This window comes from Photobacterium sp. J15 (assembly GCF_963870815.1).
Classification (GTDB): domain Bacteria; phylum Pseudomonadota; class Gammaproteobacteria; order Enterobacterales; family Vibrionaceae; genus Photobacterium; species Photobacterium marinum.
In genome coordinates, this window is sequence record NZ_CAWMUI010000002.1 from 230,686 (window position 1) to 461,371 (window position 230,686).

A 230,686-nucleotide genomic window follows, 5' to 3' on the forward strand; every position below is an offset into this window, starting at 1 on the left:
CGTGAATCCGATATTACTCAGAAACGTGTTGTTGATGAGAAAGGTAAGATTGATGAGCAGGATCAAACACGTAATATTGATAATGTGATGGCAAACTTCCGCTGGCAGCCAAATGCTGAGAAGAAGCTGGATTTGAGCCTGCGTTATTCTTCGTATGAGTCAGGGCAATTTTATGGTGATATTGTACAGAATAACTTTGTCGATCAACACCGTGCTTATGGTGCAACGCTTAGTTGGGAGCAGGCTGCGCTGAATGGTACTGTGACAGCGCTGGCGTCGTATGACACTTTTAATGACAACCGAAAATCAAACAGTGCGAGTGTAACAACGACATATATTGACTGGGAGAATGACCCATATATTGACGGCGGTTATGGTGACAGTGAGTTAGCTCAGCAAAATGTGGGTGTAAAAGTTGATTATAAATCAAGCCCGTTAAGGTTCTTAGGCATGGCTCACCGTATCAGCTCAGGTGTGTCTGTGAAAAAAACGGATTATCATTTCGAGCGTTTTACAGATGTGCATTCAACAACAATCTTTAATGAAATGCCTTTCTTAAATGAGAAGAGACATACAGCGCTTAAAGGTACAGTTAAAACGGATTATACCAATTATGCGTTATATCTTGATGATTCGATGACAATTGGAGATGTTTCTCTGCGTCCAGGTATACGTGTTGAACAAGATGATTATCTGAAGAACCTTAATGTTGCACCACGTTTTTCAGCATCTTGGCAGGCGCTGGATAATACCCGATTTGTCGCTGGTGCTAACCGTTACTATGGTCGTTCTTTCGGTGCAATGAAACTGGCAAAAGACGTTGCTAAGTTAAATAAGGACGATTCCCGTGATTTTAAATCTATTGATAACATAGATACACCGTATTCAAATGAATTGACAATTGGCGTAGATCAAAATACCGGGAACTTTACGATTTCTGCTCGTTATATCTGGCGTGAATATAAAGACCGTATTATCCACCGTAAACTTCAATCTTCCCCGGTTGATGAATACATCAATGGTAACGATTATGCTGCGAATGTTTACACGCTCCAAATTAGCAATATTCAGCCATGGGTTGTTGGTCCCACGCTGTGGAACACCATATTAGGCTTTGATTGGTTAGACACAGATCGTGATGATCTTGGCGCTAGTCAGAATCCTAATGAGCTTGTCTATCTTGATGGCAAGCAGATGACGTTGCGCGAAATGGAAGCGAAAGTAAACAGTAGCCAGGAGGAATGGAATATTCGCCTTGGCTTGGATATGAAATTGCCTGATTACGATCTAACCTGGAGCAACAAAATATACGTGAAAGCACCGGTTCAGGGGTACGACTACATTGATGACAATGCACTGGGCGAAAGTATGTATAAGAGTTACGACTACGATGTACATACTCAGTGGGATACACAACTTCGTTGGCAGCCATCAACATGGGGTAATCAGGATATCTACTTCCAGGCTGACTTGTTGAATGTATTGAACGAGACTCGCCGCTTTGGTACTCAAGTTAACAGTGGTAATGATTTCGGTCTGTATTCACCGGGTCGTCAGCTATGGCTGGAAGTCGGTTATAACTTTTAACTAATCTTATTAATTAATAACTCTTAGCTCTGCACATTATTGTGCAGAGCTTATTGTCGTTTTTATCTGGAGCTGAATTTATGCAGCTGAATAATTTAATTTCACTTACTAATCGGCATTTTTTACTGCAGGTGTGGAATTTAGCGTCGCCTTATTGGAAAAGTCAGGAAAAATGGCTGGCGCGTATTTTACTTGTAACCATTATTGCCCTTAATTTCGGTACGGTTCAGTTGGCTGTTTTATACAGTGACTGGAACCGGGACTTTTTTAATTTGATGCAAAATAAAGAGTGGCATAATTTCTGGCCGCTTTTGGGTAATTTTGTATGGATTATGGGGATCTTTACCTTAGTTGATTTAGGTGAAGATTACCTGCGCCGAACGCTGCGTATTCGTTGGCGCCGTTGGTTAACAGACGCATATTTAACTCAATGGCTTCAGAATAACCGTTTATTCCGTCATCAGGCACAGAAAGGTGCAATTGATAACCCGGATCAACGGGTAACGAATGATATTAAAGAGTTCTGTGACAGCACATTGAGAATGGGGTTGGGATTGCTACGTACCGTAACCAGCTTGTTCTCTTTTGTGGTTATTCTGTGGAACCTTTCAGGTCAGCTCGAATTTGAATTTGCTGGCAGTGAGTGGGTTATTCCCGGCTATATGGTTTGGGTGGCAATTCTGTATTCCATTGTCGGCACCTGGCTGACCCATAAGGTGGCAAAACCACTGACTAAACTGAACTTCGAACAGGAAAGGCACGAGGCTAATTTCCGTTTTCATTTAATGCGTGTTCGTGAACATGCTGAATCCATTACTTTGCAAAGTGGTGAAGAAGCGGAACGTAAGCGTGCTGGTGGTTTGTTTGAACGTGTTTGGGAGAACTGGCAACAACTGACCATGATGAAGTTGCGCTATAACGCTTTTAATAGTGGTTATAACGAAGTTGCCCGTATTTTCCCGTACCTGGTTGCGGCTCCTCGCTTGATGAGTGGTGCGCTTCAGTTGGGCGATATGATGCAAACGGCTACCGGTTTCTATCGTGTGCAGGAAGCTTTCAGCTGGTTTGTTGATTCTTATGAATCTGTTGCTGAATGGAAAGCTGTGACTGATCGACTGATTAATTTCCATGTTCAATTGGAGCAACTTTCGGGTCCTGCATCTGCAATTGAACAAGGTGAGGCGCCGGGCTGGAGCAACCTGACAGTTATTAATCCGCAGGATGAAGTGTTATTTGATGCAGGCACTGGTGCCCTAGAAGTTAATACCATGATTAGCGGCCCGTCTGGTTGCGGTAAAAGTACTCTGTTCCGAACGCTTGCCGGGCTTTGGCCTTGTGAAAAAGGGCAAATTGTCATGCCGCAAGGCAGCGATTGTATGTTCATTCCTCAGCGTGGCTATCTCCCTCACGCATCAATGCGAGAAGTGCTCAGCTATCCATATGAATCTGGCAAGTGGACCGATGAAATTTATATGGATGCCCTTACCGCTGTTGGTCTGAATGAATTGGCGGATCTTGATACCAGCGATACATGGCAGCATCGCCTGTCTGGTGGTGAGTTACAGCGAGTCATGATTGCCCGCGCGTTGGTACATCAGCCGGAGTGGCTATTCCTGGATGAAGCGCTTTCTGCTGTTGATGAACAAAGTGAACAGGCAATTTATGTCCTGTTGAAAGAAAAAATGAGTAAAACCCGAGTTATTTCAATCAGTCACCGTTCAAACTCAGTGAACTGGCATGAACACCATCTGATGGTATGTAAGCAAACAAATCAGCTGGTGAAGGAAGTCATATGTTAAAGAAATTATTGTGTCTGGTATTGAGTTTTTCGCTGCTTTCTTGCGCCAGTGTCAGCACTCAGTATGCACAGTTGCCTTATAACAAGCTGGTCGAAAAGGGCCAGCTTGAAAATGGTTTTAAGTATTTTCTGGCACCCAACAGCAAACCATCCGATCGGGTGTATATTCGCTTGGTCGTGAATGCTGGCTCGATGAATGAAGATGATGATCAGAGCGGTGTCGCTCACATCGTAGAGCATATGGCTTTTAACGGCACTGAAAATTATCCGGGTAACAGTTTGATTGATGAGCTGGAAAAAATGGGAATGAAGTTCGGTGTCGATATTAATGCGTTCACGGACTTCGAGAACACAGTTTATATTCTCAACCTGCCGAATAATGAACCGGATCTAATTAATTTAGCTCTGGATATCGTGGCTGATTGGACCGGCAGAGTGACATTTCACAAAGCGGATTTGGAAGCAGAACGCGGTGTTGTGCTAGAAGAATGGCGTAGCCGGCTTGGCCCGCAATTGCGTCTAGGTGATAAGAAGTCTGCCGTCGAAATGGCCGGTTCTCGTTATGTTACACGTGATCCTATTGGCAGTGTTTACTCAATCAAAAATGTATCCGTAGAGCGAGTTGCTGATTTCTATTACCGTTGGTATCGCGCGGATAATATGTCGCTGGTCATTGCCGGTGATGTCGATGCAAGCCGGATTAAGCAGCAAATTAGTGAGAAGTTTGCATATCTGAAGCAGCCTGAAAAGCCGATGGATCCGATTGATTACTCAGTGCCTATTTCGGATAAATTACGTGTTGCATCAGTAACAGAAGCCAGCCGGGCAGATTCGTCGTTCGAGTTTAGTTTTCTGAAGCCATATCAGGAGGACAACTCTTTTTCTGCTTATAAGCAAAGCTTTATCAAAAACATTGCGACCAAGCTGCTAAATATTCGTTTCCAGGAATGGCAGGAGAAACAAACTGGGCTGATTAACAGCGCCACTTATTTTTCTACCAGCCTTGGCCGTGAAACGTCGCAGGATCTTTTTTCGCTGCAGCTTTCTGAACCAAAGTTTGAACAAGCCGCTGAGCAATTGTTTTCGGTGTTGGCTCAGATCAAACAGCATGGATTCTTAGCTTCAGAATTTGAAGCTGAGCGTGAGCGCATTGATGCGATCCTTACTCGTCGTGCAAAATCAATGGAGTCGCCATACAGCATCGACCTGGCCAGCGATATGGTTGACAGTGCGGCTACAGGTCAGTTGATTATGAATGATGAGGTGCTGCTTAAGATCAATCAGTCCTTGCTTAAAGATGTCACACTTGAGCAGGTTAATGCGGCCTTTACTGAGTTGATTAAGCCGCAGGCGAGAATGTTAATGCTGACTCACCCGAATGGGGTCATTAAACCGACGCTGACAACTGAAACAGCAGAGCAGTTATGGCAAGCAGCCATGAATAAGCCTCAGCCGAAGTATCAGGTGGAAACAGTAACCGCTGAACTGCCGGAACCACCGAGTAAAGCCGGTGATCTGACGCTGGAGAAAGAGTGGCCTGAGTTGGGGATTAAAGAATACCGACTTAGTAATGGTTCAAAACTGATTTATAACTACAGCGATACCACGCCTAATGAAGTGCATTTCAAAATGTACACCGCAGGCGGTTTGATGTCTGTTCCTGCCGAAGATTACTCGAAAGTTAAGATTGCCGCGGAAGTGATCGATGAATACGGGATGGGTTCTCTGAGCCGTAAAGAGCTTCGAACCATCATGGATGGGCGCCCGATTGCCTTTACTACTATTCTGGATGATTACGAACAGGGCTTTTCTGGCTGGAGCAGGAGTAATGACATTGATACTTTGTTTAAGTTGTTCCGCCTTAAGCATGAAGACGTCGTGGTTACGGACGAAATCGTTGCAGAATACAAGCGAGATATGATTCGTCGTTTGTCTGAAGCCACCCGTGATGCTGAAGATGTTTTTGCCCGTAAAGTCTCTGCTGTTCGCTTTCCTCAGCAGCCGACAGTTTACAGTCTGACTATGCAGGCGGTGGACTCTGTTGATACTCAGAGCCTGATTGATGCTTATCGCCAGTATGTTTTGTCGAAAACAGATTATACCTACTACATTGTGGGCGATATCAAAGAGAGTATTCTTCTGCCGAAAGTGAAACGCTATCTGGCATCGCTGCCAGTGAAAAAACAGCAGCGTCAGATGCGTCAGTTTGAAGTTGCCTCGCCGGATGAACGTTTGGTGGTGAAGCAAAACAGAGAACCGAGCTCAGAAGTTGAGATTTACCTGAGTTGGAAGACGCCATGGAGCCTGCAAAAAAACTATCAGCTTGATGTGGCCGGTGAACTGGTTCAGCAGGAACTGCGTCAGGTATTACGTGAAGAAGCGTCGGGCGTTTATGGTGTTAGCAGCTGGTTCTGGCAGGAACCTAATGATGGATACGCGATTGGTCGAATCAGCTTCAACTGCGCGCCGGAAAGGGTAGATGAACTGATTAACCTGACAGACAAAGTGTTGGCAAAGGTAAAAGAGAACGGTGTCTCAGAGCAAGGATTGGATAACATCAAAAATCAACGCAAAGATCGTTATCAGCGCTTGGTTAAATCTAACCTAGGCTGGCTGGATGTGATTAGCCAGAGCTATGCTCGTTACGGTGTGCCGACTGAAATTTATGCGCAGGAAAAGCTGAATGAACAGTTGGACAAATCCGTAGTTGATAAGACATTGTTGGATATGCTCAATCACAGTGAACGCTTTGAAGCTGTTCTGATGCCTGAAGATGATGTTTAAAATTGCTTAATGTTCTTGATTTCGCTTTGTTTTTATTCAAAACAATCAAAAAACGCATGGTTTTGAACGAATGTTGAGCGGTTGAGCAGTCAGGGGCTTTACAGTAATAAAAGTGCTGTGTATTATTCGCCGCACTTACGGAGAGATGGCTGAGTGGTTGAAAGCACCGGTCTTGAAAACCGGCATACGTTTGTAGCGTATCTAGGGTTCAAATCCCTATCTCTCCGCCACATTCTAGAAGTTGGGCGAAAGCCGGGCTTCATACAGAATTGGAGCGGTAGTTCAGTTGGTTAGAATACCGGCCTGTCACGCCGGGGGTCGCGGGTTCGAGTCCCGTCCGCTCCGCCACTGATTAGAGCCCCTGTCGAAAGACAGGGGCTTTTTCGTATGTGGTTTCCGCTTCCGAGAGTCCTACGGTCTCTTGGTCGCGACACTGGCCGTGCGCGTTGAGTCCCGTTCGCTCCGCCACTGATTAGAGCCCCTGTCGAAAGACAGGGGCTTTTTCGTATGTGGTTTCCGCTCCCGAGAGCCCTACGTTCTCTTGGTCGCGGCACTGGCCGTGTGCGTTGAGTCCCGTCCGCTCCGTCACTGATTAAAGCCCTTGTCGAAAGACAGGGGCTTTTTCGTATGTCTTTAATTTGTTTTAAGCAAGTTGATGCTCATTTTTTGATTGAAATCACTCGCCCTTACAAATCATTACTTTGTAATTGCCTTGTATTCCTTCGTCATAATTTACAAGCAGAAAAATAAGAGTAATATAAGCGCCAATATTGCACATTGTTCAATTTATTGAATTCAGAATGACAAAAATAATATTGGTGGAAGACAATCCAGATCTGAGGGAAAAGCATCAGTCATATCTGACAGAGCATGGTTATGATGTGACGCTTTCAGATGAGGCTTCTGCGACGTCTCTGGTTTGTGATTCTCAGCCTGACTTGGTGATAATCAGTTTGTCTTGTCCCAGTAGTGATGGCTTAGGGCTATGTCGTCAGCTTCGTCCAAGGGTAAAGAGTAAACTCCTTTTTCTAACGCCTCTGGCTGATGATATCGAGCATGTCGCTGCGTTGGAGCTTGGTGCTGATGATTTCATTCAGCAATCAATTTCGATGAGGGTACTGCTGGCACGAATCCGTATGTTGCTTCGCCGGATGCAGTCGGATGCTCCGTTGACTAATTTGAATGACAAGTTGTCGCATTCTGTTGTGCAGATCAGTGATGAAAAATTGGTTTGTGGCAATCTAGTGCTCAATAACAAGCGAAAAAGCTGTGTGATGGAAGAACAGGTAATTTCGCTTACCGCAAGTGAATTCGATCTGTTGTGGTTGCTGGCATCCAAGGCCGATGAAGTGTTGTCTCGTGAATACCTGGTCAAGGTATTACGAGGTGTTGAATATGATGGCTTTGATCGATCGGTAGACAATAAGATTGCGACATTACGGAAAAAATTAGGTGATATGCCTTCTCAGCCACGGAGAATCATTACCGTCCGAAGTAAAGGTTACGCGTTCATGCCGGACTATTGGTAATAAGTTTAAGGTTTAAAAAATGAAGAAGAATACACTCAAGCGGACTTTGGTTGGTTTGCTTGTAACAGCTGGTTTGTCGGCAACATCTGCAGTTGCATCTCCAGTAGCATGGGACGAAAGCGGAAAAGACTGGCTGACCCAGGAATCAGAACATTTCTCAGTGCATTTTGTTGACGGACATCAGCAAATGGCAACCAAAGCGCTCGATATTGCGGAACGCGTTCGCACCGAACAGCTCCCTTTCTTTAAGTCTGCACCTCAAGATCGTACCGAGATGGTATTGGTTGATGATTTCGATTACTCGAATGGTTGGGCGACACCGCTTCCTTATGCACAAATCCGTTTGTTTATGAGTCCGCCCGAAGATGGTGGTGATCTGGCTACCAATGATGATTGGCTGCATATGCTGATTCGTCATGAATATGCTCATATCATGCACATGGAAATGTCTACCGGTGTTCCTAAAACCTTGCAGTCTATTTTTGGCCGTCAGGCATTCTTCTTCCCTCATGCGCTAACGCCTTCAATGTTGTTGGAAGGGCTGGCTGTTTATCTCGAAACCAATGAAGAGTTAGGTTATGGGCGCCTGCAAAGCAGCAACTATGCGATGGAAATGCGCATGGAAGTTGCCAGCGGAGAGGTAAAAGATCTTGACGAGGTTGTTGTTGCTGATCGCGAATGGCCGCTGGGTTATCAGTATCTGTATGGTGCTTACTTTATGAAGTACCTGTCAGATACTTATGGCGAAGAGAAGATCCAGCTGTTTTTGCAAGATTACAGCAGACGCATTATTCCTTATTTTTTGATCAACCGTAGCGCGAAGCGGGCGTTCGGACGTGACTTTGATACACTCTGGCTTGATTTTCAGGGATACCTGAAAGCGGAGTTTGAGCCACAGCTGGCGCAGTTGAAAGCTCAGGCTGTTACCGGTGAAGACCTGCAACTGACTCCTTTCCTTCAGGTAACGGCAAGTAGTGAAAAAGGCTTGCTGGTTAACCGCAACAACGGTGAAGATCGTCCGGAAATCTCAGCCTTTGATTTTCAAGATCAAAATTGGCAGCCGTTGGCAGAGAGCAAGAGCGTGACTTCTATGTCTTCTCATCCTCAGTCCGGTCTGGCCGTTTCCCGTTTGATCCATTATGCCGATGGCAGAGGTTACAACGATATCTTCCTTTTCCGTGATGGTGACTGGCAGCAACTCACAGAGCGTCAGCGTTTCCGCAAAGTTCGCTGGATGCCTGATGGTAAGCAGCTGATTGCCAGCCGCAAGGAAGGGGGCGTTAGTGAGTTGTGGCTGCTGAATGCTGAAAATAAAGATACTGCTGTTCGTATTTGGCGGGGTGATGCCGATACGGTTCTGGGCTCATTTGATATATCACCGAACGGCGCTGAATTAGTGGCGTCGGTTAAACGCCCACAGCAGGGATGGGATCTGGAAACGCTGGATCTGGCCACCAAAACCTGGACTAAGGTGACTGAAACCAAAGCTGCCGAAAACAGTCCGGTATATTTACCGGATGGCCGTGTAGTTTTCAGTGCCGATTATGACGGTATCTTCAATATTTACGCACTTGATATTGCAAGTGGTGAGCTGGAACAGTGGACTCGTGAGCTGGGTGGTGCACTTCAGCCTGAATGGCAGCAGGGAGCAGGCCTGTTCTATCAGGCGTATGAGAGTGAAGGTTACCAACTACGACACTTGGCGGAGCCCAAAGCGGTATCGACTCAGCAGGTCAGTGCTTATCAGGGACGCTATGACTTCCCGCCGGCTGCGCCAAATAGTGTAGAAAAAAGTGAACCAGAAGCTTATAGCCCTTGGTCTACACTTCGCCCACATAACTGGCTTCCTGTGCTGCAGGCCGATGACACCCGAACATTGGTCGGCGCAACAACATTCGGCGCTGATGCTTTGGGGCGCCATAATTATCAAGTGTTGGCAGCGTGGGATGTCGATAATGAAGTCGCGGATCTGAATATTCTCTACCAGTACGATAACCGCTGGTTGATGACATTAGAAAGCACCCATGACTTTGACAAGTTTACCCAGGGGAACAGGACGGATTACCGCATTACCCGTGAAGACTCTGTGTTGCTTCAACGCAGTCATATCTTCAATGCCTTCGAAGATCAGCTAAGTCTTCATGCCGGTGGTGTGTTGGACAAAGAAAGTCTGGTTTCAGAGCCAGACTTTGCGTCAACAACTTTCCGTGAAACTAACGAAGCGCTGATGGGATTGGCTGTCACTTTTGATAACCGAGAGGCCTACCTGAATGTGCCAGGTACTGGTTGGGGGCACTATGTTGATTTGGTGGCAGAAACCAATGATGTCTTCGATGGTGATTATGATGGACAGAAGTATCAGGCGCAGTGGGTTGCTACCTGGGATCTGCCGGGACGTACAACTCTGACAGCAAGACTGGCCGGTGGTTATGCTGATGATGAGGCCAAAAGTTTCCGTCTGGGTGGTAATGATTTGTCGGAAGAAGCACCATTGTTTGGCCGGGATACCCAGGCACTAAGAGGTTACGATGAATCAGCTCAGCGCGGTCACCGTTATGCGACCCAGCGACTTGAGCTGAAAACCTGGCTGAACCGTTTTGAACGAAACTGGTCACTCTATCCGGTTGGTTTAGGTGATTTATCCGGTGCAGTGTTTGTTGATTCCGGTGCCGCATGGGATGCCGGAAAAGACAGAAAACAGCTGACTGGTGCCGGTGTTGAGATCACCCTTGAGGCAAAACTCGGTTATAACCTGACGTTACCAATCACTGTCGGCTACGGTCATGGTTTCGACAGTAAGCTGGGTAAAGACGAAGTTTACCTTTCTGTCGTAAGTGACTTTTAATCTGACTGCTAATACATAGATCAGAATTAAAATAACGTAGAAGAGCTGCAATTAATCATTGCAGCTCTTTTTTATGTCTTTCTGAGTTCTTATTACGCGTCAGTAGCAGGTTTGAGTACTTTTTTCAGCTTGGCTTTTACTGAACGCCAGTGGGTAACTGGGATTTCAGGTGCATTGTCCAGCAGGTATTTATACTCCTGCTCAGATGGCTGAACTTCTCCGCCATGAGCCAAAATGATTGAATCAGGTTTGAGCTCAATGACTTTGTGCAGCGAGGATTTGTATCGATTGGGATAGAACACTGGGTAAGGTGGGATAAAGCGACCTTTGACCTTAACCATAAGATCGGCGACATATACCCGGTTAGTGGAGGCATGGTACAGGGATAAATCTCTGTCAGTGTGGCCTTGGGTTGATAATGCAACCCAGTCAGGAAAGCCGGGCAGTGGCTCTTTATCATCAAGAATAAAATCGGGTTTAAGGTTGCACGGATACCAGATTTTGACTTTCGGCTTTTTCATACGCCTGGCAACCCATTTGGCCAGCAGAATGTCAGTAATATGCATGACCTTACCATCAATCCCTGAATACCATTGCCCGGCGACATTAGCGGCAGCAAGGCGGCAGCCAGTTAATTGGCGAAGCTGATGTGCAGCACCGGCATGATCTGGGTGCATGTGGGTAACAACAACTAACTTTAGATCTGTAAGCGGCCTTTTTAGTTCGTCCTGGATAAATTGTTTTATTACCGGAATATCAGCCCGGCTGCAGCCGTCTAAAAGTAATAATCGGTTGGGATACTCAGCCAGGTATATCGACTGGATATAGCCTTCTATTTGGTGAAGTTTCATCGTGTCGCACTCTCCATCCGTGTTGAGTGATTTTTGAACACCTAAAAACTCATTATTCTCCAACTCATCGGACCATTCAAGTTGAAAAGCGTTTTGCTTTAATTAAAGCAGAAGCTGACTTCACTGTTTAAAACAGCGCTCCTTAAAAGTTATGTCACTAAACAGAAATAAAGGTGATTAGTTAAAGAGCAGTTCTTGTTATTAACATTGATGGCGGTACCACTTTAGGGTTAGATGATTCTATTGTTGAATCATAAATTCACACACCTATTTGTCTTACAAATAGGCTTAATTTAGTTATTTCTCCGGTTGTAACCGTAAGATACTCATTTATAACGGAATGAACATACTGTTAAATTGTAACGACTGTTACATAAGAAACATCTATATATAAGAATGACTTACAAGACTACGCTGTCTTGCTTTTCGTACATAACGTTGATTTTGTTACAAAAAATTACTGTGGTATGACCATCTATTTCAAAAAATAGTGATACATTTCACAAAAAATAAGAGCGGAAATGCAATTGCTTGCAAGTCATAGGGAATTGAATTGTTGCCAATCTGTAATGAGATAAATGCCGAGGGTGGGTGATTTATCAAGTCAGGATTTGGTAACAAAAAATGGGGTGAATAATGAGTACTGGAATGTGAATGTTGTTGTTCACATTATCCAATAAGACTTAAAAATAATATTACGATTGTAGAAGAGTGTTATGCATAAAATGATAGAGATGGTAAAAGCGCTTAAAGGTATCGGCGTACAGTTTGATGAAAAAAATCTGAAGGAATGCCTTCATCAATACGAAATTAAACAACGTGCACGTGAGCTTATTGATCTGGCGAAAAAGAAAGAGTTAGATCTAAGCAAGGATATCGTTAAAGCGAGCATTGCCGCCGTTATTATCAATTATGATGACCTGAAAGACGATCTGGAAGCTTCCATGTTCAATCTGATGAAAGTCAGTGATCCAATTATTCTGAAGACGATTAAGAAGACTGAAGAGTTCAAGCAGCTTCTTTATATTCTTGGTGAAGCTGTGGATCGTCGTTCGTACTACTCTCAAAAGCATTCATACTAAAAGGGGGTATGAGGCCTGCACTGAGGCATAATCAAAATAATATTCAGTGCGTCAGGTTTTTTAACCTGACAGTGTAGCACCATAAAAAAGGAACTTAGTCCTGTCCACGCTATACTCACTTAGTGGCTAATTTAATTAGCCACTATTTTTTTGTTTCTATTTTCTGATAGAAAGACTCCTACCTATATTTGTGTGCAAAGTATTCTTTATTTCCGCAATGGAAATCATGATATGGCGAATAATCTTCAAAGTGGCCGCTTTCATCCGGGACGTAACCTTTCTCTATGTAATGTTTAATCAGGTTTGCCAGTATCTGGTGATAATCATCTTCGTTTCGACAGTGCTTTTTTAAATGCTCAAGATATGAAGTGTAGCTGGTGCTATCGAGTGAGCGCAGAATGAAAGCAACGTCGGAAAGATCGACACCGAACTCATTGGTTTCAGCAAGGTAGATCAGATCGGAGGCGACGCCTTTGTGACGGCTGTAGAGCAGGCATTCATGGTCGACAAGTTCTTTGGCGGCGCTGTTAATGTTATCTGAGTAACTGACCACATAGAGATTTTTGGGGTGTCCTGTGACAGAAAACGGTGATTTAATGGTGTGAAGGTGTAGCTTGTCCATGGCTCTCCTCCGTATAAATATTATGGTTAATCATTCTGGTTACATAATTTTGGCTGAGAAAGTTTTGCTTTGCCTGATTTTGCAGATTGAGTTGCCAGTTGGCGCATTTCTACAATCTCATATTAGGCCTCCCCGGTAACATGCCCTCATCAACGAAATGAGGGGAACTGATTATGTCTGAAGTATTTAAAGCTGCTTTTATTTTTGTGGCTCCTGAAGCTAATCCGGAAACGGATGCTTCATGGGTTCGAACCAAAGAAGTCCATGTGAAGACCATTGCCGTATCAGGTTATCAGGAAGCTTGTGATCTGATTGATTCTCTGGTGGAAGAAGGAATTAAGGCAGTTGAACTCTGTGCTGGATTCGGCCATCAGGGCGTAGCTGAAATTGTTAAAGTTGCCGGTGAACGTCTGCATATTGGTGTGGTGCGTTTTGATAAGCATCCGTGTCTGGGCTTTGTCAGCGGTGACGAGCTGTTCCTGTCTTAATAAGGAAAATCGCCTCTGTCAGCATCAGAGGCGGTGTGCTACATTCGCGCCATGAATACATTACTTATCCGACCAGGCTCACCGCTTAGTGATTTTGTCGCTCAGTTCTGGCTGTGGGAGCAGAGCCAGCCTCTGGCCATTCCTGATATTTTGCCGGGAACCGGTGTCGAGATTCTGTTTAATCTCGGCGAGCCTGTCGTAGCTGAATCACCTTCACAGGCTAGGCTGAATTTTGGTGAAGGTCTGGTGATATGTCCGCGTAAGTCGACGTTCCGGCTTCAACCGACAGGGGCAACGAAAGTGCTGTCTGTGCGTTTTCGCTCAGCTGGCTTTTTCCAGTTGTTTGGCATCCCTCTGACGGAGATCGCCGATCAGATTGTGGATGTCAGTACGATTATTCCACGAAGTGTTTTGTCACAGATTACGGAATTTGAGTCTGAGGTTGCAGCAATTTCGCTGCTGGAAAGCTGGTTGCTACAGCAAATAAAGCCTGAGCGGGCAGATGGTTCTGCGCTGAAGTGGGCGATTGATGAAGTCTATTATCAGAACAGCAGTGATGTGATCAGTGATGTAAAGCAGGAGCTGAATGTCAGCGAGCGTACGTTTCAGCGCAAGTTCAAGGTTTACACTGGCGTTGATGCTAAGTATTTCGAGCGAACCTCCAGGTTCCAGTCGGCTTTAAGAACCTTGCTTTGCGAGGGCAGTACGCAATACACCGGAATTGCATTGGATCACGGCTATTATGATCAGCCTTACTTTATTAAGGAATTTAAATGCTTCACCGGTGTAACCCCGAAGCAGTTCCTGACGGAAGAGAACTTTAGTCTAAATCATTACAACAACGATATTTACGATTGAAAATTTGCTTTGATTAATAACACATGGCTAAAGGTTTATTTTTAGCGAAAAGCTTCATGTAGAAGAGGTGAGCCGTCGATCATAGAGTACAAGTTTGTGTTTACCGGTTCTGTATGGTTGGCGGCTTTTTACCTTACTGGTAGCGAAGAATGAATCTATATCTTTAACTGACTGTATTGGTTATCTTTTCACCTCGGGGTATTTTCAATTTTACTTATCCCTCATTTATCAGTACAAACTTTTTATATTCATCAATAAACGTTTTCAGTCTTTTGGTCATGTGTTCTCTTGACCTGTAAACGATATACATGTCTATTGTTCTATAGACGTCATCGGCAAAGATATTGATCAACTTCCCCGTAGCAACTAAATTTGTAACCTGACTTTGAGGCAGTAGGGCTATTCCTATCCCTTGCTCTACAAGATTAATTGCGACATCAACAGAGTCTGTAGTGACGGAGCCTGAAACTTGAATTTTGGTTATTTCGCCTAAGCTGTTTTGTAATTCCCATTGCTTTTCTTTAGTTGGTGAATTCACATTGACAATACAATTATGGTATGACAAATCTTGAATTGAACTTGGGTTGCTGTTTTTTTCTAGATATTCTGGTGATGCATAACATCTCATAATAAAAGAGTAAACTTTGACAGCTATTAGTGACTGATCTTCTGGCAAAAAAGGCGATATCATCAGATCGCAATCAGCCATCTCAGTTAGCATCTTTGGGGTCAGTGTCATTAGCTCTAACTGGATGTTTGGGTAGGTATTAACAAAGTTTGCAATAAACCCCTGACTTAGCCATCTTGCCATCGGATGAAGCAATCCCAGCTTTATGCTTCCCTGGATCTTATTGACGCTGCCATCAAGGCTTTCCAAGGTCTCTTCTAATTCTAATACTATGTTTTTACTGGCTTTAAGTATTTTTCTGCCATGCGGTGTCAGGCTGAGCGAACGCCCACCCCGATGAAACAGTTTGACTTTAAACTCTTCTTCCAGCGCTCTGATCTTTCGGCTCAGTGTCGGTTGTGCCACCCCAAGGCTTTGTGACGCAGAGATGAAGCTAAGGTGCTCCGCCACGACAGTAAACATTCGTAATGATTCAATATCCATAGCTTCCCTCAAAACAGAATAAAAACAATTTTCAAACACTGTGTAAACAATAATATTGATCTGGATCTCATTATGCAGGATATGAATCATCACCATTCAAAACCTTACATTCCTGACCTCATACCTAATTGAATAAAATATTACCAATAATTCGAATAAGACAACTCATTTATACAGTAGAAGAGTAAAAATGAAAAAAAATATATCAAAGTATTTATTGGTAACATTATTAATTCCGGCGACGAGCTGGGCAGAAAGTATTTCTCCGACATTTTATGGTTCAGTTCAGGGCCAAATTCGGGCTGAGGAAAATAAAGATTATAGTAATAAAATTGACTATGCATCAGTAGGGGTATTCGGGTTTCATCAAGCTGGATTAGTGAATGCACGCTATAAAGTTGAAGCTGAATATTCTCAAACTAACCCGGATCCAGACGAACAAAATGAAGTTATTTTAAGTGAAGCAAATTTCTTATTGCTTACTAAAGATTACGGCATTATCTACTTTGGAAACGGCGTCGTAGGAACATGGAATGACCTGTATAAAAAGGTTGATATATTCGCATCAAATAATATGAAGCGAGCCGGTGGTAACTCAACGTTATTCCGACAAAAATATTATGGTACCAACCAGTTTGCTTATACAACACCGGCATTCGGTAACTTTTCCTTTAAAGTTGCAGCGATTACACCAGATGATGAAAACGGCTCAGACGTCGATGTGTTTGGCCTGCGTGCGCTTTACAACACTGAAAACTTCAGTCTTGTTCTTAATCGTGCAGAGATGGATGAGAAATTCATTGCTACGGGTTATACCCGTTGGGCACTGGCATCTAGTTATCGAATGGGGAATATCTACCTGGGTGGAATGATCGAATATAACAATGATGATCCTGCCGGTGACAGTTCGGTATATGCAGTTTCTGGCAGCTATGCATTAAATAAGCTGGCCTTTAAGCTGGGTTACCAAACCAAAATCTGGAAAAGCAGCATTGATAAAGACGACGAAGGCCTTGTTTTGGCTAATGTCACCTACCAATTTGATCCCAACCTTTCTGTTTATCTCGAAGCTGCTGATTACTTTAAAAACACTCAAAACGATAACTTAAACCTTGGTTTGACAATTAATTTCTAAGGAAGTCCTATGCGTAAGATAACTCTGTTAATGGCTGCTTTGTGTGCGTTCAGCACCCAAGCGGGAATTACCGTTTCTGATTGTGTTATTCGAGAGCCGGCACCCGGTATGAATATGACAGCAGCCTACCTGACCCTTGAGTACACCAACAGTGAGTCGATGAAGCAACTGCGTTTGCCGTCTCCTGAATCAGTCGTCGGAGCTTCGATTAGCGATATCTCCGATAACGTTGAAATCCATAAAACACAGATGGTCGACGGGACTACGAAAATGGTTCGTATCCCGTCATTACGCCTGAAGGAGGGCAAGACTCTGCTAAAGCCAGGAGGTCTGCATCTGATGCTAAAAGGCCTAAAAATCCGGCCAAAAGCAGGAGAAACTTACCCAGTCAAACTTTGGATGACTTATACCGAAGATCTGAAGTGTGAGGCGTTAGTTAAAACCAGTGCTGAAATAAATGCTGACCAAGGCTAGTGAGGTCCTGTTATGAGATCGTTTTTAGCGCAGATAAGGGCTGTTCGTCGCCGTGTCATTTTTTCTTTGTTAGTGGCTGGAGTAGGCGTTGGTTTATTAAGCGCATTACCGGCTACAGAGGTAATGCATGCGTTGAGCTCCAATGAGTTTTGTGCCTCGTGCCATACCATGAAGCCAATGGCTGAAACCTTCAAGCTCAGTGTTCATGGGGGGAATAATTCGCAAGGGTTTGTCGCCGAGTGTGTCGATTGTCACCTTCCTGAATCTAATATCGTCGAAGAACTCTATGTGAAAGGCACATCGGGCATGCGCCACATGTGGGGCGAGTATGTGTTGGGGATGGAGCAGCTCGACTATCAGTCGTTGCATAAAACCCGTGCCGATTATGTTTTTGATTCGGGATGTGAAAGTTGCCATAAAGCGCTGGAGCAGCGAGCCATGAATGCGACAGAGTCCTCGCCCGTTTCTGATCAGACACATCACCTTGTTTTTGCCAACAAGGAAACTAACCCTGATTTTCAATGTGCATCCTGTCACTATGATATTGCCCACCCTGATCTTAAGCGCAATATGCGTCTGAAAAGGGAAAACCGGTTGCAGGAAATGGTTCAGCTTACCGGAGGTATTAAATGAAGATAAAACGCCTGGATATCCTGGTTGCAGTGCTTGCTTCTGCCGTTTTGCCACAACATGTAATCGCCGCTGAAGATATAAACAATGGCTACGAAGATTACACGATCAATCGTAAGTTTGAAGACTTGACGGCTAAGGACAAAGCTGTGGCTAACCGGATCGTTTACGGCTGCTACCTGGGTTGCCACCGTCCTGCCAAGGAAGAAGTTCCCGAAACACTGAGTCCGAAACTGGAAGGCCTAGACCCGCAGTACCTGCTTGAGCAATGGGTTGATATGGATAACGAACGGCATGCGGGAATTTCTTCGCAAATGAAAGAAATTGTCTATGCCAATTCGATCCGGGATATGGCCTCAACAGCTATCGTGCTTGGTGAACGTACAATGAGCTGGAACCCGGATCCTGAGGTGGTAAAAAGCGAGGCTTATGCCCGTGGTAAAACCAAATATGACGGGGCCTGTAAATTTTGCCACGGTGATCAGGGGGCGAGTAGCAATCCTAAGTATCCACCGATAAAGGGCCAGATGCCAGCTTACTTATTTGAGCAGCTAACCTCCTACCGGGATGGTAAACGTACTAACCGTAATGCTCCTATCATGGTGCCTTTTGCCAAAATGCTCAGTGAGGAAGATTACAAAGATATTATTGCTTATGTTTCAGGTAAGGAATATATCCCTGTTGAACGCCGAGAGTTTATCACAGGTATCGGTATGCCTCCTGTTAAAGGGTTTGTTTTGCCGGATACTGGTCAAATCCAGAATTTTACCGACACGTTTGGTGAAGATGGTGATTACCCTCGTAACCCTCCGAGCTACACTATCAGCAAATCCGGTAAGGTTGTCTTTGATAACAACACCAAATTGATGTGGGAGCGTGAAAGTTCGAGGATTTGGATGACGGCTGTCGAAGGTCAGCAATACTGCAATAACCTTGATCTGGATGGTTATACAGATTGGCGATTCCCATTGATGAAGGAGTTGCAAAGTATTGCGGATATGGGTGAGTTTCGTCCGGCTTTGAACTCTGATGTTTTTTCAAATATGCCGCGTCTTGCCTCAGGGATCTGGACCTTCCCGATTAGTGATCACCCTGATCACGTCTGGCATATCGGTTTTCCGGATGCACATATTATGGGCCAGCATACGGCATCGACCAAATTGGTTCGCTGCGTTCGTGCAGATAATGGTGCGGCTTACCATAACATGAGCTATGTCGATAATGGCGACGGTACGGTTACAGAGCAAATCACCGACCGGATGTGGCAGCAAAAAATTGACTATCAGCGTCGAACCTGGGAAGAGTCGATTAAGTACTGTGAAAACCTTGACTATGCAGGCTACGATGACTGGCGTCTTCCCAATATCAAGGAGATGGTCTCGATTGTTAATTACAACAAGACCTCCCCGGCCATTGATGAGGAATTTTTCCCTGAGACTCCGGTGAAATACTTCTTTTGGACCAGTACTTCAGATGTTGCAGGCCCGACACTGTTTATTCGTCCGCTCTCAAAGCGGAAAAAAGATCAAACGCCTGAAATGTTGGATCTTCGCCATACCGGTGATAACGAAGGTTGGGCGATGGGGTATCAGATTGGCTCAGGCTACGGTATGCAAAAAGATAACAGGTTCTATAACCGCTGCATTCGTAATCCTTGATTGAGGTGGCCTCCGAGCTAATAACTCGGAGGCAGTCAACTATGAAAAAATACTTGTACTGGCTTTGTCTGCTCTGTTCTACTTCTGTCGCCGCTTCCGAGAGATATGTAGATGGTGCTCGTTGGGCCTTTGTGTCTGATGCTATTTCCAGCAAGATGGCAGTGATCGATACCTTCAATAATCGAAAAGTAGATGTCCTCAGTCTGAAAGCAATACCATCAGAAATGGTGGTATCTGATATTCAGGATCTGCTGGTATATATCGATGGTAAAACTGCTCAATTATACATTTATGACTTGGCAGAAAATATTCAGAGTGAAATGGCTTTGGATTTTGTACCTGACCAAATCGTTTTTCACTCTGACGGGGCGCAGCTGGCTGTTGGAGGTAAAAACAAGCTTATTTTCGTTAAGCCACTGGAGAAGCAATACCTTGATGAGATAACGGGCATCAAAAGCCCGTTTAGCCTCAACTATGACAACGGCGGTTATAACCTTTATATCACTGAACAACAAAGTGGAAAAACGCTGATTTATCGCCTTCACGATAAGCAGCGGAGATTTGTTCAGATTGGAAAGGGACAGGTTTCAGAAATCACCTTGTCACCCGATTCTCGGCTGGGGATGGTGGCGCAGTATGATAGCAATTCTGTTTATATTCGTGACTTGTTTGTTGAGCAGGACTTTGCCGTTATCAGCTTGCCATCTCTACCTTACCGTCCTTATGTCAGCTCAGATAGTGAGCATATTATTCTTGCCTCTGAAAGCGGTAAAGGAGTGGTCGTCAACGCCTGGAGCGGTGAGGTTGAGAGAGAGATTACTGCCGGGAATAACCCGATGTCATTGCGTTCAGGCTGGCTTGAAACAATCGGTATCATTGCATCTGATCATGCTTTGACCGTGTTTGATATCAAAGAAAATAAGCCTGAAACAATGATTACGCTGACAAGGCCTCTTAATGAAGTTGTTGTGGTTTCTGATTCCAAGACGTTGTTTGCCACCCAGGAAAAATCAACATCCCTATTTGTTTTCGATATTCGTAAAGCTCAGCGTTTGAAGCAGATCGAAACTAGCTTACCCCAACCTAATCATATGGTGATGGGAATAACTAACACGATTTGTCACTAAATTAAGGAGAAGAAATGCGTATAGCCAATTTTGTGTTGGGCGTGCTTTTACTGGTGCTGAACCGTGGTTTTGTAATGGCAGCTCCGCTGACATTTTCCCTTAATGAAGCTCAATTGGGCGCTGTTACTGAGAGAAATTGGCCAGGCCAATACCTTTTGATAGGTATTGGTTATACATCATGTCCGGATGTCTGCCCGACGACTGTTATGGATATGGCGTCAACGATAAACAAGTTGGGTGAAAAGGGGAGCCGTATCACGCCGATTTTTATTTCGGTCGATCCTAACCGGGATAGTCCGGAAAACATTGACAGGTATGTGAAATACTTTGGTCCCAGAATGCTTGGTCTTGTTGGTAGTGATGAGCAGACAGCACGAGTCGTCAAGTCGCTAAAAGGAACATATGGATATTCACTTGACGGTAAGCCTGTCTATCCGCCGCTTCCCAGCCAGTACGAGGTTTACCATTCCGCTTACATTTATTTATATGGGCCGGATCGTAAGCTGGTGGATGTCTTTGGTTATGGTACGGGCAGTGAACAAATGGCTAAAGCTATTTCAGAGCAAATGCAATGAAAGTAGTCATTGCAATGAGAAAACCGCTCTTGGGTTTGCATAAAGCTTGTTTGATGATTTTTATGCTGTTACCGCTGTCGGCTTTGGGTCATTCCGGTAGCTGTCCGACTCCCGGTGAATTCCGACCGGTCGTGCCCTATGAACTTCCTGATGAAATTAATGAGCGAATTGCTGGCACTTCAGCGGTTAAGGTGGTGAGCTTTTGGGCACTCTGGTGTCGTCCTTGTCTTAGGGAGTTGCCCCTGTTGGATCAACTTGCAAACCATGCTCGTTTTGATATTGACGCAATTCATATCGGAGATGAAGAGCAGAAAATCAGGGCGATGTTTGACCGCCTGAAGATCTCTCGGCTATCTACAGCACATTTCAGTGATTTTGAGCCTGTCAGGGCGTTGGGTTTTGTCGGTATTCCTTCTACTTTGGTGGCTGTAAACCGGAAAGTTCGTTATCAGACTATGGGCTATATTTCGACGTCTGAAGAGATGTTGGAACAATGGCTGGTTTGTTTGGAGAAGGAGCAACGTAATGAAACTGACTAATTTATTTATATCAGTCGCATTAGTAATCAGTTCTTATGCCGAAGCCGATAAAGGACTTGATGGTAAGGCGTTATACGATAACCCCGGTAAGGGAGGATGTATTCAGTGCCATGGCGAAGACGGGAATGGGCCTGTTATGCCTATCTATCCCAAGTTAGGCGGACAAAGTGAGCTATACCTGTTTAACCAGATGATAGATTACAAAAATGGTAAGCGGAAAAATGGATTGTATATACCGATGGAAGTAGCCATGCAGCCGTTTACTTATGAAGAAATTCAGGCCATAGCCAGTTATTTGGCTTCAGTAAAATAACTGGCTTTTGTAAAACAGCTAGCTTATATAAATCAGTGTACATTCAGGGGGGATTATTTCCCCCCTGTTTAAATAAGAGCTAACGTTATTTTTCAAAGTCTGCTTTGCTAAGGCCGAACCATAGCCTGTCATCAAACCCGTTTTCCATCCGGTAATAAGCTTTTTGTCGCCCTTCTAAGCTATAGCCAGTCTTTTCCAGCACTCGGGTTGAGCCAATATTACGGGCATAGCAGTCACCACAAAGCTTGTGGGCATCCAGCTCGTTAAATGCCAGAGCAGTGACAAAACGACAGGCTGTGGTGGCAATACCCTGTCGCCATGCATCTTCAGGTAGTTGATAGCCGATATCATAATTCCCAGTCAGCATCATCGCCTGACTCAAGCCTGCCATCCCCATAAAATTACCGTTGGTATCACGGATGATGAAAGTTGGATTTTCCGGCCATTCGCCCTCGCTTATTGCCTGTTTCGTGTTCTCGATAATAGGCATAAAGTAGGCTTCATACACTTCCACTGGCGATGGTGCAAAAAACAGGTATTGGGTAACGTTGGGATTTTCCAGCATGGCTACGATATCCGGGAAGTCGTCTTGTCGGATCAGCCGGATAGTTAGCTCCCTTGTCAATGGAAAGGTGTGGCCCTGCTTCAATTGTTGATACTGCATGATGTCCTTCGTACTTTTATTTATTCACTTTGGTTTTGGCCATAGTAACTGTATAGGATTGAACAATATTGAATAAAAGCGACAGAGCTGTGATTTTGGATTTTACGTATCTGTTATTCATTTCAGGGGGTTGATTCGAAATCACCGTAAATATCTATGATCAAATTCCGTGTGTTCAGGTAACTGCCCGGTGTGGTACCGATGTGCTTCTTCAACTCGCGGATAAGGTGAGGTTGATCGCTGAAACCAAATTTTAGGGCAATGTCGACCCAGTTAAGTGTTTTATCAGCATGCTTATACAGGTAGGTAAAAAGCAGATCCAATCGCTTCATCATTTCATGTTGCTTAATGGTCAGCCCGGTTACTTTCATTACAGCACGCTCTAGTGTTCGACGCGAACAGCTGAGCTGCTTTTCTAGCTCATCGGAGCCATGACCTTCAAGGTGACACAAAGCTTTTCGGACCAGTGAATAATGATGTTCGTTTGAGGTGTTTGGGGCTGTGCCTTCTGAGGCGATCGTCCTGATGAGAGCATCCAGCTTTTTTGCGATATCTTTTGGCTTATCTCTTAATGCTAAAAGATCGGTCAATTGCTTGCTATCCAGAAGCGGATGGACAGATTCAAGCTGGTTAAAACAGCCATTGAGCGTTTGTTTCCCATTCAGTCCCCAAAGCCGATAAGGACTGCCGGTGTGAAATTTGATACCCAGTCGAAGCACATTTTCGGTATCAAGTAGTTCGATAGAGCGGTTTGACGGCATCAGAAGGTGGGACCCGACAAAACACATTTGATCTCTATCTGACGGAGCCTGTTTGTTCTGAGCCTGTCTGTTTTGAGCTTGATCTGACTGTGCTCGGTTTGGTTTTACTCGATAATGATGAATAGCATCAGCCGGAGTGATCACTAAGTGAGCGTTGGGATTGGGAAGCAGAACCGGTGGAATTGCGTTATTTTCTCCCTGTTCATACTCAAGCAGCCAATAGCATTCAACATATTGGGCTATGACCTGGTCGAGGGGAGCTTGTTTCCACGTTTTCATGAGCAGTCTGACGATTTAGGTGACACAGCATTTTATCTTTTTAGATACTTAATGGCTCAAGATTATGTATAGAAAATTTGAGTATTCAATGCATTACCATGTTATCTGTTCATGTGAATATGGTTAATGTCGCTGCGATTTGGCGAAAATTTAAAACAATGTGTGGTCATTTTCGCTAACTTACATTAGCTTGCTATTTCTATGTCATTAAGTTATTGATTTTAAATTGATAATTAATTGGTGTGAAGCTTGCTAAGAGCTATGCAATAAGAACAAGTTAAATTAGAGGAAAGAGAAATGCATTTTACGGGTGTGACTATTGTTGCCATTGTTTTTGGTTTTTTGGCGATTCAGCGTTATCTGGGGCATCGTGCTGAGATGAAAAAGTTGGAGTGCGAAGGTAGCAGTGAAGATGTCCGGGCATTGAGGCAAGAGATCAAAGTATTACAGGAGCGTGTGTCGGTATTGGAGAAAATCGTGACAGACACTGGTTATCAGCTTAAACAGGAAATCAAAAACCTGTGATTTTGTTGGTTTGCTTAAGATGAATTGCGATGGCGGTCAGTCAATGCAGACCGCCTTGGAACCGTTACAGGAACTGTCATCCGTGATGAGCAACGTTTTTAATCAGTGATGCTTACTATGTGTGGCATCTGCTCTTTTCATGCCTTCAGGGATATAAGTCGCAGGCTCAACTGTTACTTCAACCTCCACGCGTCCTGCTTTGGCAAAGTGAAGTGTTAGCGGGAAGCGTTCGCCAAGTTCAGGGATTGTCTGTAAATCAAAGAACATAATATGGTAACCGCCCGGTTTTAGCATTTGTGAACCGTTGGCCGGGATTGTGATTTCTTTAACTTCACGCATTTTCATCATACCGTCTTCATGGATATGAGCGTGCAGCTCAGTTTTACCGGCAATTGGGGATTCTGCCCGGATCAGCATATCCTGTTCATTTCCCTGGTTAGTAATTTCAAAGAATGCTGCAGCAACAGATGAGCTTGGGGGAACTTGCTTTGACCATGGGTGATCGATATTAAGCTGACCGCTGTTAAATTCGTGGGCGCCGGCAAGGCTACTGAAAAGAAATGCGCTTCCTAAGATAACTTTATTGAATAACTTCATGACTTTACTCCATGTCCAATACGATATCGAGAGTAATGGTTAGTGCTTTATTTTAATGTGCGCATAGTATCATTGGTGAAACAATTTCGTAACGTTTGCTTTCTTTGCCTGTTTTGCTTTGAGAGGTCGCTAACGAAATTATGCTTGTGGCTTTCATTTCTGTTGATGACATTCAGTTGGATATCAGTACACTGGCGCTTTTTAATTGTGATGTGAATCACAATCGATAAGACAGATACAGGTCTAGTCAGTTCTAAACAGTTCTAAGTCAGGGCAAAAATACATTGATCCAGGATCGTGCAGGCCAGATGGTCGTTTTTTTCACTTTGGTACAGGCCGGAAGTTTTACGGCAGCAGCCCGCCAGCTGGGTGTATCGACTTCCCATGTCAGTAAACAGCTTGGTGCGCTGGAAGCAGAGCTGAATTTACAGTTGGTTCAGAGAACGACAAGGAGTTTTAACCTCACCGAAGCCGGGCAGCGCTTTCTGGGATATTGTGAGCATGTTGTCACAGCAGTCCGTGATGCTGATGCGATTATGGATGATGCTCGTGATGAAGTTGCTGGTGTGCTCAGGTTGGGGCTTTCTCAGTCATTCGGCACTATGCATGTCATCCCTGCCATTGAGCAGCTCCGCAGACAGTACCCTGAACTTCATGTTGAAGTGAGCTTGTTTGACCATAAAGCGAACATGCTGGAAGACGGCATCGATCTCTGGATCACCAACCATGAACGGATCCCTGATGGCTATGTGGCACAGCGACTGGCAGATTCTCGTTTCGTGGTGGTTGCGTCTCCGGATTACCTGATCAATCACGCTCTACCCCATCACCCTGATGATCTTGTAGAGCATAACTGCCTTACCTATCGAAGCCGTGAGCGAAATTATTGCCGCTGGTCGTTCAAAAAGCAGGAAGAAGAACTGTTTGTGACCGTGGCGGGTAATTACCGTGTCGATTTGGCTGAGGCCGTTCGTGATGCGGCGATTTCCGGTTGGGGAGTGGCTTATCTGGCCAGCTATTTGTTAACTGATGAGTTTCGTGAAGGGAAGTTGATTCAGTTACTGCCAGACTGGCAGGCGAACCAGACAATGCCGTTCTATGCGGTTTATCCGAGCCGTAAGCACCTGCCGCGAAAAATATCAGCCGTTATTGAATACTTTAAACAGCACATTGGTGATACACCGTATTGGGACTCGGCGCTTAAGCCGTTGGTAAAATTCTAAAACAGCATAAAGCGATGAATGTTTAGTCATATTCAATTCATGTTCTTTTCGCGCTGGCTAAAATATCTTTTCCATATGGCAATAATTGTTATTGCCATACATTAAAATTCTTTTAATTCAGTTTGTTATAACTCCCGCTCTAAATCCGTCCTTGTTGTTTACGCCTATGTAACAACTGGCTATTGAATGCTTTTATTTCTTACCTAGAATGCGCGCCTCTACATTATTTTGTTGTAAAGGTTCATTCATGACGTCCTTGTTAGGTATCGCAACCATTTTGCTTTTTGCATGGCTACTGTCGACAGATCGCCGTAATATTCCGCTCAGAACTGTATCACTGGCTTTTGGTCTGCAAGTGATCTTTGCGTTGTTGGTTCTGTACGTACCAGCCGGTAAAGAAGCGCTGAATGCTGTTACTGCTACCGTATCCAGTGTGATTAACTACGGTCAGGAAGGTATTTCGTTCCTGTTTGGTGGCTTGGCATCCGGCAGTGTTGGTTTTGTGTTTGCCATCAATGTCCTTGGTATCATTATTTTCTTCTCTGCATTGATCTCTGGTTTGTATCACATTGGCCTGATGCCAAAAGTGATCAACTTGATTGGCGGTTCGCTGCAAAAACTGCTGGGTACAGGACGTGCTGAATCGTTGTCTGCAACAGCCAATATTTTTGTCGGCATGATTGAAGCGCCGCTGGTAGTAAAGCCTTACCTGAAGAACATGAGTGATTCCCAGTTCTTTGCTGTGATGACTTGTGGCTTGGCTTCTGTAGCGGGTGGTACGCTGGTGGGTTATGCGTCACTGGGTGTAGAGCTGAACTTACTGATTGCTGCTGCATTTATGTCGGCTCCAGCTGGTCTTCTAATGGCTAAGATTCTGGTTCCGCCAAGCGATCAGAGCCACAATGAAGATGAAATTACTTCAGTTGAACTGCCACGAGCAGCAAACGTCGTTGAGGCATTGGCAGATGGTGCAATGTCTGGCCTACGCATTGCGGTAGCGATCGGTGCAACTCTTCTCGCTTTCGTGAGTGTCATTGCGCTGTTGAACGGCATCCTGGGTTCTGTGGGTGAGCTATTTGGCCTTCCTCTGAGTTTTGAGCTGATTCTGGGTTATCTGTTTGCCCCTGTTGCTTGGCTGGTGGGCGTGCCATGGAGTGAGGCTATTACGGCTGGTTCTCTGATTGGTAACAAGGTTGTTGTAAACGAGTTCGTTGCTTTCATTCAGATGATGGAAGTTAAAGACCAGCTGAGCGAACACTCTCTTGCGATTGTGACCTTTGCACTGTGTGGTTTTGCCAATATTTCGACTATGGCAATTCTGATTGGTGGTTTGGGGAGTCTGGTTCCTGAACGCCGTACCTTTATCTCTCAGAATGGTTTCCGTGCCATTGCAGCAGGTGTTCTAGCCAACCTGATGAGTGCAGCTATCGCCGGTGTAATTTTGTCGATTTAAAATTAATTCGAATAAAACAGAATTGATAATTGAAGGAGTCCTGATGGGCTCCTTTTTTTATTTTACAAAAATAGGAAATATTCCTAGTAGGAAGATTGATCATTCTTACGTTAAATATGGATGTATATACAAAGATATTTATATGAAGACAAAGTGGACAATGTAATTGTTGACTTGTTGGAGTGGATATGTGCAATTGAATGTCGTTCTTATGTCCCTACTGTATATTTGATTTCGTTCATTTGTGATGGTTATTTGGTTGTATTTGTTTAATATCAATGAGTTAATTAATCGTGGTTAATCTTTTTATAAATGAAATCAGACAGATTATGTCTAATTGATATAAATATTGTTGAAATATTACACTTGAGGAGTGTAGAATCAGCGACCTAAAAAAATACCGTACAAAATAACCATCCAAGATTTCAATTTTAGAAATCACTTATACTTATTAGGTTGCGTAATAATGAAGAATTTTTATTCCGTATTGCTTGTTGGTGCAATGCTGGCTATTCCGGGGTGTGGTGGGGGAGGTGGCGGTTCTTCATCTTCATCCAACATCGGTTCTCAGGCTCCTCGGCCATCTAAAGCTTATCGTGATCCCCTGATGGCGCAGGATGTGAATACGTTTTATTCTGATTCGGGGACTTATAGCCCTATCGTTAATAATCGCTTTGGTCAGTTGACGTTTCGTCTTGCAGATGGTGAGCCAACAGATGTTGTTAGTGTTGATAAGTACACGGGTGAGCTGACTCTTCTCAATCCCGGTGATGTGCGAATTTATGTTGAAGATAACAGTTCTGTTTATCAGACATCATCAGATATTTTCACTGTTCATCTGGAAAAATCGCCGAATGTTAATCTTTCTGCATCTTTATTAACGATTTCGACTCATGAAGCTCAGCCTAAGTACCTAGATATCCGTGGCACACAGGGTACGTTAAGCTACGAAGTCGCTCCCGATAGTACTCACCTTATTGATATAGACCGTAACAGCGGTGCAATTACTCCTCTTGATACTTACGGCTGGGCGACAGTTTACATTACAGACAACGGTAACCGTCGGTATGAACCTAAAACGATCAGAGCAAGTGTTAAAGTTGAGTCAGTCAGCTTAGGTGAGTTGAAATACGGAAAGATTACTCAATCGTATTCTGAAGGTCTTACTCTGATGCCACAGCAAGTAAGTGGTGGTAATAAAGGGACATTCCGTTATCAACTAGATTATCATTATGCTGACAGTGATGTGCTTACAGTCAACCCTTATAACGGGCAGATGATTGTGAATAAGCAGGGCACGGTAGTGATAAAGGTAATTAATGAGCTTGATGACAGCTATAGTGTTGATAAGCGTGAAGCATACTTCTACGTAGAGATTACGCAAGGTCTCCGTTCTGCTCTTAGTGTGAGTGATGCCAGTTTTCCGTATTCTCCTGACCACGTCATCACACCTTCAGTAAATAATGCAAAAGGTGACGTATCTTACCATGTTGAATCAGGTGATGATGTTATCGCTATCGACTATAACACCCGTAAACCTAAGATTGTGGGTGTAGGCACAGCGACATTAGTTGCGACGGATAACCGTAATGAAAATTATGAACCATCTTCTGATCGTTTTGAATATACGGTAACTGAAGCGGATCATCCAGGCCTGGGAAACAAGCATATTACTCATGTGTTTACAGAGGATTTAGTAGATCGTCAGTTGACCCCTGTTCTGGAAGGTCAGAAAGGGCGCCTGACATTTGTCGGGCCATCAAATGTCGTATCTGCACAACCGGGTAAACTCAGTATTGAACATGCAGGAACGACCAAATTAACGGTTACAGATGATGGTGGTCCAAATTACAAATCATCAACGGCGGAACTGACTGTTACGATTGAAAAAGCCCCTCATCCAGCACTGAACATGGATAACATCACTCGTAAGTATCAGGACAATCTGTGTATTGAATTGAGTGACGCAAATATTACAGGAAATAAAGGTGCGCTGAGTGTAACTCTTCGTGGTGAACCTGCTGATTCGCCTGTTACATTTGATGTAAGCAAGAGTTGCTTCAATGTTCATAAGCAAGGTTCTGCTATTTTTGATGTAGTTAGCCAGGAATCAGCAGATTATGAAGCGTCTGCGCCACAACCTCTGACTATTGTTATCAATCCGGCTGATTCCACCATTTCTGTGGATAACGGTATTGAAGCTGTTTATGCGCCAGGTAATCCAACGATTAATCCTCCAACGGTTACAGGCTACAAAGGTACTTTAAGTTATCGCTTGGCACCATCTACTAAATATAGGGATGTTGTTCAGGTTAATAGCCAGACTGGTAAAATGACAGTTTTGAATGCGGGTTCAACAACTGTAGAAGTAACGGATTCTGGTGCAGACGGTTTTAAATCAGCAACGACAACTTTTTCTGTGACAATTAATCCGGCTGAAAACCCAGTTGAGGTTTCATATCCTGCAGTCGCGTATAAGTCAGGAGAGTCGATATTTCCAACGGTCCGCAATGCAGCAACCGGGCTTAAATATTACTTGTATAACTCATCATTAACAGTTGTTGAATTGGCCAACACCTCTACTGGTGAAATGAAGGTAAAATCAGCAGGTGATTATCAAGTTAGTGTGAATGCAGAGAAAAGTCGTAACTATTTGGCTCGTCATATAACAGGTATTATAGGTCGTGTTGAAAAAGCGCCGCACCCGGGTATTGTGACCGAAAAAGAGTCATTCTATTTTGAACCAATGAAAAAAATTACGTTAGACCTTCCTAACGCGATTGGTTCTCGTAGTTTCTCTGTTGAAAGTAATAATGGCAGGGATAACCATGATTTTTCTTCCATAGACTCTAACAGTGGTGAAGTCACTCTTTTGGATTATGATCCAAGAGCTAGTGATGCACTGATGGATGTGCAGATCACTGAAGCTGAAAGCAAAAACTATTTAGCGTTAGGAGCTACTGTAGAAGCTGAGAAACAGTTTTACATCAAGCCGCCTAAACAAGGTGTAGCGGATAAAGATGTGGCTTTGGCTCCGATTTGGACTCTTGATGAAAGCAATCTTAACTTGAATACAAACTTTAAGGCTTTGGAAGGTACTTCAGTCAGGTTTGCAGGTTTGATTAGTGTATTACAGCCAACTACTGAGCAACTGAATAGACTGGGTGAAGGTGCAAATCTATTAGCATTGGTTCAACCGGTAGGTTCTACAAATGTAGCGGATAGAAGAAGCGTACAGATTTATGCTAAACGTTATGTTGGTTGTGAGTCCGAAGTTAATGTACTTAATCTTGTAAATGTTAAATCGGTTAAGATGGATAGCTCTACTTATTGCCTATTTGGTAATACAAATCGCTTCATGACATATACACTGGTAGATGATTCGAACCTTACTCCGGGTGAGTGGGAATTAGTGACACCATTTGTTGCTTACGAATACTCTGACAGGTTATTTTCGTCATCTGATAGCGGCGGGGCATATGTCAATGGAGGTGGTACACTAATTGGAGGTGCCGAGCCGACACATGTAGTTGAGTGGCATCGTTTAACACTTCGATTTACAAAAGATTAATCAGTGTCTTTAAATAAAAAATCCCGGCCTATACCGGGATTTTTTTCTTAATTTAAAATGGTTAATTCGAAGAGTGGTGAAGATCGGGAGAGTTACGATTAACTTAATCAATATTAACTAACAAACTTACCTGGAGTTTGATTAGTATGCTTTTGGAAAAAAGCAATAAATGCACTACTGCTGGAGAACTCTAACTGTTCAGCAATACGGTGGACTGGTTCTCTATCCGTCAGCATTTCCATGGCTTTCATTAGTCGCCACTGTTGTCGCCATGCTTGGTAACTAAGACCTGTTTCTCGTATAAAAATCCGCCCTATGGTTTTGCTGCTTGCTCCTATAAGTTTTTCAATGTCAATCAGCTTTGGTGGATTTTGTTCCGATTTTAGTAAGTCAAGTAAAGGATTCAGGCGACGATCTTTTGGCATCGTAATATTTAAAGGGTGCAGTAATGCAGCTTGTAATTCTTCTTGAAAAACAGTTAGTGTTGAATGCTGCTCACTGATAGGTTTATCCCATGGCCAGTGAGCCATCCTATCTGCTAGTTCGAAAAGTAATGAAGAAAAACCAATAATTAAAGGATTAGATGGAAGAGAAAGGCCGTCTTCAAAAAATAAAGAACGAAGTTCTACTTCATTATGAGTAGTTGTTTTATGAGTGGTTTTCGCTGGAACCCAGATTGCACAACTTGGTGGTACAAAATATCTGGAGTTATCAATCTCGACAATTAACCCACCGCCTTTTGCGAAGAGGAACTGATGTTTATTATGCTGGTGATAGCCAGAATTATGAAAATATACCTTTGAAACAACGCCAACGACAGGTGATGGAATAAGATCGGGATCAAAGCTATTAATAGATTTTATATACATGTAATACAGTCAGTTTTTAATAAGTTGATATTTAGAGCTTAAACAACATGATTGAATGAACGCTTTAAGCTGTGTGGCTGAATCACAAATGCAGTGAATGATTATGGTGTGTTTGAACTAATAAATTTATAGATAAAGGATGGTTATGTCTCTGTCATTTTGCGACAATTTATATGCTTTAGGCGTAAAAAAACTGAATACAATATGACTTATATCACAATGTATTCAGCCCTAACTAATCGTAATTTGAATCAGCTTAGTGAGTCAGCCTTTTTCGCCATAAAAGGCCGAGAAGAGCTAAGAGACTGAACACAGAAGTACTGCCACCAGAACCACTCGGTATCTCTGTACGAACAATATCAACGGCTCTTATTGTTGGAGCTGCCGAGTAATCCTGTGTAAAAGGGTCATGTGCAAAAGTAGACACAGGAATTGAGTTGAGATCTTTACCGATCACTTTTTCAATCCAGCCTCTATACATTGCAACCTTTGCATAATATGTAGGAGCCTGGTTAGAACCTGTTGTATAGGTATAACTGGTTACCCCAACAAGTCGTAGTCCTCTATCTTTGTCATCTTTATGATTAGGATTCTGCCAAATTAGTGGCCCACCAGAGTCTCCTTTACCAGTATCAGTAGCCAGTTCTGGATCAGGTGACATGGCACATAAAACATTATTTAACTGGCTCGAAACATCAAGCTCTAAAAATGAATTAGTCATACTAATACAATTTTGTAACGGAACACCACTTAGTAAAGTCTGTTTAAGGTGTGGATCATAGTCATCTTTAACTGCTGGATTAGTAACTCCCCATCCTGAGGCCATTAAATTCCCAGGCCGCTTTTGATTATCAACCCATTCGTTAGTAAATTGTTGCTCCATTATTTTTTGTTCTGAAGCAGTGATCAGTTTTATTGTTGAGTTTGCTGGAAATTTTGATGAGTCTGGTATTTTTACAAGAGCGATATCATTTATATTTTTGTTATAATTATAATCAGGGTGAACAAAGACTTTTTCAATTTTGTAGTAAGTAGAATCTTGTTCACCGTTTTCGATACTTATTCCATTAGCACCAACGACAAGATCAAGTATATTATCTTTTATAATTTGATCTTTGCCTGCAATGCAATGAGCTGCTGTTAACATCCAGTTTTGATCAATGATTGAACCACCACAATATCCATAGTTAAAATCAATTTGCCATGGGATGTGATCTGTTTTGGAATATATACCATTGACGATTTTAGATGTTGCTTCAAGTTGTGAACTCTGAGATGTTTTTGAATAAAAAGAAATAATTGGTATGAGTAGTGTTAAATATTTCACATTCATCTATTGTTAACCTTGTTGCTTATGATTCTGATACGCGAGTATATTTATGCGAGATTTATCAAAGATAGTATCAATATAAAAATAAACAGCCATGTCATTTTGCGACATTTGATAACGCCCTGTTATGCAGCAGGTTGAAGCTTTTAAAAGAATCAATGATGTCTGATTTTTGTTAGATACGGGCAGTTATCTCTAATGATATTATATTTCTCAAAACTGAGTCTTAATTTAATGCTTAGGAGAGGTAGCGTGTGTTTCAAATAATAAGCTTAATTGTATTTTCGATGCTCATATCAACTGTGGTTAAAGCATCGGACTACAATAATATATCTCTTGTCTCTGTATCGACCGCTTACAATGAGCAATCTATTGAATATATAAAGCAATCTTTTGAAAAAAAAGGTTATCAGGTTAGCGATAAATATCTTAATCAGATTGTTTCTGATTTGGGTTACGTAAATACTGAAAAGTCGAGAGCAGATTTATTAATAGAAGCTCTTAAAGATAAAGACAATGACATCCTTTGGTTTGTGCGCGGTGGTGGTGGGGCTATAAATCTTTTGCCATATTTAAAGCAGGCTCTACCCGATCTTAAAAAAGTAAAGCCTAAATTAATAGTTGGATTTAGTGATGTAACTGCAATTCATCAGTTTATCAATAAATATTTAGACTGGTCATCTCTTCATGCTGTCGTTGCAGGGCATAACCAAGATTTGAAGCGATTAAGTGCAAAACTTGATTTAGTAAAGACTAACGAGCGTGAATCCATCCCTGATATCAGAGAAATCATGAAAAACGGGGTCTTATATGAAAATGTTTTGCCGCTTAACCAAGAGGCTAAGAAAGGTACGTCAGGAGAATCTATAGGTGGTAACCTAACATTGGTTGCATCAACATTTGCAACAGAGTATCAGCCTGATTTTATGGGTAAAATTTTATTTATTGAAGACGTCGGCCTCAGCTATCGTCAGTTAGACAGAAGTTTGCATCAATTGCTGTACATGGGTTCGTTGAAGCATGTTAATGGGATTGTATTTGGTCAGTTTTATCCTAAAAATCCTTTAGATTCAGAACGATTGATATACAAGAAAACGATAGAAAACTTTGCTAAACAGTTCTATAAGCCTGTTTACTATTTTCCTTTCTTTGGTCATGGGTATATAAATAAGCCTATTTTACTCAACTCTCATTATAATATTAAATGTGATGGTGAAGAGTTTTGCACCCTTTCACCGCAATAGAAGTACAAGCTTGTAGCGCGCTGCTTACTTAGGGCTTTTAAAGTTAGTCGGTTCTCGGAATAATGATGGTGCCACACCATAATAAGATTTAAATGAGCGTGTGAAATTAGCAGGATCTTTATATCCAAGCCTATGAGCTATATCACTAATGGGGGTGTTATCATGTAAAAGAGAAATTGCATGTTCAAGCTTTTGTTGTTTGATAAAGTCTCGAAAGTTCACACCATCTTTTTTTAATACTCGTTGAAGAGTCCTGTTCGAACATCCAAATAGGTCAGATATTAGTGATAGGCTAAGGTCTTCATGATCAATAAAAGTATTTGTCACAAGCTTTAGCCTATCAATAATTTTGGATTCTATACTAAAATTGAAAATGCCAATTTGAGGTGAAATAGCTTCCTGCTTGAAATTTTCTATAATTGGTATTTTTGCGTATTGTTGATTTACAAAGACTCTTCTAGCCTGTGTGTTTATTATTATATCTATTGGTGGTGAATTCATTGAATTGAAGTGTAACTCTAATGGTTTCCAGTCATTACCTGTATAAAATCTAACAATTTCAATTATTGAAAGTGTCCTGAAGTACTCAGCTTGGTTCGTAAATGGCATTGAGTTTGATAAAGAACCCTGATGACATACAAAGAGAATGTTGTTTTCAACTTCAAGCCATATTTTGAAATGTGAACCAATTAAATGTTGGTTTTTTGAAAGCAGAGTAAAGAACTCAACAATATTGTCTGTTGATTCCATAAGGTTTTTGATGTTTGCAATAAATGTTGGAAGTTTCACTATTTTGTAGGCATCAATGCCGATATTTTCAGAACCAATCTTTTTTGATATTGACTTAAGAACTTCATATGCGATATAGCTTGGAATATAGTTGTATTGTTGAACAATGTTAGAGTCTAGTTTGTGATGTTTGAGAATTTTTGTTGCATCAAATCCAGCCTCAGATAGGCACTTAAGGTATGGAATAAGTGATAGCGTACTTGTGATCGGACAATCATTTAATTTATTCATCATTTATCTCTTTTTGAAAATAAAGTAGTCCGCGTTATAGTGGTTGATCAATGTTATTGTAAGTTGAGGGCGCCACGCCAAAGTATGCTTTAAATGCTCGTGTAAAATTTGCTGGTTCATTGTAGCTAATTTTGCTTGCAATCAAGTTGATTGGATGATTACTTTTCAAAAGTAATGCGGCATGTTCGAGTTTTTGAGCTTTAATATGCTCTCGGAAGTTTGTGCCATTATTCTTGAGTACTCGCTGTAAGGTTCTCGAAGAGCAGCCGAACATCTCTGATATGAACGGAAGACTCAAATCTTTACTCTCGATAAATATTCTAGTTATTAATTTTAGCCTTTCTAAGGCACTTTCCTTATTAGCAATGTCATTTATTGTGTGATTATTTAATATTTGTTCAAGATCAATTCTAACAGGGATGCATGCATATTTTTGGTTTATATAAACTTTTCCGCTTGTTGTTGAACTAATGATTTCAATTGGTGGACTTGTTGTTGCTGACATATATAGAAACTCAGGTTTCCAGTAAATTCCTAACCTTTGTTTTATCATCTCAATGATCGATAAAGTTCTTAGGTGCTCGTTTTGTTGATACTGATTCGACGCTTTAGGTATTGAGCTGAAGTGATAGATAAATAATGTCCCTTGTTCATATTTCATTTGTAAGTCGAAATGTGAACCTTGTAGCTTCCTGTTAGATTTCAATGTTAAAATAAGATCTAACAAGTTTTGTGTTTTGTTCAACTTAGCAGCGATTTGAGGGTGAACTTGTTTAAAATCTCCAGAAATAAAAGCTGCTATACCTATGTTATTAATCCCTGTATTCAATTCTATCGTAGATATGATTTTTCCTGCCAGGAATGAAGGTATGAAAACATCTTTATTTATTTGTTCTGAACTTAGGTTGAAATTCTTCAGGAGTGTCGATGAGCTATAACCACATTCTGAGTAACATTTCAAATATGGAATTAGCGTGATTGTGTTCATTATTGGTAAGTCGATGTTTCGTATAAACATAGCAATATTAAATAATGTTGGTAAATGTGAATGGTATTCAGCGTGGCGTTCATATGTCAATTTAATAATTTGCTGGAATAAACCTAGTTAAGACTATCTTATTGAATAAATAGGTTTTATCTTTCCGAAACTAATTGTTGAATCCTTTGTATGCAATGAATTGGTTATATTTTGGGTGCAGGTAAATTATTCGCTTTGTCCTTATTTTGCTATTTGTTGTCTGTTTTTTTGTGTTGTTAGAAATGTGCTGGATGTAAGATTGTGAATGAAGATTAATAATCCTCACTGTCTTTTCGCTTTTATACCTTCTAAGGATTAAATTATGAAATTAATTACCCCAGCTATAGCTCTGGTAGCCACTTTGTTGCCTTTTACATCATCCGCTCAGCCATATGTTGGTTTTGGTGTTGGACAATCACAGTTCGGTGATGCAACCGTAAAACTTACTAATAAGTTTACTGGTCAATCAAAATCTTCTACCGGTGATTTAGATGAAAGCAGTGTTGCAGGTAGTATTTATGCTGGTTATCAATTTAATCCATACTTTGCTGTTGAATTCACTGCGGGTGGAATTGATGCAATTGAAAAAAGTGTAAATGGTGTTGGCTTCTCTGTTGGCCATATGATGTATTTAGCTGCGGCACCAAAGGTAAGCTTACCAATTGGTGATTTCTTTAATATCTATGGTAAGTGGGGTTTGGTGTACTTTGGTGCTGATGTTGATGCTACCTATGATTTGAACTCTTATTCAGATGACCATACTTCTCTAAGTGGTATGGTTAGCTTAGGTGCTGAAATTACAATGAATAAACAAACATCATTACGTGTAAGTTGGGATTATTTCAGACCTGAATTTGAGGTCGACTCTCCAGTTGCTAAAGCTACTTTTGAAACGGACATTAGTACGTTTATGGTTGGTTTGAACTATAAGTATTAAAATAATTATAAATTGAGGTATCTATGAAAAAACTTGCTTTCGCAAGTTTACTCTTACCACTCCTAGTTGTTGGTTGTAATAGCAGTGATGGTGGTAATGGTAGCGAATATGTAAAGCCTGGTAACCCGGTTGATCCACAAGAATTTAAAGCAAATGGTATCTTTGTGGGTGTTAACAGTGACAGTGCCATGATTGTTGCTCCTGAGTTCGGGCCGCTAAGCTCTGTGATGATAAAATCAGAGGGGACATTAATTGCAACTGGTAGCGCTAAGACTTATGACAATAAGATGGAAGCTACAGGGGTAATCTATTACAGTTCGGGTGGAAGTGGATATGAAGCTGAATCTCGTAGCGAAATAATCTTTGATGCTAATTCCACGATATTTAAGTCTTCTTACAATGGAAACTCTATAGAAGAAAGCTTCAAAAAAATTGAGGATTCTTTAGATCTTGCTTTTATTGAAGGAACTCATACCAGCTCTTTAAATGGTGACACCATTAAAGTTGAAGCAGATGGCTCATTAACTGTTAATGGTTCTTGCACCGTTACAGGCACCCTTAAGCGTACAGGATTTTACTACAGCATAGATGATGCCGAGGCCGTGGCCTGTAGTGACTCTAAATTTAATGGTGACTACCAAGGCGCTTTAGTTACAGTTAACTTTAACGGTGAGTATATGATTGCAAGCATATTTGTCTCATCTGATTACGCTTTTGTTAGTGCTATTGCTGAAAAAAATTAATACGTTATCAGGAATTCATCTGTGACTACTCATGGATGAATTTCTGGTTTTAAAACTCTAACTAGGTTTACTCTACTCTGCTTTAAACACCTCAGTCTCAGGATAAAACGCATACCAGGCAAACCAATACAACATGGTTGTATTATGTAGTTTACCATTCTGATCTTTCATTGTTGCTGATTGATTTTGCTGATCCCAGTGAATGTTCAGCATCTCACCTTCAAACTCATAACTGAACTTTTCCTGAGCATTTTTACGAAGCTCTGATAGTGGAAATGCAATTTGTTTCTTCTTGCCCTTATAGCCTAATACGGTCTCTTTTGTCGGGTAACTGCTCGGTGCTTTATTGGCAACCGGGAAGAATAATCGGGGTGAGCGACTGTAACCTGCATATGGGTCCTGAGAGTAGTTGCGGTAATAACCTGTACGCTCCGATAACACGAGTGTTTTAGGATGATCTGATAACCACTGTTGCCAACGCGTTAGTGTTAATGGGTATTGAGTAAGAGTCTGACCTGCAGCTTTGCCGCTAATTGCCTGACCACGGATTTGCGACCATAGAGATTCGCTTTGGTGGTCATAGAGCAGGACATCAGAATTATAGAGCAGGCCGGAAACACCAAACGTAAGGGTTCTGTTATCGACTCTTGCGAGGAATGCCATACCGGAGCCGCAAAGCGGGCAGTAGGTAACGATGAATTTACGGTCATCAATTTTGTCGTTGACGATTTCATGCCAGTTGAGGATTTTGATGGGGTAAGCACGACTATGCCCATCCATCGTTAAGCCCAGTATGACGTCATGACTTTTCATGAAATTGGCTTTGTTGCCTTCTACAAACCTCGGGTTAAGAATCGCGGGTATGCCGTCTTTACCTGGTCCGCCGGACAGGATTTGCTCTGCCGGAACAGTTAGCCGATCAAGATTAAAACCGTTAAGCGATGCGCTGTGCACGCTTAACGGCAGAGTGAAGATAAGTCCGTAGAAAAGAATTAACAACAGTTTCATTATTCCCCCTTATCGCGCTCAAAGAATAAGACCGAGCTGTGATGAAGAACTTTCAATAAAATTGCTGCTAATTAGAAAAATGAATGAAAACCACCCTTGATCATCGTTCCACGTTTGAATAGAACTTTTGCCGATACTGCTCCGGTGTACATTGTGAGTAGCGCTTAAACAGAGTGATGAAAGGTGAAGCCTGATGATAGCCCAGCGTCAGGGCTATCTCTTTAATTGAAACCCCTTTGCGCAATAAATGCAGCGAGTAGATGAACTTACGACGTTGTCGCCATTCTGTGAAGCTCATCCCCAGCTTATCCTGACAGTGTCTCGCCAGTGTTCGCTCGGTGGTGTGAAGCTCTTTGGCCCAGTCGCTAAGGTTTTTGTGCGAAGTCGGGTGGCGTTCCAGTTCTGTCAGGATAGGTTTCAGCAGTTTGTGATCACTGTTCGGAAGGAACTGATCATGCTCATTGGCTTTGAGAACTTGGTCGAGCAGGACTTTCACCATCCGAAGATCTTCATCGCTTTGTGGAACGGCAATGCGCCTGTCTTTTAAGTCACCTATGATTGCTTCCATAATCGGGCTGACTTCAAGAAGGCAAGGATAATCGGGTAAGTCGTCAGCAAGAGGGGAGACAATGTTCATTGAGCAGTAGTCCAGGCTGCGGCGCATAAAGCTTTCGTGCTCGACACCGGCAGGTACCCATACCGCATACTGAGAGGGTGAAAGGAAGCGCTTACTTTCTGCTGTAAGCTCCAAAATGCCGCCCTTAATGAACTGGAGCTGGCCCCACGGGTGGCTGTGCCTCGGTGTGGTGGTGTTCGGCAGAAACACTTCATGACCAAAGAAAATCTCTCCGGGGGGATGATTATTATCAAAGAGCGGCTGATAGATTTTCTTCATTTTCAATAGATCAGGTGATGACTGGAAATTGTTAACTTAATGAGCCTGCTGTCGTTTGGCAAGAAATTGCTCAGTAAGAAATAGTTTTGTAAGTAATGTTCAGGCAAGTAATTGATGAAAATAGAACCCTGATAGCTCTGGGCGTGTAACAGCTAGACTTACTTACAGGCAAGGCGCCTCTCAGCCCGTCTCCGTAACAGGAGGGATTACTTATGGCAGCACAAGTAAAAGCGTTTTATCACCAAGATACATCAACTTTGAGTTATATCGTTTTTGATCAGATTGGAGGACATGCTGTTGTTATTGATAGCGTAAGGGATTTTGCTGTTAATTCAGGTATGGTGGGTAGCTTCTTTGCTGATCAGTTGATCGCATTTCTTAATGACAATGACCTTACCACAGACTGGATTTTAGAAACCCACGCTCATGCCGATCACCTTTCTGCGGCGAGTTATCTTAAAGAGCGGATTGGCGGAAAGATTGCTGTAGGTAAAGGGATAACTGAAGTTCAAAGCTTTTTTAAGCCGCTGCTTGCGCTCAATGATGAACTCTTTGCTGATGGTAACGACGGCTTCGATCACTTGTTTGAAGATCTGGAGTGCTTTTCCTTTGGATTATTAAGTGGAAGAGTTATCGCCACACCGGGGCATACCAACGACAGTGTGACTTATCTTATTGAAGGTAACGCTTTTGTGGGTGATACCTTGTTTATGCCTGATTTTGGTTCGGCACGTTGCGACTTTCCCGGCGGGGATGCATCACTGCTATATGACAGTATTCGAAGGATCTATGAGTTGCCGGATGAGACTAAATTGTGGATCTGTCATGATTATCAGCCAGGTGGTAGGGAGTTGGCCTATCTGACAACGGTAGCAGAAAGTAAAGCTGACAATATTCACATTAGTGGTGATATCACCAGAGATGATTTTATACAGTTCCGACAAGAGAGAGACAGCCATCTGTCTGCGCCGAAACTGCTTTATCCTTCGGTTCAGGTTAATATCAGGGCCGGGCAGCTACCGGAGAAGTTTTTTAAAATTCCGATTATGATGCCTGCTTAGCAGATAAGCCCGGAGAACTGCGTTTCCCCCGGGCTTTTGCGTTTTAGTGTGATGAACAATTAATGACTGAATTCACCGAGCAATTTCTGTTGTTGCTGAGATTGTTCCAGCAATGACTGGCTCATCTCATGGGTTTCTTGTGCGGTCTGATTCAGTGCTGATGAGGCAGCCAGAATCGCTTCCGAGTTTCGGTTGATTTCTTCTGTTGCTGAACTCTGCTGTTCCGCGGCACTGGCAATCTGCAATGTCATTCCAGATATCTGCTCGATAGCCTGACTGATCTTATCCAGAGATTCCCTTGCATGTTCGGCTTCTTCAACAGATCGACGTGCGCCAACACGGCTTGACTCGATAACTTCAACGGTTTCATTGGTCTTATCGCGTAGAACTCCAATCATATTGTTGATTTCACGGGTTGCATCCTGAGTTCTTGATGCCAGGTTACGGACCTCATCGGCCACAACGGCAAAACCTCGTCCTTGTGAGCCGGCTCGTGCTGCTTCAATTGCGGCATTGAGTGCCAGCAGGTTTGTCTGCTCAGCAATACCGCTGATCACGTCAGTAATGGACTCAATGCCTTCACTGTGTTCAGCAAGAATATTGACGGTTTGACGTGCCTGCTCCAGTTGCTCAGAAAGAGCATTAATTGCCTGCGCTGTATTCTCAACGGTTTGGTTACCTTCAATGGTGGCGCTGCTGGCATCTTCAGTGTGATGCGCTACTTGCTGGGCATTATTAGCAACTTCATGAGAAGTCATGGCCATCTCGTTGATTGAAGCGGCCAGCTGATCAATTTCTTGCTGTTGCCCAGCGATGTGCCTTGCTGAATCGCCGGCATTGGTTTGCGCTGTTTTGCTGGTTTCCAGCAGATAGCCGCCAATGTTCTGGATATCAAGGATCAGCTTTTGCAGCGACGCCATGAAGTGGTTGAAGTTTTCGGCTAATTCCTGGAATTCATCATTGCTGCTTGAATCAATACGCTGGCCAAGATTGGCTTTACCACTGGCAATTTGTCGCATGGCTTTACCGATTAACTGCATCGGCTTAAGCAGACGGCTAATGATCAGGCTATAGAAGAAACAGCAAAGCAGCGCTGTACCCAAAGTAAATACCACTATGAAAGTTTGCATCTGGTTAACAGAGGCATATGCGGCCTCATAGTTGAGGACTAAGCCGACTTTCCATTTGGCACCGTTAATTGCAACAGGCGCAAATGATAGCAACTGTTTTTGACCATTAATGGATGCAGGCTGTAATTGGTTAGTCAGTGTCGGTACGCGATCGAACAGTTGTGACAGCGGTTTGCCATTGAAGTTCGGATTCGGGTGACTGATGATGACACCGTCATTGCCGACAAGGAATGCGTAGCCGCCGCTTCCAAGCGGATGGTGTCGTAGAATATCAAGCAGGGCATCAAGTTCAATTTTGCCGTTTACAACACCATGAATGCCACGCGCGTCAGTCAGAGGGGCACCGATTGCAATCATCAGCTTTTGTGTTTTGGTGTCCGTATATGGTTTTTTGATATTGATATCACCTTTTGCTCTGGCCTCTTTGTACCATGAGCGTTTACGGGCATCGTAGGTTTTGTCATTAAACGGATGGTTGATGATGAGATTTGGTCTGTCTTCCAAACCGACATAGGCTACCGAAAACTCTTGTTTAAGAATTGGTAGGTCTATCAGCCTTTGTATGTCGTTATCGCTTGTAGCCTGAGATATTCCCTGGCGCAGCATTCGGATCTGTTTTTCTTTTCCCTGTAACCAGGTACCAATATGGTTAGCCATGGAGACTGAATAAGTTTCCATTTTATTGGTCACATTATCGGTAATGTCTTTATATGAATTGTAATAAAGAATTGCAGAAAGAGCAGCAATAGCACCGGTTGCGATCAAGGTGCTTGAAATTATTAGTTTGTGGGAAAACTTCATTGTGCAATATCCCTGATAAAATAAATGTTACTAACAATAATCACAGTAAGTGATAACTGTTGATTTATCCTTTAACTGTCACGACGAATTTAATAGGCAAACATTCTTAAGTAAGAAATATCCGCTTATGTTTTTGAGGAAATATTCACAAAGATCACCTTCTTGCCATGGTTAGAGTAAAAAAATGGCTTTCGCCATAAATGTTAGAACTGTTATTAATTGTTCATGCTTAAAATGCATGTATAAAATGCGCTTTTGAAATCTATTTGTCACTGAACATACATTTGTTTTTTGATGTTGCTCTTCTTTAGTAGGTTTTATTTTCTAATTTGATTTTATTTTGGCGTTATTGCTTCTGGGTGACAGTTTTATGACGATTGAATTCATGCGTTGATATAAGATGAGGTTGTTCAACTTTAAATTTTGCATGGCGAGTGGGCTTCACCATGCATTGTTCAGGGGTAGCTGATTATGTAGCATCAGAGTATTTATTCAGAATTGCCACAAATTCTTTTTCGCTAAAATTTACAGGGCGAGACTCAAGCAATTTACCATGATTAGAAATAATCATAATGTGAGGGAAGGCTTTGATCTTAGGGAATAGGTTGAAAAATCCTTCGTTCTCATTTTCCTCACTCCAGTTTGCTTTCATGAAAACAAACTTACTCTTAATGGTTTTATCATACCCTAATTTATGTAAATCTTTTTCGAACTTATAACACCATTTACACCAGTTTCCTCCGGCAATTACAAAGATATTTTGATGCTTGACTGTTGCTGTAGCTAATGCATTGTAATAGTCGTCAATTGCAATCCTTGTTGGGTCATAAATGTTATTCTGTTTGGCTAAAGCCTGTGATGAGACAAGAATTAAAAACAATAATAATGTTTTGATGTGTGACACGTAAAAAGCATCCTTGTTATTAGCGAAAATAGCTTATTGTATGATGATATCTGCTAGGGTAACAGCACAAAATAGCTTTATCTTCGAGGGGGGGGAATATGGGTTGCTATAATTGCACGAAACGTAAGTAATTAGTTTTAAGCAATAATGATAGTTTGAATATACTCTGAAATTGGCGTGTGTCGAAAGTTAAAGTGAGGACGTCACTGATGACAAGAGATGAAATGCTGTTGTTTGAAAAGAAGCCTTTATGTCCGATTGTGGAAGAGCTCAAAGGCCTTTTCGAAGATAACCCGGAAGTGCAGGCTGCATTCGATGAAGCGATCAGTCATGTTAAAGATTTCCCTGATGAACCGCCTCTAAAGCCAAAGGAAAATATCTGGTTTGGTAAGGATTATTTGGCATTTTGTGATTATTTTAATAATTGGCTTCACTACCTTGCCTCACCGTCAGCTTCGGGACTTGGCTTTATCATGCATTTCACGGAGTTTTACTACAACAATGAGAAAGCCGCTTATTTCCTTAACAACTTTGAATTGGATGGTCGGCCGGTAATTTACGACTGGACAGTAAAGTTTATCACTGAGCGTGGCAAGTTTATGGATACTCCTGGTCAGGAAGTCTGGCAGGTGATAAACGAGTGGGTGAGTGAACCTGACACGCATATTGAAGACTTTCAGATGCCGGCTGACGGATATCGAACATTTAATGAATTCTTTACCCGTGAGTTAAAGCCAGGCGCAAGACCTGTTTGTGCTCCTGATGATGATTCCGTTATCGTTGCTCCGGCGGACAGTGAGCTCAATATGATTGATTCAGAGTTGACAGATGAGACCGAAATCCCGACAAAAGGGTACCGCCGTCTGAATGTAAAACAATTGCTGAATGGCTATTACAGTTGGGACCGTTTTATTGGCGGAACAGCACTGTCTTGTGTGCTGTTACCTTCTGATTACCATCATTATCATTCTCCGGTAACAGGAAAGCTGGTTCATTATGAAGAAGCAGGAAAGGTGTATTTCGGACTGGAAGAGGCGCCATCCTGGTTCCATGACGGCAATGTTGGTGCCAGCGATGCAAAATTCAGTGCCTTTGAACAATTCCATCGGGCTATCTTTGTCTTTCAGACAGAGAAGTTCGGGCAGGTCGCAATGGTGGCTGTTGGGCTGAATACCATAAGTAAAATCGGCGCGGACATGAGCTCGATAAACACGGTAAATAAATACAAAAAGATCGACGAGCACAATCCGCTTATGGTTTATAAAGGCGAGCAGCTCGGGCATTTCAAATATGGTGGTTCGCTCAATATTCTTTTGTTTGAGCCGGGCGTATTTCAGGGGGTGAAAGTGCATCAGGGGCAGAGGATTGGTACCTTGAGCAAGCCATCCTGATTCGGTTGTGCTACGAGTGATCTCAGATAGGATCCGTGGCTAACTCCCAGCAGTTTCGGCCATTTGCTTTGGCTTTATAAAGTGCAGTGTCTGCCTGTCCGATGAGTTTGTCTAAATTGCTTGTTTGGGCGTGTTCGATTGCTGCGCCAAGGCTTATGGTGCACCTGACTTTTTCATGTTTGTGAGAGATGTATAGGCTCTCAACACAGCCTCGGATTTTTTCAGCTACAAGCTTAGTTTCGTTTTCATTTGTGTCGTGTAATAGCACGATGAATTCTTCACCGCCTAGTCGGGCAATATAATCATGTTTGCGCAGTATTGATTTGATTTTACATGTTATTTCTATCAGCACTTGGTCGCCGAATTGGTGGCCATATCTGTCATTAACTTGTTTGAAGTAATCAATATCCATAATGATGATGCTGATCTTTTTTTCTGAGTCATCAGCACTCTGCCTCAGGATGGCGTTGCCTTTCTCCGTAAATGCTCGTCGGTTTAACAAGCCAGTTAACGGATCGGTCTTGGCCAGTTTTTTCATTATATTTGCTTGCTCTTCATGGTGCTTCACCCAGCGAAAATTGGCGAAAATGAAGACGATGAAGCCGATAGGAGTAAAGATATCCTCCATTAAGTCTATAGCGGCAAGCTCAACAGTAATTTCGTCAATGGCATCAAGCAGGTGACCAAGAAAGAGGAAGCAGGTAGAGAGTAGTAGTAGGCGGTAGATATTCCTGAAGCAATCAGTATTCAGGCGTTCAATCCAGAACATAAGGAAAAGGCATCCTGATGCGATTCCTCCTTCTGTGAAGATCTCTATATATTCAATTTGTCCATGAGAAGGGTAAGTTGCAGATATATAAACGGTAAGCACTGATGCTAAAAGCATAATGGAAAGCTGTAAACTGTACTTAGAGATCTTACCCATGAAAGCACCTGCAACTACTATTAATACTAATATCGTAGCATAGTTATTGCTAGGTTAAAGCAAAAAGTACATTTCAAATGCGCCTTATTGCCTCGTGGTATCTGACTGAATTGGCTGATTATTATGGAGACTATTTGCCAGCAGTGGCCTTGTGGCCGTTGATACCACAAGCCTATAGTTTTAATGAGATCTCTCTGCCGTTATGCTGTTTTCACTCATATTTCCCCGGGCAATTTCAAAGCACTTTATTTGATGTTCTTTAGCCAGATTGACAATGTTCGCATCAAGTTTTCCACACTGAACAAAGTCATTGAGTATGGCAGTAATACCATCCGGCGACATTCCCTTTCGATAAGGACGATCCTGCACTAAAGCCTGAAAAATGTCAGCGACAGCTATGATTCTGGCTTCAATGCTGAGATCTTTTTCATTTGGATGGAACGGATACCCTGCGCCATTCAGCCCTTCATGATGGTAAGCAGCCCAGCGGGCTATTTCATCCATTCCTTGTATATGCCGAAGGATTTCGTAAGTCTCATAACTATGCTGGTTCATAATTGAGCGTTCAATGTCGTTGAGTGGCCCCGGTTTGTCCAGAATATGATCTGGTGTGTGTAGTTTTCCTAGGTCATGCAGCAAGCCGGCGATTTCAATTTTGTCACATTGCAGATGTGATAAGCCGTAACTTATACCAAGGTATTTTGCTAAATTGGCAACTCTGAGAGAGTGCTGAGCCGTAAATGGACTTTTCTGGTCAACGATGTATGCCATGATCATCGACAGCTGTTTGAGCTGGGGAATCGTAAGTGGTCGTTCGCTCTTGTATTTTCCCATATCCCAGGTAAAACGGGTTACATGGCGATCTTCCAGTGCTATCCAGAAGGATTCACATTTTTCTGCTTCTACAAATGCTTCGACAAGAGTTGGATCGAAGTAACTGCCAGAGTATTTCTGCAGGCTTTCGACTATTTCTTTGCGGGCCAGTAAAATGTCTGATTCGTAATGGGGAGCAGCGAGCACATCAATACGGTCTGCCAGAAAGATGAGGTTGGCCATGCGCGCATTTTGCATGCTGATATTGATGTCTTGTAGTTTTTCCCATGGTGTGTGGTGGTGAAGAACCGGAACAGCAAATGCCGAGAGGGGGGCAAAGTTATTCAGCAGGTTGTAACCAATCTGACAGTGGATATGTGAATCCTGCCAGTCAAAGTGATTTACCAGATTGGAATGCATTTGTTCTGTTGAAACGCCGCAATCGTGCAGCAGCCCTAAGTCAAATGCGAACTGAATGTCTTGTTCGCTAAACCCGAGCCGTTGTCCCAGTTGGCTGGCAATGTAGCCAACACGCTTGCCGTGATTGGTGTCATTCATACCAACCAGTGATACAGCGGTTTCGATTGCAATGATCATCTGTCGAAGATCGATTTGTAACTCAGAAAATGTACTCATTGCCTCTCCCTGATCAAAACTCAGAAAATCGCCATGTTCTTCTCTGTCTTACAGCCAGCTATCTTAAAGTAACGCGTACTACCATTATTGTTTTTGTCGCAACAATCAGGCTAGCAATATATCCAATGTGTTTTGTTGAGGAAGATCGGATAAATGAGAGTGCTAAATATAAACAGGATGTGAGTACGGTTTGGAGCTGTTTGGGATTGAAGGATCCAAACCGTTATGCTGAGGCAACTCATTCGGTAAAGCGGGTAAGGATGTATTTTCCTGATATTTACGAGTTATCGATTAGAAATGGTAAGCAACACCCACAGACATCATATTAATGTCTTCTTCATCAATTTTATAAACTTCATATTCAGCGCGGACAGAGAATTGGTGAATGTTCATAGCGATCCCAATGCCGTAAGTTGGATCAAAACCTGTCTCAAGGTCACTTTGGTGTTTAATATAATAGGCAGAAGTGTTTGATGAAACATCCACAATGGAATCTACATACCAGTACTGCATTCCGATTTTACCAAATATGTTGAAAGTTTCAGAAAGGGGAAACGAGCCAACCAGGTCAATACCAACTGATTCAATGTCATATCGAATATCAGTATTAGCCGTAATATTTTGTTTAGTAAAATCAGCGTTTACTGTGTACTGACCTAAGTTTGTATAAAAAGCTTCCAGAGAGAGGTTGTCGTTGATATTAGCGCCGCCAAAAATTTTGAAGGCTGTATCATTATCATCAATAGTAATATCAGAAAATCCTTCAGACTTAATATCATTGTGGATAGACGAAGTGCTTGCATCTAACTCTGCTTTACCTGCTGAAATGCCGAAATAATAATTGTCGAAAGCTTGAGCATTCACAACTGCAGGAAATAGTGAAACAGCCATACAAAGGCTAACCAGACCTTTTTTCATTTTGTACCTCTGAGATAAATAAGGCAGAGGATACTATCATGGGTGTACTGAATCTTTATTGTTTTAATTATTACTTGGTTAATGTTATAGCGTATATGCTATTGGGGTATTTTAAAGGTATATATTCTACCCAAAATAAAAATGCTGGTATTTAAACCAGCATTTTTGAAAGGGGGAGTAACTGAGTTTTATTTGTTCTTAAGCAAGCATAAGGTTTGCGATCATTGCAGACAGAACACTAACCAGTGTTGCACCATACAGCAGGCGCAGGCCGAAACGTGCAACCATGTTACCTTTTTCTTCGTTCACACCTTTAACTGCACCTGCAATAATACCGATAGAACTGAAGTTTGCGAAAGAAACCAGGAAGATAGACAGCGTGCCAACAGTTTGTGCAGACATAGTTGCCATCTTGTCTTGCAGAGCCATCATTGCTACGAACTCGTTAGAAACAAGCTTGGTTGCCATAATGCTGCCTGCTTGCAGTGCTTCACCAGCAGGGATACCCATTAGCCAGGCAATAGGGTAGAACAGGTAGCCAATTGCATCCTGGAAGCTGATACCAAATGCAGACGTAAAGATTTGGTTGATCATCGCAATAAGTGAAATAAAGCCAATCAGCATTGCTGCAACAATTACTGCAACTTTAAAGCCTGTGATGATGTATTCACCCAGCATTTCAAAGAAGCTCAGCTTTTCTTCACTTGAACTTTTCATCATGTCATCGAAATTGACTTCTGAGTCATGATCATAAGGGTTAATTAGTGACAGAATAATAAAGGTGCTGAACATATTCAGAATAAGTGCGGCAACCACATATTTTGGTGCAATCAGCTGCATGTATGAGCCAACAATAGACATAGATACTGTCGACATTGCTGTTGCTGCCAGTGTATACATACGGCGCTCAGACATTTTGCCAAGAATATCTTTATAAGTAATAAAGTTTTCAGATTGGCCCACCATCAATGCGCTAATAGCATTAAAGGATTCCAGTTTGCCCATGCCGTTAATTTTAGAGAGAACAAAACCAATAAACTGAATTACGACAGGAAGAACTTTAATGTGCTGAAGAATACCGATTAATGCAGAGATAAATACAATCGGCATTAATACCTGCATAAAGAAATCAAACTGGTCGATATTAACCACACCACTAAATACGAAATTTGTACCTTGTGCTGCGAACTTCATTAGGTTATTAAAGGCATCAGAAAATTGGGTGACGATACCTGTACCGGCAGAAGAGTTTAATAAGAAATACGCAAGGCCCATTTCAATAACGAGAAGCTGAATAATATAACGGATTTTTATGCTCTTTCTGTCTTTGCTGGCTAATAATGCTAAAGCGCCGACAACAGCCAGGCCAAAGATAAAATGTAGGTAAGGCATATAAAAGGTACTCTTTAGTGATGTATCTCAAAATCTATATATATCTTCGACTATTAATTTCATCAATAAAGTGATCAATACCTCATTTTGTATGAGTGTATATTTTGCCATCAGCTATGAATAGTGAATGAAATATTATCCATATGGCTTGCTGAGAATAAAATATCCCCTTTTATGCTCTTTGCTGGAATAAGAATGCAGAAAAACCTCGTTTAACCATCAATAATGCAATCTGATATCTATAAAACGAGTTGCTTAAAATAGCATCAAACTGGTTTTATATTAACTTGTGCTGTTGGTGCTTGATTTCTATTCGTATTGGCGGTTGTTGGTTAAACGATTGGGCGGAATGATGTTCACTGTGGTAATTTCTGAACCAATAACTCAATAAACCACCTTCTGAAAAGTAGGTGGTTTATTGATGCGCTGTGATCTACTTCAGTGAATTAAAAGCGATCAAGGTTCATGACTTTCGTCCAGGCACTTACAAAGTCTTCCATAAATTTCTTTTGTGCATCGTTGGCTGCATAGACTTCAGCAACAGCACGTAACTCAGAATTCGCTCCGAAAATGAGATCAACTGATGTGGCTGTCCACTTTGTATTGCCTTTCTCTCGGTCTACACCTTCGTATATGCCTTCTGATTTAGATGACTTTCGCCACTGTGTCGACATATCGAGTAGATTTACAAAGAAATCATTACTCAGTGTCCCAGGTTTGCTTGTTAATACTCCATGTGGTGACTGCTCGCTATTTGCATTCAACACACGCATTCCTCCAACAAGTACCGTCATTTCAGGCACTGTCAGTGTTAATAAATCAGCTTTATCAACAAGCCTTTCAGCCGGCGAGCGTCGATTATTGCTGGCAAAGTAGTTGCGAAAGCCATCTGCGGTTGGCTCCAGTACGGCAAATGAGTTTACGTCTGTCTGTTCTTGTGCCGCATCCATACGGCCTGGTGTAAACGGAACCAGGATTTGATGTCCTGCTTGTTTAGCCGCTTGTTCAATTGCTGCTGCACCACCAAGAACAATGAGATCGGCGAGTGAGACTTTCTTCCCACCGGGCTGCTTGTTGTTGAAGTCTTTTTGAATTGTTTTTAGTTCTTTTAATACTTTGCTCAGTTCTTTAGGGTTATTGGCTGCCCAGTTAATTTGAGGTTTAAGACTGATACGAGCCCCGTTTGCACCTCCTCGCATGTCAGTGCCGCGGAATGTTGATGCAGATGCCCATGCGGTTCTGACTAACTCAGGAACAGAGAGATCTGAAGCAAGAATTGTCTTTTTGAGGCTTGCAACGTCCTTATCATCAATCAGAGGATGGTCAACAGCCGGAATAGGGTCTTGCCATAGCATTTCTTCTTTCGGAACAAGGTCACCCAGATAGCGCGCCCTAGGCCCCATGTCACGATGAGTTAACTTGAACCAGGCTTTGGCAAAAGCAAGTTCAAACTCTTTGGGATTGTCGAGAAAACGCTTGGCAATTTTCTGATATTCCGGATCAAATTTGAGCGAAAGATCCGTTGTAAACATGATTGGAGCGTGTCTTTTAGACGGATCGTGAGCATCAGGCACCATTTGCGATGCATTATTATCATCAGGAATCCACTGAATGGCTCCTGCCGGGCTCTTGGTTTGAACCCAGTCGAAGGCAAATAAGTTTTGTAGGTAGCTGTGGGTCCATTGAACTGGGTTGACAGTCCATGCGCCTTCGAGGCCACTAGTGATGGTATCTGCTCCCTTACCGGTCTCGTAATTGTTCTTCCAGCCCAGTCCTTGTTCTTCAATGCTGGCGGCTTCTGGTTCAGGACCTACATATTTGGATGGAGCGGCGGCACCGTGAGCTTTACCAAATGTGTGCCCTCCAGCAATCAGTGCAACAGTTTCTTCATCATTCATAGCCATTCGGCCGAATGTTTCGCGAATGTCTTTTGCTGCCGCTATTGGATCTGGATTACCATTGGGCCCTTCAGGGTTCACATAAATTAACCCCATTTGAACGGCGGCAAGTGGTTGCGCCAACTCTCTGTCTCCACTATAGCGCTCGTCGGCTAAGAATTTGTTCTCAGGCCCCCAGTAAACCATATCTGGTTCCCAGGCATCTTCACGGCCACCGGCAAAGCCCAAGGTTTTGAAACCCATTGACTCCATCGCAACGGTACCGGCAAGGATCATCAGATCCCCCCAGGAAATTTTTCGTCCATATTTTTGTTTAATTGGCCAAAGCAGACGCTGGGCTTTATCAAGGTTTGTGTTGTCGGGCCAGCTATTAAGAGGGGCAAACCGCTGCATTCCTCCATAGGCACCACCCCGTCCGTCGCTGATACGGTAGGTACCGGCACTATGCCAGGCCATTCGAATGAAAAGTGGTCCATAATGGCCATAGTCTGCCGGCCACCAGTCCTGAGATGTTTTCATCAGTATTTCCAGATCTTTTTTTACCTCATCCAGATTTAAGCTTTCAAATTCTTCTGCGTAGTTGAAGTTTTCGCCCATCGGATTTGAGGCTGCCGAGTGCTGTCGAAGAGGATTGAGGTTGAGTTTTTCAGGCCACCAAAATTGATTGGACTTTGCTTGGGCCTGAGCATTTGCATCATTGGTCAGAAGTACTGGTGACAGGAAAATAGCCAAAGCAGCAAATAGAGGGATTGTCTGCTTAAACATAGGTTCACCCATTATGTTAAGGATACAAGTAAAATATACATCTGATTATTCTGGCTAAGCGGGGAAAAGGTGATGAAAAAACTGATAGCTCTAATCGAAAAATTCAATCAAATGATAACTGGCTGTTATCAATGGTGAGTTTAGGGGTAAGTATAAAAGCTGTGTTTTATTGGGATACTTTGCCATTGTCTCCATAAGTATGGGGTTGTGCCCTTTGTCGATGCTTCACTCGCCCCCGCTTTGGCTATCCGGTCACGAAATGGTATCCTTCGTGCCCAGTTTTAGCGTTGTGCCCGGAAAAGTAATGAATTTTAATCGTATTGTCTGCTTTGACCTCGAAATGTGTTGTTGGAATGATGATCGTGAGTCGAGAACCGGTGAAATTATCGAGATCGGAGTTGCCGAGCTTGATTTGGTCAGCGGCGAGATAGTGCGGCGTGCACAACATTTTGTGAAGCCGGAGCATGATGAAGTTTCACAGTTTTGTACCGAGCTGACAGGTATTAAGCCGGAAGTGATTAAGAAAAACGGTAAGCCACTGGCGACCATTCTTAAATCTATTGAAAAGAAATTCGGTGGTCGACACAAGATTTATGCTGCCTGGGGCCGCGATGATCAAATCCTGCAGGCTGAATGTGAAGAAAAAGGCATTAAGGTTCCTTTTACAGAGTATCTGAATATGGCGACTCTGTTCCGTTTGCAGCGTCATGTTAACAACAAACGTTGTGGTCAGCGTGCAGCAATGGAAATGGCAGGTGTCAAATGGGAAGGCCGTCAACACTCAGGTTACGACGATGCTTATAATTTGGCTCGTCTTGCCAAAACCATGTTTATGACGTCAGATGAAGCGCAAGAGTAAGTTTGCTCTGACAGATTAGCTACATTCAATAAAGCCAGCACTGATGCTGGCTTTGTTATTTTTCGCACAATGGTTAGCTATTATTTTTTTCGGGTTCATCTTTTTGAGCCAGTGACAGGAAGCTTGCCATTCCACGGATATCCAGATATCCGTCTGCTTTCTTATGGGTTCTGAGATATTGGTAACCGGAAACTATCTTTACCATCTTCTCTGCTGTTGCCTCATCGGCTTTATGGCCACTGACATGCTCATAAGCTGAGTTCAGCGCCATTCGGTCAACCACTTCTGCTTGTCGATATAGGTAGCCGCACCCGGTTGCCAGCCATTCAAGTGAGCAGTTAGCTTTCATCGCAATCTGGTTAGCTTTGTTCAGGCTGGGTTCGCTGCCTTTGAGGTATTTGCGCAGCAGAGCTTCACTGATATCAACGCGGCGGGCAAAGCCACTGATACTCTCTTCCCCAATTAGTGATTTAAGGCGTTGTGCAAATGACATAGTTCGTACTCCGGTTCGAGGCTATTGGGTTATAGCATTGCGCCGGTAGGTTAACAAGCCTACGATGATCGCCGTCGATAGTTGTTAGATGGAGCCTGACCAAGATGGTAAGCAAAGTTGAGATAGTGCCTAAGGGGCCGAAGTTTTCTGAATTAGTTCAAGGTTACTGGCGTCTTGCTGATTGGGATATGACCCCGGAAGAGCGGCTTGTTTTCTTAAAGCAGCATATTGAAATGGGGATCACAACCGTTGATCACGCCGATATTTATGGTGATTACCATTGTGAAGCTCTGTTTGGAGAAGCTTTAGCATTAGAGCCGAGTTTGCGCGATCAGATTGAGATCGTCACCAAATGTGATATCAAGCTATGTTCTTCAACGTTCCCGCTGCGCAGAATCAATCATTACGATACCAGCAAAGAACATATCATCGAGTCGGTGAATAATTCGCTGTCTCGTTTGAATGTTGAAAACATTGATGTGTTGCTGATCCACCGTCCGGATGTGTTGATGGATGCCGATGAAGTGGCTGAGGCGTTTGCAACGCTGAAGCAACAGGGGAAAGTGAATGATTTTGGGGTTTCGAACTTTTCACTGGCACAGTTTGATTTGTTGCAATCTCGCCTTGACGCGCCTTTGGTGACGAATCAGGTTGAGATCAACCCGCTGAATTTTGAGGTGGCCCATGACGGAACGCTGGATCAGCTGCAGATGAAACGCATTAAGCCGATGGCGTGGTCATGTCTGGCGGGCGGAGATATTTTTTCCGGCCAGTCTGAGCAACAGGTTCGGGTGAGGAATGAGCTGGAGTTGATTCGTGAGGAAGTCGGCGCTGAAAGTATTGATCAGGTGATTTATGCCTGGGTTCGTCGTCTGCCGTCGAAGCCGCTTCCGATTATTGGCTCAGGAAAGATTGAGCGGGTGCAAGCTGCGGTAAATGCGCTGGATATTGAGCTTACTCGTGAGCAGTGGTTCCGAGTCTGGGTTGCTTCTAAAGGTCACGGTGTGCCTTAGTCGGAAATATTCCTCAATGTTAAAACAAAGGCCTCATCTGAGGCCTTTGTTGTTTCTACAAGCGAATTATTTTTTCAGTACCGGCGACTCAAACTCTTCCGGTTTCAGGGTCAGAACCGAGCACTGGATTTTATCCAGCATATATTCTGAGGTATTACCCATCAGGAAGCCGGCGATACCGGTTCGGGATACCGTCCCCATGATGACAAGGTCAATGTCATGACTGTTGATGTAATCAGGCAGTACTCGTTTGGCATTCCCCTCAAGCAATGTGATTTCAATTGGGGTTTCTGAACTTTCATAGGGTGTTGTCAATGCTTCCATTCGGACAGTGCGGTCGTCGCGCATTTGTTTTGCAATAACTGCGATTTCAAGATCTGTACTGCGGTTCCACTCGCGCAGGTAACCTTCACTTTCCAGTCGCCATGCATGACAAGGGTAGAGTGCTGCATTATTGATTGCGGCAAAGTCATGGCCAACCTGAAGGATCCTTTTATTGAGTTCGGCGCATTCAGCATCGGTAACATCAATAGAGGCGGCAACTTTTTTGATTTCCGCTTTTTTGTCCGGTAATGAACGGATAGCCCAGATTGGGGTTGGTGATTTGCGCATCAGGTGACGAGTTGTCGTACCCCATTTACAGGCTGTTTCTTTGTTATCTCTATGAGCATCAATAACAATCAGATCGGTGTTGCTGCTGGCTGCCTCTTTGATGATCTCGATAAATGGAATACCGACGATTACTTTGGTTTCAAAGGTGATATGAGGATACTGGCTTTTTAGTTCCGTTACATAGTCTTCCAGTTGTCGCTCACATTGGTTGGTTTCATGATCAAGCAGATTCAGTGTCGATACCGAATACTTACTGAGCTCTTTCATTTCAGTCAGTTCGGCTATGACGGTAAAAAGTGTGACGGTTGCTTTTTGCTTGTCGGCGAACAAAAAGGCCTGGTGGAAGGCTGTGCTGACAGTCTGCTTTGGGGCGATTGGAAATAGCAGGCGTTGATATGACATGGCAATCTCCACAGTGAATGGCATTGTTATTACTAAGTTTTGCCGAAATTTCGCTATGTACCACTATTAATTGTATTTTTTTTGAAAATGACAGATTGCACTATGTATTTGAGACTACGGTCAGGGATTTAATGTAAACAGCAGGGGTCTTAGTGACCCCTGCATGTTTAAGTTAATTGCATTGCTTATTGAATTTTTTCTGTATGTGTTTATCAGTAACGTTCATTTGCCCTCTGCTCCTTCTTGATGTTACGTTGTAACTGAGATCGGTGGTTGTTGCTAATTGTTATGTCGATTAAGACCTAATCTGGGGTTGGATCTTTGTAACCTCATGCCTTCATGACCTTTCGATTTATCCTCTACTTTTATGTGGTTTATTTAACCGGGGTCTCTTTTTTGGACAAAAATCCCATAAACAGAACATGGGTATCAATTCCTCATCTAAGCTTGATACGAAAATAACGGGTTACATAGTTAGCTGTCATGTAACGGAGCAAAGAAGCAAACAAACAAAAGCAATGTACGTGGATGAGGGTTGGTTATGGACAATGAAAAATTGGCTATACGATACTGGCTTTGGATCCTGTCGGTGATGGTGCTGACCGTTGGTTTTTTCTGGTCGGCTACCGTAAATGCTGAGCCCAAAGCGTTAATAATGAAACCATTCAAACAGTTGAGTGAACAAAGTAAGGAGTGTGCAGCCTGTCATAAAAAAAATAACCCGTCTATCTACGCCCAATGGGGGCGTTCGAAACATTATGGTGCCAACGTCGGGTGTTATGAATGCCACAAAGCTGATCCTGGCGATAAAGATGCAATTAAGCACGAAGGCCATCATATTGCAGTAATTGTTTCGCCGAAGGACTGTGGTCAGTGCCACAATCAGGAAGTGGATGAGTTTGCCAAGAGCCACCACGCCAAAGCCGGGCAGATTATCGGTTCACTGGATAATTTTCTTGCGGAGGTGGTAGAAGGGGCTTTAACCCTGAATGGTGAGTCACCGGCAGCGGTTAACGGTTGCTGGCAGTGCCACGGTTCAGAGGTCAAAGTGATGGAAAACGGTGATTTGGATCCGACCACCTGGCCAAATACCGGTATTGGCCGGATTAACCCTGACGGTTCTGTTGGTGCCTGTAGCGCCTGTCACCAGCGGCATGAATTCGATATGGTGCAGGCTCGCCGTCCTGAAGCTTGTGGTAAATGTCACCTTGGACCAGACCATCCGCAAAAAGAAATCTATGAAGAATCGAAGCACGGCATTAATTTCTATGCCCATGTTGATCGGATGAACATGGATTCAGCGAAGTGGATCGTCGGTGAGGATTACGATGCCGCCCCTACCTGTGCAACCTGTCATATGTCAGCAACCCGTGAGCTGCCGGTAACCCATGATGTGGGGGATCGGATTTCATGGACTCTGCGCCCGGCTATCTCTGAGAAAATTGACGCCAAAGATATCGCCATTGGTAAAGAGACAAAAAGCTGGCAGGATCGCCGTAAAGATATGCGCAATGTATGTCAGGCCTGTCATACCAAGTCAATGATCGACAGTTTTTATATCCAGTTTGATTCATTGGTTGAGCTCTACAACGATAAGTTTGCCCGTCCGGGTAAGGCACTGATGACCACCCTGAGCAAAGAGGGCATGATCACTGAAACCGGTTTTGATGAAGAGATTGAATGGACCTGGTTCTATCTCTGGCACCATGAAGGCCGTCGGGCCCGCCACGGTGCAGCCATGCAGGCGCCGGATTATGTCCAGTGGCATGGTATGTATGAAGTTGCTGAACGCTTCTATATCGAAATGGTGCCTCAGTACCTGGAGCTGGTGGAAAAAGCAGAGCATAAAGGCAATAAAGAGGGAGCAGAGCGTGCCCGTAAGGTGCTGCAGGAAATCCTCGACAGGCCTGAACATGCCTGGTTTACCGGTAAAGAGCCTGAGTCGGTGAAAGAAGCCCGTAAGAAAGCCCAGGCTGAATTCAAGGCCCGCTATCTGAGCGAAAGTAAGGAATGATATCCGGGGAGGCCGGGAAACTGGCCTGACTCCTGAGTGAGGAACTATGGGAGAAAAATTATCTCGGACGCAACGCTTGTGGCGATGGCTGAAAAAGCCGTTGATATGGGGGATCCCGATCGGGGTCTTCGTGGCGGTATTGATGGTGGGAGCATTTCAGGGTGTGATGGTTGCGTCCAATCAAAATTCATTCTGTTTCAGCTGTCACCTGGCCATGGATACCATTGTCCAGGAATACAAGGCTTCGCCGCACTACATCAGTGATGATGAGGTATTGGCTACTTGCGCAGACTGCCATGTGCCCCAGGGCTTTGTCGATAAGATGAAAGTGAAGATTGCGGCTACAGCAGATATCTATCATATGTTCAAAGGAACGATAACCAAGGAGAATTTCGAACAGCATCGTCCGCGACTGGCAAAAATGGTGTGGGACGACATGGTGGCGAATGACTCGGAAGCCTGCCGGACTTGTCACGTCGGTGATAATTTCGACTTAAGTCGCCAGCCGCAGCGGGCTCGCCTGAACCATGAGCTGATGGAAAGCCGCGGGGAGACCTGTATCAACTGCCATACCGGCATTGCTCATAAACGGATCACGATCGAGTGATCAGTGTGGTAATACAAAAAGACGCTACCTGAAGTAGCGTCTTTTCTTTTATGTCATTTTCAATATGTCACACGATCGGTGTGACAATGAAAAAGGGTTTTATTTAGTAGGATCAATGGTCAGCGGTGCGAACGTTGCCTGTGCATTGTTGTTGGCACCCTGACGATCTTTATAGCGTTTACCCTGACGAATGGTGTAGTAAACATCAACAAAGTCGTCATCGTTGGTCATCCAGCTATCTGGGATTGCTGCAAGTACCTTGTTAGTCAGCTCAGGAATGATGGCATAGGCTTTTACTTCAGGATCCGGGTAAGCACTCAGTGCTGCTTTAGCAACATCCAACAGGGTGCTGGCCAGCTCTTTGTAGTTAGTGCCGTCGTCTTTTTCCATTAGCAGTACATCTGCCGCAGACCAGCGGTAGCGATCCCAGTAAATCATGATTTGTTCTGGGCTGTAGTCGGTTTCGCTGTAATCAAGATAAGGCATGTCGACAATATCAAGTACTGGTTCGTCACGGCTTGGATTCACACCGGTAACGATGGCATAAATTTCCGCTTTGCCTGAGATCCATGGCTCGTGATCATCTTTCAGGCGGATCTTCTTAAGTACAGTCGTTGAGATTGAAGGTGTTGCTGCATCCATGGTCATTGCCATCGCACGTGGTGCAGGAGCTGCTTCTGGTTGTTCGCCCTGAAGACGCTTGATTTCGTCATTCATGGCTTTGATACCGGCTTTAAGTTCTTCACGGCTGTTAGTGTCGACAACCAGTACCGGACGATCCGGTGCTTCGTAAACATCTAGCAGGTGAATATTACCATCAACGTCGTAGGCTTCGATGTATTGCCAGTCTTCATCATTGCCGTCCGGTTCCCAGGCAAACAGTGGTGACTGACCAGCCTGCCAGCGAGCTAGCATCTGAGGATCTGCCAGGCGCAGTTCCATGATTTCATTGGTGTAATCTGTGATGCCTTTTTTGTCCCGCAGCACCATGTCAGTTTCCATCATGTTGCGGGCGAAGGCTGCAGAGCGCTTGCTGCGCTTCAGGGTTTTCAGTGGCGCATTTAACTGATACTGGTCGATTTGTTGGTGCAGTAATGGTGCCAACTGTTTGTATTGACCGCTGAGTTTATAAGCGAGGTCCCGTTTGGCTTCAGCAGTAGAAAATTGAGAAGAATGAGTGCTGTAGCTTGTGTTATCAAATGAAGTATTAACAGCTGTTTCCGGGGCGGCCTGAGCACAAGGAACCGCAAGCATTCCCATCGCCACTGCCAGAGGTAGAATTTTATTCATACCTAAATCCTTATTGTTATTAATATTAAATCAATGCATAGGAACTTTTTGCATTTGTAATATTTATCTCACCGGGGTTGTATTTGTACAACGAATACTTCTGCGTCTTGTGATGCTTGTTCAGTAATAACAGGTGGGCTAATCGGAAATAATAAAAGCGGTACTTATTTATAAAATAGCGGCAATTGGTGAGCTATCTGACTGATATTAAATGGTGGGAGAATATGAAGGAATGTCACACTTGCTATTATTCTAATCGATTGGTATTTTATTTTTTGCGATTTTGATCCTAAAAAAATACGGCTGTAATTAACTAATAGCTACAGTCTGTCATGCTATTGTCCTTAATATTACTTTCCACTGATACAGTTAATGATATGAAGACGCTAATCAATGAATGGAGTGCAAGGTTACTCACTGCAATCATTATGGGCCTGCTGGTCACTCCGGTTATTTATATTATCTTAGGCGCCATATTGGATTTTCCATATGCCTTCGATACTGTATCTATACCGCTGGTGCTGATTTCACAGGGCGTACTGATTTACTTTTATCTGTTCTCCCGGGTGAAGTTCACCTTCAAGCGCCTTGCAGTGGAAGCGGTATGTTGGTTTTCGGTATTAATATATAATTTTATAGCTTCCGGTTTTAATTTTTTCATCGCCGGTGAAAAGTTTGGTGCTTTTAGCTGTATGTTCTTACTGGCGGTATTTATTAGCTGGCAGTTATTTAATGGTTATCACGGTGAATTAGAGCGTCGTGTAATGAGAATAAAGCCGGCACTGACATGTGCAATATCGACGTCGGTTATTCTTGTCAGTATGTTCGGTGTAATGATTTTTGCGTTGAGCCCGGCCAGATTTATATAACAGAACAATTTGATTTATTTCATTGAAAAGGCTGCATTTTTGCAGCCTTTTTTAGTTTTGAACGGAATCGATTTAGGGAATTAACCGATGATTTACTCGGCTGTTGCCAGGTATTTCTCCATCTCGGCCGCCGGAACCATGCCGCCCCCGGTAGCCCAAACCAGGTGCGTGGCATTTCGCAATTTCTCTGGTGTCAGATCCATGCGTGTAAGGTATTCGCTGTTTTGTTCAACATGTACCGCGCCAACCATTCCGGCCAGTGCTGACGGCTCAAGCTGAACATCTTCAGTTTTGCTCAGCAGCCCCAGCAGGTTGTACATTTCCTGATCTTCAATAGAGTAATAACCGTCCAGCAGACGCTCCATTGCCCGGCCGACAAAACCGGAAGCTCGTCCTACTGCCAGACCGTCAGCAGCGGTAATGTTGTCGATACCCAGATCCTGTACCGCAATCTTATCGTGCAGGCCAGTGTACACACCCAGCATCATGCAAGGTGAATGTGTCGGTTCGGCAAAGATACAATGAACGTTATCACCAAAAGCCAGTTTCAGGCCAAAGGCCACACCGCCCGGACCACCGCCGACACCGCAAGGCAGGTAGACAAACAGTGGGTTGTCATTGTCGACTGTGATGTTCATATCAGCAAATTGCTTTTTCAGTCGCTCTCCGGCAACGGAATAGCCCAGGAACAGGTTCTTCGAGTTTTCATCATCGATAAAGAAGCACATAGGATCGTGAGCGGCTTCCTCGCGGCCTTTCTCAACGGCGACACCATAGTCTGACTGGTATTCAATAACGTTAACGCCGTGGGAGCGTAGTTTGTTTTTCTTCCACTCACGGGCATCGGCCGACATGTGAACACTGACGTTAAAGCCCAGCTTGGCGCTCATGATGCCAATCGACATGCCAAGGTTACCGGTTGAGCCGACAGCGATATTGTACTGGCTGAAGAACTGTTTAAATTCGTCTGAGCCCAGCTTTTCATAGTTCTCATCTTCAGACAGCAGGCCGGCATCCAGCGCCAGTTTTTCAGCATGTTTGAGCACTTCGTAGATCCCGCCACGGGCTTTGATTGAGCCTGAAATTGGCAGGTGACTGTCTTTTTTCAGCAGCATTTTACCTTTGATATCTGTGCTGTAACGAGCACCTAGCTCTGCCTGCATGGTCGGGATTGGCTGGATTTCAGATTCAATGATCCCTTTTGATACCGCCGTTTCCGGGAATGCTTTGCACAGGTAAGGTGCGAAACGCTTCAGACGATCACTGGCATCTTTAACATCCTCAGCCGTCAGGCCAACATATGGCAGACCTTCTTCGAGTGTGGTGATGTTCGGGTTAAACCATACCAGCTCTTTTAAATCGATCAGCTGTTGAACCAGAGGGTATTGTTCGATGAGTTTGGCGATTTGTTCTTTATTCACAGTATTTCTCTTTTTCTAATCAGATGATGTAAGACAGCAGGAATGTTCCGCCCAGAGCGATAACGGAGGCGATGGCGGTTGCTGTTGTGTAATATTTGAACGTGTCATTCAGGCTCGCTCCGGAATACTGTTTGACCAGCCAGAACAGCGAATCAGTCACGATTGTACAGCCAATTGCACCGGAGCCGATGGCAAGAGTGATAATTTCCGGGGATACGTCCGGGTACAGAGCCAGCATTGGTGACACGATGGCAGTTGAGCCCATCATGGCTACTGTGGCTGAACCGACTGCTGCGTGCATTACTAGGGCAACCAGCCATGCCAAAAGAATCGGATGCATGTGCCAGCCCGCCAGAATAGTTGCCAGGCCATCACCCAGTCCGCTTGCATTTAGCACGCCGTTAAACGCACCGCCCGCGCCGATGATCAGCAGGATGTTGGCAATTGATGAGAAACAGTTTTCAGTTTTATCCAGCAACTGAGTCATCTTCATATTTTGCTTCAGGCCCAGCAGGTAATAGGCGTTCAGCGCGGCAATGAACATCGCAGTAATTGGGTTACCGATAAACTCGATAACTGTATACAGCGTAGTGCCTTCTTCCAGTCGTAGTTCTGCACCGGTTTTCAGCAGCATCAGTGCAATAGGCAGCAAAATGGTGAACAGGGTTGCACCCAGCGACGGCAGATCTTTTTCGTCGATTTCGTTGTTTGATGCCAGTTCGGCCGGAACTTCAGTAAACGGCAGGCGGTTACCGACAAACTTGAGAAACAGTGGGCCGCCAATCAGTGCGGTTGGCAGGCCAAGCAGGAAGCCGTAAAGGATAACTGTACCTACATCAGCACCCAGGGCATTGGTGACATACAGCGCAGCAGGATGCGGAGGCATGATGCAGTGAACCGTCATTAGTGCGGTTCCCAGTGGGATTGCCAGCTTCAGTAGTGAGGTATTGGTTTTCTTGGCGATAGAGAAAGCAAGAGGGATCAGCAGAACCACACCGACTTCAACAAAAAGGGTGATACCGCAAACCAGGCCTATCAGCACCATGACCACATCTGCCGATACATAAGGAAGGCGCTGCAGGGCAATACCGATCCGTTCGGCGGCACCGGAGATTTCCATCATTTTACCCAGGATAGTCCCGAGACCAATAACGATGGCAAGGAAGCCCAACGTACCGCCAACTCCGCTTTCAACAGCATTGATCATTTCGACGGGGTTCATTCCCATCACACTGCCGACAAAAAAACTGGAGAAGAGTAACGCCAGGAAAGGGTGAATTTTGAGTTTGATTATGGTGAACACAATTAATGCAATCGAGCTGATTAATGTGCCGAATATCCACATGTCTGAGTACATATACTTGTCCTTGTCTGTCTTGTAGCTTTTGTTTCTGGCTCTTGTTTCGGTTGCTATTAAATCCGGCGGGTAAATGACTGACAAACGATCAATATTCAGCTCTTGGTTGAGCTCAGTTCATACAAAAAGGTGATGAGATTCAAAAATGGGGTGTTTGTGACGATATGCTTCACACAAATAAATATGAAACCGCGACAGAGATTGATGTAGGACGTACTGTTAGTGCCACTTAACAGGGCCTGATTGTTAATACCATGTATACGAAAAACCTCCCTTTAACAGGAAATATGCTGTTAAACGGCTACCAATTATCTAAGTTGCATACCTTTGAAGTTGCGGCTCGCCACCTTTCTTTTTCAATGGCGGCAGAAGAGTTGTCATTAAGTCCAAGCGCTATCAGCCATAGGATCGCCGGGCTTGAAGAGGAGCTCGGTTTTAAGCTGTTTGAACGCTTTCATCGTCGAATAAAGCTGACTAGTGAAGGAGAACGGATTTACACCGCATTGCAGTCATCGCTGGCATTGATCAATCAGGAAGTTGCTGAGATCCGCAACAATGAGATCTCCGGTGCTTTGACGGTGTATTCCCGTCCTTCCATAGCTCAATGCTGGCTGGTACCCAAGCTGGCTGATTTTCATCGTCGCCATCCCTCGATCACCCTGGATATCCTGACTGGGAACGAGAACATCAACTTTAGTAACTACAATATCGATCTCGCGATTTACTACGATAACCAGCCTCCGGAAGGTCTGAATTGTGAGCCTTTGATGAGTGAATCCATTGTGCCGGTATGCAGCCGAGAATATGCCGAGCAGCATGAGTTGTTTGATAACCCTTCCGCACTGCAAAATTGCACTTTGCTGCACGATAAGCAGGCATGGGATTATCGCTCTGGTTTTGACGAATGGCAGTTCTGGTTCAGAGCATTCGGACTGGAGAACATGGAATGCCATGCCGGGATCGGGTTTGATCGTTCAGATCTGTCTATCGTAGCGGCTATTCATCATGCAGGTGTCGCTATGGGGCGAAGCACATTGATCGGTAAGCGGCTACAGAGCGGGGAGTTGGTGAAGCCTTTCCCTGAGCTGGAGATAGATTGCCAGCATAATTACTATCTGGTCACACCAAACCGGGACTATAACCCGAGGGTGAAAGTGTTTGTTGAGTGGCTCAGGGACATGTCAGGTGCTTGCTGATTAGTAATAAAGTGAACATTAATCCTTAAACTATGACCGTCGCCAAATCTGATGGGACAAATGTCCTCATTGGTGCCTTGTGGCTTTTCTTACAATGGCTGCAACTTCTGGCAATCATGTCAACAACTACAAGAAAAGGACAACGGGATGGACTTTGCAGCTTGGTTTGATATCAACAACACCCTGGTAAATATTCCGATCGGCGACGGTTACGCAATGTCGTGGATCGAGGCTATCGGTACTGCGTTTGGCTTACTGTGTATCTGGTATGCCAGCCAGGAAAAAACAATTAACTATCTGTTCGGCCTGATTAACGTCACGCTGTTTGCTGTGATCTTCTTCCAGATCCAGCTGTACGGTCTGCTGTTGCTGCAGCTGTTCTTCTTCTGCGCTAACGTTTATGGCTGGTACGCCTGGACACGGCCGACATCGGACTCGGGCGATATGCTTGAAGTGCGCTGGCTAAATAAGCAGAAGCTGGCGTTCACCGCTGCTGTCAGTGTGTTGGCAATCGGCCTGATGACAATCTACATCGACCCGTTCTTCTTTGCTCTGGCGAATATTGCCGTTGATGGTCTGAATATGTTCGGAGCCGAGCTGGCAAGCCCTGCACTTGAACCGGATGCATTCCCGTTCTGGGATTCAACAATGACGGTATTGTCTGTGGTTGCTCAGATCCTGATGACCCGTAAATATGTAGAAAACTGGATTCTTTGGGTTGTTATTAATGTAATCAGTGTCGGTGTTTATGCTGCGCAGGGCGTGTATGCGCTTTCTATCGAGTATGCAATTCTGCTGTTCATTGCTGCTAACGGTACACGTCAGTGGATGAACACAGCCAAGAGCAACAAAGCAAAGCAGAGCCAGGCTGACGTAATTGCTGAAGAGGTAACAGCATGAGTGGTAACGGTATGAACAAGCAGCCTCACATTGCGGTCAGTGCTGAACAAGTTACGGAGCGAGTGATTGTTTGTGGTGAGCCTGATCGTGTAAACCGCATTGCTGCTCTGCTGGAACAACCTGAGCTTTTAGCTGATAACCGTGAATACCGTGTAATGCACGGCCGCTTCCACGACAAGGAAATCACTGTTTGCAGTACCGGTATCGGTTCACCATCGGCGATCATTGCCTTGGAAGAACTGGCACAGTGTGGTGCTAAATACATGGTACGTGTTGGCTCTGCCGGTGCACTTCAGGCAGAAGTTGCTCTGGGTGAGCTAATTGTAGCTGAGGCGGCAGTGCGCGATGAGGGTGGCTCGAAAGCTTATGTTGAAACAGCTTTCCCTGCGGTAGCGAGTCATCAGCTGGTGGCAGGAATGGAAGCTTACCTGAATGAGCACAATTATCCGGCTCACTACGGTATTGTTCGCTCCCATGACAGCTTCTATACCGATGAAGAAGATCAGCTCTGTCAGTACTGGAATAAGAAAGGTGTACTGGGTGCCGATATGGAAACTTCTGCGCTGCTGACTGTCGGTAAGTTGCGTGGCGTTAAAGTGGCATCGGTGCTGAATAACGTTGTGCTGTACCAGCAGGATGTTCAGGACGGTGTTAACCAGTACGTCAATGCAGATGATGTCATGATGCAGGGTGAGATCACTGCGGCCAAAGCGGCGCTTCATGCTCTTTGTATTCAACCGTAGCAATATTTGATAGCAGTATAAGTACTGTTTTACTTGTATCTAAGCCCGGCTTTGGCCGGGCTTTGTACTATTTGTGACTTCTGTTTATTGCTGGATGTTGTTCTGCGAGCAGTGTTTAGCTAGGATTTGCCACTTACCAGACTGCTATTGACTCTTTTATGCAATTAAAACCTTATCAGACCGGCCGGTTCACTGCGCATCTTAATGCCTTGTATGAAGAATTTCGTCAGGCGTTTTATCAGTGTCAGCTTCACAGCAAGTTCTTTCAGGCCGGAGAAGAAATATTGCGTCAGGGGCAGGTGGTTGACCATCTTTATCTGGTCTCCGTGGGTCGGGTATCAATGAATATCTCGGCTGTTAACGGGCGTCGTTTTCAACTGGGAGAGGTCGACTGTGATCACCATATCTTCGGTGAGATGGAGTTCTTTAACGATACGTTTTGCCAGTGGAGTGTGGTTGCCGAAGAGCAGATCGAAGTCGACGTCATCTGCCTGAAAGCAGTCGCAGATTTGTTACTTGAACGGCCTGAGTTTACCTTGTTTTTTGCCAGCGCGCTGGCTTATGACTATCAGGATTCGCTGGATATTTACACTTATCGTTTGCTGCATCCCATCACTTACAATATTGCTTATGACCTGTGGCACCGAAACCAGGAGCAAGTCATGCTGGGCTCATTCGGTAAAGCCGGGCAGGAGGCTGAACGTTTCGGTACTTCAAGCAGAGTGTACCGCCGTGCGGTCAAAGAATTGGTTGATAAAGGATTGATTGAAAAGCAGGGTAATGAGATCCGGATTGTTGAGATGGACAATCTTAAAGCCTTTATTGATCAGTTTGAGTAATGACCTAGCTAAGACTGTCTGGAGCAGATGTTTCCCTTCATTATCAGTCAGTGTATGAGGTGTAAGTCGTTTTGATGGACGGTGATATATGCTTAGTTTATGAGTGAACAGTCCTTCTTTATTACAGTCCTTACAGTGGAACTGGTGATCCCTTCGGCTCAGTCTCTTAAAGAAAAGCGGCGTGAGATACAGAGTCTGATACAGAAGATCAGACACAGGTTTAACGCTTCTGTGGCAGAGGTCGGGTATCGCGATAAATGGCAGCGAAGCGTGTTGGCAATCAGTCTAGTTGGCGCGGAAAAAAAGCAGTTGGTACGGGATACAACCTGTATTCGAAGCCTGTTATTGGAAAACGCAAATATAGAAATTTCAGACGTTTTTCAGGATTGGTTATAATTGTGAGCTTTGTAGAATATCGGGCTTTGGCGAGAACTATACTTAGTGTGAATGGTTTATCATACAATTCACATAATAAGGAATGATTATGAAAGTGATGCAAATTGGATGGGCAGATGTTTGCGGTTACGGTGACTGGCTGACTCCGGCGGCAGCGAAAAAATACGCGCAGGGTGGTTATACCCATGTGGAATTTCAGGGCGAAGTCGTGAAGAGTGAACTCAGCTACGGTGATGACGGTTCACCAATGGTTGGTTTGGGTAAAGACTAAAAAGAGTCTAAAGCTCTTAATGTTTATAGAATTCAAATGTAGAAGGTCGGCTTTTTTGCCGACCTTTTGTGTTTATTTATCTTTTGTTGTTCTGATTCTTCTGTTGCGCGAAATACTCACTAGTCAGTTTAAATACAACCGGGCTGAGTAGTACCAGGGCAATCAGATTTGGGATTGCCATCATGGCATTTAAGGTATCGGCCAGCAGCCAGATAAACTCCAGTGAGCTGGTGGCACCAATCGGAACAGCAATAATCCAGAGTACACGGAAGGGGATAATGGCTTTGACACCGAACAGGTATTGGATACATTTCTCGCTGTAAAAACTCCAGCCTAGCACTGTGGTGAAAGCAAATATGGACAGCGCTATCGCAACAACATAGTTTCCTAAGCCGGGTAAAACAGAGGCAAAGGCGGCAGAGGTTAATGCAGCGCCAGTCTCACCGCTTTGCCAGGCACCAGAAACGACAATCGCCAGCCCGGTAATGCTACAAACGATAATTGTATCGATAAATGTTCCCAGCATGGCAACCAGCCCTTGGGCTACGGGGTTTTTGGTTTGCGCTGCGGCATGGGCGATAGGGGCACTGCCAAGACCGGCTTCGTTGGAAAAAATGCCGCGCGCGACACCGAATCGAATAGCGGCCCACACTGCGGCACCGGCAAAACCTCCTTGGGCAGCTACCGGTGTAAAGGCACTGGTGACGATTAAACTAAAGGCCGCTGGTATTTCGCTAATATTGACGCCCAGTACCAGCAGACCCGATGCAATATAGAAAGCTGCCATGAGTGGTACCAGCTTACCGGCGACATCGGCAATTCGTTTGATCCCGCCCATCAGAACCAGCCCGACAAGAATCATCATGATGAGTCCTGTTGCCATTGGCGGTAGGCCAAAACTAGACTCCATGGCCGCAGATACAGAATTGGACTGGACGGTATTACCAATACCAAAACCAGCAATAGCGCCGAAGATGGCAAAGGCAGTGCCGAGCCAAGCCCATTTATGGCTGAGGCCGTTTTTGATGTAATACATGGGGCCGCCAACATGGTTTCCCTTCACGTCAGTTTCCCGATATTTTACCGCGCAGACCGCTTCGGCATATTTTGTTGCCATGCCAACCAGAGCTGTACACCACATCCAGAACAGAGCCCCCGGTCCTCCGAGAAAGATTGCTGTGGCGACTCCGGCAATATTACCTGTGCCGATAGTGGCAGACAGTGAGGTCATCAGGGCGTTGAATGGGCTGATCTCACCCTGAATATCTTCGTCTTTCTCGGGAATGCGGCCTGACCAGAGCAACCTGAAACCGGCTCCGAGTTTGATGATTGGCATAAGTTTGAGACCGACAGTCAAAAATAAGCCGACACCAAGGATCATTATCAGCATGGGAATGCCCCATACCTGGGTGTTAATTGTTGTAATCAGGCTGGTTAGAAATTCCATTTGGAACACTCACTTACTTTTTACCCGTGTCTGCAAAAACATAGGTCGACTTTTGCATAATTACAACTTCTGCATCAGAGCAATTTGTTATGCTTTGTTACATTTTTGTGATTCTTTATGGCTTTGTGAATTGAGCCGGGAAAATGCATTTTTTATGGGTTATTCAATGACATTAGTTGATACACATGTACTAGTTGACAGAAATCAAAATTAAACAGAAAAGTCATCTTGGCAGGTGTCGGGAAGCTACAATTAATATTGATGTCTAAACATCTCCGTTGGTTGTTGTTGAGTGATATGAAGGCGCAACGGATACCAAAGGGGAGTTTGCTGTGAAAGGCTCCTCATCGAGGAGGAGTGAAAAAGCATAGCTGGGGGTTAGGAAAGTCATGCGACATTGGAGCCGCAAGAATAAACAACGATTAACACGTCAGTTCAGAGTAGAGCATTTTGCCGAGAAAATGATTAATGATTTTCTGGCAAGGAGAGGAGCAGGAAGAGAACACTTGTGGCATAGCTAATGCCTTTCCTCTCGTTTAATCAATATGTTGGCGATCGATAAGTCGGTCGCTTTTTTATTTTTTAATAAGATAGAAATTATTTTCATACCGTTTAGGCCATTTTATTGATCTGCATAATATTTTAAATCATCTATATTTGATTTGAGTTGTATTTTGTGGGGATCAGTATCATATTGTTTCATATATTAGTGATACGTTACTGATTGGTGTTTGGACGTTGTTTGGGATTGTGCTTATGGTAAAGCAGTACGCTGTCTTCTCAAGTAAACACCCTGTATTACATTGGATGTTTATGCTCACTTTTTTACTAACTATGGTTGTCAGTTCTTATCTGTTGCTGGAAACAGAACAGTTGGCCTATATCGGAGGAATGGCGTTGCCAGTTTTACCGTTTATCCTTTTTGCCAGAGCTTCGAATTATAAAAAGAAATATCTGTAGGTTAGTTCGGATAGTAGAGAGTAAAGAAAAGGCAGTACAGCTTATTCGCTGTACTGCCTTTTTTGTTAGACGGTGAATCTGTCGACTAGGGTATAAAGCTCATTAGCACTTCGATTGAGTTCTTGGCTTCCTGCGCGGTTTTCGTTGGCAAGCTGTGCTGATTGGTTGCTTTGATCGGATATCACCACAATACGTTGGGAGATTTCCTGGCCGACAATGCTTTGCTCTTCAGTTGCAGTTGCGATCAGTGAGTTCATGTCCATGATGGTATTGATTGACTCCTGAATCTGGATCAGTGCCTCACTGGCTGCGTTGGCTTCTTCTACCGTGCTGACGCTTCTCGCCTGGCTGGAGTTCATGGCGTTGACCGCTTCATCTGATGCAGATTTCAGTTGATTAATCATTTTGTGAATGTCACCGGTGCTGGCCTGAGTGCGGCTTGCCAGCTGGCGAACTTCATCGGCAACAACAGCAAACCCGCGACCTTGTTCACCGGCTCGCGCTGCTTCAATGGCTGCGTTCAGTGCCAGCAGGTTGGTTTGCTCGGCAATGTCCTGAATTACTTCCAGTGACGAAGAGATATTCTTCACATCTCCTTCCAGTTTCGAGATAACTTCGTTCGCTTCGGCGACTTCATTAGCCAGTGCAGTTACTGAGTCTGCCGCAGAGGATACGATACCGTGTGCGTCTTTGGCATTGTCATCGGCTTCTTTCGCTGCTTGTGCCGCCTGGCTGGCGTTGTTGGAGATCTCATTTGCCGTAGTGGTCATTTCGGTCATTGCAGTGGCAACCTGATCGGTTTCTTCACGCTGACCCGAAGCCAGCTTATCCACACGCATGGTGCGTTGAGACATGTTGTTGGTTTCATCTACGACCTGACGACCCACCTGGCTGACATTTTGGATGATGTTCTGCAGGCTGGCTACAAAGGTATTGAAGTTGTCGCTGAGTTTCGCAAATTCAGGCACGCTGAATTTTTCCATTCGCGCAGTTAGATCGGCGTCGCCGTTGGCAAAGGAACGAATAGAAGCATCAAAGACATCCAGCGGGCGCATGATGCTACGGCTGACAAGTACACCAAAGGCAACGACAACCGCTGTGATAATCAGGAAGATAATAGCAATGGTAGTAAGGCTCTGACTCAACATGTCAGCGGAGTGATCTTCCATTTGAGCAATCACCGCATCGACATCATCGGTGTAAAAACCGGTACCTATCATCAGATCCCACTGTGGCAGGTATACAGAGTAGCTTAGTTTTGGCTGAGGGTTACTCTCTCCCGGTTTGGGAAAATAATAGGTCGTGAAATCACCGGTTTTGGCATTATTTACTAGATCCTGGATCAGGTAATTGCCGTGGCTATCCTGAAGGTTCCAGTAGTTTTTACCTATTCCATTGGTATTTTGGCCCATCACTAGCCGGGTACCGTCAGAGCTGTAACCGAAAATATACCCACTGGTACCAAACTTAATTTGGCTGAGGGTGTTTAATGCTTCTTCTAAAGGAGCGTTTGATTGCATTAAAGGTTTCAGTGCTGACTCAGCAATCTGCATATAAGATTTAAGCTCAGCGCGTTTCATCTCCATCATGCTGGAGCGGGTGGTGTTCATCTGCTCCTGGTTTAGCTTATGCGACTCTGAGTAAGTGAAGAACATCATACCCAAGGCTACAACTAATAAGGGGACGATCGACAGCACATATAGTCGGTTACGAATAGTAAGGCTCATACTTTATACTACCTGGTTTGCATATAATGATTATTTTATTTGGAATGTGAATAATTCTCTGTCCGAAGAATACTCAAAACCAGGTTACAGAATTGTGACTTTTGACCGTTTTGTGACAAAAAAATGCGTGGTCGGATGTTGTGAATGTCAGTAAAAATGCGGGCTGAAAAGGAAGTGGTTGATTTTTAATGAAGTGTTAAAGGTTTGGCGTGGGATTATTTTTTAGATTATTTTGCTCTAACTTTTTCTGTAAGGTTTGGGGAGATTTGACTCTCCCCAAATTGCTGATATGAACTTAGCAGCTGTGCTCCATTAAGAACTGAATATCATCATCGGCATTGAAGTACTCTGCTTCCTGCTGGTTGCGGAACAGCTTCAGTGGTTTGCCGTTGGCTGTGTAGTAGTGGAGGTGGCCGTCATGTACGTGCAGCATTGTACCTTCTGGAATACCCACCACAATTTCGTGAGGGTTAACTAACAGGAACTCTTCAATGCGTTCATCACGGGTTTCACCCATATGACCATCAATCGACGCTTCGATGTAATGCGGATTGATCTGGAACGGGATCAGGTTCAGTGAAGGCAGTACCGCGGCAGTAACAATCGGCATGTCGTTAGTAGTGCGGATAGTTGGTGAACTGATGTTGGTACCGGCACTCCAGCCAATATACAGTTTGTTCTGTTTCAGTACGGCTTTACGAATCGGACCGATCAGCCCTTTGTCGTGCAGGGTTTTGTTCAGTACCCAGGTGTTGCCGCCGCTGACCAGAATGCCGTCCGCTTCTTCAATGGCTTTAACCGGATCTTCAGCCTGATGGATACCCACAACTTCACAGCCGAAGCGGCCCAGGCTTTCTTGTACCATTTTGGTTCGATCGTCATGGCTTGCACGGATCACTGCATATGGAATGAAGACCAGCTTTTTCACGCCGGTGCGCTCAACCACCCCTTCAATCCAATCAAGGCCGTATTCTAACGGTTTGGTGTTTCCAGGTAGCTGACCATTACTAAACAGCATAATGTCCATGAACAATACTCCTTTGCATGTGCTAAATCACATGGATTGGTTAATTAACAAGACGTACTTCAGTACGTAAAACGTTGTGAACGTTTTATAAATCAAAAACTCATGATGCTGACGATAACGGAGATCACGATCCCGCCCAGCATCGGGATGGCAGTGCGTTTGGCTAGATCAAACGGTGAGGTATCAGCCACACCGGCAATTGCTACCATGTTTGGCGCAATTGGCGAGATGTTACGGCTCATACCTGCCACGAACTGCATCGGTAACAGCATCATTACTGGGGCGATGCCCATTTTGCCCGCAATATCAGGCACCAGGTTGGCGAACGAGAAGAAGGCAGCGTTGCCCGAACCCATCAGGATCGCAGAAGTCATGATGATCAATACCATAACTATGGTCATCAGAACTGGGCTGAATCCGGCATTTTCGGCAGCAATAACAATGACATTGATCGCACCGATGGCTTTCAGCCCCTGAGCGAACGTTTGGCCGGCAACAATAAAGGTGACGACGTTGGCAAACTGACGGCCCATACCATCGAAGAAGTGCTGGATGGAGTCAACGACAGCCATTGCACTATGTCGTCGGAAAAATTCGAATACCAGAGTGATAACCAGAGAGACAAACATCGCTGTGGTAACGTCCATCTTAATCGAGGTGATCACTAACTTACTGAAGGTAAAAATCAGCACCAGCGGGATAACCGGAAGAATGGCGTAAATGGCCGGAGCTTCTTCTTTAGTTTCATCCGAGTTGATCTTCATTTCTTCTGATTCGCCTAAGTGGCGGTGTTCACTGGCAATATGGCCGTTTTTCAAGTCGAAATGTTTCTGGATGATAATGTGTAGAATTGCTACCACAGCCAGTGCTGCCAGTGCGACATAGATTTGATAGTCAACAACATAGTCGACAACATCAATGCCGATGATATCGGCAGCAAAGTTAACGTTACCCTGGCCCGGTCCCATTTCAACAGCCACGGCGGTTGCAATTGGCGCACAGGCAGAAAGACGGCTCAGGCCGACGCTGCGCATCAGTGGGTACAAGGTAACCATCAGCAATACACCCAACCCGGAAGCACTGGTGATGAAAATTGACAGGAATTCGCCAATGATGAAACACATTGCCATGAACATGTAAGGCATGTGTTTGATTCGCGCCAGTGGACGGGTTAATACTTTTACCAGAGCTTCAGAAGCACCGATTTCATGCATGTAAACCGCAAAGCCTGCGATGGCCATGATCTTCAGGCCCAGACCGGCGCTTTGGCTGGAGAAGGTGTTCTTAATGAACTGGAAAATATCCAGCCATTTTGAACCGGTTGAAGATGCTTCCGGCAGCGGAAGATCCTGACCGATCAGGATAGCGGCAATCATCAGAACGATACCACCGGCCAAAAGGACAGCCTGTGCTTTGTAGCCTTTAAGGACAAATCTGGCGACAAAAATGGTGACCACCAGAGCAATTAATATAGATAGCATGTTACCTCGACATTAAGAATGACCAAGAAAGAACAATTGATTGAATGTTTATATTGGGTGAGCAAAGTTTTGCCAGTTATATATTTTGGTTATCTGGCTTAAAGCAGAGCGATCGGATGATATTGCTGGGTGCGGGAGAGAATTGTGACGCAGTGTTCAAATTGATAAAAATCTTGATAAATCTAAGATTTCAAAGAAAAGAACAACTTACGAAAGGCAGTCGGCGGTCAATTGACCGCCGCAATTCGTTACAGAGGAGGGCATGAGTACAAAAACAGGATTTCAACAGGTCTGAATATGATTTCTAATTTAAGCTGTGCAAAAGCGTATTAGCTTTGCTGCTCAGGTGCTCCCTCAGAGCCTGAATTGCCGGACTTAATTGTCTTCGGCTGGCACAAATCAGATTGAGTGGTGCGGTCTCTCCCTGCCATTCAGGACATACCCGAACAAGCTTTCCTTCTTCCAGATCTTCAGCAATATCAAGTAATGACTTATAGGCAATGCCATGTCCGGCGATTGCCCAGCGTCTAACGGCATCACCGTCATTGGCCATTCTGTTACCGGATACATGAACAGACTCTTCAATAGTATCCCGATAAAAGTGCCAGCGGGCATGAAGACTGTCGCTTAAGGCGAAGCACAAACAGTTGTGTCGGGTCAGCTGGCCGGGATGCGTCGGAGCACCGAATTTCTCAAGGTATTCAGGGGAAGCGCACAATACTCGCTGGTTTTTTGCGGCAACAGGTAAGGCTATCAGGCTGGAATCCGGCGGATTGCCGTAACGCAGTGCTATATCGACAGGTTGTCGGTACATATCTGCAATACTGTCTGACAGATGCAACCGCACCGAGAGTTTCGGATTTTGCTCAATAAACTCATCTATCCATCTGAGCATGAGTCGACGCCCCAAATCTGAGGGCAGAGCGATTTGCAGTAATCCGGTAAGTTCTGACTGACCGCTTTTTACTGAAGCAAAACCGTCTTCAATAGCTTCAACGGCCTGTTCGCAGTGGGAGAGAAAAAGCTCTCCGTGCGGTGTCAGCCGCAGATTTCGGGTTGAACGGAGAAACAGCGCGGTGCCGACTTCGGCTTCCAGTCGTTTCACTGCTGCGCTGGTGGCGGCTGGTGTTAAGTCCATCTGGCGTGCAGCTTCTGAAAGGCTGCCGAGCCGGGCTGTTTTAATGAAAATCCTGAAGTCTTGAAGTGCTTTCATTTTCAAATTTTTTTTGAAAGTAATTTTTGTCAATCCTAGTTTTTCAAATGATTGCCGTCAAATAGACTGAGCTCATTCTTAAAACAGTCATTGAAGGGACTAAAAATGGATTTGCTCAACACTTATCAATTAGCCGATCACAAGTTGGATAATCGCATTGTGATGGCACCGATGACACGCAGTCGTACAACTCAACCAGGCAATATTCCTAATCAAATGATGGCGGACTACTACGCCCAGCGCGCAGGTGCCGGGATGATCATTACCGAAGCAACACAGATTTCACCTCAGGGACAGGGATACAGTTTTACCCCGGGCATTCATACCCAGGCACAAATAGAAGGTTGGAAATTGGTTACTGATGCTGTCCATCAAAAAGGCGGAGTGATCTATCTTCAGCTCTGGCATGTCGGTCGAATGTCCCATTCTTCATTCCACGGAGGTGAAGCCCCGGTAGCTCCTTCTGCCATTTTGCCTCAGGCACAAGTTTGGGTATCGGATGAGTCCGGCAATGGTTCCATGGTGGATTGCCCAATGCCACGAGCACTGACCCTGGAAGAAATCGAAGACATTATTGAAGATTATCGCCAGGCTGCCATCAATGCCATGGAAGCTGGTTTTGACGGGGTGGAAATCCATGCCGCTAACGGTTATCTGCTGGATCAGTTTCTGCGCTCTACTTCTAACATTCGTACCGATCAATATGGCGGTAGCATCGAAAACCGCTCTCGCTTACTGATTCAAGTAGCCAAGGCGGTTTGTGAAGCAATTGGTTCGGAGCGTACCGGCGTGCGTCTTGCTCCCTATATTACAGCCCGTGGCATGAATTGCCCGGAAATCATACCGACGATTTTGCATTGTGCTAATGAACTGGATGAGCAGGGTGTCGGCTATCTGCATTTATCTGAAGCAGATTGGGATGATGCTCCACAAGTGCCGCTTCATTTCCGTAGTCAGCTGAGGGCGCACTTTTCCGGCACTCTGATTGTTGCAGGCCGTTATGACAAAGAAAAAGCCAATCAGATCCTGGCTGAAGATTATGCTGATTTGATTGCCTTCGGCAGGCCGTTTATCGCTAACCCGGACTTTCCGGATCGAATCAGGCACAACTACCCATTGAGCCAATTTGATGGCACGACCCTTTTTGGCGGCACTGAAAAAGGCTACAGCGATTATCCGGCCTATATCGGTAGCCAGAGCAGCGGTAGTTAAAGCACCTGCGAGTGAATCATCGAACAGACAACAGATTAATGAATATTTGGGGAGATTAACTAATGAAAGCGATTGGTTATAAGCAGGCACTAGCGATCACCGAGCCGGCATCATTACAGGATATTGAGTTGCCAATTCCGCAAGCAACAGGCCGTGACGTATTAGTTAATGTAAAAGCGGTATCGGTTAACCCGGTTGATACGAAAATTCGCGCCAATGTTTCTGCAGAAAATGATGAGTGGAAAGTGATCGGTTGGGATGCCGCCGGTGTGGTTGAATCTGTCGGCCCGGAAGTCACCCTGTTTAAACCGGGCGATCGGGTTTGGTATGCAGGTGATATCTCCCGTTCGGGCAGTAATGCTGAATATCAGTTAGTGGATGAGCGTATCGTCGGCAGTATGCCGGAATCGCTGAGCTTTGCTGAAGCGGCTGCGATGCCTCTGACGGCGATTACTGCCTGGGAAATGCTGTTTGAAAGGCTACAGGTGAAACCGGGTAAGCACGCAACAAAAGATACATTGCTGATTGTTGGTGCGGCTGGTGGTGTCGGCTCTGTGATGGTTCAACTGGCCAGACGCCTGACAGGAATGAAAGTTATCGGTACAGCCTCTCGTCCTGAAACTCAAGCCTGGCTGAAAGAGCTAGGTGTTCACGCAGTGATTGATCATAGCAAGCCGTTAAGTCAGGAACTGAAACGAATTGGGGTAGAAGAAGTGACACATCTGGTCAGCCTGAATAATACCGAAGAGCATTTCGGAGAAATAGTGGAATCGCTGGCGCCTCAGGGCAAATTTGGTTTGATTGATGATCCGTCGCAGTTGGATGTTATGGGATTGAAGAGAAAGAGTATTTCTCTTCACTGGGAGTTTATGTACACCCGCTCGCTATACCAGACTGAAGATATGATTGGACAGCATTACTTGCTTAATGAGGTCGCAAAACTGATAGATGCTGGTGTCATCAAAACCACCCTTGGCAATCACTATGGAAAGCTGAATGCCGAAAACTTGCGCTGTGCCCACGAGCATATTGAGTCACAAAAAGCGAAGGGTAAGCTTGTTCTTGAGTGGTAAATTTCAGGGTGACTTTAGCCCAGTTTAACATCTAGAAAAATAGACACGGAGTGGAGGTGTTTAAATGTTTCCACCCGTGTTTTTTATTTCTCTTGTTGAAATGGTTTGTAACAAATTTACAGTTGCGAAATTGCGATTGAAACAAAATCGCTTTTTTTGGTTGTATTTGTGAACTGGTCGGAGTGGTTTTGTAAATTTATTTCAATATTATTCCCTCACCACATAAAGTGGATATAACAAATAACAAGAGGAAATAAGTCATGTCTCAAGTAACATTCCAAGGAAATCCTGTTGCCATTTCTGGACAGCTACCTGTAGCTGGTTCTATTGCTCCGAGCTTCTCTCTGACTGCTGGCGATCTTTCTGCGCTTGAATTGTCATCTCTGGCTGGCAAGAAAGTTGTACTGAATATCTTCCCAAGTATCGATACGCCAGTGTGTGCGCAAAGTGTTCGCACTTTCAACCAGAAAGCGGCTGAGCTTGATAATGTGGTTGTGGTTTGTATTTCTGCTGACCTGCCTTTTGCGACTGGTCGTTTCTGCGAAATCGAAAATATTGCCAATGTTCAGCATGCATCAACGTTCCGTTCTCCTGAGTTTGCTGAAGCTTACGGTGTAGCAATCCCTGAAGGCGCACTAAAAGGCCTGACGACTCGCGCTGTTGTCTGCCTGGATGAAAGCGGTGTTGTTCTGCACAGCGAACTGGTTGCAGAAATCACTGATGAGCCAAATTACAACGCTGCGCTGGCTGCAATTTCGTAATCGGTCTGTTTAAGGAAGTAACAACGATGAAAAAACTACTTGTTGCAGCGGCTATCATGCTGGCGGCGAATACTTCAATGGCTCGTGACTTTGCAACTACTCAGGCAAACTCTGCGTTGGGTGAGGGAAATGTGATTACCCTGAATAAGGAAAACACATTCAACTTGAGTGGGCATGAGGTGAAAGTTGGTGATTATTTTCCGTCAATGATCCTGATGGATGAATCACTGGCAAATTTTGATACTTCAAAAAATGCGGGCAAGGTAAGGGTATATAACGTTCTTGCTTCGGTTGATACACCTGTTTGTGTTCAGCAGGTAAAAGATCTGAGCCAGTACATTGCGCAGCACAATGAAGAGCTTGCCGGCATTGAGATGCTTGCAATCAGTGCAGATACGGCTTTTGCCCAAATGCGTTTCCGCCAGCAGGAAAACCTGGAAAAGAACTTCCTGTTCCTGTCAGATTCCATTAATCATGAATTTGGCAAGAAGACTGGCGTTCAGATCCGTGAGTTGGGTCTGCTGGCACGAAGCATCATCGTTGTTGATAAGAACAATAAGATTATTCACATCCAGCGTGTTCCGGAACTGACAACAATTCCGGATCTGGAAAAAGCCGTTTCTATTGCCAAAAGCAAAGTATAAATATCAGTTCAATTGATAATTTGCTCTATATTAAGCCGGGTTATACCCGGCTTTTTTACGGTACGAATATACTTAATATTTAGATCAGATAAAAATAATCAATATTCATCAGCATCCTTTTTGATTGACAATTAATACTTTTTTATTCTTGAAATCCATCACATAAATAAATTTCATCCACTTTAGACGGCTTGCTAATATAAACATGATCTTTCGCCTTTTTATTGTCGGAGATTCTGATGCGTTTGCCCGAGTCAAATTTATTGAATATAAAGCCAGTATTGTTTTTTTTACTATTTTCAATACTGTTGATAATCAGTGCTTTTCTTTATTTAGATAAATCTATATTTTATTCATCGATGGAATTTTACTATGAGCTCACCAGTGTCGTAGTGATTAGCGCTATAGCCATTGCTAGCTATTCAGTGTTTCGGTTGGAACCGTTTGCTTTGGTTGGTATGTCATTGTTTATATTTCAAAAGTCTTATCGCGCGCTTGTGGAGGTGAAAGTTGTTCGGGAAAAAATAGAATCATTGCCTGAGCTTTTTCTTGTGCTGATTGATGACGGTTCATTACTGCTGGGTATTGTGTTTCTTGCTGTTGGGGTAAAACACATTCTTCATTTTTATGAAATGTCGGAATGTATTGATGAGCTGACCACGGTTTTTAATCGTAAAGCGTTTAATAAAATCAAAATGATGCGTTTTGATTTGGTGTTTTTTGATTTGGATGATTTCAAAAGGCTGAATGATAATCAGGGTCATAAGTTTGGTGATAGTGTATTGATTTTATTTAGTCATCATCTCAATAAGCAATGTGTAAATAATGAAATGATTATCCGCTTTGGTGGCGATGAATTTATTGCCGTTATAAGGCCATCAAGAACGGAAGAGTTTCTTAAACAGATATCAAAAGAGCTGGAAGCGACAAAAATAAAGTACAGTTATGGTATTGCTCGAAATGTTGACAGGCGTGAGCTGAGAGAAGGGATATCCCGAGCTGATGCGTCGCTTTATCAGATGAAGTTAGAAAAGAAGAGCAAGAAGCCTGTAAATCAGGTGGTGACTTATTCTGCGAGCAATGTATAAGAAAAAGCTCCTAAAAAAGCCCGGTTTCCCGGGCCTTTGATCTTAGCATTATCAGTTTTTTGAGTTTGCCGCTAAGGGGTTGGGGCTCCCCTTAATTTACTGCCAGCGGCTCGGCAGTAAAATCGTCTTGTTCTGTACCCGGCGCTTTCACCGTCAGTGAGATAGCCAGTGACACAATCAGCAGGCCCAGCATCAGGTAGAAGGTCGCCGCAAAGCCACCGAACAGAGAGGCAACAATCGAACCGATGAAGCTGCCGATACCAAAGTTCAGATAGATGAAACCATAGTTTTTGGTCAGGTTGTTCAGGCCGAAGAAATCACTTACCAGTGACGGGTAAACCGTGATTGTACCGCCGAAACAGAAAGCGATGCAGGCTACAGCAAAGTAGAAGCTCATTGCACTTGCCGGAGCAAACAGCAGGGCGCAAACGCCAAGCAGGCAGACAAACAGAGCAAGGGCGATTGCTTTGGTTCGGGCGATACGGTCAGACAGCACACCAAGTACCAGACGGCCACCCAGGTTACCCACTGCGATAATCGCAACAGACGCTGCAGCTGTTGTCATTGATAGGTGAACATAGTTTTCACCGATATCTTTTGCAACACCAATTACGTACAGGCCACTCATACATACCGTCAGGAACATTACTGCTAGCATCCAGAACTGAGGGCATTTCATCGCTTCAGCAAGGGTGTAATCGCGACTGCCTGCGGCATTGTTGTTTTTAACTTCCTGCTTAGGGGCATCTGTCATCATCATGCCGCCGATGATCACCATCACCATACAAATGAAGCCCCAGATTTCGAAGGTCATTTCCAGGCCGGTAGTGGTCAGCAGGTACATCAGGATGTATTTGAAAGCGAGTGCGCCAAGGCCGTAAGCACCAATAGCACAAGCTGAAGCCAGCCCCTTGCGTTCAGGGAAGAATTTCACACAGTTCGATAGCACCATCAGGTAGCCGGTACCGTCGGCGAAACCTACCAGCAGGCCGGCGAAGATGTACAGCATGATCAGGTTGGTTGCGTGACCTGTCAGATACAGGCTGATACCAATCATCAGACCTGAAGCGATAGTCACTTTACGGATACCAAAACGTTCCTGCATTTTGCCTGAAAGGGAAGAAGCCACCGCCAGTGCCAGACTCAGAATACCAAATGAGAAAGCAACACGGCTTACCGGCTCAGAAAGTTTGTCGGCAAGTTGAGCATTGAACAGGCTCCATGTGTACACAGAGCCCAGAGCGAACTGGGTAATAATGGTTCCCAGCAGGGTAAAGGCACGAGTTCGGCTAGCTACCGGATTGGCCATAAGGTTAATCTCCAACGAATTAAAAATCTTTAAGATGGCGTTTTGGCCATCCCTTTATGCCCTCCAAAATACGGAGCTCGTTGGCGATAACAATAGGTTGCAAAAACTATAAAATGAGATGTATCAATAGCGGAATGAAATGCAATATATCGGCATGAATTACAATTGCATCAGTTCACGGAAACGCTTGATATTACTCCGGCTGACAGGGACTTCCCCGTCAAGGTCGCAAATTTTAAGCATATAGGTGCTATTCATCCAAGGGATTATTTCTTTTATTTTTTCCAGCTGGACGCAGTAGGAGCGATGAGAACGGAAAAAGCGCTCTTCCGGCAGGCGCTCCATCAGTTCACTGATACTGTATGGCGCGATGAATACACCGTCAGTGGTGTAGACATTGGTGACTTTCTCACAGGCTTCGGCGTAGTAAATTTCATCTACCGGTGTTATCCGGATGCGGTTGTTTTTGGTTAGATTGACTGTTTTCGGTCGCGTTGTTTCCTGTCCCACTGACGTCTGGCTCTGATGAGCGGCTTCCAGCTTGTTGAGCAGTCCGATCACCCGTTGCTCATTAAGTGGCTTAAGGATGTAGTCGAACGCCTCAAGCTCAAAAGCATCCACAGCAAACTCTTTATAAGCCGTAGTGAAAACAATATGCGGTTTTTGTGCAAACTGGTGGATGTTTCGCGCCAGCAACATGCCGTCAATAGACGGGATTTGGATATCCAGGAACGCAATATCAACCTTATTACTTTGCAGGTACTTAAAGGCGTCCAGACCGTCTTCGAAAGCCGCGACAATTGTTATATTGCTGTAGGTTTCGATCAGGTAGGTCAGTTCTTCCCTTGCCAGATACTCATCTTCGACGATCAGCGCTTTTAGCATTGTTGTTCCTGCTTGTTTGATTCATTAATATAAAACGACATTTCGGTGCCTTGTTCAAGGCGCTTAATATTCAGCCCTTCCCCATACAGCATGGTCAGGCGTTGGTGCACATTGGTCAGCCCGATATGACGGGAGTCCATTGCGCCGCTGTAGAGTTTGTCGATCACTTCCTGGCTGATCCCCACACCCGTATCGCGAATAATGACTTTCACTCGCTCTTCTGCCTGCCTGACCGTGATAAAGACTTTACCCGGCGTACGTGAAGGCTGGATGCCGTGCAGAATTGCATTTTCAACCAGTGGCTGTATCAGCAGGCAAGGGATCATAGAATGGACGTCATCAATATCGAATTCAACGGTCAGTTTGTTGCCGAAGCGGGCTTGCTCAATGGCGACATAGTCCCTGACCTGTTGCAGGGCAACATGGATGTCGATTAATTCCTCTGTACGCTCAAGGTTATAGCGCAGAATATCAGCCAGCTTGGCAATCAGCTGACGGGCCTGATCCGGACGGATCCGGATCAGGGTTGAAATCGCATTTAAGGCGTTGAACAAAAAATGTGGATTGATTCTGCTCTGCAAGGCTGAATATTCTGCTTTGCTTGCCATTGTCTTGAGGTGCTCAACCCGCGACACTTCCATCTGAGTGGAAATCAGGTGTGAAAGACCAATCGCCATTTCCCGTAGTGAAGGGCGAATTCGGTGAGGCTGGTGGTAGAAAATCTTCAAGGTGCCGCTGACTTTGCCATTCTCCCACAGCGGAATGATCAGCAGAGAATGGAAGTCATGGACATTAAGGCTGTTGCTGATGATCTGCTGTCCGGTGCGAACCGCCTGTTGGGTCATATCGCTGATTTGATGCGCTTCAAGATAGTTTTCCTGCCCGGCACCGGCATAAGCCAGCACATCATTAGTATCGGTGATGGCAACGGCATCTGCTTTGGTTTCTTCCCGGATAATATTACAGACAGTTGCCAGCGACTCCCGGCTGTTCTTACGAAAATGTGGCAGGGTTCGGTTGGCAATATCCAGTGCCAGTTTTGCCTGTTCTGCTGCGACAAGGTCTTTTTCTTTCTCCAGCCCCTGAACAAGGCGGATGATCAGACCGATACATACCGCGCCGGAAATCATCGGCATACTGATATGGGAGACAATGTTATAGGCCTGCGTTTTATCTTCAGACAGTGCAACGATCAGTACCATGGTCAGCATTTCACAGAAAACACCAGCCATGATGCCGAGGCGGGCATAGCTTTTCTTCGGACATTTTCTGTGGATCCAGGTTGCCAGAAGACCGGCAATAATACTGGTGATCAGACAGGCAACTGAGGTCGGGCCGTCGACATCAATCAGGTAACGGTGGACACCGGCAATCAGCCCGGCAGAGATACCAGTCCAGGGGCCAAATAAGATGCCGCCGGATAAAACGGCAATGATCCGAACGTTCACCAAGGAGCCGTCAACCTTGATCCCCGTATAAGTACTGAAAACGGCAAACAGTATAAACAGTATGGAAATCATCGCGATTTCGACCGGACGGCGGTGGCGCTTTTTCACTATGTGCTGGAAAGGGTGGGTCAGGGTGAGCAGGAAAAGAGCCATCAGCAATAATGCCGCCCGCTCAAATACAGCCAGCAGCATCATCAGTTGTTCGGTATACACAGCTTGCCTCGAATGGATCGTCAGGAAAAAACGGGCTGGGATTGTACGCGGAAGCGCAGCAGAGTTACAGGTCAATTACCGGCTGAAAAGATAGATTACGCAGAAGAAAAGCATGTCGCTGTGTGTTGGGGAGCTTTACTCAAGAATAGACACTCACGTTGGTATATAAAAAATTCTTATTTTTCTTATATAAGAGATAAATTATCCTTAATTGGTTTTTGTTGCTGGCTGATTACTCGGTGAGCAAAAATATGACATGTTCAAAAATCAAAGTATGAAAATCGATGAATCTGAAAATTCTGTCTGCTTCTATATTGGTTATGGCAAGCTCTGTTTTTGCTGCTGATTTACCAGTCTGTGAAGAAAGCACGCGAGTCACTGATATTCTGGGTCAGCGGTATGTCGCCTTTAATAAAACTCCAGAGAAAGATAGATTTGTAAAAGGCTGTGAGGGATGTTTCAACGATTCTGTTATTGAGTTCGATAAGGACGGAAGAATGGCAGAGTTTAATATTGCCGATATGGTTTTCTATGAGCCTTACACTTTTTGTGGGGATATAATCAAAGTGAAAGGGATCGGAGGTGGCCTTACATATGAACTTTCCGATGATGGCCATCAGCTGACAGATGGCTATGGTGTTGTATATACCCTGCAGAGTAAATGACGACATCTTTTGACGTCATGAGAATGCAACGGCACTAATCCATGGACTAGTGCCGTGTTCTTATTCACCATGCAGACGACGAATAATACTCAAGAATAACTTACTGGCGGTTGCGATAAGTTCATCAGGGAAGTCGTAGTCGGGGTTGTGCAGCTCAGGATGAGCTTCCCCACTGCCGAGACAGAACAGGGCACCGGGCCACTTCAGAAGAAATTCTGCGACATATTCCGACCAGCGCATAGGCGCATCAATGTCCTCTATATCAAGGCCAATGTGTTTAGCTTGTTGGCAGACGATTTCGTATGGTTCTGTTGCATTAACGGCAGCATTAAATGACTCCTGCCAGCTGACACTACACTCAAGCCCTTTTTTGGCCGAAATAGCTGAAACCATTTCGCATAAGTCCTGCTTCATATTGTTGAATACATTATTGTTATCGCTTCTCAGGGTAGCGAGGATTTTTGCATAACCCGGTGAGGTGCCAAATGCTTCTTCGCCTAATGTTGCGTGGATCACCGTGACTAAAGTGAAGGCTTCAGCATACCTTTCAGGCATGGCTTGTAAGTAGCGAATGATCTCCAGCATAGCAGTGGTTGGGCTGATGCCGTTTTCCGGTCTGGCGGCATGGGAGGTTTTGCCTTCTAACTCAATGGTTACACCGGTTGAAGCACAGGTAAAGGTGCCGGGTTTGATGATGACAGAATTGAGCGGATAACCAGGAAGGTTATGGTAGGCGAAGACCTGATCAACATTCTGCTCTGACAGCCAGCTGTTCTCAAGCATATTGGCAGCGCCGGTTCCAATTTCTTCCGCGGGCTGGAACAGCAACAGGACTTTACCTGATGCTGGTGGATTCAAAGATAGCTGTTCAGCAACAGCCATCAGGCTCGCCGTATGGCCGTCATGACCACAGGCATGCATCACGCCGTCATGCTTTGAACAGTGACTATGGCTGTTTTTTTCGTGGATAGGCAACGCATCGAAGTCGGCACGAAACAGGGTAGTGACGCCGGGATTGCCACTGTCGATTGTGCAGACAATACCATGCCCGCCGATATCGGTTTTCGGCTCCAGGCCAAAGGTGCATAACTGTTTATTGATCAGGGCTGCGGTGTCGGCTTCATGCAATGACAGCTCTGGATACTGGTGAAGATGCCGACGAAATTGAGTGGCATCAAATTGCTGAGGGTGCTCAGATACTTTGTCCATAACTAACTGACAAATAAGCTATTAAAGGGGCCGAATAGGGTAGCGCGCTTCGCCCGGTTGAATTGTGATGATAATCTCAAGTTGATTGAGATGTGATTCAAAATAACAATGCAGTTAATAATGAACTCAGTAGGGGATATTAATGGTTAAGTCTAAGCGGATTTTATTTACTTTTATTTTGGTCGTCTGTGCTTTTTATGCCGGTATGAAGTTTGAGCAGTTTTTATATCTCGATAAGTGTTTAGATCTTGGCGGCGGGCAAAACCCGGGGAATTATTCGATTTGCGTGGTTGAAGTGAATGAGCAACAAGCTGAAGGTTAATATTTTCATGACGAGCAATCCCCTCATTTTTGTCTTCCTTTTGTTTTAGGTTTTATGAAATTTCGATACATAGTGGCAAAGATGAAAGAAGCTTTTTCGGTGTATCGAAGAGGGTGGGGTAATTGTTTTAAGTCCTATCTCGCTTATGCCCCATAACGGGTGATCTCTCTCATACCTCAAATAGGTGATGTATATCTAATTACTATTGCATCGAGATAAGTACTATATATAATACATATACGTTTTGTATATGCGGTGTATCTATGGGTATTGTAAAAATTTCAGAAGATCTACATGAGGAGATCAGAAAAGCTAGCGGTGCTATGCATCGTTCAATCAACTCTCAGGCAGAGTTTTGGATAAAAATCGGCATGATGGCTGAGCTGAACCCACACCTTACATTCAATCAGTTAGTGTCTGAACTAATGTCGTCTGCTTCGGTATCAGAAGCAAATATTAAATGTAATGAAGAGGCCCCAGTTGAATAATTCCGTTAGCATAAAAAGTAACGATGAAATTGAATTGATGAGAGAGTCAGGAAAGCTTCTTGCACAAGTGTTTCAAGCTTTAGACTCTTACATTAAACCTGGTATATCAACGATGGACATCAACGACTTCGTTGAGAAATATATTGTGGATGAGTTGAAAGCTCGTCCTGCCAGTAAAGGTCAGTATGACTACGAATTTGTATTAAACTCATCAATCAACGATGTTGTATGCCATGGTGTTCCAAAGAAATCACAAATTCTAAAATCTCAAGATATTATCAACTTAGATATAACTTTAGAAAAGAATGGTTTTATCGCTGACTCAAGTAAAACCTATGTTATGCCTGATACATCTCCGATTGCGAGAAAGCTTGTGAAAGTGACGTATGAGGCCATGTGGGAAGGGATAAAACAGGTAAAACCTGGAGCTAAGCTAGGTGATATTGGGAGCGCTATACAACGCTATGCTGAATCCCACGGTTATAGCATCGTGAGAGAGTATTGCGGGCATGGTATAGGAAAAGAAATGCACGAAGAGCCTCAAGTTCTCCATTACGGTAAATCCAATCAAGGACTTACCCTAAAAGAAGGTATGACTTTCACTATTGAGCCAATGGTAAATCAGGGCTCGGCGAAAGTTAAAACCAAAAAAGATGGCTGGACTGTGGTAACAAGAGATAAAAAACTATCGGCTCAGTCTGAACATACTATTCTAGTTACAAAAACTGGTTACGAAGTTTTAACTCTTCGAGGTGAAGAATCAATATGACAAAATTGATAGTGTTGGATTTTCTGCTCTAACACTTTTCTTCCCCAAACTGCGCTGAATAGCAAAAAATAATTGTGGGCTAGAAGAGAACACATAAAGGTATCTTTGCGTCAGTGCTCTTCATCAGCCTGAAAAGACATTGGCAAAGCACGTGTTACATAATGATAGACTTCCCACGCTTTGGTAAACTGCCGGAAAGAGTACCGTCAGATTAGATTATGAGCCAAAACGATATTCAACAAACTATCGCGAGTTTTACTTCAATAGAGCAGGCGTTGGACTATTTTGAAATAGACTTCGACAGCAAATTTATTGATGAATACCGTACACAGTTAGTGAAACGCTTTAACGGTTATTTGTTGATTTCAAAGCCGGATGACTGGTTTTCTGCTCGCCGCGCGCTTAAAAATGCGTATTGCAAAGTACAGCGTAGCCGTTTGGATCGCCATACTCGTTCGGCTTGCCGTGGGTGTACTTCGTGTCAGCGTCGGTAAAACATCAAATACATACCTTTTTGATGGCGATTGCAGATGACTGCCGGAATAGTTGTCAGCTCATTTCTCTTCAGAACGACTCTTGAGATCGTCTGTAAACTGCCAGAAATTCCGGTTAATCATGTGAATATTTTAAGGTTGGTTCATTGCGACTACTGCGCGGCGGTGAACGTCTGCACACCAGTTATGGCGGTGTGACTCATCATGATCGTCAATCGACGATGTTACAACCCCTTCAGGTAAATCTGTGTTAAGCGATAATGAGTAATCGATGTAATGGTGTTTGATTGCTTTGTAGCCTAGTGCAAAAAAGACACAAACAAGTAAAGCCCATTTAAGCATGCTTCGTGATTTTGTTATGTTTTGTTGGAATCAATGGAAGCATTATAACGCATCTATTGCTGGTGCATGGTCGGATGACAATTAATTAAAATATTATTCTGTTGTTTTAAAACTTATGAAGAATGATTTTTAAGTTACTCTCATAGGTGTGATTTTTAGAGTATTAGCTTAAATCGAATGGTGTATATTTAAATCAACTTTAGTGAGTTGAATTTAGTTATAGGGGCTGGTTTACTAAATTTAATATCATTTCTAAATGAGAGTTAGAGAATAAAAAGAGCCACTTTTAGTCTTAATACTGAAAGTGGCTCTTTGGTTCAATGAAGCGAAAACGTTATTGATTAAACCAGCTCAGCTTATGGTGAAGAGAGGTGACACTGCCTATAACAATAAGCGACGGGCTGACTGCATCCTTGGCAACCGTTGGTAACTCAGCCAGTGATGAGGTGAATACACGCTGTTCCGGCGTGGTTCCTTTTTCAATAATGGCGCAAGCCGTACTGGCATCGAGGCCATGCTCTAACAGCTTTTGGCTGATAACCGACGACTGCTTTAACCCCATATAAAACACCAGAGTATGGTTTGCTTTTGCCAGAGATGCCCAGTCGATATTCTCGCCATCTTTTTTTACATGGCCAGTAATGAACTGCACGCTCTGCGAGTGCTCCCTGTGCGTCAGGGGGATACCTGAATAGGCGGTACACCCGGCAGCGGCGGTTATTCCCGGCACGACTTCATAATTGATATTGCGTTCAGCCAGCAGGTCAAGCTCTTCACCGCCGCGGCCAAAGATAAAAGGGTCGCCGCCTTTAAGGCGCACAACATGCTTACCTTGTTCGGCTTGTTCCGCTAGGATCTGATTTATCTGCTCTTGCGGTACACAGTGGTAATCCAGCTGTTTGCCGACGTAAATGCGTTCGGCATCAGCGTCAACCAGAGCTAAGATTTCATTTGAAACCAGTCGGTCGTACACTACGACATCAGCTTGCTGGAGCAAGCGAAATGCCTTGACGGTGAGCAGGTCTGGATCGCCCGGACCTGCGCCAACCAGTGAAACAAATCCCTGCTTGTTGGTGTCGATATCAATATGTTCGGATGACAAAAACGGTGACATTGATTTGCTCCACTCTTCGTTGGTCGTTCTTGATGTATTAAGCGTTAACTGCGGCTGCTTCAGTCGCTTCTGAAGTCTGGCTGTTTACCACAGGGCGTTCAGCTTTTGGTGTTGAGTACCAGTAACCCAGCCCCATGAATACCGCACCGGAAACGGCGTTACCCAGAGAAACCCAAAGCAGGTTGTGGCCAATACCGCCCAGGGTATAAGCCTCAGTGCTGTTACCGAACCAGGACAGGGCAAAGATAGTCATATTGGCAATGGAGTGTTCATAGCCGCAGCCGATGAATGCCAGCAGACACCACCAGATAGCGATAAAACGACCGGTACCTTCAACGCGCTGACACATCCAGATAGCCAGACAAACCAGCCAGTTACACAGAATGCCTTTAAAGAAAAGCACCATTGCCGGAGCAGAGGTTTTCGCCAATGCTACTTTGTGAACCAGGCTGGTGGCATCCGGAAGCAGCTTACCGCCACCGGCATACATGAACAGCGCAGCAACAGCAATCGAGCCAAGTAGGTTGCCAAGCCAGGTTTGCGGAAGGATTTTCAGGTTATCCATCCAGGTGATCTGACCGGTTTTTGCGCCGAAAGCCAGGAACATGGTGTGACCGGTATAAAGCTCAGAGCCCGCCATGATCACCAAGGTCAGTGCAACACCGAATGTGGAACCCATAACGATAGGGCGAATTGACGGATCAACCAGGTTGCCAAAAGTGAAGATTAAAATGATACCCAGTCCGACATAAGCTCCTGCCATGGCTGAACTAATCCAGAATCCTACTGGATTATCTTCAGCTAACCGCTTAATACGTGCTGCGGTGTCCCCACATTTTTTAATTGGATCTGCAAACATTGTTATTTCCTTAAAACAGTGAAATTAAGACATGAATAAGGGCTTGCTTCCGGCGATGATCCGGAAACCGCTATTGATGTTTTAACTTTGGTGCTTGTCGCTGAAGGTGTTGCCCCCGAAAGAGGGGGGCAACAGGCGATTTATACCGCCGGCATTTCAACCATGCCCTGATGGATGCGAACCTCGAAGGCTTTCACGCTGAAGCGTTCATCCTCAAGGCAGCGGCCGTCTTTCAGGTTGAAGCGCTGTTTTTTAAGCGGGCTGGCGACCCAGAGTTCACCTTGGTGTTCGCAAATCAGACCGCGGGACAGCACGTTAGATTTAGCGAACGGATCCATGTTGTGAATAGCGAAAACTTGCTCATCTTTGTTAGGGCGGAACAGGGCTATTTGCTCACCATTAACTAACGCGCAGACGCCGGTACCGGGAATAATGTCTTCCAGCGTGCAGATTGTTTGCCATTTGCTCATCATCAGTTCTCCAGTTCTACGTGCAGAATGTCGCCTTTGGCGGCAGGGTGTTTCTCTGTGAAAGTTGCCGGACGGTGTTGTTCACGTTCAGGTACGAACACCACGTTATCGTCTCGCTGATCACTGTTAATGAAGTGGGCAAAGCGCTTCAGTTGATCTTCGTCTTTGATGGTGTCATTCCACTCGCAGCTGTAGTTGTCGATAAGATTACTGATATCGGCTTCAAGCTGTTCATTGATACCCAGCTTGTTATCAACAATGACTTCTCGCAGGTAGTCGACGCCGCCTTCCATATTGTCCAGCCAGACAGAGGTACGCTGTAGCTTGTCGGCGGTGCGGATGTAGAACATCATGAAGCGGTCGATGTACTTAAGCAGAGTCTTCTGATCCAGATCCGAGGCCAGCAGGTCTGCATGGCGAGGTTTCATTCCGCCGTTACCACAAACATACATGTTCCAGCCTGCATCGGTGGCGATAATACCCAGATCTTTGCCCTGTGCTTCGGCACACTCGCGGGTACAACCGGAAACACCGAACTTCATCTTGTGCGGGGTACGTATGCCTTTGTAGCGATTCTCGATCATTGCGCCGAGGCCTACACTGTCCTGAACACCGTAGCGGCACCAGGTGCTGCCGACACAGGTTTTAGCCATACGCAGTGCTTTGGCGTAGGCCTGACCGGATTCGAAACCGGCAGCAATCAGTTTTTCCCAGATAACAGGCAGGTCATCTTTCTGTGCACCAAACAGGCCGATCCGCTGAGCACCGGTGACCTTGGTATACAGGTTGTATTCTTCGGCTACTTTCGCCAGAGCTCCCAGTGCCTGTGGTGTTACCTCACCACCGGCCATACGAGGGATCACTGAGTAAGTGCCGTCTTTTTGCATGTTGCCGAGGAAGTTATCGTTGGTGTCCTGAAGGCTGACATGTTGCGGTTTCAGGACATGGTCACCCCAGCATGATGCCAGAACAGAACCGATAGCCGGTTTACAGACTTCACAACCGTAACCTTTACCGTGTTTTTCCAGCATCTCATCGAAGCTCTTGATGCCTTCAATGCGGATCAGGTGGAACAGCTCCTGGCGGGAATAAGCGAAGTGTTCACAGATATCGTTGCTGACTTCGACACCGGCTTTCTCCAGCTCGGCATTCAACACGGAAGTTACCAGCGGGATACAACCGCCACAGCCGGTACCAGCACCTGTCGCGGCTTTGATATCTGCCAGCGTGTGGTGACCGTCGGCAACAGCCTGAGCAATTTTGCCTTTGGTGACATCAAAACAAGAACAGATCACCGCAGATTCCGGCAGGGAATCAGCACCCAGCGACGGCTTTTCGGCACCTGCGTGAGCTGGCAGGATCAGTGCATCCGGATGTTCAGGCAGATCGATTTCATTCAGCTTCAGTTGCAGTAGGTCGCCATAGTCAGAGGTGTCACCGACTAAGACGGCACCCAGCAGTTTCTTACCGTCTTCAGAAACAATCAGGCGTTTGTAAACATCTTCTTCCTCATTGAGATAGACATAGCTCTTACAACCCGGAGTGCGGCCATTGGCATCACCAATACTGCCGACTTTAACACCCAGCAGTTTCAGTTTGGCGCTCATATCAGCCCCTTCAAACTGACTCTCATTGCCCAGCAGGTGGTCGACGGCAACGGTCGCCATTTTGTAGCCCGGCGCAACTAGGCCGAAGAAGGTTTCATTCCATGAAGCACACTCACCGATTGCGTAAATGTTTTCATCGGAAGTCTGACAGTGGTCGTTAATGGCAATACCGCCGCGAGGCGCAATGTCGAGCTGAGCCTGACGAGCCAGTTTATCCTGCGGGCGGATACCGGTTGAGAACACGATGAAGTCAACTTCCAGTTCAGTATCGTCGGCAAACTTCATTGTGTTTCGGGCCGAGGTTCCCTCTGCAACAATTTCCTGTGTGTTCTTGCTGGTGTGAACCTGAACGCCCATACGCTCAATTTTGTTACGCAGTTGCAGGCCGCCGTGTAGGTCAAGCTGCTCAGCCATCAGCACTGGTGCAAATTCGATAACGTGAGTTTCAACACCCAGCGCTTTCAGTGCACCTGCGGCTTCAAGACCCAGCAGGCCGCCGCCGACAACAACACCGCTCTTGCTTTTCTTCGCAGTATTTTCAATGGCTTTAAGATCTTCAATGGTGCGGTAAACAAAACAGTCTTTGTTTTCAGAACCTTTGATTGGTGGTACCCAAGGGTAAGAACCTGTTGCCAGGATCAACTTGTCGTAGGCGATTTCACGACCTGAGTTGGAATAAACGATGCGATTTTTGCGGTTGATGTTGATAGCACGCTCGCCGATTAAAACGTTGATACCGTGCTTTTCATAGAAACCGGTTTTGACAAGAGAAAGCTCATCAGCGGTATGGTGGGAGAAATAGGAAGAGAGGTGAACGCGGTCGTAGGCGACCCGAGGCTCTTCACAAAAAACGGTGATCTCGAAATTGGAGACATCCGTTTTCTCGACTAAATCTTCGATATAACGATGGCCAACCATACCGTTTCCGATGATGACCAACTTCATCTTGCTACTCATAGAAAATCCTGACCGAAAGCAAAAAACTGTCAGAGATTTTCAGTTGTGAAGGAAAGTTAATACATGATGTAAATCAATTACAGATAAATACTACCCTAAAGGGGTAGTTGTATGATTTTGATGGTGTTTGTTAACGAATGGTTGGTTTGGCTGGCTGCTGTAAAGGAATAAACAGGCGAAAAATAACAGCTTTTCACCTGTTTAAATTAATGCAAGTTTCAGGTTGTTGCATCGCTTGCCGACACGAAAATCGGCTCATTGGATAATGGCGATGCTGCTTGCATCATCTCCTTCGTCGGGAGGGCTGAAGTGAGTACACAGGCTCTGATATCCTGTTTGGCAAGGTCTACCGCTTTTTCAATTAGCTCATGCGATTGAACTAACTCACGCTCGGCATCACGACGGCATAGATCGACAAAAATATCAGGGCAGTCATGGCTGTAGAGAACATACTCTGTCTGCTGCATCAGACGCAGTGCTTTTAATGTCAGTAGCTCCGGATCTCGACCGATGTAGACTATGGTGATTGTCTGGTTTGTTTCTTCCGGTGATGCAAGCAAATGGCAGAAGGCGCTCTCAAGCTCTTCCACTTGTTTGGCGTGTTCAACTTCCGGCAGTCGGAAAAAACGCTCCCAGAATTTTCTTCGTTCATCAACGGTATTAAAGTGCTCTTTAATGCGATCTCGTTGTTTTCCTGCATAATCTGCAAGCATAGCCAGATTCTGAGGCAGCATGGTTTCAAAACGTTCACGCAGGTAACGGACTAAAACCGGGGAAGCGCCTCCACTGGAAATGGCGATCTGAATCGGGGAACGATCCACCATAGAAGGTGTAATAAAATGACAAAATTTTGGATCATCAACCACATTTACCCATAAACCCTGAGCTGTGGCATCTCGATATATCTGATGATTTAATTCCCTTTGGTCTGTGGTTGCCCATACCTGATCAAAGCCTGCCAGATCGCCTTCTTCATAGTTTTTGCAGAGGTAAGCCAGCCTGCCTTTATCAGCATAATTAGCAAGAAATGGATGTAGCTCAGGGGAGAGCACTGTAACGTTGGCGTTAGCGCGAAGTAATAAATCGACCTTTCGGCAGGCTACATCGCCACCGCCGACAACGAGCACTTGCCTGTCTGTCAGGCGCAAAAAGGCTGGGAAAAAATCCATCTTAGTTAAAATCTCAGGCTGAATGATTGTTGGTAACTCAAGTATCTTGAGTCATTTTTATAAGCATAATACGTGATCCTTGCGACAGATTGGAATGCTGTGAAATTTCTATCGCCTCCAACTTGTATCTGTTTGCGCTACCTCCTACCATGAGTGTCGCACCTTTGCTGGTGGCGATTTCATTCATATTTAACTGGCGATTAAATGACTTTTCTTCTCCGATTTATCCATAAATACTGGGCTGCGATAACATTACTCATCCTGTTTTCCATTACGTTTTTATCTTTGACGCCAATGGCTGAATTGCCTGAAGTTCCGGGTACTGACAAAACTCACCATTTCATCGCTTATGCCGCATTAATGTTTCCGGTTGCTTTGAGAAAACCGAAAAAATGGCCGCTGTTCGGACTGTTATTTATTGGCTGGAGCGGGATGATTGAGCTTATACAACCCTATGTTAACCGTTATGGTGAATGGCTGGATATGGCAGCCAATACCGGTGGCCTGATCTGCGGTTCTGTTCTGGCTTGGGTTATCAGCCAAATGGTTTCAATAGAAGCTAATTAATATGGAGCATCGCTTGTTGTCTGGCTGGCCTTTTTCCTATCTGCTTATTTTATTCAGTAAGCATTACTTTCGATAAATACACAATCGAGGGAAACAAGAATAAAGTTTGCCTCGGCTGTGTACTCTTTCTATTAACTTCCTTTCTTTAAACTCCGTATTTTGCTGTAAAAACTCCCGTTTTTAATATTTGCATTTGATGATAATGGTTATCATTTTCCTGTTGTGGATAATCATATTGCAAAGGATCTCAAATGCCGACTCGTATAACACTGCTCGCTGCATCAGTGGTGTTCGCTCTATCATCAAATGTGCAAGCTTCAGTGGAAAATGACTCCCCAAACAGTTCATCTTCAGATCATGGTGAATTAGAAGTCATGACTGTAACTGCAACAAAAATGGAAGAAAACGTTCGAAATATCCCGGTTTCGATACAAGTGACAACAGGGGAGGTGCTTGAGCAAAAGAGAATTTACAGCCTTGAACCATTTCTGAAGACATTGCCAAATGTAGCAATTTCAAATAACTATGGTGTTTTTTCGTCGCCTAATTATCGAGGCTTGGCAACATCTGCTTTTGCGCAAGAGTCCCCTATTACTGTCTATATTGATGGTGTTCCACATTCTTCTGTCTATGGTATGGATTTAGGGCTGTTGAATGTTGAACGCGTTGAGTTCTTACGTGGCTCTCAGAGTACTCTTTATGGTCAGAGTAGCTTGGGTGGCGTAATTAATGTGATCACCCGTCAACCGGATGGTATGCCTGAAGGCAAATTAGTCGCAGAAGCTGCCGAGTATGATGGCCGAATGATTTACGGTTCATATGGTCAGGCAATAATTGAAGATGTTCTGAGCTTTAATATAGCTGGCAGATATCGTGAAAGTTCAGGGTACTTAACAAATAAATACCCTGGTTCCCGCTCAGACTATGATGAGAAAGAAGCGTACCAGTATAACGGTAATTTCAGATGGAATATCTCTGATAGAACGCATGCAATATTGAGCTTGAATGGTGAAGATCGTGATAATGGTGGTTTACCGTTTTATGCAGAAAATGATGGATCTTTGATTACTCGTCAGGAAATTAATGCTAAAAATCGCGTTAAAGTTTCTGACCAGGCATTAAAAATCGAGCATGAGCGAGAGAGTTTTGCTGTTACTTACTTAATTGCTAACCAAAAAACTTCAGCGGATCATATTTCAGATATGGACCGTACTAATGGCTCAATATCTCCTGTTATAGGTAGTTTTGAAGGTGCAAAATTTATTGATGACTCTGAAGTCAGCACCCAAACTCATGAACTGAGATTTAATTCGAATAATAGTGATATTCGATGGGTCACTGGTGTTTTTTACCAAGATCATTTATATGACGCAAAAGATAATGGCACGGTTGTCCCAAATTCAAAATTTGGTTACATGGAAGCGCACAATATGTCTGATGTGTCTGGTGAACAATTTACAATCTTTGGCCAGGGCATCTTTCCGGTGACAGACAGGCTTGAAACTACGCTGGGTCTAAGGTGGCAAAAAGATGATAAAGAAATTGATTCATCAAATCGAAACGTAATGATGGGGAACGATACCACTACTAATTACAAACGAGAGGCTTCTTGGGATGTCTGGTTGCCAAAATTAGCTTTTGGTTATCAGTTGGAAGGGGAACACTTGCTTTATGGTAGTGTGTCAAAAGGTTATCAATCCGGAGGTTTTAACTTTACTGAATTAAATCCGGATAACGCAAAATATGAACCGCAAAGAACAATTGATTATGAACTTGGAATTAAATCTTCATGGTTAGATAACCAGCTTAATTTAGACCTAAATCTTTTCTATCTGGATATTAAAGATGCTCACGGACGGAGTATCAGCGCATTGAATAACATTACTTTCTTCAATGTAGATAAGGCTCGCAGTTATGGGGCTGAATTCGATCTGAACTGGTTCATTAATATGAATTGGTCACTGAGCGGCGCACTAGGCCTGAATAAAGCTGAGTACAGAACGAATGAATTTGCCGGAAACAGAATGGCTAATTCACCGGAGTTTACGTCATCGGTAACGCTGAATTATGGTGGTTATGAAGGGCTTTATGGGCACCTGACTTATAGCTATCGTTCATCAACTTATACAGATGCTGAGAATACCCTAAAAATCGATGGTTATGGTTTGATTGATGCACATCTGGGTTACCGAGTGGACGACTACACGGTTTATGTCTTTGGTACCAACCTGTTTGATGAAGACTACATCACTAATTACTACGCCTTGCCTTTCCCTGGGCCAGCGCCTATTGCGGGTGCTGGCCAGCCACGGACATTGGGCTTGGGTGTGTCTGTTGATTTTTGATATCTGCTTGAACTCAAAGAGAGGGGAAAAGTTATGCCTAAAATAACGACCTGGATACTTTTGTGCGGGCTGGCAACAGTAGGGGCCGGACAGTCAGTTATTTTTTCAGTGTTGCCCCCGCTTGGGCGGCAAATCGGAATGCCGGATTATCAAGTCGCTTTGATTTTTACCTTAGCCGCCATCGCTTTTATGGTTTCAGCCCCATACTGGGGGAGAAAAAGTGATGAGTGGGGGCGCAAGAAAATGATTGCGTTCGGTTTTCTCGGTTACGCGGTGTCGACCGGGTTTTTTGGTCTGTTTGGTGATCTTGGACGGTTTAGTGTCATTACGGCGACGTCGGCTTTCTTGCTTATGACATTTGCCCGGCTTTGCTATGCATTGCTGTCCAGCGGAGTATTTCCTGCAGTACAGGCGGCAATTGCAGAGTCGACCGGTGATGAGAATCGCTCGTCAGCCATGGCTTCAATTCAGGCTGCGTATGGCATCGGAATGATCGGTGGTCCTGGAATTGCGTCATTGCTGGTGGTGATATCTATAACTTTACCCTTGTATGTTTCTGCGGCCATTTCAGCTGTCGCTGGCATACTGGTTCTGGCGATTATGCCTGAAACGCCAAAAGTAAAATCAGCCGATAAAGCCAAGATAAAATTGAAATTAACTGATCCGCGGATCTTCTTTTTATTGCTCACCGGCTTTGCGTATTTTATTGCGTTATCCGGGTTGTTTCAGCTTGCTGCGTTCCGGTATCAGGATTTGTTTGAGTTAACTCCTGAGCTTGCCGCGGCACAAACCAGCATTGGCTTTGTCTGTTCGGCAGTTGCAACTATTCTGACCCAATTGTTGATTATTGGTCGTTTGCGTCTAGCTCCCGCTAACCAGATTGTGATTGGTCTTATTACCGGCGCCAGTACTTTCTTCTTGATGACTTTGCCTGAGTATGTATGGCAAATGCATGCTCTGTTTGTATTGTTTGGTTTATCGACCGGATTGATGACAACTGGCTTTAATACGGCTGTGACTCTGGCTGTCGATAATGATGAGTTAGGTGCGGTATCCGGCCTTGCTGCGGGTACTCAGGCTGCTGGTTATGTGGTTGGACCTCTGTTGTCAGCCTTGCTTTATCAGATGGCGGCAGAAATGCCTTTCCAGCTGTTTGCATTGTTACTGGGGCTGTTCTGTGTTTTTGTCATGCTTTGTTGGAAACGCATACCAGAGCAACCGCAGCACTCAGCCGCACAATAAAAGAAAGCGACTGTTATATTCTCCAACTTCTTTACTGAGCGCCATGTACTTTTTTATTAGTGGGAAAGTGCATGGCCTGGTACACAGGTATTGAAACAAGCGGGGAATAGTCTCTTAATCTTTAAGAGCGGATAACTCTGAGCCATTTATGGTCGTCTCCCCTTGTTTACGCAGATGCTTCACGTCTCTTGGCTTTACCCCGTAGTGTTTAAAAAAAGTCGATGAAAAATGACTGGCGTTGTTATAGCCAAGGTTTTGGGCAATGATGGTAATAGGCATGTCACTATTGATAATTGACTGATACGCCTTCTCCATGCGGCGCCGAATGACATAAGCATGTGGGCTGGTATTAAAGACGGACTTGAAGTCTTTTTTCAGTTGAAAATCATTCGTACCGATTAAGCGGGCAAGAACTGGCAGCTTAGGCGGGTTCAGAAGAGAGTTTTCAAGAATGTCCCTTGCTTTGTAGATCCTGTGTTTTTCTTTTTCGCTGACGCCTGAAGTTGGTATCGATTGGCTGAACATTGACTGCACGCTTAAAGAAATAAGTTCATAGGCTTTACCTTTGAGGAACACCTGCTTTACCTGTCCGGTAACAGGTGGGGTAAATAACATATCAACACATTCTTGCATGGGAATATTGTTAGCCATCGGAATATGCATATAACCATGTGCTTTAAGACTGTTACCGTGTGTAAGAAGCGTTTTAAATTCAGTCAGGTAACCTTTAGGTAAGCATATCGCAGCTATTTGTAACTTTTCAGTTGGGGAGAAGTAGGCTGTTCCTTCAAAGCAATGGTGGTGGCACAGATTAGCGGTTCCTGCTGTGGCGATATTTTCAAAATCACACAAGGTGGAGATTGTCTTAATCGTCCCTTTTTTGACAAAAGCCAGTGATAAATATTCGCCATTATCTTTGATAGGGATTTCAATCTCCTTATCTATAAAGCCTTCAAAAATAACGATTTGAATTTCAGAAAAACAATATGTTGTTATGTTTAGTACTGACTGACCAATTTCAATAATTTCATGATATTCAGCTCCTGTATTGAAAACACTTTCCGGCAGGCTGTGATGCTTATCAATATTCAATAATGGGCTAATGCTGTCATAGGGCTTTTTTCCTGCGTTGGAGCGAATTGTCGAATCTGTCATATTTTTGTGGCTCAGCATTATTGAATGAGATTACATGGTTTAATCTGGCTTGTTGATAAGGATTCTCATTTTAGTGTTGGCCTTTTTCTTTTTCAATAGCTTGTACTCACAGTTGTTGAGCAAAAATCAGACACCCTTTTCAGCTGAAATCAAACAATAGGAAGGGTTGTTGGTGAGTAGGTATAACTTCGATTTGGTATGAAGAGCGACCTCTGGATGTATCACTGCCATGTTATCGAGTATATAAAGATCAGCCTGATAGGTTATATTGAGGTCAAATAATTGCCATTATGCACAGCTACTCATAATGGTAAGTTCGAGATCACAAATTGTTAGAGGCGAATGAGGTATGTTATGCCGCTTTGTTCGTCGACGCAGTGATTTGTGTTCTCATTTATAGTAGAACCGCAGGGCTCCCCCTTATTGCTGTCGTCTTGAGTTAGTAAGGAACCCGCTGATGCAGATGGATGATTTTATCCGCGAGTATCTGATTTCCCTTGGTGCTTCCGAAGATGATCTCCGGCCTTATCCTTATCTTTTCTATAAACTGACTGGTTACAAGGGTAAACCGCGTGTTTTTGAACATCCACTCAAACTGTTTGTGCTTCAATTTATTCTTGGGACATTACTCTGGGGGGCCGGAATGTACATTTTTGTCTGGCATTTTCAGGGGCCGATGATCGCTCAGTTTTATTCCGCTATTGCCTTCGGTGTTGGTTCCGGTGCTATTTTGGCGGTTCAGGTTCGCAACAGAGCTCAGCGCCTGAAATTATACCAATGGGAAAAGTGGCTGAAAGATAATGGATTCGGTGAGGAGCACCATACCGCGCATTAATTGCCTTTTTGTTAATATTTTACAATCCCGGTGCTGTGTTTTATGTCATGCTTAGCGAATGATTGATGCAACAAGATAAGGATATCCCGGGATGATCGATTTTCGCTCTGATACTGTGACCCAGCCAACGGCTGAAATGCGAACTGCAATGGCGAATGCGCCTGTCGGTGATGATGTTTTTTCCGATGACCCGACAGTAAATGATCTGGAGCAATGGGCTGCTGAGCGCCACGGATTTGAAGCTGCTATTTTTACCAGCTCCGGCACTCAGGCAAATTTGCTGGCACTGATGAGTCACTGTGAGCGAGGTGATGAATACCTTTGCGGCCAGCAGGCTCACAACTATAAATATGAAGCGGGTGGTGCGGCGGTATTGGGTTCCATCCAGCCACAACCAGTTGAAAATGAAAAAGATGGCACCCTGAGCTTCGCCAAGCTCAAAGCTGCTATCAAGCCGGATGATTTTCATTTTGCCCGTACAAAATTGCTCAGCCTCGAAAACACTATCAATGGTAAGGTGCTACCTCTGGAATATTTGGCTCAGGCCCGTCATTTCGTTGATGAGCATGGCCTGAAACTGCATCTGGATGGTGCCCGTGTCTACAATGCTGCGGTGGCTCTGAATGTTGATATCCGAGAAATCGCCTGTCACTTTGATTCTATGACCATTTGTCTGTCGAAAGGGCTGGGGGCGCCGGTTGGTTCACTACTATTAGGTGATGCTGAGTTCATCCACAAAGCTCGTCGTATCCGAAAAATGCTCGGAGGTGGTATGCGGCAGGCGGGCATTCTGGCAGCAGCTGGCAAGATGGTACTGACCGAAAATGTCGAGCGTTTGGCTGAAGACCATTCCAACGCTAAATATCTTGCTGAGCAGCTAAATCAGGTTGATGGTTTTAGTGTCCGTACTGAACTGGTTCAGACTAATATGCTGTTCGCCAAAGTTGATCCGGCCATTGATCAACAAATGTTGTGTGCAGAACTTAAGAAGAAAGAGATCCTTCTTCTGCCTGGCAACCCGATGCGCTTGGTTACTCATTTAGGCATCAGCCGTGAAGATATTGATGTTTTTGTATCTGAGTTAAAAGCTGTGCTGGCGCAGAGCCTGTGATTCAACTTGTCTTCCCCTGACAGTGGTCAGGGGGAAGCGGGTTATCAATTGATATGTGCTGAGTGGATAATTTCTTCATCAACCCAATGTAGTAGCTGTTTGATTGCTCTTGATAACACCTGGTTTTGCCGCACGATATAACCCAAGCTGGCAGTCGGAAATTCCGGTAACGGGGTAATTGTGGTTTGCAGGTTTAGCTTCGGATGAAGAGAAAAGTCAGGGACAATAGCGACCCCGAACCCTGCTTCAGCCCAGTCAATCTGGGCATCAACACTGCCTACTTCCATAATCCTGTATTTGGGTAATTTCAGTTCCGGTAGAGCTGAATCGATTAGATCTCGGGTTCGGGTATCGTGACCTAGCAGGATCAGGGTCGGCTCTTCATTGCTATCATCAGCAGTGCCTTGCTGCCACTCTTTCAGCCCGTCGCCAAGAGCACACCATTTCACCTGTTTTAGCTCAGTAAAGTGCAGGGGCTGACTTTCTTTTTGCGCCATAACGAAACCGAGATCGGCCTTTGCACTTTTAACAAGCTCTGCCGCCTGTGAAGAGGTGGTATTTAGCAGCGACAGGTCAATGCCGGGAAACTCTGTCTTAAATGACTGGAATGGACTGATCAACAGCCACCTTGAAATAATATCGCTGGCGGCGATTGTTAATGTTCCCTGGCAAAGATCATTGATGGCATTGAGGTCCGCCTGGCAGACCTGTAACTCCATCAGGGTGTTTTTAGCACTTTGCAGTAATCGTTCACCCGCCTGAGTCAGCCGGAAGGGATTGCGTTCAATAAGCTTTACCCGTGTTGCTTGTTCCAGCTGCTTTATATGTAGGCTGACATTCGGTTGGGTCATATGAAGCTCATTGGCTGTTTTGCCAAAATGTTCAAGCCGGGCAAGGGTGACAAAGGTATTAAGCCAGTGGATATCGAGCATGGCAGTCCTTTTAGTAAGTCGCTGATTACAGGAAAAGAGGGGAATACTGTCTCGCGTCATTCTACGCTTTTGGCAAAATAATCCTATATGAGATTCTTATCAACCCTATAATGATTATTAATTTTTCTTATTCGCTGGCCGGGCATAGGATATGGGCATTGCTTTTAAGGAGATTAAATTATGTCGTCTATCGTTGTTGTTGGTGCAAACTGGGGTGATGAAGGTAAAGGCCGTATTGTGGACTATCTGGCAGATAGCGCGTCGGCAAGTATTCGTTTTCAGGGCGGTAACAATGCCGGTCACACCGTAGTTAATGATTTCGGTACTTTTAAACTGCACCAGCTTCCAAGCGGCGTATTTAATCCAGATTGTATTGCGGTGCTAGGCCCTGGCATGGTGATCAGCCCGGCTCCATTGTCTGAAGAAATTGCTGAAGTTAAAGCCGCTGGCGTTGACGTTAAACTGCGAATTTCAGACCGCGCGACACTTTGTCTTCCACTCCACGCTATTGAAGACACCCTTGAAGAAGAGCGCTTAGGCGATGGTGCTTACGGTTCGACACGTCAGGGCATTGCACCTGCATACGGCGACCGCGTAATGAAAAAAGGTATTCTGGTTGGTTGGTTGAAACAACCTGAAGTATTGCGCGAACGTATTCAGTTCATGATGGACTGGAAACTGCCTCAGCTTAAAGCGCTTTATCCATCATTTGAATTTACTCAAACTGCTGAAGAGATGACTCAGTGGCTGCTGGAAGTATCAGAACCATGGCGTGATGCTATCTGCAATGTGAGTGAGCCGCTAAAAGCGCTTCAGGCAAAAGATGAAAACCTACTGTTTGAAGCTCAGCTGGGTGCTGGTCGTGACTTGGTTTATGGTGAATATCCATGGACAACATCGTCTAACGTAACAGCTGCTTATGCTGGTTTGGGTAGTGGCTTGCCGGCTCTGCGTCCTGAGCGTGTTATTGCGGTAGCTAAATCTTTCAGTTCATCAGTGGGCACAGGTACATTGATTACTGCAATGGAAGAGCAGGACAGCTTCCGTGAAGCTGCGAATGAATACGGCGCAGTAACAGGTCGTCCGCGTGATATGGGCTACTTCGATGCGATTGCGACACGTAACGGTGTTGAGCTGCAGGCTGCAACTGAAGTGGCACTGACTAAGCTGGATTGCCTGAGTGGTATGACAGATCTGAAGATCTGTGTTAGCTACGACGGCGAGCACAGCGAAAACCCAATCTGGCCACAAACGGCTGAACTGGCACCTGTTTACGAGCAGATGGAAGGTTGGGACGAAGATATTACTGGCTGTCGTACTTTTGAAAGCCTGCCTGTAGCAGCGCAGAAGTACGTACAGCGTATTGAAGAACTCATGGGTGTACCGGTGAAAATGATTTCGGTAGGCCCTGAGCGTGAGCAAATGATTTTACGTTAATTGCTCACAAAACCCAGGGAAGCAATCAGGCTGGCCAGCAATGGTCAGCCTGTTTGTCTATTTATAACCTGGTAAAAATGGCTACCAGAGCAATATTTTGGTCGAAAGCATACTTAGTTAAAGAAAAACCTAAAAAATGGTTGTATATTGAGCGGTTGAGTAAATTAAGTATTTACATCATCAGAAACGCCGAGTAGTATACACCGCACTTACGGAGAGATGGCTGAGTGGTTGAAAGCACCGGTCTTGAAAACCGGCATACGTTTGTAGCGTATCTAGGGTTCAAATCCCTATCTCTCCGCCACATTCTAGAAGTTGGGCGCAAGCCGGGCTTCATACAGAATTGGAGCGGTAGTTCAGTTGGTTAGAATACCGGCCTGTCACGCCGGGGGTCGCGGGTTCGAGTCCCGTCCGCTCCGCCACTGATTAAAGCCCTTGTCGAAAGACAAGGGCTTTTTCGTATGTGTTAACTCTGTGTCTGTCCTGCGGACTGATGAGTCCCGCAGGAAGGCCTGTCTGTCGTGCGACCTCAGTGGAGCGCCATCCGGCCGTACCGCCACTGATTAAAGCCTCTTCAACAACTATACTCAGTAGTTAGCCGCTGTAATTGATTCGCGGAGGCAGTTTGTGCCCGTTCTGACTGAGTATCCTCAAACTAAGCAGCAGCCACATCCGGTAAAAGTCTGGACTGATGATATTGATGAGCAGACCGCCGAACAGCTCAGGCGAACGGCATCATTACCTTTTATTTTTCACCATGTTGCAGGGATGCCGGATGTACACCTTGGCAAAGGTGCGACAATTGGTAGTGTTATTGCCACCGTGAAAGCTATCATTCCGGCCGCCGTAGGGGTTGATATTGGCTGTGGGATTAATGCTGTTCGTTTGTCACTTGATGCTTCGCAACTACCAGACAATTTGAGGAAGATCCGCTATGCCATAGAAGATGTCATCCCCTTGGGGCCTGGGCAGGAGCACAGTGTTGCTAAAATCCGGGGAGACTCTCCGTTAGCCAAAAGGCTAAATAAAATTTATCAGGCCAATCCTGGCCTGAAAAAAATGGTTAAACCTGATCGCTGGGTTTATCAGGCTGGCACACTTGGTGGCGGAAATCACTTTTTTGAGTTGTGTCTGGATGAGTCGGATAATTTGTGGGTTATGTTGCACTCTGGCAGCCGTGGGATTGGTAATGCGATCGGACGTTATTTTATATCCCAGGCCAAACAGGATATGGAAAGGCACCACATTCACCTTCCGGATAAAGATTTGGCTTATTTTCAGGAAGGATCGAAAAATTATCACGGCTACATCGAGGGGGTTGAATGGGCACAGGAGTATGCCCGAATGAATCGTGAATTGATGATGAAGGCCGCGCTTGAGGTATTAGTGGACTATTTGCCTTCGTTTGAAATAACTCAGGAAGCGATTAACTGTCATCACAATTATATTGAGCGGGAAATGCACTTTGGGCAGGAAGTCTGGTTAACCCGCAAAGGTGCAATTCGGGCTATGAAAGGAGATTTAGGGGTGATCCCCGGCAGTATGGGTGCCAGTTCTTTTATTGTTCGTGGTCTGGGAAATCCCGAGTCATTCTTTAGTTGCAGCCATGGTGCCGGGCGACGACTTTCCCGCACTCAGGCGAAGAAACAATATACGGTGAAAGATCTGATTGCGCAGACTTCCGGGGTTGAATGTCGCAAGGACAGAGGTGTGCTGGATGAATTACCTAAGGCATACAAAGACATCAATAAGGTTATGCAAAATCAGAATGATCTTGTCGAAGTTGTCCACACCTTACGGCAGATCGTAAATATTAAGGGATGAATGTGGTGGAACTCTTTTTATTTTGTTGCTTGGGTATTATGTCTATTTGAAAAAGGGGATGAACGCATCCCCATTGTTGATCAACCCAATTCTTACCTATTGCCATTACGTAAAGAATAGAGTCGGCTGCCTATCCCCTGTCCTTCATATTTACCCTGATCAAAATCTCTCAGGTAGTGGTAGTTCAAGAGGTGGCCCGGTCCGCTTTTTTCGTAGACTTTACCTGAAGTCTTATTCACATTTTTTAGTACGCCTACTTCCGCGACGTAATCTCTGTCGTTGGCAAAGTGTTCTGTAAAGGGGACTTTTGTCGATTGGCTTTTGGTCAAGGATGAAGGGTATTCATCATGCGCTGATGCAAAAGTGTATATTTCTAGATGCTTCAGCAGGGAGTTGCAACGTGGATCATGAATCAGCATTTTGACCACATTTGAAATAATAATCCCACCTTGGGAGTGAGCAATGACGACAACTTTGTGTCTTTTCTTTTCATACTCACTGGAATTTGCAGTTCTTTTTGCGATTTTGAGCAGTTCGCACTTAATGTGAATCTTTGCTGATCTGGCAATAGATGTCGGGGTATTGAAGTTTCTGCCTTTGGTGACTTCAATCAAATCACGTGCAAACCCGTTGGTTGGATTATGGAGCGGTGTGATAGGGCGTTTGAATATTTTGTTGAGCATTTGCGCATTGACCCTGGCCATATCCTCATTGGTGCCGATCCCATTCAAAAAAAACCACTTTTCATTAGGCGTATGGTCAATTGTTTCGTTTACTGTTGGTAGTGCTTTGATTTTTCTATTGTTCCTAAGCGGGGTGATATCAACAAAGAAGCTTAGGATCGCTTGGTAATAACGAAACCTGCTGGGGTAGTATTTCTTGCTCAATTCACTGTCATCTGCACCAAATGATTCTAGAGGGTTATCACCCAGCACTTTAGCCAGAGAGCCGAGTTCCTCCAGATCGGTTAACAGGTTTTGAACTAACTGCTCGGGCATCGGCCCTCGGTAATCAAAAATGGATAAAGCTTTGTCTAATCCATTCCACCACAGCAGTTTTGCGACGCTCTTTCCAAGGGTTAACACCATGATTTTTCACCTTTTTGTTATTAACTACCAATGTCCTTTTGAATGCAGTCATCAGCATCAGTGGTGCAAAAAACTTCAATGTAATTCAGGAGGTTAATGGTTCCTTTAGTGCAGTTATGAGCATATATCTAAGTTTCAACAGTTTTTTGAAAATAGTTAATAAAAATGGAGAAACCTGTGTCATTGGTGAGATTTTGACGATAAAAAAAGACAAATTGATTATTTGTGAGCTAAGTAATAGATAGTCATTTGTAAATTAGTTTGACCTTACCCTTGGGGGAAGCTTTAACTTAAAGTTCTGTTTTTCTGAAAGGCCTGCTATGCGCTTATCTCCTGTTCGCACAATCTGGATCTCCGTTATCAGCATTTTCGCTATGCTGATGTCCGGCTTTGTTGCCAGCGCGCCTCTGATGACCTTTCAGATGCTGAGCGACAGCTATGCTGTGGCTCAGACTCAGGCGTCCCAAGCTCAGGACAAGACACTGTCGGTACATGTGAAATCTTCAAGTGGAAGTTCTGGTTCGGCAGTCATTCATTGCGGGGGGCTGATGTTACAGGACAAGGCACATGCGATGCACGATTTAGCAATGCCAGAATCAGTAGCACCAGAGCAAACACCAGTTAACTGTGATTCAGAACAGAGTACGCCCCATACTTGTTGTTCAGCAAGTTGCGCCACTGTAATTGCGTTTCTGCCACCTATAAACACAACCATTTCAAATCAGACTCAGCCTGTTCTCATTCCGATTGAGAAGCAGGGTGCGATCATTGAACGATCTCAATCCCTTTATCGCCCTCCGATAGCTTAAATCCAACTTCTGTTTATTTGATTTACAGCACCTTTGCGTGTTGTGAACTGTGGTTTTTGTCTGAGTTCAGACATATACAGATTGGATTTAATTGTGAATATCAAACCAGGTTTATTAGCACTTGCTGTTAGTGCTTCGACTATGGTTGCGACGCCGCTATTTGCTGCCTCCCACTTAGAGGGAAATAAGGTTGGTCAAAGTCTGAATGTCGCAGCTACGTCAGAATTCTTAACAAGAACAGACCCTTTAACACGCCTTATCGAGCAGGCGTTAAATAATGATGCCTCCCGCAGGCAGTTTTTCGCCCAATCTCAGGCGATGCGAGAAACCGGGATAGCTAGCTCAACGCTGATGGATCCAAAACTGAAAGTCGGCTTTGGCGGTTTGCCGGTCGATAGCCTGAGATTTGACGAAGATCCAATGACCAATATTTCTGTTGGTTTAATGCAGCAGTTTGAGCGGGGGGACACGCTTAACCTGCAAAAGAAGAAAGCTAATCAACAGGCTGATGGAATTGCGTTGCGAATCGCCGCGCGTGAATTGGAAATTGCAAACAGCATGACTCTATTCTGGTTGGAATTGGGCTATCAGCAGAAAGCAGAACAAGTGCTGCGTGAGAATCGACGCCTGATGAAAGAGATGGAAAATTTCCTTCAGACCAACTATTCCATCGGCAAGAACGAAGCGCAGGATCTGTTGAATGCACAGCTTCAGGTCAGCAAGTTGGATGAAAAGCTGCAGGCCAACGCACAGGTTCAGCGGCGTATTATTTCTCAGCTATCAGAATGGTTGGGCGCAGACTGGATAGCGTCCGGACAGCACATTCAGGCCAGCAATCAGCTTAACTGGACGCTACTGGATAGCAAACTTCAGAATGCTTCCTCTACTCAGCATTACTCACTACTGAACCTCCATCCAATGGTGAAAATCGCGGATAGCGCCATTTCGGTATCTCAAACTCAGGTAGAGATCGCCGAACAGGCTTATACGCCGCAGTTTGGCGTAGAGGTGATGTACGGCTACCGTCAGGCAAACAATATGAAAGGCGAACCTGCATCAGATCTGGTGAGTGCTTTTGTGACGATGGATATCCCGTTGTTCACCGGTAACCGTCAGGACAGAAACCATGCCGCGGCCCAGTATCAGGTTGGGGCGGCCAAATCTCAGAAAGATGTTTTGCTTGCACAGATGAATGCCAAAGTGAACGCCTTGCTGGTTGATAAAAGCAATCTGGAACAGCGTCTGCAACGCTATCAGAACACCTTGCTTGAACAGTCTAGGGCGCGCACTAAAGCCGTTGAGCGGGGATACCAGAATAACACTGCGCAGTTTAATGACGTGATTAATGCCGCCAGCGATGAGCTCAGCCTCGAGCTTGAGCAACAGCGTTTGATTACTGATTTGAATATCGTCAAAAGCAATCTGGCAGCCTTGCTGGGTGGCTTTGAATACAGTGCGGTATCACCAGATGCTTCAACGCTGACTAATAACCAAAACTCATCTGCAAGGTAAGAGAACACAATGAAAACATTACAAGTAGCCACGATTGCTTTGCTGGTGGGCGGTGCAATCGGATTTGGAGCCAATCAATACCTCAACCTTCATACTATGTCGGTAACGTCTGAGACGGAGTCTGCGCAGCAGGCGAATGAACCTCTTTACTGGGTGGCACCGATGGACCCGAATTATAAGCGTGATAAGCCGGGTAAGTCGCCGATGGGGATGGATTTGATCCCGGTTTATGCCGAAGACCTGGCTGGTTCTGATGACAAACCCGGTACGGTGAAAATCGATCCGGCAGTAGAGAACAACCTTGGTGTAAAAACTGCGCCTGTTGAGTGGACGAAGCTGGAGCCCCGCATTGAAACCGTTGGCTATATTGCTTTTGACGAAAGCCAGTTATGGCAAACCAACGTCCGTGTTGCGGGGTGGGTTGAGAAGCTGCTTATCAATGCCGTCGGTGAAAAAGTAAAGAAGGGCGATGTTCTGTTTACTCTTTATTCACCGGATTTGGTTAAAGCACAGGAAGAGTTGCTTAATGCGTATCGTACCGGACGTAACGGATTGGTAAAGGGGGCAACGGAGAGGCTGATCTCGCTTGGTGTCGATCGTCAGCAAATCAAACGCATCGTTAAGCGTGGCCGGGCTTCGCAGTCGATTGAAGTAAAAGCGGTTGCTGACGGTGTTATCGCCAGCCTGAATATTCGTGAAGGCGGTTATCTGTCTCCGGCTCAGGCGGTGATTAGTGCCGGGCCGTTAAATGAAGTCTGGGTTGATGCAGAAGTTTTTGAGCGCCAGGCCCACTGGGTAAAAGCTGGCAGCAGTGCTTCCATGACGTTGGACGCGATCCCCGGAAAAGAATGGCAGGGTGAAGTAGATTATGTCTACCCGATCCTGGACCCGAAAACCCGTACCCTGCGGGTTCGCTTGAAGTTCGCGAACCCTGAAGCTGAACTCAAGCCGAATATGTTTGCCAACATCGCCTTGCAGCCCGTCAGTGAACTGGCGGTGCTGACTGTGCCTAAAGCCTCGGTGATCCGCTCCGGTGGCATGACACGTGTTGTGCTTGCCGAAGGGGACGGTAAATTCCGCTCAGCACGTATCGAGGTTGGCCGTGAAGCGGGCGATAAGATTGAGGTACTCCAAGGACTTACCGATCAGGAGCGTGTTGTTACCTCTGCACACTTTATGCTTGATTCTGAATCCAGCCAGACGGCGGATCTGTCCCGGATAAATTCATCTAATGATGAGGAGGCCGCATTGCAGGCAGCAATGGTTTGGGCCAAAGGTGAAATTACCGATGTCATGCTGGGGCACCGCATGTTGACCATCAACCATCAACCGGTTCCTGAATGGAGCTGGCCGGGTATGGTGATGAATTTTATTTTTGCTGACGATATGGAAATGGGAGATATACAAAAAGGTCAGGCGATCGAGTTTGAAATTCGTAAAACGGAATCCGGACAATATGAGATTGTCGATTACAAAGTTGATAACAACATGATCGCGACAGAAGTATGGGTAAACGGTGAAATTTCAATGCTGATGGCAGATTTTGGCATGATCACCCTTAACCATCAATCAGTTACTGAGTGGAATTGGGAACGTGGTGAGATGAATTTCTCAGTGGGAGATGATGTCGATTTGTCCGCTTTTGCTGAAGGGCAAAAGGTTCGTTGTCTGGTGGCGAAAGACGGCTCTGAGTATGTGCTCAAAAAGCTCAATGTTGTTGAGAATGAACAGGCGGGAGACGAGCAATGATTGGCGCTATTATCCGCTGGTCGATCAACAACCGTTTCCTGGTGTTGGTTGCGACCCTGTTCCTGACCCTGGGCGGTTTGTACAGCGTAACAAAGACCCCTGTCGATGCCTTGCCGGATCTGTCTGATGTTCAGGTGATCATCAAAACTTCCTATCCGGGACAGGCGCCTCAGGTGGTGGAAGATCAGGTTACCTATCCGCTTACCACTGCTATGCTGGCGGTGCCGGGGGCAGAAACCGTTCGCGGTTATTCATTCTTCGGTGATTCCTACGTTTATATCATTTTTAACGATGATACCGACATGTACTGGGCACGTTCGCGGGTGCTGGAGTATTTGAGCCAGGTGGCTCCTAACCTGCCGTCTGATGCTAAACCTACTCTAGGGCCTGATGCGACCGGGGTTGGCTGGATCTACAGTTATGTCTTGCAGGACAAAACGGGTCAGCATGATTTGGCAGAGCTGCGAAGCCTGCAGGACTGGTTCCTGAAGTATGAGCTGCAAACTGTCGATGGGGTGTCGGAAGTGGCGACTGTCGGTGGGATGGTGAAGCAGTATCAGGTGCAAATCGATCCGGCGAAACTGCGTGCTTATGACCTGACATTGCAACAGGTGAACAACGCGATAAAGAACGGTAATCAGGAGACCGGTGCTTCGGTGATTGAAGTGGCTGAAGCTGAGCATATGGTGCGTACCACTGGTTACCTGACCGGCATCAAAGACATTGAGTCCCTGCCTCTGAAAGTAACAGAAAGAGGTACGCCATTACTGTTGGGTGATATCGCCGACATTAACCTTGGCCCGCAGATGCGTCGTGGTATTTCTGAGTTCAATGGCGAAGGAGAGGCTGTCGGTGGCGTGATTGTGATGCGCTTTGGCGAGAACGCCAGCGAAGTGATTGATAACGTCAAAAACAAGCTGAAAGAGCTTCAGCGCAGTTTGCCAGATGGGGTAGAAATCGTTGCTACATACGACCGCTCAACCCTGATTAATGCCGCTGTCGAAAATCTATGGAGCAAATTGGCGGAAGAATTCATCGTTGTGGCGATAGTCTGTGCGCTGTTCCTGTTCCACATCCGTTCGTCACTGGTTATTGCACTCAGCCTACCGGTCGGCATCCTTGTTGCCTTTGTAGTAATGCACTGGCAGGGCATTAACGCCAATATCATGTCGCTCGGTGGGATAGCCATTGCTATCGGGGCCATGGTAGATGGTGCGATTGTCATGATAGAAAACGTCCACAAGCACATTGAACGTACGCCGCTTACTGATAAAAATCGCTGGCAGGTAATCGGTAAGGCGGCAGAGGAAGTCGGGGCTCCGCTGTTCTTCTCGCTGTTGATTATTACGCTTAGTTTTGTACCGGTATTCGCACTGGAAGGGCAGGAAGGCAAGATGTTCTCGCCGCTGGCCTTCACGAAAACCTACGCCATGGCAGCCGCTGCAGGTTTGGCGATCACTTTGGTTCCGGTGCTGATGGGGTACTTTATTCGCGGGAAAGTGCTGCCGGAACATAAAAACCCAGTGAACAAAGCTCTGGTCGCATTGTATCGTCCTCTGCTGAGCATCAGCTTGAAATATCCTAAAGCCATGATTGTAGTGGCGCTGGCCTTGATGGCATCGGCTTATTACCCGACTAGCAAACTGGGCAGCGAGTTCATTCCGCCGCTGGATGAAGGTGATTTGATGTACATGCCGACGACTTATCCCGGTATTTCGATCGGTAAGGCCCGTGAATTGTTGCAACAGACCAACAAGCTGATCAAAACCGTACCGGAAGTGGAAACCGTGTGGGGCAAAATCGGACGCGCGGAGACTGCTACCGATCCGGCTCCCCTAACCATGATTGAAACCGTGATCCAACTGAAACCACAGGATCAGTGGCGAGACGGTATAACCACAGAATCATTGCGGAAAGAGTTCGATGATTTAGTGCAGTTCCCCGGCTTAACCAATGCTTGGGTGATGCCAATTAAAACCCGTATCGACATGCTGGCAACCGGGATAAAAACGCCTATTGGCATCAAGATCGCAGGGCCTGACCTTAAGGAGATTGAGAAGATTGGGGCTGATCTGGAACCGATCCTCAGCCAGATCCCGGGTACAGCTTCTGTCTATGCCGAGCGTGTAGCTGGTGGGCGTTATGTCACTATTGATATCAAGCGTCGCGCTGCCGCACGTTATGGCCTTAGCATCAAGGATGTTCAGCAGGTTATCTCAACAGCAGTTGGTGGCATGACGGTAGGGGAAACCGTCGAAGGTCTGGAACGTTACCCGATTAATGTGCGCTACCCGCAGGATTATCGCGATTCGGTAGTTAAATTGCAGAATCTACCGCTGGTTACATCTGGTGGTGCGCGGATCGCGCTGGCTGATGTTGCGGATATTCGTTATGAAGACGGCCCGCCGATGATTAAAACAGAGAACGCGCGTCCGAATGGTTGGGTATTTGTAGATATTGATGGTCGGGATTTGGGCTCTTATGTTACAGAAGCACAGCAAATAGTCGCGGAGCAGTTGCAACTGCCGTCCGGCTATTCACTGGCATGGTCTGGTCAGTATGAATATATGGAGCGAGCAAAAGCGCGTCTAAGTGTTGTGGTGCCTATTACCATATCCATCATTATGCTGCTGCTTTACTTCAGTTTCCGCCGTGTTGGTGAAGTGCTGATTATTATGGCTACACTGCCATTGGCAATGGTCGGCGGCTTATGGCTGATGCATATCTTGGGCTATAACTTCTCGATTGCGGTTGGTGTTGGCTTTATTGCTCTTGCCGGTGTCGCTGTTGAAATTGGGGTGATCATGCTGGTTTATCTCAATCAGGCATGGCACGACAAAAAACACGAAGCGACCGAGAACCATTATGCTCTCAGCGCCGAAGACCTGAGTAACGCCATTCGTGAAGGTGCTGGTTTGCGTGTGCGCCCGGTCATGATGACGGTCCTGACGGTTATTATCGGCCTTATCCCGATCATGTATGGAGAGGGAACAGGTTCGGAAGTGATGCAGCGTATTGCCGCGCCGATGATTGGCGGCATGGCTTCGGCGTTGTTGCTCACCCTGTTGGTACTGCCAGCTATCTTCAAGCTGTGGAAACAAAAAGATATCGCTAGTCCTCTTTAACGTACGGCACCTCTTCTGGCTTGTATAAGAAGAGGTGACGCTACCCCAAAAACATAAATAGACCTTGAAAACAAACGTAATAACAAGGACCGGATAATGAAAAAAACATTGATTGCTGTGGCACTAACCCTGACGACTTCTGTAGCTATGGCTGGTGGTAATGATCATCATACTCACGCGCAACACGCAGATATGGATCATTCTAAAATGGATCACTCAGGTATGAGCATGGAAGGCATGTCGGCGGTGGGAATGCCTGCTAAGGGCGCAAAGCCAGATAAGGTTGTTCACGTCATTCTGAGTGACGACATGAAAATTACTTTTAAGAAAGAGCTGAACATTGAGCCAAATGATGTTGTTCAGTTTGTAGTGATGAACACTGGCAAGATCGATCACGAGTTTTCTATTGGTTCAGCAGAAGAACAGCTGAAGCACCGCGAAATGATGCGAAACATGCCAGCCGGTCATGCTCATGATAGCGGCAGCACAGTAACCGTTAAACCGGGGAAAGCAAAACAGTTATTGTGGCATTTCCATGGCGACAACAATGTCGAATTTGCTTGTAATATACCAGGGCACGCTGAAGCCGGGATGGTTAAGAAGATTAAGCTCTAATATAAATAAACAAAGCCACCTGTATTGGTCGGTGGCTTTAAACTTTCTTAGAAACAACCACATGTTGATATATTTGTGATAGTTGATCGTGATAATTTTGAACTGTCTAAGAAAAAATACTTATAAATTAGTGTGCTGTGGTTGTTTGGAAGGATATTAGTCCAAATACTCGCGCTTATGCGCCGGTTTGCGCTCAGTTTCTGCTAACGGTAAGCGCAGCTCATAATTATTTCAAATGTCATCACTGAACCATCGATTTTGATGGTGATGCTTCCCATTGGCTATTGCTCATATCTTTGTTTCATGACCATTTCGTATAATCAAGGCTTATTTGAATATAGCAAATTATAATGTTGCGTATGATTGCCTCATTGTAAAATAAGCATCTATGTATGCTGTTGTTTGTAGGTGATCAAATGACTATTCTAAATTTTTCCGAGAGTGGATTGCTTTATAGCACTTAAATTGTCGACTCTGATAGAGCCCCATGTGAATAATATGAATTTTATAGGGGTAAGTTCAAGTGGTATAGGTTAAAAATGATCTGTTGTTTGATGCTAGACAGGCTTTAAAAGAAAAAGTAATTAATTATAGCCTAAAGTTCCGGGAATACAGTATTTCTGTTCCAGATGGCGGGAGTTCATATATTACCATTAAACATTGTCCTTGGTGTGCATTCAGGGTTCCTTCATCTTTAAGAGATATGTGGTTTGATATCTTAGATGAAATGGGGTGTGTGCTTAAAATTAGGAGGGAATATGAACTTTCGAAAGTACTTTATTTTGGATTTTAAGTCTTATCTAGCCAATGGAATGATTTTGGGCTTTTTTACAGGTTTGATTGATGCCGTAATAGATGTTGCCCACTATATTAATATTGGGGCTAGTATTGGTACCGTGATTATGCCTGTTATTTATTTGCCATCTGATGCGATTAATTTTTTATTGATTTGTATGGTGACAGACATGGCCGCTGTATGAAAAATTTAAAGTTCCACCTGTTTATGATGAATCTGATGATGTTGATAGACAGTTATAAAATAGATGGTTTTAATTTTAGAGCACTATCAAAATACAGGTTGTAAATATGAGAGTCAAAGTTAAATGATTTGAAATTCTGCTTTATGCGGTACTTATGTTATCTATATTGTCTGCTTTTCGTGGGGGGATGGAATCATTTGACCTAAAGTGTTCTCATTTGTATTTACTTGTATCTTTAATGTCAAGCCATAACTTGTTGTTTTTAGCAATTTATTTTTGAAACAATGCCTCGTTTTTTGTGTTGCCCCCTAGTGGCAAAGCACCTAAATGCTACCCTGTTAACTTATTTAATACTTAGGTAATTATTGATGAATAAATTAAAGTTTTTATTATTTGCAGCGACGCTGTGCTCGTCCTTCCAATCCTTTGCTCATTATGACAATGGTTATTATCATGATTCAACTGACTTACCGTCTAAGAAAACTTGGATGAAAGGATTGAATGATAGTCTGCCAATTCGAAAGATTTCTATTCCTGGTACACATGATTCTGGTTCATTCTATGGTGGGGATGCAGTACAAACTCAGAGCCTAAGTATTAGCCAGCAGTTAAATGCTGGGGTGCGTTTCCTTGATGTCCGTTTGCGTCATATCGGAGATTCATTTTCTATCCATCATGGACCTGTATATCAGCACCAACGATTTGGCCATATTCTAAATGATGTTGCTGCGTTTCTTGCTGAAAACCCGTCAGAAACTGTCCTGATGCGCGTGAAAAAAGAGCATACTGAAGAAGGAAATACACGTCGTTTTGAAGACACATTCAACGATTATTACAATCGATATAGTAATATTATTTGGACCCCAACGTCTTGGCGGCCAACTTTGGGTGATACCCGGGGCAAAATAGTCTTTTTGCAAAACTTCGGTAGTGGAGGTTATCCAAATTTTGGCCTTTCATATAATAGCTTTGATATTCAAGATAAATATTCAGTAACGACCAATTGGGATCTATATTCAAAGTGGACGGCGGTAAAATCGCACCTAAATAAGGCCATTAATTCTGCAAATAATTATCACAGAGGCTTTATTAATTACCTTACTGCTTCTGGTGGTAGTTTTCCCTATTTTATCGCTAGCGGTCACTCTTCTCCGGGAACAGGGGCTCCGCGCTTGTTGACAGGACAAACAACGCCAGGATGGAAATATTCTTATCCTGACTTTCCTCGTGTTGGTTGTTTTATCGGTATTTGTTCAATAGTTTTTGAAGGAACAAATACACTAACTAAAAATTTTATAAATCAACATCCTTCAAGTTATGTTGGTATTGTAGTAGCTGATTTTCCTGGCACTGGTTTGATTGAATCTGTAATAAAGGCCAATTACTGATAGTTTGTATATCATTAAACGGTGGAAAATAAAAGTTGATTCAAAGGGCCAAAAATTTATTTGGCCCTTTGGATTGAAATGTTTGATTCCCACTCCTAAACTACCACCGATGGTGGTGGCGATTGTTTTTATGGTGTAGCTCTTCTGCTCTTTAAGGTTCCTATGTTCTTTGGTGATATCTCTCTTATTAGGTGGCTAATTTAACTATGCCACTTCAGTTGGTTGAAGTAGGATATAAACGGTTAAAATTGGTTTTAAATGAAAAATTAGAGTGTGTTTATTTAAGCAGATGAGACCTTTGAAATTTTATTGCAGGCTATTCAATGTTTTATTAATGAATAATGTTTAATCGATTAGCCCGCATATTCAAATTACGTATTTATCTGTTCAAAGTTAGATATTTGATCACGAAGATCTAATGGATTGGGTTTTTCAACGAATCCAGTTCATGAGCATTCCTTGTTTCCACATGGCTAGCCCCGAAAGTGTAAGTATAGGAACACCTCCCCACATAATGATGTTTTCAAAGATCAGATTTGAGCTCCAAGGGGAGTAAATATAACTTCCTACTAATGCAGTACTGATGAAGTGGATGACTCTCAATAATTTTCTTAAAGTTGTTCCTTTCATTTTTATCTCTTTGTTTATGGACGTGTTAACTGAAGATATTGAACTTCAGTGAGACTTATATGCCGTACACTATACAGATATTATTGTTTATTTTTTGCCAGATAAAATACTAGAGGTTGGCTGGAATTAGACTACTTTCTCCATACTAGGCGACCAGATTAATCCTAACATTGGAATACCGTCTTCTTCGTAGGGGTGAGTCGCTGTCATAAATCCGTATTGGCCGTAGAATGAAGCAAGGTGTGCTTGGGCGGATATGAATATCGACTTGTATGGCCATTTTTCTTTTGCTGTTTTAACACTGAAAGCCATTAGTTGATGGCCGAATCCTTGACCTCGGTATGTGTGATTGGTGACAACTCGTCCAATGGCAATATCGCAGGCATTGACCGGGATTTGATCATGAACTTCATGAGGATAACCAAGCCCTGGCGGTAAAATTCGGCTATAGGCGACTAGCTTATCATCATGATAGCCAAGCACATGAAGAGTATTGGAATCAGTGTCTTTGTTATCTAAATCACTATAAGGGCAATGTTGTTCTGTGATAAATACATCAACACGCAACTTAAGTATATCGTACAGTTCAAAAACCGTTAATGAAGCAAAATCAGTAACTTTCCAGTGCAGCATTCTTATTCTCCTTGTTGAATTGACAATAATGTAAGGCACTGGAAACATAAGATCATTTACAAATGTTAATGAACAGCGATTAATTTCTTCGTGATACGCTTACTTTAAATAACGAGGGGACGGTTATTATAAATAGAAGGAAGATTAAGTTACTTTCGCTTATCTAGTGCCAACTACCGAGCTCACTGCTCGCGCTACGCCAATCTGATGCATTCTTTCGTGACCACGTCCTGACGGTTTTTGGGGTAACCATCGGCTTTTGTGCCAGTGTAGAACTGCTAAGAAAGTATAACCTTTATACTCAAACCCAACCAAACCACACTGTGATTGTGTAGGTTTCGGCCCAGCTCAATCGTAACCCATCACCTTTGCAGATGATGCTGATGTTCAGGTTAGTTGTTACTTTCATAGTATGAAGTAATAGAAAAGCACAACCACTACTTATCATCAATGACAGTAATTTAGAATGTACTAAAGTCCATTAAAACAAATTTTATTTAGATTAAATACCATTCAATGCTGGGCTGCATATTGTGTTTAAAACGTCATAGAAGAATACATAATCAAATAATTGTCATGTACTCTTCTAAGCGTCTCGATATTTCTAAATTTTTAACTTTATATTAGAGTTATTAGTAGCTTTACCTTTCACATCTGCACCAGAACCAAAAATAAAATGTGGCGCCGCAGTAATTCTACTGCTTCCAGTTTGGTGTCCACGGGCTTTAAGCATACCAACACCACCCTTGTAGCAAACCAGGTTACCGCTAAATCCCCTAGCTCTTAATTTCTTAGCTAATTTTTTCCCAAAGGATTTTGAGAAGAAAGTGATGTTGTTGCCACTGAAACAAGCAAGCACATGAATAGTAAGATTATAATTTTTTGCATGTGTTAAATTATAAGCAAGTCTATCGGCTAACTCAGATGCTGTCCAAGTTACATGCTCTGCATCATTAAGTTTCCAACTGATCATATTTGTTGAAAACTTATGTCCATGTCCCACAACAAAGAGGTGGTCGTTCAAAGTTATATCTTTCCAATTCGCATTTCGACGATTTGCCCCGGTGCGAGTACGCCCTGCAGGCGAACAATCATCAAAAGGAAGTATTGAATCAGCTCTGTCCATCCTACTTATTGTATCTAGATGCCAGTTTTCATTTCTAAACGGTAACCAATAATAACTAATTACTTCGCAATACTCCGTTAATTGCCATCAAAACGTTATCTTTTTAGCGTCGAACCTAAATTCAATGTTATTATCACTTCCCTATAACTCTTCGCTTAAGTAGATATTTTATATTCTCTTGAATGTATGAAAAAAATCCATGTTTTTCGCTCAATACCTAACATCGTTAAGGTTGACATGTCATAGCTTGGCATAAACCGCAATCGTATTGATAAACGTTGGCAATAATAACGACATTAATAACAATAACCACGTCATAAATCAGACAAATACAGGCATCATTATGTCAATATTCTAATTTTGAGTGTTTAAAGCTATTTTATTCCAAATGTCAGTCAAAATGACAATGTATATGAAATCTGATAACTACAGAAGGTATCAGATTTTTTCATTGCCATAATTTGGTAATAATCAGATAAAAATCTAGAAACAATCACTCTGAGATCACAATAATCCCCTACGGCTTTAAATTGGTCGTGATTATCAACAGATGATGCTGTTCAGTCTTCAGCTGAAGTAGTATTATAGATGATATTTATATTAATAAGAGTTAATCTAAAACGTGTGGACATTCAACCCAATGTCATATCATCAACTGACGAACCCGTTAAAACAGCGAGCACGGAGACTCAAATCAACTGAGTGTGAAATTCTTCAGATGCTTATCCAACATGAGGGAGAGTACGTCAGCAGAGAAACGCTACTTAATGAAGTTTGGCGAGGCAGGGTTGTTTCTCATGAAAATATCGCGCAATCAATATCTCAACTTCGTATAGCACTTGATGATAACGGAAAAGAGCAGAAAGTCATAAAGACAAAACCTAAAGCTGGCTATATGTTGCTACCTGACCACATAGAGGTTCAACATACCCGACCTGCCCCAGAACTACCGGAGGCCACCGTTCCTTCATCAACAATAGATGACAAAGATGTTGAATTAACGCTGCAACAAAAAGTCATTATAGCTTTACTGTCAGCAAAGGTAGTAAAAGATTGGCCATTTTACGCGCTGTTTATAATAGCAAGCGTGAATATTTTTTATACTCACGACCTATTCTTGAATGCAACGAATCCGCCTGAATATAACACCACTACATACCAAACTAATGGTGTCATGTTTATCCTTGATCACCACACTGCAAGTCTGAATCTTTATCAACATATAGAGAAACAACTACCTGAAAATATTCACAATGTAATGATATCCAAGAATCCTGACAGTTTTTACGTATCCTGTATCTTTACGAATAAAAAAACCGGTGAGAGAAACACAAAAAACCTATCATTTTCCGTTGAGTTAAATTTTGATTACATTCAGGAGAAGATTGTTGAAAAGTGCAACTAAAGTATGTGTTGGTTTATATGCAACCATCTCACTATGTGTATTACTATATCTTACATATACAAATAATATCCATACCCCCAAGACTATAGGGCAATTTTCTGCTAAAACTCTTTATTCCGATAAGTTTATATATTCCACAGATGAAAATGATTACTATAAAGAAATTAACAAGATAAAAGAAAATATACTTGGTTTCCGCACGATTACAGCCTCAATTGCAACACTTGAGACTGATACGATTTTTCATACAGCCTATTTCGTTTTATTCACAAAAAACAATACATTTCTGTCTTATCCTCGTGATGACGACAAATACAAGGAGATGATTGAAACTGATATTGTAGAAGCCGCACAGCAACAATACCCTAAGCTAGAATTTTTCAAAGTTATTTATGAAGATGGTAAGTTTGTATGTACGTCCAGTATCGACTCTCATACCACTACATGTAGAGAAATTATCCGGTAGTAAAATATCATGGCATCAGATCCATTAAAGAAAGAAATCATCCCACAGTCTATAATGTCACCTCTTTTAAAATCTTGGAGTGTTGATTTCTGTAGTAAGTATGAATGGCTTAGGTTCTATGTATGGCGAAGTCACAAAAATGCTAATTACAATATACTGCAAATAGATATGTGAAAATAAGCATAAGATATATGCCCAGTAAGCTAATAGCCACGCCACCGAAAGCTACCAAGTGCAGATCTAAATTTGCAGCATAGGGCGCAATTGCTTTTTTTATAGCTTAAAATGGTTTAGTTTTAATCGCATTAGGATATTGGTTTATGATGTTCTCAAAAACAACTATCGCCTTTTCGTAAAGGCCTAAGCTTCTGTACGTACCAGCAAGTCCAAATAAGGAGTCAGAAATCTCAGTCTCTGTTAAAGGGCCCTTAAGCGCCTTTAGATAATGCTCAATTCTCCTGATTATCAAATGACAAGGCTATATGTAAATGAACCCGACCTTTTATCGCTGGAGTTGTCATCAGTGGCATCAGCAAGGCGCGGCGTGTCTCAAAGCACCTTGCTTTCGAAGTTCAATGGCCTGCTCTAGATATTTTTCATATTTATATACCCTTTTTTCTACTTGGTTACACCAATACCACTTAGACTGATCAGAAAAGCAAGGAGTTTCAATGAGTGGCAAGCCACTATTAGCGCATAAACTGAAAACACTGAACGGAATCTGTTGAAATATTTGTACTACAAATAAAGTTGCCTTGATTATAAATAATTTGGTAAAACTCCTCATGCTCATGATTTAAAAGGTGTGCTTCACTAAAATCATGCTCAAAGTCATCACCTGTTACATGCTCATGTGATTTAGTCTTAAGTGAATATATATCGTCATTCCAAAAAAACAGGGATGACGTTTTATGCGACCTTCTTTTAAGCGTACTTCCCATGATTGATGATTCCACATCGTAATAACCGAAAAGCTTCTCTTCAAACGTTGTCATATACTTATACTTCTCCATCCCTTTGGGATAGTGCACACGCTTTTCAGAGTAAATGGTTTGATTTTCCTTATCCCCTAACGCTATCTCTGAGTAATCGTTGTTCTTGCAAATAATTACTGCCAAAAGGATAAACGCAGCCAAGATTTAGATCTTAATTAGAATTTTTATTATACACGTCACTAATTAATGCAACTGCATTAAACTACAACTCATAAGTGACCTCTCTCACAAGCACTGCAACATAGTCGTTTTCACCCTAAGAGGAAGCAAATATGCAATTATGGGCACTTATGCCATTATTGTCATTTACCCAACAGCGAGAGGACAAATGACTTCTTTTTTTGTTTTATTCTATCATGTAGTAGAAATAAGGCTGTAATTGAAAGATCCAAAACTTTTGGCAAACACGATATTCCTTGCCAAAATCACAACCTGCCACAACTACTCTTTTTAGAACAAGGGTTTAACAGAAGGCATAAATGCCCCTACTAGTTGGGAACTAACTAAAGAATTTCTTACTGTGAGGTATCAGCCTTTATTGCCAGTTAACCATTATCTTAGCTACTTATTCCTATTGAATAATTCACGCCAATAGCTGGCATAACTATAAGATCCAGTCAGTCAATCTTTGATGATACGGTAAGGCTGAAGAATACAAGTGAATGTAAGCCTTTTCTCATGGTTGCAGGATAAACGTAGCAAGCCTTAGATAACAGGTTTCGTCTATGGTAAGTTTCTTTATCAAGATACTGAATATCAAATTTTGTAGTGAAATTTCATTACCTACGGACGGATTAGTGAGCGTAATAATGAGTTTAGAGAACGACATGGAAAAGAAACACGCCTGGCAAAACACTATGCCACATGAGCAATTCGAATTTATGAAGAAGGTACTTGCATCACCTTCACCAATTGGTTTTGAAGCTGCAATGAGCTATGGCGTGATCAAACCTGAATTTGAATCTTTTATGCCTTCCGATTGGGGGATCCATCAATTCAAAGGAAATGCGGGGCTGGTTTTCGATTCTCATCCTGGTCGTGACGACCTGGTTAGTGTGATGATTGTTGGCCACGCTGACAAAATTCGCATGCAGGTGCGTAAAATAGATGACGATGGCAAAGTATGGATTAACACGGATTCTTTCCTGCCTACAACGTTAATTGGCCATGAAGTTAAAGTCTTTTGCCAGCACCCTGATGAGGCCGGTAAATTCAAAATGATTGAAGGGTGCACTGTTGAGGCTCTTGGCGCAATTCACTTCTCCACGCCTGCTCAGCGCAGTGGTGAACAGGGTATTAAGCCAGAATCTATTTATCTTGAGCTGCATACTCATGGCAATGATCGTAAAGCACAAGTTGAAGCTTTAGGATTACGTGCGGGAGATCCAATTCTTTTAGACCGTCCAATTAAGCATGGTGTTTCTCCCGATACTTTTTATGGTGCGTATTTAGATAACGGTTTGGGTTGTTTCTCTGTCACAGAGATTGCTCGTCTAGTGGCAGATGAAGGCCTTGATAACGTCCGTGTTCTTTATACCATTGCAACTCATGAAGAAATTGGCAGATTTGGTTCTACCCAGTTAGTGGGTGAGCTTAAGCCAGACGTATTAATTGCAACTGATGTAAACCACGACTACGAAGCAGCGCCTGGAATTGGTAACCGTAAAATGAACCCTCTTAAGATGGGTGACGGCTTTACCATTGGTCGTGGCTCTGTTACCTCAGAATATTTGGTTCAATCTTTAGAGAACGTTTGCCGAGAGCAAGACATACCTTATCAGTTAGATTTCTCCGGTCGTGACATGGGCACAGACGGTATGGCAGCTGCGTTAGCCGGTGTTGATAGTGCTGCAATCACCATTGGTTACCCAATTCGTAACATGCACACATCATCAGAGTCTGCACACACAGGTGATCTGTTGGGCTCTATTCATGCTCTCGCCGGATTATTACGTCATTTTAATGCGCTGAATGATGGCAAAGGCATAACGCGTGATGACCTGAAAAATAGTCATATCCGCCTAGATCACATCTAACTTGCTACTACTTATAATATACCTGTCAGAGGCGCGATAATGTGCCTCTGATTGTTTCTTGCTTCTCCCGGACGTCACTCTGGATGTCAAAAAGCGAGAATATTTGAGTACTCATTAGCACGGGTTAAGCGACAGGCTTTAGGGTAAGCTTCGAGTGCTGAGCGATACCTCGATCGACTCATCTTGGATAGTTTTATCTTCATGGCGAGGAAGATGCTTTTAACATAAGTGTTGTCTCAACGAGAAGGCTTTTGTTTTGGAGCTAAGATCCTGATTTACCGCTGTGTTAGGTATAATATAGCCATCATCAATAGTGGTATAACTTTTACTGAATGATATATGGAAGAGCATAGTAACCCCCTCAAACTCACTGAATTTACCGACTCCATCCTTGAGAGCATCTCGGATGGTGTGTTTACGGTAGACAACCAGTGGCGGATCAGCTTTTTTAATCGGGCTGCAGAAGATATTACCGGGATCCCAAGGAATGAAGCTTTGGGAAAACGTTGCTCCGAGGTTTTTAAGTCCAGTATGTGTGAGGCCGACTGCGCCTTACGACAGACGCTCAACAATACCACTCCGATAATCAATAAATCCTGCTATATCATCAATGCTGAAGGTGAGCGCATTCCGGTCTCTGTATCAACGGCAGTTCTTAAAAATAGTGAAGGCCAGGTTATCGGTGGCGCAGAGACGTTTCGCGATCTAAGTGAGGTGGAGGCGCTGAGAAATGCGCTTAAGGGGCGCTCCCAAGTAGGGGGCTTTGTCAGTCACAGTCCACTTATGCGCAACCTGTTTGAGCTGCTGCCGGCAGTGTCTGCAAGCAGCAGCAATGTTCTGATCCAAGGGGAGACCGGTACCGGAAAGGAGCTATTGGCTCGAGCCGTGCATGATATGGGGCCTCGCGCAGATAAACCTTTTATCGCCATCAACTGCGGAGCACTGCCGGATAACCTGCTTGAGTCTGAGCTTTTTGGCTATAAAAAGGGGGCCTTCACCGGGGCGACCCAGGACAAGCCAGGCCGCTTTGCCCTAGCCGAGGGCGGTACCTTGTTTCTTGATGAGATCGGTGAGATCAACCCAGCCCTTCAGGTGCGCCTACTGCGTGTTCTTCAGGAACACTGCTATGAGCCGCTCGGCGCGGTTAAGTCGGAACAAAGTGATGTGCGGATCATTGCAGCCACTCACAAAGATCTGGCTGCAATGGTTGCCAACGGCGAATTCAGGCAGGATTTGTACTACCGAATCCATGTGGTGGACTTGAAACTTCCACCACTTCGAAGCCGTAAGGAAGATATCCCGCTGCTGGTTGATCAGTTTGTACGCAACTTTAACCGCCTGCAGAACCGTGAGGTGTCTGGTCTCTCCCCTGAAGCCATTTCATTTTTGCTGGATCATGACTGGCCGGGAAACGTGCGTGAACTGGAAAACGTTATTGAAAGAGCCTTTGTGCTCTGTCCAAATGGGCAGATTGGCCCGGCCTATCTGCCGCCTGAGCTAGGCGCAAGAGTGATGCCGAAAGACCAGCCAGAAGCTATCGGCTCTGCGCGTCAGCTGGCAGAAAAGCAGTCGATACAAGAGGCACTAAAGCGTAATAGGTTCAACCGGGCTGCAACGGCTCGTGAGTTGGGTATCCACAAAACCACCCTTTATCGCAAGATGAAGTCCCTACAGATCCCTTTTCCTAAGCAGAATGGTCGCAACCGATAGTTGCAATGGTTTCATGGCTGCAACCACCTGAGTCCATAATGGTTGCACAAATGCAGCCATTGTAATTTCCCTGCATTCTTTTTCTTTTATTCATTCCCTTTAAAAACATGTAGATACAAAGATTTTGGCTCGGTTTCAAAAACTGGAATGCCAATTGCTCTATCTAAGATATCAATGATGGAGCCTTTGTATGAAAGCAGCATTTACAACCTGGAACGACCGGATATCTCCGGTGTTTGATGTCGCGGGACAGATTTTGCTCGTTGAGTCAGACAGCAAGGGGGCTGTGCATAAGGAAAACCTCGCCTTACCAGTCGGTTGTGTCATGGATAAGCTGACTTTTCTTGATAATCAAAAAGTTGAATTGTTGGTCTGTGGTGCCATCTCTCACTCGCTGCAGTGCGCCGTAGAAGCGCGAGGTATCAAGGTATATCCGTTTTGTGCTGGGGAGACCAGCAAGCTAATAGACGCTTGGATGAACGGCGGCCTGGATAAGGCATCGTTTTCCATGCCCGGCTGCTGCAAAAGACGCCGCCGTATGGGTGCAGGAAATAGCTGCAAGCGTAACGATCTTCCGCGTGGAAGATTTAATCAGAGAAACAGGAGGCAATGATGCCTGGATGTGATGGAACCGGCCCAATGGGTAACGAAATGAAAAAAGGTCGCGGTAAAAAAGCTGTAAAAGGCCGTAATGCCAGAGCAGGGAGAGGCTGCGCTTGTGGCCAGCGTCAGGATTCCTGCGCCAGACGTGGTTTTGGCAGGGGGCGACGGGGTATGGGGTTTGACCGTACTCAGCTAAGCCAAAGCGAATAAGTAGTAACGGTGTCGGCGGTATCCGCCGGCACCTGCATAAGGATAAATAAAATGAAAATTGCACTGACAACTTCCTCACAGACACTGGATGGTGAGCTGGATAAACGCTTTGGCCGTGCTCCTGGTTTTCTTATCTACGATACCGAGCGCAATATTTGTGAGTTTGTAGATAACAAGCAGAATCTGAACGCTGCCCAGGGCGCAGGTATTCAGGCTGCACAAAATATTATCGCCACTGGGGCAGAGTGTTTAATCACCGGCAACTGCGGTCCTAAAGCTTTTAAGGTGCTGCAGAGCGCTGGAGTTAAAATCTTTAGCTGTGATATGGATTCACTAAAAGCGTGTGTTGAGCAGTTTATTTCTGGCGGGCTTACCGAGATCAGCGACGCGACTGTTGAGTCACACTGGAGCTAAGGATGAGAAGTAGTCTCGAATGTATTCCCTGCTTTATGCGCCAGGCTTTAGAGGCCGGGCGCAGGATCAGTGATGATGAGCAGCTGATCGGCAATGCTCTGCGTCGTATCTCACGGCAGATAGCAGACTTTGATCTCAGCCTCTCTCCGCCTGAAATGGGGCAGCGAATTCACCGCATCTTGCGCCAAGAAGTGGGTTGCGATGACCCCTATTTAGAGATTAAGCAACAATCAACCCAAGTGGCGCTGTCACTGGTTCCTCGCGTAACCGAGCTGTTGCAAGCATCTGAAGACCCGTTTGAGCTGGCGCTACGTTTTGCGATTGCCGGAAATATCCTGGATTTTGCCTTGTTGTCGGTCTGGGATGATGAGCGAATTAACGACTCGTTTGAAAAGGCCAACAGTCATCCCATCGATACCAAGATGGTTAACCAGTTAAAGCAGAAGATGCAGCAGGCAGGTAATGTAATGATACTGGCAGATAACGCCGGTGAGACCGTATTAGATCGCTTTTTGATCGAGCAGTTGCCAAAGCACCTTAAGGTAACCTATGTCGTTAAGGGTTCTCCAGTCATCAATGATGCCGTCGAGGCCGATGCTATCGAAGCGGGAATAGACCAACTGGCAAGCATTATTGATAACGGCACTGATGGACCGGGGACCATACTGCATCACTGCTCGGACTCATTCAAAGCTGCTTTTGACGCGGCCGATGTCATTATCGCAAAGGGGCAAGCCAACTTTGAAACCCTCAATACCGCCGATAGAGAGGTGTTCTTGCTTACCCAGATCAAGTGCGGGGTGATTGCCGACGCCTACAACTACCAGGTGGGTGACTGGATAGTTACCAGTACAACAGAGCTGGCTATAAGCGCTGGAAGAGGGGTATGAAGATAGCGATTGCCTCTGGTAAAGGAGGAACGGGGAAAACCACTGTGTCTGTAGCCCTGGCACTCGCAGCAGAGCAGACTGTGCACTACCTCGACTGCGACGTTGAAGAGCCCAACGGAAAGCTATTTCTTGCCCCGGAGATTGATTCAGTTGAAACGGTTTCGGTGGCGGTCCCTATGGTACATCGTGATCTTTGCAGCGGCTGTGGCGATTGCGCTGAGATCTGTCAGTTCAATGCCATCATCACCCAGGGTGAATATGCGATTGTCTTCCCAGAGCTGTGCCATAGCTGTGGCGGGTGTACTCGACTCTGCCCTGATGAGGCACTCACCGAGGTGATGCACCCTGTCGGCACCCTGAGACAAGGTAAGAGCGGTCGGGTTCGCTTTACTGAGGGGATGATAGATGTGGGGATTGCGATGGCCACCCCGGTTATTCGTGCTGTCAAACAGAAGACCTCTCCTAATGAGCTATCAATTATCGATTCGCCGCCGGGCACTTCATGCTCGATGGTCACTACGGTTCGTGATGCTGACTTTATCCTGTTGGTCACCGAGCCAACCCCTTTTGGTCTCCACGACCTGAGAATAGCGGTTGAGACCGTCCGTGAACTGCAGCGGCCCTTTGCCGTGGTTATAAATCGGTTTGATCAAGTGGATAACTGTGTCGATGCCTACTGCGACGAGCAAGGTATTGAGGTGATGCTGCGCATCCCGGAAAGTCGCGAGGTGGCTAAGGCGTATTCTCGCGGAGAGGCTTTGCTCTCAGCGATTCCCGGGCTTAAACCTGAACTGCAACAACTGCTGTCAGCAATTGAGTCAAGGGTGGGCGAAGTACAATGAAAGAGATTGTCATTCTTAGCGGTAAGGGGGGGACAGGCAAAACCAGCCTGACGGCCTCCTTTGCTGCACTGTCACAGCAGGCAGTACTGGCCGACTGCGATGTGGATGCTGCAGATCTGCATCTGGTATTAAACCCGGAGATACAGCAGAAACACACCTTCTACAGCGGCAATGAGGCCTCTATCCGCAGTGATGAGTGCTCCTCCTGCAATATGTGCAAAGAGTATTGTCGGTTTGACGCGGTTATCTACGATAAAGAAAACGACAGCTATAGCATCGACCAGACAGCCTGTGAAGGGTGTGGTGTTTGTGTTTATTTCTGCCCAGATAACTGTATCGACTTCCCTGAGCGAGAGTGTGGTGAGTGGTATCGCTCGGATACCCGCTTTGGCCCTATGGTTCACGCCCATTTGGGTATCGCCGCCGAAAACTCCGGAAAGCTGGTCAGTTTGGTAAGGAGTGAGGCCCGAAAAGTGGCAACAGAGCAAGGTGCCCAACTGCTTCTGGTTGATGGCCCTCCGGGTATCGGCTGTCCGGTTATCGCTTCGATCACTGGTGCGGACCATCTGGTGTTGGTAACCGAGCCCACTCAGTCCGGCATGCATGATATTGAGCGGGTTCTGAGATTGGCCAGACACTTTGGTTTGCCTACTTCTCTGTGCGTTAACAAGTGGGATATCAACCCCAATATGACTGAGCAGATCGAGGCGCTTGGTGAAGAACTCGGCGCTTATCTTCTTGGTCGTATCGACTACGACAAGCTGGTTACCCAGGCTCAAGTCGCTGGAAAGAGCGTGGTAGAGATGGGTGAAAGCCAGATTGGATACCAGATCCGCGCGATTTGGGAAAAAGTTCTACAGATAACCTGTAAATAAAAGGAAAACACATGAAAATTGCAATACCGGTCGCTAACGGCCTGCTTAACTTACATTTCGGCCACTGCAAAAGCTTCGCTATTATGGATGTGGATCAACAAGCCAAGAAGATCACCGGCCGAAATGACATCGATGCGCCGCCGCACGAGCCGGGCTTGCTGCCTCGCTGGCTTGGCGAGAGAGAGGTTAATCTGGTGATTTCTGGCGGAATGGGACAGAAAGCTAAGCAGCTGTTTGGCCAGCAGGCTATCGAGGTGATTGTCGGTGCGCCGGCTGAAACGCCTGAATCTCTGGTTAACGCCTATCTGGACGGAACGCTAGTATCTGGCGCAAATGCCTGTGATCACTAACTAGGGGGGGGGATTGACGTTTCATTCAAGGGCCTGGCTGTGGTAAAGCATCTTACATTTCGAATCCTTGTTGATAACACCGATGACAATAACATCCTGTTCTCTAATGCCAGGGCGATGGGATGCGATCTTACCTGGGGCGATTATCTAGTGCTCACTCATGGGCACTATGGCCATCCAGGCAATATCAGCTGACTTTTGCTACTCAGGCCAGATAAGAACACTGCAGCATATATGTCGGGTAAGCGGTGAATCCAGAATCGCCGGTATTATTATTGGCGTGCTGCATCTAAACGGGTCTCTAAGCAGCGTATGCAGGCAACGATTGCTGCGCTGATTGACCTAAACCCCAGGTTTATTATTCCTGTGCCACTGCACGGAAGACGAGGCATCTAAACAGCTAAAGATGGCTCTGTCGGATAAGGTAGCGAAGGCGGCAGTGGTCGGATCATTTGAGCAGTTTAAGCTCGGGAGTATCAGATTAAATGCCACAATATCAGGTAGCAAAACAGGCCCATACCTACTGTATGGTATGCGGCGAGCAGGCTAGTAACCCTGATTCTCTACAATTGAGCTTTGAACTCGATGGTGAGAAGGGCGTGACGGCTGTATTTGATGTAACACCTCGGCATCAGGGGTATAACGGCTTGCTGCACGGCGGCATGACCAGCACCTTGATGGATGCGGCGATGACACACTGCCTTTTTACCCAAGGGATAAAGGCCCTGACTGCGGAACTGCTAGTACGCTTTATGAAACCGATTCAGATTGGTGACCTGATAAAGGTCTCAGCCTCTCTGTCCGGGAAAAGACACGGTATCTATCAACTGGAAGCCCAAATTAGCAAGGGGCAGCGGACGTTAGCGCGGGCAAGCGGCAAATTTATCGACCCAAAGTAACTGATTTTAATTTTCTTATAACAACACAATGTGCTGTGTTTGATGTTTTCTTTTCCGGAGCCGAACTCGATACGTTTTTTCTTGAAGATATTTATCGTTGAGATTGAATAACAAGAGTGATGGGAGTGCTCTAGTATGACCATCATATCTTGATGTGAGAGAGTATCTGTCGCCACTTGCCGATTTTGGGGATGAAAAAGGCCGCTAAAAAGCGGCCTTAAATTATTAGATTTTTTTTATATCGGTGAAATTCCGAGTTTACTCTTTACCGAAAACGTTGTTTTCTTGCTCCTGAACACGGACGAAAGTAGTGCGTTTTGTTGTCATCCCTAAACCACCTTCTATGGTGTTGGTGATTGCTCCTAGGCCTAGGGGCTATTGCCCGTAGAAGGAAAACTCTTATTCACTACAAGTAAGAGGGATCAACTAACATGGGCGATTATCGAAGTTCATCACATTTTTACTGGTGTTGTAAATATCATATTGTTTGGACGCCAAAATACCGATTTAAGATTTTGAAAAGGAATGTAGGTAAAGAGCTTTATCGTTCAATATACATTCTCTGCAACATGAAGGATTGCGAGGTTTTGGAGCTAAATATCCAACCTGATCATGTTCATCTTGTTACGATAATCCCTCCAAAGGTATCGATTTCAACTTTGATGGGTGTATTGAAAGGCCGAACGGCAATACTGCTTTTTTATAAATTTCCGCACATCAGCAAGAAGTTATGGGGAAATCATTTTTGTGCGAGAGGATACTTTATCGACTCCGTTGGAGTTAATGAAGAAATAATTAGAAGGTATGTGAGGCACCAAGACAAACAAGAGCTTGAGCAACAGTTAAAGTTGTTAAAGAATTAACAGCGTCGTCGCCCCCTTTTAGGGGGCTGATATTAAGACCGCCTTCTAAGAAGGCGGGGTTTTATTTACGACGAGAGCACAGGTAGTGATCATACTTATTGATATCAACTTCTGGCATCGATTGGTAACTCAATAATTTCAGTGTGGAATCAAATGTTATGTGATCAACGTTTCTATTATTATATGCCGAAATGGTTTTGTTGCTGTATTGTATGTTGTTTTGTTTGTATCTGATTGTTTTGTTGTTAAGGTGTAAAACGATTCCCTTTTGATCCTTTTTAACTTGTATTATTGCTTGTTCCTGCACTTGTGATAGATGATTGCAATCCCAAAAGCCAACAGCCTCATCATTGTAGGGCTTACTTATTTTTTTCCACTCTTCTAATGTATGTGATTCTTTTTGTGATAGTTCTGAGGCGAATGACGATGCTGCGTGAAATGTCAAGATAAAACTTATAAATTTTGCAAAAACAAATTTCATTAAGTTATCCTTCCCTTGAAATGTTAAACGTAAATATTTGAGGCGGTTTAAATACTCATTCAAAAAACACAACCGCCGAGATTTTACTGCTATATTTGATCTTTATATTGGAAATTAAAGTTAGTCGCTTTGCAATAAAAGGAACAAAAGTTATGAGCAAGGTTGAATACAATGAAGTGATTCTAGGTGAATCATTACATTAACGAAATGATACACTATTGATTTTTGCTGTGTGGTGGTGGAAGAGACAAATTAAGGGGGAAGATGTGTCAATTAAGGTTTGATGTTTGATATTTTGAACTTTATAAATTAGATTCTGTGTCGTTTTTGACTCTTTTGACTCTTTTGACTCTTTTGACTCTTTTGACTCTTTTGACTCTTTTGACTCTTTTGATGTGGTTATGGTTCGCAGTTGCGCCATCTTTTCATTGAGAAATAAACGTACACATGTTTTTATAATGCTGGTGTTAATGTTAGTTTTTAGCACACTTAATTGGTATGTATTTTTAATACTCCCGTTAATTATCATAGCTAAGGCTTCCAACCACGAAAAATACCTGAATGATTAAAGATCTTGGATGGGGTATATTCCAATTGTGGTGATTCTTTAGGAAGCCTTAATTATATAAAATTAACAGCTAATCTAATTGAGTGTTAAATTTAAAGTTCAACTGCTTTGAAGTTTCCGGGGCTGAATTCACTTCATCCACTATCATTTCACAAACTGGAATGATTTCATCGCGGGCATATTCACAGCCTACTTTTTCTGGGTCACCAAAATTCGCCATTCCCTGCGGAATCATGCCGCCTTTACCTGGTGGGAACCTGTGGCCGACAAGAATACCCTGGGCGGTAATGTTTTTGATTCGTTCAAATTCATCTTAGGTGGCAATGTCACCCACAGGAATTAGCTGAATGCCTTTCTCATGGCCGCCGGGGATATTCACAAACATACAGCGGAAGTTACCCACGCCTTTGCTGCTGACAATGGATTTCTTCATCTTCTTCGCTCTTGTGTGGGGCGGTCGCGTAGAAAATAAAGCCCATGTGCGCACCGTTCTTGTGATACCTGCGGCGGAATAAGGTGGCATATTGATTCAATAGGCTGCTTTGAATGCAGCCTAAATAATCTGGTATGCCATAAATCTGCTGCTGCGGGTCGTACTGTGGCAGCCAGATAATGTCGTTCTTGTTGTAGACCTTATGCTTTTCTTCTTTCTGCAGGTAAACCCACTTTCCGTTTTTACGCCTGCGAAGGTACATAGACGAAATATGAGTCAGGCCGATCACTCGGTTGAAGTAATCTCTGTTTTTCAGAAAAGCGCCATTTCCAAACGTAAAATAATCACGACAAAATGATTGAAGCTCTCGTTTTCGGATATTGCCGCCACTAACGAATCGGCTGGCAACATAGTTCGACCGGGCGATCAGGGCACTGGAATGGTAAGCGTTGGCCCGAGCAATTTGCGCCAGTCCGGCAGGAGAAATCGGCGGCTCCCAGTATTCGTTCATGTCGTTGTAAAACAGGTCGTTGTATTGCGTAAGCCAGCGACTTGAATCTACCGGCTCGGCGCTGCCTTCAATGCTGTAACAGGACTCGGGCTGCTTTTCGGTTTCTTGAGTGAGTTGTTGTTCTGTCATGCTGCGGTTTTCCAAGTCGATTTAGGTTTGTTGGTGTGGTCGAGTGGTTCATTGATGATGGCGTGGGAAATCGCCCAGAAGCCATCGGCATGGCCTGTCAGCCTCTGGATGTCATGTTGTTGTCGCTGTTGGTTGCCGTTCGCTTAATTGCCATGAAGGCCATTGCCAAGTCTTTGTGCTCGGCATCGAACTGCAGGCGATTAGATTCAATAACATCAATCATCGTCATTACCAGGCGGTTTTTGTTGTCTGAGCTGTAGTGAATCGCCACTGCTTCACGCGGGTGTTGCTTGCTGATTAAATCCCACACCCCGGCACCAATGCCTGTGGTATCAATACCGATGTAACTAACGTTGAAGCGTTTAAATACTTTGTCGATTTGTGATGCCTGGTACTGGAAGTTGAGTCCGCGTCAGTAGTACTTATCCAGTACACGGAATTTTTCTGAGGCAAGAATCGGCGGAGCGATAACAACCAGGTAGGCATTATCTTCCGCCTCTTCCCTGAAATGACAGGCCGCTGGCATCTGCCAAGGTGGGGCAAGGTGGTTGCATTGCCAGAGCTGCCCCAAGAAGGGGATTTGTCCGACCGTTTCTATCCGCACTATGCGGTGGATGTTTTGCTGCTTGATGAAAAGGGCATGGAATATCAAGACAAGCCACCATTGCAGGCAGTACCGCTGCCTGTGCCGGGATTGGGTGATTACGCCGGAAGGTTAGAACCGCCCGCCATTGGCAGCATTGTTGAACTGGGCTTTATGTTCGGCCAGCCGGATAAGCCCTTTATTCGCTGCGTATTACCACTGGGCTTTAAGTTACCGGCTATCAAGGAAGGTGAAAGCCGATACCAGCAGCGTGAAGGTGTTTACCAGCTGGTTGATCAGGAAGGCAACATTGAGCGCAAGACGGACAAGGACGATATCATTGAATGCCTGAACCAACGCATCAAGGTATTAGAGGATCGGGTAACCGAAATCACTGGCAGCGACCGTCTGACCATATCTAAAGATCTCATCATCAAGACCAAGACCAAGACCAAGACCAAGACCAAGAACATCACTGAAGATGCCGACACCATCAAACTCAACGGCGGCAAAGGTGTTTGCACCGGCGCAAGTATTTGCCCATTCATGGGTAAGCCGCATGTTGACGTATCCAAAACCGTATTTGCAGGGAAAAACTAATGGCACTAAGCAAAGCATCATTGAAAGAGAAACTGGAAAAGGAACTGGAAGCTCAGGGCTTTGTGCTTACTGGTGAGTTCGCAATGGCGGGGAAGATGGCCGAAGCAATTGCCAATGCCGTCGTGGATGAAATCACCCAGAACGCATAGGTCGAAGTCGAACAAGGCAGTTCATCCGGAACGTATGAAGTATCTTAAATTGGCGAAGAAGCAGAATTAAACTTTTAGTCACGATTATAACGCTGCATACATATGCATTTTTAGTTTAGGTCTGTGATATAAGGAAATGATGGTGTAGACACTTTGTAGTCATTTCCCTTTAGATATAAAAAAGCCGCTAAAAAGCGGCCTTAAATTATTAGATTGTTTTTATATCGGTGAAATTCCGAGTTTACTCTTTACCGAAAACGTTGTTTTCTTGTTCCTGAACTCGGATGAAAGTAGTGCGTTTTGTTAGCTCTTTAAGCTTCGCCGCGCCAACGTACGTGCAGGTTGAGCGTACACCGCCAAGGATATCTTGGATGGTGTTTTCAACTGGGCCGCGGAATGGCAATAGTACGGTTTTTCCTTCAGCAGCACGGTACTTGGCAACACCGCCTGAGTGCTTGTCCATCGCGCTCTGGCTAGACATGCCGTAGAACTTCATGAACATTTCGCCGTCTTTTTCAATTAACTCGCCGCCGCTTTCTTCGTGGCCCGCCAGCATTCCGCCAAGCATGACGAAATCTGCGCCGCCACCGAAGGCTTTTGATACGTCACCGGCACAGGCACAGCCGCCGTCACCGATGATGCGACCGCCAAGGCCGTGTGCAGCGTCGGCACACTCGATGATTGCTGAAAGCTGAGGGTAACCAACACCTGTCTTAACGCGGGTCGTACATACAGAGCCCGGGCCAATACCCACTTTAACGATATCCGCACCAGCTAGGATTAGTTCTTCAACCATATCACCGGTAACAACGTTACCAGCACTGATTACTTTATCCGGGAACTCTGCGCGCACCTTTTGAACGTACTCGACAAGGTGTTCAGAATAACCGTTAGCGATGTCGATGCAGATGAAGATGATGTCGCTGCTCATCTCCATGATTTCTTTTGTTTTCTGGAAGTCGGCATCAGACGTGCCGGTAGATACCATTGCATTGTTCAGCACGCTGGTATCGTTATTTTTAATGAACTCAGCCCAGTCAGCAACAGTGTAGTGCTTGTGGATTGCAGTCATTACACCGTGCTTAGCCAAGGCTTTAGCCATAGCGAAGCTACCAACAGAATCCATATTAGCTGCAATAACAGGTACACCAGACCATTGACGACCGCTATGCTTGAATGTAAAATCGCGGGTTAATTCAACTTGAGAGCGGCTCTTTAGAGTTGAACGTTTTGGACGAAACAGTACATCTTTAAAACCCAGTTTCAAGTCTTGTTCGATACGCATTAGTCTTTCCTTAATCTATCGAATTTTGCTTTTCGGTATGCAGCTATTGGCAGATAGCATTTATGTCACCGAAGAGCAGGCAAAAAAAAACCGGAGCGTTGGCAGACGCTCCGGTTTTCAGCATTATAGGAATAGAAAAATAATTAACAAGCCTGATAATTCAAATTTTTTTGTGTTACGCTCACGAAGATAGCAACCACGCACTCCGTCAATTTTGTCAAAATTGCGTCTTTTCCTCGCTAATCACTTCCATTCTGCTCGAATCGTTGCATAATCAATTTGTCATGCTGGCTATGTGGAAAGTTTACCTTGTTAAGCAAAAGAAAAATAAAAAAGACATTTCCGCTCGACTTCTATGGAGAAGAGGGGAGCTGGCGCTTCATTATCCGGGCTGACCACCCAGGGGAAGTGCTGGATGCTATGTACTGGCGAGCATATATATCATGTCACCGAAAAGATTTTGATTTGCTGCATATGGCTGTTGGTATGTTTAACTACAAGCATAACTACTCAAGTTCTGAAGCATCCGAAATCCATTATGGGATATCTGGCTCGCCGTTGACGATCAATATGATGGGGCCGATTGTGCCGATATCTGCGATCCTGGAAAAAATGTCTTCCAAGCAACGTGAAAGTTAATAGGCAATAACGAGGGAACGTTAGAAAAGAGCTGGTGACAGCTCTTTTTTTATGCCTGTTATATATAAAAATGTCGTTATTCCTTATTGGCACTGGGGAGATGTTAAGTTATTGTTGTCGTAACCATGATGATAAACCGGAGAGACAAATGAATCGCTTGGTAAATGGATTTGTATTGGTAGCAGGTATAGCCCTCTCGGGCATGGCCGCTGCATCGTCATTGCCGGCCGTCGATGGTAAGTGGCAGTGTGTTCCTGAACAGGAAAAAAACCATGAGCAAAGCTGGGTCACCTATGACTTTAAGCCCGATGGGACTATGTCCTCCCAGGAGTGGGTGCGTTATGAGGAGAATGACCAGACTCAACTGGAGTTCAACCTGTTTATCGATTACCGCTATGTGGCTAAAGATGATGATTACATGCTCAAGCCAGTGAAACTAAGTCGGGAGATCATTACCGATCCGTCTAATGCTAATCCTTTTGACTATGCGACCCGCCGCGATCTCACCGGTTACCGAATTTTCTTCAAGCCTGTTTTTCAGGGCAAAAACGAGGCGCTGTTTGATATGTGGTATCACATCGATCCTGATACTCACTTCAAGATGAATTGCAAGCGCCAACTAACTCTGGCTTCGCTCAAGTAACCTGTCTTTATACTGCGTCGGCGTGAGACCGCGCTGACGCTGAAATGCCTTACTGAAACTCTGCACGTTGTTATAGCCAAGTTCTCTGGCTATATCTTTGATTTCCATATCATCAAGCATGTACTTAATCGCCTGATTACAAAGTACATAGTTGGTGATATTGGTGAAATTCCACCCGAGGGCATGGAGCCGCCGCTGAAGTTGCTGGCGGGAAACCTGAAAACGTCCGGCAACAAAATCTATGTTCGGGAATCCGTAGTAGCGGGCGTAGTTGACCATCTCGTACATGATTTTCGCCGTGTCATGAGGTTGCGGCATGTTGAGAAACTCATCCAGCTGAAAGTTGGACACCAGCATTGGCCGTCTTGGTATGAAGGGTTTGGCACTGCCATGTTCGAGTATTGAGATATCAAGCCATACTTTGGTCATCGGAGCGTTCCATTGGACATCACAACCGAAAAAGGCTTCGACTCGTCCATCACCGCAGCGAGGGCCGCTGATTTCTACATGTTTCGGGTTATAGTCATCACCCATGAAATGCTTCAGTGTGTTGTAGAACATGGCGGCGACACGCAGGCTGTCATGAAGCCGTCCGCGACCTTGACTAAAGTGATTTTCGTAGGTCCATTTGATGATCTTGCCCGACTGCTCACCGTGAAAACTGATGCCGGATTGCAGACAAGAGGTACCATAGTTGATACGCCTGAAAGCCAGTGCCAAATCAGGACTGGAGAGGAACCAGTCACCGAAATAACCCATATTGTCGAACTTCAGGTATTCAGCAATTTCCACCATGTAGGCGGGATCACCGATTCGATCTTCAAGTACTTCCATCCAGCCTTGTACATCAATAAAAGGCACCAGACACATCGGCTCTGAAACAATTTTTGCTGGAATGCTTAACTCTTCCGGCACTATGCCATAGCGTTTTTTCAGCCCAGCCGAGACAGGCTTCATAAAGATTGAGCGAATAAAAGAGATATCCAGTTTTGGTGTGGTGCTTTTCATGCTGTGGCACATTGTTTTTTGTGTATATGGATAGATTATTTCATATTATTGGTTAAATTGATTAAATCAAACCTGAATTCTGACGCGATTCACAGTTTTCCTGCACACTCTGACGCAACAAAAACACAATTATAAATCCTTAGAACGGAGTTGATTACGATGAGTCTCGTCAGCATGCCTTTTGTCGATAGCGGTGTCGACACAGCGTTGCACGTCATGGCTGCCGTGGTCCTTGTGGGAACCATTGCGGCGGCAATTTACGGCTTCTGGAGAATACACGAGCTGCCTATTCAGAAAGCCCACAGTAAAGAGCATCATCAGCTCGGGCTGATAACAGCGCTCACCTGGATTGGCTTTATCTGGCACTGGGTGTGGGTAATTGCGGTGGTGATTGCCTTTGTTGACGGTGAGCAAGCATTACGCCGTATTCGCGATATCTGGAAAGGAACGGAAGAGGGTACCGTGTCGAACAGCTTGCCTCAGCAAGAGGCGGTTATTGCTGATGAAGTAAATGCTGATAAGGAGGCAGAACATGCTTGAGGGTCTAGCGGTATGGACGCTTTTCATTTATCTGCTTCGAATGGTAGGGATGCCTTGGAATAAGTTCACTCAGGGCTTTGCGTTTCTGGGTGGTGCCGGATGGTTGCTGTTCGTTTGGGTCGGTTTGATTACCTTCAGTCCGATGGATTTGTCTGGTGGCTCTGTCGTGCAGTCTCCGCATATTCAGCTTCGTCCTGCTTCAACCAACATTAAGGGTCATGTTGATAGCATCTACGTCAGACCAAATGAGCAGGTGACCAAAGGCCAGCTGATTTACACGCTGGACGATGAGCCGTATCAGATTGCGCTGAACAAGGCGGAGTCGAAACTGGATGCGGCAGAGGTGTCACTTTCTATCGCTGAGGAAGATGTACGAATTGCCAAAGAGAATTACAACGCGTCGCTTAAAGATATCGAGATCTCAAAAAACCAGCTGGTGGCTGCGAAAGAAGATCTTAAGCTCAAGCAGACCACGCTGAAGCGTTATATCGATCAGAATAAGGTCGTGAATCACACCATTACGGAAAGCAAGATGGATGAACAGCGAACGGCTGTTGAAGTGGCTAAAGCGAAAGTGATCTCTCTTGAATCACAGTTGGAAAAAGACAAGCTTTCTGCCAATAAGAGTAAGCTGGCGATGGAGAAGTCTGGGCTTACTGTAAACAGCCGTATGGTGGATGTTGCTAGTGAGCAGGAAAATCTGGCTCAGGCGCAGTGGAATCTTGATCACACGAAAGTATACGCACCGGCAGATGGTTACCTTACAAACTACATCATGCGTGAGGGGCAGTATGTAGGTCTGATGCCGCGAATTCAGATGTACACCAATGAGAAGTATGTACTGATGCGTGTTAACCACCAGGCGATTCGTAATGTCAAAGTGGGTCAGCGTGCTGAATTTACCTCAGCAGTGTACCCGGGCAAGATTTTCAATGCGGAAGTAGAAGGCATTGTTGAGGCGACGGGTGAAGCTCAGGGGAACCTACTGGGCCGTGATGACAACGTTCGCCAGATCACCGGTCAGAATGCGATGAACAAACATCACTTTGTTCGCCTGAAGCTGGATGAGCATGAAGGGTATGACATTCCGGTCGGTTCAGTTGGCCTTGCCTGGATTAGTGCAGAAAAGCCAATTGCGTTCCTGAACTTCCTGGATGTGATCCGTGGCATCATTATTCGTATGAAGTCCCAGATCTTCTTCATCTGGTCAATGTAACCGGAAGGGATGCTCTAATAAAAACAATAAGCACGAAGCAAAAAAAGGATAAAGCTGGATTTAAATGAAAACCGCTCTCGGGTGCCGAAGGACAGTGATAGGCCATCATCACCCGAGCTTTTTAACTACGTTAATGCTGACTGTAGTTTAGCTGTAATTCTTTGAGGCTTAGAGTTACAGCTTTTTTTTACTTGTTGCTTGGGATGTACAATCAGTGCACAGATTGTGGTTCCAGAGCTTGTGGCCGACCTAGCAAGAATCCCTGATACATATCTATGTTCAGGTGCGAAATCTTATCCAGTTGATCTTGTGTTTCAATGCCTTCCAGAATAACTTTAGCTCCGATTTGTCGACATACGGATAGTGATTCCTCTAGGCTTTTACTTTGGTGAGCAACAAAGTCATCCAACAGGGATTTGTCTATTTTGATGATATCCGGCAACAAGATTTTAGCTCTGGCTTTATTCGAAGCGCAGATACCAAAATCATCCATCGCAATGGTGATGCCATAGCGATTAAGCACTTTGATGCCAGAAAAAACTTCTGCCATATCCCCCTCATCGAACTCCATGATCTCATAGACCACCTGTTCCGGTGACAAGCCAAGATAATGCAGCAGGTTTGTCAGTGCCAGAATGGCTCTTTCATCATGGGATAAAATCTGAAAAACGGAAGGAGATGCATTGATAAACAGCTTCTTCGCTCTGTGTTCCGATTGAGCAAAATTTCTCAGGTGAATGCTGGCGCAAAGTAATGAGAGATTAATGGTATCGACAAAGCTTAATTCTGATGAGCTAAAGAACAAATCCGGGCGCACCGGTTCGTTGTTTTCATCCTTAATACGAACCAGTCCTTCAAAAGCAAAAAGATCAATGTCTGATAGAAAAATAGGCTGAAAGACACTACGGAATGTGTAACCGTTATACGTGGCAAAAAAGTGTCCGTCCTCATCCATTAATATGTGCCTTTGGAAATCTTCAGGCTGAATAAGATACATGAATATACCTCTGGAAAGCGTTATTTATATTTTTATTGTTTGACTTTTTTTCGCATCTTATGTTGCTTTCTGGATTGTTGCAATGAAAAACTATAAGGGGTTTTTACGTGCAATAAAGAGATGTTTCGGTAAAAACAGACGATTTAAGTTCCTGTTCTAATTATTTAAAGATAACTACTTTAGAGGCTTTAAACTAAAGCCGAATTCTTTTTTCTAATATCGTCAGTTATTTACCATAGAGTAAAGTTTCTAATTTAATAGATTTGAAATCATATTGATATCATTGACTTGTGTGCTTAGGAAGCACTGTTTAGCAATTCAATAAGTACTTTTATGCAATTGATGGAGTTAAAGTTTCAGATGTTTTTTTGAAGTGAAATTTGAATTCAAAATTCACATAGATGGTAAATGTGTCAATAATGACTCGCAATTCCTCTGTGGAATGTTATGGATGATTAATTTATGTCAGGTTAGACCAGTGTCCGTATTGTGAATTATGGCTTGTAACTCGATTTGTGTTATTTATAATGCCACGCCATCCGAATGATAACCGTTTCACAGTAGATCTTGATTACGCCATTAATAGCTTAATCTTTGTTGTTATTTCAGACGTTGCTTAAATACTCTAATCAATTTCAATTGCTCATGAAAGGCAAAAATTAGAGATATTTATTGTTACAGTATACATTCTCTAATAAATCTAAAATAAAGAATCGTATTCTGTAATCGTGATTTCACGGTTTAAATGATAATTATATTTTGAGGGTAAAGTAAAAGTGGATAGTTTCGTACAAGAACACTTGAACTGGCTTAAAACACTGGGTGTGAAGTTTGATGAGGATAACTTGAAGTCTTGCCTCGATAATCATTTGCGCCGGGAAAAAGTATGCACTGCAATTCTTAAGGCCAAAGAGCTTGGTGTATCATTAGAAGATGAATTAAACCGAGCTGTTGTGGCCGCAATGATTTTAAGTAACTCTGAACATAAGTGTTTTGTTTCAGAGTTGGATAAAGTCAGGAGTATTCCGCCGTTATTTCTGGAAGCGATAAAGAGTACAGATGTGTATTCAGAAATACTGTATGTTCTTGAGCAGCAAAGCTGTTGCGATTCGGAGCTTATTCCACTCCCGTAATGTATAAATCGGATAAAGCCGTAGGTATTGATTGTGAGGCTTTAGCAGTGGAATCGGTATTGTTAGAACATTGATGTTTTATGTAACTAGGTGTACAACAGTTCGGATTTACTGATGTGGAGCGCAATGTGCCTTTTTGTTTTACAAATGTTTTCAGGCGCTTTATCGCCTATATGTCATTTTCTGGAGGGGCTGTCGCCCTGGCTTCTTTCACTTTGGCTGGTAAGGCTCTCGCCTACAATCCACCATTGATGGGGGAGTTCAGTTTTGGTGATGATGCTGAGTATGTACGCTCGCTTCCGGATGCTTTTGATTGCTCGGCGTTGTATAACGATCAGCCGGTAATTTGTTTTGATCAGCGCAAGGATTTCAATGTTGCTGGTGGAATGGCCGCGGTGTTTTTACCGGACGGTAAAGCGAAGCATGTTGTGTTTAACGCACCGCTGACCCAAACCAATTACAATGCCATTCTGGCTGGGCTGAGAAGGCAGGGGATGGTGTTTGCGCATCTTAATGTTAGCGGTGAGGCGTTAGATGTACTTGCCGGTATCCGGACTCTGGACAGGCAGACGCTGGATGATCAGATGTTTGCGTTGGTGAATCGTTATGATTTTCTGGTTCGGCGAGAATATCTGTTTATGGATAAGAATGCTTTTCAACGCGCTTATCAACTTGGATATCGCGATATAGAGCATTGGTTGTCAGCCGATTTAAGTAAAGATCCACAGCAAAGAGCAGAAGAACGTGTTGTGACCATGACGGTTTATGAAGATCAGATCACCTTGAACTTTGCTTTTCCTTTTGCGGGGGGAAAAACATCTTCGCCTTAGGGGAAGATTTCAGCCCTGACATCAGACCTTAATCTTGTCGCAGATGGCTGGCGATAGAGATTGGTGTCGGGAAGCGTTTCACCACCCAGTAAGTGGATATGATGAAGGTGGTCATCGTCGCAGTTTGGATGAACATGCTGGCTTGTGTTGAAAGTAGGTTGGCATTCAGGGCTGCATAGACCACCAAGAATGAAAACTCACTGGCCTGGCTCAGTCTGGCGCTCAATTCCCTTATCATTGTCGGCTTTTCATTGGCCAGGCGAAATGCTTTTGAAAATCCCCATGCCTTGATGGCTACTAACATTACTCCAAACAGAACTCCCAGCAAGCTGTAGAAATCACTTCCTGACAGATCCATTCTGGCGCCGATAGCAAAAAAGAACAGGATCAGGAAGAATTCCCGCAGCGGTTTAAGGTGAACAGATATCGCCTGTGAAACCCGGCTAACCGCAATTGAAATCCCGGCAATAAAAGCGCCGCTCTCATAAGATAACCCCACCTGGTGACTCAACTCGGCCCAGAACAGGCACCAGCCCAGAGTCGTGATAAAACTGTACTCCTGAATGACATCGAAACGTCGGAACAGCGGAAGGATAAGGTGACGTACGCCAAGGAAAGCAAGGGTACATAACGCAGCAAACTTCAGCAGCATCATTACAAACGCCAGCAGGAGGCTGTTTCCGCCGTCGCCGATGTTGAGGAAAATGATCACGCTGATAGCCAGAATGTCTTGCACCAGCAGAATACTGGTCATCATTTCCCCGACCCGTTGGTGGTGTAGGGTGGTGGTTGGTATCAGTTTCAGGCCAATCACGGTACTGGAAAACATCAAAGCAGCGGCAATGATCAGGGCATCAATCAGAGGCAATTGGATCGCTAGTGCGAAAATCAGTGTCCCGGTAAAGAAAAAGCAGCAGGTTCCCAGAGTGATAAACGCACTTTCCTTAAACAGGCTAATGAGTTTCTTCGGTTGCAGGTTAAGCCCGATGAGAAACAGCAGCAGGATAACGCCGAGATTACCGATTTGCGTGATGTCTTCTGAGCTGCGGATCCAGGCCAATCCGGATGGGCCGATCAGCATCCCTGAAGCAATATAAGCCAGAATAATCGGTTGGCGGGCATAGAGGAAAAGCGTCCCCAGAACTGCGGCACTGATGACAATAGTGCAGAGCTCGAATATCAGGGGAGCCAGGTCGACCTGCATAGAAGAACTTCCTAAGGAACAAGCCCGAGAGAAAATGTGTCGAATGCAGCAGATCTTATACCAAACTGAATAATAATCTGATCCAATCAGAGCATTCCATGGTCTTGATATAAGAATAATACATCTGACTTGTTATACATAAGCAATAGGCTGCTATGCATTGGGTGTTATTTGAGCTACGAGGAAATGATGGTTTATGTGAAATGAATTGTAGTGAGAAGTTGGTCACAATTTCGTATAAAGGCATCTATGCGGTATTTAAACAGAATGCTATTCTCTATCATGTAATGGTTCTCAGCAATATGGATGTTGCTTGATTAGGCTTAATTTTTCGAAGCGAGCAGAGGCTCGCTTTTTTTTGCCTGTCCGCTTTGCTTTACAGTCTGTGTTCCCTCCTGCTTTATATCTACTTATAAATCAATATGATAGATTTTGGTATCTGTCAATGTGTTTCTATGTGACCTCGTTAAATGATTTACTATTCCGTTTTCATTCTTTCTGCATGTAGCACAGAATAGTTGAAATTTAGAGCTATTACTCTAGAATTTATTTTAGACCACTAAATAAAGGCTTAATGGAAAGAATAATGAAGATAAAGCCTGTTGCGGCAATGATGTGTTATGCCGCTTTTCTTTCGATACCGCTTTGCGGTGCCGCTTCTGATCTCAGAGTGTCAGGAGGTGTTGAAGGGGATGTTGTGACTGTAAGTCCACAGGCACAGCAGAGGGTAAGTTTTACTGATGCCTGGCGCGCGGTTGTGATGAGCAACGACGCCCTGGCTGCTGAACGTGCCAATGTCGAACGAACTGAGCACTTGCAGGATGCCGCCAGTGATTTGTTCTTCCCGCAAATCACAGCGAAAGCCAATTACACTCGTTTGGACAAGCCGGTAGAGATCAAGCCTTCAGATGTGATTGGCAGTATGCCAGCAGGAGATTCAATAGCTGGTTTAGCTCAGATGTTGGGCATTAATCCCGCCAAAATCGATAGCATGTTTACATCACAGCTGACTAAGCGTGACATCTTTACCAGCTCTATCCGTGCGGTGTGGCCGATTTTTACCGGTGGCCGGATTATGGCGGCGCAGGATATCGCTAAAGGGCAGAATGAAGAAGCGCGCTATCTGTTGGCAATGAAGCAACAGGCCAAATTCGAAGACCTGTCCAAATTCTACTTTGGTGTGGCTATGACCCAGCAGGTACTCATGACCCGCATTGATGTTGAAAAAGGCTTGAAGAAGCATTATGAACATGCCGTGAAGCTGGAGCAGCAAGGCCAGATTGCTAAGGTTGAACGCCTGCAGGCAGAAGCATCCTACGATAAAGCGCGTGTTGAACGTCAGAAAGCGGAACGTGACATGGAGATCGCTCAGGTTGCTTTGACCAGGCTGTTGAAGCTGGATATCCCGGCATTGCCGTCAACGCCATTGTTTATCAATGAATCACTGCCACCGATGGCAGCTTTTATTGAGAAGACGCTGGTTGACTATCCTGGTCTGCACATCCTTGACGCCAAGAAGAAACAGGCCAGTGGCCTGATTGATGCCGAAAAGGGTAAATACTACCCGGAAGTTTACCTGTACGGTAATTACAGCCTTCATGAAGATGATACGCTGGCGGCGAAAACTGCACCTGACTGGGCGGTTGGCGTCGGCGTTAATATACCGTTGATGGATAATTCCGGCCGCTCTGGCAAAGTTAAAGCCGCACACAGTATGGTGACTCAGGTGAATTACCTGCGGGCTCAGGCCGAACAGGATTTATCGGTTTTGGTTGAGAAAACCTATCGTGAAGCAATGCAGGCGCTCGAAGAGTACAACGGTTTGTCATCAAGCCTGCAACTGGCCGAGGAAAATGTTCGCCTGCGTGAAAAAGCATTTAGTCAGGGGCTGTCGACTTCTCTGGATGTTGTCGATGCCGAGTTGTATCAGGCCAGTGTCAGAACTCAGCGTTCAGCCGCTGCCTTCCAATATGTCATTTCTCTGTCGCGCTTGCTGGCTGTCAGCGGCGAGATGGAAAGTTTTAATCAGTATCAGCAGTACCAAGGTTTAGAGGTTAAGTCATGAGCAAGTTTAAGTCTTTAGCAGCAGTTGTACCGGCAGCCGCGCTGGTAGGTTGGCTGGGCTATACCTTCTGGCAGGCTTACCAACCTCAGCCTGAACGTATGCAGGGGCAGATTGAAGCTCAGCAATACAACATTTCTTCCAAAGTACCGGGCCGTATTGAGCAAGTCATGGTTCGTAAGGGGGATATGGTTGAACGCGGTGATTTGATTTTCACTTTGTTAAGCCCTGAGCTGGATGCAAAACTGGAGCAGGCAAAAGCCGGTCAGGAAGCTGCTGGGGCGATGGCTGAGCAGGCCGAGAAAGGTGCTCGTAGTCAGGAAATTGAAGCCGCGCGCGATCAATGGCGTAAAGCCAAAGCTGCTGCTCAGTTAATGGAAAAAACCTATCAGCGTGTCGACAACCTGTACAAAGATGGCGTGATTGCCGAGCAGAAACGTGATGAGGCTTATACCCAGTGGCAGGCTGCACGCTACACCGAACGTGCTGCGCTTCAGATGTTCGAAATGGCGAAAGAAGGTGCCCGTGATGAAACTAAGCGTGCGGCAGCGGAAAAAGCACGTATGGCAGCCGGTGCGGTTGCCGAGGTTGAAGCGTATGCAGCCGATACTCAGATTTCAAGCTGGCATAACGGTGAAGTAACTCAGATTCTGTTGCATGAAGGCGAACTGGCTCCTCAGGGCTTCCCGGTTGTGAGTGTGGTTGATATCAGTGATGCCTGGGCTGTTTTCCATGTTCGTGAAGACAAGCTCAAAGACTACAACAAAGGCGCAGAGTTTCAGGCCAGCATTCCGGCTCTTGGCAGTCAGAAATACAGCTTTAAAGTTAGCCATGTTGCCGTAATGGGTGATTTCGCTACCTGGCGTACCACAGATCCGGCGCAAGGTTTTGATATGCGTACTTTTGAAGTGGAAGCTCGTCCGGTTGAGCCTGTTGAAGGGCTGCGAGTCGGTATGAGTGTGATTGTTGAGTGATCAGCATGAGTTTTAATTCTCTGTTACGTCGCGAATGGCAGTTGCTCTGGAGTGACGGCTGGCTCAGGGCCATGGTGACATGGCTCCCTGTGGTGCTGTTTCTGATCATGTGGGGGATCTTCTCTGCGGGGATTGCCCGGGATCTTCCAATCGGTGTGGTCGATCTTGACCATAGTCGTCTGTCGCGTCAGTTGATCAGAAATCTGGATGCCAGCCCGACCATTGAAGTCTCGCAGTCATTTGTTTCCGTTGAGCAGGGTAGTCATGCTTTGCGGGGAACTGATGTTTACGCGCTGGTGGTGATCCCAGAACATTTGGAGAAAAACACCTTGCTGGGATATGCGCCGGAAGTCACCACCTTTAATAACAGTCAGTTTATACTGATTGCCAAACTGGTGAACTCTGCCATTGTACAGGCGCATGGCACACTGAATGCTTCGATTGATACCCTGAAAAAAATGGCTGGAGGAGCGACGGTTCCAGTTCAGGCTCTGGGGCAGGCGGTATCGATACGATCGCAGATAACACCACTTTATAACCGTAATAATCACTATGGTCAGTTTATTGTTTCAGCCGCCGTTCCAGCGATCTGGCAGATTATGATGGTAGTTACAACTATTCTGTCGTTGGCTGCGGTGATGCGTTGGCAGGGCCTAAGCTGCTGGTTAGGTGATGCACCGGTACGTAATCTGTTGGCGAAATTTGTTCCGTACACTTGTATGTTCTGGCTCCAGGGCATGCTGTTCTTATGGTTTATGTATGGCTACCTTGGCTGGCCTATGAATGGCAGCTGGACAATCCTGTTGCTTGCGCAGTTGCTGACTGTCATTGCCTGCCAGGGAATTGGCGCGCTGTTCCTTCTGTTGACGTTGGATCCAACCAAAGCGATGAGCTTTGCTGCCGGCTTTACCGCTCCGGCATTTGCTTTTGTCGGGGTAACGTTTCCTGCAACGGACATGCCTGCATTTGCTCAGTTTTGGCGCTCAATGTTGCCGGTGACGCATTACCTTGAAGTGCAGGTTCATCAGGTTAACCACGGTCAGTCTCTGGCTGTGGCATGGCCGCAACTAGCAGTCCTCTTTGTCTTTATCCTGCCGCTACTATTAGCGTTCTGGCGTGCCGCTATGTTGGCTGGTAAACACAATCAAGAAGAGGTAATCCAATGAGTTGGCGAAGCCTGTTTAAATTTGAACTGAGTGCGATTTTTTCTAACCAATCGATTCTGTTTACTGTGTTCGGTGGGGTGCTGATTTATTCGTTCCTGTACCCCTTGCCATATTCGCAACAGCTACCGCGAGAGCAGAAGGTGGCGGTGGTGAACCTGGATAACAGTCAGCTCAGTCGTCAGTTGGAACGCATGGTTGATGCAACACCACAGATAAAACTGGTTGCTCACCCGGCAAGTGAGGATGAGGCTAAGACATTGCTGAACAATGGTCATGTTGAAGGCCTGTTGGTGATACCTGAGCATTTCGCCCGTGATTTACTGTTGGGTAAAAGTCCTACGCTGGCTTATGCCGGTGATGCGGCGTATTTCCTGATTTATGGTTCAGTGGTAGAAGGGCTGGCAACGGCAGGCGGAACATTAGGTGCAAAGGCCAAAGTCACTCGTATGGTGACATCCGGCGAAAATATTGCACTGGCTTCACAGCAGTATTCGGCGATTAAACTGAGTATGCAGCCTGTATTTAACCCGACAATGGGTTACATCAATTATGTTGTCCCGGCTGTGTTTATCCTGATTCTTCATCAGACATTGTTGATTGCGGTGGCTTTGTTGGGCGGCGGACAGAATGAATACTACCGTGCGGGTAAGACAGGCTACTGGTTACAGTTTTCAGCCTGGAAGGTTATGGTGGTCCGTGGCTGCTTGTTTTTGCTGATCTATCTGCCATTGGTGATGTATTACTTTGGTTTTAGTTATAGCTACTACCAGATTAATCGTTTAGCTGCGATCTCTGATCTGTTGGCAATGACAGTCCCATTCTTGCTGGCGGTTATTTTCCTGGGGATGATAATCGGTCAGTTGATTCCGCGTCGTGAACTGGCAACGGTGGTGGTACTGATGAGTTCGTTCCCGCTAGTCTTTTCTGCCGGATTTATCTGGCCAACCTCGGCGATACCGGCTCCGATTAATGCTTTAGCTCAGTTGGTTCCGGCTGCTCCGGCAATCAATGGCTTCTTGCGTTTAAACCAAATGGGGGCTGATTTCAGTCAGGTAGGTCATTACTGGCTGCAATTGTGGGTTCAGGCGGTGATCTATGGTTTGTTGGCTACGTTTATGCTGCTGAGAAATCAGAGAAAACCAAAGCCGTCAGTTGTGAAGCTGTAGTTAGTCGTTACATTTCAGAGCTTCTTCATAAATATAGAAAAGCGCCCGAGGGCGCTTTTTTGTGGGATTATTTCTGCTCTGGTGCCGGTGGTGTCTTATAGGCCTTGGTACCCCATAGCGGTACTGTTGACAGGCTATGCTTGTAGCTACCGGAGGTTTCTTTGGTTGAGTAAGAAACATACATCAGAGTCTGTGAGTCCTGATCTAGGATTCGGCGGATTTTCATGGTCTTGAAGAAAATACTCTTGGACTTCTTAAATACCACTTCACCGGATTTTGATTTATCGATTTCTGCAATCATTTCAGGGGTAATTTCACCGGTTTGACGACAGGAAATAGAAGAGTCGGAAGGATCTGCCAGGCTCAAATCTGCCTCAATACTGGCTACGTGGCAAGTTACGCCGGGTACTTTCGGATCGATAAGAGTATTTAGCTTAATATCCTTAGTGGTGAAAACCCCCAGGCTGACGTCACCCACTTCATTTTTGTCACAACCGCTGAGCAGTGCTGCTAGCGTCATTGCGAATAGAATTTTTTTCATATCGGAAAGCCCCTGTAAATCGAAAACTAAAGTGAAGAATGCACTGGTTTGCGAGTAATAGTGCAGCCTCAGAACATTGTTCACTTAAGAATGCTAACTGTATTTATCTGACTGATTGTAGGGCAATAGCAGGCTTAAAGAAACAGCAGAGGTATATCCAGATGACCTCAGATGCTGGCTCAGCAAGAATTTAGTTCAGCTTAAGCAAGTCGCTGATTTGAACGCAGAGTGGTAATGGTTGAATAATTTTTATTGTTCGGATTCTTCTTCAGGAGAATGATCTGTTGGCAGAAAGGTCAGAATGTGCAGTTCAGATGTTAAGGTTAGTATCTGGTTTTCCAGCGCAACGTTGTTCCATTTTTGCAGTGATTTTGTCATCACTTTTTCTACATGAGCTTCGTCTTCCTGTATGCAGGCCATTTTTGTTGCGCCCATCGCGACAACACGCAGTTTGTAACCTTTTGCTAGTTCAACCTGACCGAAGAATCGGTTACAACCACTGAATCCGGCCACTTTGAGGTCAGAATCTATTGCCATACTCGGTACAGAGCGGGGTTCGGAAATTGAGACATCCTTGCCATCAATCTTGGTGAGAATCCAATGTCCGTGAAGTTGTTTCTGAGAGAACCCTGGCTTTACGTCAGGATCACATCCCATCAGAAAGAGTGGAAAAATGATTAGAGTAAGCAGCCACTTTTTCATAGCAAAGCCTCATCACTACGACATAAGTTACCGAATGATAATAATAGTATATGTAATAGTGAGATGATCTCGCTAAGACGAGACAGGATCAGCTATTGCTGTGAATGAATTTGTTAATCTCTCCCGGTTTATGACGGAAGCCTTCATCCGGGTCTTGCTTGTAAGCCTGGAGTGCATGCTGCGCATCACAATAGCTTTGATTTTCTTTAAAGGCTTTGCGAGTAATATCAATCGCGCGTTCTGCCGCTCGGCGAATTTCTGGTGTTGATTTTGTGTCGCTGAAAATAACATGTTGCTTAGTCAGCAGTCTGCTGACTGTTTGCATGCAGAGCTTTTCATTATCAGGAAGTGCGTTGTGTGTGTGTGAGTAGCTATGCGGACCTGCAAGGCTATACCCAGAAATGAGAGTGATCAGGAGAAACAGGTAATGGTTTTTTTTCATTGGCTCATCATTATTTATTTTATAAGTCAGAGATTATATTTATCAGACAAATTTTCTCAATGATTAGTCTGTATTTTTTAGAATGATTTTGAAAATTAGAAAACAGATCTCATATTTATTAAAGAATATAAATCAATTCGTATTTTTGAGTTGGTGAAAGTATTTGTCTTAACCTTACTTTTCAATTAAGTATTTGAATGTAATGGTTTTTATTGCTGCTGCATCTAGTGGGAGCAAAAGATGGGCAGAGAGTGAAGTAAAAAGGTCAGGTTAATTTTAGAAATTGGTGTTTTTGGGTTGTTAAATTATTTTTTAATTCATAAGGTTCAAAACCAGTTTCAAAAAAAATTAAGAGCAAATTTGGAAAAAGTGTGATTTTAATTCAAAATAAATCCGCAATGTTATTTTTGCTTATTAAATGATGGAGTTTGCAAAATTTATCTCTTATATGAGTTTTATCGTCATTGCTCAGAGCCTTGACGCTGGTAATGCTGTTCAGCTTTAATCGCAATCTGTTTCAAGACACCTGTTAGACTTCATCATGATTCACTAATCTATTGCTCGTTTATTACTGAGTAACGGCAACTTACTTAAACACTCGCGGCACAGGCAGTCTGGAGATTCGATCCCCGATGTATCCCGTTTTTCAATTTCAAAACACCAGCAGGTAGATTTTCCGGCGCTGATATCGCAAAAGGCTGGTTTGCCGCATAGGCTACAGGTATGAGTTGAACGTTTACCCTGAATCTCTTCGATAGTATTGCATTGTTTTACTTCATCCATATCACGCCACTCGGTAATTTCTGCCATGGTGCGAAAGCACCCGCTGCATATCCCGTCCTGATTTTTACATTTTGCGATGCAAGGTGTTTTCATTTCCAAATGCTCTGTACTGCCCGTTTCAGGCAGTACAGTAGCATGTCAGTTATCCTTGAGTATAGCTTTCAAAATTCTTGTGTCTTCAGCGTTTGCGCCAGATGGTCATTTCAGAAATGCTGTGCTGATACTTACGCTTGGTTTCGCGGATCACAAAAGGAATTTCCTTTACAGCGACTAGTTCGAAGTGAGGGATGAGGGTTTCTGTTAGTCCGTCTAGTGTAGTGAAGTTCTCTCCATGAACCTTTATGCCACCAAGCCAATTGGCTTTGTCAGTATATTCTTCCAGCCAGGTATAAGGGGAGGCAATAATTAGGTAGCCGCCTTCATTGATACGTTCGTGAATGGTCGACAGGAATCGCTTTGGTTCACTGAGTCGGTCGATCAGATTTGAGGCATAGATAAGATCATAGCCGTTGAACTGGGGTTTCAGGTTGCAGGCATCGCCCTGAACAAAGTTTATTTTTTCAGCGACATCCTGATAGCCAAGCTGCTTCAGCGTGACACTCTTGAAGTCGACTAAATCCCCCTCGGTGCGAATGGTGTAACGCTTCTCACCTTGTTCAGTTAGGCTGTAAGCTTGCTGAATGAAACGAGCGGAGAAGTCGATGGCATCAACATGGTCGAAAGTTTTGGCCAATTCGAAAGAAGCGCGACCTACCGAACAGCCGATATCAAGTACTTTGGCTGTTTGGTGAGGTTGGATTTCATTCAGGCACTGCCGGACGCCGTTGACGCAAAAGTTGGGTACATCGAAGTATTCGTCGCCATAATGGAATTCAAGATACTGGGAAATCAGCTCGTCAGTTTCATAGACGTTGAGTGACGTCATGCTGTCTGGATCTTGGTGTGATTCGACATAGCGGAAACCGGCATGTTGATAGAAGTGGCGGCGGAAAGCATAACGGGATGACAGAATGGATTCATTGCCGGTCGATATCCATGAGCCGCCTTTGATCAAATTGTGCTTACCGTCAAAAGTGGGGGTAGAGAAGTCATCATAAAGAGGGTGAACCTGAAAGCCCTGGAAACCGTCGATGCTGGTTTCCGTCCACTGCCATACGTTTCCTAAAATGTCGCATAGCCCTTCATGTTCGAACCGATCGACGGGACAGGAAGATGCGTAGTATTCCAGTTCAATGTTACCCGGTGCTTCATGCCAGTTAGGGGAGTCTTCCGGGATATTCCGGCGTAACAGATACCATTCAGCTTCGGTAGGTAGGCGAATGCTGGCTTGGAGTTGCTCTGCTTTCCAGTTACAGAATGCTTTGGCTTCAAGTTGGTTTACTTCCACTGGCCAGTTCAAAGGCAGTGGTATTTCTTCTGCAAGGTTGCGCTGAAACCAGCAGTCATCCCGGAGTCGCCAGAACCGTGGCATCTTAGCCTTGGTATATTCGAGCCAGGCTTTTCCTTCATCATTCCAAAATCGTGGTTTGAGATAGCCTTCGTCTTTTACAAACCCCATATATTCCTTGTTTGAAACAAGATATTTCGAAGCTTTGAAATCAATGACTCTAAAGGTTTGCTGACCGTATTCGTTATCCCAGCCATAGGTATTTGCATCTTTACTCTTTCCTAAAGTGACGGTGTCACCTCCAATTGAGAGCAGACGGTTGTCAGACGGGATACCGACATCAGGACAGGGCTGCCAATCCGGATGTGGACTGACGTCAGAAAGCGGAAGTTGTCGAATGATCACTGAGGAGGTTTCAAGATGGATCCGCTCATGCTCAATACCCATTAAAATCACCCACGCGGGATCATCCTGGCCGATGGGAAGAGTTATCGGCATCGAATCAATCACATCGTTAACTAGGGCATTAACCTGTTGCCGATAGTGCCTTACCTCGTCAACTGTCGGCCAGTCATAGTTGGCTTCATCCAAATCATCCCAGGACATCTCGTCGACGCCAATGGCAAACATGGATTCGAAATGTTCATTAATTCTGTTGTCGATGTATTTTCCAAGTTTGAGCTTATTGATGAAGAAAACTGCGGTGTGGCCAAAGTAAAAAATCAGAGGGTGGCGAAGCGGTTCAGCTTTGAGATAGTAAGCCTGGTCGCTATTAATGACTTCGAACAGTGATTCATAGAGCGCCCAAGTTTGATTGTAAGCCTCTTTGATTTCCTGTCGTTTAATTATGTCATTGTCTCCGGTTAGTACGAGGGTGCGGGTAGCATCAGTGAGATTATCATTCATCTTTTCTAATCCTTTTGAAACTTATGAAAAGGTAGACAGATTTAAACGTAGACAGTGACAGGAGGGATCACAAAAATGTTCAGTGACACTTTTGTGACTTATATGGATGATCAAGCTCTGCACTCGCATATCTGTTTGAATGTAAGGATAGAAATTTATCTTCAGCCAGTGTGTTTGCCATACTCAATATTGAGTAACAAGTTGAAGGTTTATAAAAAATGCGCAGGCGTAGATGGACAATACATACGTGGATGTTGGTCGCAGCCGGATTGATCTTGAATATAATCTCGGCATTAATGACGAATTTCTTTATTGATGATGTTACCAGACAGGCGAATGAATTAGTTCAACAACAGCAAAATAACGATAAATTAATCACTTTAATCTGGCAGCAGGTAGAGACAGTCGAAAGGAAAAAAGAATATGTGCTGGAATTAATATTAACCAGTGAATATCAGGAAAAACCGATCCCAACAAAAATAAAAGACCAAGTAATAAACGAAATTAATTATTGGTTAGATCAGGAGGTTAAAGAATTGTCCATAGACGGCATACCAACATTAATGGCATTGCTAAATAAAGTTCAGGATGGCAGGCGAGAGAAAATAAACCAGCTTTATCTGGATAATTTGCAATTGATTGAAGAGCATGCTGGTAAAATGAAATCAGTTTCCCAGTTGAGAAACCTTGCGCTTTTTTTGCAGATTATAGGGTTGGCATTGGTATTAGCCAGAGATTTGAACTGGCATGAACATCGGCTTGAGGAAAGATAGAGTAAATAGAAATGACTGTCATAATGACCGGAGATTTAAGGCCCTGTTGTAGGGGAACAGGGCCTTGGATTCATTACTTGTTAGTAGAGTGGAAAGCGTAACGTGAAGATTCACGGCCACTTTCAGTTTTCGCTTTATATTTGATAGAACGAGAGTTTTCGAGTGTCAGAGGAATAAATACACGACCTTTTTCATCAGTGGTGTATGACTTTTTCTGTTGCGGTACGTTAGCAACTGTAACTTGTGCATTAGCTGCAGGCTGACCATTCTCAGTTACTGTAACCCAGGCACCATTGTGTGTATCTGCAACGCGGATATCAGCAAAAGCAGAAGACGACATTAAAATCACAGCTGTAGCAGTTAGTACTTTCAAGCTAGACATAATCTTCACCTCATTAGTCTGTGGCATCAGCCATTTTTATATGTGCATATTTTTCCACATTCAAAATATAAGACCTGCCATCAAAACTTATCTTTCAACAAATTTAACTTTTCTTATATTAATATAAGTAACAATTAGTTAAGCCCTTGTTGCTGCTTCAGGTTGAATATTAATAGCAATTGGTTTCAGCCTGCTGTTGAGTAGGAACATCACCTTGTTTGTCACTCATCAATTTCAGTATAGCCTTAACTAAAAAAGTCAGATTGTTTTTTTCATTAGTCTGATTTTTAACACGTTGTTTTATTATGAGTAAATTAGCATAGTTGATATTTTTATATCTTGAAACAGGAATGGTTAATTGCTAAATGATAAAATTGTCATGTTAATTCATCATAAAATGTGTGTGTTTGTGGTACCTGCTGTTTTGTTTACCTTTCAAAAGAAAATAATGTTATTGATTGAATCTTAGTCTTGTGTTTTTAACGATTACGCATTAACAAAATTACATGCCTCATATTTAAGTTTGAAAGCAAATGATTGTTTTGTATCAATTTTTATGAGATATCTTGGGGTTAGATAACTCGTGAAAATAGAAAGGAGGCTGAAATGAAAGTAACAGTGCGCCATGTTGAAGACAAGGATATAGAGGCGATTAAAGAGTTGTATGCCGGTAAGAAGGCTTATAGCGGTACATTACAGCTTCCTTTTCCGTCGTTATCGTTGTGGGAGAAGCGTTTGTCTGATTTACCGGATAATGTATATAGCTTGTTAGCGGAGGTTGATGGTGAGGTTGTCGGACAAATAGGTTTTGAAGTTATCACACGGCCCAGGCGTAGGCATGTTGCCACTTTTGGTATGGCTGTCAGTGATTTTCATCAGGGGAAGGGGATTGGTAGTAAATTACTGTCAGCTATGCTGGATATGGCTGATAACTGGCTGAATGTAAGGCGTATAGAGCTAACTGTTTATACTGATAATCATGCTGCGATCGCGCTTTATGAAAAGCATGGTTTTGCCATTGAAGGTGAAGCGATGGATTACGCCTTTCGCAACGGCGAATACGTCAATACCTACTATATGGCAAGGATGAGTAGCTAACCATAACAGTTATGGTTAGCTGTTGGCTTCAGCCATCGCCCAGATTTCGTAATATTCAAGATCTTCACTGATCATGTTAATCCGGGTTGCGTTGGATTTGGTTTTTACATGCTCCATACCGATCTTTTGTAAAATCCTGCCTGGTGATGGATCGCGACTAAAATGTTGTCCGTAGATGAGGTCAAGATTTAATCGTTTGAAACCGAACTCTGTCAGTCGTTTGGCTGCTTCGGTGCCATACCCCTGTCCCCAGTAGGGAACACCAAGCCAATAACCCAGTTGGGCTTTGCTGCTGTCGAAGTTATTGTATTCGATATTATGAAGTCCAACACAGCCCATCAGGCTTGCATTTGATTTAAGGGTGATGGCATAAATAGCTGAAGTACGGCTTTGCCAGCCAGCTAAGTGCTTGCCGATCCATTGTCCGGCCATCCCGTCATTGTAGGGATGAGGAATATTAACTGTGCCGTTGGCAACATGTACGTCACCAGCCAGCTTTTGTATCTTTCCGGCATCAGAGAGTTGAAAAGGCCTCAGAATCAGCCTTTCAGTTGTTAGCAAAGGTTGCTGTCCCATAGGTCCACCTTATTTGCAATGAAAAACTGAAGAAACAGATATTAATCAGCATGAGTTTTTGATGCTAAGTAACTGATAAAAACTCTTTATGATTTGGTTTTTGCTGTTAATCTAAGCGGCTGCAAAAATCCAATCTTACTTGTGGCGTTCTCCTCAGTGCCTGAGCAGTATTCCCCCTACATGCTGAACACTTACTTATCCTGATCTGTTTTATTTAATCGCGCTTAAAAACAACGCGCAATTGTTTTGGATTAATAACGAGTAGTACTTCTCATTGTTCAATATTCAACCAGTTTAATTGCCGCCATCTTATGGAATTAGTTTGACACTACTATGTCAGTTGCTTAAAAACTATAAAGCAGGATCCGTCTCAATCCTGCTTAGTGGTAGAAGGGCTTAAGAAGGGCTGAATTTGGTGGTAAAGCTGATAACTTGCAGGTTTGTACACTTTGGCATTTAATGCGAAGCATTGTGTTTCCACTTGGTTTCACTGAACTGGGCAATATTGTGAAGTGCCCGTTTAATGTTTTTTTCCAGAAGTAACTTTATTAGCCATCCTGTACCGCGTATTCGGGGAGTAAAATTGATTCGGTAGAGGATAAGGCTACGGCTGGCATTGATGGTTTTGAAGCGGATCCAACCGCCATGTTCTTCAATCGGTGACCCATCGATAATTTTGTATTGGAGATGCTCATTTTCTTTGTAATCAATGATTTGTTCCTGAAAAGTAAACGGTCCGTTTGTTACTTTTCTGATGGCTCCAATTCCATTGATTTCTGGCTTTCCATGCTTGACTAATGAATACTTTGCATCAAAGAAACGTCCGAGATTGTCATGATCAGAAAGTAACTGAAAGAGTACTTTTCTAGGCACATTAGCAGCCTGCTCTAAAGTGATAGTATGCATACCCATGTTTCGACCCCGAGTCAAGGTTTGAACTGATGTTATCAGAGTGTAAATTTGTGTCAATGGGACATAGTTGAGATGCATGACTCATTTTTGAGACACCATTCAATTTCTGTGACGACGAATTATGGTTAGTGCGTTGTTTTATAATGATTAGTTAAAAATTAGCCGTAAAGGGGTAATGAATAATAATTGAAGGATGACTTTTGTCACATAAAGACACGCAAATAATAGTTGCAATAGAGAACATTGGCTTTTATATTGGACGAGTTGATATAAATAGCAGGGTGTCGAAACAGAGAGAAAGTGGATAGCCTTAGTCCGTTAAATAAGGTCACTTCAAACGTAAAATCCTGAAAAAATATCAAATTAATTACTCCCTGGGCTTATGAATGAACAATATTAGATTGCTTGTTCTATTGTTTAAGCTAATTTGTCAGGGATTACATGTAGCTTCAAATACATCAGATTGTCATATGGATGTCATATCCGGATGTTTTATTGAAGCTGTTTCAATGAGTAAGAACGGTATAAAGTAAAAAGAGATATCAACCTTACTCGTTTTGGAAGATGAGAGGTTAATTATGATTAATAGAAATCGTAGGCAATGGTATTACCATCAGTCTCAAACGACAAATACTCGCGGAAAATCAAAGTCATAGGTTTTGGGTGTTGAACCAGCCATAAGCCGATGTAATAGTCGTTAAAACACCAGAACAGCCAGAAACTCGAATTCAATGGACAGATGTTTCTGGCTTACAACACTCCGCCTGATAATAGTGATATCGTGATCAATAAAGTGATTTCAATAAACCATCTGAATTCGTTATTGTGAATGTAATCGTTTTATTAGCCGGTGATGTTATCTGAATTAGACTTAAATAGAGCTGTTATTTAAGTTTGATAGTTACTTTTAGTGTCATTTTTAAGTTAGTTTGTAGACAGCAATATCGAACTGACGATAGGGTAATTATAATCACTTATAACTTATATGGTTTTTCTCTTTTTAAGTATACTTGTTGATGATATATCAATAAGACTTACATAATTGAAGGAATTAGTTATTAGTTTGAATAATGTCTTATTTGTAGATTTTTCCACCAATATTCATTTCTTTGGGAAATACCGTGATCGGTATCCCGCCTAAATAGACATTTCCTTTTACAACCAAAAACTTAGGTAACTCTCTTATCTGTGTGTTGGCAAGATATAAATGACCGCCAACATAAAGGTAGGGTGGAAGCTGGGTAATTTTGGTTCCCATTAAACTTAAATCGCCTTTTACCTGTAATCCATTATTCAGGTACGTGATTTGTGAATGAGCCAGATTAATATAGCCGTGTACCACCAGTTGAAGTGGAAGCTGGGTAACTGCACTGTAGGCAAGATTCAGGTTTCCTTCAACTGTTAGCTGGCGTGGTAGCCGTTCAATGCTGCTATTTTCCAGATTCAGGTTGCCCTTAACCGTTAAAGGATCCGGTAATTCTATATTTCGGGCATTTCGCAGAAAAACGTTGCCGTATGAGTCGGTGTAGTTCAGCAACTTAAGCTCTGAAACATACTGGTTGGCATCTGTGACTGGAGAAAACAGACATGAAGAAAGCGCTATCGTCACGGCTGACGTTAACTGTCGATAATAGCGATTAGGGAACTGAGCTTTAGCCATCATGACCTGCTTTCTTATAAGTATGCAGCGATTATGCCTTGCTGCTTTTAATAGTCAATTCTATCCGGGATATATCCAGAGTAAGCCTTAACGGAGTTTGAACTCTGTTCATATTTATCAACCACTCTAAGAACTGTTCAGCGTAAATTCAGTTATAAAACGTTGTTTTATATTTTAAGGTTCGGTTCAGTTTGCAGGTGTAAATTAGTCTTCAACAACAGAGGGATAGCAGCTTAAGCCTGCTTCCATTACCGAATTATTCTGGAGTGATACGATGAAAAAATTAACGATTATCTCAACGCTTGCCCTGGCGACTGTTGCCGCTTCTCCTGCATTTGCTGCTGATACAGAGTGGTTTGTTGGTGCCGGTGTCGGTTACCAGGATGACAGCATCAAAGGTGAGGCGAGCCAGAACGGTGAAGATGTCACTTACCAGTTGCGAGGCGGTGCAATCGTTAATGACCACCATCGCCTGATGGGTACTTACAGCTACATGGATAAATCATCTCAGGATATGTTCCTGGCTTCTTATGATTACCTTCTGCCTGTTGCCCAGAAAGTAAACCTGTTTGCAGGTGTGTCAGCTGGTGTGGCTGATAGTGAGGTTGCGGGTAACAGCTCGACAGATTTTGTCTGGGGGGGCCAGGTTGGTGCTATGTACAAGATTAACGATAACTGGTCGACAGATCTGACATACCGTTATTTGGATCAGGACTACAGTGAAAACAGCACTAAACTTGAAGACTCTCAGCAAGTCGTGTTGTCAGTAGACTACAAATTCTAAGCCCGTTGATACAGGCTGCTTATGATTGAAGAGGGAAGCCATTTCCCTCTTTTGTCCTTATTTGACCCATTTGGAGGTAAAAATAAACTCGCATTTATTATTTTTGTTTATTTCTTGTTCAACTAAACCCTGATCACAAAAAAAATCCCGAAGGGGCTTGTTAATGTGATCCATATCTCTATATACTCCGCATCCGGCCAGAACCACTGAGTTCAGCCACCTTAGTTACAAGCTGTCACCATGGAATGTGAACGACCCACGGAGTTGGACCGGCGTTAATTTAGCTTGTTATCAAGGTGACTTGTATGTTGTACATATGGACGGACAAACACATATTTTCTGAACGTTTCAGTTCAGAGCCCTCCTGTTTCGCTTTTTCTCCAAAAGCAGTTGTTCTCCTATTGCAGCACGCAGTAATACCTTCATTTTTCGACAATCGATTTAATCAACGCAGCAGGACGAAATAATGCAGTTGTTAATTAGTTTGGCCGGTATTTTTGTGCTGGTAGTATGCGCTTGGGCGTTATCTGAGAACCGTAAAGCGATCAACTGGCGTACAGTTGGCGGGGCCTTATTCTTACAGGCCGGTTTTGCCGCTTTGGTTCTTTATGTTCCGTTGGGGCAGAAGATGCTGGGAGCCATGAGTAGTGGTGTTGCCAGCGTATTGGGTTTTGCTGATGAAGGTATTAAATTCTTATTCGGTGACCTAGCTACTTCCGGTTTTATTTTTGCCATCCGCGTTCTTCCCCTCGTTATTTTCATTAGTGCTCTTATCTCCCTTCTTTATTATCTTGGCGTGATGCAATGGGTCATCAAAGTGATCGGTGGCGGTATTCAGAAAGCACTGAAAACCAGCCGTGCAGAATCATTGGTAGCCACAGGTAATATTTTCTTGTCTCAGGGCGAATCTCCACTATTGGTGAAACCATTCCTACCACAGATGACGCGTTCAGAACTGTTCGCTGTGATGACGGGTGGTATGGCATCTGTAGCGGGTAGTGTACTAGGTGGTTACGCTGGCCTGGGTGTTGAGCTTAAGTACCTGATTGCCGCAAGCTTCATGGCTGCTCCGGGTAGTTTGATGATGGCGAAGATTCTGGTTCCTGAGCAAAGCGTTGCTGTGGAACAGACCGACATTGAAATGGCAAAGAGTGAGCACAGTAATGCGATCGATGCACTGGCTGCGGGTGCAATGAACGGTATGAAAGTTGCGGTGGCTATCGGTACTATGCTGATTGCTTTCGTGAGTGTGATTGCTATGGCAAACGCTGGTCTGGAAACTGTAGGTGAATGGTTTGGAATGCAAAGCCTGACTATGCAGTCAATTCTTGGCTACGTATTCTCTCCACTGGCGTTTGTTATTGGTGTACCAGCATCGGAAATGCTTCAGGCTGGTTCTTTCATCGGTCAGAAACTGATTCTGAATGAGTTCGTTGCTTTCCTTGATTTCGTGAATGTGAAAGAAGCACTGACAGCTCAAAGCCAGGTTATCATTACTTTTGCACTGTGTGGTTTTGCAAATATCGGTTCAATCGCTATCCAGATTGGTTCAATCGGTATAATGGCTCCAGAGCGTCGCGGTGATGTAGCAAGCCTGGGTATCAAAGCAGTTCTGGCTGCAACTTTGGCTAACCTGATGAGTGCGGCGCTGGCAGGTATTTTCGTAGGCCTGTAACAAGATGCTTCATACAGATTGATTCAATGAAAAACCGCCACGAGAGTGGCGGTTTTTTTTATGAAATGCCGTAAGCTACCGCCAGATTATTACATAATACTCACTGTAGCCTGAGTTTGTATAAAGCGTTGTTTTATTCTGTTAAGGTACCTGTCTCAATCCGCTTGAGCTGATGGTTAAGAAGGGTGTTTATGTGCAGGATTCTGATTTTGTCTTTTGTTTGCTTTGTGTCGGTTAATGTCAATGCAGACACATTCTTAAATGATAAGACATTAGCGAATAGTAACTTAGTGTCGGAGTATTCCGGAGAGATGATGGGGAGCGATAATTCGGGAACACGTTTATCAGAGTCGACCGAGCCTTCATTTTACATATCACCTGATATTTACTCATCACCAACAGTGACACCATACGATCCTGGTTTTGAGCCTACAAGCGAAGCTATGCGAGAGAATGAAGCAAAACAAGAAGCTGATGACAGACTTTGGCAGGCTATTTTTTCACTTTTTTGACCATCTATGTATGCAGATAAGTACAAGTTCATTTCCGACATGTAGCATAAAAAAGACACATTCACATCTTTATTATTAAGACGCAAACCCTCTACTACAATTATGAAAAATAACAGTAGCAGAGGTATTCACGTGTCCAGTCAATCATTCTCAGTCCATCCTTTTTTGCGCTCAGGGTTGTGCTTTTTTGCTCTGACCACAGCGTTTACAGTGCATGCAGAACCGAACTTTCGTGCTGGTCAGGTACTTGTTCAGGCTTTGCCGGAAGAACTCGGTGATGCCAAAGTGCTGCGCTACTATCCCGGATCCGGGGTCTCGATTGTTAAAGTTGAGCCGGGCAAGGAAAACGGTCAGCTAACGGCATTCAAAGCCAAAGGAAAGCGAGCCAGTAAGAACTATATTGCCAGCCACTTTGTGGATGACCCTTATTACAATACCTATCAATGGCATTTTAATCATATTGAATCTGATTTGGCCTGGGGAACAAGTGATGGTTATGGTGTAACTGTTGCTGTTCTGGATACCGGTCTGCGCGAAGGCGGTAATGATGGCATTGGTTGTATCGATACAAATGACAGTGGCCAGAAAACAGGGGTGGATATCGTCAATAATGACAACGATCCGACTGATGGCGATGGTCACGGGACTCACGTATCGGGCACTATTGCTCAAGCGACCGGTAATAAAGTGGGGGTTGCCGGTTTGGCTTATGCCAGCTGTGTGATGCCAGTAAAAGTATTGAGTGATACCGGTTCGGGAACTTTTGCGGATATCGCTGAGGGGATTTATTACGCTGTTGATAACGGGGCTGGTGTAATCAATATGAGCCTAGGGGTAAGTGCTCGCTCCGGGCTGACAAATGATCCAATCATGGATGCTGCTCTTGATTATGCTGAAAGTAATGGGGTTATCGTTGTCGCTGCGGCGGGTAATGATGGCTTTAGAAAAAATGTAAGTTATCCTGCTATTTATCCGAGTGTAATAGCGGTCGGAGCTACGGATTTTAATAATTCGCTGGCATCCTATTCAAACCGGGGTAAAGGGCTTGATGTCGTGGCACCCGGAGGAAATACCAGTGCTGATGAAAACGGTGATGGTTTTGCAGATGGTGTCTTACAGGAAACTTTTGGCAGTGACGGAGTCTGGGGGTATTACTTTTTCCAGGGAACGTCTATGGCGGCACCGCATGTGAGTGCGCTGGCGGCTATGCTACTGGCAAATGGTGTTGTTCCGGCTGATGTAAAGCAGGCGATTACTTCCAGCGCCATGGACTTAGGTAGTACCGGTTATGACAGTACCTACGGTCATGGGCTTATTCAGGGTTATCAGGCATTGAACTGGACTGCAGGTGACTCATCATCCGGTGGAGGTGATTCAGGTGGAGATGATAGTAACAGCGGAGAAGCAACCTGTACGGATATGGATGGTGACGGTTATTGCGTAGAGCAGGGCGATTGCGACGACAATAATGCAGATGTTTATCCAGGACGCAATGAGAAAGGTCCTCGAAGCAGAGACGGGCTGGATAATAACTGCGACGGCCAGGTTGATAATAAATAGGGCAGTTTGAATTTACTAAGCTGCGAACAAAAAAGCGGCCGGTAAATCGGCCGCTTTTTTACGTCTGAATTACAGATGCTCGAATAACAGCTCGGTGCAAAAGCTCTTGTTTTTTACTTGTCGAACTGTTTGATCAGCACTGAAGTATCGGCACGACTAAATCCACGTTGTTGCAGTTCAGCATATTTTTCATCAACCTGCTTTGCCAAAGGTAGCTCAACACCAAGCTTTTCAGCCGCTTCAAAACAAATTCCGAGGTCTTTGCGCATCCAGTCGAGTGCAAAGCCGAAATCAAATTTATCTTCAGCCATAGTTACAGCGCGGTTTTCCAGTTGCCATGAACCGGCAGCACCATGCTTCAGCACTTCCGTCATTTGTTCAATATCCAGTCCGGCAGATTTCGCCAGCGTAATAGCTTCCGAAAGACCTTGCAGAATACCTGCAATACAGAGCTGATTCGCCATCTTGGTTATTTGTCCGTAACCCACATCGCCCATCAGTGTTGCTGCTTTGGCAAAGCAGTCGATAACTGGCTTGGCTTTTTCGAACACCTCAGGTTTGCCGCCGACCATGACTGTCAGGCAGCCATTGATGGCTCCGGCTTCACCACCGGATACTGGCGCATCCAGAAACTCTGCCCCTTGTTCCAGAGCTGCTTTGGCAATCTCTCGTGAGACTTCAGCAGAGGCTGTTGTATTGTCGATCAGAACCACGCCGTTTGTGACGGTAGTAAGAATACCGTTTTCTCCTTTATATACTTCGCGCAGATCGTCATCGTTACCGACGCAGCTAAAGACGAAGTCGGCATCTTTTGCGGCTTCGGCTGGTGTAAGCGCTACCTTACCTGAGTATTGTTCTGTCCATTGTTCTGCTTTAGCGGTGGTTCGGTTATAGACAGTGACATGATGGCCTGCATTAGCAAGGTGCCCGGCCATAGGGAAGCCCATTGTCCCTAATCCGATGAATGCTATTTTGTGTACAGTCATTGTGTTGCTTCCCTCTCTAACTGTGTTGTATCCAAGCTCATTTTTTCAGAGCCTTGTTTTCTTTGTGTCCAGTGTTCTATTAGAGCAATATAACTCTCGCTCTGCAAAAAGATGGGAGCTCACGATTGATATTGGATGAACAACGAAAAAAATGTGATTCAGTGCAAGTTTTTTCTTGTGAATGATCTCAGCTGGTCATATTATGCCTTTGATTCTCTTTGGTGATATTGAGTTATGTTGATCAGGTTTATACGAACACTGCTGTTGATGATCTGCTTGGGGGCGGCTTCGTTTTCCCATGCGGAAACTCATGGTTCCGATCCTGTATCGGTCGTGCCTGTTGACCTGGCTCAGCAAGTCGTCAGCATGGCTAAGTCTGATTCTGCGTTGGCACAGTTAGATGTTTATTCTAATTCTGACAGTATTTTGAAGAGTGTTGATGTTGAGCCTCCGGTTTGGAACTTCCCTTTGCAGTCATCACCAAAGTCTAAGAAGCAACATTCCAACTCGTCTCACGACTATGATCTTGCCCTGACTAATTCCACGCGAATGGCGAATCTGATGCGCCATGATCCGGAAGAAGTCCAACCGTATTACCAACTTGCTATTGAGCTGCCAGTAGAGCCTGTCCCGAGTTTCGAGAAAGGATACAGTGTCGATTTTTGCGATAACCTGAATTGGGTACTCAATACCAACCCTACGGTAAGCAGGGTATCCGGTTGGAAAGAAAGTAACCTCACCTTTACCATCTATCATCATCGCCTGTTGCGCGCCTGATCCGGTGAATTGCTGTTAAATCGGCAAGGCACTGACTTCCCTGAAAGAAATCCCGACATAAGGACTCTGGTTATAACCAGTACTCCCGCATGTTCGTTTCAGACCGGTTCTCAGTATCAACATTTATTAGCTTATAGCTTTTGGTGTTGATGTGGCCGGAGATCTATTCCATTACCTTCAGGTGCTAAAAACTGAGGGTGAATATGGCGCGTAATAAGATGAGAAAGACCAAAAATCAACGAATACTCAATCACTACCCGACGTGGAAATATGTCGTACTGGTGGTGACTCTGTTTGTCATGTTGCTCAGTGCGATTCCGACCTGGTACGGCGAAGATGCTTCGGTGCAGATTGCGGCGAAAGGTGAAACTGTTCCGTCTGTGGTTGTCTTGCAGCAACACCTCAAAAATAACGGCATTACAGCTAAGCGCATTGAGCAGCAGGGCGACAAAACCGTGGTTGTTCTGGAAGACGAGGGCCAGCAGACGTCGGCCAGAGCTTCATTGGCTGAGGTTGTCAGTGATAAGTCACAGTTGACACTGGCATTAGAACCTGCCGCTCCTTCCTGGCTTCAGAACCTTGGTTTTGAACCGATTAAGCTGGGACTTGATTTGCGAGGGGGTGTTCAGTTCCTGCTGGATGTCGATGTGGATCAGGTTTTCAAGGCTCAAGGCGAACAGTTGACTGATGAATTACGTCAGCAGTTCCGTCAGGATGGCATTCGTGGTGCTCGTGTTGAAACTTCGGGTGTCGATGCACTTTATGTGCGCCTTGCTGATGCAGAAGCTAACAGCAAAGTACGTCACTTTATCCGTACAAATTATCCGCAGTGGCAGGTTACCAATGCTTCGGGTCATGGGGTGAAACTGACTCTGAAAGAGAGTGAGAAAACAGCACTTCGTAATCTGACTGTGCAGCAAAATCTGCAAACCATGCGTAGCCGTATTGAAGAGCTGGGTATCACTGAAGCGCTGGTTCAGCGTCAGGGTGAAAACCGTATCCGTATTGAGTTGCCAGGTGTTCAGGATCCTGCTGCAGCAAAAAATGTTATCGGTGCAACTGCCAGCCTTGCTTTTTATGCGGTTAAGCAACCGGGTACCGGAAGCACAATGGAAATTCCGGATAAGTCCGGCAAGCCGGTTCGTGTTGCCCGTAAACCGGTTTTAGGCGGTGATCATATTGTCGATGCTCGCGCCAGCTTTGGCCAGATGGGTATGGCTGAAGTAAATATTACTCTGGATCATGCCGGCGGTAATATCATGTCCGATTTTTCCCGTCAGAATATTGGTAAGCCGATGGCAACGGCATTCAGTGAATACAGCCGTGACAGTGAAGGTAACGCTAAACAAACCAGCGAAATCATTAGCGTAGCGACAATTCAGAGCCAGTTGGGTAACCGCTTCCGTATCACAGGTGCCGGATCAATTCAGGATGCTCAGGAGCTGGCATTGTTGCTTCGAGCAGGTTCATTGACAGCGCCGGTAACTATCGTTGAGGAACGAACAATCGGCCCGACACTGGGGGCAGAAAATATCCAGAATGGTTTTGCAGCGCTTGGATTAGGTTTGGGAATGACCCTGCTGTTTATGGCTTTCTGGTATCGCCGTCTGGGCTGGGTGGCGAATGTTGCTTTGGTAATGAACATGGTGATGCTGTTCGGTTTGTTGGCAATGATCCCTGGGGCTGTGCTGACACTACCGGGTATTGCCGGATTAGTACTGACCGTGGGTATGGCTGTTGATACTAATGTGCTGATCTTCGAGCGGATTAAGGACAAGCTCAAAGAAGGTCGCAGTTTTGCTCAGTCGATTGACCGTGGTTTCAGCAGCGCATTCAGCACCATTTTCGATGCTAACTTCACCACAATGATCACAGCTGTGGTGCTCTATGCCATTGGTAATGGCCCGATTCAGGGGTTTGCCATGACATTGGGGCTGGGCCTGTTAACCAGTATGTTTACCGGTATTTTTGCTTCCCGAGCCATGATTAATCTGGTTTGGGGACGTGACGCATCTCGTGAAGTGAGGATTTAAAGCCATGTTTATTAATAAGAAAAATGCAACCAAGTGGCGCCATTTTACCAGTGTTGTCTCTGTTCTACTGATGGTGGGCTCTATTCTGATGATTTCAGTCAGAGGGCTAAACTGGGGACTGGATTTTACCGGAGGTGTTGTCAGTGAAATTCGCCTTGATTCTGTGATCACCAGCAGTGAAATTACGCCACTGCTTGATGCCGGATTACATCAGGATGTTAGCGTTATTTCGGCGGGTGAACCGGGCCGCTGGGTACTGCGTTATGCAATGCCGGAAAATGGAGAGGCGATGCCTTCAATTGAGCAGTTACTTACGCCATTGAAAACTGATGTTACGGTTCTCAATACCAGTATTGTCGGCCCGCAAGTTGGTCAAGAACTGGCGGAGCAGGGAGGACTGGCCTTGCTGGTGGCTGTGCTTTGTATTCTGGGTTATCTGAGTTATCGTTTTGAGTGGCGTCTGGCATCTGGTGCTTTGTTTGCATTGGCGCATGATGTGATTTTTGCGTTGGGTTTTTTTGCTGCAACCCAGATGGAATTCAACCTGACGGTTTTGGCGGCAATTCTGGCAATTCTGGGATATTCACTGAATGACTCGATCATCATTGCAGATCGTATTCGTGAGTTGCTGATTGCTAAACCGCATAAGCAAATTCACGAAATCAACAATGAAGCGATACAGGCTACCATTTCGCGAACATTGGTGACTTCTGGTACCACTTTGATCACCGTCGGTGCGTTGTGGCTGCTGGGTGGTGGTCCGCTGCAAGGTTTTGCTATTGCTATGTTTATCGGCATCATTACCGGTACTTGGTCATCCGTTTCTGTTGGTACATCGCTGCCGGAAATGTTCGGCTTACGTGCTGAGCACTACATGAAACAACCCGTGACAGAAGAACCATAAGTTGTTCTCTTTCCAGCAATAAAGGCCGCTCATGCGGCCTTTATTGTTATTAATACATCCATTAATTGGAAGAGTTGAGATTTTGTTGCAATACTTTGTGTGATGTAAATATTTTGAGTAAGCAAATTTTAAACAATTTGTCATCAAAAAAATGAAAGATTGCTAACGAGATGAGATCGCAATCACAAGCATGCCTTCTGTGGCAGGGATGTTAAGTAGAAAATGGTAGGCGTTGTTATTGCATTTATCTTCAGTTGGAGCAAAGCATCAACTTCATACACTGGTAAATGACAAGGGCAGTATTATGTACGATACAGAAATGAAGCTTAACCATCAGATCCTTCAATTTTTGGAATTTCAGGTGCAGGCTTTGCTTCCTTCTTCTGAAGAGCGCAAGGAAACGTCTTCTGTAACTGATGAAAATCAGGACAGTCCCGAGGTGATAATTCCTGAAATGATGTTGTCGTTGTTAGTGCAGTATCTTTCCGGGTTGAAAGCGATTAATTGTTTGTTAAACCGTGGCTATGTTTCTCAAACCAGAGGTATCTTTCAAACACTGGGTGATGATTACGAAGACATTATCTTTTTGAGTTTACCAAGTCAGGAAGGGGTTGTTTCGCCTTTGCATCAGTCTTACCTGAACAATAGCGCTGATGATAGTTGCAGTAACCCGGTTAACCGACGCGAAATCCGCAATATGATCCGCCGGGCGAAAAAAATAAATCAAAATGTTTTTCAGCTGCATTCAAATCAGCAGGTCTTTCAGGTGCTGCGTACTCAAGGGGCTAAACATAGCTCGGTTGATGTGGCAATTGATCTGCATCGTCATTTTGCTTACAAGGCTATTTTGTTGGCGGTATTGACCGCGAAGGTGAGCGAAAATATGGAAGTGATGCGGGCCTGTCTGAACTATCGTGCGCATCTCGAGATGATTGCACCTAATGCAGTTGAGTTTAAGATGCCAGAGCCTCGTCGGCATCAACCAATCACAGCTGCTCCCCGTGTTGCTGCTATTACGCCATGATTTTCCCCCGCTACCCAGGTCTCCAATAATTATGTTAACTTCATAGCATGCAGTGAAAAAAGGAAGTTTGGGTAGAGTATGGAAAAGAAATTAGATACGAAAATTGTTACTGCCGGGCGTTCGAAGAAATGGACTCAGCATCTGGTTAATCCACCGGTTAGCCGTGCATCAACCATTGTTTTTGACTCTGTTGAGGAGATGAAACATGCCACGGCAAACCGGGCCAACAAGGCGCTGTTTTATGGTCGCCGTGGTACGAATACCCACTTTGCTTTTCAGGAAGCCATGGTGGAGCTTGAGGGTGGGGTGGGATGTGCGTTGTATCCCTGCGGTACAGCCGCTATTTCTAACGCTATTTTGTCTTTCGTCAAAGCCGGTGATCATATTCTGATGGTCGATGGTGTCTATGAACCGACTCGTGATTTCTGCGATAAGATTCTGGACAAAATGGGGGTAGAAACGACCTATTACGATCCCATGATTGGTGAAGAGATCAGAGAGCTGATTCGTCCTAATACCACTGTCCTTTTCCTTGAGTCGCCATGCTCTATTACAATGGAGGTTCAGGATGTTCCCACACTTGCCCGTATTGCCCATGAACACGACTTAGTTGTGATGCTGGATAACACCTGGGCTTCGCCAATCAATTTCCAACCGTTTGAGCATGGTGTTGATATTTCGATTCAGGCTGCGACGAAATATATTGTTGGCCACTCTGATGTGATGCTGGGCACGGCAACGGCGAATGAACGTTGCTGGGATCAGCTGCGAGAATACAGTTACCTGATGGGGCAGTGTACCTCACCGGATGATGTTTATCTCGCAATGCGAGGCCTGCGTACATTGGGTGTTCGTTTGAAACAGCATGAAGAAAACAGCTTGAAAGTTGCGCGCTGGCTTGCTGAACGTCAGGAGGTTGATCATGTTCGCCATCCTGCAATGGAAAGCTGTGAAGGACATGAGTTCTATAAGCGGGATTTTAAAGGGTGTAATGGTTTGTTTTCAGCTGTACTGAACCGTGGAAATACCGAAGCCCTGACCGCTCTCCTGGATGGCATGGAGCATTTCAGCATGGGTTACTCCTGGGGAGGTTTTGAAAGCCTGATCCTTGCTAATCAAAATATAAACTCAATACGGACAGCTAAGAAAAAAGACTTTGCTGGTCCGTTGCTGCGTCTCCACATTGGTTTGGAAGATCCTGATGATTTGATCCGTGATCTGGAGAAGGGCTTTGAGCGCTTTAACGCTGCTCTCAATAAGTAGCTTTGTTTGTATACAAGAAGGCCGCAGCAATGCGGCCTTTTTGCTTTTTGTTGCAGGTTACAGTTGAACACGACCTTCTCGTTAATGGGAACGGAAGAGTTTTGTTGCCATTCTCACAGGATTTCAAAAGAGTTGGGAAAGAGTCAGTATTGGTTCAACTTGTTGTCTAGACTTGATGTATTAAAGAAGTTTTCTGAACTTTTCTGAACATTCTTATGTAAGTTCTGTATCGGGTATGGTGAAAGGAGCCGGAAAGAATGAATAGCAGACTGATTGTAATTGTAATGCTGACGTTTGGTGTATTTGGTTGCAGCAGTTCAGACTATGAAAATTATCAGCTGTTTCCTGAAGAGTATGTCAGTGATGTGGAATATGACAGTATTTACCATTATGGCTACAACCAGGGATGTGAAAGCGCCTTAAGCACCAAAGGTGTGCCTGACATGGTTTATATGCGAGATACAACGCTGGATAAACAGGGAACCCGATTTGAACAAGGATGGGAAGATGGTAACTCAGCCTGTAAAGATGGGGAAAGAAGAATAATGCCTATATTGATTATTGAAAAGAATTAATCAAAATTAACTCATTTAATGAATTACAATAAGATACTTGTTTTATATGCTGTGTTAAATTACATTGCGATTTGATTAAGTAAGCATTTTAATTTTTGCATGTAATAGATTTCATCAAAAAAAAACAGACCGTTCCTGGTCTGTTTTTATTATTTAAAGTTAATTTATCGGTAAATGAGGGAATAAACCTAGCCGGATTAGTTCTTGATCATTCTTAGGTCGATAAATTTGACTACAGGTGATTATGCTGCAGCCGGTCCTGTCAGTGAGTATACTTTGCCTTCACGGAAAGTGACTGGTACAACCGCATGTACTTCAGGCAGCAAAAGAAATGCATCATCATTTTTATCATCATCCATTTCAATGACGATTTGAAGATGCTTTTCCAGAGCCTTGTAAAGTTTAGGCGCACGCAGTTTATTTCCCTGATTGCCAAACTGACTGTAGTGACCGTTACTGGAATAAACCCAGATATTGAAAGGATCCTTACCCCTTTCAAGCTGCTCGATAAAATCGGCAATATGTCTCATAAAAGTCCTTTTTTTACTTTCATCAATAACGCTGTATTGATGGTTCCTATTATGAAATGAAGGCAGGATTTTTCAATTTTAATTCAGTGATTTTCTTTAATTAATGTGATCTCTGTTGGGTTTTATTCGAGATTTATAAAGGCAAAAAATATCATTTCATTTGTTCAGTGATGTATGACAAATATTTTTTAACGATTGCATTCACAATAAACATAAAATTGAAATGTTATTAAGCTCTAATGCAATTGGCTTCAAAAAATATAATGTTAAATTGACTAAGCTGTTTATTGTTAAATTAATGGGAAATTTAGTTCTCTTCTTTGTGATATGAAATACTTGAAATGCATTTTTTGTGCTTATAATGGCCATTTTTAAACTTATATTTAACTGCACAGTTGGCATAAAAATAGAGTACAAGTGATGATTAATTCGGAAATAAAAACCTGCGCTTGGGCGATGAATCAGCCGTTAGAAAGGGAATACCATGATAAGGAGTGGGGTATTGTCAATCGGGATGATAATTATCTTTTTGAGTTTCTGACTCTTGAAGGAGCGCAGGCTGGCCTGAGTTGGTACACAATATTGAAGCGTAGAGATGCTTACAGACTGGCTTTTGATAATTATGACCTGGTTAGGCTGGCAGGACATGATGATGAAAGAGTAGAAGAGATCATCAAGAATTTTGATGTTATTAAGCACCGAGGAAAAATCAGTTCTGTGTTTAGCAATGCCAAAGCCGCTTTGGCATTGCAAGAAGAGTACGGCAGTCTGGCGACGGCATTGTGGCAGTTTGTTGAGCACCGGCCTGTAAACAATGAGTGGCAGGAAATGTCACAGATCCCGGTTTCGACGCCAGAATCGAAAGCGATGAGCAAGTTTCTGAAAAAGAAAGGTTTCAAGTTTGTCGGTGAAACTATCTGCTATGCCTTCATGCAGGCAGTGGGTATGGTAAATGATCATCTGACAGACTGCCCCTGTTACAGCAAATCGGTAGCTAGTCAGGCTGAATAGTTCATGTCACAGGCATTATTCAGGTATCATATTCGCAAATGAAATAGCGAGTTAGGAAGATGTCAGAGGCACCGGTAAAGGTTATTCAGAAAGCAACATGGGTCGGTTCTATAGCTAACGTTGGTTTGGCCCTGTTAAAAATTACTGTCGGGAAAATTACTGGAAGTCAGGCTCTGGTTGCCGATGGTGTTCACAGTTTTTCGGATCTGGTAACAGATACCGCGATTTTGATTGGTTCTCGATACTGGACTGCGCCTGCAGATAAAGAGCATCCTTATGGTCACGGCCGCTTTGAAACTCTGACAAACATATTTATTGGTGTATTGTTGGCGATTGTCGGTGTTGGTATTGGCTGGGATTCAATTAATTCGATTGGACATGTTTCTACCACTACACCAGGAATGCTGGCTTTTGCTGCTGCATTGGCTTCGATCCTGGTTAAAGAAGTGTTGTATCGCTGGACAGTGGTTCAGGCTAAGAAGATTAATAGCCGGGCCCTGCATGCCAATGCCTGGCACCATCGCTCGGATGCGCTGAGTTCATTACCTGTTGCTGTGGCTGTGATTGCAAACTTTATCATCCCAGATCTGCACTATCTTGATCAGGTTGCGGCACTGATTGTAACTGCGATGATCCTCAAGGCGGCGTTTGAAATTTTGTGGCCGGCTTTACTGGAGTTAACTGAAGCGGAAGCTGACAGTGAAATTGAAGCTAAGATTCAGCAATATGCCGATGAGGACAAGGATATCCGTGAAGTGCATGCGATTCGTAGCCGTCGTACCGGCAGTACTATTTTGCTGGATTTTCATTTACTGGTAGATCCGGCGATGAGTGTCGATCATGCTCATACCATCAGTGAGAATTTCAAATCACATATTCTGGCGCAAATTGATGAAGTGGTGGATGTGATTATCCACATTGAGCCTTATACATGTGCAGAACGAGTGGTCAATCCTTGTTGTGAGGACAAGAGCTGCAATTAGTTGACTTTAGCGATACGTATAAACACCTGCAATAGCAGGTGTTTTTTTATGTCTCACTTTCTCGAATGAGTGTGATTGTTCTTAGTTATGAGATATCCAAACGGTTGGCTCTTTCACTAGGCTAATAACAGAAATGATGTTGAAGCTATTTAGTGCCCGCTTATTGTGGTGAAAGGGAGGAAGCGAAGGATGCCTTTAGTTCGTATTAAATCACTGCCGTTTGAACAAGATGTCGCTGTTAATCAGGCACTTTCTGCGTTGTCTGAGGCGATCTCGAATGCCGGAAACATTGAAGAACGACATGTCATGGTTACCTGGGAATACCTCTCTAACTCTCACTATATCCACAATGGAAAGTTGGCAGACTATCAATCTGAAACAACTCATCCATTATTGGTCGATTTGGTTGCACCCAACTTCAATACTGAAGAGGAAATTGCTCTGATGCTGGAGTTGATAGCAAATACCATTGCTGGCTCAATACCGATCAGTAAGGAAAACATCTTTATTAACTTCACTCCTGCATACAGTGATGGTGTCTACGATGAAGGGCATGTTATTGAGTGGGATATCTAGCTTTCAAAAACTCTGATTGTTGATAAAGGACACAGAATCAAAAAAAGCCAGTCAGTAATCGATTGGCTTTCTTTGATTTTAAGGTGGGTAAAAATGTATTTGAGTTCGGTGTTCATTACCGCTGATAGATAGGTCAACGTTTTGTGTCCTATCGGTGCTATAAGCGATTAGCTCAGGAAGGTCATCAGTAATCTGTAAGTTGGTGTTTGCATAGGCATGCGGAACCTGCATGACTAAAGCCTACCATTACTATGGGCTTGGCTATTTGTACTACGCTTGTTGAAAATGTAAAGGTAATGTTACCTGTGGCGAAGTACAAACATGGAATGTCTATGAAAGCACTTGAAGCAAACTTTGATGGGTTGGTTGGCCCGACTCATAATTACAGTGGATTATCATTTGGTAATGTCGCTTCTGAGATTAACAAAGATGCCCCGTCAAATCCGAAGCAGGCTGCAAAGCAAGGACTGGCCAAAATGAAGGCGCTGGCTGACATGGGGATGGTGCAGGGCGTACTGGCTCCTCAAGAGCGGCCTGACATAAAAACGCTGCGTCAGCTTGGTTTTACCGGAAGTGACCAATCTGTTATTGAGCAGGCTGCTAAACAGGCGCCTAAGGTACTGGCTGCATGTTGTTCTGCCTCCAGTATGTGGACTGCGAATGCCGCGACAGTATCGCCGTCTGCTGATACCTCTGATGAAAGAGTCCATTTTACCCCGGCAAACCTGACCAATAAGTTTCATCGCTCGATAGAGCATGAAGTTACCGGGCGGATCCTTAAAGCCACTTTTGCTGATTCAAAGCATTTTGTTCACCATCCAGCCTTGCCATCAGTTGAACATTTTGGTGATGAAGGTGCCGCTAACCATACTCGTTTTTGCCGGGAATATGCTGAACAGGGGGTAGAGTTCTTTGTATACGGTCGGCATGCGTTTGATAGTCGTTTTCCGTCACCGAAAAAGTTTCCGGCCCGACATACCTATGAAGCGTGTGAAGCTGTTATTCGCTTGCACCATTTGGATCGCAATAATGTGGTGTTGGCACAGCAGAACCCGGATGTCATCGATCAAGGTGTCTTTCACAACGATGTTATTGCAGTGGGGAACAGGGACATCCTATTTTGTCATGAGCAGGCATTTTTAAACCGGCACGGAGTTTATGAAGAGCTGACAGATAAAATGGGCGATGATTTTAATATCATTGAAGTGCCGACCAGTGCCGTTTCTGTTGATGATACAGTATCAAGTTATCTGTTTAATTCTCAGCTATTGTATCTGCCGTCCGGAGAGACCATTTTGGTCTTGCCTGATGAATGCCGGGAAAATGGCAAAGTCTGGACGTATGTGCAGCAATTAGTTGCTGAGAATCGAGGTGTTGATCGGGTTGAGGTTTTCGACCTTAAACAAAGCATGGCTAATGGTGGCGGTCCAGCATGTCTTCGCTTACGTGTCGTTTTGACTGATGAAGAACGCCAGGCGGTTAATCCGGCAACATTAATGAATGACAGGCTTTTTGATCGCTTGAATCAGTGGGTTGATAAGCATTATAGGGATAAGCTGACAGAAGCTGATTTGGCCGATCCAAAGCTGGTTGATGAATCCCGCTCCGCACTTGATGATCTGACACAAATCCTTTCCCTTGGTGCTATTTATCCTTTCCAGCGTTAAAAATATCCTATGGCGGCACAGCCTAATGTGCCGCTTATCCTATGCAAAGTCGTCGCGATTTTAAGCCACAATTCCGCTTGAGTGTTTGCTTAAGTGCATGAAAAATTAGGCTGATTCTTAGCGGCAAGACATATCAAAATGCTATTTGGCTTGCAAAATCAGTATTCAATTGCGACAAAAAAATGAAAATTCATCATAAGTTTTTGACTTATAAAGTTAAAATTATCTGGCATAAAACATGGTTAGTTTCTCCTAATACACAAGAAAGGGAGAGCAACTATGAAGCATTTCTTCCTGGCCTCAATGCTGTTCGGTGTGGCCAGTTGCGGCGGTGGTGGTGGCGGTGAGGATGGAACAACTGTTACTGGTAACCCGTCAAGCTCCTTATTGAACGATAATCCGGCTCCGGCTAATGCCCGTTTTCAACAATACCAGAATCACCTTTTTGAACTGCAGCCAGATGAATTGAATATGGCGGGAAACACCCTTTTTCTTAAGGTTTACCTCGATTCAGGTAGTGTTCTTTTTCTTGGTCAGATAGATAAAAACTCAACATTTTCCCTGCCGGTTTCGGTTCCGACCCGGGAAAAGGTACTGAAATATGATTTGTTCAGTGACTTTGCCGGTGATGAGCGTATATCAGGGGAGGTGGCTTTATGAACATGAGATCGTTGTTCAAATTACTATTATTAGTGCAGTTATTACTGATACCTTCAGTCGCTTCAGCGGTGGAATCAGTGATGCTTCAAGATACGATTACATCCAAAGGTGTAGGAAATATTGATTTATTTAATCTTAAGCAAGGAACATTGACAGCCTCCGATCTAGAAGCCATAAGAGATGATAACAATGGTGCTCTGGCATTAGCTGTTGATGTTAACGAAGCCTCTGACGGGACAGAAAAAGCTTCGACTCAAGGAGTCACGATAGAGTCTCTGAGTCTTACTATTGAATCCGATGGAAATACTTATACGTTTACTGATTTTTCTACGCCTACCCAGTCTGTGGTGGCTAAGGCTGGGGAAACAAATCGTTCCACTTATTACACATTAATTGGAAGGACCGGTTCTTCATCATTGACACCAAATAGCGGTTGGAGCGGAACTTCTTTTGATGCCGTGATAACGATTCCGGTGAGTATGTCCCTTGCTAATGCTTCTTCTGCTGTCCTATCGATCACTTTTCTTGAAACAAATACATCTCTTGGTGATCCTGAGGCATTTTATGACTTTACAAATGGTCCGGAAGATGTGGCACTGCTCAGTAAGAGTGATGCAGATACACTGACTGCAGAAGCGCCGGGACAGAGCGAGGCACCACTGGTTATTACTCAAGGTCAGATAGAAAACACCACAGACAGTTGGGTTTATTACCCTTCATCAGTTGAATATTACATTGCCGCGTATGAGGACAATTATCCTGCCAAAAGTGACTATGATTTTAATGATTTAGTGGTTGGTTATCGTGTTGGCTACGGCATGCAGGACGATAAAGTCAGTTCACTGATTGTCTATGGCTATATGATTGCACGCGGTTCAGGTTATACCCATGATTGGTATCTGCACATAGGGCTTCCGGCCGGGACCTCTGGTTCAGGAACGCTTAACTTGTTTAAGCCGGGTTCGACGGTGCAGGAGAGTGGTTACCCTAAATCTTTCTCGCAAACAGGGAGTTTTGATCAGCGCTTACTGCAAGGGACGAAATCCCTGATGCAAATTCCCGGCAAAGAGTTTGTAAATACTGAGTCTGACACCAGTCTCGCTCAGGGACACAAATTCAGTGTCGCGTTTGATTTCGATACTCCGGTTGCTTTGTCCGACATCGCGCTGCCACCTTATGACCCTTATCTGTATGTAAACAATACCGGGTATGAAATTCACCTTCCTGAACATTCGTCGAGAATGGGAACCTCGGTAAATAATTCAGAAACAGCCGGTGGTTTTAAAAATGCTCAGGGGTATCCGTTTGCCGTTATCATTCCTGATGACTGGGAGCCACCATTGGAGAGGGTTGATCTGGGTGAGGCTTATACAACGTTTCTTGGATACGTAGGCAGCGATGGTGATGAGCAGACATCCTGGTATACAGCTCCTTCACAAAGCAAGATTAAAGGGATCGGAAAATCATTCTGGAAGTGGGACTGATTTCAACGGGATGAGCCGGATATTTTAAACGAGCGACCGAATTCGGTCGCTTTTGTCTTTTCAGTTCCAAATGATTCAGCTCCACACCTTGACCTGTTTCTTGGTGCAAAGTGATAATACATGCATAAATTGAATCATCTGATTATCATTCGCTGAGTGATGTTAGTTGATTCATTATTTTTATGACATAGCACCGCTACGGAGTTGAAATGGCAAAGCTAACCTTACAAGAGCAGATGCTGAAAGCTGGTCTTATTGATAAAAAGAAGATGAAAAAGGCCGGTAAATCATCAAAGAAATCACGCACCATAGCCAAGGAAGCGAAAGCGGCTGTTGAAGAGAAACGTGCTGCTCAGGTTGCACAGGATCAAGAGCTAAACCGCCAGAAACAGGCTGAAGCCGAGAAGAAAGCCATTGCTTCTCAGGTTAAGCAGCTGATCGAAATGAACAAGATTGAGATTAAAGACGGTGAGATCGGTTATAACTTTACCGATGGCACCCTGGTTAAGAAAATCTATGTCGATAAGAAAACGCAGGACCAGCTGATCAGCGGTGTGTTAGCGATTGCTCGTTATCTTGAAGGATATGCGATTGTACCTGGCGTTGTCGCCGATAAAATTAGCCAGCGTGATGAGGAATCTATTGTCCTGAACAATACCGTTTCTGAAGATACTGTAGATGAAGATGATCCATATGCAGATTTCAAGATCCCTGATGATCTGATGTGGTAATCTCAATTGAATCGGAGTGCTTTTCAGCGCTCCGTTTTTTTATGGCTAATATAACGCACTCTAACCAGAGTCTAGGTTCTGCATCTTTCCTTTGAAATGGCTCACTTTGCTATTCCCTCTATACTTCAATCATCGACCTTTTATCGACGCGAAAGGAACAGGTTAATCATTCTTCCGTTCAGATGAGTATTAACAGGTTATTCTTTGCGCGCTTGGTGTATCAGGCACTCGAATTAACAAATAAGTTAATGCGAATGAATATCATTTGTAGTAGGTTGTGAGTGTAATCTATGGAGTAGGAATATTAATAATGAATACAGACATCACTCGCTGGCTGGAGCGAGACCCTGACCCGAAAACTCGTGAAGAACTACAACAACTTATTGATTCCAATGCAGAGTCTGAGCTGGCGGATCGTTTTTCCGGTCGTCTGGCCTTTGGTACGGCGGGACTGCGCGGTATCGTCGGTGCTGGCCCGAATCGAATGAATCGGCTGGTGATTCAAGAAACAGCGACAGGTTTGGGCAAGTATTTGTTGGAAGCTGTTGAGGATGCAGCAGAGCGTGGTGTGATCATCGGATTTGACGGTCGTCCTGATTCTAAGCGCTTCGCTCATGACACAGCCGCGGTTTTAGCTTCGCAGGGAATCAAAGCTTATATCACTACGCACGAAGCCCCGACACCAATGGTGGCATTCGGTGTAAAACATTTTGGAGCTGCAGCCGGTGTGGTGGTTACAGCCAGCCATAACCCGCCTGCCTATAACGGCTTTAAGGTTTACTGGGGTAACGGCGCGCAGATTATTCCGCCTCATGATTCCGGTATTGCCGCGAAAATTGATATTGCAGCAAAAGAAGACATTAAGCACCTGGAGCTGGAGCAAGCCAAGCAGCAAGGCTTGTTGATCATGCTGAGTGAGCCGTTTTATCACACCTACCGTGAGACCATCGGCCAGAGTAAGCTGCTGTCCAATCATACTAAACCCGGATCCGTCAGCCTGGCGTACACAGCTATGCACGGCGTAGGTGCGAACCTGGCGGAAGGGATGCTGGCAGATGCCGGATTTACTCAGGTGTACTCTGTTGCCGAGCAGCGTGAACCGGACGGTACTTTCCCGACAGTGAACTTCCCGAACCCGGAAGAGCCGGGGGCAATGGACATGGTGATCGCAGAGGCCAAGAAACACAATGCCACACTGGCTTGTGCTAACGACCCGGATGCGGATCGCTTTGCAGTAGCCGTAAGAACCGATGATGGTGATTACCGGATGCTGACCGGAGATCAGGTGGGTGTGCTGTTGGGCCATTACCTGTTGAATCACACCGAGCAGGGACAAAACCTGGTCGGGACGACCATTGTCTCTTCTAGCTTACTGGGCAAAGTGGCTGGTTCAGCAGGGGCGAATTACTATCAGACACTGACCGGATTTAAGTGGTTGACCAATGTTGCGATGCAAAAGCAGACTGACGACAGCCGTTTTCTGTTCGCTTATGAAGAAGCACTGGGTTACACCGTGGGTAGTGAAGTGTGGGATAAAGACGGTTTATCCGCACTGGTGACGTTTGCCCAGCTGACAGCAGAACTGGCTGCGGAAGGAAAAACGGTCTGGGATCAGCTTGAGGCGATCTATCGTCAGCATGGTTTACATTTTAACGCTCAGAAGAGCATTGCATTACAACCGGATACACCGCCGATTGGTGATGCGTTGAGAGCGACACCGCCGGAATCTATCGCCGGACGTCAAGTACTGATCACCGATGACTTGAAAACATCGCAGAAGCTGTATGCTGACGGTAAAGTAGAGAACATCGATCTGCCTGCCAGTGATGTGCTGATTTATCATCTGGATGGTGGTGCAAGAGTTGTGGTTCGCCCTTCAGGGACTGAGCCGAAGATCAAGTGTTACTACGAGGTCATTGAGAATATGACTGACGACGATACCCTTGCGACAGCGCAGCAACGTGCACAAGCAGCTATGGATGATTTGATCAGCCGTCATCAGGCATCGCTGTAACTCGCGGAAAAAAGACTAGCTCTTTAAGAGCGAAAGATAGTTAAAATAAAACCGCCGGATAAACAGTTTATCCGGCGGTTTTCTATGTTTTTGTGCTGGCGAGTATGATGTCTTTATTCTGTGACTAGATAGGTTATCCCAGTCAATCAGTGCTGCGCTTATTTCTCACTTAATTCAGCGTAAGTGTGTAGTAGTTCCGTCAGAACTTTTACCCAGCCGAATGCATCCGTTGGTGCTTTTTCCAGGATTTTTTCAACTTGCTCACAGTGCTGCTCCAGAGTTACTGCTTCTTCCAGATTGAATGACATGGCGTAGAAGTGCCAAAGGATAAGACGTGTCATTCGCTCTGAGTTTTGTCGGGCGTTTTCAGACTCAGAAAAAGCCAGTTTAACTTCACCAAGGGCAATGGCGGTCATGCGAAGCATGGCATCAAACTGTGCTGACTTCATGCGATCTTCGCTGTCGACTTCTTCCTGTTCGAAAGTAAACAGCTCCTGCATGACATCTTCAGGAACCATACGGCCAATGACTCGCAGGCTGAACTCTTCCAGTTCATGGCGTGGCATTGTCATCAGGCATTCAAGTTTGTAATCACGTTCCATTTTCTTTCTCTGTTGCAGCCAAATCAGAATTGGATTCTGTCTGACATATACTAAAATCGGTCGCGTATTCTGAGTGATTTTCAGCTGAAAAGCCAGACAGCATTTTTGTGTTAATGGGTGGAGGAAGCGGTATTGCAGGTGTGGTGGTTGCAAGTTTGTTTGACAGTTGCATGACATATCAAGGTGTCTGTTTCGATATTGTCGGCACCCAAATAGCTCCATTCACATCCGGCAAACTTCGTTATGACCACACCAGAGAAACAACCGCGATCGCAGCAAGGACAGCCATCGTCGCCGAATAAAAACGCAGGCGGAGAGCCGAGTACTAATCCCCAAAAACGTAACAGGCTGAAGTCAGCTTGTATTGGCGGCGTTATGCTGGCTGGTATAGGCGTGGTCGGGCTGGGTGTCTCTCTGAATCAGACTGTAACTGAAAAATTTGAAGGCCAGTTATGGCAGCTGCCTTCTGTCGTTTATGCCCGTGAGCTTACGCTTCATCCTGGCGCACCAATACGCTATGAAGATCTGATTAATGAACTGGAAGTTCTGAAATACCGTAAAGTCGATAACTCGAAAAAAAGCGGTGAGTATTCAACCAGTCGTCTCCGGGTGGAGTTTATTCGTCGTTCATTTGAATTTAGGGATGGTGAGCAGGACAAACGCCATGTCGTGGTTGAATTCGGTTATTCCAAAGTCAAACGGATTTATGAAGTCGGTAGTGGCAGGGAGCTGGGTATTCTCCGTGTTGAACCGAAAATGCTCGGTATGCTTGAGGATAAAACTGACGAGCAGCGCATCTATCTGCCGAAAGAAGAAATGCCGGAGCCTCTGATTGATGCTCTGATTGCTACCGAAGACCGGAACTTTTACCAGCATGATGGGATTTCACCAGTCGCTATTGCTCGGGCATTTGTTGCTAACCTCAAAGCCGGAAGAACCGTTCAGGGTGGCAGTACGTTGACTCAGCAACTGGCCAAGAATCTGTTTTTGAGTAGTGAGCGAAGCCTGTGGCGTAAGATGAAAGAAGCCTATATGGCGCTTATCATTGATTACCGTTACAGCAAAGATCAGATTCTGGATGCCTACCTTAATCAGGTGTATTTGGCGCAAAGCGGCGCGGATGCTGTTCATGGTTTCGAGTTAGGGGCTCGGTTCTACTTTGGTTTGCCACTGTCTGAGCTGAGAATTGATCAGCAAGCATTGCTGGTGGGTCTGGTAAAAGGGCCTTCTTATTATAATCCATGGCGTTATCCTGAACGTGCAGAGCGCCGTCGTAATCTTGTGCTTAGGCTCATGGCTGAAAATGGTGAACTGGATGAGGCGGACTACCACCAGGCGATTAAGCAACCATTGGATTTACAGGAAAAAGGGCAAATTGCCAGACGCCAGCCAGCCTATTTTGGCCAGCTTCAGAATGAGCTGAAACAGTATGTAGACAATTACCAGCCAGGTTTGGGATTGCGACTGTTTACCACCTTAGATCCGGCTTCACAGGAGCAGGCAGAAAAGGCAGTACGCCAGATGGTTCCTAAGCTGGAAAAACAGGCTGGCAAAGAGCTGGAGACCGCTGTGGTTGTGGCTGATCGTTTAACCGGTGAGATCCGGGCTATGGTTGGTGGCAGCCGTCCGGGATACGACGGCTTTAACCGTGCAGTGGATGCGAGGCGTCCTATTGGTTCAGTCGTCAAGCCCGCTGTTTATCTGGCAGCACTGGAACAACCGGGCAGGTTTTCGCTGGCAACAAATCTTCAGGATCGTCCGCTGACGTTGAAAGCGGAAAACGGTGAGAGTTGGTCGCCACGAAATTATGATCGTCAATACCGCGGAGAAGTGCCGCTCTATCTGTCTCTGGCGAAGTCTTACAACATCCCGACGGTTAACCTCGGTATGGCTGTTGGGTTGGATGAAGTCATCAATGTGATGGAAAAACTCGGCGTGGATCGCAATGAGATCCCGAAATTACCGTCTATGTTGCTGGGCGCCTTTACCTTAACGCCGGTTGAGGTCACTCAGATGTATCAGACCATCGCCAGCGGCGGTCGCAAAAGTAACCTGACAGCCCTGAGTGCGATTGTCGATAATGATGGTCAGGTTATTTATCAGAGCATGCCGAAATCCGCACAAGCTGTAAGTGAGCAGGCATCGTGGCTGACTTTATACGGTATGCAGAAAGTGGTCACCGAAGGCACCGGGCGTTACCTGAACCGTATTTTGCCGTCTTCGAGGCTGGCAGGAAAAACCGGTACTTCCGATAAAGGTCGTGACAGTTGGTATGTCGGCGTTGATGGGCGGGAAGTGGTAACCGTCTGGATGGGGCGGGATGATAACCAGCCCGTGAAGTTGACAGGTTCTTCGGGCCCGCTTCGTTTATATGCAGACTATATTCAGCGCCGGGATCCGGAACCTTTGGTGATGCCTACTCCGGCTGGGGTAAGTGATTTTACTTATCATCAGGATCAACGCGGCAGGTTGAGTCAGGCTTGTATTGGACAGGTGGCGTTACCGGCTTGGGATCCGAACGGAACGTTAAAACAGGGATGTGTGAAGAACGTTGAGAAGTTCTTCAAGCGGTTGTTTGATTGGTGATCCTCTGAAAGGGCAAATTGGAGCTATTCTGGCTCCAATTTGCTATGCAATAAGCGAAATATAAAACCTGTTTACTTGTTCTCTTATAATAATCATTTATTTTCAATGGCTTAATTAATGCTTTGGGTTGGTCTGTAATTTGCCTTACTTAGTAGGTGGAAATGACAGGAGCAGACTATGAGCATTATCGCCGGAATCTTTACTCCTCGCTGGACGCCGGAACTGCAGGCGATTCAAAAGCAGATAACCAGCCATATTTCGCGTAATCCTGACGATGAACGAATGTGTTATCACGACAAGCATTTGTTTTTCTGTCAGGTTGATTACCAAAGTTATGGCGGGCAGTCTCAGGCTGAAAATGAGCAGATGCTGGCAGCTGTTACTGGTCATCCACTTCTGTCATCTTCCATAACGCATGATCTTAACACTCTACTTACTGCCAATGACTGGAAATCAGTTCTGGAGCAGGCTCAGGGGACATATTGCGCTTTTCAATACCGTAAAACCCGCAATGAACTTCGGGTTTACTGCGATACTTTGGCGCTGAGGCCTTACTATTATGCGGTTTATAAGGGAGCTGTTATTTTCAGCTCATGTCTTCGTCTTTTCCCTCACCTTGAGATATCTCTCGACACTAACCTTGATGCTGTTGCAGAGCTGGCAACGCTGGCTTACACCTTGGGCGACAAAACGCGCTATCAGCAAGTCAGGGTTGCAAGGCCCGGTGAAATGATGACGATAACCTCAAAAGGAATGAAGCGTGAGCGCATTTTCCGTTGGGCTGATGCACCGTACGGAGATTGCTCGCTGGATGATGGTATTAAAAGGCTGGATCGCAATTTCAAACATACCGTTAGTCTTTATCTAGGGGATGACAGGAATACAGTTAGTACGTTATCCGGCGGCCTGGACTCCAGATTAATTGCGACTGAGTTGAAGCGGCAGGGCGTGGGACTGGAGTGCCTTAACTTTTCTCGAGGTGAAAGTCAGGATGAGTTATTGAGCCAGAGTTTTGCTGATGCTCAGAAAATTCCGTTGCACAGAATTTATGTTTCAGATACTCAAATGCTGACGGTGGAGCAGCGGCTTGGTATCAACTGGACTGCTGATAATTTTGATTATTACGCAGAACTTAATCGGCCGCGTTTGTTTTGGTCCGGTAACGGAGGCAGTGTTTGCGTTGGCCAGATTTATACGTCTCAAAAAGTTGTTGATGCCTGTCATTCGGGCAACCCGGAGTTACTGGCTGATAGTTATATAGAACAGCAGATGGCATATATACCAGCTCGGCTTGTCAGGGAGGGAGATGAACTCCAGAAAAGGTTACGAAATACGATTCTTGAATCTCTGGCAGAATATGACCATTTACCGCTTCTGAAAGCTTATCAACTTTTTTTGTGGGAGAACGACCAGCATCATCACCTTGCTTTACCATTTGAGGAAATGGATCGTTTCCGGTTGGATTTTTGTCTGCCGTTTTACAGCCGGGGTGTGCTTGAAGCCATGTTTTCTATGAAAACAGAATCGGCTTTGTGGCACGGCATTTATATGAATTGGCTAGAGCGTTGCTATCCTCAGGCCCTGACAACACCTTGGCAAACCTATCCGGATCATATTCCTTGTCCTTTACCTGTTGAAGAGCGATACCAGAATCAGTGGCAATTCAGAACGCCATTTAGTACTAAAGCCCGATTGCTCAAAGAAGGGCTTCAGACCGTCTTTAATCACAGTGGCCAAGTATTCAATCGTCGTTTTTTAGGTGCGCAGTGTGTGGCGACAGCACTGGGAATATATGATTGTACGCCGAGCCTGAGGCTGGTAGAGAGAATGAATCGGCACATGGTATAACACGGCTCCTCTATAGGTGTTAATCATCACGTTTTAAGATAGAATGCACGGCTTTGACGTACAGATGTAAATGAGCAAAGCCATGCGATTACTTAAATCAACCGTACACCCTGACATTGAAGCGCTTGAGGGCAGCATGTTTCACCGCAAGGCGGCAAGGGGCATTATCCTGAACGGTGAAGACATTTTGATGCTCTACACCGAGCGTTATCACGACTACACCTTGCCGGGTGGTGGTATTGACGAAGGTGAAGATGCGGTTGAAGGTTTGGTCCGTGAGCTTGAAGAAGAAACCGGTGCCCGCAATATTCGCGATATTACGTCTTTTGGTATTTATGAAGAATATCGCCCGTGGTACAAGCCTGATTTCGACATCATGCATATGGAATCTTACTGCTATGTTTGCACCATTGATGCTGAGCTTGGTGAAACTCGCCTGGAAGACTATGAAATCAAAAATGGTATGAGGCCGGTTTGGATCAATATCTTTGATGCCATTGCTCATAACGAAGAAACTATTGCTAACAGCGATAAGAAAGGTATGTCTATTGAACGTGAGACTTTCCTTCTTAAGCAGATTGCTGCTGAACTGCTGCCAGAGAGTCTTCAGAAAGCATCGTAATACCTTTTTCAGCAGAGAGCTCTTTTCTGTTATCGAACTCAGCCCTTCAGAGTCCTTTGAGCGGGCTGAGTAACTAGAATGATTCCCTTTATATCCTCCCAACCCCCTTGGTTTTTATAAGGTTTATTTACTTTTTGTTCTTGGTCATAGTTTGAGCAAGTTCAAATTTTATAAATATTCCGTTTAATAATGAGCGAATACTCTAATATTGCTGCCTAGTATGTATGTAATTACATATAAAAAGCTTTTGAAATAGCAATCAGTTGGCTAAGAGATGGGCACAGAATTTCAAATGAACATTGGCACAAATCCCGCGATGCCGTATTGGATGGCTTGTGCTGTTGAAGAGGTAGCATTATTTAATCCTCCCTAGGTTCACTGCCTGGGGTTCTGACCGGATCTGACTAGCCATAAAAATAACAGAGGGAATATTGTTATGACTAGCAGGTTATCAAGACTGAGTATTTCTGCTCGGGTATGGGCGATTTTGGTTTTATTTGCCATCGGGTTAGTCGCCAGTACTCTAATGAATGCCGCAAAAAGCCGTGAGCATATGCGAGCCAATTATGAAAGAGGTGTCCGGACGCTTGTGGAGAGTGCTGTCGGAGTAGTCAGCCACTATTATGATTTGAGTGTTTCCGGCGAATTGACTGAACAACAGGCGAAACGGGCGGCACTGGATATAGTGTCTGCTATGCGTTTTGATAATGGTAATTATATTTTTATCGGCGATGAACATGGGGTGCAGTTAGCTCATGGTGCCAAATCGTTACTGGGTAAAAATGTGATGGCGCTGAAAGATCCCAGTGGTGTGCCTTTTGTTCGTGAGCTTTATCAACAGGCACGTAATGGCGGTGGTTTTGTTGATTATGTTTGGGTAAACAGTTCAAACAAAGATCAATTGGATCCTAAAACCAGCTATGCGATCGAATTTGGCCCCTGGAAGTGGCTGGTCGGCAGCGGAATGAATATGGAAGCTCTGCAAGCAGATATTTACCGCGCAGAAATGACCTCACTTGTGAATGCTGGATTGATTCTTGCCGTACTTGCGCTCATTGTGACTTATTTCATTCGTTCAATAACCCGGCCTTTGCAGCGAACGGTTGATGCGATGGAAGAGCTTTCAAAAGGGGAAGGCGATCTGACCCAAAGGCTTGAAGAAGACGGTGCAAGTGAGTTGACTGAGCTTGCACGGCACTTCAATCAGTTTGTTTGCTCTATTCAGACCATGATGCAGAATATCAGTAATGCCGGGATGCAGGTTGCAACCTCCGCAAATCAGATGTCTTCCTCGATCAGTACTGTAGACAGCAATCTGGGTCAGCAACAGAAAGATGTGGAACAGTTAGCGACGGCAATGACTGAGATGTTAGCCACTGTTGAAGAAGTTAGCCGCAGGACAGTGGAAGCCAGTGATGCCAGCACATCTGCCGCTAAAGAAACACAGGAAAGTAAAGTCACCATTGCTCGAAACATCAATGAAGCTCACCTATTGGCACAGGATATCGGTAATGCCAGTGAGGTGGTCGCTCAGCTGGCGGCTGATAGCCGCAATGTCGATACCGTCCTTGAAGTGATACGTGGAATAGCCGAGCAGACCAATTTGCTGGCACTGAATGCTGCGATTGAAGCTGCTCGAGCTGGCGATGCGGGCAGGGGATTTGCTGTTGTTGCGGATGAGGTCAGAACCCTTTCGCAGCGAACTCAGGAATCCACCTTGGAAATACAGAAGATTATCGAAAAGCTGCAAAATGGTGCTGAAAATGCAGTGAAAGTGATGAGTAAGGGGGCGAGTAAAGCTGAAAATGCATCAGAAATATCGGCTTCAGCTGGTGAGGCATTGAATCGGATAGACAGTGAAGTGCAGACAATTGAAGAGATGAATCAACATATTGCTACGGCAACGGAAGAGCAGAGTCTCACTGTAAATGATATCAATCAGAATGTGGTCAGCTTAAGAGATATGTCGCTTTCTGTTGCTCAGGAATCCGAGCAAATGGCTAGTGCCAGTGATAACCTGAAGCAGGTATCAGGTGAATTAATCGGGATGATTAACAGGTTTAAGTTGAATTAACGTTTTCAGGCATTTGGCTCAAGAATAATAATCCTGACAGCAAAATTGTGTCCTATATTGATAAAATTATGACATCAATATAGGACTTTTTTATGCGTTGGATTGATGGGGTATGGCTTTTTTTTGCACTGGTTTTAGGGATGGGAGTCAGTACGGGAGCGATAGCAGACTGGCGGCTCGATAATACTCAGTCGAGTGTAAATTATTCGACGGTCAAGAACGGTTCTGTGATTGAATATAATCAGTTCCGAAATATTGGCGGCTCGATCACTAAGGCTGGGGAAGTCAGTGTCACTATCGACTTAACCAGTGTCGATACTCGAATCCCGATCCGGGATGAGCGTATGAAAAAGGAGCTGTTCGTTACCGAGAAATACCCTTTAACTACTCTGTCTGCCAATGTTGACCCGGTAATGCTAAGTAATATGACGGCAGGCAAAACACAGGCAATAGAGGTTGTGTTTTCTCTTGAACTTCATGGCATGAAACAGGAGTTAAAGGCGCAAATGCAAGTCACGGGCTTAGAAAACGGCGGCCTTTTAGTTTCGACAATCTGGCCAGTAAATATAGGCGCTGAGCAGTTCGGTCTGGAAAAAGGCGTTGAAGCGCTGCGGGAAATCGCTAAGTTAAATTCAATTCTTCTGAGCGTGCCTGTTAACGTCAATATGGTTTTCGTGAAATAAACTTTTGCTATTTTATAGAGTTGATTGCAGGTGCTCATTCGAGCGAAAAGTTAAAAAAAACAGGCTGCCCATAGCAGCCTGTTGAAAATTTAAGAGCAATGGGAATAATTACTTATTCCGATTCTAATCTAAAGTACGGGGCTGTATATTCATAAGAGTCATCACCATCAGCGTCAACATGCAGTGATGTTACATAGTTATCAATTTCAACTTTAACTTTACTATTATTGTTGCCTGTTAATACAAATGAACCAGATTCCAGCAGGTTAGGAGAGCTAAAGATTAGTGGTTTTACTGTACTTACATTAACCTTACCTTGTGTAGCATCATAAAATTCACCTGACATACTATATTCTTTTTGATTAATGCTATTAGTTTTCTCAATAACAGTGAAACTTTGAACCATTACATTTTCATTGTCACTTGCATTTTGAGATGATGCCATACTGTTAACGAGGTTTGTAATAGACTTACGTCCTTCGTTTTCTCTTACGACTTTATTTTCTCCATGAATGAATGTGGAGGCATTTTCAAAGGTTGAATTATCATTAACCTGAACTGCAAAGTTGCTAAAAATTGAAGAGTATGTATATGGGGCACCATACGCATCTAAACTGTTGATTTTTAGCTGCATTTTGCCGTTGATTTTTTGAGTGTTGTTACTGGATTGTGTTTGGCAATTATTGAATGTAATCGATAGAGAGCCAAGGCCGTTGGTAAGGCTATTTTCTATATTTAAAGAACCAAGATCACAGTTCTGAGACATGCTTGGAATTTGATCGAGTGAACCAATTAAATTAGAAATACTAAGTTGGTTACTAAATAAATCATCTTTATCAGCAAATTCACTTGTTATGCTATAGGCACTATTTGCAAAATCAGCTGCATTATCACGGTTTAGGTTTGCAAGTTTCGTATTTCCAGTGTATTTGCTTGTTACACTTTCTGCTGTGAAAGCATTGTTAGTTACACCACTACCACCATCACTGCCACCACCACAGGCAACAAGGGCTGAAGTCATAATTAAAGCCGATATAGCCTTTAGTCCGGTTTTCGTTTTCATTTTTATTCCTTGGAAATAAATGTAAATAGCCAACATTTAAGAAATGTGTGATTTTATACGAAAAGCAAGAAAAAAACACTTCTTCGTTGCATTTGAATATTATTGTTTTATGCCAAGAAGGAATTTATGGTTAAGTTTTTTACTAAGTTGTCGTTCGGTTCTGTATGTTGGGATAGATTTTATTTGATAGAGCCCAAAATTGATGGGCTCCTTTGTTAATTGTTTTTTAAACTTTAAAGAACAGTAATTCCTTTTGGACTTTTTCTGTCAGCTTAGCTATTTCGCTATTCGCATTACTTGTTTCATGCGCATTGTTAAGGTTCTGGTGCACATTGCTGTTAATGCCTCCCATTCTCTGCGAAATATCCTGAGTTACCGATGACTGCTCTTCAGATGCAGTGGCAACCATAGCGTTAATTTTGGAGATAGACTCAACGTGGTGTGAGATTTCCTTAAATGCGTCATTCAGTTCATTGGAGATGGCTTTTGCTTCTCCAACCAGATTTGCGCTATTTACCATGAATGAATCAGCTTTTTCAGACTGCTCCTGAAGTTTGGTAATCAGTTCATGGATATCGACAGTTGAGCTTTGAGTCTTAGCGGCAAGTGCGCGAACTTCATCTGCAACCACAGCAAAACCGCGGCCATGAGCACCGGCACGGGCAGCTTCAATGGCGGCATTCAATGCCAGCAAGTTGGTTTGATCGGAAATTGAGTTAATGACATCGACGACTGAGCTGATTTGAGTCGAGTATTCTTTCAATTCATTCACAACAGTTGCTGACTCTTGAATTGACTGGTTGACTTGGTTAGAAATGGTTTCTGAGTGTGATAATACCGTGGCACTGTTATTGATAACTTGAAGTGTTGCACTTGTGGCTGTTTCTGCATCGACAGCATTTTGAGCGACTTCTGATGCCGTGGCTGATAATTCAGTCGCTGCAGCGACTACCTGCTCAATATCAGCAACTTCTTTATCTGCATTATCCGTATTTTGCTGGATGATGAGGTTAATCTGATCCTGATTCTGGTAAAGATCAGCCATGGCATTGTTTGCAGAGGTGACAATATTGAGGATGTTACTCTGCATTTCACCAAGTGATTTCGAAATCAAACCATTGTTATTGAACTTTACCGATGTGATGTTGCCATCTGCAAACATCTGAATTTTACCAGCAAGAGCTTCTGGTTCTTCCCCGAGGTTATTGTTTACTTCACGGCGAACAACAATAAATACGATTGCAGAAAGTAAAGCACCAACAAAGATCAAGAGTGAGATCAGCCCGGTAAACAGACTTTTTTGCATGGCTATTGCGTCGTTTTGTAGTGTAAAGGCATACAAGTCAAAATGCTTACTAATAGACTGTTTAGAAACGCTGAAAGCATCTCCCTTCGGGGTTTTATAAAGGTAAGGCTTATGGTCTACGTGTTTAAATTCGGGTCTTAACTCAAAAATGTTTTTCTCTAGCCAATCATGCGTGGTTGCATCTGTCAGCAGAACCTGTCCGCGCTTATCTGTAATTGCGTACTCCTGGTTCAGTTCAGGCATAATTTTGCTGAGGTTAATATCGATAGATAAGGTGCCGGCGAGTTGACCATTCTCATAGAGAGGGGCAGCCAGCACAGAAATCAAGTCACCTGAAATATTGACTCGTGGGTCGGACATATAAAAAGAGTGGTGGTTTTCCACAATAGCGAAATACCATTTCTTATTCATCTGTTTGGGATCATAAACATCTTTGTTGACGTAACCGCCTTCTTGTCCGCTGAAAACCTGCCCGGTCAGATCCGTAATGTACAGATCTTTGATCGCCGGGTTGATGGCAATGGTTTTCTTAAATCTTTTCAGCATATCTGAAGAACTGATTCCCCATTGCTTAACCGGTAGCATGAAAGCCAGTTGTGTAGTCAGACGTTGCATTTCAGTAAGCTTAGAATCGAACGTTTCCGTAACAATTTTTACTGTTTCATCATTTGCTTTCTGGATGTTATTGTTTTTCCAGCTATCTAGGAAATTAAAAGAAATAACACTTGAGATAACCAGTAGTACAGCCAACGTAACGGCAAAGAAGATATTAATTTTCTTTATCATAATTATGTTTTATTTGGATATTTTGCGAGAGTATAAGTGCTCGAATGAATATTCACACGACTTATTCAATGTATTCAATTAATTCACTAGCTTTCTGGTTTTGATTTCGACAAACCGTGGGATTTTTGTTCGCAGCTATCTTCAATAGCTCCAAATACAACTCTGCTATTCTTCTTGTAATACTCACTTATAAAGGAGCCAGTCCTGACTTATCGTATCCTGGCTGATCTTGTTGTTGTTGCACACCTGCTGTTTATTATTTTTGCTTTGCTGGGCGGTTTGCTGGTGATGTGGCGACGTCTGTTTGTTTTTCTCCATATTCCTGCTGCGGTATGGGTTGCTTTGATCAGCTTTAAAGGATGGATTTGTCCGTTAACACCGCTGGAAATCCGGCTCAGAAGGGCTGCCGGTGAGCAAGGCTATTCCGGCGGATTCGTTGAGCACTACATTATTCCTGTTATCTATCCGGAGCAGCTGAACTTCAATGTACAGATTGTGTTGGGCATAGCCGCCGTGGCGATTAATTTTGTCATCTATGTTTTGGTTTATTATCAGTTGAAGAGCAGGTAACAAGGCGATAGAGATGAAAAGTTTTTTGATTGCTTTGATGGCTATTTATGTGGTTTTTTCGCTGACCTTCTGTTCTTTGCAGCGAAAGTTCCTCTATTTCCCGCAACCGGTACGACAGTCATATGGGGCGGATAGTATCAGTTTTTTGGTGAATGGCATGAAGCTGAAGGGCTGGGTGCTCAATGCGGACTTGCCGAAGGCGCTGATTTACTACGGTGGTAATGCCGAAAACATTGAAGACAATATTCCCTTTTTTGAGCAGGTCTTGCCGCAATACAGTATCTATCTTATCCCTTACCGTGGTTATGGTGATAATGCCGGAGAGCCCACAGAGCAGGCGTTGTATAGTGATGCTAAAGAGATATTTCAGCAGATCAGTAAGCAGCATGAATCTGTATCTCTGATGGGGCGGAGTCTGGGATCCGGCGTTGCAACATATGTAGCGGCGAACCGGAAGGTGGATAAGCTGATTTTGGTGACGCCGTTCGACAGTATTGAAAATGTCGCGAAAGATCATTACTGGATGTTTCCGGTATCCATGCTGATAAAAGACAAATATCTTTCTTCCGAGAGGGTAAAAGATATCACCGCCGATACGTATATTTTTATTGCTGAAGATGACCGGGTTATCCCTCGAACCAGAAGTGAGAAGTTGGTTGAACGTTTTGGTGAGCAGTTGGAGGCGGTATTTGTAATAAAAGGAGCGGGGCATAATACCATCTCGGCATACCCCGCTTATGTGGAAGGTTTAAAACAGGCTTTAGACTGAAGCGTATGAATTCATGAACTGTGTATTCAGTTGTTACACCGTCAGTGCTTCTTCTTCGGTTTCTTCAATCAGTAATGAATGAAGTAGCTGTTCACACTGCTTCTGGCTTAAATAACCGGGAACCGGATATGTGCCGTGCGCTTCTTCCAAAGCTCGTTTGGCTATCATCGGAATATCTTCGGCTTTTAGTTCCTTAAAACCTTCAGGGATATTTAGTTGTTTATTGAGATTGCTTACCGCCTCAATAAATGCGTCGCCTCCAGTTAGGCCAATAATATCAGCCAGGTTATCTAATCTTTGCCTGCAATAAGGTTGCAGGAGGCGAAGTACGCCCGGCAATAGTACAGCATTAGCTTGTCCGTGAGCGATGTGATATATCCCGCCAAGTTGGTGAGCTATAGCATGGACATAGCCGACAAACGCCCGGGTAAAAGCACAGCCAGCCTCGTAAGATGCCCACGCCATTTCTTCTCTGGCTTTAAGGTCCTGACCATTTTCATAAGCTATTGGCAGGTTGGTGAAAATCTTTTGTATTGCCTCTGTGGCGTAGTTATCACTTAGTGTTGTGTGGTAAGTGCCGATGTAAGCTTCGATGGCATGGGTAAGGGCATCCATTCCGGTTGCGGCTGTCATCGCCGGTGGCAGGCTTGTCATTAGCTTGGGGTCAAGGATAGCAAAATTTGGCAGAAGCACAGGATCTATGATAGCTAATTTCTGTTGTGCTGAAGGATCGGTAATAACCGCGGCGACAGTAGCTTCAGAGCCTGTTCCGGCCGTTGTTGGAATCGCCAGGAATGGTGGCAGCTTTCTTCTGATTTTCAGTTTACCGGCCATAGTTCGCACCGGTCTGTCTTTGACCACTTTGGCACCGATGACTTTGGCGCAGTCAATTGGCGATCCTCCACCGATGGCGATAATTGAGTCACACTCAAATTGTTTATAGAAGTCTGCACCATTTGCCACAGTAGCAATAGTCGGATCCGGCATGACCTGATTGAAAATTGCATAATCAATATCATGCGCTTTCAGTGATTCGCACAGTTGCGGCATGATAGCCATTGAGCTGGATCGCCCTGTTACGATCATGGCTTTTTTCGCACCGACCGATGACATTAACTCTCCGGCTTTTGTCAAACTATCTGCGCCTGATTCCAGTTGAGTAAACGGGATATTGACTAGTTTATTGAGCTGTTTGTTGATGCCTATGATTGTTTTGTATAGCAACATATTAAAATCCTTTTAAACAGATGTTTGATTATATGAGTTGAAGTGGCTCATGTATTCGACATGCTTCATATTTTAATGAGATCGCACCGACGTTTCTTGCATTGTCTTTTTTGCTCAACAGTGCATGGTAATTTCCGAACTACACTCAATACATTGCGAATATGACAAGGGGAAGCCTCGGTGGATATCGGTGTCATCAAGGAGATAAAAAACAGAGAAAACCGGGTCGCGCTGACGCCTCTGGGTGCCGAACAATTGGTCGGTGCCGGGCATATTGTGAAAATGCAGTCGGGTGCCGGTGTGGGTTCCGGCTTTTCTGATAAGGCATACCAGGAGGTCGGTTGTCAGGTTACCAATGTTGCACAGGCCTGGGACAGCGAGCTGGTGGTTAAAATCAAAGAGCCGCTTGAAAGTGAATATCCTTACCTGAAATCACAAATGCTCTTCACCTATCTGCACTTAGCTGGTGTAGCCCCTTCTTTGACAGAAGCTCTTTTAAAGGCAGGTACCACTGCGATTGGTTACGAAACCGTTGAGGACGAAAACGGCAGGTTGCCATTGCTTGCTCCCATGAGTGCAGTTGCCGGCAATATGGCCGTCACAATCGGTAGTTATTACCTGGCGAAGTTTGCCGATGGCAAAGGGATGCAGTTGGGGACGGTTTTAGGTCAGCGTTACGGTAAGGTTGTCGTTTTGGGTGACGGTGTTGTTGGCCGTCATGCGGCAAAAGTTGCTGACGGAATCGGTAGTGAAGTAGTGATTTTTACCCGTCATAAAGAGCGTTTTAGTGCTTTGCAGCAGGGCCGTTCGGAAAATCACAGAGTGGCTCTATCATCACCGGAGGCTATTGCCAGCGAATTGCCTGATACTGATCTGCTGGTTGGCGGTGTATTGCATCCAGGGGGCAGGGCACCGCACCTTGTGACAAAAGAGATGGTAGCTTCAATGCAGCCGGGGAGTGTGATTGTCGACGTCAGTATCGATCAGGGAGGCTGTATTGAAACTTCAAAACCAACCTCGCACTCAAAGCCAGTCTATAAAGAACATGGAGTGACTCATTACTGTGTCACGAATATGCCCGGCGCTTACCCGCGAACATCAACTATCGCTCTGACCAACGCGACGTTAGGTTATATAACTCGCATAGCATCAGAGGGCCTTACCGCTCTCAGGACTGATAAAGGATTTGCTAAGGGAGTAAATATTTACTGCGGGTATATTACCTATCGTCCGGTAGCTGAAGGATTGCAGATGTTGCCCCGATATAAGGCATTTAATGAGTTGACAGAGTAACTGTATTGGTCGAGGAATTGCTGTCGGTATTGTTCAAATATGGCCATCAAACCGACAGCATAAAAGGCTCTAAGTAGACTTAATTGTCAGTTACTTAACTGTTATTCAGCCGGTTTAAAATGCGTATCTATGAATGCCTTGATTAGGTGAATGAAATCGGCTTCCGCAATTTTTGCGCATTTTAGCGTTTGTTTGTGAGACAACTTAACATCGCTCAGTCCTTCCGCCATGTTGGTGATCGCGCAGATTGCCAGTACCGGTAAGCTGCAATGCGCGGCTGAGATCACCTCCGGTACAACGGACATTCCGACAACATCACCGCCCATGATCTGCATCATGCGGATTTCGGCAGCGGTTTCGAAATTCGGGCCTGTATAAGAAACAAAGACGCCCGGGTTGACGTTAATTCCTTCTGTTTCGGCGACGCTGAATGCTTCTTTGCGTAGCTCTTTGTCATAAGCATTAGCCAGGCTGAAGAAGCGCGGCCCGTATTCGTCATCGTTTGCGCCTGTCATCGGTGATTCCGGCATGGTGTTGATGTGGTCATGGAAGATCACCAGAGAGCCAACATCAATTTTATCAGGACGAAGGGAGCCAGCCGCATTGGTTACCAGCAGGAATTCACAGCCCAGTTTTTTAAACGTGCGAACCGGTGTAGTCATTACTTTCATTGTCTGGTGTTCGTAGTAGTGTCCGCGACCTTTCATGCAAACCACATCCACGCCATTCATGGTGCCAAGTACCAGCTCGCCTGAGTGACCTTCAACCGTGCTTACCGGGAAACCATCCAGCTCCTCATAAGGGATGACTGTTTTGCCTTTCAGCTCGTCGGCCAACATCCCTAGGCCGGAACCTAAAATAAAAGCAGCCTTTGGCTGGAAGCCGGGTTTACGAGCCTGAATGGTGGCAAGGGCGTTTTTAACTGGATCGTTATGCATGTCTGTTACCTTCTGATACTTCTTTGGGTCAGGCCTTCACTTTAGCTTCACTATTGTTCGCGAAAAATCGCTAAAAAAAGCATGTTTGTCAGCAAAAACAGAACAGTTACTTGGCGAGAATGTGAGCACTCTGGTTGAATTGGGCAAATAGCAACAAAGGCTGTTATTCAGGTCACATTGTCTATAACAAGAATATGCAAAATAGCGGTAAACCTAACCATAGTGCAGGACTGCAAAAATGGTGAAGAACGAGATAACAGAAAGCTTTGTGTCGAAAGGGCGTATTTCACTGAAAATGCTGCGCTATTTTTATGAAGTCGCTCAGCATGAGCATTTTGGTCAGGCAGCCGAACGCTTAAACATTACTAAGTCACCGCTCAGTGCGAAAATCAAAGAACTTGAAGCACTGCTCGGCTATGACTTGTTTATTCGTGATTCGCGCAATGTGGAACTGACCAAAGTCGGTTTGCAGCTGAAAAAAGAGTGTGTGCGGATTTTCGATACCATCGACAGCGCGTTAAACAATGCGATTAAGGTCGGACGGGAGCAAAATAACGTTATCAATATCGGGCTTGTGAGCTCCGTGTTTTACGCTGGTTTTGGTTCGGTGCTGAAACGGTTTAAAAACCAATATCCCAACTATCATTTTAATTTTGTGGAACTTTCTCCGCGGCAACAGAAAAAGCGTTTACTCGATAAGAGTATTGATGTTGGCCTGTCTCGCTATGCCGATTCTTTCAATATCCATCCGCTTTGTTTTGAAACCGTGTTTCGGGAAAACTTATGTGTTGTCGTATCAGATGATCACTCGTTGAGCGGGCGGCAGGTTATCTCTGTTGCTGAGTTGGATAATGAGGAATTTGTTTTTCTCGATACGCATAATTCAGCTTCGGCAGAAATGTTCATTCATGCTTGTCAGGAAAAAGGGTGCCACCCACAGGTTGTGCAGGAGGTGATTGAACCCGGCACGATTATGGCGGTAGTGGCTACCAGCGAGTTGATCTCTGTTGTGCCAGAGAGTTTCAGTAGCAATAAATGGGATAACGTGAAGTTTATTCGGTTGAAAGAGTCACTTCCGGCTGATTTGTGTGCGCTTTATGACCGAAGAAATAACTCGCTGATTGTGGCGCATTTCATAGAGATGATCCGCAGCCAGTATTCAGCGCTTTAAGGAAAAAACACATTGGAGTCTAAGGTGAGTCGAATTTTAATTTTGGGAAATTCAGGTTCCGGGAAAACATGGTTGGCAGCGGCTTTGGCAGAAAACAATGGTTCAGATGTTGTGAATCTCGATTCTGTTTTCTGGATGCCAGGCGGTTATAACCAGAAACGTAGTGAAGAACAGGTAGCTATTGCCATCGAAGAGATTAAACAGGCATCCGACTGGGTTGTTGAAGGTGTTTTCGGTGCCTTAATCGAACCTCTAGTGGAATGCGCAGATATGATGATTTATCTCGATTTCCAATGGCAGGATTGCTATGAAGCTTTATTAAGCAGAGGCTCTGAAAGCTCAAAACAACTGGATCCTGAGGCGGCAGATGCAAACTTTCAGGCCTTGCTGACCTGGGCGTCACAATACGAGCACCGCCATAATAAGAACTCACGCGAGTTTCATCAGAGGCTCTATCAAAGTTTTGAAAAAGATAAATACAGATTGCTGAACAGAAATGACGTGAATCAGTTCGTGAAGGATTTTGGAGCATCAATATGATTTTGATTACAGGGGCAAGTAGCGGCCTTGGCGCGGCACTTGCGAAGTTATATAACGCGGACGGGGAGACGTTGCTGCTTAGTGGACGTAATCAGCAACGCTTGTCAGGTGTGGTCGGAAAAATGAGCGGTGACGTGCAGAGTCATCCTGCTGATTTGGACGATCCTGCCGCTGTTGCTGCATTACTGGATGGTTTGGAACAAGTGCCGGATACGGTTATCCATTGCGCAGGTAGCGGGTATTTTGGTTCGATTGAGGAGCAAGACCCTCAGGCTATCAATGACTTAATTCAGAATAATGTCATATCGACTATCTATTTGTTGCGTGAGCTGGTCGCTCGTTATCGTACTCATAAAGTTAATGTTGTGATTGTGATGTCTACTGCTGCTCAGGTTGCTAAGGCGGGTGAATCAACTTATTGTGCCGCGAAGTGGGCGGTCAAAGGGCTGGTGGAGTCTGTGCGATTGGAACTGAAAGGGAGTCCGATGAAGCTTATTGCTGTTTATCCGGGTGGGATGGCAACTGATTTCTGGACAACCAGCGGCAAAGAAATGGACACCTCAAGTTTTATGACAGCGGATGAAGCAGCCATGATGTTAAAACAGGCTTTGATAGCAACAGAACACGGTTTCGTCTCTGATATTACGATTAACCGGAATTAGTCCCTTACTGACTGAGCGTATTTCTAAATGCCTGTGCAGCGGCATCTTTTCCGGAGGATAAAACGGGTACGGAGGTTGTTGTGCAGGCTTTTTTATTTTTCTATTAGGCGTATCATGCGCGCGGTTAGTATTTAAGTAAGAAGCAGTTCAACGGAGCAGCAAATGAATATCGAGTTTGTTTGGAAAGAGTATCAGGCGGCAATCAGGGCTTTTTTACATTCACGGGTATCTGATGCCGATGATGTTGATGATTTGCTCCAGGATATTCTGATAAAACCTACCAAAACCTGCATGCGATTAAAGAGCAGGACAGTATTAAGTCTTGGCTTTTCCAGGTTTCAAGTAATGCCATCATTGATTTTTATCGGGGTAAAGCAAAAACACGTGGACTAAGTTCTGACGACCTTTGGTATGAACAGAAAGATTCTGATATCAAAGAAGCTCTGTCTCCGTGCCTGCTTCCTTTTATTCAGGCGTTGCCAGCAGATGTGTCTGAATTGATCTCTGCAATTGATGTGCATGGCCTGTCTCAAAAAGAGTATGCGGAAAAGCAGGGGATCAGCTATTCCACGTTGAAATCCCGGGTGCAGAAAGGTCGGATGTTATTGCGTAAATCCTTTGAAGATTGCTGCCACCTCTCTCTTGATCAGCACGGCAACGTCATAGATTGTGATTTAAAATCAAACTCTTGCAATAAATGCTGAAAAAAGCATGATTTTTTTTCGTCTTTTTCAATTCCTCTTCGTCTTATAAGTACTTTTGAAAACAATGAGAGAAAAAGATGATCAAAGTAATTAGTTTTAAAATCTGTCCATTTGTTCAACGTGTAACAGCTTTACTGGAAGCGAAGAATATTGCCTATGATATTGAGTACATCAGCCTGAAAGATAAGCCGCAATGGTTTCTTGATTTGTCTCCTAATGGACAGGTGCCTGTTCTGGTCACCGAAAATGGTACTGCGTTATTTGAGTCAGAAGCCATCGTTGAGTATATCAATGAGGTTTATGGTTTGCTTGAGAGCGATGTGTCGCCAGAACAGCGAGCAATCGATCGGGCATGGAGTTACCAGGGTGCGAAGCAGTATCTTGTTCAGTGCGGCGCAATGAGAAGCCCGGATTGTGAAACCCTGGCAGAAAGATCGGCTAACCTCAGCAAAGCTTTTGCAAAGGCAGAGAAAGTATTCGGTGACGGCCCATACTTTAAAGGTGAATCACTGAGCAATGTTGATATTGCCTGGCTGCCTTTACTTCATCGTGCTGACATTATTGAGAAGCATACCAAGTATGATTTTCTGTCTGATTTTCCGAAAGTGAAGGCATGGCAGCAGGCGTTAATGGCAACAGGATTGGCAGAGCGTTCTGTATCTGCTGATTTTGAAGATGTGTTTAGCGGTTTCTACCTGTCTGAAGCGACTTATCTCGGCAACAGTGACGAAGGTTTGGGTAACCGTGGCGAAAGTTGCAGTAGCCAGTCTGCTTCACGTTGTAGCAGTAGCAGCTGTTGTTGATATCGGAAGGAAATACGATATTCGATTGTAATTATATTATTTTGCATCGTATTGCGTTAAAACACTGAGTGCTCAGGCTATCCGTACGTCCTGATTGACCGGTATGGATAGCCTTTCTTTTAACTGCTTCGCTGGATTTCGTTTTTGATAATCTCCAGTCCGGTTTTAAGTTCATTGCGGCTTGATGGTCCTGTCAGGGATATCCTGATTGCGGCAGGAGCCGGATAACGTCCCACGGTAAACATTTCGGCCTCTCTTACCACAACGCCTTTGTCACTTAGTTGCTTGCTGAAGCTGTATCCGGTCAAAGGCACCGGCAGCTTCAGCCAACAGTTGAATCCCGGAACAGTTGCCGGATTGGGCTGGTGGAAATACTGATTAAAAAGTCGATGACGGGCTTTCAGTTCCATTGCAATTTCATTATCGACAGCCTCCATCGCCCCGTTTCTCAGCCAGCGACAAACCAGATCTGTCATTAGCGGGCTGATATTCATACAACTGGCACGAAGGGCTTTCTCTATGGTGTTTTTAAAGTGTAGGGGCATGACGATATAGCCGACCCGAAGCCCTCCAGCAAAGTACTTGGAAAAGCTGCCGACATAAAAGGTAATATCCGGCGCTATAGTGACAATCGGCGTAGTACGGTTTTCTGGCGGGCAGTAAAGTACATCATCCTCAATAATCATTACCTTGTAACGTCGGCAGATTTCAATCACCTTCAGGCGGCGACTGTCGTTGAGCTGAATACCGGTCGGGTTTTGGATTGCCGGTGTCAGGTAAAGCAGCCGTGGTTTGTGTCTTTTGCAGTGCAGCTCCAGATCGTCAGGATCAATACCCTGGTCATCCATTCGGACTGGCACCAGTTTGCGTTCGGAATGCTGGCAAGTGCGGATAAATTCAGTATAGGTCAGCCCTTCAACAAGAATGGTATCGCTCGGGCGGGTCAGGGCTTGAATTATGGTTGTCAGACTGTGCTGGCCGCCGTATGTCCAGAGCAGCCGACGGTTGTCTATTTCGCTCCGCATCTTTTTGCTTAGCCATTGCTGAAGGATTTGGTTATGGCCCAGCAAACCATCGGCACTGTAATAATCAAGCACGGCTTTCTGAGCGACCGGTTCAAGAGACAGTTCTTGCAATGCGGTTGAGAGATGGTGTTGTTGGCTGAGGAGTAGCGGACGGCAGACCGCAAGATCAATACCGCTACGGGTGGTGATGGGATTGTAGAAGCTCTGCTGTTCAGCCTCACGATCTTTCACATAGGTACCACTGCCGACTTTAGGTTCTGTTAATCCCCGGCGTTCAAGCTCCTGATAAGCTCGAGTAATGGTGCCGACAGTAACCCCTAGCCGGTAAGACAAAATGCGTTGTGGAGGTAGTTTGGAATTAGCTTTCAGCTCGCTACTTTCGATGGCTTCAGCCAGTGCATCGGCCAAAGCCTGAAATTTAGGCCCCGGCCGGCCGGAGATGTCGGGAATAAACATTGTCACCTTTGTATGGGGTACATTTTGTTCTTGATTAAAGAATAAATAAGGGAGAGGCAGAAGGAAACAGAAGAATTGTCATGGTGACGAATAAACAATAGGTGTTGGTCGTTTCCCATGGTTACGCTGTGTTGGAAACAGGTATCAGCATTTCAGGGAATCAGGATGAAAACAGTATGGGATTTAATGCCAGCAATGAGTTTGTTTGCTTTTATTACCGCAATAACACCGGGGCCGAATAACTTTCTGCTGGCCAGTTCCGGCGCTCAGTTTGGTATAAGGCAGTCTTTGAAGCATCTTGTCGGGATTCGCTTCGGTATTGTTTGCCTGCTTCTGTTTTGTGCTGGTGGACTGGCGGTGGCTCTGGAGCAGCATCCCGTAGTTTATAAGTCACTTCGTTATGCTGGTTTGGGCTATATGCTTTGGCTGGTGGCAAAACTGATTTTTCTCAGTGGCATGTCTGGTTCAAAGAGCAGGGGAGCGCCGCTTTCGTTTTTGCAAGCAATTGTTTTCCAGCTTGGTAATATCAAGGCGTGGATGGCAAGCCTGGCTTTGGTCACCAGTTATAGTGTGCCGGAGCAATATTGGTTATCTGTGTTGAATATTGTTGTGGTGTTTACGGTGTTCGGCTTCTTTGCGAACAGTTGCTGGGCATGCTTGGGAAGCTGGATTAAAGCTCATTTAAACACGGCTGAAAAGCAGCGGATGTTTAATTTATGCTTGGGTGCCCTGACGTTGCTTTCATTGATTCCGGCATTTGAAGTGTAAGATCTTTTAATAAAAAACCGCTGACTGTTCAGCGGTTTTTATGCAAGGGCGGTTTGTTTCAGTGTTACTGTTTGTGCGCTTACTGCAACTTAAATTTGCTTACCAGAGCACTTAGCTGGGAGTTCGCAGCAGACAGGTTTTGCGTGCTGTCGACAGTCGCCTGGCTGTTTTGAGTCAGTTCGAAAACCATCTCGCGAATGTTGCTCATGTTACGGCTGATTTCTTCAGTCACAGAGCTTTGCTCTTCTGAGGCTGTAGCGATTTGAGAGCTCAGATCGTTGATTTCAACAATTGAGCTGGTCATTGCATCCAGGCTGTCAGACACTTTTGCCGTGCTTTCTGCTGTGCTTTCACAGCTGGTCTTTGTTACTTCCATAGCAGCTACAGCACTTGAGGCATCATCACGTAGTTTTGCCAGGATCTCGTTGATCTCAGCGGTACTGGTCTGGGTGCGAGCTGCCAGTGAACGGACTTCATCAGCAACAACTGCAAAGCCTCGGCCTTGTTCGCCGGCACGGGCTGCTTCAATCGCTGCATTCAGTGCCAGCAGGTTGGTTTGCTCGGCAATTTCACCAATCACGCCCAGCACGCTAACGATTTGCTGTGTGCTCTCGTTCATGGTGTTAATGCTGGTAGAAGCCGTGCTGACTTCATCAACCAGAGCAATAACGCTGCTAGATGCCTCAGAAACGATAGTCTTTGATGACATTGCTTCGTCGTTGGCTTTTTGAGTGTTAGATGCTGTATCTGTCGCACTCTGGGCAACGGTTTCTGCGGTCGAGCTCATTTCAGTAATGGCGGTGACAACCTGATCAGTTTCTGATGCGTGGTTAGCCAGTGCCTGATTGTTTCGTTCAGACTGCTGGTTAAGCTCTTTGATGCCTTCTGTGATATGAGTTGAAGCCTGAGAGATCTCCAAAATCATGGACTGAAGGTACTTGATGAAGTTGTTGACTGAATTACCGATATCACCCAGTTCGTCGTCTGAAGTGACATCAATACGAGAAGTCAGGTCAGCTTCGCCGGTTGAAAGGGTATCGATACGTTCTTTCAGGATCACCAGACGCTTAATAATTACATTCAGAATGGCTACAGCAATGATCACTGCCAGAATTAGCAGAATTGCGGTAATAGTGATGCTCATGTTGACATTTTCATCAAAGATTTCCTGAGTAGCGTCAGTCAGACCTTTCTGAATAGTCAGGATGTCACTTTCATAAGCGCCAGTCGCAATGGTCCACCCCCACTCAGGGAATACCTTTTTGGCGTAGACCATTTTGTTTTCTGTTTGTTTGGTTGTTGGGTTTTCAAATGCAATTTTGACGAAAACATCTGATTTGCCCTGAATCTGATTAGCAATCAGAGATGTCGTTGAAGGAATGACAGTACCGATAATTTCTTTTTTCGGGTGAGCCAGGATTTTTCCATCTTTATCCTGTACCCAGAAGTAACCGTTCTGACCATATTTACTGGAGCTGATGGTGTCTAGTGCAGCCTGAAGTTTGCTCTGCTTCAGGGTACTGATGTATTCACCGGTAGCAATAACGAGATTGAGTGGTTCAAAGTAGACAGATGCGGTGATCTTTGCTTCAACTTTGTTGGTAGTAGGGTTAAGGAAGTAATATTGGCTGAAGCCAATTTCATTATTTTTAGCAGCATTAACGATATCGCGGGCGTAGTAGTTACCTTTTTTATCGGTTTTGTCATAAGAACTGGTACCGATAATGGCGGTATTAACACCGTTAGCAACGTTAACAATGGTTTCTGCATCATATGCAAGGATATAGCGACCATTGTCCCAGCGATACTCATTAATAAAAGCGTTAATGTTGTTTTTGGCATCATATACAGAATTGCTATTCTGATACATATGCTTAATTGTATTACGAAATGTTGTGATCTCTGTGCCTAGATCTTTTTTAATATTTTCCAGCTTTGATTGCTCGTAATAACCCGTAATGGAGCGGCTGACTGTGTCAACCTGACCCATTAAATTGTCATTCATTAATGTAGCAACCTGGCGCTTTACATTATTACTTTCAACTTCCAGGACGTTTTTTTCTGTATTTAATTGACTTGCAATAAAAAATCCCCCCAGAACGAGTAGGGGAATACACAAGAGTGCAGTTAGTTTCGTCTTTATTGTTAACTTCATGGCCTTCAAATCCCTGAATAATAAGGGGTGCAATATTTAATGAGTGTCGTTGCTTATGTTTTGGGTATGGTGAAACAGACTAATTATAAAATGCTCAATTCGCGCAAATCCAGATTTTAAATGATACATGTTGCGGAAATAATGTGATCTTGCTCTAAAGAAATGCTTAATGGAAATACCGTTTGTATTATAAATATATTGTTCAGCAATGCATTGTCTATTATTTGTTATTTTCATACTGATATTAATCTGTAGTAATTCTTCATATTCGCCTTTATTGTGTCTTATTTGCTTCATGTAAATTAACAGTATTCTGCGGTACGATTTTATGAAATTAGTTGATTCACCTCGTGCATTTATCGTGAAACATAACTTTTATATGTTATTTTTATTAATTGCGGTGAAACTATAACCAAGTTGACTGCTTTAACCTTGCTTTTTATCTCGTCTTAATTAGAATTCTCGCCCTTCTATGGTGGAAGACTATGCGAACTTTTTGCATACATAGCCAATAAGAACAATCAAAGGCGTGTAGTTATTAATATTGAGTTGTTATGAGTTGCTTTAGGGTATGAGTGACATACAGCTTTAAGCTTTTCTTCCCTATAAAGTTATATCCATTATTAAAGGGTCTGAATAAATGAACTCGCTTGGGTTTAAAAAAACAATAATAATATCTGTTGCATTATTAGTAGCGGCAAGCCTACTTGCTTCTAATTGGCTTGCTTATCTTTCATTGAAAGAAAGTACGATTAATGCAGTGAATGATAAATCAATGTCGACTATGTCTTATGAAGCAGACAGAATCGAAACCTGGTTCAGTAATAAGGCTAACTCTGTTCAGTCTGTTGCTGATAATTACGATCCGAACTTGACTCCGGAGAGTTTTGTTAAGCTGGCGAAATTAACGGCTGAGGGCTCTGGATTCAGTTATGTTGTTTTCGGGCTGGATGACGGCCGTGCTTTCATGAATGAAAGCGATGATGTCTGGATTAACGGTATTGCAGATACAGATAAATACGACCCTCGTGTGCGTCCTTGGTATAAGCAGGGAATGACGGCTAACAGCTTGGCTCTAGCAGACATTTATACCGACTCTGGAACAGGTGAGCAGCTTATCTCGCTTGTGAAACGTGTAAGTAACGGGGTAATTCTTGGGGATATTGAGCTGTCGATTCTTTCTGAAACCGTCCAGAATGTGAACTTTCCCGGTGCTGTGACCTCGATTGTAGACGAGTCGGGAATGGCGCTGGCATCCAACTCTCCAGCCCTGAAGGTTGGTGTTCGTCTGGATAGTCTGGGCATGGCGAATGTGTGGCAGGCTGTGGCTGCAAATCATGATCTGACGATGCCTTATACACTGAATGGTGTAAACAAGGTGGCTTTTTCCCGTGAAATTAGACTGGTTAACGGTAAGCGTTGGTATCTGTTTATCGGTGTCGATGAGTCAGTTGCTTATTCTGAAGTGGATAAGGCGCTGACAAATGCTATTTTCACCTCGTTGCTGATGTTAGCTGTTGGGATCGTATTGGTTGTGGCTATGCTGAACTTCCTGTACCGCCCGATCTTGTCATTGAAAGAAATGGTGACGGATTTATCTCAGGGGAATGGTGACCTTACCCGTCGTTTGCCTGTGACCAGTGATGATGATCTTGGTCAGATTTCACAGGGAATAAATATCTTTATTGCGAACCTGCAAACAATGATGCGTGATGTTTCTCAGGCTTCACAACATATCTCTCACAGTGTTGATGAGCTTAAAAAACAGACTGAAGTTAATCATCAGGTACTCATTGCTCATACCTCTGAAACCGATCAGGTTGTTGCTGCAGTGGAAGAAATGAGTGCGACCGCTAGCGATGTGGCAAGTAATGCGGCAGAGGCATCTGAGTTTACACATAAGACAAACTCGCAGGTTGTTGAATCTAAAGACGTGGTCACACAGGCGACAACCACGGTTTCGCAGTTGGTTGATGAAGTAGGAAAAACATCCGACAGCATTACTGCTATTGAAAAAGACACCCAGGAAATCACCAATGTTCTGAAAGTGATTGGTGAAATCGCTGAGCAGACTAACCTGCTGGCATTAAACGCTGCGATTGAAGCTGCCCGTGCCGGTGAGCAAGGCCGAGGTTTTGCGGTTGTTGCTGACGAAGTACGTGCTCTTGCGGCCAGAACACAGGAAAGTACTGGTGAAATTGAGCAGACTCTGAGCAATCTCCGTAACGGTTCTAATGACGCGATTACAGCAATGGATACGACGAAATCGACGTGTGAGAAGTCTGCTGAAACGACATCCCTTGTAGCTCGCGATCTTGATACCATCTCAGAATCGGTCAACCATATGAATGACCTTAATACTCAAATTGCGACAGCTGCAGAGCAGCAAAGCTCTGTTGCCGGAGAAATTACCCAGAATATGAATGAGATACGAGGCATTGTGAGTCAATTATCTCAAAATGAAGAAGCGACACTGAATGAAACACTAAGCCTTGCGGCGGCAAACAGTCAGCTGATATCAGTGGTGGGTAAGTTTAAACTGTAATATTAACAATATGTTATAAGGCCTGATGTCACATTTTCCTGTGGTGTCGGGCCTTTTTTATATCAACAATTGTATTCCTATCAGTAAATTTAGGTGTGTAAGCTGTTTATGTTTAGAGAATAATATTTAAAACAATACCTTATTAATATAATAAAAAATGTGAGTCTGATTCTGAAATCTCTTATTTATAGTAGTGTTATTCGTGTTTTGAGTCGCTCTTCCTTTTTAAGAAACTTGTAATTGTACCAAGCCTAGCGGCGATGTATTATGCAGGTCTGTTAAATGGCGACGGTTTAACAGTACGAGATAAATGATTTGTCCAGAAATTACCTACCCTGCATTATTTACGTAATTTCTTGATAAATAATAATTAAAAGAGATTTATTGCTATATGAATATAAAACAGCTATCGATAAAAACCAAACTCCTTTTTCTGGTTTTTCTCATTTCTTTCATTTTCATTTTTTCCTCACTATTTATAAAGTCAGCAAACAATCGAGTAGCCAGTAATTTTAATCAGTTTTATAGCCACACTTTTTCTGCGACTATCTCTTTTGAAAATATTAAAAGCCTGCAAACTGATATTATGTTGAATGTCAGAGGCTTACAGATTTCTTATCTGTTGAATTTAACCAATCAGGTTGATGGTTATATTACGAACATTGATCGTTCAACAAAGAAAACGCCAGAGTTGATGACTAAGCTGAGACGCGAGTTTGATGGTGACATGGCACTGGTCGAAAAGCTGGAGCGTCAAATTCGGACTTTTCAGGATAAGACCAATGCCTTTGTAAAAGCGATGCAGGCCAGCGAGAATCACAAAGCTCCGTTTCCTGTGTTTGCCGCATTTCGTGATTCTTACACCGAGCTGGATAAGCAATTCAAAGAGCTGACAGAAATAAATAAGCAGGCGGCTGATTTTTCGTATAAAGATGCGACTGATGCTATCGATAATGCCACCTGGATGTACTATATCTCAATGGTCATTGCCCTTGCTGTAGCCGGCATCGTTGCTGTCTGGTTCTCGAATAAAATGATCCGCAACATCAATAAGGTAAAAGATGCAGCAAATGACCTTGCGAAAGGCAAGCTGACGACCCATTGTGATGTTGAAGGTGGTGATGAGATTGCGCAGCTTAGCGATGCCCTGAACATCACCATCAAGAACTTGAACAAGACTCTGGCGGCAATCAGCAGTTCAACCACGGTTGTAACGAATAACAGCCAGACATTGCTTGAAGCAAATAATCATATCCAAAGTGTTGCGACAGAGGTTTCTGATAATACAGTTCAGGCTGCGACAGCAATTGAAGAGCTGACTATCACTAGTAAAGATATCGCTAATAATACTTCTGAAACCGCGCATACTTCTGACAGCATGACTGCACTGGCTCATAAAGGTATTGAATCATCTCATGAAACTAAAGATGCGGTGATGGGGCTGGTGAGCAACCTTGATAAGGCTTCGGCTGTAGTGGGGCAACTTCGCGATGAGTCCAGCCGGATCGAAAGTATTCTTGATGTGATCCGTGGCATTTCTGAGCAGACTAACCTGCTGGCATTGAATGCAGCCATTGAAGCCGCGCGTGCTGGCGAGCAGGGTCGCGGTTTTGCCGTTGTTGCTGATGAGGTTCGTAGCCTGGCTCAGCGATCTCAGTCTTCAGTGAATGAAATTGAGACCATGCTGACTCAACTGAGTTCTGCCTGTGAGCATGCGGTGAGTATGATGGCTGAGAGTACTGAAATTGCGACGTCTGCAGAAGGCAGGGTTGTTGAAAGTAATGAGATGATCGAAGAGATCCTGGCGATGATCCAGCAAGTAAATGCTCAGACTCAGCAAATCGCAACGGCAGCGGAAGAGCAGAGCTCGGTAGCCGCTGAAATCAGTACCAATATGCATGTGGTACAGGATCTGTCTAACAGAGCTGCCCAGATTTCTTCAGATACCGTTGCCAGCAGTAACGAGATGAATCATGTCAGCCAGCAGGTAGAAGAGCAGGTGCGTTTCTTCGAACTGCGATGATGATTTGTTGCTGAATAAATTAGTTATAAAAAGCCCCGGCATTGCTAGCCGGGGCTTTTTCATTTCATATTACTGTCTAACAGCAGAATCGATATTTAATGATTCAGTAAATCATCATCCAGTGTTGCTTTCGTGTTATACACTGGCAGGTTTTCCAGGCTTTGCTTCTGGTACAGATATTGTTTTAGCATCTGAACTTTCTTAGCCGGATCCTGATAGTCAGTCAGAGCAACAGCATTGAGTGCTACCTTTGACAGATCTTTTCCTGCCTTTTCGGCGTTATATAAGGCGTCCATGTCCTTGGTGAACAGAATCATATCCTGAGCATAGGCGTTGTCCGGCGCTGCATAATAGGTTTTTCCATTGTTGCGAACATAGCTTAGGGTATTTTGTTGCCAGCCCGGCTCGCTCCGCATTGTGATGGAGCGGGCAAATGCTTCGTCTTTCTGGTTAACCATATTGCCGGCTGAATGTTTCACCATTGCAGTTAGAATTGCCTTGTTTAGCGGAACCTGTTCGTACTTTGGCAAACCGTAGTAATCACGAATTGAGTAACTGCCATAAAGAGGCATGCGCTCAATTTTCTGATCCCATGACCATGCAGTAAAGTCACCTTTAACCTGATAGTAGTTGCCTTCAGCATCTCGGAACGGATAGCTTGATGACCCACTTCCTTTGATGATGGTATCAAGGACAGCTTGCTTCGTGTTATAGATGCGAGGTGTGCCATTAATTACTTTCACTGTTGGCAAATCAAACAGAGCCATAGTTGAACGCTCTGTCGAGTTTCTCATTCCGATACGGTCAACCAGTGTGGCAGCTGCGGCCAATCGATCTGGCCAGTGGCCGATATAGTCGATGTAATTGCTATAGTTGTTAACCGGTGCCGGGCGAGGTGCACTGCCGCTGTTTAGATACTTACCGCTTTCGCCGGTGACAACCAGATTCGGATCTGATTGTGCAAGGGTTTTGATAACGCCTTTATCAAAGCAGGATTCCGGAACATGGTTGATCGGGAAGTTGTCACGATATTTATACTCGCCAATGATTTTAGCCAGGCTGCGGTAGCTGTAAGTTTCGTCTGCTTTATTTTTCAGTTCACAAGTGTGTTCAGGGGTCAGCAATATATCGACTAACTTATCGCGAACACTGTCTACAGCTTTTGGTGAGCCACAGAACATTTCATAACTGAACTCAGTTACCTTGCTGTCATCATTGCAGTAGGGATCAGCTTGATACGCATATAGCCGCATCAAATCATCCTGAAAATTAGCAGACATGAATTCTCTCCAGCGATCGAAGTTCTGAATGCTGTTGCGCCAATCCATAAAGGTTGAAATTCTGCTGTTAGCGTAAGACATGATGGTATCTTCGCTGAAGTTCTTTTTCATGCCACGGGTAGTACGCTGATAGTATTCATCATCGTATTGTTCCTGTTTGAATGCAGCAATTTCCCCACGGTTCCGACCTTCATCATGTCGGTTACAGTCTTCATTCAGAGAAACATTTTCGTCAGTACAGAACTTGAATTCCCTTAGTTTTACACCATTGGCAAGTTTTTGGTTCAGCCCTTTGATAACACCGTCATAAATGTCATCTGAAAGTTGAGGACTGTCGCTCAACACTTCATTTCTCAACTTTTCATCCAGTTGTGAAACGTCGAGATAGTTCGATTGCACGCCTGATTTAGCGTCACCAGATCCCGCTGTGTTATCTGTTGTGCTACTTGCTGTTTGGTTAGTTTCTACTTTACGAGAATAGCCAAAGCGCAGTGCCGCCAGGTCATACGGACCGTAAACCGGCAGGGCATTCAGCATGGACGGGTTATAGTCCATGATAGAAGAGTAACCCGGAACTGTTTTCAGGCCATGAGCTGCCAATTCACTTTCTTTAAAGTAGTTACTTTCATCATTACTACCTTTAAAGTTATGGCGAAGACCCAGGTTATGCCCAAGTTCATGAACCAGAGTTTTCGTGTAATAGGCTCCGGCAAGGAATTTACTGAGTTTAGCTTTTTGGCTCTCAGGTAGTTCATCCCATTTTTTAAGGTAACCCGGTTCACCTATTTTACTTTCATCACGCCATAGTGTTTTATCTCTGTAGTCGAACGTAATGTCACCTACACGGGTTGGTAATGTTTTGAGCGTTGCACCGGCACGAAGATTATTTACTGAATACATATTGTTTTCAGACCAAAGACGTGCTTCCAGGTCGCGCAGTGCCGCTAGTTGTTTCACCGTTGGCTGGTTACTGTCAATTTGAGACAGCTCTTCGCCATAGGCTTTAATTGCCTGTTCTTTGGTTTCCTGAGCCATTTGCATTGAGCTGAGCTGCTCTTCCAGCGTCGGGTTTATCTCAATGGGTGAAGCTGCAATATTCAGCTCATTGCTTGTGGTTTCTGAACCGGTTACATTTGCTTCAGTGTTTATTTTAGGAGCTGATATTTTCTCTGCAATTCGTCCCTGGTTGTAGTCCGTAGCGATTCGGTTCCAAAGTCTGTCTGCGATGGAGCGCAAAACGCCGGCATATTGGTTAACGTGGGCGTGGACAATTTCCCCTGTTAGCGGGTTAACTGCCGTCGGACCATATCCGGCCAGTCCGTTGTCTAGAGGCTCATCAATTAAGTTGATAACGTTATAACGTAAATCGCCCGGTTGCTTGCCTGATGGCTCAATCAGCCTGATTGGCGGTACTCCAACACGTTTCAGTTGAGGGTTAATTTTGGCGATCACTTCTTTCGTTATTTGTTTGAAGAAAAGGGTATCTTCATTCAGGTTGAAGCTGTCTGATAAGTGATAGTCGAGAGATTTCAGCTTCGGATTGAATCGGTGCAGGTATTCAAAAGACTGATCAAATTGTCCGCCGACATAAGCCACATCAGGTCTGCCTCGCTTATTGGCAAAGAAGCCGAATGTATCTTCATCACCTCTCTGGTAAACAATTGGTTCATAGGCATCGGATTTACCTGTACTTAGTGATGGTGAGCGAACAAGATCAAGCGGTACCAGGGAATAGAACCGAGAGACGGTGAATGACAGGTCTTCCATATCTAGATTGGAATCACCTAAAGCATCGAACAGACATTTTTCGTCATTCGTAATTGAATACTCTTGTTCAATTTCAAAGTTGATTACGCCGTCTTTGGTAACTTCATAGCCTTTCCAGTTTGATTTTGGATCTTTGGCAAGGTGCGGATCACCGGATTTGGTATAACAGGATGACTGGAAATCGTCCCAGCTTTTTTCGTGAATGGTGGCATTGACGAAGTCGGGCACAAAAAATTTACGTTCCTGCCAGGACACTTCGTTATTATCAACTTCTTCTTCTTTGTTGGTGCAATCGCCGTAATCGTCTTCTTCACACTGGTAATCAACGAAATCGCCGGGAATGCTGAGAATCGGACGCTGGTTGCTTTGAACGTCTGTCCAGCGACCAAGCTCTTTATGATCGATTTCATCCTGGCTGATCACATCCGGGCTTAGCATTCTGATTTGTAGCTCGCCGCTCTCGCTGCTGTCTGTATTGCCCGCGAACTGTAACGTCACCAGTTTTTCCTGGCCTTGAGTAAATGGTGCCATACTTACGGCATAGTCCGGAGCTTTTGCCATTGATGGCATATACAGATAAACCTGATCGGTTTTGATCTGACTTTTCTGGATTAGTGCACTTGGCTTTTCTAGTGTGTCATAAGCCTGATTGTCAGCACCACAACCTGCTAGTGCGGTGGTGATGGCGGTAACCAGAGCCAGTTTATTAAATACGTTGTTGTGTTCCATTCTTATTATTTGTCCTTAAAAAGTGAAGCTAACACTCGCGTTGAAAACGGCTTTATCTGCATCAAATAAATCGAGATCGCCTAATGTGCCTCGCTCGGCATCGGTATAGAATCCAGATGAGGAGGCTCCGAGTTCACCTGAAATAACATTTGTAAATTGGTATGAAATGTAGGCTGATGCTCCGTAGTCAAAAGTATTGCGTCGTGTTCCCTGATAACTCACGGTATTAGCGCCAAGGAATGAAATACCGGTTGCCAGTTTTTCCCACGAATAATCTGCTGCCAGATACAGGCTGTAGATCCATTCTGTTAGTGAACGGCCTCCTGCTGTTTTATAACGGTGAAAGTTCTTTCTGAGTCTCGGAGACAGTGATAAATCGGCACCCCACAGTTCAATACTGACCGGAACAGATATCCGTACTGCTGTTATGAGATCATCATCCTGCGATGCTTCAGACGTTGGAAGAGTTAACTGACCTCCAAGACCAATTTGTCCTGTTTCGCCAAAGGAATAAATCGAGTCATGGCTTAATCCAATGATTGAGTCATTCCAAAAATCACCTGTTTTATCTTCTAATGCTCGGTAAGCGCTGGTCGCAAAATATAATTTGTACTTGTCGTCAATTTTATAATTGAGTGACATATCCCATGATAAATTACGTTCTGAACGATAGTCGTTTTTATCATAAAGATTTGAGTCATACCCAAAAGTTAAACTGCCACTAAGATCAGATAAAAAGCATTCTGAACGGGTGGTTTCTTCTTTTGTATTCGTACTTTCTATATTTTCATTAGCTATTGCTGATATGGATGCTAACGAAGAAATAGCGAGCGCAATTAACCGAACACGAGCTGCTACAGTGTTCTGCATTAATTTTCCTGTAAATGTAATTCAACTCTGTTGCCAGTTGCAACTGAGGGCTTTAATATTTTTGTTTAATTTAATCAGTGTCTTATCTTTGGTTTTGTTAGGTGCTCTTCGTTGTTCTCCTTGGTTAAAGGTACAATAATCCCGGACCATAAAAGATTAACCGAACTGAAGTTGACTATGTGCATTTAGCAATAGTAAATACAAGCCAACATTAATTAACGGTTTGCTTGTTAATGGTATTGTTGATGATTGTTTGTGAATAAATAAAAGAAGTCTGGTTCTTAAAGGTTATCCCGATAAGACTATTATTGTTGTTCAGTTATTTGTGCCTTTCACATTATCCACTTTATTAAAGTGGTGAGTGATTAAGGTGAGTTATAAAGCATGTTCTCATAAATCCTTTTATGTTTCGTCCTACAATTAAGTATTGAATATAAATCCAAGTGAATTAAAAAATCAACAATATATAATGATTTTATGGAATAAATTTTAAGGATAATATTTCAGGTAATTTATTTTATACAAACCTGACAGTAGGAATTAAGAATATATGTCTGAATAGACAACATATTGCAGAGTTATTTTTTAGAGTTAATGCTCAATTCGTGATTAATGCATAGCGCTTTGTTGCTTATTCTTTTTGTTGGTTATTGATAGCTATTCTCATTTGTTGTGAGCAGTGGTGTTTGAGTCAGGCGCTGATGATGGCGGATTTTACGGATGAAAGTAACGAAAGAAACATTATTGCAGTGGAAACTAAGCTACCCACAAACAAACCATGAGTTGGCAGCGGCGGTAATGTAGGCCAGTCGGTGCCACTCTACTTCTTCCAATACCGGGGCTGTTCGAATATCGCCTCTCAATTTAGTGGTTGCGGCGACTTTCACCATTCCGTTGCCGACACTGTGAACCGTTCCCCGATAGGTGTAACCAATATTAGTATCTTCAGGTCGGTTATAGAGGCAGACTACAGCGCCGATTTGGGTGTAGATATATTCACTCTCTTCGTTCCAGAATTCTGTTGCCACTGGCTCCTTAGGAGCATCGTAGAGGTGTCCGTGTGTTGAGTCAGGTACAACTAATCTGCGGTTGGAAGAGTAGGGCTGATAGCCCAGAATCTGAGCTGCTTCAAACCACTGATCCCGGCTTGCTTCAGTATTTTCTATGACTTTCAGAGTGACAAAAGGGCCATCCAGACATAAATCTGCCCATAATTCAGTCCTTGAAATTTTGGCATAGAACAAAGGGTATTCTTGTACTGTATTGGCATCATCAACACACCATGTTCCTGTTTGTTGGTGGATTAGTTGGCCATGGTTAGCATCACAGACCCTTTTAGCCAGAAGATCGAACTCTTCTATATCAGCGGCTGCACTCTGTGTGTTTTTTGCGCAATAACGGTAGGTAAATGAGAAGGCGCTTTTAGGGTAGAAAAGGCCTTTATCGACAATTGCACCGTTAATGCGAGTGTCATTAAGGCTAATAAAGCCTTTGGCTGAATCGTGGAAGCGGTAAGTGTGCATGTTGTAATCTGAGTCTGAAAATGAACTGCAGCCTGTCAGCACAATGGCTGTGATTGTTGTTGACAGTATTGATGAGATATTTAGTCGGGCAGTCAAGATTTGCTGGACAGACATACGCAACACACCTGTAACCGTGATAATAAATATTTTTAATTATATAAGCTCAGAGTATGGCAGCTTTTGGGAATTCAGGGAGTGTGATCACCGAGCAATAAACCATGATATCGATAAGGTAATATATGCCATCAATTTTATATTTGGCGGTTTATTATGTTAAAAAACAGACTGTTAATGTTGTCTTCTGTTGCAATTTTTTCTTATCCGGCGATGTCTGCAAGCTTCAATGATTTGGCCGAACTGAGTTCGAGTGACTATCAGGTCATTGATTGCCGTTCCAGTAATCATTACAACGGTTGGCCGGAAGCAGACAAGAGTCGTGGAGGCCATTATCCGGGCGCGTTCAATATTGATGCTGATTGGCTGGATTCACTCAATACAGACGATTTTGCCACTTTGCTTGATAAGCATGGTATTCAAATGGATAAGAGCACTTTTCTGTATTGCGAAGCCGATAAAGCACAGCAGCTGCAACAGAGATTGGCTCAGGCGGGAATGAAGAATATCGGGCTCATCGAAGAGGATGTAACCGCCTATAAAGGCGAACTTGAAGCATTGGAAAACTATCAGCAACTGGTTCCTGCATCATGGTTGAAGCAACTGGTTGACGGTCAGGAAGTCAGTTTTTCACCGGATAAAGGCTATGCAATTGTGGAAGTGGCATATGGTCCGCCGACAAAATATCTGGTCTCACATATCCCTTCTGCTCAGTACCTCAATACCAACGATATCGAATCAGAACCATTGTGGAATAAGGTTGATGATAAAAAGCTGGCAGAAACGATCAGAAACCTGGGTATTCGCTTTGATACAACCGTAATTTTGTATGGCCGAGATAATATTCCGGCAGCTCGCGCAGCTAATATTCTGATGTACGCAGGGGTTAAGGATGTGCGGTTACTCAATGGCGGCTGGACTGCCTGGGTTGATGCTGGCTATCAGACAGAACCGATGCGCAACCATGCTGAACCGGTTGATTTTGGTAAACAGATTCCGGCAAATCCTCAGTACATCATTGATGTGCCGGAAGCGAGAGATATTCTGGCTGATCCTGAGCATAAATCACTGGTGAGTATCCGTACCTGGGATGAGTATATCGGTAAGATCAGCGGTTATACCTACATCAAGCCGAAAGGTCGGATTGTCGGTTCTAAATGGGGGCATGCTGGTTCTGACTCATTGCACCTGGAGGATTTTCGAAATCCGGATCAGACTATGGTCAGCCCAAGTGTCATGATGCGTTATTGGCAGCCATGGGGAATCAATAAAGATCAGAAAGTCTCTTTCTACTGCGGTACCGGATGGCGAGCTTCTGAAACTTTCTTCTACACCTATGTGATGGGCTGGAAAGACATCAGTGTGTTTGATGGTGGCTGGTATGAATGGAGCGGTGATCCTGCCAATCCGACTGCCACTGGTGAGCCGAAGAAAAACATTTAACTCATTCAAGCGAAAAGATAACTGGAAGGAGCGCAAAGCGCTCCTTTTTTCGTATTGCTCAAAAATGGATTAGCTATTGAGAGAGCTGCCAACTGATGGCTGAGCGTTCCATGGCCTGCATCAGGACCAGCAGTTGGGCGAAGGCTTGTGCCGAGTCGGTATTATTGTTTGCGTCAGCGGTTAGCTGTTGGCTAAGGGGAAGAACTTCGACAAGACCCAATAGTTCAGCATCCCGCTGCCAGCGTTTTAGCTGGGTGCGGATTGATGGTGTCAGGTTGTCGGTTCCCTGCAGGCAAATAATTTGGGCGATTTGGTGCCACTGGCTGAAAAAGGTGCTGAGATTATGGTTGTGCATGGCTTTTTGCCTTTGTATTGAAGTTCGTTGCAGTGAATATATCCAATACATGGAATCCCACCGCTGATACGCTGGGCGCCCAACGCCCGAATAAGAGTTTGGGGCCCTTGTATCCTGCGTTCCTTTGGCTATTTGTGCCAAGGGTCACGGCGAGCGTTTGACCGCATAGGGTCTCTACGGTGCAGCTGCCGTATGCTTGGTGTGAGTGCCAAGTTATTGTCATATCGCTGTCAGTGAGCATCCAGCCTAATGCATCGGTCAGTGGGTCGAAAAAAGGCTGACTGTACTGGTTTCCCAGTCGTTGCCACTGTGCATGGACCGACAAGGACGGGTCGTTCACCAAATTGTCCCAACTGATAGTTTGCGGGGTTGAAAGCAGGCGGTCTATTTTCAACGACTGGTTATCGCTCACTTGGCCCTTAAAATCGACACTTTGCAAGGTCAGTTCAGGTAGGGAAACTGTCTGATTGTCTGCCGTGATCATCCGTTGTCCCTTGAGTGCGGCACGGTGGTCCCAACTGCGATCCATATGGGCTTTGCGACCTTCACTAATGCAGTACCAGCGAGCGGCTTGTCGTTCATACAGGTAGAAACGGTAGCCTCTGGCATCGTCTTCGTTATGCCAGTATTCAGCGCTGACAGCCATGACATCCTGTAAGGTGACAGGGGTATATTGCCTTTTGTGTCGACCTGCCAGTTGGTAAAGGGGGAGCTGGCTTGGTGCGGCCTGAATTGCTCGCAGATAAAGCAGCAACTGTCCAATTTGTTCAAGGGCAATATCAGCCGTTGCGGTGAGATGCCGTTTGGTCACACCATCAAGGGTTCGCAGCAGTTTTTCCAGCAAGGTGGCGATTTTCGGTAGGTCGTGCTGACCCAGTTCGGTAACGAAGCTCTCTCCTTGCGTTAGCTGGATCGGTAAGACGTTCTTCAGTCCATAGCCCAGTATTTGGTTGAGCCAGTGTTCGACCTCCTTAATTTTCTCTTGCTGAGGCTCTTTTAATTGTGTTTGTTGTTGCTCAGAAGGCAAGGTGAAACGTGATTCCAGCACCGATAGTCCTATTATTGCCAAGGCTTGGTGTTGGCAACGAGTTTCCTGACAGGAGCAAACGAGGCGGCTCCAGTCAACTTGGGCGGGCAAATATACTTGATAGGTTTTTTTGCCAATCTGGCAGTCGATCAGTGCGTGATCGGGATGAGTACTCAGTTTTATGGTTGCGCCTTTATGCCAGCTTGTCAGTGCTTTCTGGCTTTTGGTCTTGCCAAAAATAGCTTCCAGCTCTGCATAGTTTTCGACAAGCCATGGGGCTATTTCGAATGCTACGGGGCTTGCTGCGGGTTGCGATGCAGGCAGGGATTGCAGAGCAAGTATAAAGGCTATTTTATGGCTGCAAGGCTCAAGGGCTCCGCAATCGCATTGTAAGGCAGTCAGTTCGGGTGTTGCCAGAGTGATCTGAAAACTATCAATGTGGCCGCTAATTGTATTTTCTTCGATCTGCCATTGAGTGATATCTGCATTGGTCGCTTGCTTTTTAGCACGGCGGAGCAGGCCTCGGTTGGTCCAGGTCAGTAGGAATTCATCGGTAATTTGTTGGGTCCAGGCTAGCAGCGTCATTTTTTTATCACCTCGGCAATCCATTGACTCAAATTTTCCGGTGTCATTGATGCGATGGGCATACCTTTCACGAGCAAATGTTCGGTTACATGGTTGTTGTACTGGGCATTGCCCTGTTGATCCAATGCTGTCAGGCCGAGGAGGGTAATGCCATCTTGCTGCATCTTGTCGACAGTTTGATAGAGTGGCTGTGGCGATCCGCCTTCGGCAAAGTCGCTGACAAGGACAACGATAGAACGTTGCGGGTGCTCGATTTGGCTGTGGGTAAAGGCAAGTGCACTACCGATGTCTGTTCCGCCACCCATCTGCACGTTTAGCAGGACATTGAGTGGTGAATCGGCCTGTTCGGTAAAATCGACAACCCGGGTATCGAAGAGGTAGAGCCGGATGTTGAGCATCGGCAAGCGGCAGAATATCGCAGCAATTACTGAAGCGTGGATCAGGGCGCTGAGCATTGACCCGCTCTGATCTATCACCAGATAGATATCCCACGGAATCTGGTTGTGTTGAGTCTGGTAGAAAAATGGTCTTTCCAGAATAAACGTGTCGTCTTCCGGCTGGTAATGCTTCAAATTGCGCGTTATCGTGCGTTGCCAGTCGGTATAGGGCATGGGACGAGCCTGTGTCAGCGGGATCCGTTGGCGGCTGAACATGCTGCGAACCGGCTGTGATAACACTTGTTCAAGCTCTTCACATACAGTGCTGATAATACGCTCGATCTCTGGCGACAGGCTTTCTGGTAGTTTGTCCTTGAAGGCCAGTAAGGTTTGTAGCAGTGCCATATCCGGCTTTTGTTGACGCAGTAGTTCTTCGTCCATCAGCAATTCAGTCAAACCGTAATGGTCTAATCCGTGACGCTGCAAGATATCGGCCGTTGCTTTCGGGAAGGCTCGGCGCACTTTGTGCAGCCAATCGACCGGGCAGGGCGAGCCGGAGTGTCTTCCGCCGATGTGGTGCCATGGCACCCTTGCCTGATACTCCCTGTCATAAAGCTCATCCAGACATTCATCTCTGCGCATGTCGTCTTCGCCGAGTGTCTGTGGAAATCGGTTACCGAGGATCAGACGCCAGCGGCGGGAAAGTTCGTGATTATTCATAGTCGATCCCCCAAAACTCTAAACCTTGTAGTGCGTGCTGTCTGATTTGTTGCATCAATGCAATGTCACAGGCGTCGGGTTGTCTTTCAGATGCGATCTGAACGGGATTTTGCTGGCAAAGTTCACTAATTTTCGCAAAAGCATCGTAATTGAGTTGCAGGAATCCCCGTCGCATGGCTGGCAGAACTTGCAGGAATAGCGTTTCGTCGCACGAGGTTAGAAATTGATCTAATTGTTGTTTCAGGTTGGCTTGCTGGTATAGCAAATAGTCAGCTGCGATGGCGATACCATAGCAAAAATCACCCAAAGCATCTGGCTCTCGGTGGCACTGTTCGATGACGGTTTGCAGAGCGTCGCCCAGAATCGGACTGTTATCTGCTTGGGATAGTACTGTTGCGATGGCTGCACAAGCACCATGAAGGGCGTGGGTGTACTGGCTGGCTGGGATAGCGATTAATGCATCTTGCAGGTAGCTCGGTTGGCAAATATCGGCACGTTGTTGCGTCAGCTTCAGAAGCTCAGCCAGAAGCGGTAATAGTTCTTTTTCATGGCGCGGATCGACCAGTCTTGGCAGGCGGGCACAGAGCCGAACGAAACTGTGCTGTATTACCTGCTCAAACTCATGCTGGTGGCTGTGAGCAAGCAGCCGGTTGCCCGACAGGCACTGGAAAAGTAATGACAGTGAGGGATAGAGTTGTGTCAGATCCGTTTCGCTGTCGATTTGGCGTTTGACCAGTGTAAGTAACGGCGATAACCAGTTTGGCATGCCCATTTGCAGGGCCGCGAGCAGTAACGTGACGCTCTGGTAGCTTGTTATATCGCTGCGGTTAAGTCGCTGGCGGAGGGTATTGTGGATCACTTCTTCTATCGTGCTACCAAGGTGACTCTGTTCGACAAGAGCACTTTCGGTTTCCGGGCTGAATCGGATTAACCATTGTTCCCGTACCCGCTGTAATTCAGATTGGTCAGCGAAATTAGGGCCACCCAATTGTGTCGCGTAGGGAACACTCAGGAACGCCAACTGGTGCAAAAAATGTGATTGCCGAAGGTGGTTGGCCTGTCGGTAGATAGCTAGTTCCTTGCGGGTTTCACCGTCGATCAGCTGTGAAGGTAGCTTCAATTGGCTACTGCGTTCACGAAAATCGATGACAATCGGCGCAGTTGGTAAATTTTTGGCAAGGCTTCCTGCTTTTGACTCAGTAAAGAACTCATCAATCCAGGCATGGAATGCGTGTTGGGTTTCTTTGATAAAAGTCAGTTGCGCAGCTTCGATGAATTCGCTTCGTCCCGGGGCAATATCACGCAGCTGTGCCAGTTGTTCAGCGGCCACAACCAAGTCTACGCATTGCGGCATGGCAACGTTGTGGCCTTTGCTGGTAAGGAAGCTCATTAGTTCAGTGGCCAGTTCAGTGTGAACATGACGGGTTAGAGTCCCGAGCTTTTTGAGTGGAGCCGTTTTCAGCTTTTTCCACCAGTGCGCATAGTAACCACTGTGGCTGAGGCTGGCTCCATAATGGCGGTGACTTAGCCGTGACAGCGGATAAGGGACTAGGTGGCAGCCGGATCGCTGGTCGCGTTCTGGCTCAAGATTAAGAGGTTGTTCCTGCTGGAGGAAATGCCAAATTCCCTGACAGTGGAATGCGCCACATACGACCAGAACTTTTTGTCCGGCGGCGAGGCATGGCGCGATACGGCTTGCCATGTACTGTTCGCGCAGCAGGGTATGTGGCTCGGCATCGGTTTGGTGCTGACGCATCTGGCTGCCAAACAACTGCATTTGTTCGAAGAAGGATTCAGCTGAAGCAGAGTATTGATGCTCAAAGTAGCGGTCCCACCATTGGTCAAATGACTCACAACGACTTTGGGCAAGCAATGCCTCGATATAGGTTTGGCTGAAAGTAGCTTCGCTATCGTAGAGCAGCGGATCTGTGTTTGAAATTTCCTCGTCTTCGTCTTCACCCAACTGTATAGGCCAGTGGGTATATGGTAGATCGATAAACTGGCAGGGTATGTTGTGTAGTTTCCCTGCTTGCAGGGCATTCCATTCGGGTGACATTGGGGCGAACGGGATAAAACCACGTCGAGCTTGGGTGTCTTTGGCGATGCTGTACATGTACGCGGCCACGGGCGGTTTTGTCTCGCTGGATTGCAAGTAGGCGATTAGCGACTGCGCATCGGCAGGGGTTTCAATCAAAATCACATCGGGCTTGTGCCGTTTGATCAGTCGAAGCAACTGCCAGCTACAGATTGGACTATGGTGACGAACCGGTGCCCAGATCAGGCTGGGGTTGCCGTTGAGTGCCTCCAAAGCCATTTTGTTAGCGTCCGGCATCTTGGCTGCCTTCGAGGAATGAACACCACAGCGGATCATTGCTACGCTTGCGTTTGATTACACGCAGATAATCATGCAGGCAGGCTTCGTCTTTGTGGTTGTCTTTGATCACGGCACCTTGCAGGTAGGTGGCAAGGTGAGCTGGGGTGATGGCTTGTTCACCGAAGTAATGACATTGCATTGCGGCATGGTAGGCGAGATTGATAGCCTCCGGCACAGACAACAAGGTTGATGGCGACTCAATGGCGATACCGGCAACCGTGCCAGCTTTGAGTTCGTCGAACACGGTCACCAACAGGGTCGCGGTATCTTGATCCAGGCGCAGACCGATGTCGTCATATTGCAGCCTGTCGTTGACTTGGCTTAGTACCAGTTCAATACGGTCCTTGCGCTGTGCCAGCGGTTTTAGTGTCTCGAAGTTGAAACGGCGCTTGAGGGCAGAGGAAATTTGGTTTACACCGCGGTCATTGAGGTTGGCTGTGGCGATGATGTTGAATCCCGGTTGCGACAGCAGGTAGTTCTGCTCATGCTGGATTTCGGGAATATGCAAAATACGGTCAGAAAGAACCGGGATCAGGCTGTCCTGCACTTCAGTCGGGCAGCGGGTGAGTTCTTCGAAGCGCATGATGGCTCCGTTCTTCATCGCTTGGTAGAGCGGACCCGGTACCATGGCATCAAGCGTCGGCCCTGATTTTAACAGGGCGGCATAGTTCCAGCTGTAGCGGATATTTTCCTCAAACAAGCCGGCACTGCCTTGTACCGTGAGGGTGCTGTTACCGCAGATTGCTGCTGTCAGTAACTCAGAAAGCAAGGATTTGGCCGTACCGGGTTCGCCGACCAGTAACAGGCCTTGCTGTCCCAGCAGGGTAACAATGGCGCGTTCGACGGCACTATCGTTACCGTAGATCTTGCGGGTAATGGCTTGGCCCGCAATCGACTGTTCACTGCCAAGAATGAAGGTGCGAACCATTTTCGGGCTTAACTGCCAGCCTGCGGGTTTGGCAAAAGTATCGGCTTCGCGAAGGGCGTTAAGTTGGTTCTGGTATTGCTGCTCTGCGGGCAGGCGCTGTACGTTCATGATATTGCTCTATGCAATACAGGCAAAGCGGAAATCGCTTTGGCTGTTAATTAAAAAGTTCCCGTTTCAGGCCGCGGGAGCGATGCCATAAACGGGGTGGAATCGATTATTGATACCCTTTGACGGCTTCGCGAACCAGTTCCTGTACCAGTCGCAGTGGCAGTTGCTCGATATCTTTTTTGAGCTTTTTGTATTCAGGCTCATCGAGTTCTGCATAGCAGTAGCTGCCGCGAGGCAGGGCTCCGGTTTGGTAGAATTCAATCTTGTCAATGGCGATGTCACTCTCGTCTGATTCATAGCCATAACCGCCGTGCCATACTGCTTCGTCGAAGGTGATTTCGATACCCAGTTCGCCTTCGTCGATTTCCTTGTACAGCTCATCGAAGCTGCCGGCATCGCGTACTGAGCCAATAGCCCAGCCTTTTTTGCGCAGGCGGTTGATCACAGTAGATGGCGACTTGCGGAAAGTCAGGTTCGTGACATAGGCCAGCGGATCTTTTTCGGTTGGTGTCAGAGTCAGCATCGGGCGTGATAGCTGATCGAACAGTACCGAAATTTCCCAGTCAGCGAAGTAATCTAGCCACTCGGCCAGTTGTTCCGCTGTCAGCTCACTTGGATGAACCAGGCCGATATGGCTGTTCGGAGCGATATCTAGTGCTTCGTCATCTACGGTAATAACAGCCGGGTTGACGGTGAAGGTTTGTGTCAGCGTATTTTGTTCGTAGATCCCCCATACAAGCTGGCTGGCGAGCTTATTCATGACAGGGTTGGCAAGGAACAGCTCTGCCCATTTGTCGTATTGCCATTGGCGCCATACGACAAAGGCGTCTTCCAGGCGGTGGGTTTGCAGTGTCACCATATCCTTGAGCATCTTCTTCAGATCGGTGAAGTGCTTGCTGACTGCCGCCGCGGCTTGCGCATCGTCATCGACTTTCGGCTTCGGAAGGGATTTGACAATTTTCCCGTCTGGTTTGCGGATAGAGAACTTCAGCTCCTTGTTGAGGATCAGAGCAAAGTCCTGACCGCAGTATGATAACGGAATGGTATTGTCGACAAAGCCGATGTTGTCGACCAAGCTATCACCCAGTTCACCTTTAGTAATGCCTTTTTGGCTGGCGCCGATGGCAAAGGCTTCTTGGATCGCTTCTTTTACACTCTGTTTCTTGGTATTGCGGCTCAGACGATCCAGCCCCATGTAGACCTGAGTTAGTCCGCTGCCACCCATCTGTTTGATGAGATGGGCTGCCAACTGGTGTTTCGAGCCATTCGCCCAGCGCTCAATAAGCGGCATTAGCAGTTTGACGGTGTTGACGCTGGCGTGAAGGGTCGGGATTGTCAGCAACCAACGGTTCTTGGCTGTGATGCTATCCGCGTATTGGCTGATCAGGTGGCACATGAAGGTATCGAGCGAGTCTTCGGTGATTTGTGACAGAATTGCTTCGCCTTCTGAACTTGGCACGAAGGCTTCATGATGCTGGTAAACCTGCAGTAGCTGAATGGCCGCTTCGTAACCGTTGCTGCCGTCCTTGGTTTCGATGAGATTAAGGATCTCCTCGCTGACAGGCAGTTTTTTCGGTGCTTGATAGCTTTCGGCAAGGTAAGCTGCCAAATCAAAACTACCATCGGCGGTTTTGTAGAGATGGACAAAGTTGATATTACCATGCTGGATTAGCAGGGTACGAGACTGGGTCTCGCTGACTTTATTCAGCAGGTCAAGGGCGGTTTCTTCGCTAAGGGAGGCTTGGCACAGACACTCAACCGCATTGATTTCCTTCTGGCCGCTGAAATCTTCCAACTGTTCTGCGATGGTTGATAGTACGGCTTGTTTTAGTGCGTCCGGCAGTGAACTAATACAGGCTTGCAAATTGGCATTCAGGCCCTTTTGCTTTTCTTTGAGCATGTCGATGAGCAGTAATGCCTGATCGTGATCGGTAATGGTGCCTTTCAGGCAGATCAGCAGCAGAGCCTTGACGGATGCCGAGCCGGCAGCAATGTGTTTGACACAAGGAATATTATGTTGCTGCAAGTAGGCTAATTCAGTTTTCGACATTATCTCCGGGTAGTAGATCCCTTCGTAATAGCAAACTTTGCTATCAATATCGAGTTTACATTGCTTGTTAATGTTTTGAGTGTAGCCAATCAGCCCCTTCATGTAACTCGCTTCACAGTGCGGGTACTTGATTGCAACATCGCTCAGCTGGCGAAGAGGGTTTGACTGGTATTGGTTGGCGGCATTATCAACAAAGTCGACAACCAGTTTGTTGTTTTTGCCATTAAAGAAGACTGTCGCTAAGCGCTCAAAATAAGGTTGGGAGAGCCAAGATAGGTATTCAATGTTGCTGTTATCGAGTGCGACTTTTGCAACGCTATCTGCATTTTCCCCTGTAAGGATGAAATGTAGCAGGACGTCATTGTCTTGCTCTTTTTTAGTGATACAAGGAATGCATTTACGCAGCAAGGCTTGGTCGAAAAGGTTCTTGCGTTCTGCCAATTCTGGCGCATCTGAAATTTGAGCTAATAGCCCATGGATAATTTCGTATTCTGGCTTGGTTGGGTTGTCGTTGTAATACCAATCCCAAATATTGGTAGCGTCGAATCGTTCACATAATAATTTCAGCAGTTGCAGGTGTGGATTGTTGGTGAAGTGTTCTGCTTTGGGGGTTTCGTAATTTCTCAGGCAACAGTGATAGTGTTGACTAATATAATTCATCAGGTACTGGATGAAGCTTGTCTGGAGAGCAGGGTACAACTTTATGGCATCGTCCAGTTCTTCCATTAATGTATTTGCATTTTTGAATGCACAGTAGTGGTAGGAAGAGAAGAAACGTAATTGATCAATCCATGTTTCGATATCCAGTCCGAGGATAATTTTCGAGAAGTTATATACGTATTTGGAATTGCCAAATCGATGGAATAGATCCAAATCAAGGATGAAATGAATCAACTCCTTGAATTCTTCATCGTGGAGAAGGGTGAATTCTTCTTTTTCGCTGGATGAATAGCGATCTTTGTCTGTCGCTAGTTGAGAGGCAACGAACTCGAGATCCGTTTCCCAGTTTCCTGTACCGTCAAAAAGCGCTACGAAGCGGTCAAAGGCTTCCTGCGGCAATGCGGTGCGGTACAAGGCGCCATTGAACTTATCGCGACGGTTGTGGATTTTTTTGTTGTGATCCTGAAGACAAGCGATAAAGTACTCGCGGAAAATGGCATCAAACTCAGCACAGTCTTTTTTATCATAGGCTTCCCTCATCTTTGGTTGAAGGTATAGCTTTAGGTAAAGGTGGTGCGAGTAGTTATAGAAACCTTCCGATTTGTGCTTGTCATGTTGGAGAAAGTCACTCACTTCCTGTTCTGGGAAGCTGATTTTTGATAGTTTGAAGAAGGCTTTTTTGATGTCATCCCATTCATCAAGAGTGAATACTTTGTCGAGAATTTCTTCTGTGTTGTTACCTAGCAACGTATAAAAATCTGGATAGAATGCTATTAACTCATCAATATCTACTGCTTCTAGCCAGTCAAAATTTGATGCTGAGCTTAGAAGTGCGGCTAGAAAACGCTGGATATAAAGCGCATCGTCGTCGACAGACTTTAACTCACGGATGATATTTCTAATGTAAAAACCAGCGAAATGATCTTTAGAGCCAGAATATATTGCGGACTGTTCTTGATTGAATACAAATTCACTAATGTCATCCGCGATTTTATCCGAAATATAGTAACTCTGTTTTATCTCTGTAATGAGATCACTGATTTTCATTATTAAATTCCATTGTCATTATACTTAACAAGATATTTACGTAGTGGTACGTAAACTCTCAATAGGATTCCACAAGTTAATGGCTACTTGATTCTGAATCAATAATCAGCAGTTGAAAAATGCATCTTGCTATAGTTTTGTGAGATGTTCGTCGATAACTTATGCTGTAAGCGTTATATGACTGAGTGCTTTTTCAATTGCAATTTATATTAATTAGCGTCAGTTATGTGGTTTTATTAATATTTAAGTGATGATTTTATTTTCTGATAATTTTTAATCAGATGTAGTAGGTGTTTGCTCGTAATTCCTAAGCCACAGGCTTCAGTTCATGACTATTACTGTGGTTTAGGAGCATATTGTTTGCTCTGTATTAAATGTTGTCTGTCGGTTTGGTTCGGTTAGGGTGAAAACGGCGAACCAGATATTTTTCCAGTTCCACCAGAAACAGCACTGATGAGGCGATCAAAGTAATGTTAAACCAAGTGTTTGCATCAATTGCTGTCGTTGAAAACAGAAGCTGGAAAGGCAGCAGATAAGTAAAGCCTAGCTGAAAAACAATCAGTACAGCGATAGCCAGAAGAATAAAGCGATTACCGGTGAATCCTTCCC

Annotated in this window: 203 protein-coding genes, 4 tRNA genes and 3 pseudogenes (2 of these 210 running past the window's edge); 129 read left to right on the forward strand and 81 right to left on the reverse strand. The window is 44.6% G+C overall.

The annotated features are described in order from the left end of the window. The 7 genes from AACQ93_RS17895 to AACQ93_RS17925 form a co-directional block, all read left to right on the forward strand. Positions 1-1,587, forward strand: the 3' portion of a protein-coding gene (locus AACQ93_RS17895; protein ID WP_064607333.1) for a TonB-dependent receptor plug domain-containing protein. Its footprint begins 783 nt before the window's first position; only the last 1,587 of its 2,370 coding nucleotides appear in the window; the start codon falls outside the window, past its left edge; its stop codon occupies positions 1,585-1,587. 80 nt (positions 1,588-1,667) lie between these two features. Continuing rightward, on the forward strand, positions 1,668-3,386 hold the full coding sequence (locus tag AACQ93_RS17900) for an ABC transporter ATP-binding protein/permease (protein ID WP_064607336.1): 1,719 nt from the start codon (positions 1,668-1,670) through the stop codon (positions 3,384-3,386). Next, complete coding sequence (locus tag AACQ93_RS17905; protein ID WP_064607339.1) at positions 3,380-6,169, forward strand: M16 family metallopeptidase; 2,790 nt, start codon at positions 3,380-3,382, stop codon at positions 6,167-6,169. The genes AACQ93_RS17900 and AACQ93_RS17905 overlap by 7 nt, the downstream gene beginning before the upstream one ends. Positions 6,170-6,308: 139 nt before the next feature. Beyond that, positions 6,309-6,399, forward strand: a tRNA-Ser gene (locus AACQ93_RS17910). Positions 6,400-6,440: 41 nt separating this feature from the next. Further along, positions 6,441-6,517, forward strand: a tRNA-Asp gene (locus AACQ93_RS17915). Positions 6,518-6,969: 452 nt separating this feature from the next. Continuing rightward, a complete protein-coding gene (locus AACQ93_RS17920; RefSeq protein WP_064607342.1) occupies positions 6,970-7,698 on the forward strand; it encodes a winged helix-turn-helix domain-containing protein in 729 nt (242 codons plus the stop codon). A 19-nt stretch (positions 7,699-7,717) separates the two neighbouring features. Next, on the forward strand, positions 7,718-10,543 hold the full coding sequence (locus AACQ93_RS17925) for a hypothetical protein (RefSeq protein WP_064607345.1): 2,826 nt from the start codon (positions 7,718-7,720) through the stop codon (positions 10,541-10,543). 92 nt (positions 10,544-10,635) lie between these two features. On the opposite strand, the gene AACQ93_RS17930 is transcribed toward AACQ93_RS17925, so the two are convergent. Continuing rightward, positions 10,636-11,394 carry an MBL fold metallo-hydrolase gene (locus AACQ93_RS17930; RefSeq protein ID WP_064607348.1) on the reverse strand — a complete coding sequence of 253 codons (759 nt, stop codon included), beginning with the start codon at positions 11,392-11,394 and terminating at the stop codon, positions 10,636-10,638. Between the two features lie 716 nt (positions 11,395-12,110). Here AACQ93_RS17930 and AACQ93_RS17935 point away from each other — a divergent pair. Then, a complete protein-coding gene (locus tag AACQ93_RS17935) occupies positions 12,111-12,476 on the forward strand; it encodes a hypothetical protein (protein ID WP_064607350.1) in 366 nt (121 codons plus the stop codon). Positions 12,477-12,654: 178 nt separating this feature from the next. Here the strand turns inward: AACQ93_RS17935 and AACQ93_RS17940 are convergent, their stop codons facing one another. Continuing rightward, entirely contained in the window at positions 12,655-13,098 is a 444-nt protein-coding gene (locus AACQ93_RS17940; protein ID WP_064607353.1) for a hypothetical protein, read from the reverse strand. A gap of 173 nt (positions 13,099-13,271) precedes the next feature. Here AACQ93_RS17940 and AACQ93_RS17945 point away from each other — a divergent pair, with 173 nt between their 5' ends. Both AACQ93_RS17945 and AACQ93_RS17950 read left to right on the forward strand, forming a co-directional pair. Then, entirely contained in the window at positions 13,272-13,586 is a 315-nt protein-coding gene (locus AACQ93_RS17945) for a DUF6506 family protein (protein WP_064607356.1), read from the forward strand. A 51-nt stretch (positions 13,587-13,637) separates the two neighbouring features. Next, on the forward strand, positions 13,638-14,444 hold the full coding sequence (locus tag AACQ93_RS17950) for a helix-turn-helix transcriptional regulator (protein ID WP_064609601.1): 807 nt from the start codon (positions 13,638-13,640) through the stop codon (positions 14,442-14,444). Positions 14,445-14,658: 214 nt separating this feature from the next. Here AACQ93_RS17950 and AACQ93_RS17955 read toward each other — a convergent pair whose 3' ends face one another. Next, positions 14,659-15,651 carry a LysR family transcriptional regulator gene (locus tag AACQ93_RS17955; RefSeq protein WP_084419297.1) on the reverse strand — a complete coding sequence of 331 codons (993 nt, stop codon included), beginning with the start codon at positions 15,649-15,651 and terminating at the stop codon, positions 14,659-14,661. A 94-nt stretch (positions 15,652-15,745) separates the two neighbouring features. Between AACQ93_RS17955 and AACQ93_RS17960 the strand changes: the two genes are divergently transcribed. The 8 genes from AACQ93_RS17960 to AACQ93_RS17995 are packed head-to-tail and all read left to right on the forward strand — an operon-like array spanning position 15,746 to position 22,006. Further along, positions 15,746-16,690 carry a porin gene (locus tag AACQ93_RS17960; protein WP_064607359.1) on the forward strand — a complete coding sequence of 315 codons (945 nt, stop codon included), beginning with the start codon at positions 15,746-15,748 and terminating at the stop codon, positions 16,688-16,690. Between the two features lie 9 nt (positions 16,691-16,699). Beyond that, entirely contained in the window at positions 16,700-17,164 is a 465-nt protein-coding gene (locus AACQ93_RS17965) for a copper chaperone PCu(A)C (RefSeq protein ID WP_064607362.1), read from the forward strand. Positions 17,165-17,176: 12 nt separating this feature from the next. Then, positions 17,177-17,797 carry a cytochrome c3 family protein gene (locus AACQ93_RS17970; RefSeq protein WP_064607365.1) on the forward strand — a complete coding sequence of 207 codons (621 nt, stop codon included), beginning with the start codon at positions 17,177-17,179 and terminating at the stop codon, positions 17,795-17,797. Beyond that, positions 17,794-19,452, forward strand: a complete 1,659-nt coding sequence (locus AACQ93_RS17975; protein ID WP_084419299.1) for an Lcl domain-containing protein — start codon at positions 17,794-17,796, stop codon at positions 19,450-19,452. The genes AACQ93_RS17970 and AACQ93_RS17975 overlap by 4 nt, the downstream gene beginning before the upstream one ends. A 41-nt stretch (positions 19,453-19,493) precedes the next feature. Next, positions 19,494-20,579, forward strand: coding sequence for a YncE family protein (locus AACQ93_RS17980; RefSeq protein WP_064607368.1), 1,086 nt, complete (start codon positions 19,494-19,496; stop codon positions 20,577-20,579). A gap of 14 nt (positions 20,580-20,593) precedes the next feature. Further along, entirely contained in the window at positions 20,594-21,154 is a 561-nt protein-coding gene (locus tag AACQ93_RS17985) for an SCO family protein (RefSeq protein ID WP_064607371.1), read from the forward strand. After that, positions 21,151-21,693, forward strand: coding sequence for a TlpA family protein disulfide reductase (locus tag AACQ93_RS17990; protein ID WP_064607374.1), 543 nt, complete (start codon positions 21,151-21,153; stop codon positions 21,691-21,693). Before AACQ93_RS17985 ends, AACQ93_RS17990 begins: the two co-directional genes overlap by 4 nt. Beyond that, the gene (locus AACQ93_RS17995) at positions 21,680-22,006 is read left to right on the forward strand and encodes a c-type cytochrome (protein WP_064607377.1); all 327 of its coding nucleotides are present in this window, start codon (positions 21,680-21,682) and stop codon (positions 22,004-22,006) included. Before AACQ93_RS17990 ends, AACQ93_RS17995 begins: the two co-directional genes overlap by 14 nt. A gap of 85 nt (positions 22,007-22,091) precedes the next feature. On the opposite strand, the gene AACQ93_RS18000 is transcribed toward AACQ93_RS17995, so the two are convergent. Further along, on the reverse strand, positions 22,092-22,670 hold the full coding sequence (locus tag AACQ93_RS18000) for a GNAT family N-acetyltransferase (protein WP_064607380.1): 579 nt from the start codon (positions 22,668-22,670) through the stop codon (positions 22,092-22,094). Between the two features lie 122 nt (positions 22,671-22,792). Then, positions 22,793-23,710 (reverse strand): helix-turn-helix domain-containing protein, encoded by a 918-nt coding sequence (locus AACQ93_RS18005; protein WP_064607383.1) that lies wholly within the window; start codon positions 23,708-23,710, stop codon positions 22,793-22,795. Positions 23,711-24,007: 297 nt separating this feature from the next. Here AACQ93_RS18005 and AACQ93_RS18010 point away from each other — a divergent pair, with 297 nt between their 5' ends. Then, positions 24,008-24,235, forward strand: a complete 228-nt coding sequence (locus AACQ93_RS18010; RefSeq protein WP_064607386.1) for a hypothetical protein — start codon at positions 24,008-24,010, stop codon at positions 24,233-24,235. Positions 24,236-24,337: 102 nt separating this feature from the next. On the opposite strand, the gene AACQ93_RS18015 is transcribed toward AACQ93_RS18010, so the two are convergent. Continuing rightward, positions 24,338-24,832, reverse strand: coding sequence for a copper chaperone PCu(A)C (locus AACQ93_RS18015; protein ID WP_064607389.1), 495 nt, complete (start codon positions 24,830-24,832; stop codon positions 24,338-24,340). Between the two features lie 284 nt (positions 24,833-25,116). Here AACQ93_RS18015 and AACQ93_RS18020 point away from each other — a divergent pair, with 284 nt between their 5' ends. The 3 genes from AACQ93_RS18020 to AACQ93_RS18030 all read left to right on the forward strand — a co-directional run bounded on the left by AACQ93_RS18020 (position 25,117) and on the right by AACQ93_RS18030 (position 31,079). Next, positions 25,117-26,055, forward strand: coding sequence for a LysR family transcriptional regulator (locus tag AACQ93_RS18020; RefSeq protein ID WP_064607392.1), 939 nt, complete (start codon positions 25,117-25,119; stop codon positions 26,053-26,055). A gap of 247 nt (positions 26,056-26,302) precedes the next feature. After that, positions 26,303-27,508 (forward strand): NupC/NupG family nucleoside CNT transporter, encoded by a 1,206-nt coding sequence (locus AACQ93_RS18025; protein ID WP_064607395.1) that lies wholly within the window; start codon positions 26,303-26,305, stop codon positions 27,506-27,508. 466 nt (positions 27,509-27,974) lie between these two features. Beyond that, positions 27,975-31,079 (forward strand): hypothetical protein, encoded by a 3,105-nt coding sequence (locus tag AACQ93_RS18030; protein ID WP_064607398.1) that lies wholly within the window; start codon positions 27,975-27,977, stop codon positions 31,077-31,079. 113 nt (positions 31,080-31,192) lie between these two features. Here the strand turns inward: AACQ93_RS18030 and AACQ93_RS18035 are convergent, their stop codons facing one another. Together AACQ93_RS18035 and AACQ93_RS18040 are read right to left on the reverse strand one after the other, a co-directional pair. Next, a complete protein-coding gene (locus AACQ93_RS18035) occupies positions 31,193-31,948 on the reverse strand; it encodes a helix-turn-helix domain-containing protein (RefSeq protein WP_064607401.1) in 756 nt (251 codons plus the stop codon). Positions 31,949-32,204: 256 nt separating this feature from the next. Further along, complete coding sequence (locus AACQ93_RS18040; RefSeq protein WP_064607404.1) at positions 32,205-33,281, reverse strand: S1 family peptidase; 1,077 nt, start codon at positions 33,279-33,281, stop codon at positions 32,205-32,207. 251 nt (positions 33,282-33,532) lie between these two features. Here AACQ93_RS18040 and AACQ93_RS18045 point away from each other — a divergent pair, with 251 nt between their 5' ends. After that, on the forward strand, positions 33,533-34,522 hold the full coding sequence (locus AACQ93_RS18045; protein ID WP_232323354.1) for an LD-carboxypeptidase: 990 nt from the start codon (positions 33,533-33,535) through the stop codon (positions 34,520-34,522). Between the two features lie 24 nt (positions 34,523-34,546). Here the strand turns inward: AACQ93_RS18045 and AACQ93_RS18050 are convergent, their stop codons facing one another. Both AACQ93_RS18050 and AACQ93_RS18055 read right to left on the reverse strand, forming a co-directional pair. Next, the gene (locus AACQ93_RS18050; RefSeq protein ID WP_084419301.1) at positions 34,547-35,545 is read right to left on the reverse strand and encodes a helix-turn-helix domain-containing protein; all 999 of its coding nucleotides are present in this window, start codon (positions 35,543-35,545) and stop codon (positions 34,547-34,549) included. 31 nt (positions 35,546-35,576) lie between these two features. Next, positions 35,577-36,530, reverse strand: coding sequence for a helix-turn-helix domain-containing protein (locus AACQ93_RS18055; protein WP_198160191.1), 954 nt, complete (start codon positions 36,528-36,530; stop codon positions 35,577-35,579). A 352-nt stretch (positions 36,531-36,882) separates the two neighbouring features. Here AACQ93_RS18055 and AACQ93_RS18060 point away from each other — a divergent pair, with 352 nt between their 5' ends. After that, a complete protein-coding gene (locus AACQ93_RS18060; protein ID WP_084419303.1) occupies positions 36,883-37,497 on the forward strand; it encodes an outer membrane beta-barrel protein in 615 nt (204 codons plus the stop codon). Between the two features lie 23 nt (positions 37,498-37,520). Next, positions 37,521-38,240, forward strand: coding sequence for a hypothetical protein (locus AACQ93_RS18065; RefSeq protein ID WP_064607416.1), 720 nt, complete (start codon positions 37,521-37,523; stop codon positions 38,238-38,240). A gap of 72 nt (positions 38,241-38,312) precedes the next feature. Here AACQ93_RS18065 and AACQ93_RS18070 read toward each other — a convergent pair whose 3' ends face one another. Then, positions 38,313-39,248, reverse strand: a complete 936-nt coding sequence (locus tag AACQ93_RS18070) for a DUF3179 domain-containing protein (RefSeq protein WP_064607420.1) — start codon at positions 39,246-39,248, stop codon at positions 38,313-38,315. A 100-nt stretch (positions 39,249-39,348) separates the two neighbouring features. After that, positions 39,349-40,143: an AraC family transcriptional regulator gene (locus AACQ93_RS18075; protein ID WP_064607424.1), complete on the reverse strand. Its 795-nt coding sequence runs from the start codon at positions 40,141-40,143 to the stop codon at positions 39,349-39,351. 212 nt (positions 40,144-40,355) lie between these two features. Between AACQ93_RS18075 and AACQ93_RS18080 the strand changes: the two genes are divergently transcribed. Further along, positions 40,356-41,204, forward strand: coding sequence for an MBL fold metallo-hydrolase (locus AACQ93_RS18080; protein ID WP_064607427.1), 849 nt, complete (start codon positions 40,356-40,358; stop codon positions 41,202-41,204). Between the two features lie 59 nt (positions 41,205-41,263). Here AACQ93_RS18080 and AACQ93_RS18085 read toward each other — a convergent pair whose 3' ends face one another. After that, positions 41,264-43,135 (reverse strand): methyl-accepting chemotaxis protein, encoded by a 1,872-nt coding sequence (locus AACQ93_RS18085; protein WP_064607431.1) that lies wholly within the window; start codon positions 43,133-43,135, stop codon positions 41,264-41,266. Between the two features lie 469 nt (positions 43,136-43,604). Then, on the reverse strand, positions 43,605-44,039 hold the full coding sequence (locus tag AACQ93_RS18090; protein ID WP_064607434.1) for a thioredoxin family protein: 435 nt from the start codon (positions 44,037-44,039) through the stop codon (positions 43,605-43,607). A gap of 209 nt (positions 44,040-44,248) precedes the next feature. Here AACQ93_RS18090 and AACQ93_RS18095 point away from each other — a divergent pair, with 209 nt between their 5' ends. Further along, positions 44,249-45,430 carry a phosphatidylserine decarboxylase gene (locus AACQ93_RS18095; RefSeq protein ID WP_084419307.1) on the forward strand — a complete coding sequence of 394 codons (1,182 nt, stop codon included), beginning with the start codon at positions 44,249-44,251 and terminating at the stop codon, positions 45,428-45,430. 22 nt (positions 45,431-45,452) lie between these two features. On the opposite strand, the gene AACQ93_RS18100 is transcribed toward AACQ93_RS18095, so the two are convergent. The 5 genes from AACQ93_RS18100 to katG all read right to left on the reverse strand — a co-directional run bounded on the left by AACQ93_RS18100 (position 45,453) and on the right by katG (position 52,777). Next, positions 45,453-46,355 carry a GGDEF domain-containing protein gene (locus tag AACQ93_RS18100; protein ID WP_064607440.1) on the reverse strand — a complete coding sequence of 301 codons (903 nt, stop codon included), beginning with the start codon at positions 46,353-46,355 and terminating at the stop codon, positions 45,453-45,455. A gap of 180 nt (positions 46,356-46,535) precedes the next feature. Further along, positions 46,536-47,804, reverse strand: coding sequence for an HD-GYP domain-containing protein (locus tag AACQ93_RS18105; protein WP_064607453.1), 1,269 nt, complete (start codon positions 47,802-47,804; stop codon positions 46,536-46,538). Between the two features lie 291 nt (positions 47,805-48,095). After that, complete coding sequence (locus tag AACQ93_RS18110; protein ID WP_064607456.1) at positions 48,096-48,722, reverse strand: outer membrane beta-barrel protein; 627 nt, start codon at positions 48,720-48,722, stop codon at positions 48,096-48,098. 198 nt (positions 48,723-48,920) lie between these two features. Further along, positions 48,921-50,114, reverse strand: coding sequence for a NupC/NupG family nucleoside CNT transporter (locus AACQ93_RS18115; protein WP_007463621.1), 1,194 nt, complete (start codon positions 50,112-50,114; stop codon positions 48,921-48,923). A 446-nt stretch (positions 50,115-50,560) separates the two neighbouring features. Beyond that, positions 50,561-52,777 (reverse strand): catalase/peroxidase HPI, encoded by a 2,217-nt coding sequence (gene katG, locus AACQ93_RS18120; protein WP_064607459.1) that lies wholly within the window; start codon positions 52,775-52,777, stop codon positions 50,561-50,563. Positions 52,778-53,081: 304 nt separating this feature from the next. Here katG and AACQ93_RS18125 point away from each other — a divergent pair, with 304 nt between their 5' ends. After that, positions 53,082-53,636 carry a 3'-5' exonuclease gene (locus AACQ93_RS18125; protein ID WP_064607462.1) on the forward strand — a complete coding sequence of 185 codons (555 nt, stop codon included), beginning with the start codon at positions 53,082-53,084 and terminating at the stop codon, positions 53,634-53,636. 73 nt (positions 53,637-53,709) lie between these two features. Here the strand turns inward: AACQ93_RS18125 and AACQ93_RS18130 are convergent, their stop codons facing one another. Further along, the gene (locus AACQ93_RS18130; protein WP_064607465.1) at positions 53,710-54,129 is read right to left on the reverse strand and encodes a helix-turn-helix domain-containing protein; all 420 of its coding nucleotides are present in this window, start codon (positions 54,127-54,129) and stop codon (positions 53,710-53,712) included. A 104-nt stretch (positions 54,130-54,233) separates the two neighbouring features. On the opposite strand from AACQ93_RS18130, the gene AACQ93_RS18135 reads away from it, so the two are divergent. Continuing rightward, positions 54,234-55,142, forward strand: a complete 909-nt coding sequence (locus AACQ93_RS18135; protein WP_064607468.1) for an aldo/keto reductase — start codon at positions 54,234-54,236, stop codon at positions 55,140-55,142. 66 nt (positions 55,143-55,208) lie between these two features. On the opposite strand, the gene AACQ93_RS18140 is transcribed toward AACQ93_RS18135, so the two are convergent. Then, positions 55,209-56,156 carry a universal stress protein gene (locus AACQ93_RS18140; protein WP_007463634.1) on the reverse strand — a complete coding sequence of 316 codons (948 nt, stop codon included), beginning with the start codon at positions 56,154-56,156 and terminating at the stop codon, positions 55,209-55,211. 541 nt (positions 56,157-56,697) lie between these two features. On the opposite strand from AACQ93_RS18140, the gene AACQ93_RS18145 reads away from it, so the two are divergent. Then, positions 56,698-58,170 (forward strand): multiheme c-type cytochrome, encoded by a 1,473-nt coding sequence (locus AACQ93_RS18145; protein ID WP_064607472.1) that lies wholly within the window; start codon positions 56,698-56,700, stop codon positions 58,168-58,170. 46 nt (positions 58,171-58,216) lie between these two features. After that, positions 58,217-58,777, forward strand: a complete 561-nt coding sequence (locus AACQ93_RS18150) for a NapC/NirT family cytochrome c (protein ID WP_064607475.1) — start codon at positions 58,217-58,219, stop codon at positions 58,775-58,777. 99 nt (positions 58,778-58,876) lie between these two features. Here the strand turns inward: AACQ93_RS18150 and AACQ93_RS18155 are convergent, their stop codons facing one another. Continuing rightward, a complete protein-coding gene (locus tag AACQ93_RS18155; protein ID WP_007463650.1) occupies positions 58,877-60,067 on the reverse strand; it encodes a DUF3103 family protein in 1,191 nt (396 codons plus the stop codon). Positions 60,068-60,444: 377 nt separating this feature from the next. Between AACQ93_RS18155 and AACQ93_RS18160 the strand changes: the two genes are divergently transcribed. Beyond that, complete coding sequence (locus AACQ93_RS18160; RefSeq protein WP_007463652.1) at positions 60,445-60,936, forward strand: hypothetical protein; 492 nt, start codon at positions 60,445-60,447, stop codon at positions 60,934-60,936. A gap of 92 nt (positions 60,937-61,028) precedes the next feature. Here AACQ93_RS18160 and AACQ93_RS18165 read toward each other — a convergent pair whose 3' ends face one another. Then, positions 61,029-62,357, reverse strand: coding sequence for a D-serine ammonia-lyase (locus AACQ93_RS18165; protein ID WP_064607478.1), 1,329 nt, complete (start codon positions 62,355-62,357; stop codon positions 61,029-61,031). 19 nt (positions 62,358-62,376) lie between these two features. Next, positions 62,377-63,714 carry a D-serine transporter DsdX gene (gene dsdX / locus AACQ93_RS18170; RefSeq protein ID WP_007463656.1) on the reverse strand — a complete coding sequence of 446 codons (1,338 nt, stop codon included), beginning with the start codon at positions 63,712-63,714 and terminating at the stop codon, positions 62,377-62,379. A gap of 254 nt (positions 63,715-63,968) precedes the next feature. Between dsdX and dsdC the strand changes: the two genes are divergently transcribed. The 6 genes from dsdC to AACQ93_RS18195 all read left to right on the forward strand — a co-directional run bounded on the left by dsdC (position 63,969) and on the right by AACQ93_RS18195 (position 68,059). Continuing rightward, positions 63,969-64,910 carry a DNA-binding transcriptional regulator DsdC gene (gene dsdC / locus AACQ93_RS18175; protein ID WP_064607481.1) on the forward strand — a complete coding sequence of 314 codons (942 nt, stop codon included), beginning with the start codon at positions 63,969-63,971 and terminating at the stop codon, positions 64,908-64,910. A 147-nt stretch (positions 64,911-65,057) separates the two neighbouring features. After that, on the forward strand, positions 65,058-65,810 hold the full coding sequence (gene pnuC, locus AACQ93_RS18180; protein WP_064607484.1) for a nicotinamide riboside transporter PnuC: 753 nt from the start codon (positions 65,058-65,060) through the stop codon (positions 65,808-65,810). Positions 65,811-65,821: 11 nt separating this feature from the next. Further along, positions 65,822-66,553 (forward strand): nucleoside phosphorylase, encoded by a 732-nt coding sequence (locus AACQ93_RS18185; protein WP_064609605.1) that lies wholly within the window; start codon positions 65,822-65,824, stop codon positions 66,551-66,553. A 158-nt stretch (positions 66,554-66,711) separates the two neighbouring features. Further along, the gene (locus AACQ93_RS18190; protein ID WP_064607487.1) at positions 66,712-67,392 is read left to right on the forward strand and encodes a Crp/Fnr family transcriptional regulator; all 681 of its coding nucleotides are present in this window, start codon (positions 66,712-66,714) and stop codon (positions 67,390-67,392) included. A gap of 99 nt (positions 67,393-67,491) precedes the next feature. Then, complete coding sequence (locus AACQ93_RS25485; RefSeq protein ID WP_036798903.1) at positions 67,492-67,788, forward strand: DUF503 domain-containing protein; 297 nt, start codon at positions 67,492-67,494, stop codon at positions 67,786-67,788. An 88-nt stretch (positions 67,789-67,876) separates the two neighbouring features. Then, the gene (locus AACQ93_RS18195; protein WP_064607490.1) at positions 67,877-68,059 is read left to right on the forward strand and encodes a hypothetical protein; all 183 of its coding nucleotides are present in this window, start codon (positions 67,877-67,879) and stop codon (positions 68,057-68,059) included. Positions 68,060-68,135: 76 nt separating this feature from the next. Here the strand turns inward: AACQ93_RS18195 and AACQ93_RS18200 are convergent, their stop codons facing one another. Further along, positions 68,136-69,506, reverse strand: coding sequence for an alanine/glycine:cation symporter family protein (locus AACQ93_RS18200; RefSeq protein ID WP_064607493.1), 1,371 nt, complete (start codon positions 69,504-69,506; stop codon positions 68,136-68,138). A gap of 756 nt (positions 69,507-70,262) precedes the next feature. Between AACQ93_RS18200 and AACQ93_RS18205 the strand changes: the two genes are divergently transcribed. Next, a complete protein-coding gene (locus AACQ93_RS18205) occupies positions 70,263-70,466 on the forward strand; it encodes a hypothetical protein (protein WP_064607496.1) in 204 nt (67 codons plus the stop codon). A gap of 65 nt (positions 70,467-70,531) precedes the next feature. On the opposite strand, the gene AACQ93_RS18210 is transcribed toward AACQ93_RS18205, so the two are convergent. From AACQ93_RS18210 to AACQ93_RS18225, 4 genes are all read right to left on the reverse strand, one after another. After that, entirely contained in the window at positions 70,532-72,193 is a 1,662-nt protein-coding gene (locus tag AACQ93_RS18210; protein WP_064607507.1) for a methyl-accepting chemotaxis protein, read from the reverse strand. A 295-nt stretch (positions 72,194-72,488) separates the two neighbouring features. Further along, positions 72,489-73,220 carry a dipeptidase PepE gene (gene pepE, locus AACQ93_RS18215; protein WP_064607510.1) on the reverse strand — a complete coding sequence of 244 codons (732 nt, stop codon included), beginning with the start codon at positions 73,218-73,220 and terminating at the stop codon, positions 72,489-72,491. A gap of 92 nt (positions 73,221-73,312) precedes the next feature. Next, a complete protein-coding gene (gene dcuC, locus AACQ93_RS18220; protein ID WP_007463675.1) occupies positions 73,313-74,701 on the reverse strand; it encodes a C4-dicarboxylate transporter DcuC in 1,389 nt (462 codons plus the stop codon). 304 nt (positions 74,702-75,005) lie between these two features. Then, positions 75,006-75,914, reverse strand: coding sequence for a LysR family transcriptional regulator (locus AACQ93_RS18225; RefSeq protein ID WP_064607516.1), 909 nt, complete (start codon positions 75,912-75,914; stop codon positions 75,006-75,008). Positions 75,915-76,019: 105 nt separating this feature from the next. Between AACQ93_RS18225 and AACQ93_RS18230 the strand changes: the two genes are divergently transcribed. From AACQ93_RS18230 to AACQ93_RS18250, 5 genes are all read left to right on the forward strand, one after another. Beyond that, entirely contained in the window at positions 76,020-77,126 is a 1,107-nt protein-coding gene (locus tag AACQ93_RS18230; protein ID WP_064607518.1) for an alkene reductase, read from the forward strand. A 62-nt stretch (positions 77,127-77,188) separates the two neighbouring features. Continuing rightward, positions 77,189-78,199 carry a zinc-binding alcohol dehydrogenase family protein gene (locus tag AACQ93_RS18235; RefSeq protein ID WP_064607522.1) on the forward strand — a complete coding sequence of 337 codons (1,011 nt, stop codon included), beginning with the start codon at positions 77,189-77,191 and terminating at the stop codon, positions 78,197-78,199. Positions 78,200-78,459: 260 nt separating this feature from the next. After that, on the forward strand, positions 78,460-78,960 hold the full coding sequence (gene tpx / locus AACQ93_RS18240) for a thiol peroxidase (RefSeq protein ID WP_064607526.1): 501 nt from the start codon (positions 78,460-78,462) through the stop codon (positions 78,958-78,960). 26 nt (positions 78,961-78,986) lie between these two features. Further along, the gene (gene tpx / locus AACQ93_RS18245; RefSeq protein ID WP_064607529.1) at positions 78,987-79,604 is read left to right on the forward strand and encodes a thiol peroxidase; all 618 of its coding nucleotides are present in this window, start codon (positions 78,987-78,989) and stop codon (positions 79,602-79,604) included. Positions 79,605-79,843: 239 nt separating this feature from the next. Beyond that, positions 79,844-80,692, forward strand: a complete 849-nt coding sequence (locus AACQ93_RS18250; protein ID WP_064607532.1) for a GGDEF domain-containing protein — start codon at positions 79,844-79,846, stop codon at positions 80,690-80,692. A gap of 91 nt (positions 80,693-80,783) precedes the next feature. On the opposite strand, the gene AACQ93_RS18255 is transcribed toward AACQ93_RS18250, so the two are convergent. The 3 genes from AACQ93_RS18255 to AACQ93_RS18265 form a co-directional block, all read right to left on the reverse strand. Further along, on the reverse strand, positions 80,784-82,001 hold the full coding sequence (locus AACQ93_RS18255) for an L-lactate MFS transporter (RefSeq protein ID WP_007463691.1): 1,218 nt from the start codon (positions 81,999-82,001) through the stop codon (positions 80,784-80,786). A gap of 159 nt (positions 82,002-82,160) precedes the next feature. After that, complete coding sequence (locus AACQ93_RS18260; RefSeq protein ID WP_064607535.1) at positions 82,161-82,886, reverse strand: LytR/AlgR family response regulator transcription factor; 726 nt, start codon at positions 82,884-82,886, stop codon at positions 82,161-82,163. Next, positions 82,880-84,529, reverse strand: a complete 1,650-nt coding sequence (locus AACQ93_RS18265) for a LytS/YhcK type 5TM receptor domain-containing protein (protein WP_064609606.1) — start codon at positions 84,527-84,529, stop codon at positions 82,880-82,882. The genes AACQ93_RS18260 and AACQ93_RS18265 overlap by 7 nt, the downstream gene beginning before the upstream one ends. A 302-nt stretch (positions 84,530-84,831) precedes the next feature. Between AACQ93_RS18265 and AACQ93_RS18270 the strand changes: the two genes are divergently transcribed. Beyond that, a complete protein-coding gene (locus tag AACQ93_RS18270; protein WP_064607538.1) occupies positions 84,832-85,212 on the forward strand; it encodes a hypothetical protein in 381 nt (126 codons plus the stop codon). 60 nt (positions 85,213-85,272) lie between these two features. Here the strand turns inward: AACQ93_RS18270 and AACQ93_RS18275 are convergent, their stop codons facing one another. Continuing rightward, entirely contained in the window at positions 85,273-86,421 is a 1,149-nt protein-coding gene (locus tag AACQ93_RS18275) for an amidohydrolase (protein WP_064607541.1), read from the reverse strand. Positions 86,422-86,563: 142 nt separating this feature from the next. On the opposite strand from AACQ93_RS18275, the gene AACQ93_RS18280 reads away from it, so the two are divergent. From AACQ93_RS18280 to AACQ93_RS18295, 4 genes are all read left to right on the forward strand, one after another. Beyond that, a complete protein-coding gene (locus AACQ93_RS18280; RefSeq protein ID WP_064607544.1) occupies positions 86,564-86,743 on the forward strand; it encodes a hypothetical protein in 180 nt (59 codons plus the stop codon). A gap of 263 nt (positions 86,744-87,006) precedes the next feature. Then, positions 87,007-87,231 carry a ParD-like family protein gene (locus tag AACQ93_RS18285; RefSeq protein ID WP_064607548.1) on the forward strand — a complete coding sequence of 75 codons (225 nt, stop codon included), beginning with the start codon at positions 87,007-87,009 and terminating at the stop codon, positions 87,229-87,231. After that, on the forward strand, positions 87,224-88,000 hold the full coding sequence (map, locus tag AACQ93_RS18290; protein ID WP_232323356.1) for a type I methionyl aminopeptidase: 777 nt from the start codon (positions 87,224-87,226) through the stop codon (positions 87,998-88,000). Before AACQ93_RS18285 ends, map begins: the two co-directional genes overlap by 8 nt. A gap of 218 nt (positions 88,001-88,218) precedes the next feature. Continuing rightward, positions 88,219-88,494 carry a nitrogenase-stabilizing/protective protein NifW gene (locus AACQ93_RS18295; protein WP_007463700.1) on the forward strand — a complete coding sequence of 92 codons (276 nt, stop codon included), beginning with the start codon at positions 88,219-88,221 and terminating at the stop codon, positions 88,492-88,494. A gap of 132 nt (positions 88,495-88,626) precedes the next feature. Here the strand turns inward: AACQ93_RS18295 and AACQ93_RS18300 are convergent, their stop codons facing one another. The 6 genes from AACQ93_RS18300 to AACQ93_RS18325 all read right to left on the reverse strand — a co-directional run bounded on the left by AACQ93_RS18300 (position 88,627) and on the right by AACQ93_RS18325 (position 95,012). Further along, positions 88,627-88,836: a hypothetical protein gene (locus tag AACQ93_RS18300; protein WP_157097603.1), complete on the reverse strand. Its 210-nt coding sequence runs from the start codon at positions 88,834-88,836 to the stop codon at positions 88,627-88,629. A 334-nt stretch (positions 88,837-89,170) separates the two neighbouring features. Further along, positions 89,171-89,950 (reverse strand): uroporphyrinogen-III C-methyltransferase, encoded by a 780-nt coding sequence (cobA, locus tag AACQ93_RS18305; protein WP_084419309.1) that lies wholly within the window; start codon positions 89,948-89,950, stop codon positions 89,171-89,173. 37 nt (positions 89,951-89,987) lie between these two features. Continuing rightward, positions 89,988-90,809 carry a nitrite transporter NirC gene (nirC, locus tag AACQ93_RS18310; RefSeq protein ID WP_064607554.1) on the reverse strand — a complete coding sequence of 274 codons (822 nt, stop codon included), beginning with the start codon at positions 90,807-90,809 and terminating at the stop codon, positions 89,988-89,990. 140 nt (positions 90,810-90,949) lie between these two features. Continuing rightward, positions 90,950-91,282: a nitrite reductase small subunit NirD gene (nirD, locus tag AACQ93_RS18315; RefSeq protein WP_007463706.1), complete on the reverse strand. Its 333-nt coding sequence runs from the start codon at positions 91,280-91,282 to the stop codon at positions 90,950-90,952. Then, entirely contained in the window at positions 91,282-93,843 is a 2,562-nt protein-coding gene (nirB, locus tag AACQ93_RS18320; RefSeq protein ID WP_064607557.1) for a nitrite reductase large subunit NirB, read from the reverse strand. Before nirB ends, nirD begins: the two co-directional genes overlap by 1 nt. 218 nt (positions 93,844-94,061) lie before the next feature. Continuing rightward, positions 94,062-95,012, reverse strand: a complete 951-nt coding sequence (locus AACQ93_RS18325) for a precorrin-2 dehydrogenase/sirohydrochlorin ferrochelatase family protein (RefSeq protein ID WP_064607560.1) — start codon at positions 95,010-95,012, stop codon at positions 94,062-94,064. A gap of 204 nt (positions 95,013-95,216) precedes the next feature. On the opposite strand from AACQ93_RS18325, the gene AACQ93_RS18330 reads away from it, so the two are divergent. The 3 genes from AACQ93_RS18330 to AACQ93_RS18340 all read left to right on the forward strand — a co-directional run bounded on the left by AACQ93_RS18330 (position 95,217) and on the right by AACQ93_RS18340 (position 99,166). Then, positions 95,217-95,579 (forward strand): VanZ family protein, encoded by a 363-nt coding sequence (locus tag AACQ93_RS18330; RefSeq protein WP_064607563.1) that lies wholly within the window; start codon positions 95,217-95,219, stop codon positions 95,577-95,579. A gap of 251 nt (positions 95,580-95,830) precedes the next feature. Beyond that, the gene (locus AACQ93_RS18335) at positions 95,831-97,924 is read left to right on the forward strand and encodes a TonB-dependent receptor (protein WP_064607567.1); all 2,094 of its coding nucleotides are present in this window, start codon (positions 95,831-95,833) and stop codon (positions 97,922-97,924) included. Positions 97,925-97,957: 33 nt separating this feature from the next. Next, positions 97,958-99,166: an MFS transporter gene (locus AACQ93_RS18340; protein ID WP_084419311.1), complete on the forward strand. Its 1,209-nt coding sequence runs from the start codon at positions 97,958-97,960 to the stop codon at positions 99,164-99,166. A 114-nt stretch (positions 99,167-99,280) separates the two neighbouring features. Here AACQ93_RS18340 and AACQ93_RS18345 read toward each other — a convergent pair whose 3' ends face one another. Next, positions 99,281-100,321 (reverse strand): helix-turn-helix transcriptional regulator, encoded by a 1,041-nt coding sequence (locus AACQ93_RS18345; RefSeq protein ID WP_198160193.1) that lies wholly within the window; start codon positions 100,319-100,321, stop codon positions 99,281-99,283. Positions 100,322-100,778: 457 nt separating this feature from the next. Between AACQ93_RS18345 and AACQ93_RS18350 the strand changes: the two genes are divergently transcribed. Both AACQ93_RS18350 and ltaE read left to right on the forward strand, forming a co-directional pair. After that, positions 100,779-101,156: a DUF6404 family protein gene (locus AACQ93_RS18350; protein WP_064607570.1), complete on the forward strand. Its 378-nt coding sequence runs from the start codon at positions 100,779-100,781 to the stop codon at positions 101,154-101,156. 91 nt (positions 101,157-101,247) lie between these two features. After that, positions 101,248-102,267, forward strand: a complete 1,020-nt coding sequence (gene ltaE, locus AACQ93_RS18355; RefSeq protein WP_064607571.1) for a low-specificity L-threonine aldolase — start codon at positions 101,248-101,250, stop codon at positions 102,265-102,267. A 44-nt stretch (positions 102,268-102,311) separates the two neighbouring features. Here ltaE and AACQ93_RS18360 read toward each other — a convergent pair whose 3' ends face one another. After that, on the reverse strand, positions 102,312-103,199 hold the full coding sequence (locus tag AACQ93_RS18360) for a LysR family transcriptional regulator (protein ID WP_064607572.1): 888 nt from the start codon (positions 103,197-103,199) through the stop codon (positions 102,312-102,314). A 180-nt stretch (positions 103,200-103,379) separates the two neighbouring features. Between AACQ93_RS18360 and AACQ93_RS18365 the strand changes: the two genes are divergently transcribed. The 4 genes from AACQ93_RS18365 to AACQ93_RS18380 all read left to right on the forward strand — a co-directional run bounded on the left by AACQ93_RS18365 (position 103,380) and on the right by AACQ93_RS18380 (position 106,460). Continuing rightward, positions 103,380-104,636 (forward strand): adenylosuccinate synthase, encoded by a 1,257-nt coding sequence (locus AACQ93_RS18365; RefSeq protein WP_064607573.1) that lies wholly within the window; start codon positions 103,380-103,382, stop codon positions 104,634-104,636. A gap of 213 nt (positions 104,637-104,849) precedes the next feature. Continuing rightward, a tRNA-Ser gene (locus tag AACQ93_RS18370) sits at positions 104,850-104,940 on the forward strand. Positions 104,941-104,981: 41 nt separating this feature from the next. Next, positions 104,982-105,058 (forward strand) — tRNA-Asp (locus AACQ93_RS18375). Between the two features lie 205 nt (positions 105,059-105,263). Continuing rightward, positions 105,264-106,460 (forward strand): RtcB family protein, encoded by a 1,197-nt coding sequence (locus tag AACQ93_RS18380; RefSeq protein WP_064607576.1) that lies wholly within the window; start codon positions 105,264-105,266, stop codon positions 106,458-106,460. A gap of 92 nt (positions 106,461-106,552) precedes the next feature. On the opposite strand, the gene AACQ93_RS18385 is transcribed toward AACQ93_RS18380, so the two are convergent. Beyond that, positions 106,553-107,548, reverse strand: coding sequence for an alpha/beta hydrolase (locus AACQ93_RS18385; protein WP_064607579.1), 996 nt, complete (start codon positions 107,546-107,548; stop codon positions 106,553-106,555). Between the two features lie 320 nt (positions 107,549-107,868). Between AACQ93_RS18385 and AACQ93_RS18390 the strand changes: the two genes are divergently transcribed. From AACQ93_RS18390 to AACQ93_RS18420, 8 genes are all read left to right on the forward strand, one after another. Further along, positions 107,869-108,357, forward strand: coding sequence for a hypothetical protein (locus AACQ93_RS18390; RefSeq protein ID WP_064607582.1), 489 nt, complete (start codon positions 107,869-107,871; stop codon positions 108,355-108,357). 99 nt (positions 108,358-108,456) lie between these two features. Further along, positions 108,457-109,869: a TolC family protein gene (locus AACQ93_RS18395; protein ID WP_198160263.1), complete on the forward strand. Its 1,413-nt coding sequence runs from the start codon at positions 108,457-108,459 to the stop codon at positions 109,867-109,869. Positions 109,870-109,878: 9 nt separating this feature from the next. Then, the gene (locus tag AACQ93_RS18400) at positions 109,879-111,618 is read left to right on the forward strand and encodes an efflux RND transporter periplasmic adaptor subunit (RefSeq protein ID WP_064607587.1); all 1,740 of its coding nucleotides are present in this window, start codon (positions 109,879-109,881) and stop codon (positions 111,616-111,618) included. Next, positions 111,615-114,743 (forward strand): efflux RND transporter permease subunit, encoded by a 3,129-nt coding sequence (locus AACQ93_RS18405; RefSeq protein WP_064607590.1) that lies wholly within the window; start codon positions 111,615-111,617, stop codon positions 114,741-114,743. The genes AACQ93_RS18400 and AACQ93_RS18405 overlap by 4 nt, the downstream gene beginning before the upstream one ends. A 96-nt stretch (positions 114,744-114,839) precedes the next feature. Then, positions 114,840-115,358: a copper-resistant cuproprotein CopI gene (copI, locus tag AACQ93_RS18410; protein WP_064607593.1), complete on the forward strand. Its 519-nt coding sequence runs from the start codon at positions 114,840-114,842 to the stop codon at positions 115,356-115,358. Positions 115,359-115,905: 547 nt separating this feature from the next. Continuing rightward, the gene (locus AACQ93_RS25490; protein WP_445323158.1) at positions 115,906-116,151 is read left to right on the forward strand and encodes a DUF6980 family protein; all 246 of its coding nucleotides are present in this window, start codon (positions 115,906-115,908) and stop codon (positions 116,149-116,151) included. Next, the gene (locus AACQ93_RS18415) at positions 116,117-116,338 is read left to right on the forward strand and encodes a hypothetical protein (protein ID WP_064607595.1); all 222 of its coding nucleotides are present in this window, start codon (positions 116,117-116,119) and stop codon (positions 116,336-116,338) included. Before AACQ93_RS25490 ends, AACQ93_RS18415 begins: the two co-directional genes overlap by 35 nt. A gap of 368 nt (positions 116,339-116,706) precedes the next feature. Further along, positions 116,707-117,726: a phosphatidylinositol-specific phospholipase C gene (locus tag AACQ93_RS18420; RefSeq protein WP_084419313.1), complete on the forward strand. Its 1,020-nt coding sequence runs from the start codon at positions 116,707-116,709 to the stop codon at positions 117,724-117,726. Positions 117,727-118,158: 432 nt separating this feature from the next. Here AACQ93_RS18420 and AACQ93_RS18425 read toward each other — a convergent pair whose 3' ends face one another. From AACQ93_RS18425 to AACQ93_RS18435, 3 genes are all read right to left on the reverse strand, one after another. After that, positions 118,159-118,356 carry a hypothetical protein gene (locus AACQ93_RS18425; RefSeq protein ID WP_064607596.1) on the reverse strand — a complete coding sequence of 66 codons (198 nt, stop codon included), beginning with the start codon at positions 118,354-118,356 and terminating at the stop codon, positions 118,159-118,161. A 126-nt stretch (positions 118,357-118,482) separates the two neighbouring features. Then, complete coding sequence (locus AACQ93_RS18430; protein WP_064607599.1) at positions 118,483-118,989, reverse strand: GNAT family N-acetyltransferase; 507 nt, start codon at positions 118,987-118,989, stop codon at positions 118,483-118,485. Positions 118,990-119,593: 604 nt separating this feature from the next. Beyond that, entirely contained in the window at positions 119,594-120,115 is a 522-nt protein-coding gene (locus AACQ93_RS18435) for a hypothetical protein (RefSeq protein ID WP_064607600.1), read from the reverse strand. 640 nt (positions 120,116-120,755) lie between these two features. Here AACQ93_RS18435 and AACQ93_RS18440 point away from each other — a divergent pair. Together AACQ93_RS18440 and AACQ93_RS18445 are read left to right on the forward strand one after the other, a co-directional pair. Continuing rightward, on the forward strand, positions 120,756-121,520 hold the full coding sequence (locus AACQ93_RS18440) for a winged helix-turn-helix domain-containing protein (protein WP_084419315.1): 765 nt from the start codon (positions 120,756-120,758) through the stop codon (positions 121,518-121,520). Continuing rightward, the gene (locus AACQ93_RS18445; protein WP_064607604.1) at positions 121,504-121,986 is read left to right on the forward strand and encodes a hypothetical protein; all 483 of its coding nucleotides are present in this window, start codon (positions 121,504-121,506) and stop codon (positions 121,984-121,986) included. The genes AACQ93_RS18440 and AACQ93_RS18445 overlap by 17 nt, the downstream gene beginning before the upstream one ends. Positions 121,987-122,675: 689 nt before the next feature. Here AACQ93_RS18445 and AACQ93_RS18450 read toward each other — a convergent pair. Further along, complete coding sequence (locus AACQ93_RS18450) at positions 122,676-123,122, reverse strand: hypothetical protein (RefSeq protein WP_064607607.1); 447 nt, start codon at positions 123,120-123,122, stop codon at positions 122,676-122,678. 686 nt (positions 123,123-123,808) lie between these two features. On the opposite strand from AACQ93_RS18450, the gene AACQ93_RS18455 reads away from it, so the two are divergent. The 12 genes from AACQ93_RS18455 (at position 123,809) to tnpA (ending at position 132,673) form a co-directional block, all read left to right on the forward strand. Further along, on the forward strand, positions 123,809-125,017 hold the full coding sequence (locus AACQ93_RS18455; protein WP_064607609.1) for a M20/M25/M40 family metallo-hydrolase: 1,209 nt from the start codon (positions 123,809-123,811) through the stop codon (positions 125,015-125,017). A 339-nt stretch (positions 125,018-125,356) separates the two neighbouring features. Next, entirely contained in the window at positions 125,357-126,727 is a 1,371-nt protein-coding gene (locus tag AACQ93_RS18460) for a sigma-54 interaction domain-containing protein (RefSeq protein WP_064607610.1), read from the forward strand. 190 nt (positions 126,728-126,917) lie between these two features. Then, on the forward strand, positions 126,918-127,340 hold the full coding sequence (locus AACQ93_RS18465) for a NifB/NifX family molybdenum-iron cluster-binding protein (protein WP_051035742.1): 423 nt from the start codon (positions 126,918-126,920) through the stop codon (positions 127,338-127,340). Further along, complete coding sequence (locus AACQ93_RS18470; RefSeq protein WP_064607612.1) at positions 127,340-127,540, forward strand: hypothetical protein; 201 nt, start codon at positions 127,340-127,342, stop codon at positions 127,538-127,540. Before AACQ93_RS18465 ends, AACQ93_RS18470 begins: the two co-directional genes overlap by 1 nt. A 51-nt stretch (positions 127,541-127,591) precedes the next feature. Then, entirely contained in the window at positions 127,592-127,954 is a 363-nt protein-coding gene (locus AACQ93_RS18475; RefSeq protein ID WP_007463787.1) for a NifB/NifX family molybdenum-iron cluster-binding protein, read from the forward strand. Positions 127,955-127,956: 2 nt separating this feature from the next. Next, positions 127,957-128,844, forward strand: a complete 888-nt coding sequence (locus AACQ93_RS18480; protein WP_064607614.1) for a damage-control phosphatase ARMT1 family protein — start codon at positions 127,957-127,959, stop codon at positions 128,842-128,844. Then, a complete protein-coding gene (locus tag AACQ93_RS18485; protein WP_064607616.1) occupies positions 128,841-129,686 on the forward strand; it encodes an ATP-binding protein in 846 nt (281 codons plus the stop codon). Before AACQ93_RS18480 ends, AACQ93_RS18485 begins: the two co-directional genes overlap by 4 nt. Further along, entirely contained in the window at positions 129,683-130,561 is an 879-nt protein-coding gene (locus AACQ93_RS18490; protein WP_064607618.1) for an ATP-binding protein, read from the forward strand. Before AACQ93_RS18485 ends, AACQ93_RS18490 begins: the two co-directional genes overlap by 4 nt. A gap of 11 nt (positions 130,562-130,572) precedes the next feature. Beyond that, positions 130,573-130,911, forward strand: coding sequence for a NifB/NifX family molybdenum-iron cluster-binding protein (locus tag AACQ93_RS18495; RefSeq protein WP_064607620.1), 339 nt, complete (start codon positions 130,573-130,575; stop codon positions 130,909-130,911). 39 nt (positions 130,912-130,950) lie between these two features. Continuing rightward, positions 130,951-131,106 carry a hypothetical protein gene (locus tag AACQ93_RS18500; protein ID WP_157097604.1) on the forward strand — a complete coding sequence of 52 codons (156 nt, stop codon included), beginning with the start codon at positions 130,951-130,953 and terminating at the stop codon, positions 131,104-131,106. A 290-nt stretch (positions 131,107-131,396) separates the two neighbouring features. Continuing rightward, positions 131,397-131,810: a PaaI family thioesterase gene (locus tag AACQ93_RS18505; protein ID WP_064607622.1), complete on the forward strand. Its 414-nt coding sequence runs from the start codon at positions 131,397-131,399 to the stop codon at positions 131,808-131,810. 431 nt (positions 131,811-132,241) lie between these two features. Beyond that, a complete protein-coding gene (gene tnpA / locus AACQ93_RS18510) occupies positions 132,242-132,673 on the forward strand; it encodes an IS200/IS605 family transposase (protein WP_064607624.1) in 432 nt (143 codons plus the stop codon). A gap of 61 nt (positions 132,674-132,734) precedes the next feature. Here tnpA and AACQ93_RS18515 read toward each other — a convergent pair whose 3' ends face one another. The 3 genes and pseudogenes from AACQ93_RS18515 to AACQ93_RS18525 all read right to left on the reverse strand — a co-directional run. Beyond that, entirely contained in the window at positions 132,735-133,154 is a 420-nt protein-coding gene (locus AACQ93_RS18515) for a hypothetical protein (protein WP_064607626.1), read from the reverse strand. Between the two features lie 638 nt (positions 133,155-133,792). After that, positions 133,793-134,795: pseudogene (locus AACQ93_RS18520) on the reverse strand (phage portal protein). Further along, positions 134,792-135,285, reverse strand: a pseudogene (locus tag AACQ93_RS18525) (phage terminase large subunit family protein); the annotation flags it as partial. The pseudogenes AACQ93_RS18525 and AACQ93_RS18520, both read right to left, overlap by 4 nt. A gap of 18 nt (positions 135,286-135,303) precedes the next feature. On the opposite strand from AACQ93_RS18525, the gene AACQ93_RS18530 reads away from it, so the two are divergent. Together AACQ93_RS18530 and AACQ93_RS18535 are read left to right on the forward strand one after the other, a co-directional pair. After that, on the forward strand, positions 135,304-135,978 hold the full coding sequence (locus AACQ93_RS18530) for a hypothetical protein (protein WP_064607631.1): 675 nt from the start codon (positions 135,304-135,306) through the stop codon (positions 135,976-135,978). After that, positions 135,978-136,127, forward strand: coding sequence for a hypothetical protein (locus AACQ93_RS18535; RefSeq protein WP_198160198.1), 150 nt, complete (start codon positions 135,978-135,980; stop codon positions 136,125-136,127). The genes AACQ93_RS18530 and AACQ93_RS18535 overlap by 1 nt, the downstream gene beginning before the upstream one ends. A 241-nt stretch (positions 136,128-136,368) precedes the next feature. Here AACQ93_RS18535 and AACQ93_RS18540 read toward each other — a convergent pair whose 3' ends face one another. Continuing rightward, a complete protein-coding gene (locus tag AACQ93_RS18540) occupies positions 136,369-137,412 on the reverse strand; it encodes a GMP reductase (protein ID WP_007463800.1) in 1,044 nt (347 codons plus the stop codon). A gap of 309 nt (positions 137,413-137,721) precedes the next feature. Here AACQ93_RS18540 and AACQ93_RS18545 point away from each other — a divergent pair, with 309 nt between their 5' ends. Continuing rightward, complete coding sequence (locus AACQ93_RS18545; RefSeq protein ID WP_064607634.1) at positions 137,722-138,051, forward strand: hypothetical protein; 330 nt, start codon at positions 137,722-137,724, stop codon at positions 138,049-138,051. Positions 138,052-138,199: 148 nt separating this feature from the next. Then, entirely contained in the window at positions 138,200-138,694 is a 495-nt protein-coding gene (locus AACQ93_RS18550) for a hypothetical protein (RefSeq protein ID WP_064607636.1), read from the forward strand. Here the strand turns inward: AACQ93_RS18550 and AACQ93_RS18555 are convergent. Next, positions 138,671-139,702 (reverse strand): AraC family transcriptional regulator, encoded by a 1,032-nt coding sequence (locus tag AACQ93_RS18555; RefSeq protein WP_064607638.1) that lies wholly within the window; start codon positions 139,700-139,702, stop codon positions 138,671-138,673. The two genes, AACQ93_RS18550 and AACQ93_RS18555, sit on opposite strands and share 24 nt — an antisense overlap. 159 nt (positions 139,703-139,861) lie before the next feature. Here AACQ93_RS18555 and AACQ93_RS18560 point away from each other — a divergent pair, with 159 nt between their 5' ends. Continuing rightward, positions 139,862-140,242, forward strand: a complete 381-nt coding sequence (locus AACQ93_RS18560; protein WP_084419318.1) for an MFS transporter — start codon at positions 139,862-139,864, stop codon at positions 140,240-140,242. Beyond that, on the forward strand, positions 140,235-141,458 hold the full coding sequence (locus AACQ93_RS18565) for an HlyD family secretion protein (RefSeq protein WP_064607641.1): 1,224 nt from the start codon (positions 140,235-140,237) through the stop codon (positions 141,456-141,458). Before AACQ93_RS18560 ends, AACQ93_RS18565 begins: the two co-directional genes overlap by 8 nt. A gap of 211 nt (positions 141,459-141,669) precedes the next feature. Here the strand turns inward: AACQ93_RS18565 and AACQ93_RS18570 are convergent, their stop codons facing one another. After that, the gene (locus AACQ93_RS18570; RefSeq protein WP_084419320.1) at positions 141,670-142,413 is read right to left on the reverse strand and encodes an EAL domain-containing protein; all 744 of its coding nucleotides are present in this window, start codon (positions 142,411-142,413) and stop codon (positions 141,670-141,672) included. Between the two features lie 818 nt (positions 142,414-143,231). On the opposite strand from AACQ93_RS18570, the gene AACQ93_RS18575 reads away from it, so the two are divergent. Further along, the gene (locus tag AACQ93_RS18575) at positions 143,232-143,588 is read left to right on the forward strand and encodes a hypothetical protein (RefSeq protein WP_064607645.1); all 357 of its coding nucleotides are present in this window, start codon (positions 143,232-143,234) and stop codon (positions 143,586-143,588) included. A 173-nt stretch (positions 143,589-143,761) separates the two neighbouring features. Beyond that, positions 143,762-144,418 (forward strand): hypothetical protein, encoded by a 657-nt coding sequence (locus AACQ93_RS18580; RefSeq protein ID WP_064607647.1) that lies wholly within the window; start codon positions 143,762-143,764, stop codon positions 144,416-144,418. Positions 144,419-144,446: 28 nt separating this feature from the next. Here the strand turns inward: AACQ93_RS18580 and AACQ93_RS18585 are convergent, their stop codons facing one another. Beyond that, positions 144,447-145,622 (reverse strand): cation:proton antiporter, encoded by a 1,176-nt coding sequence (locus AACQ93_RS18585; RefSeq protein ID WP_064607649.1) that lies wholly within the window; start codon positions 145,620-145,622, stop codon positions 144,447-144,449. 586 nt (positions 145,623-146,208) lie between these two features. Between AACQ93_RS18585 and AACQ93_RS18590 the strand changes: the two genes are divergently transcribed. The 4 genes from AACQ93_RS18590 to AACQ93_RS18605 are packed head-to-tail and all read left to right on the forward strand — an operon-like array spanning position 146,209 to position 150,990. After that, a complete protein-coding gene (locus AACQ93_RS18590; protein ID WP_157097605.1) occupies positions 146,209-147,687 on the forward strand; it encodes a TolC family protein in 1,479 nt (492 codons plus the stop codon). Beyond that, entirely contained in the window at positions 147,684-148,658 is a 975-nt protein-coding gene (locus AACQ93_RS18595; RefSeq protein ID WP_064607651.1) for an HlyD family secretion protein, read from the forward strand. The genes AACQ93_RS18590 and AACQ93_RS18595 overlap by 4 nt, the downstream gene beginning before the upstream one ends. A 5-nt stretch (positions 148,659-148,663) precedes the next feature. Beyond that, a complete protein-coding gene (locus AACQ93_RS18600; RefSeq protein ID WP_064609611.1) occupies positions 148,664-149,824 on the forward strand; it encodes an ABC transporter permease in 1,161 nt (386 codons plus the stop codon). Continuing rightward, complete coding sequence (locus AACQ93_RS18605; RefSeq protein WP_064607653.1) at positions 149,821-150,990, forward strand: ABC transporter permease; 1,170 nt, start codon at positions 149,821-149,823, stop codon at positions 150,988-150,990. The genes AACQ93_RS18600 and AACQ93_RS18605 overlap by 4 nt, the downstream gene beginning before the upstream one ends. A gap of 67 nt (positions 150,991-151,057) precedes the next feature. On the opposite strand, the gene AACQ93_RS18610 is transcribed toward AACQ93_RS18605, so the two are convergent. The 5 genes from AACQ93_RS18610 to ovoA all read right to left on the reverse strand — a co-directional run bounded on the left by AACQ93_RS18610 (position 151,058) and on the right by ovoA (position 155,751). After that, positions 151,058-151,531: a CreA family protein gene (locus tag AACQ93_RS18610; RefSeq protein ID WP_064607655.1), complete on the reverse strand. Its 474-nt coding sequence runs from the start codon at positions 151,529-151,531 to the stop codon at positions 151,058-151,060. Between the two features lie 249 nt (positions 151,532-151,780). Then, positions 151,781-152,233: an META domain-containing protein gene (locus AACQ93_RS18615; RefSeq protein ID WP_064607657.1), complete on the reverse strand. Its 453-nt coding sequence runs from the start codon at positions 152,231-152,233 to the stop codon at positions 151,781-151,783. Positions 152,234-152,321: 88 nt separating this feature from the next. Then, positions 152,322-152,675: a hypothetical protein gene (locus AACQ93_RS18620; RefSeq protein ID WP_064607659.1), complete on the reverse strand. Its 354-nt coding sequence runs from the start codon at positions 152,673-152,675 to the stop codon at positions 152,322-152,324. 549 nt (positions 152,676-153,224) lie between these two features. Beyond that, complete coding sequence (locus AACQ93_RS18625; RefSeq protein WP_084419322.1) at positions 153,225-153,551, reverse strand: cysteine-rich CWC family protein; 327 nt, start codon at positions 153,549-153,551, stop codon at positions 153,225-153,227. Positions 153,552-153,636: 85 nt separating this feature from the next. After that, positions 153,637-155,751: a 5-histidylcysteine sulfoxide synthase gene (gene ovoA, locus AACQ93_RS18630; protein ID WP_064607662.1), complete on the reverse strand. Its 2,115-nt coding sequence runs from the start codon at positions 155,749-155,751 to the stop codon at positions 153,637-153,639. Between the two features lie 251 nt (positions 155,752-156,002). On the opposite strand from ovoA, the gene AACQ93_RS18635 reads away from it, so the two are divergent. Continuing rightward, the gene (locus AACQ93_RS18635; RefSeq protein WP_084419324.1) at positions 156,003-156,524 is read left to right on the forward strand and encodes a hypothetical protein; all 522 of its coding nucleotides are present in this window, start codon (positions 156,003-156,005) and stop codon (positions 156,522-156,524) included. Positions 156,525-156,597: 73 nt separating this feature from the next. Here AACQ93_RS18635 and AACQ93_RS18640 read toward each other — a convergent pair whose 3' ends face one another. Then, positions 156,598-156,906, reverse strand: a complete 309-nt coding sequence (locus AACQ93_RS18640; RefSeq protein WP_064607666.1) for a hypothetical protein — start codon at positions 156,904-156,906, stop codon at positions 156,598-156,600. 606 nt (positions 156,907-157,512) lie between these two features. Between AACQ93_RS18640 and AACQ93_RS18645 the strand changes: the two genes are divergently transcribed. Continuing rightward, positions 157,513-158,004: a GNAT family N-acetyltransferase gene (locus AACQ93_RS18645; protein WP_064607668.1), complete on the forward strand. Its 492-nt coding sequence runs from the start codon at positions 157,513-157,515 to the stop codon at positions 158,002-158,004. 15 nt (positions 158,005-158,019) lie between these two features. Here the strand turns inward: AACQ93_RS18645 and AACQ93_RS18650 are convergent, their stop codons facing one another. From AACQ93_RS18650 to AACQ93_RS18660, 3 genes are all read right to left on the reverse strand, one after another. Continuing rightward, entirely contained in the window at positions 158,020-158,580 is a 561-nt protein-coding gene (locus AACQ93_RS18650) for a GNAT family N-acetyltransferase (protein ID WP_064607669.1), read from the reverse strand. 456 nt (positions 158,581-159,036) lie between these two features. Next, positions 159,037-159,492, reverse strand: a complete 456-nt coding sequence (locus AACQ93_RS18655) for an SRPBCC family protein (RefSeq protein WP_007463847.1) — start codon at positions 159,490-159,492, stop codon at positions 159,037-159,039. A gap of 1,075 nt (positions 159,493-160,567) precedes the next feature. Continuing rightward, positions 160,568-161,155: a hypothetical protein gene (locus AACQ93_RS18660; protein ID WP_064607670.1), complete on the reverse strand. Its 588-nt coding sequence runs from the start codon at positions 161,153-161,155 to the stop codon at positions 160,568-160,570. A gap of 271 nt (positions 161,156-161,426) precedes the next feature. Here AACQ93_RS18660 and AACQ93_RS18665 point away from each other — a divergent pair, with 271 nt between their 5' ends. The 4 genes from AACQ93_RS18665 to AACQ93_RS18680 all read left to right on the forward strand — a co-directional run bounded on the left by AACQ93_RS18665 (position 161,427) and on the right by AACQ93_RS18680 (position 165,683). Next, positions 161,427-161,936 (forward strand): porin family protein, encoded by a 510-nt coding sequence (locus AACQ93_RS18665; protein ID WP_064607673.1) that lies wholly within the window; start codon positions 161,427-161,429, stop codon positions 161,934-161,936. A 466-nt stretch (positions 161,937-162,402) separates the two neighbouring features. Further along, a complete protein-coding gene (locus AACQ93_RS18670) occupies positions 162,403-163,611 on the forward strand; it encodes a NupC/NupG family nucleoside CNT transporter (RefSeq protein WP_064607675.1) in 1,209 nt (402 codons plus the stop codon). Positions 163,612-163,820: 209 nt separating this feature from the next. After that, entirely contained in the window at positions 163,821-164,123 is a 303-nt protein-coding gene (locus AACQ93_RS18675) for a hypothetical protein (RefSeq protein WP_198160200.1), read from the forward strand. Between the two features lie 132 nt (positions 164,124-164,255). Next, entirely contained in the window at positions 164,256-165,683 is a 1,428-nt protein-coding gene (locus AACQ93_RS18680) for a S8 family serine peptidase (RefSeq protein WP_232323357.1), read from the forward strand. A gap of 113 nt (positions 165,684-165,796) precedes the next feature. Here AACQ93_RS18680 and AACQ93_RS18685 read toward each other — a convergent pair whose 3' ends face one another. After that, a complete protein-coding gene (locus AACQ93_RS18685; RefSeq protein WP_064607679.1) occupies positions 165,797-166,669 on the reverse strand; it encodes an NAD(P)-dependent oxidoreductase in 873 nt (290 codons plus the stop codon). A 234-nt stretch (positions 166,670-166,903) separates the two neighbouring features. On the opposite strand from AACQ93_RS18685, the gene AACQ93_RS18690 reads away from it, so the two are divergent. The 6 genes from AACQ93_RS18690 to AACQ93_RS18715 all read left to right on the forward strand — a co-directional run bounded on the left by AACQ93_RS18690 (position 166,904) and on the right by AACQ93_RS18715 (position 173,245). After that, positions 166,904-167,446, forward strand: coding sequence for a hypothetical protein (locus AACQ93_RS18690; RefSeq protein ID WP_064607681.1), 543 nt, complete (start codon positions 166,904-166,906; stop codon positions 167,444-167,446). Between the two features lie 218 nt (positions 167,447-167,664). After that, positions 167,665-169,479 (forward strand): protein translocase subunit SecD, encoded by a 1,815-nt coding sequence (gene secD / locus AACQ93_RS18695; protein WP_064609612.1) that lies wholly within the window; start codon positions 167,665-167,667, stop codon positions 169,477-169,479. 4 nt (positions 169,480-169,483) lie between these two features. Continuing rightward, positions 169,484-170,383, forward strand: a complete 900-nt coding sequence (gene secF, locus AACQ93_RS18700; protein WP_064607683.1) for a protein translocase subunit SecF — start codon at positions 169,484-169,486, stop codon at positions 170,381-170,383. A gap of 304 nt (positions 170,384-170,687) precedes the next feature. Next, positions 170,688-171,407, forward strand: coding sequence for a hypothetical protein (locus tag AACQ93_RS18705; RefSeq protein ID WP_064607684.1), 720 nt, complete (start codon positions 170,688-170,690; stop codon positions 171,405-171,407). A gap of 78 nt (positions 171,408-171,485) precedes the next feature. Then, on the forward strand, positions 171,486-172,670 hold the full coding sequence (locus AACQ93_RS18710) for a cystathionine beta-lyase (protein WP_064607686.1): 1,185 nt from the start codon (positions 171,486-171,488) through the stop codon (positions 172,668-172,670). 257 nt (positions 172,671-172,927) lie between these two features. After that, positions 172,928-173,245, forward strand: a complete 318-nt coding sequence (locus tag AACQ93_RS18715; protein ID WP_064607688.1) for a hypothetical protein — start codon at positions 172,928-172,930, stop codon at positions 173,243-173,245. Positions 173,246-173,487: 242 nt separating this feature from the next. Here AACQ93_RS18715 and AACQ93_RS18720 read toward each other — a convergent pair whose 3' ends face one another. Further along, positions 173,488-173,775, reverse strand: a complete 288-nt coding sequence (locus tag AACQ93_RS18720; RefSeq protein ID WP_064607690.1) for a hypothetical protein — start codon at positions 173,773-173,775, stop codon at positions 173,488-173,490. A 420-nt stretch (positions 173,776-174,195) separates the two neighbouring features. Here AACQ93_RS18720 and AACQ93_RS18725 point away from each other — a divergent pair, with 420 nt between their 5' ends. From AACQ93_RS18725 to AACQ93_RS18760, 8 genes are all read left to right on the forward strand, one after another. Further along, positions 174,196-174,786 (forward strand): DNA-3-methyladenine glycosylase I, encoded by a 591-nt coding sequence (locus tag AACQ93_RS18725; protein ID WP_064607692.1) that lies wholly within the window; start codon positions 174,196-174,198, stop codon positions 174,784-174,786. Between the two features lie 59 nt (positions 174,787-174,845). Beyond that, positions 174,846-175,769 carry a cation diffusion facilitator family transporter gene (locus AACQ93_RS18730; protein ID WP_064607694.1) on the forward strand — a complete coding sequence of 308 codons (924 nt, stop codon included), beginning with the start codon at positions 174,846-174,848 and terminating at the stop codon, positions 175,767-175,769. A gap of 189 nt (positions 175,770-175,958) precedes the next feature. Further along, positions 175,959-176,345, forward strand: a complete 387-nt coding sequence (locus AACQ93_RS18735; RefSeq protein ID WP_064607696.1) for a hypothetical protein — start codon at positions 175,959-175,961, stop codon at positions 176,343-176,345. 332 nt (positions 176,346-176,677) lie between these two features. Next, on the forward strand, positions 176,678-178,012 hold the full coding sequence (gene astB, locus AACQ93_RS18740) for an N-succinylarginine dihydrolase (protein WP_064607698.1): 1,335 nt from the start codon (positions 176,678-176,680) through the stop codon (positions 178,010-178,012). Positions 178,013-178,291: 279 nt separating this feature from the next. After that, the gene (locus AACQ93_RS18745; RefSeq protein ID WP_064607700.1) at positions 178,292-178,672 is read left to right on the forward strand and encodes a hypothetical protein; all 381 of its coding nucleotides are present in this window, start codon (positions 178,292-178,294) and stop codon (positions 178,670-178,672) included. Between the two features lie 80 nt (positions 178,673-178,752). Then, on the forward strand, positions 178,753-180,156 hold the full coding sequence (locus AACQ93_RS18750; protein ID WP_084419476.1) for an LruC domain-containing protein: 1,404 nt from the start codon (positions 178,753-178,755) through the stop codon (positions 180,154-180,156). A gap of 209 nt (positions 180,157-180,365) precedes the next feature. Next, positions 180,366-180,887 (forward strand): DUF2058 domain-containing protein, encoded by a 522-nt coding sequence (locus AACQ93_RS18755; protein ID WP_007463892.1) that lies wholly within the window; start codon positions 180,366-180,368, stop codon positions 180,885-180,887. A gap of 310 nt (positions 180,888-181,197) precedes the next feature. Beyond that, positions 181,198-182,901 (forward strand): phospho-sugar mutase, encoded by a 1,704-nt coding sequence (locus tag AACQ93_RS18760; protein WP_064607702.1) that lies wholly within the window; start codon positions 181,198-181,200, stop codon positions 182,899-182,901. A 158-nt stretch (positions 182,902-183,059) separates the two neighbouring features. On the opposite strand, the gene AACQ93_RS18765 is transcribed toward AACQ93_RS18760, so the two are convergent. Then, positions 183,060-183,503: a hypothetical protein gene (locus AACQ93_RS18765; protein WP_064607704.1), complete on the reverse strand. Its 444-nt coding sequence runs from the start codon at positions 183,501-183,503 to the stop codon at positions 183,060-183,062. A 243-nt stretch (positions 183,504-183,746) separates the two neighbouring features. Here AACQ93_RS18765 and mrcB point away from each other — a divergent pair, with 243 nt between their 5' ends. The 5 genes from mrcB (at position 183,747) to AACQ93_RS18790 (ending at position 191,316) form a co-directional block, all read left to right on the forward strand. Continuing rightward, positions 183,747-186,089 (forward strand): penicillin-binding protein 1B, encoded by a 2,343-nt coding sequence (gene mrcB / locus AACQ93_RS18770; RefSeq protein ID WP_084419326.1) that lies wholly within the window; start codon positions 183,747-183,749, stop codon positions 186,087-186,089. Positions 186,090-186,266: 177 nt separating this feature from the next. Continuing rightward, entirely contained in the window at positions 186,267-187,937 is a 1,671-nt protein-coding gene (locus tag AACQ93_RS18775) for a hypothetical protein (protein WP_064607710.1), read from the forward strand. A gap of 82 nt (positions 187,938-188,019) precedes the next feature. After that, positions 188,020-188,559: an NUDIX hydrolase gene (locus AACQ93_RS18780; protein ID WP_064607712.1), complete on the forward strand. Its 540-nt coding sequence runs from the start codon at positions 188,020-188,022 to the stop codon at positions 188,557-188,559. A gap of 436 nt (positions 188,560-188,995) precedes the next feature. Next, a complete protein-coding gene (locus tag AACQ93_RS18785) occupies positions 188,996-190,633 on the forward strand; it encodes a methyl-accepting chemotaxis protein (RefSeq protein ID WP_064607714.1) in 1,638 nt (545 codons plus the stop codon). Positions 190,634-190,725: 92 nt separating this feature from the next. Further along, positions 190,726-191,316: a YceI family protein gene (locus AACQ93_RS18790; RefSeq protein WP_064607715.1), complete on the forward strand. Its 591-nt coding sequence runs from the start codon at positions 190,726-190,728 to the stop codon at positions 191,314-191,316. A gap of 112 nt (positions 191,317-191,428) precedes the next feature. Here the strand turns inward: AACQ93_RS18790 and AACQ93_RS18795 are convergent, their stop codons facing one another. Together AACQ93_RS18795 and AACQ93_RS18800 are read right to left on the reverse strand one after the other, a co-directional pair. After that, positions 191,429-192,379 carry a hypothetical protein gene (locus tag AACQ93_RS18795; RefSeq protein WP_064607717.1) on the reverse strand — a complete coding sequence of 317 codons (951 nt, stop codon included), beginning with the start codon at positions 192,377-192,379 and terminating at the stop codon, positions 191,429-191,431. Positions 192,380-192,605: 226 nt separating this feature from the next. Next, entirely contained in the window at positions 192,606-194,471 is a 1,866-nt protein-coding gene (locus AACQ93_RS18800; RefSeq protein ID WP_064607719.1) for a methyl-accepting chemotaxis protein, read from the reverse strand. 219 nt (positions 194,472-194,690) lie between these two features. Here AACQ93_RS18800 and AACQ93_RS18805 point away from each other — a divergent pair, with 219 nt between their 5' ends. Beyond that, a complete protein-coding gene (locus AACQ93_RS18805; RefSeq protein ID WP_255377266.1) occupies positions 194,691-195,041 on the forward strand; it encodes a DUF2784 domain-containing protein in 351 nt (116 codons plus the stop codon). 13 nt (positions 195,042-195,054) lie between these two features. Then, entirely contained in the window at positions 195,055-195,810 is a 756-nt protein-coding gene (locus AACQ93_RS18810; RefSeq protein WP_064607723.1) for an alpha/beta hydrolase, read from the forward strand. Between the two features lie 33 nt (positions 195,811-195,843). Here the strand turns inward: AACQ93_RS18810 and AACQ93_RS18815 are convergent, their stop codons facing one another. Then, the gene (locus AACQ93_RS18815; protein WP_084419328.1) at positions 195,844-197,037 is read right to left on the reverse strand and encodes an iron-containing alcohol dehydrogenase; all 1,194 of its coding nucleotides are present in this window, start codon (positions 197,035-197,037) and stop codon (positions 195,844-195,846) included. A gap of 180 nt (positions 197,038-197,217) precedes the next feature. Here AACQ93_RS18815 and ald point away from each other — a divergent pair, with 180 nt between their 5' ends. Then, on the forward strand, positions 197,218-198,330 hold the full coding sequence (ald, locus tag AACQ93_RS18820; RefSeq protein ID WP_064607725.1) for an alanine dehydrogenase: 1,113 nt from the start codon (positions 197,218-197,220) through the stop codon (positions 198,328-198,330). Between the two features lie 101 nt (positions 198,331-198,431). Here the strand turns inward: ald and xapA are convergent, their stop codons facing one another. After that, positions 198,432-199,268 (reverse strand): xanthosine phosphorylase, encoded by an 837-nt coding sequence (gene xapA / locus AACQ93_RS18825; RefSeq protein ID WP_064607727.1) that lies wholly within the window; start codon positions 199,266-199,268, stop codon positions 198,432-198,434. Positions 199,269-199,506: 238 nt separating this feature from the next. Here xapA and AACQ93_RS18830 point away from each other — a divergent pair, with 238 nt between their 5' ends. The 5 genes and pseudogenes from AACQ93_RS18830 to AACQ93_RS18850 all read left to right on the forward strand — a co-directional run bounded on the left by AACQ93_RS18830 (position 199,507) and on the right by AACQ93_RS18850 (position 203,148). Continuing rightward, positions 199,507-200,439 carry a LysR substrate-binding domain-containing protein gene (locus AACQ93_RS18830; protein WP_064607729.1) on the forward strand — a complete coding sequence of 311 codons (933 nt, stop codon included), beginning with the start codon at positions 199,507-199,509 and terminating at the stop codon, positions 200,437-200,439. Between the two features lie 24 nt (positions 200,440-200,463). After that, positions 200,464-200,979, forward strand: a complete 516-nt coding sequence (locus tag AACQ93_RS18835) for a hypothetical protein (protein ID WP_064609615.1) — start codon at positions 200,464-200,466, stop codon at positions 200,977-200,979. Continuing rightward, positions 200,976-201,641 (forward strand): SDR family NAD(P)-dependent oxidoreductase, encoded by a 666-nt coding sequence (locus tag AACQ93_RS18840; protein ID WP_064607731.1) that lies wholly within the window; start codon positions 200,976-200,978, stop codon positions 201,639-201,641. The genes AACQ93_RS18835 and AACQ93_RS18840 overlap by 4 nt, the downstream gene beginning before the upstream one ends. A gap of 162 nt (positions 201,642-201,803) precedes the next feature. Next, a pseudogene (sigZ, locus tag AACQ93_RS18845) lies at positions 201,804-202,345 on the forward strand (RNA polymerase sigma factor SigZ). Positions 202,346-202,422: 77 nt separating this feature from the next. Beyond that, positions 202,423-203,148 carry a glutathione S-transferase family protein gene (locus AACQ93_RS18850; protein WP_064607733.1) on the forward strand — a complete coding sequence of 242 codons (726 nt, stop codon included), beginning with the start codon at positions 202,423-202,425 and terminating at the stop codon, positions 203,146-203,148. A 119-nt stretch (positions 203,149-203,267) separates the two neighbouring features. On the opposite strand, the gene AACQ93_RS18855 is transcribed toward AACQ93_RS18850, so the two are convergent. Then, entirely contained in the window at positions 203,268-204,629 is a 1,362-nt protein-coding gene (locus tag AACQ93_RS18855) for an aminotransferase-like domain-containing protein (protein ID WP_064607735.1), read from the reverse strand. 165 nt (positions 204,630-204,794) lie between these two features. Between AACQ93_RS18855 and AACQ93_RS18860 the strand changes: the two genes are divergently transcribed. Continuing rightward, positions 204,795-205,397 carry a LysE family translocator gene (locus tag AACQ93_RS18860; RefSeq protein ID WP_064607736.1) on the forward strand — a complete coding sequence of 201 codons (603 nt, stop codon included), beginning with the start codon at positions 204,795-204,797 and terminating at the stop codon, positions 205,395-205,397. A 79-nt stretch (positions 205,398-205,476) separates the two neighbouring features. Here AACQ93_RS18860 and AACQ93_RS18865 read toward each other — a convergent pair whose 3' ends face one another. Then, positions 205,477-207,552, reverse strand: a complete 2,076-nt coding sequence (locus tag AACQ93_RS18865; RefSeq protein WP_064607737.1) for a methyl-accepting chemotaxis protein — start codon at positions 207,550-207,552, stop codon at positions 205,477-205,479. Between the two features lie 775 nt (positions 207,553-208,327). Between AACQ93_RS18865 and AACQ93_RS18870 the strand changes: the two genes are divergently transcribed. Together AACQ93_RS18870 and AACQ93_RS18875 are read left to right on the forward strand one after the other, a co-directional pair. Continuing rightward, positions 208,328-210,097, forward strand: a complete 1,770-nt coding sequence (locus AACQ93_RS18870; RefSeq protein ID WP_232323359.1) for a methyl-accepting chemotaxis protein — start codon at positions 208,328-208,330, stop codon at positions 210,095-210,097. Between the two features lie 391 nt (positions 210,098-210,488). Next, the gene (locus AACQ93_RS18875; RefSeq protein ID WP_064607739.1) at positions 210,489-212,120 is read left to right on the forward strand and encodes a methyl-accepting chemotaxis protein; all 1,632 of its coding nucleotides are present in this window, start codon (positions 210,489-210,491) and stop codon (positions 212,118-212,120) included. A gap of 95 nt (positions 212,121-212,215) precedes the next feature. On the opposite strand, the gene AACQ93_RS18880 is transcribed toward AACQ93_RS18875, so the two are convergent. From AACQ93_RS18880 to AACQ93_RS18890, 3 genes are all read right to left on the reverse strand, one after another. Continuing rightward, entirely contained in the window at positions 212,216-215,896 is a 3,681-nt protein-coding gene (locus tag AACQ93_RS18880) for a zinc-dependent metalloprotease (RefSeq protein WP_064607741.1), read from the reverse strand. A gap of 15 nt (positions 215,897-215,911) precedes the next feature. Beyond that, positions 215,912-216,766 (reverse strand): hypothetical protein, encoded by an 855-nt coding sequence (locus AACQ93_RS18885; protein WP_064607743.1) that lies wholly within the window; start codon positions 216,764-216,766, stop codon positions 215,912-215,914. 761 nt (positions 216,767-217,527) lie between these two features. Next, a complete protein-coding gene (locus tag AACQ93_RS18890; protein WP_064607744.1) occupies positions 217,528-218,403 on the reverse strand; it encodes a hypothetical protein in 876 nt (291 codons plus the stop codon). Positions 218,404-218,559: 156 nt separating this feature from the next. Between AACQ93_RS18890 and AACQ93_RS18895 the strand changes: the two genes are divergently transcribed. Further along, complete coding sequence (locus tag AACQ93_RS18895; RefSeq protein WP_064607746.1) at positions 218,560-219,846, forward strand: rhodanese-like domain-containing protein; 1,287 nt, start codon at positions 218,560-218,562, stop codon at positions 219,844-219,846. A gap of 73 nt (positions 219,847-219,919) precedes the next feature. Here the strand turns inward: AACQ93_RS18895 and AACQ93_RS18900 are convergent, their stop codons facing one another. The 7 genes from AACQ93_RS18900 to AACQ93_RS18930 form a co-directional block, all read right to left on the reverse strand. Then, a complete protein-coding gene (locus AACQ93_RS18900; protein WP_064607748.1) occupies positions 219,920-220,201 on the reverse strand; it encodes a hypothetical protein in 282 nt (93 codons plus the stop codon). After that, complete coding sequence (locus AACQ93_RS18905; RefSeq protein ID WP_157097607.1) at positions 220,188-221,813, reverse strand: hypothetical protein; 1,626 nt, start codon at positions 221,811-221,813, stop codon at positions 220,188-220,190. Before AACQ93_RS18905 ends, AACQ93_RS18900 begins: the two co-directional genes overlap by 14 nt. Further along, entirely contained in the window at positions 221,810-222,910 is a 1,101-nt protein-coding gene (locus tag AACQ93_RS18910) for a VWA domain-containing protein (protein WP_064607752.1), read from the reverse strand. Before AACQ93_RS18910 ends, AACQ93_RS18905 begins: the two co-directional genes overlap by 4 nt. Further along, a complete protein-coding gene (locus AACQ93_RS18915; RefSeq protein WP_064607754.1) occupies positions 222,903-225,242 on the reverse strand; it encodes a DUF5682 family protein in 2,340 nt (779 codons plus the stop codon). The genes AACQ93_RS18910 and AACQ93_RS18915 overlap by 8 nt, the downstream gene beginning before the upstream one ends. After that, on the reverse strand, positions 225,229-226,320 hold the full coding sequence (locus tag AACQ93_RS18920; protein WP_064607756.1) for an ATP-binding protein: 1,092 nt from the start codon (positions 226,318-226,320) through the stop codon (positions 225,229-225,231). The genes AACQ93_RS18915 and AACQ93_RS18920 overlap by 14 nt, the downstream gene beginning before the upstream one ends. Positions 226,321-226,426: 106 nt before the next feature. Next, positions 226,427-230,077, reverse strand: a complete 3,651-nt coding sequence (locus tag AACQ93_RS18925; protein WP_064607758.1) for a DUF4132 domain-containing protein — start codon at positions 230,075-230,077, stop codon at positions 226,427-226,429. A 370-nt stretch (positions 230,078-230,447) separates the two neighbouring features. Beyond that, positions 230,448-230,686, reverse strand: partial view of a cation-transporting P-type ATPase gene (locus tag AACQ93_RS18930; RefSeq protein ID WP_064607760.1) — the final stretch only. The gene runs 2,515 nt beyond the window's last position; the window shows 239 of its 2,754 coding nt (coding positions 2,516-2,754); its start codon lies beyond the right edge, outside the window; it ends in the stop codon at positions 230,448-230,450.

Coding starts and splice junctions, on each gene's coding strand:
- AACQ93_RS17900 (WP_064607336.1), top strand. CDS start 1,668: ATGCAGCTGAATAATTTAATTTCACTTACTAATCGGCATTTTTTACTG.
- AACQ93_RS17905 (WP_064607339.1), top strand. CDS start 3,380: ATGTTAAAGAAATTATTGTGTCTGGTATTGAGTTTTTCGCTGCTTTCT.
- AACQ93_RS17920 (WP_064607342.1), top strand. CDS start 6,970: ATGACAAAAATAATATTGGTGGAAGACAATCCAGATCTGAGGGAAAAG.
- AACQ93_RS17925 (WP_064607345.1), top strand. CDS start 7,718: ATGAAGAAGAATACACTCAAGCGGACTTTGGTTGGTTTGCTTGTAACA.
- AACQ93_RS17930 (WP_064607348.1), bottom strand. CDS start 11,394: ATGAAACTTCACCAAATAGAAGGCTATATCCAGTCGATATACCTGGCT.
- AACQ93_RS17935 (WP_064607350.1), top strand. CDS start 12,111: ATGCATAAAATGATAGAGATGGTAAAAGCGCTTAAAGGTATCGGCGTA.
- AACQ93_RS17940 (WP_064607353.1), bottom strand. CDS start 13,098: ATGGACAAGCTACACCTTCACACCATTAAATCACCGTTTTCTGTCACA.
- AACQ93_RS17945 (WP_064607356.1), top strand. CDS start 13,272: ATGTCTGAAGTATTTAAAGCTGCTTTTATTTTTGTGGCTCCTGAAGCT.
- AACQ93_RS17950 (WP_064609601.1), top strand. CDS start 13,638: ATGAATACATTACTTATCCGACCAGGCTCACCGCTTAGTGATTTTGTC.
- AACQ93_RS17955 (WP_084419297.1), bottom strand. CDS start 15,651: ATGGTGATGATTCATATCCTGCATAATGAGATCCAGATCAATATTATT.
- AACQ93_RS17960 (WP_064607359.1), top strand. CDS start 15,746: ATGAAAAAAAATATATCAAAGTATTTATTGGTAACATTATTAATTCCG.
- AACQ93_RS17965 (WP_064607362.1), top strand. CDS start 16,700: ATGCGTAAGATAACTCTGTTAATGGCTGCTTTGTGTGCGTTCAGCACC.
- AACQ93_RS17970 (WP_064607365.1), top strand. CDS start 17,177: ATGAGATCGTTTTTAGCGCAGATAAGGGCTGTTCGTCGCCGTGTCATT.
- AACQ93_RS17975 (WP_084419299.1), top strand. CDS start 17,794: ATGAAGATAAAACGCCTGGATATCCTGGTTGCAGTGCTTGCTTCTGCC.
- AACQ93_RS17980 (WP_064607368.1), top strand. CDS start 19,494: ATGAAAAAATACTTGTACTGGCTTTGTCTGCTCTGTTCTACTTCTGTC.
- AACQ93_RS17985 (WP_064607371.1), top strand. CDS start 20,594: ATGCGTATAGCCAATTTTGTGTTGGGCGTGCTTTTACTGGTGCTGAAC.
- AACQ93_RS17990 (WP_064607374.1), top strand. CDS start 21,151: ATGAAAGTAGTCATTGCAATGAGAAAACCGCTCTTGGGTTTGCATAAA.
- AACQ93_RS17995 (WP_064607377.1), top strand. CDS start 21,680: ATGAAACTGACTAATTTATTTATATCAGTCGCATTAGTAATCAGTTCT.
- AACQ93_RS18000 (WP_064607380.1), bottom strand. CDS start 22,670: ATGCAGTATCAACAATTGAAGCAGGGCCACACCTTTCCATTGACAAGG.
- AACQ93_RS18005 (WP_064607383.1), bottom strand. CDS start 23,710: ATGAAAACGTGGAAACAAGCTCCCCTCGACCAGGTCATAGCCCAATAT.
- AACQ93_RS18010 (WP_064607386.1), top strand. CDS start 24,008: ATGCATTTTACGGGTGTGACTATTGTTGCCATTGTTTTTGGTTTTTTG.
- AACQ93_RS18015 (WP_064607389.1), bottom strand. CDS start 24,832: ATGAAGTTATTCAATAAAGTTATCTTAGGAAGCGCATTTCTTTTCAGT.
- AACQ93_RS18025 (WP_064607395.1), top strand. CDS start 26,303: ATGACGTCCTTGTTAGGTATCGCAACCATTTTGCTTTTTGCATGGCTA.
- AACQ93_RS18030 (WP_064607398.1), top strand. CDS start 27,975: ATGAAGAATTTTTATTCCGTATTGCTTGTTGGTGCAATGCTGGCTATT.
- AACQ93_RS18035 (WP_064607401.1), bottom strand. CDS start 31,948: ATGTATATAAAATCTATTAATAGCTTTGATCCCGATCTTATTCCATCA.
- AACQ93_RS18040 (WP_064607404.1), bottom strand. CDS start 33,281: ATGAATGTGAAATATTTAACACTACTCATACCAATTATTTCTTTTTAT.
- AACQ93_RS18050 (WP_084419301.1), bottom strand. CDS start 35,545: ATGATGAATAAATTAAATGATTGTCCGATCACAAGTACGCTATCACTT.
- AACQ93_RS18055 (WP_198160191.1), bottom strand. CDS start 36,530: ATGAACACAATCACGCTAATTCCATATTTGAAATGTTACTCAGAATGT.
- AACQ93_RS18060 (WP_084419303.1), top strand. CDS start 36,883: ATGAAATTAATTACCCCAGCTATAGCTCTGGTAGCCACTTTGTTGCCT.
- AACQ93_RS18065 (WP_064607416.1), top strand. CDS start 37,521: ATGAAAAAACTTGCTTTCGCAAGTTTACTCTTACCACTCCTAGTTGTT.
- AACQ93_RS18070 (WP_064607420.1), bottom strand. CDS start 39,248: ATGAAACTGTTGTTAATTCTTTTCTACGGACTTATCTTCACTCTGCCG.
- AACQ93_RS18075 (WP_064607424.1), bottom strand. CDS start 40,143: ATGAAGAAAATCTATCAGCCGCTCTTTGATAATAATCATCCCCCCGGA.
- AACQ93_RS18080 (WP_064607427.1), top strand. CDS start 40,356: ATGGCAGCACAAGTAAAAGCGTTTTATCACCAAGATACATCAACTTTG.
- AACQ93_RS18085 (WP_064607431.1), bottom strand. CDS start 43,135: ATGAAGTTTTCCCACAAACTAATAATTTCAAGCACCTTGATCGCAACC.
- AACQ93_RS18095 (WP_084419307.1), top strand. CDS start 44,249: ATGACAAGAGATGAAATGCTGTTGTTTGAAAAGAAGCCTTTATGTCCG.
- AACQ93_RS18100 (WP_064607440.1), bottom strand. CDS start 46,355: ATGGGTAAGATCTCTAAGTACAGTTTACAGCTTTCCATTATGCTTTTA.
- AACQ93_RS18105 (WP_064607453.1), bottom strand. CDS start 47,804: ATGAGTACATTTTCTGAGTTACAAATCGATCTTCGACAGATGATCATT.
- AACQ93_RS18110 (WP_064607456.1), bottom strand. CDS start 48,722: ATGAAAAAAGGTCTGGTTAGCCTTTGTATGGCTGTTTCACTATTTCCT.
- AACQ93_RS18115 (WP_007463621.1), bottom strand. CDS start 50,114: ATGCCTTACCTACATTTTATCTTTGGCCTGGCTGTTGTCGGCGCTTTA.
- katG (WP_064607459.1), bottom strand. CDS start 52,777: ATGTTTAAGCAGACAATCCCTCTATTTGCTGCTTTGGCTATTTTCCTG.
- AACQ93_RS18125 (WP_064607462.1), top strand. CDS start 53,082: ATGAATTTTAATCGTATTGTCTGCTTTGACCTCGAAATGTGTTGTTGG.
- AACQ93_RS18130 (WP_064607465.1), bottom strand. CDS start 54,129: ATGTCATTTGCACAACGCCTTAAATCACTAATTGGGGAAGAGAGTATC.
- AACQ93_RS18135 (WP_064607468.1), top strand. CDS start 54,234: ATGGTAAGCAAAGTTGAGATAGTGCCTAAGGGGCCGAAGTTTTCTGAA.
- AACQ93_RS18140 (WP_007463634.1), bottom strand. CDS start 56,156: ATGTCATATCAACGCCTGCTATTTCCAATCGCCCCAAAGCAGACTGTC.
- AACQ93_RS18145 (WP_064607472.1), top strand. CDS start 56,698: ATGGACAATGAAAAATTGGCTATACGATACTGGCTTTGGATCCTGTCG.
- AACQ93_RS18150 (WP_064607475.1), top strand. CDS start 58,217: ATGGGAGAAAAATTATCTCGGACGCAACGCTTGTGGCGATGGCTGAAA.
- AACQ93_RS18155 (WP_007463650.1), bottom strand. CDS start 60,067: ATGAATAAAATTCTACCTCTGGCAGTGGCGATGGGAATGCTTGCGGTT.
- AACQ93_RS18160 (WP_007463652.1), top strand. CDS start 60,445: ATGAAGACGCTAATCAATGAATGGAGTGCAAGGTTACTCACTGCAATC.
- dsdX (WP_007463656.1), bottom strand. CDS start 63,714: ATGTACTCAGACATGTGGATATTCGGCACATTAATCAGCTCGATTGCA.
- dsdC (WP_064607481.1), top strand. CDS start 63,969: ATGTATACGAAAAACCTCCCTTTAACAGGAAATATGCTGTTAAACGGC.
- pnuC (WP_064607484.1), top strand. CDS start 65,058: ATGGACTTTGCAGCTTGGTTTGATATCAACAACACCCTGGTAAATATT.
- AACQ93_RS18185 (WP_064609605.1), top strand. CDS start 65,822: ATGAACAAGCAGCCTCACATTGCGGTCAGTGCTGAACAAGTTACGGAG.
- AACQ93_RS18190 (WP_064607487.1), top strand. CDS start 66,712: ATGCAATTAAAACCTTATCAGACCGGCCGGTTCACTGCGCATCTTAAT.
- AACQ93_RS25485 (WP_036798903.1), top strand. CDS start 67,492: ATGAGTGAACAGTCCTTCTTTATTACAGTCCTTACAGTGGAACTGGTG.
- AACQ93_RS18195 (WP_064607490.1), top strand. CDS start 67,877: ATGAAAGTGATGCAAATTGGATGGGCAGATGTTTGCGGTTACGGTGAC.
- AACQ93_RS18200 (WP_064607493.1), bottom strand. CDS start 69,506: ATGGAATTTCTAACCAGCCTGATTACAACAATTAACACCCAGGTATGG.
- AACQ93_RS18205 (WP_064607496.1), top strand. CDS start 70,263: ATGGTAAAGCAGTACGCTGTCTTCTCAAGTAAACACCCTGTATTACAT.
- AACQ93_RS18210 (WP_064607507.1), bottom strand. CDS start 72,193: ATGAGCCTTACTATTCGTAACCGACTATATGTGCTGTCGATCGTCCCC.
- pepE (WP_064607510.1), bottom strand. CDS start 73,220: ATGGACATTATGCTGTTTAGTAATGGTCAGCTACCTGGAAACACCAAA.
- dcuC (WP_007463675.1), bottom strand. CDS start 74,701: ATGCTATCTATATTAATTGCTCTGGTGGTCACCATTTTTGTCGCCAGA.
- AACQ93_RS18225 (WP_064607516.1), bottom strand. CDS start 75,914: ATGAAAGCACTTCAAGACTTCAGGATTTTCATTAAAACAGCCCGGCTC.
- AACQ93_RS18230 (WP_064607518.1), top strand. CDS start 76,020: ATGGATTTGCTCAACACTTATCAATTAGCCGATCACAAGTTGGATAAT.
- AACQ93_RS18235 (WP_064607522.1), top strand. CDS start 77,189: ATGAAAGCGATTGGTTATAAGCAGGCACTAGCGATCACCGAGCCGGCA.
- tpx (WP_064607526.1), top strand. CDS start 78,460: ATGTCTCAAGTAACATTCCAAGGAAATCCTGTTGCCATTTCTGGACAG.
- tpx (WP_064607529.1), top strand. CDS start 78,987: ATGAAAAAACTACTTGTTGCAGCGGCTATCATGCTGGCGGCGAATACT.
- AACQ93_RS18250 (WP_064607532.1), top strand. CDS start 79,844: ATGCGTTTGCCCGAGTCAAATTTATTGAATATAAAGCCAGTATTGTTT.
- AACQ93_RS18255 (WP_007463691.1), bottom strand. CDS start 82,001: ATGGCCAATCCGGTAGCTAGCCGAACTCGTGCCTTTACCCTGCTGGGA.
- AACQ93_RS18260 (WP_064607535.1), bottom strand. CDS start 82,886: ATGCTAAAAGCGCTGATCGTCGAAGATGAGTATCTGGCAAGGGAAGAA.
- AACQ93_RS18265 (WP_064609606.1), bottom strand. CDS start 84,529: ATGATGCTGCTGGCTGTATTTGAGCGGGCGGCATTATTGCTGATGGCT.
- AACQ93_RS18270 (WP_064607538.1), top strand. CDS start 84,832: ATGAATCTGAAAATTCTGTCTGCTTCTATATTGGTTATGGCAAGCTCT.
- AACQ93_RS18275 (WP_064607541.1), bottom strand. CDS start 86,421: ATGGACAAAGTATCTGAGCACCCTCAGCAATTTGATGCCACTCAATTT.
- AACQ93_RS18280 (WP_064607544.1), top strand. CDS start 86,564: ATGGTTAAGTCTAAGCGGATTTTATTTACTTTTATTTTGGTCGTCTGT.
- AACQ93_RS18285 (WP_064607548.1), top strand. CDS start 87,007: ATGGGTATTGTAAAAATTTCAGAAGATCTACATGAGGAGATCAGAAAA.
- AACQ93_RS18295 (WP_007463700.1), top strand. CDS start 88,219: ATGAGCCAAAACGATATTCAACAAACTATCGCGAGTTTTACTTCAATA.
- AACQ93_RS18300 (WP_157097603.1), bottom strand. CDS start 88,836: ATGCTTAAATGGGCTTTACTTGTTTGTGTCTTTTTTGCACTAGGCTAC.
- cobA (WP_084419309.1), bottom strand. CDS start 89,950: ATGTCACCGTTTTTGTCATCCGAACATATTGATATCGACACCAACAAG.
- nirC (WP_064607554.1), bottom strand. CDS start 90,809: ATGTTTGCAGATCCAATTAAAAAATGTGGGGACACCGCAGCACGTATT.
- nirD (WP_007463706.1), bottom strand. CDS start 91,282: ATGATGAGCAAATGGCAAACAATCTGCACGCTGGAAGACATTATTCCC.
- nirB (WP_064607557.1), bottom strand. CDS start 93,843: ATGAGTAGCAAGATGAAGTTGGTCATCATCGGAAACGGTATGGTTGGC.
- AACQ93_RS18325 (WP_064607560.1), bottom strand. CDS start 95,012: ATGGATTTTTTCCCAGCCTTTTTGCGCCTGACAGACAGGCAAGTGCTC.
- AACQ93_RS18330 (WP_064607563.1), top strand. CDS start 95,217: ATGACTTTTCTTCTCCGATTTATCCATAAATACTGGGCTGCGATAACA.
- AACQ93_RS18335 (WP_064607567.1), top strand. CDS start 95,831: ATGCCGACTCGTATAACACTGCTCGCTGCATCAGTGGTGTTCGCTCTA.
- AACQ93_RS18340 (WP_084419311.1), top strand. CDS start 97,958: ATGCCTAAAATAACGACCTGGATACTTTTGTGCGGGCTGGCAACAGTA.
- AACQ93_RS18345 (WP_198160193.1), bottom strand. CDS start 100,321: ATGACAGATTCGACAATTCGCTCCAACGCAGGAAAAAAGCCCTATGAC.
- AACQ93_RS18350 (WP_064607570.1), top strand. CDS start 100,779: ATGCAGATGGATGATTTTATCCGCGAGTATCTGATTTCCCTTGGTGCT.
- ltaE (WP_064607571.1), top strand. CDS start 101,248: ATGATCGATTTTCGCTCTGATACTGTGACCCAGCCAACGGCTGAAATG.
- AACQ93_RS18360 (WP_064607572.1), bottom strand. CDS start 103,199: ATGCTCGATATCCACTGGCTTAATACCTTTGTCACCCTTGCCCGGCTT.
- AACQ93_RS18365 (WP_064607573.1), top strand. CDS start 103,380: ATGTCGTCTATCGTTGTTGTTGGTGCAAACTGGGGTGATGAAGGTAAA.
- AACQ93_RS18385 (WP_064607579.1), bottom strand. CDS start 107,548: ATGGTGTTAACCCTTGGAAAGAGCGTCGCAAAACTGCTGTGGTGGAAT.
- AACQ93_RS18390 (WP_064607582.1), top strand. CDS start 107,869: ATGCGCTTATCTCCTGTTCGCACAATCTGGATCTCCGTTATCAGCATT.
- AACQ93_RS18400 (WP_064607587.1), top strand. CDS start 109,879: ATGAAAACATTACAAGTAGCCACGATTGCTTTGCTGGTGGGCGGTGCA.
- AACQ93_RS18405 (WP_064607590.1), top strand. CDS start 111,615: ATGATTGGCGCTATTATCCGCTGGTCGATCAACAACCGTTTCCTGGTG.
- copI (WP_064607593.1), top strand. CDS start 114,840: ATGAAAAAAACATTGATTGCTGTGGCACTAACCCTGACGACTTCTGTA.
- AACQ93_RS18415 (WP_064607595.1), top strand. CDS start 116,117: ATGAACTTTCGAAAGTACTTTATTTTGGATTTTAAGTCTTATCTAGCC.
- AACQ93_RS18420 (WP_084419313.1), top strand. CDS start 116,707: ATGAATAAATTAAAGTTTTTATTATTTGCAGCGACGCTGTGCTCGTCC.
- AACQ93_RS18425 (WP_064607596.1), bottom strand. CDS start 118,356: ATGAAAGGAACAACTTTAAGAAAATTATTGAGAGTCATCCACTTCATC.
- AACQ93_RS18430 (WP_064607599.1), bottom strand. CDS start 118,989: ATGCTGCACTGGAAAGTTACTGATTTTGCTTCATTAACGGTTTTTGAA.
- AACQ93_RS18435 (WP_064607600.1), bottom strand. CDS start 120,115: ATGGACAGAGCTGATTCAATACTTCCTTTTGATGATTGTTCGCCTGCA.
- AACQ93_RS18440 (WP_084419315.1), top strand. CDS start 120,756: ATGTCATATCATCAACTGACGAACCCGTTAAAACAGCGAGCACGGAGA.
- AACQ93_RS18455 (WP_064607609.1), top strand. CDS start 123,809: ATGGAAAAGAAACACGCCTGGCAAAACACTATGCCACATGAGCAATTC.
- AACQ93_RS18460 (WP_064607610.1), top strand. CDS start 125,357: ATGGAAGAGCATAGTAACCCCCTCAAACTCACTGAATTTACCGACTCC.
- AACQ93_RS18465 (WP_051035742.1), top strand. CDS start 126,918: ATGAAAGCAGCATTTACAACCTGGAACGACCGGATATCTCCGGTGTTT.
- AACQ93_RS18470 (WP_064607612.1), top strand. CDS start 127,340: ATGCCTGGATGTGATGGAACCGGCCCAATGGGTAACGAAATGAAAAAA.
- AACQ93_RS18475 (WP_007463787.1), top strand. CDS start 127,592: ATGAAAATTGCACTGACAACTTCCTCACAGACACTGGATGGTGAGCTG.
- AACQ93_RS18480 (WP_064607614.1), top strand. CDS start 127,957: ATGAGAAGTAGTCTCGAATGTATTCCCTGCTTTATGCGCCAGGCTTTA.
- AACQ93_RS18485 (WP_064607616.1), top strand. CDS start 128,841: ATGAAGATAGCGATTGCCTCTGGTAAAGGAGGAACGGGGAAAACCACT.
- AACQ93_RS18490 (WP_064607618.1), top strand. CDS start 129,683: ATGAAAGAGATTGTCATTCTTAGCGGTAAGGGGGGGACAGGCAAAACC.
- AACQ93_RS18495 (WP_064607620.1), top strand. CDS start 130,573: ATGAAAATTGCAATACCGGTCGCTAACGGCCTGCTTAACTTACATTTC.
- AACQ93_RS18505 (WP_064607622.1), top strand. CDS start 131,397: ATGCCACAATATCAGGTAGCAAAACAGGCCCATACCTACTGTATGGTA.
- tnpA (WP_064607624.1), top strand. CDS start 132,242: ATGGGCGATTATCGAAGTTCATCACATTTTTACTGGTGTTGTAAATAT.
- AACQ93_RS18515 (WP_064607626.1), bottom strand. CDS start 133,154: ATGAAATTTGTTTTTGCAAAATTTATAAGTTTTATCTTGACATTTCAC.
- AACQ93_RS18530 (WP_064607631.1), top strand. CDS start 135,304: ATGACAGGCCGCTGGCATCTGCCAAGGTGGGGCAAGGTGGTTGCATTG.
- AACQ93_RS18535 (WP_198160198.1), top strand. CDS start 135,978: ATGGCACTAAGCAAAGCATCATTGAAAGAGAAACTGGAAAAGGAACTG.
- AACQ93_RS18540 (WP_007463800.1), bottom strand. CDS start 137,412: ATGCGTATCGAACAAGACTTGAAACTGGGTTTTAAAGATGTACTGTTT.
- AACQ93_RS18550 (WP_064607636.1), top strand. CDS start 138,200: ATGAATCGCTTGGTAAATGGATTTGTATTGGTAGCAGGTATAGCCCTC.
- AACQ93_RS18555 (WP_064607638.1), bottom strand. CDS start 139,702: ATGAAAAGCACCACACCAAAACTGGATATCTCTTTTATTCGCTCAATC.
- AACQ93_RS18560 (WP_084419318.1), top strand. CDS start 139,862: ATGAGTCTCGTCAGCATGCCTTTTGTCGATAGCGGTGTCGACACAGCG.
- AACQ93_RS18565 (WP_064607641.1), top strand. CDS start 140,235: ATGCTTGAGGGTCTAGCGGTATGGACGCTTTTCATTTATCTGCTTCGA.
- AACQ93_RS18570 (WP_084419320.1), bottom strand. CDS start 142,413: ATGGATGAGGACGGACACTTTTTTGCCACGTATAACGGTTACACATTC.
- AACQ93_RS18580 (WP_064607647.1), top strand. CDS start 143,762: ATGTCATTTTCTGGAGGGGCTGTCGCCCTGGCTTCTTTCACTTTGGCT.
- AACQ93_RS18585 (WP_064607649.1), bottom strand. CDS start 145,622: ATGCAGGTCGACCTGGCTCCCCTGATATTCGAGCTCTGCACTATTGTC.
- AACQ93_RS18590 (WP_157097605.1), top strand. CDS start 146,209: ATGAAGATAAAGCCTGTTGCGGCAATGATGTGTTATGCCGCTTTTCTT.
- AACQ93_RS18595 (WP_064607651.1), top strand. CDS start 147,684: ATGAGCAAGTTTAAGTCTTTAGCAGCAGTTGTACCGGCAGCCGCGCTG.
- AACQ93_RS18600 (WP_064609611.1), top strand. CDS start 148,664: ATGAGTTTTAATTCTCTGTTACGTCGCGAATGGCAGTTGCTCTGGAGT.
- AACQ93_RS18605 (WP_064607653.1), top strand. CDS start 149,821: ATGAGTTGGCGAAGCCTGTTTAAATTTGAACTGAGTGCGATTTTTTCT.
- AACQ93_RS18610 (WP_064607655.1), bottom strand. CDS start 151,531: ATGAAAAAAATTCTATTCGCAATGACGCTAGCAGCACTGCTCAGCGGT.
- AACQ93_RS18615 (WP_064607657.1), bottom strand. CDS start 152,233: ATGAAAAAGTGGCTGCTTACTCTAATCATTTTTCCACTCTTTCTGATG.
- AACQ93_RS18620 (WP_064607659.1), bottom strand. CDS start 152,675: ATGAAAAAAAACCATTACCTGTTTCTCCTGATCACTCTCATTTCTGGG.
- AACQ93_RS18625 (WP_084419322.1), bottom strand. CDS start 153,551: ATGAAAACACCTTGCATCGCAAAATGTAAAAATCAGGACGGGATATGC.
- ovoA (WP_064607662.1), bottom strand. CDS start 155,751: ATGAATGATAATCTCACTGATGCTACCCGCACCCTCGTACTAACCGGA.
- AACQ93_RS18635 (WP_084419324.1), top strand. CDS start 156,003: ATGTTGGTCGCAGCCGGATTGATCTTGAATATAATCTCGGCATTAATG.
- AACQ93_RS18640 (WP_064607666.1), bottom strand. CDS start 156,906: ATGTCTAGCTTGAAAGTACTAACTGCTACAGCTGTGATTTTAATGTCG.
- AACQ93_RS18645 (WP_064607668.1), top strand. CDS start 157,513: ATGAAAGTAACAGTGCGCCATGTTGAAGACAAGGATATAGAGGCGATT.
- AACQ93_RS18650 (WP_064607669.1), bottom strand. CDS start 158,580: ATGGGACAGCAACCTTTGCTAACAACTGAAAGGCTGATTCTGAGGCCT.
- AACQ93_RS18655 (WP_007463847.1), bottom strand. CDS start 159,492: ATGGGTATGCATACTATCACTTTAGAGCAGGCTGCTAATGTGCCTAGA.
- AACQ93_RS18660 (WP_064607670.1), bottom strand. CDS start 161,155: ATGATGGCTAAAGCTCAGTTCCCTAATCGCTATTATCGACAGTTAACG.
- AACQ93_RS18665 (WP_064607673.1), top strand. CDS start 161,427: ATGAAAAAATTAACGATTATCTCAACGCTTGCCCTGGCGACTGTTGCC.
- AACQ93_RS18670 (WP_064607675.1), top strand. CDS start 162,403: ATGCAGTTGTTAATTAGTTTGGCCGGTATTTTTGTGCTGGTAGTATGC.
- AACQ93_RS18685 (WP_064607679.1), bottom strand. CDS start 166,669: ATGACTGTACACAAAATAGCATTCATCGGATTAGGGACAATGGGCTTC.
- AACQ93_RS18690 (WP_064607681.1), top strand. CDS start 166,904: ATGTTGATCAGGTTTATACGAACACTGCTGTTGATGATCTGCTTGGGG.
- secD (WP_064609612.1), top strand. CDS start 167,665: ATGAGAAAGACCAAAAATCAACGAATACTCAATCACTACCCGACGTGG.
- secF (WP_064607683.1), top strand. CDS start 169,484: ATGTTTATTAATAAGAAAAATGCAACCAAGTGGCGCCATTTTACCAGT.
- AACQ93_RS18705 (WP_064607684.1), top strand. CDS start 170,688: ATGTACGATACAGAAATGAAGCTTAACCATCAGATCCTTCAATTTTTG.
- AACQ93_RS18710 (WP_064607686.1), top strand. CDS start 171,486: ATGGAAAAGAAATTAGATACGAAAATTGTTACTGCCGGGCGTTCGAAG.
- AACQ93_RS18715 (WP_064607688.1), top strand. CDS start 172,928: ATGAATAGCAGACTGATTGTAATTGTAATGCTGACGTTTGGTGTATTT.
- AACQ93_RS18720 (WP_064607690.1), bottom strand. CDS start 173,775: ATGAGACATATTGCCGATTTTATCGAGCAGCTTGAAAGGGGTAAGGAT.
- AACQ93_RS18725 (WP_064607692.1), top strand. CDS start 174,196: ATGATTAATTCGGAAATAAAAACCTGCGCTTGGGCGATGAATCAGCCG.
- AACQ93_RS18730 (WP_064607694.1), top strand. CDS start 174,846: ATGTCAGAGGCACCGGTAAAGGTTATTCAGAAAGCAACATGGGTCGGT.
- AACQ93_RS18735 (WP_064607696.1), top strand. CDS start 175,959: ATGCCTTTAGTTCGTATTAAATCACTGCCGTTTGAACAAGATGTCGCT.
- astB (WP_064607698.1), top strand. CDS start 176,678: ATGAAAGCACTTGAAGCAAACTTTGATGGGTTGGTTGGCCCGACTCAT.
- AACQ93_RS18745 (WP_064607700.1), top strand. CDS start 178,292: ATGAAGCATTTCTTCCTGGCCTCAATGCTGTTCGGTGTGGCCAGTTGC.
- AACQ93_RS18750 (WP_084419476.1), top strand. CDS start 178,753: ATGCTTCAAGATACGATTACATCCAAAGGTGTAGGAAATATTGATTTA.
- AACQ93_RS18755 (WP_007463892.1), top strand. CDS start 180,366: ATGGCAAAGCTAACCTTACAAGAGCAGATGCTGAAAGCTGGTCTTATT.
- AACQ93_RS18760 (WP_064607702.1), top strand. CDS start 181,198: ATGAATACAGACATCACTCGCTGGCTGGAGCGAGACCCTGACCCGAAA.
- AACQ93_RS18765 (WP_064607704.1), bottom strand. CDS start 183,503: ATGGAACGTGATTACAAACTTGAATGCCTGATGACAATGCCACGCCAT.
- mrcB (WP_084419326.1), top strand. CDS start 183,747: ATGACCACACCAGAGAAACAACCGCGATCGCAGCAAGGACAGCCATCG.
- AACQ93_RS18775 (WP_064607710.1), top strand. CDS start 186,267: ATGAGCATTATCGCCGGAATCTTTACTCCTCGCTGGACGCCGGAACTG.
- AACQ93_RS18780 (WP_064607712.1), top strand. CDS start 188,020: ATGCGATTACTTAAATCAACCGTACACCCTGACATTGAAGCGCTTGAG.
- AACQ93_RS18785 (WP_064607714.1), top strand. CDS start 188,996: ATGACTAGCAGGTTATCAAGACTGAGTATTTCTGCTCGGGTATGGGCG.
- AACQ93_RS18790 (WP_064607715.1), top strand. CDS start 190,726: ATGCGTTGGATTGATGGGGTATGGCTTTTTTTTGCACTGGTTTTAGGG.
- AACQ93_RS18795 (WP_064607717.1), bottom strand. CDS start 192,379: ATGAAAACGAAAACCGGACTAAAGGCTATATCGGCTTTAATTATGACT.
- AACQ93_RS18800 (WP_064607719.1), bottom strand. CDS start 194,471: ATGATAAAGAAAATTAATATCTTCTTTGCCGTTACGTTGGCTGTACTA.
- AACQ93_RS18810 (WP_064607723.1), top strand. CDS start 195,055: ATGAAAAGTTTTTTGATTGCTTTGATGGCTATTTATGTGGTTTTTTCG.
- AACQ93_RS18815 (WP_084419328.1), bottom strand. CDS start 197,037: ATGTTGCTATACAAAACAATCATAGGCATCAACAAACAGCTCAATAAA.
- xapA (WP_064607727.1), bottom strand. CDS start 199,268: ATGCATAACGATCCAGTTAAAAACGCCCTTGCCACCATTCAGGCTCGT.
- AACQ93_RS18830 (WP_064607729.1), top strand. CDS start 199,507: ATGGTGAAGAACGAGATAACAGAAAGCTTTGTGTCGAAAGGGCGTATT.
- AACQ93_RS18840 (WP_064607731.1), top strand. CDS start 200,976: ATGATTTTGATTACAGGGGCAAGTAGCGGCCTTGGCGCGGCACTTGCG.
- AACQ93_RS18850 (WP_064607733.1), top strand. CDS start 202,423: ATGATCAAAGTAATTAGTTTTAAAATCTGTCCATTTGTTCAACGTGTA.
- AACQ93_RS18855 (WP_064607735.1), bottom strand. CDS start 204,629: ATGTTTATTCCCGACATCTCCGGCCGGCCGGGGCCTAAATTTCAGGCT.
- AACQ93_RS18860 (WP_064607736.1), top strand. CDS start 204,795: ATGAAAACAGTATGGGATTTAATGCCAGCAATGAGTTTGTTTGCTTTT.
- AACQ93_RS18865 (WP_064607737.1), bottom strand. CDS start 207,552: ATGAAGTTAACAATAAAGACGAAACTAACTGCACTCTTGTGTATTCCC.
- AACQ93_RS18870 (WP_232323359.1), top strand. CDS start 208,328: ATGTCGACTATGTCTTATGAAGCAGACAGAATCGAAACCTGGTTCAGT.
- AACQ93_RS18875 (WP_064607739.1), top strand. CDS start 210,489: ATGAATATAAAACAGCTATCGATAAAAACCAAACTCCTTTTTCTGGTT.
- AACQ93_RS18880 (WP_064607741.1), bottom strand. CDS start 215,896: ATGGAACACAACAACGTATTTAATAAACTGGCTCTGGTTACCGCCATC.
- AACQ93_RS18885 (WP_064607743.1), bottom strand. CDS start 216,766: ATGCAGAACACTGTAGCAGCTCGTGTTCGGTTAATTGCGCTCGCTATT.
- AACQ93_RS18890 (WP_064607744.1), bottom strand. CDS start 218,403: ATGTCTGTCCAGCAAATCTTGACTGCCCGACTAAATATCTCATCAATA.
- AACQ93_RS18895 (WP_064607746.1), top strand. CDS start 218,560: ATGTTAAAAAACAGACTGTTAATGTTGTCTTCTGTTGCAATTTTTTCT.
- AACQ93_RS18900 (WP_064607748.1), bottom strand. CDS start 220,201: ATGCACAACCATAATCTCAGCACCTTTTTCAGCCAGTGGCACCAAATC.
- AACQ93_RS18905 (WP_157097607.1), bottom strand. CDS start 221,813: ATGACGCTGCTAGCCTGGACCCAACAAATTACCGATGAATTCCTACTG.
- AACQ93_RS18910 (WP_064607752.1), bottom strand. CDS start 222,910: ATGAATAATCACGAACTTTCCCGCCGCTGGCGTCTGATCCTCGGTAAC.
- AACQ93_RS18915 (WP_064607754.1), bottom strand. CDS start 225,242: ATGCCGGACGCTAACAAAATGGCTTTGGAGGCACTCAACGGCAACCCC.
- AACQ93_RS18920 (WP_064607756.1), bottom strand. CDS start 226,320: ATGAACGTACAGCGCCTGCCCGCAGAGCAGCAATACCAGAACCAACTT.
- AACQ93_RS18925 (WP_064607758.1), bottom strand. CDS start 230,077: ATGAAAATCAGTGATCTCATTACAGAGATAAAACAGAGTTACTATATT.